Genomic DNA, 197,117 nt, shown 5'->3' with positions numbered 1-197,117 from the left:
CTTTATTATACATATCGGTTCACATATATGCCGGTGTAGCTCAATTGGTAGAGCAACTGACTTGTAATCAGTAGGTTGGGGGTTCAAGTCCTCTTGCCGGCACCACTTTTATATGATATAATACTTAAGTCTCTTGTAAGAAGAGCCATTAGCTCAGTTGGTAGAGCATCTGACTTTTAATCAGAGGGTCGAAGGTTCGAGTCCTTCATGGCTCACCATTTACATGTTGCGGATGTGGCGGAATTGGCAGACGCGCTAGAATCAGGCTCTAGTGTCTTTACAGACGTGGGGGTTCAAGTCCCTTCATCCGCACCATTTCTGCGGAAGTAGTTCAGTGGTAGAACACCACCTTGCCAAGGTGGGGGTCGCGGGTTCGAATCCCGTCTTCCGCTCCAACTATACCATCCACGCCGGGGTGGTGGAATTGGCAGACACACAGGACTTAAAATCCTGCGGTAGGTGACTACCGTGCCGGTTCAAGTCCGGCCCTCGGCATTAAGTTTTGCGCCCGTAGCTCAATTGGATAGAGCGTTTGACTACGGATCAAAAGGTTAGGGGTTCGACTCCTCTCGGGCGCGCCATGATCTATATGAAATCGGGAAGTAGCTCAGCTTGGTAGAGCACATGGTTTGGGACCATGGGGTCGCAGGTTCGAATCCTGTCTTCCCGACCATTCCTGGGGCCTTAGCTCAGCTGGGAGAGCGCCTGCTTTGCACGCAGGAGGTCAGCGGTTCGATCCCGCTAGGCTCCACTTGGTTTCTAAAAAATATTTGGCGGTGTAGCTCAGCTGGCTAGAGCGTACGGTTCATACCCGTGAGGTCGGGGGTTCGATCCCCTCCGCCGCTACCAATGGACCTTTAGCTCAGTTGGTTAGAGCAGACGGCTCATAACCGTCCGGTCGTAGGTTCGAGTCCTACAAGGTCCACCACTATACGGAGGAATACCCAAGTCTGGCTGAAGGGATCGGTCTTGAAAACCGACAGGGGTGTCAAAGCCCGCGGGGGTTCGAATCCCTCTTCCTCCGCCATACATATTTCCAATCATCGCGGGGTGGAGCAGTTCGGTAGCTCGTCGGGCTCATAACCCGAAGGTCGCAGGTTCAAATCCTGCCCCCGCAACCAAATTTTAAAATGGTCCGGTAGTTCAGTTGGTTAGAATGCCTGCCTGTCACGCAGGAGGTCGCGGGTTCGAGTCCCGTCCGGACCGCCATTTAAATACTTAGGCTCGGTAGCTCAGTTGGTAGAGCAACGGACTGAAAATCCGTGTGTCGGCGGTTCGATTCCGTCCCGAGCCACCATTTTATCAATATATATTTTGGCGGTTGTGGCGAAGTGGTTAACGCACCAGATTGTGGCTCTGGCATTCGTGGGTTCGATTCCCATCAATCGCCCCAAATAAAAATTGCGGGTGTAGTTTAGTGGTAAAACCTCAGCCTTCCAAGCTGATGTCGTGGGTTCGATTCCCATCACCCGCTCCATTTCTATATCGTCATGGGCCTGTAGCTCAGCTGGTTAGAGCGCACGCCTGATAAGCGTGAGGTCGATGGTTCGAGTCCATTCAGGCCCACCATGACTTTTATATTCCACAGTAGCTCAGTGGTAGAGCTATCGGCTGTTAACCGATCGGTCGCAGGTTCGAATCCTGCCTGTGGAGCCATATGGAGAAGTACTCAAGTGGCTGAAGAGGCGCCCCTGCTAAGGGTGTAGGTCGTGTAAGCGGCGCGAGGGTTCAAATCCCTCCTTCTCCGCCATATGATTACAGATATAAATTTATAATTGTCGGCCCGTTGGTCAAGCGGTTAAGACACCGCCCTTTCACGGCGGTAACACGGGTTCGAATCCCGTACGGGTCATCCAGAAGCCTTGCATATCCTGCAAGGCTTTTTTATTTTTATCAATCATAGATATGTCATAAGCTTCGTTCTTTATTTTAAAACAGGCAACAAAAATCTCCATATATTTTGTTTTTCTTCAGAAAATGAAGTTAATTGTCTATAAGTATAAGCGCTTTCAGGAAAGGGCTTTTTTTTATTTCTTCGAATAAATACTATAAATGAAAACTATGATGTCAGAAAGGATGATTACATGGCCGCTGCCAGCCCTACAGCACATGATGTTTATCTTTTTCACGAAGGCAGTCTGTTTAAAAGCTATCAGCTGTTTGGCTCGCATTTTCGTGAGCTGAATGGCACAAGCGGATATGAATTCTGTGTGTGGGCGCCTCATGCGTCGGAAGTACGAGTGGCTGGGGATTTTAACAGCTGGTCGGGAGAACAGCATGTGATGCACAGAGTGAATGATAATGGCATTTGGACGTTATTTATTCCGGGTTTAGGAGAAAAGGAACGATATAAATATGAAATCGTGACGAATTGCGGTGAGATTAGGCTGAAGGCAGATCCATACGCCATTTATTCAGAAGTCAGACCAAACACAGCGTCACTTACTTACGATTTGGAAGGGTACAGCTGGCAAGATCAAAAATGGCAAAAGAAACAGAAGACTAAGACGCTGTATGAGAAACCTGTTTTCATTTATGAACTGCATCTCGGGTCTTGGAAGAAGCATTCTGATGGCAGGCATTACTCCTATAAAGAGTTAAGTCAGACACTTATTCCGTATATCAAAGAGCATGGGTTTACCCATATTGAACTGCTTCCAGTGTATGAGCATCCATATGATCGTTCCTGGGGCTACCAAGGAACGGGGTATTACAGCCCGACAAGCAGGTTTGGCACACCGCACGATCTGATGAGGTTTGTTGATGAATGTCATCAACAAAATATCGGAGTCATTTTAGATTGGGTTCCTGGACATTTTTGTAAAGATGCACATGGCCTTTATATGTTTGATGGAGAACCGCTTTATGAATACAAAGAAGAACGTGATCGGGAGAACTGGTTATGGGGCACGGCAAATTTTGACCTGGGAAAACCAGAAGTTCATAGTTTTTTAATTTCGAATGCGTTGTACTGGGCGGAATTCTATCATATAGATGGATTTAGGGTTGATGCAGTGGCTAATATCCTGTATTGGCCAAATCAGGATGAACGCCACACGAATCCATATGCTGTTGAATTTTTAAAAAAACTCAATCAAACCATGAGAGAGGCATATCCACAGGTGATGATGATCGCGGAAGATTCTACAGAATGGCCTCAAGTGACAGGTGCCGTTGAGGAAGGGGGGCTTGGTTTTCATTATAAATGGAATATGGGATGGATGAATGACGTACTGAAATACATGGAGACGCCGCCTGAAGAAAGGCGGCATTGTCATCAGCTTATCTCTTTTTCATTACTGTATGCGTTTAGTGAACATTTTGTGTTGCCGTTTTCTCATGATGAAGTCGTATACGGAAAAAAATCACTTCTTAATAAAATGCCTGGCGACTACTGGCAGAAATTTGCCCAGTATCGGCTTTTGCTGGGCTATATGACAGTGCATCCCGGAAAGAAATTGATCTTTATGGGATCAGAGTTTGCTCAATTTGATGAATGGAAAGATACAGAACAGCTTGATTGGTTTTTGGACTCCTTCCCCATGCATCAGAAAGCCAGCGTTTTTACGCAAGATCTTCTCCGCTTTTATCAAAAAAGCAAAATCCTTTATGAGCATGACCATCGTGCACAATCGTTTGAATGGATTGATGTCCATAATGACGAACAATCAATCTTTTCTTTTATTCGCTATGGCAAAAAGCACGGTGAGGCGCTTGTCATCATTTGTAATTTTACACCCGCGGTCTATCATCAATATGATGTTGGAGTTCCTTTTTTTACCCAATACATCGAAGTGCTTAACAGTGACAGTGAAACATATGGAGGCTCAGGACAAATCAATAAAAAGCCGTTATCGGCCAAAAAGGGAGCTCTTCATCATAAACCGTGTTATATCACGATGACCATCCCCCCTTACGGCATCTCGATTTTACGGGCGGTTAGAAAAAGAGGAGAGATAAAAAGATGAAAAAACAATGTGTAGCCATGCTCCTTGCCGGCGGAAAGGGCAGCCGTCTAAGCGGTTTAACAAAAAATATGGCCAAACCGGCTGTATCTTTTGGGGGAAAATACAGGATTATTGATTTTACCCTAAGCAACTGTTCTAATTCAGGCATAGACACAGTCGGGATTTTAACCCAATATCAGCCGCTTGAGCTGAATTCCTATATTGGAATCGGCAGTGCATGGGATCTTGATAGATATAATGGCGGAGTGACGGTTTTACCTCCTTATGCCGAGTCGTCAGAAGTCAAATGGTATAAAGGGACGGCAAGCGCCATTTATGAAAATCTCAATTATTTGAATCAGTATGATCCTGAGTATGTACTGATTTTATCAGGAGATCACATATACAAAATGGATTACGGCAAAATGCTTGATTTTCACATTGAAAAGAAAGCGGATGTGACCATCTCTGTCATTGAAGTGGGCTGGGAGGAAGCAAGCCGGTTCGGGATTATGAAGGCCAATCCAGATGGGACGATCACACAATTTGATGAAAAGCCTAAGTTCCCTAAGAGCAATCTTGCCTCAATGGGAATTTATATCTTCAATTGGCCGCTTTTGAAACAGTATCTTGAGATGGACGATCAGAACCCTTATTCTAGCCACGACTTCGGCAAGGACATTATTCCTCTGCTTTTGAAGGAGAAAAAGAAGCTTTCCGCTTATCCGTTCAAAGGATATTGGAAGGATGTCGGAACAGTGCAGAGCTTGTGGGAAGCCAATATGGATTTATTAAAAGAGGACTCGGAGCTGAAGCTGTTTGAACGCAAATGGAAAATTTACTCCGTCAATCCAAATCAGCCCCCGCAATTTATTTCATCTGATGCACATGTTCAAGATTCGCTTGTGAACGAAGGCTGTGTTGTGTATGGAAATGTGTCTCACTCCGTTCTTTTTCAAGGTGTGACTGTCGGTAAGCATGCGACTGTCAAATCATCCGTCATCATGCCGGATGTGACGATTGGGGAGCATGTAGTGATTGAAAATGCCATCGTTCCTAAGGGGATGGTGCTCCCGGATGGCGCAGTGATTCGCTCCGAAAAAGACATTGAAGAGGTGCTGCTCGTTTCAGAGGAATTTGTAGAAAAAGAATTGATTTAATTACTGAACAGGGGGCAGAATCAGTGTTCAATAATAAAATGTTAGGTGTTATAGATGAAACCACATATAAGCATTCTCTTCAGGATTTAACAGCACAGCGGTCGCTTGGGGCGATTCCTTTTGCCGGCAGATACCGTCTGATTGATTTTATGCTTTCCAACATGGTGAATGCGGATATTAGGAGTGTTGCCATTTTTCCGAAGTATCGTTACCGTTCACTCATGGATCACCTTGGGGCAGGTAAGGAATGGGATTTGCATCGGAAAAAGGACGGTCTCTTTTTTTTCCCGTCTCCCCATCTTCATCACGAATACGATGAATTCGGTTCCTTTCGCCAGTTTTCGGACCATCTAGATTACTTCCACAGAAGCACGCAGCAATATGCTGTTATCTCCAACAGCCATACCGTATGCAACATTCAATTTCAATATGTGCTGAAACGCCATCAGGAGGTTGGCTGCGATGTCACCGAGGTATTTCAGGACGGCCAGTCGCTGCAAATCTATATCATGTCTACAACACTTTTAAAGGAGCTGATCTACGGACATAGCGAAAAAGGCTATAAAACCATTCAGGAGGCTGTTGAAAAGGAAGCTTCCGCCTTGACCATTTGCCCTTATGAATATTCAGGTTATGCCGCTGTTATTGATTCGGTGGAAAAATATTATACCCACAGCATGGAACTCATTCAGCCTCGTTTTTGGCAGCAGGTGTTTTTGCCGCAGCAGCCGATCTACACAAAAGTGAAGGATGAACCGCCGACGAAATACGGAAAACACAGCACTGTCAAAAATTCTTTGGTGGCAAACGGCTGTGTGCTTGAAGGAGAGGTTGAAAACTGCATTTTGTTCAGGGCGGTCCATGTCGGAAAGGGTACGAAGCTGAAAAACTGCATTATTATGCAAAAAACGCAGATTGGCGAGGATTGTCTTCTTGAGCAGGTCATTTCTGATAAGGACGTTAAAATCGGCAAGGCGACGGAAGCTGCTGGAACAGCTGAGCAGCCGCTTGTATTAAGAAAAGGTTTGGTGCAAGGAGAGCTGATGAATTCTTGAAGATATTATTTGCTGTGTCTGAATGCACCCCATTTGTTAAATCCGGAGGTCTTGCCGATGTAGCAGGTGCTCTTCCGAAGGCGCTTGTGAGATTAGGCAATGAGGTAGCTGTGATGCTGCCGAAGTACAGCCAAATACCTGAGCCGTGGAAAAAGCGTATGAAAAAAAAGGCTGAGTGTACCGTAGCTGTCGGCTGGCGCCAGCAATATTGCGGAATTGAACATATGGCAGAGGATGATGTGAATTATTACTTCATCGACAATGAGTACTATTTCAACAGGGATTCGTTGTATGGGCATTATGATGACGGTGAGCGGTTTGCCTTTTTTTCAAGAGCTGTGCTGGAGGCTGCCAAAGTTGTGAATGTTCCAGCCGATATTGTTCATACTCACGACTGGCATACAGCGATGGTCAATTATTTGCTGAAAGAGGAATACAGAAAACATCCTTTTTATGAACGCATGAAAAGCGTGCTCACGATTCACAACCTGCAGTTTCAAGGCATATTCCCTCCCGATGTCACACATGACTTGCTGGGTCTTGAGATGGATCATTTTCACTATGAAAGGTTAGAATGCAACGGATTTGTTAATTTTATGAAGGCGGGCATCATTGCGGCTGACCATGTGACGACTGTGAGCCCTACTTACAGAAATGAAATCTTGACGCCGTATTATGGTGAGCAGCTGGAACAGGTTTTGCAATATAGGGAAAATGATGTAACCGGCATTTTAAATGGCATTGATGATACGTTCTATCAGCCGAAAAGCGACCCTTATATAGAGGCGCAATACGATTCAGGGGATCTTGCATGCAAGTTGGAAAACAAAACGAAGCTTCAGCGGCGAATGGGGCTTCCAGAGAAAAACGATATTCCGCTGATCAGTATGGTGACAAGGCTCACTAAACAAAAGGGGCTTGATCTTGTCCGCAGAATTATGCACGAGCTTCTTGAGGAGCAAGACATACAGCTGATTGTGCTGGGGACAGGAGAACGTGAATTCGAAGATTATTTTCGGTATGCAGAATTTGCTTTTCATGAGAAGTGCAGAGCTTATATTGGGTTTGATGAGCCGCTTGCCCACCAAATTTATGCGGGATCTGATATGTTTTTGATGCCGTCGAAATTTGAGCCGTGCGGCTTGGGGCAGCTCATTGCTCTTCAATATGGCGCCATTCCCATTGTTAGGGAAACGGGTGGACTTTACGACACTGTCCGTTCCTATCAGGAGGAAGAGGGGACGGGCAATGGTTTTACATTTTCCGCCTTCAATGCGCATGACCTGAAATTTACGATTGAAAGGGCGCTGTCGTTTTATCGCCAACAGGATGTATGGCAGAGCATCATGAAGACCGCAATGAATGCAGATTACAGCTGGGGGAAGTCGGCTAAAGAGTATCAGCGCATTTTCGAGCATGTGACAAGGAGTGGACGGGATGTTCTCGAGTAAAGAACGCTTTGCAGATTTATTTTTAAAGCGCCTGGAAATGACGTGCGGAAAAAGCTTTAAAGATTCTGCCAAGCTGGATCAATATAAAACGTTGGGCAATATGGTCAGAGAGTATATCAGTGCAGATTGGATCAAGACGAATGAAAAAAGCAGATCCAATTCCGGAAAGCAGACATATTATTTATCAATCGAATTTCTGCTCGGTCAGCTCCTTGAACAAAACTTAATGAATCTCGGTGTTCGTGATGTTGTAGAAGCTGGTTTAAAGGATATCGGCATCAATTTAGAGGAGATCCTTCAGATAGAGAACGATGCTGGTCTCGGCAACGGCGGGCTTGGCCGGTTGGCCGCTTGCTTTTTAGATTCTCTTGCTTCGTTGAACCTGCCGGGGCACGGGATGGGCATCCGTTACAAGCATGGCTTGTTTGAGCAAAAAATTGTAGACGGGCATCAGGTGGAGCTGCCTGAGCAATGGCTGAAAAACGGGAATGTATGGGAAGTAAGGAATGCGGATCAGGCAGTTGACGTTCCGTTTTGGGGCGAAGTCCATATGACAGAAAAAAGCGGGCGCCTGCATTTTCGCCACGAACAAGCGACAATTGTTACCGCTGTTCCTTATGATATCCCGATCATCGGCTATGAAACAGGCACTGTCAACACGTTAAGGCTTTGGAACGCCGAGCCCTATGCGCATTATCACGGCGGTAATATTTTGTCTTATAAGCGGGAAACAGAAGCGGTTTCTGAATTTTTATATCCCGATGACACCCATGACGAGGGGAAAATTTTACGTCTGAAGCAGCAGTATTTTTTGGTATGCGCAAGCTTAAAAAGCATTGTAAACAATTACCGAAAAACGCATAAATCTTTATCCGGCCTGCATAAAAAAGTGAGCATTCATATTAATGACACTCATCCTGCGCTTGCGGTGCCTGAGCTGATGCGGATTTTGCTCGATGAAGAGGACATGAGCTGGGAAGAAGCTTGGCATATCACTGTACATACGATCTCTTATACGAATCATACAACATTGTCAGAAGCGCTTGAGAAATGGCCGATTCATTTGTTTAGGCCGCTGCTCCCGCGCATGTATATGATTATTGAAGAGATCAATGAAAGGTTTTGCCGCGCAGTTTGGGAAAAGTATCCGGGAGACTGGAAAAGGATAGAGAACATGGCGATTACAGCGCATGGGGTTGTCAAAATGGCTCATCTGGCCATAGTAGGCAGTTACAGTGTAAATGGTGTTGCAAAAATTCATTCCGATATATTAAAGGAAAGGGAGATGCGTGACTTTCACTTGCTGTTCCCGAATCGTTTTAACAATAAGACGAATGGGATTGCCCACAGGCGCTGGCTGTTAAAAGCGAATCCAGGCTTGTCTGCCATCATTACAGAGGCGATCGGCGATGAATGGGTGAAACAGCCGGAATCACTGATCCATTTAGAATCGTACGCCTCTGATCCTGCATTTATTGAACAGTTTCAAAACAACAAAAGCAAGAAAAAACAAGAGCTTGCCGATTTGATTTTTTGCACGGCAGGGGTGGTTGTGAACCCTGACAGCATATTCGATGTACAGGTGAAACGGCTTCATGCATATAAACGGCAGCTGTTGAATGTTCTTCACATTATGTATTTGTATAACCGCCTCAAGGAGGACGCTGGGTTTTCAATCTACCCGCAAACCTTTATTTTCGGGGCAAAGGCTTCACCAAGCTACTATTATGCCAAGAAAATCATTAAGCTGATCCATTCTGTCGCAGATAAAGTCAATTATGATCCGGCGGTCAAACAGCTGATCAAAGTTGTTTTTTTAGAAAATTATAGAGTTTCTATGGCTGAGCGAATTTTTCCGGCATCAGATGTAAGTGAGCAAATTTCAACCGCAAGCAAGGAAGCGTCTGGTACAGGAAATATGAAGTTTATGATGAACGGCGCTTTGACGATCGGCACGCATGATGGCGCTAATATCGAAATCCTTGAGCGGGTGGGCCCTGATTGTATTTACACGTTCGGCTTAAAAGCGGATGATGTTCTATCGTATCAGGAAAACGGCGGTTATAGATCGAGGGAATATTATCAGCATGACCGGAGAATCAGACAGGTAGTCGATCAGCTGATCAATGGTTTTTTTGAGGGAGAAGCAGATGAGTTCGAATCGATCTATGACTCACTGCTCCCGCATAATGATGAGTATTTTGTACTGAAGGATTTCAGCTCATATGCAGATGCGCAAGAGCGAATTCAAGCTGATTATCGAGAACGAAGGAAATGGTCTGAGCGTTCGATTGTAAACATTGCTCATTCTGGATATTTCTCCAGCGACCGCACGATCCGGGAATATGCGAAGGACATTTGGGGCATCAAGCCGATGATATGAAAAAGCCGCTGTATAAGCGGCTTTTTTTGTTCACAGATTCATTGAATCGATAGTAAAGGATAAGAACGTCGCAAATGCACTCCATAAAAAATAAGGCAAAAGAAGATAGCTTGCGGCTCTGCTGTATTTTTTCGCAATGATCAGTAATACGATTGCTGTGATGGCGACAAGCAGGCAGTCAATCGATGCAGCCAGCAGATTTTTTTGCGTAAACTGGAAATAGCTGAATGCCTGATTGAGCACGTAATTTATTAAAAGCGCAAACCAAAAGCTTTTTGCACCTTTAAAAGAAAACGCAGTATATATAATGGCAGCTGAAAGGGAGATCAGGGCAAACAGAATGGCCCAAATGATGCCGATCGCAGATCCGCTTGGCGTCCAGTCGGGTTTTTTTAATGAATTGTACCATTCTTGGTCAACAGGAAACAGGTATCCTGCGGCTGAAAACAGCACGTATGTAATCACAAAAACCGCTATGGCGCCGATCATCTTTTTCATGTTTGCATACCTCCGTATGTATTTATTTTACATTTATACTTACCCTTTAGCTTATAAAGATCAAACCCCCGATATGCGGGGGAAATGATGGGTTTAAATCAGCTGCTGCAATGCGTTTGATTTAATGCGTTCATATTCAAAAGCTGATTCTAATTCTTCCTTCGGTAAAGCAGACTTGCGGACGTATTTTTCGCGAATGACATCGTAAAGCTCATAAGGAAACAGCATATCTATAAACATGACTTGTTTTTGTTCTTCAGTTAATGGGGCTCTGGATTCGTATGCGTTCAGCATGACATGAAATGTCTCGTCATCCCAAACGCCCGTCGTATCCAAAAGCGGAATAATCATTTTGCGCAAATCACGAATAGGCAGATCAAATGATACGGTATCTAAGTCGATGACCCAAATCTGTTCATTTTCTCCTAAGAGTGTATTTCCGGTTCCGTAATCCTGGTGGCAAAGGTTAGGGCTTTTTTTCAGCTGTTCAGTCCATGGAACATAGGCCGATTGCAAAAGCTGGTCTTTGATGCGCAGGCCGTCTTCAATGAAGCGGTCTATCTCCTGAAGATAAAGCTGTGAGAATGGGTCTTCTTTTTCCGCTCTCGCCATCAGCTTCCACGTTTCCATCTGTTTGCACCGTTTCGTGTAGTGGTTCGGCCAGCGCCCTAATTTGGTAAATACGGGAACGCCATTCGGCGGCTGATATCCGACGGACGCTGTATGGAAATCAGCAAGGCCTTTCATGATAAACTCCAAGTCTTGCTTTACAGTCAGCTCAAACGGTCTTCCTTCAATCCAGTCATATACGACAAATAGAAAGGAGCCGTGCTTGGAATATAGGCTGCCTTTTTTGTTTGGGAGTATGCCAGGAACATTCATGCCTTTTTTTGCTAAATAATCCTGCGCGAAAATGGAAAATAACGCTTTCTTTTCCGGTCTGTGTATTCGTTTCAGACAAACCGCGCCGGAGCCTGTGTGGACCTTCCAGACCAGCGCCATCTGATTTCCCTGAATGACGTCTATTTTTTCAGCCTGCACATCCCATCCTTGAAGCACATTTTCAGCCAGCTCCGTTAATTTTTTTTCATCTTCTGCTGATAAAGGAAGCTCTGATGAATTCCCCTCCTCAATGACTTCGTGGTTTTCTGCCATTAAAGGACACATCCTTACCTGTTTTACTCCTACCTTATGAATCAAAAGGAAAAAATGATTGAGATATTTGACTATATTTAATAGAAGAATATGGTTGTTTACCCGTTTTGTTTTTGGGGCAGTCCCAATCCGCACAAGTTGGTTGATCAGCCGTATCATGATTCTAACTAGTTAAAAATCATGCAGGAATGGAGGCTATGTATGAAAATAGCACTGATCGCCACAGAGAAGCTTCCTGTCCCATCGGTTCGAGGAGGCGCCATTCAAATCTACCTCGAAGCGGTTGCCCCTTTAATTGCCAAAAAACATGAGGTGACTGTGTTTTCTATTAAAGATCCTAATCTCGCTGATAGAGAGACTGCAGAAGGTGTCCATTATGTGCATTTGGATGAAGACCGTTATGAAGAAGCTGTTGGAGAAGAGCTGAGAAGGAGCCGCTTTGACCTTGTGCATGTTTGTAATCGCCCAAGCTGGGTTCCAAAATTGAAAAAACAGGCGCCGGACGCTGTTTTTATATTAAGCGTTCACAATGAAATGTTTGCTTACGATAAAATCAGCCAGGCAGAAGGAGAGATTTGCATCGATTCCGTAGCGCAGATTGTTACGGTCAGCGATTATATAGGACAGACGATCACAAGCCGTTTTCCGTCAGCCCGATCAAAAACAAAAACAGTTTATTCCGGTGTGGATTTAAAAGCGTACCATCCCCGCTGGACGAATGAAGGACAGCGGGCTCGCGAAGAGATGCGAAGTGAGCTGGGGCTTCACGGCAAAAAAATCGTCCTATTTGTCGGCCGTCTTAGCAAAGTCAAAGGCCCGCACATTTTATTGCAGGCTTTGCCGGACATCATTGAGGAGCATCCCGATGTCATGATGGTGTTTATCGGGTCCAAATGGTTCGGAGATAATGAATTAAATAACTATGTCAAACATCTTCATACCCTTGGCGCGATGCAAAAGGATCATGTCACATTTATTCAATTTGTGAAGCCAAAGGACATTCCGCGACTTTATACCATGTCAGATGTATTTGTGTGCTCTTCGCAATGGCAGGAACCTTTAGCAAGGGTGCATTATGAAGCGATGGCTGCGGGACTGCCTATCATTACAAGCAATCGGGGAGGCAATCCAGAGGTCATAGAGGAAGGGAAAAACGGCTACATCATTCATGACTTTGAAAATCCTAAACAATATGCCGAACATATCAATGATTTGCTGAGAAGCTCGGAAAAGCGGGAACGGCTTGGGAAATACAGCCGCCGTGAGGCAGAAAGCAATTTCGGCTGGCAGAGGGTGGCTGAAAATCTGCTCAGCGTCTATGAAAAGAACAGATAGAAGGGGTGAACAGAGTGTACCAAAAAGAGCATGAAGAACAGATTGTGTCTGAAATTCTCAGCTATTATCCTTTTCATATTGACAATGTGGCGCTGAAATCGAACAAAAGCGGACGCAAAATCTGGGATGTTCAAACTGATCATGGCCCAAAGCTGCTAAAAGAAGCGCAAATGAAGCCGGAGCGGATGCTTTTTATCACTCAGGCACATGCCCATTTACAAGAGAAAGGGCTGCCGATAGCGCCGATTCATCAAACAAAAAATGGCGGTAGCTGCTTGGGCACGGATCAGGTTTCTTACAGCTTATATGACAAAGTGACAGGAAAAGAAATGATTTACTATGATGCAGAGCAAATGAAAAAAGTCATGTCGTTTGCAGGCCATTTTCATCATGCGTCAAAAGGATATGTTTGCACAGATGAAAGCAAGAAGAGAAGCAGGCTGGGAAAATGGCATAAATTGTACCGATGGAAGCTGCAGGAACTTGAAGGGAATATGCAGATCGCAGCATCTTATCCTGATGACGTATTTTCGCAAACTTTCTTAAAACATGCTGATAAAATGCTGGCAAGAGGAAAAGAAGCACTTCAAGCGCTTGATGACTCAGAATACGAAACCTGGACAAAAGAAACGCTCGAGCATGGCGGATTCTGTTTTCAGGATTTTACATTGGCACGTTTGACTGAGATCGACGGGGAGCCCTTTTTAAAGGAGCTTCACTCGATTACCTACGATTTGCCTTCAAGAGACCTTCGTATTCTGCTGAATAAAGTGATGGTTAAGCTTTCGGTGTGGGATACTGATTTCATGGTTGCACTGCTTGCGGCCTATGACAAAGTGTATCCGCTCACAGAAAAACAGTACGAGGTACTTTGGATTGATCTCGCGTTTCCGCATTTGTTCTGTGCAATCGGCCATAAATATTATTTGAAGCAAAAGAAAACGTGGTCAGATGAGAAGTATAACTGGGCGCTGCAAAATATGATTTCCGTTGAAGAATCTAAAGATTCGTTTTTGGATAAACTGCCGGAACTGTATAAAAAGATAAAAGCGTATCGGGAGGCGAATTGACATGAGGTCATCGAGACAAAAAGCCTCTATTTCTAAATTGGATCTCGACCAATTCGTATTTACACCGCCTGGGTCAATGGGATGGCAGGCTCATGACTCAATCTCAGCTGAGAAGGAGGAAGAGGAGAAGCATTTGGCTGTGGGCAGCATCCGAGAGCTTCCTCACATCAATGCACCGAAAGAATATCAAGAAGAAACGAAGGAAAAGGAAACTGAACACAAAATCATCAATGATGAGGAAGAAACGAAATTTGAAACTGCTCGAGAGCCTGAGGAGGAGCGTGAGTCGAAACGCTCAATGCCGCTCTTTGAGGAAGAAGAGCATGATGATGAAGAACCAGAATTAGCGGAGGAAGCCAGAGTGGAAATCATCATTCTTCCAAGTGATTCTAAACCAGCTCCATGGTTTTCTTCAGCTGTAAAGCGAAAGGCATAAAGTCACTTTTATGCCTTTTTTTGAGCACTCTGCAACAAAAAACAGCCCGTTTTCCAACGGAGCTGTGTAGGTTTTATGATTTTGCTTTCACAAAAAGCTGATTGATAGATGATAAATCAAGGTTTTGCGTCAGAAAAGGCGGGGGGAATTGTTTGTTTTTCGGGGTCAAAACGGATTGGTAAACTGCATTGAGCCGTTTGGCAGCATGTGTAAAGGTAAATAACGCTTCTACATGCTTTCGGCCGTTTTTTGTCATTTTGTTCATTAATTCTTGATCTGTAAAGGCTCTGTCAATTGCTTTTGCAAATGAAGAAGGTTTGTTGTAGCTGTCAATGACAAGGCCGGTGACTTCGTGTTTTACGACCTCTCCGTTTCCGCCCCGGTTTGTGGTAATTAAGGGCGTGCCGGCTGCCATTGCTTCATAATTCACACGGGCGAGCGGTTCATTCCACTGAGAGCTGCACACAAATACATCTGCCATCAGAAAAAGGTTTGGTATGTCGTCTGCGGGAATGAATTTTGTAAAGATCACGTGGTCTCTGTACGGCAGCGCCAGCTTGCGAAGATAGGTGACATATTGATTTTCGCTGTCATCGCTGAACCACTTCCCGCCCGCTATGACAAGTACAGCATCAGGATGCTGCTGCAAAATCCTTCTCATGCTGTGGATGAGAAGGTGAGGCCCTTTTGTCGGGCTTAAGCGGCCGGCGAATAAAATAACTTTTTTATCCTCAATGTCGTATTTTTTTCGGTATGTTTCTCTGACAGCCGCGCCTTTCGTCGTCCAGACGGGCGGATAAGCGTGTAAATCAACGCCCGAGTACACGACTCTTGTGATGTCCTCGGCTTCAGGGAAACGATCGATGACGGTTTGTTTAATAAATTCGCTGACAGTTGTGATCATGGAGACATTGTCGAGTACTTCTTTTCCTTGCGCGAAGGTCATCTTTTTTTCAGAAAACATTTCGTTATGCAGGCTCAGAATGATCTTGCTGTTTGGTGAAGCCTTTTTATATAAAGAGACATTTAAAGGCCTGTTAAACACATGAATGAGGTCAAAGGAAGAGGCTCGCAGCTCTTCGGCTACCGCCTCTCGGTAATGCTCTTTTGGCAGATGGATATAATGTACGCCGTTTTTCGTTTCTCTTTTTGGAAGCGATGGATCTTCTATTGAAAAAATGGTCAGGTCGTAGCGGCTGCTGAAATAGGGCGTGACACCGTCAATCATCATTTGAATAGCGCCGCCGCGTACCGCGGGCGCCGGCAGCTTTTCTGTACAGATAAAGGCAAGCTTCATTTTCATTCCCCCTGATACAGCGACGATAAATAGGCAATTTCGTTAGTCAAGCCATCCTTTAAGGATGTGGCGGGATCATAATGCAAGAGCTGCTTTGCTTTTGAAATATCCGCCCACGTGTTGCTCGGTTCCCCTGCTATTTTGTCCGAAAAGTGCAGTGTTGCTTTTTTACCGGAAATCTCTTCAATGAGGGAGACAACCTTTAAGACTGAGGCACGTTCAGCACCGCCGATATTTACCGTTTCACCAATAAGGTGGGGTTTCCCAAGAACAGCGGTGATGCCTTTGACACAGTCGCTGATGTAAGTAAAATCTCTTGACTGCTGCCCGTCACCGAAGATCGTGAGCGGCTTTTGCTGAAGGTGCTGCTTGATGAGCCGGTGAAAAGCCATGTCCGGCCGCTGTCTTGGTCCGTAAACGGTAAAAAAACGGAGAATCACAATTGGAATGCCAAAGCTTTGTTGATACACATGGCAAAGCTTTTCGCCGGTAAGCTTTGTTACCCCGTATGGAGATAAAGGAGAAAGCGACGTGTTCTCGCTGACTTTTCCTTGTTTTTCGCCATAGACGGAAGAGGTGGATGCAAAGATGAACGTTTGAATAGGATGTTCCCGGGATGCCTCAAGGAGTCTTTGGAGCGCTTGGATATTATGTGCGGCATATGGGTGAAAATGATTGCCCCAGCTTGAGCGGACACCCGGAATGGCCGCCAAATGAAAGATGACGTCCACTCCTTCCAGTAAGGGAGAAAGATCCGCTGTCAGCAGATTTTCCTTTATAAACGTAAATCGTTTTTCTTGCAGCAGGGTTTTAAGGTTTTTTAATTTTAAGGAAAATGGAGTAGGACCGATAAAGTCATCGATTCCGATAACGTGATGTCTCTTATCCTTCAGTAATTCTTCGCAGAGGTGGGAGCCGATAAATCCCGCTGCTCCTGTGACGAGTATTCTCATGGGCGCCCAACCCCCGTACAGATCAGGCCGCAAGCCTCGATCGGTTCTTTTTTCAGTACGTTGCGTCCGTCAATCACAAGACGCCCTTTCATGATGCCTGCAGCCTTTTTCCAATCAAACGCTAAAAACTCAGGCCATTCTGTCGCCAAAAATAAAAAGTCACTCTCTTCTATCGCATCAAAAGCTTGAGAATGCTGAGTTGCATGTTGCCGCAAATGTTCTGGAAGGACAGCTTCAGGATCATATGCATGAACATCACATCCCAGCTCTGCCAGCCCTTCAATCAGTCTGACGGCCTGAGAATTTCTGGTGTCATCGGTATGGGGTTTGAAGGAAATGCCGAGTACAGCTGCTTTCTTGCCTTGAAGTGTATCGAAGAATGACTGTATTTTTTTGATATACAGGCAGAGCTGGGTGTCGTTAATGTGCTGCACGGCTTGAAGCAGGAAGGTCTCCGTGTTTTTTTCCTTGGCAGCAAATTGCAGCGCCTGCAGATCCTTTGGAAAACAAGAGCCGCCGTATCCGATGCCAGCCTGCAAAAAGTGCCTCCCGATTCTCGGATCTAGTCCGATAGCGCGGGAAATATCCGAGATATCTGAATGATAGGCTTCACATAAACGGGCCATTTCGTTAATGAACGAGATTTTGGCTGCTAAAAAGAAATTGTTGGCATATTTGATCAGCTCTGCTCCTGTTAAGCTTGTAATGATATAAGGTGTGTCAATGTGTTTGTAAATAGATTTGACGATTGCTGCCGATACGTGATCGCCTTCCTGAATACCGATGACCGTTTTGTCAGGATGCAGCATGTCATATAAGGCGTTGCCTTCCCGCAGAAACTCGGGATTGGATACGATGTTAAACAAACTTTCAGACACACCGGAGTCAACCAGCTGTTTTGCTATGTTTTCATTTGTCCCGGGCGGAACAGTGCTTTTCGTAATAATGGTTTTATACGATCGAATCGCCTCGCTCAAATCGCTGATGACGGACTGCAGGGCTTTCGTATCAGCTGACCCGTCCGAACGCGGTGGGGTTCCGACTGCGATAAAGATGACGGGACATTTCTCCATGCTCGATTTCACTTCAGAAGAAAACGAGAGATTGCCGTAATGGTTTATTGCATCAGAAAGCCCAGGCTCGTAAAAGGGAATGTCTCCATTTTTCAGCTGCTCGATTTTTTTGACGTCTTTGTCTGTGCATATCATGTCATGCCCGATGGATGCCAGTGCCGCTGATAAAGTTAAACCGACATATCCGGCGCCAACCACACAAATTTTCATCACCTGAGCTCCTTTTCAAGATTACTGGTCATATATCAATATCCTATTAAAAAAGGGCTGGTTCGTGATTCCGCTTTCTGCCCAGTTGCGTCCGCCTAATTTCACATGGACAAACATCGGGATGCGCTCATGGAATATCATGTAATAAACATAAGCTGAGGGGAAAATACCATGATAAAAAAAGCGATCATTCCTGCCGGAGGATTCGGCACGAGAAATCTGCCGGTGACGAAGGTGATTCCGAAAGAAATGTTTCCGATAGGGTCTAAGCCTGTAATTCATTATATTGTTGAAGAACTAAAGGAGTCAGGCATTGAGGACATTTTGATGGTTGTATCGAGCCATAAAAACCTGATTGTCGACTACTTCGATTCCTCTTTGGCACTCGAAGCTTTTCTGGACTCCCGGAATAAACTGCATTTACTCAGTGAGCATCCAATTCCGGATATACGAATTCACTATGTGCGCCAGCCTTATGCAAAGGGTCTGGGTGATGCCATTTCTTACGGAAGGCCATTTGCAGGCGGAGAGCCTTTTGCCGTCGTTTTGCCCGATGATCTGATTTTTTCCGCCAATCAGCCGGTTTTAGGGCAGCTGATTGAAGCGTATACGAAATATCAGTCCAGTGTGATCGGCTTAAAAGAAACAAAGGCGGAGGATTTACATCATTACGGGGTGATAAAGGGGGAACCTGTTGAAAAAGGGATTTATCGCATCCAGGATATTGTGGAAAAGCCTAAACAAAACCCGCCTTCTCATTTTGCCGCAGCAGGACGTTATATTTTCACACCGGATATCTTTGATAAGCTGGACGAATTAGAAGCTGATAGCGGAGGAGAAGTGCAGGTAACAGATGCAATTAAAGCTTCACTCGGGGCATGCAATGTTTACGGGAAATTGCTAGAGGGCGAGCGGTATGACATCGGCCTGCAAAAGGATTATTTGAGGCTGATTTCCGATATGCTGAAAACGGAAAAGAACCCCCGATAATCGGGGGTTCAATCAGCGTGGAGATCGCCGAATGTTGTCATGATTCCCTCTTCGTCAAGCTCTTCCTCATAACGCTCATGGGCCCTGCTTTGATAAACTGTAATTTCTTTGCCGGTGATATCAGTAGCAATGAAATTTTCGTAAGACTCCGTATTGCCGATATTCTCTTCGGCGTTCATCGTCATATCATCGTAGCTGAGCGGCGGATTTTCCATATCCTGCGGCGTTTGCGAGTTACCGTATTTTTCGACATCCTGATAGGAATCTTCACTGTCATATGGCGCTCTGATTTCTTCATCATCATCAAATTCAAATTGCCCGAAAGGTGTTTCTTCTTCAATCGGACGGTCTTTGGACACCACGTCCTGTGACGAATACTCCGCGAGTGTTGTGGCAGTCGGAAGCGCCTCAAGTCTTTCGTAAGGGATTTCCTTTCCGCTGACTTCACAAATACCGTACGTACCGTTTTCTATCGCTTTTAATGAATGCTCAATGTCCCGAAGGTGCTCTCGCTCATGTAAATCGAGAGCGATGTCTTTTTCACGCTCGTAAAGTTCGGTTGCATGGTCTCCGGGGTGGTTATCATAAGCTGAAAGTTCACCCATTGAATCATACGGAAAGGCTGAATTGAGCTGAAAATGGTCATTGTCTTTGAAACGGTTTAAGATATCTTTTTTTGTTTGCTCCAGTTCATTTTTTAAATGCTGCAGCTGGTCTTTTGTAAGCAATGTGATCGCCTCGTTTCTCTTTGATGCATACCTTTAGTATGAACAGATCGCCGGAGAACTTTCATAAATGCCGGATGGAGGAATATAGGGGATTTTCCTTTTATGGTAAGCGGATACAAGCTTTGCTACCAGTGGAGAAAGAAATTTAAGCTTTGTTTCTTTTTCATTTCTGAAATTAGGTTTATAATAGGTAAGGCAGGCCATTTGGACTGCACGATCTGTGTTTGACACAAAGAAGACACAGGTGTATGGTATTAAAAGCATTTTAAGGATTATGGAGGAATGTCTCATGGTGACAACGGTGCAGCGTACGTTCCGAAAGGAAGTTCTACATGCATTACATAAAGCCAAAGAAGTCAACCATGCTGTCTTAATAAGCTATTCGAGACAAATCGAGTCTCTTGACCCTCTATCATTTTTCAATTACAGAGCAAAAAAATATACAGGCAATCGATTTTTTTGGTCAGATCCTGAAAGTGAATTGACAATAGTCGGTCTTGGCAAAGAAGCGGTTTTCCAGACAAATCAAAAAAACAGCGAGCGGTATCGTGAGGTTTTTGAACAATGGGAGCGCTTTAAAAAGACGGCTTTTCATATTTATGAAGAAGAAAAGCTGCAGCATTCTGCAGTGGGACCTGTGTTATTCGGAGGATTTTCTTTTGACCCTTGCGAAGAAAGAGGTACACAATGGGACCATTTCTCGGAAGGGGATTTCTTTGTGCCTTCGCTTATGCTGACAATGACTGCTGAAGGCCCTTTCTTAACAGTTAACAGATGGGTAAAAGGAGAAGAAGACGCAGAGGCTGTTTTGGAAGGCTTACAAGCTTTTGCAGCGGAATTAATTGTTCCTGATTTAGAGCTGGGAAGCCAGGCTATGATTGAAGCATCTCAAGAGCTGGATAAGGATGATTGGCTGAAAGCAATCGAAACGGCAACAAGCCAAATTAAAGAGAAACAATATGATAAAGTGGTTCTTGCCCGAGAGCTGCTGCTAACGTTTGACGGTCCAATCCAAATTGAACCGGTGCTTAAAACGCTTCTGAACGATCAGCAGACAAGTTATGTTTTTGCAATTGAACAAGAAGGCAAAACTTTTGTCGGCGCATCTCCAGAAAGACTGATCAAAAGGGACGGCAGCACTGTCATGTCTACTTGTCTGGCAGGCTCCATTAAACGAGGCGTGAATGAAGAAGAAGACCGCCGGATCGGGCTTGAATTATTAAACGATGAGAAAAACCTGCTTGAGCATGATATTGTCGTAGGCATGATTCATAACGCTTTTGAATCAGCCTGTTCGGAGGTTGAAAAGCCTGATGGACCTGTATTATACAAAACAAAAAGCGTTCAGCACCTATTTACGCCGATTATCGGACAGCTGCGTGACTCTGCTTCGATTTTTGACTTAATTGAGAAGCTGCATCCCACTCCGGCGCTTGGGGGAGCCCCTAAGGAAAAAGCTGTTGAAGTGATCAGAGAGATTGAACCGATGACTCGCGGCTGGTATGCAGCCCCTATCGGCTGGATTGACAGCCAGGATAACGGGGAATTCGCAGTAGCCATTCGTTCCGGACTGATCGAAGGCAGTACAGCAAGGCTGTTTGCCGGGTGCGGTATTGTGGAAGACTCGGAACCAATCTCGGAATATGAAGAAACGCAGATTAAATTGAAGCCGATGATCTCTGCATTAGGAGGTGAGAGGCGTTGACTGTCAACCCGATTACTCATTACATCGGAAGTTTTATTGATGAATTCGCCCTTTCCGGAATTACGGACGCCGTCGTTTGTCCCGGCTCAAGATCCACGCCGCTGGCTATTCTTGCTGCCGCGCACCCCGATATTAGCGTCCATGTCCAAATTGATGAAAGATCGGCCGGGTTTTTTGCACTAGGATTGGCAAAAGCGAAGCAGCGTCCCGTACTATTGATCTGCACATCAGGAACAGCCGCGGCCAATTTTTATCCGGCTGTGGTTGAAGCCCATTATTCAAGGGTGCCAATTATTGTGTTAACTGCTGATCGGCCTCATGAGCTGCGCGAAGTAGGCGCACCGCAGGCTATTAATCAGCACTTCTTATTCGGTAACTTTGTTAAGTTTTTCACAGACTCTGCTCTTCCTGAAGAGTCTCCGCAAATGCTGAGATACATCCGAACGCTGGCAAGCCGCGCTGCCGGTGAAGCACAAAAACGACCAATGGGGCCTGTCCATGTGAATGTGCCGCTGCGCGAACCGCTGATGCCGGATCTTTCGGATGAGCCGTTTGGAAGAATGAGAACAGGCCGTCATGTGTCTGTAAAAACGGGTACGCAGTCTGTTGACCGCGAATCCCTGTCTGATGTGGCTGAAATGCTCACAGAGGCTGAAAAAGGAATGATCGTCTGCGGAGAGCTCCATAGTGAAGCGGATAAGGAAAACATTATTGCGCTGTCAAAAGCGCTTCAGTATCCGATTTTAGCGGATCCGCTGTCTAATCTGCGGAATGGTGTTCACGATAAAAGCACTGTCATTGATGCGTATGATTCATTTTTAAAAGATGATGAGCTGAAGCTGAAACTTCGTCCTGATGTTGTCATCCGGTTTGGGCCGATGCCTGTTTCAAAACCGGTTTTCTTATGGCTTAAGGATGATCCGGCGATTCAGCAAATCGTGATTGACGAGGATGGAGGGTGGAGAGACCCGACACAGGCAAGCGCGCATATGATCCATTGTAATGCGTCTGTTTTTGCTGAGGAGATCATGGCAGGCCTTACTGCTGCCACCAGATCATCAGAGTGGCTTGAGAAGTGGCAGTTTGTCAATGGGCGGTTCCGCGAGCATTTGCAAACCATCAGCATTGAAGATGTTTCCTTTGAAGGCAATCTCTATCGAATCCTTCAGCATCTTGTGCCTGAAAACAGCTCGCTGTTTGTTGGCAACAGCATGCCGATCAGGGATGTTGATACGTTTTTTGAAAAGCAGGAACGCCCTTTTCGGATTTATTCAAACCGGGGCGCAAACGGGATAGACGGTGTCGTCTCCTCTGCGATGGGGGTATGTGAAGGAACAAAAGCGCCTGTTACCCTTGTGATTGGAGATTTATCTTTTTATCATGATTTAAACGGCCTGCTCGCGGCCAAAAAACTGGGCATTCCTCTTACTGTGATTCTTGTCAATAATGACGGCGGAGGGATCTTTTCCTTTTTGCCACAGGCTTCTGAGAAGACACACTTTGAAGATTTGTTTGGCACACCGACTGGGCTCGATTTCAAGCATGCGGCTGCACTTTACGGCGGAACGTATTCATGCCCGGCTTCATGGGATGAATTCAAAACAGCTTACGCGCCGCAGGCAGACAAGCCCGGACTCCATTTGATCGAAATCAAAACGGATCGCAAATCGAGAGTCCAGCTTCATCGCGATATGCTGAACGAGGCTGTGCGGGAAGTGAAAAAGCAATGGGATCTGTAAACATAACGGTGTCAGATGGTGTCCGATATGCTGTGACAGACGTCGGGCCGGATGCTTCCGAAGCCGTCGTCTGTCTGCACGGGTTTACTGGCAGCAAACAATCATGGACTTTTCTTGATGAGATGCTGCCTGATTCCCGCTTGATCAAAATTGATTGTTTAGGGCATGGTGAAACCGATGCCCCGCTGAATGGGAGAAGATACAGCATAAGCCGGCAAGTTTCTGACCTTGCTGAGATTTTTAATCAATTAAAACTTCACAAAGTGAAATTGATTGGGTATTCTATGGGAGGAAGGCTTGCTTACTCTTTTGCGATGACATATCCAAAGCGGGTATCGGCACTTGTGCTTGAAAGCACAACGCCGGGACTCAAAACGCTTGGAGAACGGCGGGAGCGGATCATGCGGGACCGGAAGCTTGCTGATTTTATTTTGCGTGACGGGATCAAAGCGTTTGTTGAGTATTGGGAGAATATCCCTTTGTTTTCATCCCAGCAGCGGCTGGCTGAAGATATTCGGCACAGGATACGATCGGGCCGTCTGCGGAACAATAAGATTGGGCTTGCGAACAGTTTAACCGGCATGGGCACCGGTTCACAGCCTTCCTTGTGGAGCCGTGTAGAAGAAATAGCTGTTCCTGTGCTCCTTATCTGCGGCGAGTGGGACGAAAAATTTTGCGCCATCAATCAAGAGGTGCATAAGATGCTTCCTTCTAGTAGAATAGAGATTGTTCCAAAGGCAGGACATACGGTCCATGTGGAACAGCCGCGATTGTTTGGTAAAATAGTGAGTGAGTTTTTGACAAGCATCTGACTCATTCACATAGAGAATAAAAGGAGGTCATCATATGGCTGAATGGAAAACAAAACGGACATACGATGAGATATTGTATGAAACGTATAATGGCATTGCAAAAATAACAATCAACCGACCTGAGGTACATAATGCGTTTACCCCTAAAACGGTTGCTGAAATGATTGATGCGTTTGCTGACGCAAGAGACGACCAAAATGTTGGGGTTATCGTGCTTGCCGGCGCAGGGGACAAAGCATTTTGTTCTGGCGGAGACCAAAAAGTGCGCGGTCACGGTGGATATGTAGGAGACGACCAGATCCCGCGTCTAAACGTATTGGATCTTCAGCGTTTAATCCGTGTCATTCCGAAACCTGTTGTCGCGATGGTGTCTGGATATGCGATCGGCGGAGGCCATGTGCTTCACATCGTATGTGACTTGACAATTGCTGCAGACAACGCAATTTTCGGACAAACAGGCCCTAAAGTGGGAAGCTTCGATGCAGGTTACGGTTCTGGCTACCTGGCTCGAATTGTAGGGCACAAAAAAGCACGTGAAATCTGGTACCTATGCCGTCAGTACAACGCACAGGAAGCACTGGACATGGGTCTTGTCAACACAGTCGTTCCTTTGGAACAGCTTGAAGAAGAAACGATTAAATGGTGTGAAGAAATGCTTGAAAAAAGCCCGACCGCACTGCGCTTTCTTAAAGCTGCGTTTAACGCGGACACAGACGGACTTGCTGGAATTCAGCAGTTTGCAGGGGATGCTACCCTTCTTTACTACACAACAGATGAAGCAAAAGAAGGCCGTGATTCCTTCAAGGAAAAACGCAAACCTGATTTCGGACAGTTCCCTCGTTTCCCGTGATCAGCAATACTTAGTCAACCAACAGCTTGAGACTTTGCGGTCCAAGCTGTTTTCTTTTCAATACAGACATTTTACCTCGGAGATGATGACATGCTGACAGAACAGCCCAACTGGCTTATGCAGCGGGCACAGCTGACACCTGAGAGAATTGCTCTCATCTATGAAGACCAAACCGTAACTTTTGCAGAATTGTTTGCCGCGTCTAAACGAATGGCGGAACAGCTTGCCGCTCATTCGGTTCGGAAAGGGGATACTGCGGCTATTTTGCTCCAAAACCGTGCAGAAATGGTATACGCTGTTCACGCTTGTTTTTTGCTAGGTGTTAAAGCGGTGCTTTTGAATACAAAGCTGTCAACACATGAAAGGCTGTTCCAGCTGGAGGATTCCGGCTCCGGCTTTTTACTGACAGACTCAAGCTTTGACAGAAAAGAGTATGAACATTTCGTTCAAACGATTGATGTGGATGAATTGATGAAAGAAGCCGCGGGGGAAATGGAGATCCAGGCTTATATGCAAATGGATGCAACGGCGACGCTGATGTATACATCGGGTACGACAGGAAAGCCAAAGGGAGTTCAGCAAACGTTCGGAAACCATTATTTCAGTGCGGTGTCGTCCGCGCTTAATTTGGGTATAACAGAACAAGACCGCTGGCTTATCGCATTGCCGCTCTTTCACATCAGCGGCTTGTCCGCATTATTTAAATCTGTGATCTATGGAATGACTGTCGTGCTTCATCAGCGTTTTTCCGTAAGCGATGTGCTGGATTCTATCAACAGGCATGAAGTGACAATGGTATCTGCGGTGCAGACTATGCTGGCCAGTCTTTTACAAGAAACAAGCCGCTGCCCTGAATCCATCAGATGCATTCTTCTCGGCGGCGGTCCTGCACCGCTGCCATTGCTTGAGGAATGCCGTGAGAAAGGATTCCCTGTCTTTCAGTCATATGGAATGACAGAAACTTGCTCACAAATTGTTACCCTGTCGCCGGAATTTAGCATGGAGAAGCTCGGATCTGCGGGGAAACCGCTGTTTTCATGTGAAATCAAAATCGAGCGGGACGGACAGGCTTGTGAACCGTTCGAACACGGTGAAATTATGGTCAAAGGCCCGAATGTCATGAAAAGCTATTTTAACCGAGAGCGCGCAAACGAAGCCTCCTTTCAAAATGGCTGGCTGAAAACAGGTGATCTTGGGTATTTGGACAATGAAGGCTTTTTATATGTATTAGACAGACGTTCAGATCTGATCATTTCTGGCGGAGAAAACATTTATCCGGCCGAAGTGGAGTCAGTGCTGCTTTCACACCCCGCTGTGGCCGAAGCCGGAGTTTCAGGGGATGAGGACAGAAAATGGGGAAAAGTGCCTCACGCCTATCTTGTCCTTCACAAGCCTGTGAGCGCAGAAGAATTGAGGGCATACTGCAAAGAACGCTTGGCGAAGTATAAAATTCCGGCAAAATTCTTTGTGCTTGACCGCCTGCCGCGCAATGCGTCTAATAAGCTCTTGCGAAATCGGCTGAAGGATGCGCGTAAAGGAGAACTGCTATGATCGAAATAGAAAAAATTACGCTTTACCATTTGAGCATGAATTTAAAGAAACCGTTTAAAAACAGTATCGAAACGCTTCAAGAGCGCAAATTTCTGATCGTGGAAGCCATTGATACATCCGGTGTTACAGGCTGGGGAGAAGTTTCTGCTTTCTCTTCTCCTTGGTACACCGAGGAAACCATTGGAACATGTTTGCATATGCTAAAAGATTTTTTTATTCCAAATGTCGTCGGCCGTGAATTTAATCACCCTTCAGAAGTGCCGGACAGCCTGGCGCGGTATAAAGGAAACCGGATGGCAAAAGCGGGACTTGAATCGGCTGTCTGGGATATCTATGCCAAAAAGAAGGGCATATCTCTTGCTGAGGCATTGGGCGGAACAAGAGATAAAGTCCCTGCCGGAGTGGTTGTCGGCCTGGCACCCCTTGACGATATGCTGAAGGAAATTGAAAGCTATCAAAAAGAAGGTTATCAAAGAATAAAAATTAAAATTCAGCCTGGGCAGGATGTGGAATTGGTCAAGGCCATCCGCAGCCGGTTCCCAAACATCCCGCTCATGGCTGATGCCAATTCCTCCTATGAGCTGAAGGATATCAGCCGCTTAAAGGAGCTTGATGAATTCCAGTTAATGATGATTGAGCAGCCTCTTCAAGCTGACGACATCGTTGACCACCGCCACTTGCAGAAACATTTGAAAACGGCCATTTGCCTTGATGAAAGCATTTGTTCAGTTGATGATGCGAGACGGGCGATTGAGCTGGGAAGCTGCAAAATTATTAATATAAAGCCTTCGCGTGTCGGCGGCTTAACAGAAGCTTTAAAAATTCATGATTTATGCAAAGAGCATCACATGCAGGTGTGGTGCGGAGGAATGCTGGAAACCGGCATATCGAGAGCGCAGAACGTTGCGCTTGCTTCACTGCCTCAATTCACAATACCCGGCGATATTTCATCATCTTCACGCTATTGGGATGAAGATATTGTGACCCCTGATATTCGTATTGATAATGGATTTATTTCTGTGTCAAAACAGCCTGGTTTAGGGGTTGAGGTGAACCAAGATATTATGCGAAAATATGTGACCAAAATGGATGTTTTCACACAGCATGGGTAAGAAAAAAGCATTTTGCTATTTTGAATAAATGACACTATGCTGTTACAGTAAAAGTGTTCATTGAATACATCCCTTCTCGTTTGGACCGGCTGCTGACCCAGCCGGTTTTTTTATGTAAATGGAGCTTGACAAAAATGGCCAAACGCGATAATTTTGCACAAAGGAAACTTTTTGTCTTGTATAAACAAAATATGCTTTTGTCTAATTTAATGTCACATGTCTAAGAACTGACAACATAAGATAAAACAATCGGACATTGATGGCAAAGAGGAGGAGAAACATGAAACAAGGGCTGATGGCGGCAGTGTTTTTTGCGGTCTTTGCTTTAACAGGATGCGGAACGGATTCAGCCGGAAAAAGCGCTGATCAACAATTACAAGTGACAGCGACAACATCTCAAATTGCCGATGCAGCAGAAAACATCGGAGGCAAGCATGTAAAAGTCACCTCGTTAATGGGGCCGGGGGTTGATCCGCACCTTTACAAAGCTTCGCAAGGTGACACGAAAAAATTAATGTCAGCCGATGTTGTTCTGTACAGCGGGTTGCATTTGGAAGGGAAGATGGAGGACGTCCTCCAAAAAATCGGCCAACAAAAACAAGCAGCGGCAGTTGCTGAGGCTATTCCGAAAAACAAGCTTATTTCAGCGGGGGAAGGCAAGACGTTTGATCCCCACGTGTGGTTCAGCATTCCGCTATGGATCTATGCAGTGGATGAAATTGAAGCGCAATTCAGCAAAGCAATGCCTCAGCACGCAGATGAATTCCAGAAAAATTCCAAAGCATACAAAGAAGATTTGCAATATTTAGATAAGTGGGCACGCCAAGAGATCGCACACATTCCGGAGAAAAGCCGTGTGCTTGTGACTGCTCATGATGCGTTTGCGTACTTTGGGAATGAGTATGGATTTAAGGTAAGAGGCCTGCAGGGACTAAGCACAGATTCGGACTATGGATTAAGGGATGTTCAGGAGCTGGTTGATCTTTTGACAGAAAAACAAATCAAAGCTGTGTTCGTAGAAAGCAGTGTATCTGAAAAATCAATCAATGCAGTGGTGGAAGGCGCTAAAGAAAAAGGCCATACCGTCACAATCGGCGGCCAGCTTTATTCGGATGCCATGGGTGAAAAGGGCACCAAAGAAGGCACATACGAAGGAATGTTCCGCCACAATATCAACACGATTACTAAAGCGCTTAAATAAAGAATAGAGGTGAAGGATATGTTCCCTGTTGAGCTTGATAATGTGACGGTTGCTTATCATAAAAGGCCTGTGCTGCAGGACATTTCGCTGCAGGTGCCGGAAGGAAAACTGATTGGCATTATCGGCCCAAACGGTGCGGGAAAATCAACCTTGATCAAAACCATTCTCGGTCTTGTGCCCCGGGCTTCAGGAGACATTTCTATTTACGGCAAAGACTATAAGGATCAGCGGACCAGAATCGGATATGTTCCGCAGCGCGGTTCGGTTGATTGGGATTTCCCCACAAGCGCGCTCGATGTCGTCCTAATGGGAAGATACGGAAGAATCGGTTTATTAAAGAGGCCAAAGAAAGCAGATGTGGAAATGGCGAAGGCCGCTTTAGCAAAAGTCGGGATGCTTGATTATGCGAATAGGCAGATCAGCCAGCTGTCAGGCGGCCAGCAGCAGCGGGTGTTTCTTGCCCGGGCACTCTGCCAGAACGCTGACATTTATTTTATGGATGAACCGTTTGCAGGTGTCGATGCAGCGACGGAGCGCGCGATTATGACGCTGTTGGCAGAACTCAAAGAAAAAGGAAAAACCGTGCTTGTCGTCCATCATGATCTGCAGACCGCCGAGGATTATTTCGATTGGATCTTACTGCTTCATTTAAGGAAAATCGCTTTCGGACCGGCGGAAAACGTTTTTACGATCGAAAACCTGCAAAAAACATATGGAGGAAGGCTTGCGTTTTTAAAAGATAAAGTACTGGCAGAAGGACATAAGGAGTGAACGCAATGTTTGAAAGTTTGTGGCTGCAGCTCCAGCATCCGAACACACAGTGGGTGCTGGCCGGTACGCTTTTGCTCGGGACGGCAAGCGGTGTTTTGGGCAGCTTTGTGCTGCTGAGAAAGCAAAGTTTAATCGGCGATGCGATGGCCCACTCAGCTCTGCCGGGTGTATGTCTCGCTTTTCTGCTCGCCGGGCAAAAATCACTGCCTTTCTTTTTGCTGGGTGCGGCGCTCGCCGGACTGCTCGGAACGTTTTGTATTCAGCTGATTCCTCGGCTTTCAAAAACAAAGGAGGACTCGGCGATCGGGATTGTTCTTTCTGTGTTTTTTGGCGTTGGGATCATTCTGCTGACATATATTCAGCAGCAGGAGGCGGGAAGCCAAAGCGGGCTTGATTCTTTTTTGTTCGGCCAGGCTGCTTCATTGGTCAGACAGGATATCATCCTTATTGCAGGAATATCTGCTGTTCTACTGCTCCTGTGTATTGTTTTCTTTAAGGAATTTACATTGATTACTTTTGATCCCGCGTTTGCAAAGGGATTGGGAATCCCGGTGCGTTTTTTGAACGGGCTTTTGGCTAGTCTGATTGTCGGTGCTGTCGTTATTGGGCTTCAGACGGTTGGTGTGATATTAATGGCAGCTATGCTGATTACACCTGCCATAGCTGCAAGATATTGGACCGAACGATTGACAGGGATGATCGTCATTGCCGGGATCACTGGCGGGGTCAGCGGAGTGGCCGGAACCCTGCTGAGCACGACCATGAAGGGAATGGCGACAGGTCCATTAATAATCATATCTGCAACGCTGATCTTTCTTTTTTCAATGATTTGCGCGCCTAAGCGGGGGTTGGCGGCTAAAGCCATAAGGCTGATGAGGCTTCGGCGCAGAACAAGCAGGGAGCAAGTGCTGCTGACGATTTATGAACAGTATGAAAAGAAAGATCTTTGTGTAACAGCTGAGAGTGTAAGAAAGAAAAGGCGTTTATCTCCTTCATTATGCCTTAAGGTTTTAAATGACTTGGAACAAGAGAGGTGCATTAAGTGTATCGAAAATGGAGTTTGGCAAATCACAAGCACCGGGATTGAAAAAGGCTACCACACAGCTTTGAAGCAGCGGATGTATGAAGTGTATCTCATGCATGAAATGGAGCTTGCCAATATAGAATTCGACCAGGACTGCTTTGATCCGGATCGTTTGCCAGGGGAAACGAGAGAACGGCTTTTTTCATTATTAAAGCTGTATGGCCGGATGCCTGAGCTGCGAAAAGCGTCTCATGAAGCCGAGAAGGGACAGATCGTAAATGAGTTTTGAAGCATGGATTATAGCTACCGGTGTATTAGTCGGTGTAAGCTGCGCATTGATCGGCACATTTCTTGTGCTGAGAAGCATGGCAATGCTGGCCGACGCAATCAGCCATACCGTGTTGCTTGGCATTGTCGGCGCTTTTCTAGTGACCGGGAGTCTCGACGGGATTTCTATGTTTATCGGTGCAGCTGTAACCGGATTGTTAACGGCATTTTTGGTTCAGCTTCTTCATAGCAAGGGGGTTCAATCAGATGCTGCCATAGGCGTTGTGTTTACATCCTTATTTGCAATCGGCGTCATTTTGCTTTCTGTTTATGGAGCGAATGTCCATCTCGATATTGAGCACTCGTTAATGGGAGAAATCGCTTTTGTGCCGTGGAATACGATGACGGTATTCGGAGTTGATATCGGGCCGAAAGCGTTTTGGATGCTGGCATCTGTTCTGGTTTTAAACGTAGTGTTGATCAGTGTGTGCTATAAGGAGTTTAAAATCGCTTCGTTTGATCCTCAAATGGCTTTAGCCTTAGGAATACCGGTTTTGCTCATTCATTACGTGCAAATGGGCATGCTGTCTTTGACGACTGTTGCTTCCTTTGATTCAGTGGGTGCTGTATTGGTTGTGGCCATGTTGATTGTTCCGCCTGCTGCGGCACATTTGCTGACAGACCGGCTTCTTTATATGCTGATTCTCAGCGCGTTGATTGGCGGGCTGTCGGCGATCATGGGCTATTTCTTCGCAACGTGGCTTAATGTTTCGATTTCAGGAGCGATGGCGGCCATGACAGGTATATGGTATGCAAGCGCCTTTTTGTTTTCACCTGCAAATGGGGTCATGACTAAAAAGCTGAGAACACTCAACATGCAAAAAGAAAGAGCTGGCTGATGCAGCTCTTTCTTTTAATTACAAATCATGCGGCTTAAACGTTTTGCAGTCTGTTTCCCGGCTGTTTTCAGCCGTTTCACCAGTATGGCTGACAACATAAATGGCATCAGCGGTGCATTTGTTTCCTTTGCCCCAATAAGAACAGTTGTTGACTTCGCATAGAATTTTCTGCTCCATGCCATCCCCTCCTTATAAAGGTTCTGGGTTAGTATAGCCGGCAGGCTTCACCTCTATTCCTCCTGGCGGATATAGCGTTTATCTCGCATAAACATTTTCCAGAAGAAATAAAAGCCCGGAAATAGAATGATAAATGCGACGATATACGTCGCAAACAGTGCCCTGAACGTTGCTGGCTCTGTGAAGCCTGACATGACTGTCACATCGGGATAAATCATATACGGAAGATGCGCCCGCCCGTATGCGTAGCTTGCGAGAAAATACTGTATTCCAATCGCGACAAGTGCAAGCCGCGGTTTTCCGATGTTTTTTCCAAAACTCTTGTTAGGCAAAAACAGAGCGATTCCAGCAATGATAAATGTAATGAACGATGCAATAATCCAAGTAAAATCATTTAGCATACCGCTGTACAGCCAGTTTGCTTCATTTCGCATCGTCACCATAATGCATACAGCAAACAACAGTGAAATCGGTCCGGTGATCAGGGCGCTTTTTCTGTAGGCCCGGTACGCATCCTGTTCCTCTGCCACATTTGAAAAATCAGCAAGCAATAGCGAGGATAAAAATAAGGTGCTTAAAATCGCAAATCCGATAAATGAATAGGCGTTGGGGCTTGAAAAGATTTTAGACATATTCAAGTTATAGATCCCGTCCGTTTTTTCGATAAATCCTCCATGAGTCACAGGAAGCACCAAAATTAAAACAGCAGGAATGATAAAGCCGGAGATTCCGGAAATATATCTTAGCGTTTTCCGCTCTTTTGCTGTGTTTGAAAAAACGAGAAATCCGCTTCGGATCGCTAAAAGCAGCAAAATTATGCTGCCGGGAATTAATAACACGGTGCCGAGCACAAATGTCGCACCGGGAAAAAAACTGAAAAGCGCCACGACGATGGCCACAATAAAGACGTTTGTGACCTCCCAAGTCGGGGACAAAAATCGATTCGCAATATCGGTGGCCTTCATGTGTTCCTTGTTTAAATAGATCATAGACCAAAATCCAGCTCCAAAATCCATTGTCGCCATGACGGCGTAAATAAACACAAAGCCCCAGATAATTGAGATGGCGATCAGAGCGTCAGTTGAAATGTCCATTTGTCGATCTTCCTTCCATTTGGTTTCCTGTTTGCGGAGCCATTACGACTCCGCTGTATTTAAATCTTCGTCAACCGGGTGCTTGCGGAAATAGTACAAGAGCACGTAGACGACAGCTGCGCCTAACACGGCATAAACAAATGTGAAAAACAAGAAGAGCACTCCGATCGAACCAGTCGTTGTCACGACATCCGATGTTTTCAGCAGATGATAGATGACCCAAGGCTGCCTCCCCGTACAGGCGAAAATCCAGCCGAATTCAATGCCGATAAGACTAAAAGGGCCTGCTGTCATGAAAATGACCAAAAGCCACGTCGGGAATCGGTCTTTCTTGAGCACCTTTCTCCAGACCACACCGATAATGGAATAAAGAATCAACAGCATGCCTACTCCGACCATCGCGTTAAACAGCGTGTGAATAAAAAGCGGCGGCCATTCATCTCTAGGAAATGCATTCAATCCCTTTACAACAGTGTCAAAACGGTTCGCTGCCAAAAAGCTTAAAGCCCATGGAATCTCGATAGCCCATTTTACTTTTTCTTCTTTCGGGTCGGTAAAACCGCCGATCGCGAGCGGAGCGTGGGATCTTGTTTCAAACAGGCCTTCCGCACCGGCTAATTTTTCGGGCTGGTATTCGTACAGCATCTGTGCTGATTCGTGTCCGTTCAAAGCGGTCAGCAATGAAAAAATACCGCCGATCGTGAGTGCGAGCAAAAGGGCTTTCCGGTGAAAGCGATAGACCTTTTCCTTTTTTCTCGTCCGGATCATTTTATATGCGGCCACAGAAGCCACGATAAACGCTCCCGTCATAAATGCGGATAAAACGACATGGCCCGCAGTGATAAAAAAGCTTGGGTTGAAGAACGCGGCCCACGGATCAACATCTGTGATTTTTCCGTTTAAAATTTTAAAACCTGCCGGAGTTCCTTCAAAGGCATGGACATTCGTGATCAGAACAGCGGATGCTGCGGCCCCGACTAACACAAAGAAAACAGCAACAATCCTCATTGCAGGTGATAAGCGGTCTGCTGCGTATACATAAATCGACATGAAAAGGGCTTCAACAAAAAAAGCATAGATTTCAATTTGAAACGGCAGGGACATGACCCGGCCGATGACTTCCATAAATCCCGGCCATAAAAGCGCGAGCTGAGTGCCCGCGATCGTTCCGGTCGGTATGGCGACTCCCAGTAAAACGGCTTGTGCTTTCGTCCACCTTTTCGCCATGATCGCATAATGGTCATCTTTCGTTTTTTGATAGATCAATTCCGCCACTAAAATCATGAGCGGCAGACCGACTCCTAGCGTTGCGAAAATGATATGAAAGCCCATTGTCGTGCCAAAAAGGCTTCTGGCCAAAACTAAATCATCCACAATCGTAAACCACCTTTCTCAAATGACGTTCTGTATGTATTTTGGGTTTATTATTTGCTTCCTCGGTTAGATTATTCTTCCTATTCTTAAATGCCATGAGGTTTACGATGAGAGAACAGAGGGAAGGATGTAAGAAGATTGACAAAACGTTTGTGACGTTATAAAATAAAACGTAATTATTACGATTTATTGAAAGGAGATACTCATGAAAGAAGGAATTCATCCAAAGAACCACAAAGTGATATTTCAGGATGTCAACAGCGGCTACCGTTTTCTAAGCACCTCTACTAAAACATCTAATGAAACAGCAGAGTGGGAAGACGGCAACACATATCCCGTCATTAAAGTAGAAGTAAGCTCTGACACGCATCCGTTTTATACAGGCCGCCAGAAATTCAATGAAAAAGGCGGACGAGTTGAGCAGTTCAAAAAACGCTATAACATGGGGAAATAAGGCAGACCTGAGGGTTTGTCTTTTTTTATTATGACGAATAAACAAGTGTTGTGATATATTGAAGAGTAAAAAGAATAGAAAGGGACAATGAACATGAGTCTTCTAAATGATATTCTCGAATTTAACAAGACATTTACTGAACAAAGAGAGTATGAAAAGTATAAAACGTCAAAATTCCCCGATAAAAAAATGGCGATTCTTTCTTGCATGGACACTCGTCTGGTTGAACTGCTGCCGCATTCGATGAATATGCGAAACGGAGATGTGAAAATCATTAAAAGTGCCGGTGCGCTTGTGACACACCCATTCGGAAGCATCATGAGAAGTTTACTCGTCGCAGTGTACGAGCTGAACGCCGATGAGGTATGTGTGATCGGACATCACGATTGCGGCATGAGCAAAATCAGCAGCGAAAGCATGCTTGATAGAATCAAAGAAAGAGGAATTCCGGAAGAACGCATCGAAACATTAAAGTACTCCGGTGTTGATTTTGATCAATGGTTTAAAAGCTTTGATTCAGTAGAAGCAAGTGTGAAAGACAGCGTAGAAGTCATTAAACATCATCCGCTGTTCCCGGAAAACGTTCCAGTCCATGGCTTAGTTATTGATCCTGACACAGGAAAACTGGATCTTGTCGTAAACGGCTATAACGCTTAATGTTTGTGTTTCTTTTCAGGAACGGGATCGACCCCTCCCGGATGGAACGGATGGCATTTCAAAATCCGTTTGATTGTCAGCCAGCCGCCTTTTAAAGCCCCATGTGTTTTAATCGCTTCGATTCCATATTGAGAGCAAGTCGGATAAAAGCGGCATGTTGGCGGCGTCAGCGGCGAGATGAATTTTTGATATCCTCTGATCAGAGCGATAAATAGGGTTTTCATATGTATTCAGCAACCTTTCTGATGCAAGTATAAGAAAAAAAACGCAGATTGAAAAGCTATTCGATTATTCTTATCGGAAAGGTATGTTATAATGAATGTACATTTTTAGAAAAGGGAGAGTGCCATTATGCCTTCAGTAGAAAGTTTTGAGCTTGATCATAATGCGGTTGTTGCTCCATATGTAAGACATTGCGGCGTGCATAAAGTAGGAACAGACGGCGTTGTAAATAAATTTGATATTCGTTTTTGCCAGCCAAATAAACAAGCGATGAAGCCTGACACCATTCACACACTTGAGCATTTGCTCGCGTTTACGATTCGTTCTCATGCAGAGAAATACGATCATTTTGATATCATTGATATCTCTCCAATGGGCTGCCAGACCGGCTATTATCTTGTAGTGAGCGGAGAGCCGACACCAGCGGAAATCGTTGATCTGCTTGAAGACACAATGAAGGAAGCGGTAGAGATTACTGAAATACCGGCTGCGAATGAGAAGCAGTGCGGCCAAGCGAAGCTTCATGATCTGGAAGGCGCTAAACGTTTAATGCGTTTCTGGCTTTCACAGGATAAAGAAGAATTGCTAAAAGTATTTGGCTAAAATAGAAAAGACCTTTTTGCTCAAGCGCAAAAAGGTCTTTTTTGTGACGTCTCATATTTTGTGTACCATTTGCTGTAAGCGTTTGCTACTATTTAGGTAAACGATGAAAGGGTGATGGCATGAAAAAGATGTTGGTTGTTCTGCTTTTTTCTGCTTTTTTGCTTAACGGATGCGGATCTGGCGAAAGCAAAGCAAATACAGATGAGGCGCCCAAGGTTTTGGATGTCAAGCTGACCGGGCCTGAAAAAGTAAATCCCGGAGAAAGCGCTGCTTATGAAGCAGCCGTATCATACGGTGATGAAGCTGTGACAGATGCCGATGAAGTAGAGTTTGAAGTATGGAAAGAAGGGGAAAAAGACGCCAGCCAAATGTTTAAGGCGAAACAAGAAAAAGGCGTATACCGGTTGGAAACAACGTTTAAGGAAGATGGTGTATACACTGTCCAATCCCATGTCACAGCAAAAAAACAGCATAGCATGCCGACCTTAAAAGTCCAAGTCGGAGACGCCGATGCTGCGGGCAATCAGTCAGAAGAGAAGCAATCACATCATCATTGATTGTGTGAATCAGAATGATTTTCTTGCGGTGGATCAATGGTATGCTTTACATTATAGGCTTTTACAGTCGTCCAAATAGTTACAAGCAACACAGCCAGCACAATCAAAATACTTATCGTAATGAGAAGCGTCATGACATTCCACCTCCCGTTTTTTAACAATTGTAGCATAATAGAAGAAATCGTGACAGATAAGGGTAAAAAAGAGGTTTTAGCGTACGATATTAAGGGTATACATAGTCATATAACAAGGAGGAGATACCATGTCAGAACAATTGATTCAAGCAGTGAACAAACAAGTAGCCAACTGGACGGTCATGTATGTGAAACTACATAATTATCACTGGTATGTGAAAGGGAAAGATTTCTTCACTCTTCATGAAAAGTTTGAGGAGCTGTACAACGAAACAGCAACTTATATTGATGACTTAGCAGAACGTCTTTTGGCGCTGGACGGAAAACCGATTGCAACAATGAAGGAATCCTTAGAAACGGCTTCTGTCAAAGAAGCGGCTGGAAATGAAACAGCTGAACAAATGGTTCAAAGCGTATACGATGATTTTACGGTCATCGCGGAAGAGCTGAAAAACGGCATGGATTTAGCTGATGAAGTCGGTGACGAAACAACAGGGGACATGCTTCTTGCGATCCATCAAAATATTGAAAAACATAACTGGATGCTAAAAGCTTACCTGGGGTAAAAGAACGGCCGGACGTCTAAAAACAGACGTCCGGCTTTTCTTTTTGTATCTGAAAAATAGGCGACAACCAGTCCATTTTTCTGAAAAATCCAATCCGGTCGGCTTGTTTTCCATAGAATATCGTAAGGCCGTTTCTGTGAAAGGATGTTGGGATAAATGGATAGAGACTTTGGCATCTTTTCGTTAATAGCAGTCAGCGTTTCAGCAGCGGGTTTTTTCTTCGGAGGTTTTCAGTATTCATTTCTGATTTTGCTCTCTCTTATGGCAATTGAATTTATCAGTACGACTTTGAAGGAAACAATTATTCACAAACTGTCGTTTAAGAAGATATTTGCCCGGCTTGTCAAAAAATTAGTCACGCTGGCTCTGATCTCTGTATGCCACTTTTTTGATCAGCTGCTGAATACACAGGGGTCCATTCGTGACTTGGCTATTATGTTTTATATTCTTTATGAATCTGTGCAAATTGTTGTGACAGCCAGTTCTCTCGGCATACCGGTTCCCCAGGTGCTTGTCGATCTTTTAGAAACGTTAAAAAATAAATTTAAACGCAAACCGTAACTTTTCCCTGTTCGCGGGTCATAATAAAGCCCAGAGCGTCAGTCGCACTTTTCGGCATTAGGTATCGTAAAAAACTGTACGAGCTAGTCTGTATGCAGAACCTGACGGCGTGCTGGGTTTCCCTTATTTTTTGATAAAAGGCTTCCGCAGAAACGTAACTGTGGTATGATGTATGGAAGATAGCTAGGAACGGATTTGAGGGATAAACATGTACGAGTTTAAAGATTATTATCAGAATACTGTTCAGCTTTCCTTTGACAATCAGCCTTTCTCGGACAGCCCGAAGCATGTCTGGGTGATTTGCCGTTTTGGCGGCAAATGGCTTTTAACAGAACATGAGGACAGAGGCTATGAGTTTCCAGGCGGGAAAGTAGAGCCGATGGAGTGCGCGGAAGAGGCTGCGCTTCGGGAAGTAAAGGAAGAGACGGGCGCGAGAGTCAAAAGCCTCAAGTATCTCGGACAGTATAAGGTTCTCGGTAAAGAAAAAGTGATTGTGAAAAATATATATTTTGCAGATATAGAAAAGCTTGAAGAGCAAGCTGATTACTTTGAAACGAAAGGCCCGGTTTTGTTTCACGAGCTTCCGGAGAACCTTTCCCGCAATAAAAAGTTCAGCTTTATTATGAAGGATTCCGTTCTTCCGATCAGTTTGAAAAAACTGAAAGAATCTGGATGGATCGAATAAAAAATCCGGCACATGTGCCGGATTTTTTATTATGTCCTGCCCTTCGTCCATTTCTTTTCCAGCAGCTCGACGCCCTGATACATCAGAGTGGCAAAGATGGCGATGATCAGCAGGCTTAAGAAGACGAGTGTAAAATTGAAGACTTGGAATCCGTAAATAATCATATATCCCAATCCAACCTTCGAAACGAGGAATTCCCCTACAATGACGCCAACCCATGATAAACCGACGTTTACTTTTAATGTTGAAATAATCGCGGGAGAGGATGCGGGCAGTATGGCTTCTTTAAAAATAACCCATTTTTTTGCGCCGAATGTTTTCATGACTTTCGTATAGTTTTCGTCGACCTCCTGAAAGGCGGTGTACACAACGATGGTGGTGATAATGACGCTGATGATGGCTCCCATCGCAATAATGCTGATTAAACTGGGACCGAGTGCGACAATCAGGATCGGGCCTAGGGCCACTTTCGGCATTGCATTCAAGATCACAAGATACGGATCTAAAATCCTGGCAAGCCGATTGGACCACCATAACAAAGCAGCGAGGCACGTGCCCATAAACGTTCCAAGCAAAAAGCCTAGCACCGTTTCGAATAAAGTGACGCCGATGTGTGACAGTAATGAACCGTCACCGAGTTTCTCCAGCAATAAACGCCATACAGCTGATGGAGAGCTGAAGATCAGCGGATCGATCCAGCCTTGCCTGCTGGAGATTTCCCAGCCTGAGAAAAAGAGAATAAATATGGCAAGCTGAAAGGAATGGACATTCCACTTTTCCTTTTTTTGTTTGAATTGATACTGCTCATGAAGCAGATCAATGGTTTCTTTGCTGTTTCTCAAGAGAATTCAGCTCCTTCCATATCGTTTGAAACAGCGTCTGGAAGGATGGCTCCTGGCGGGCGTCAAAAGGCATCATCGAGGCCAATTCCTTAGGAATGGTAAAAATCTGATGGATGGTGCCCGGCTGATTCGAAAATAAAAAGATCGTATCGCTCATCGCTATCGCTTCCCCTATATCATGAGTGACAAGTACTGCTGTTTTTTGATATTCCTTTAATGTGCGGAATACCAGGTTTTCCAATGACAGCTTTGTCTGAAAATCAAGCGCGGAAAATGGCTCATCCAGCAAAAGCAGACTTGGATCTGGCGCAAGAGTTCTTGCAAGCGCGGCCCGCTGGCGCATCCCGCCTGACAGCTCTTTCGGATATTTTTTCTCCACATCTATGAGGCCGAACTCCGGCAATAGGCCGAGTGCAGCGGCCTTGCTTTCTTCTGTCAGCGTGTCGGCGATTTTTAAACCGAGAAGCACATTTTCCTCGATAGATTTCCAGGGAAATAAGTAATCCTGCTGAAGCATATAGCCAATGTTATGTTCTTTTTGATTCGGCTCACGGCCTTCAATCAGAACTCTGCCTTCCGATGGCTCAATCAAACCGGCAATAATGGAAAGCAGTGTTGTTTTTCCGCAGCCGCTTGGGCCGAGAAATGAGATGAAATCACCTTTTTCGGCATCGAAATGAATATCCCGCACAGCCGTTGTTTTTTCTTTGATAGAAAAGTAAGTATGGGTTACATGGTCGACATGTAAGAAAGACATAGATGGCGCCTCCTATTTCTCCGAGGTGACTTTTTCAGCAATTTCTTTATTTACAAGCTGATTGTATGGAATGTGCTTCGGCAGTTCTCCCGCTTGATCCATGATGTCTTGGAGCAGCTCCCATTCTTTTTCGTTAAGCAGAGGATCTGGCGAATATGAATGCTGCTTTTTATAGCGTTCAATGGATGTTTCGATGACGTCTGGGTCGGTATCATCAAATTCATCTTTAATGGCATCTGTGATGTCCTTCGCAGAATGATTTTCAACCCACTGCTGCGCCTTGTAAATGGCTTTTGTAAACTTGACGGCTGTGTCTTCATTTTTCTTCAGGTAGCTTTGTTTCGCCATAAAGGTCGTGTAAGGAACCTCGCCTGATTCTTCTCCGAATGAAGCCACGATATGGCCGATGCCTTTTTTCTCAAAGAGAGAAGCCTGCGGTTCAAAAAGCTGTACATACTCACCGGTTCCAGAAGCAAACGCATTGGCAATATTGGCGAAATCTATGTTCTGGATGAGGTCTATATCTTTATGCGGGTCAATCTTATGTTTGTTCAGCACATACTCGCCGACCATTTGAGGCATGCCGCCTTTTCGCTGGCCGAGAAACGTTTTTCCGTTCAGCTGATCCCAGTTGAAGTGTTCAACATCTTCTCTCGCGACAAGGAACGTCCCGTCTGTCTGAGTCAGCTGGGCGAAGTTAATAACGGGGTCCTTAGCCCCTTGCGCCTCGACATAAATAGATGTTTCTGATCCGACAAGCGCGATGTCGGAGCCGTTTGAAAGAAGCGATGTCATCGTTTTGTCTCCGCCCCAGGTTGTATTCACATCGACATCAAGCCCTTCTTCCTTAAAAAATCCTTTTGACTCCGCAACATATAAAGGTGCGTAAAAAATAGAATGGGTCACTTCAGCCACTTTAACTTTGGTCAGCGTTTCTTCTTGCTTGCAAGCTGCCAGGGCGATCATCAGAAAGATACTGCCGACACAGGCGAAGCCCAGCCTTAACCATTTGTTCACATAGACAACCTCCTTAATTAGCATCAAGTTAATATCCTTTTTTGCTTTACATATCGTATGATGGGTATAAAAATGTGTGAATGCCTAATCAGTTTCACCGGATGTAATTTTGGAGTAAGGAAAGCATATAGAAAAAAGGAGGCGGCTGTTTTGATTGTAGAGAAAAGAAGATTTCCGTCGCCAAGCCAGCATGTGCGTTTGTATACGGTCTGCTATCTGTCAAATGGGTTACGGGTAAAGGGGCTTCTGGCTGAGCCGGCGGAACCGGGACAATATGACGGATTTTTATATTTGCGCGGCGGGATTAAAAGCGTGGGCATGGTTCGGCCGGGCCGGATTATCCAGTTTGCATCCCAAGGGTTTGTGGTGTTTGCTCCTTTTTACAGAGGAAATCAAGGAGGAGAAGGCAATGAGGATTTTGCCGGAGAAGACAGGGAGGATGCATTTTCTGCTTTTCGCCTTCTTCAGCAGCACCCAAATGTCAAGAAGGACAGAATTCATATCTTCGGGTTTTCCCGCGGCGGGATTATGGGAATGCTCACGGCAATCGAAATGGGAAGGCATGCGGCTTCATTTGTTTCCTGGGGAGGCGTCAGTGACATGATCCTTACATACGAGGAGCGGCAGGATTTGCGGCGAATGATGAAAAGAGTCATCGGCGGAACACCGAAAAAGGTGCCTGAGGAATATCAGTGGCGAACACCGTTTGATCAAGTAAACAAAATTCAGGCTCCCGTGCTGTTAATCCATGGAGAAAAAGACCAAAATGTTTCGATTCAGCATTCCTATTTATTTGAAGAAAGGCTAAAACAATTGCATAAGCCGGTTGAGACGTGGTATTACAGTACATTCACACATTATTTCCCGCCAAAAGAAAACCGGCGTATCGTTCGGCAGCTTACACAATGGATGAAAAACCGCTGACAATGAAATATGGTATGATAAAGAAAAAAGAGAACGAAAGGGGATCTCACTTTGGGAATGCCTGTTGAATTTAATACACTGATTGTGACAAAAGGAAAAGAAGTTCGCATAGATGAAAATATATTCACGTTAGAGAAGGACGGATACCGTGTATATCCGATGGAGATTCCGATGGATGTGCGCAAAACAAAGCTTGGCGAAAAGTCGGGCACAGCTGAAGTGCAGAAGCTTCAATGGGAAGACGGCCGGACGCTCATTACGTACAAGCTGACTTCTTTGCATTCTGTCAATTAAAACAAGCCAAGAGCTAATTGCTCTTGGCTTTTGCTTTTTAAACGAGAGGGCCGCCTGCCTGTGCAATGGCATCTGTATGTGCGAACTTTTTAAAATTCTCTTTGAATTCATTTGCAAGGTAGAATGCCTTTTCTCTGTATTCTTCCTTGTTGGCCCACGTGTTTTCAGGCTGAAGGATGTGATCAGGAACGCCAGGAACATGAGCCGGGATGTGCAGGCCAAAAATATCGTCAGTTATGATTTCTGCATCCTCTAATTTACCTTCAATCGCTGCTTTGACCATTGCTCTTGTGTAAGAAAGCTTCATTCGTTCGCCAGTGCCATAGCCGCCCCCGGTCCAGCCGGTATTGACCAAGAAAACGTCTGCGCCGTGTTCATCGATCTTTTTGCCGAGCATTTCAGCATAGACGTGAGCAGGAAGCGGCAGGAACGGTGAGCCGAAGCAAGTGGAGAACGTCGTTTCAGGTGACGTCACACCTCGTTCAGTTCCGGCAAGCTTGCTCGTGTAACCGCTCAAGAAATGGTACATCGCCTGTTCCTTCGTCAGTTTGCTGATCGGCGGCAGGACTCCAAAGGCATCAGCCGTCAAAAATACAATTGCAGACGGATGGCCTGCCATGCTTGGAGTCACGATGTTATCAATCATATGGATCGGGTAAGCTGCCCGCGTGTTTTCAGTATAGAAGGAATCATCATAATTGGCTTCACGTGTGTCTTCATCAACAACGACATTCTCGAGAACTGATCCGAAACGAATTGCGTTAAAGATCTGAGGTTCCTTCTCCTCGCTTAAGTGAATGCACTTAGCGTAGCATCCGCCTTCGATATTAAAGACGCCTGTATCAGACCAGCCATGTTCATCGTCACCGATCAGCTTGCGGTCAGCATCGGCTGAAAGAGTGGTCTTTCCTGTTCCTGACAGTCCGAAGAAAAGGGCGACATCACCTTTTTCACCGACATTGGCGGAGCAGTGCATGGATAAAATATCTCTTTCAGGCAGCAGGAAATTCATAATGGAGAAAATGGACTTCTTCATTTCTCCGGCATACTCTGTTCCCCCGATTAAAATCGTCCGTTTTTCGAAAGAGACAATAATAAACGTTTCGGAATGAGTGCCGTCTGTTTTTGGGTCCGCTTTGAAATGCGGAGCAGAAAGAATGGTGAACGGCTGCTCAACTGTTTTCTTATCATTGCCTTCCGGACGGATGAACAGCTGCCGCGCAAATAAATTGTGCCATGCGAACTCATTTACGACAGTGATCGGCAGCCTGTATTTCTCGTCTGCTCCGGCAAATCCTTCGAAAACAAACAGCTCATCTCGCTGTTTCAGGTAGCTGACAACTTTCGTATAAAGCCGATCAAACGCTTCTTCTGAAATCGGCTGATTCACCGGGCCCCAATCGATCTTATTTTTCGTGCTTTCTTCCTCCACGATGAATTTATCTTTAGGTGAACGTCCTGTGTAAGCGCCTGTTGTCGCGCGAACAGCACCCGTGGATGTTAAAATGCCTTCGTTTCGGGAGAGTACTTTTTCTGTTAGCTGTGCTGCTGATAAATTATGACGCACATTTGGACTTGTTAATAAGGCTTGTAAATCAGCGGTCAAATCAACTGAGTTCATATGAAACCTTCCTTTATCGTTTTTTGTGTTTTGCTAATTGTGAATTAGTATAACATATATTTTCAAATAGTCTATACTATTTATCATTTTTTGTGTGTGCATTTCCATTGTTTTCCCTCAATATAGGTGCCTATTTCTTCTGAATCATATTGACATTGCAAACCCTTTTACGATAAGATATTTCATTGAGCGGATACTCTTATCCCGAGCTGGCGGAGGGACAGGCCCTATGAAGCCCAGCAACCGGTTTCTCTGTTATTTATTATGTTGAACTGAGTGAGACAACCAAGGTGCTAACCTGTTGCAAGGTTGTATGATTCCTTGAGCGATAAGAGTGAAAGGCACAAAGACCAAACCCTTTCCTCGATGGAAAAGGTTTTTTTATTTCATAAATATGCCAATTAACATTCTCTAATATAACGTTACATTGTATAAGAGGGAGCGAGTTCCGTATCATATATGCAAGGTCTATCGGGAGACCTTGTGCAGGAGGAAGCAAATCATGAGTAAAAATCGTCGTTTATTTACATCAGAATCTGTTACGGAGGGGCATCCAGATAAAATCTGTGACCAGATTTCTGACAGCATTTTAGATGAAATTTTAAAGAAAGACCCTAACGCGCGTGTTGCTTGTGAAACATCTGTGACAACTGGTTTGGTTCTTGTCAGCGGAGAGATCACAACATCTACGTATGTTGACATTCCGAAAACAGTGCGCCAAACCATTAAAGAAATCGGATACACACGTGCGAAATACGGATTTGATGCGGAAACTTGTGCGGTTTTAACATCAATTGATGAGCAGTCTGCTGATATCGCAATGGGTGTAGACCAAGCGCTTGAAGCCCGTGAAGGCACAATGAGCGAAGAAGAAATTGAAGCGATCGGTGCTGGTGACCAAGGTTTAATGTTCGGTTATGCGTGCAACGAAACGAAAGAGCTTATGCCTCTTCCAATTTCACTTGCTCATAAATTAGCCCGCCGCCTAAGTGAAGTCCGTAAAGAAGATATTCTTCCGTACCTTCGCCCTGACGGCAAAACACAGGTAACTGTTGAGTACGATGAAAATAACAAGCCTGTCCGCATTGACGCGATTGTTATTTCAACTCAGCATCACCCTGAAATTACACTTGAGCAAATTCAGCGCAACATTAAAGAACATGTCATCAATCCGGTTGTTCCTAAAGAATTGATTGATGAAGAAACAAAATATTTCATCAACCCAACAGGACGTTTCGTAATCGGAGGCCCTCAAGGGGATGCGGGACTTACAGGACGCAAAATCATCGTTGATACGTACGGCGGCTATGCACGCCACGGCGGAGGCGCGTTCTCAGGAAAGGATGCGACGAAGGTAGACCGTTCTGCGGCTTATGCAGCAAGATACGTTGCGAAAAACATCGTTGCGGCTGAGCTTGCTGATTCTTGCGAAGTGCAGCTTGCTTACGCGATTGGTGTTGCACAGCCTGTGTCAATCTCAATCAACACGTTCGGTTCCGGAAAAGCTTCTGAAGAAAAACTGATTGAAGTTGTCCGCAATAACTTTGATTTACGACCTGCCGGCATTATCAAAATGCTTGATTTACGCCGTCCGATCTACAAACAAACTGCTGCGTACGGCCACTTTGGACGTCACGATGTTGACCTTCCATGGGAGCGTACAGACAAAGCGGAGCAGCTGCGTAAAGAAGCGTTAGGAGAATAATTTTATAGCCGCTTACTGGTTAAGCGGCTTTCCTTTTTTATCGTTGTATTCATGTTTATTTTTTTACATAACTGTGAAACCAAATACTATTCACAGCGTCTATAAATAGGGGTTCAATGATGACAATTTTAATTATGGAGGCAATACTATGTGTGGATTTGTCGGGGTTTTTAACAAGCATCCGTTAGCTCAAACCGCTGATCAAGAAGAACTAATCAAACAAATGAACCAAATGATCGTTCACCGCGGTCCTGACAGTGATGGATATTTCCATGATGAGCACGTCGGATTCGGATTCAGACGTCTCAGCATTATTGATGTAGAAAATGGCGGACAGCCTTTATCATATGAAGATGAAACATATTGGATTATCTTTAACGGGGAAATCTATAACTATATTGAACTGAGAGAAGAGCTTGAAGCAAAGGGGTACACATTCAACACGGATTCGGACACAGAGGTTCTTCTTGCGACTTACCGTCATTATAAAGAAGAAGCGGCGTCCAAACTGCGCGGTATGTTTGCCTTTCTGATTTGGAATAAAAACGATCATGTGCTTTATGGAGCAAGAGATCCATTCGGCATTAAACCGTTGTACTACACAACGATCAATGATCAGGTTTATTTTGCCTCAGAGAGAAAAAGTTTAATGGTTGCTCAGAATGATATTGAAATAGACAAAGAGGCATTGCAGCAGTACATGTCTTTCCAATTTGTTCCTGAACCAAACACGCTTGATGCCCATGTGAAAAAAGTAGAGCCGGGTTCACAGTTCACAATCCGCCCGGACGGCGATATCACATTCAAGACGTATTTCAAAGCGAACTTCAAGCCGGTTCAGACTGAAGAAGACAAGCTTGTAAAAGAAGTCAGAGACGCGATCTATGACTCTGTAAACGTTCATATGAGAAGTGACGTTCCTGTCGGTTCATTCCTGTCTGGCGGAATTGATTCTTCCTTTATTGTGTCTGTTGCGAAGGAATTTCATCCAAGCTTAAAAACATTCTCAGTCGGCTTTGAACAGCAGGGCTTCAGTGAAGTCGATGTAGCGAAAGAAACTGCAGCGGCGCTGGGCATTGAAAATATCAGCAAAGTCATTTCGCCTGAGGAATACATGAATGAGCTTCCGAAGATCGTATGGCATTTTGATGACCCGCTTGCTGATCCGGCAGCGATTCCGTTGTACTTTGTTGCAAAAGAAGCGAAAAAACATGTAACGGTTGCTTTATCAGGTGAAGGAGCGGATGAGCTCTTCGGCGGATATAACATTTACCGTGAACCGCTTTCGCTCAAACCATTTGAACGCATTCCGTCCGGCCTGAAAAAAATGCTTCTGCACGTTGCTGCCGTGATGCCTGAAGGGATGAGAGGAAAGAGCCTTCTTGAGCGCGGCTGCACTCCGCTTCAGGATCGTTATATCGGTAACGCGAAAATCTTTGAAGAGTCTGTCAAAAAGCAGCTGTTGAAGCATTATAATCCGAACCTTTCATATCGCGATGTGACGAAGACTTACTTTACAGAAAGCAGCTCGTACAGCGATATCAACAAAATGCAGTATGTCGATATCCACACTTGGATGCGCGGCGACATTTTGTTAAAAGCGGATAAAATGACGATGGCAAATTCTTTGGAACTGCGTGTGCCGTTCTTAGATAAAGTCGTATTTGACGTCGCTTCAAAAATTCCTGATGAGCTGAAAACGAAAAACGGCACGACGAAATATCTTCTTCGCAAAGCCGCTGAAGGGATTGTGCCTGAGCACGTATTAAACCGCAAAAAGCTTGGTTTCCCTGTACCGATCCGTCATTGGCTGAAAAACGAAATGAACGAATGGGTGCGAAATATTATTCAAGAAAGCCAAACGGATGCATATATCCATAAGGATTATGTCCTTCAGCTTCTTGAAGACCATTGTGCGGACAAGGCTGATAACAGCCGTAAAATCTGGACTGTACTGATCTTTATGATCTGGCACAGCATTAATATTGAAAAACGGTATATGCCTGAAGAGCTGAGCCATCAGCCTAAAGAAGTCATCTTTGTGTAACAGACAACAAGGCTTTCGATTAGTCGAAAGCCTTGTTATTATCCTTTTATTTCTCCATCATCATTGATTTACCCAATCCACACGCAATATTCAGAAAAATGATTTAATGATATTTTTTTCTAGGGGAGAAGAAAGCATGCAAAAACAAAAACAAGAGCTGCATCGCGGACTCGAAGAAAGGCATATTTCTTTAATGTCTTTAGGAGCCGCCATAGGAGTGGGGTTGTTCCTTGGCTCCGCATCAGCTATTCAATTAGCAGGGCCGGGTATTTTGGTAGCATATGCCGCAAGCGGCCTGGTCATGTTTTTTATTATGAGAGCGCTTGGGGAAATGGCCATTCAAAAACCGGTTGCCGGTTCCTTCAGCAGGTATGCGCGTGATTATTTGGGACCGCTTGCAGGCTATTTAACAGGGTGGAACTACTGGTTTTTATGGGTTGTCACCTGTATGGCTGAAATTACTGCTGTCGGCATCTATATGGGGTTCTGGTTTCCTGATGTGCCAAACTGGATTTGGGCATTATCGGCGCTGATCATTATGACGGGTGTTAATTTCCTGGCTGTCAAAGCTTACGGCGAGCTGGAATTTTGGTTCGCATTGATTAAAATTGTCGCGATCCTATCTATGATTGCTGTCGGTTTATTGATGATTATTGCAGGAGTCGGCAATGGGGGCATTGCAACCGGAATCAGCAATTTATGGAATAACGGAGGATTTTTCCCTCATGGAATAAAAGGGGTTTTATTGTCGCTTCAAATGGTGATGTTCGCCTATTTAGGGATTGAAATGATCGGGGTGACGGCTGGCGAAGTGAAAAACCCGCAAAAATCGTTAGCCAAAGCAATCGATACAGTATTTTGGCGGATTTTGATTTTTTATGTAGGCGCTTTATTTGTCATTATGTCTATTTATCCGTGGCAGGAAATTGGCTCCCAGGGAAGCCCATTTGTTCTCACGTTCCAAAAAGTGGGCATTCCATCGGCTGCAGGCATCATTAACTTTGTCGTGTTGACAGCCGCGCTGTCTTCATGCAACAGCGGTATTTTCAGCACAGGGCGGATGCTGTTTAACTTGGCGGAACAGAAAGAGGCGCCACAAGCATACGGTCAGCTGACGAAAGGCGGCATCCCGGGTAAAGCTGTTCTGGCTTCAGCGGGCGCTTTATTAGTCGGAGTGCTGTTAAACTACGTTGTCCCTGCGAAGGTATTTACTTGGGTTACAAGTATTGCGACGTTCGGAGCGATTTGGACGTGGGCAATCATTTTGCTTTCTCAAATCAAATACAGGAAAAGTTTGAAGCCCGAAGAAAAGAAACACTTAAAGTATAAAATGCCTTTCTTTCCGTTTACGTCTTATGTGTCATTGGCATTTCTGGCATTCGTCGTCATTCTTATGGCTTACAGCCCTGATACAAGAGTAGCCGTGATTATCGGGCCGATATGGTTTCTCATCTTGCTTGCCGTGTACTATGGAAAAGGTTTTCATAAAAAAAATGCGGCTAATGACAGTGAACGAAATATCAGCTGACAAAAAGAGCTCCCAGTGGGCTCTTTTTGTGTGCTCATAGAAAATAGAGAACAGGAAAGAATAGGTATGTGTTTTTGCAGAGGCTGTTTACAGTTTTGTGATAAGATAAAAGTCATACGTTTATATGTTTAATGCGACATGTGAACGTTTTATGGAAAAATTGAAACCCGAACTATCATGACGTCCGGGTTAACGATGGTTATTGCTTTCAAATATAATTTGAAAAATGGTAAAGTAAGACGAAGCAGGTCTTATGTTTGTTGAAGTGATTTATAATATTGGCCCTTTTCTACATATTCTGACCGTATTCTTTGCATATCTTTTCGGTCTTCTTCCGTCAAAGGGCGGATGACTTTTGCAGGACGGCCGAAGGCGAGATGGCCAGGCGGAATAATTTTTCCGGGCGGGACCAGACTGCCGGCACCAATAAAGGCGCCTTCGCCAATTTCGGCTCCGTCTAAAATGATTGAGCCCATGCCGATTAAGGCGTTCTTGCGGATGACAGCGCTGTGAAGTGTAACCTGATGGCCTATCGTGGCGTCATCTTCAATGAGCAGCGTCTTGTTCGGGCTTTGGTGGAGGCAGCTTAAATCTTGGATATTGACTCTGTTTCCGATTCTGGTCGGCGCAACATCTCCCCTTATGACAACAGAAAACCAAACGCTGGACTGTTCTCCGATCACGACATCACCGGTAATTGTTGCATTGTCAGCTATAAAGGCTGTTGGGTGGATATCTGGCATGTGTTCCTTATAAGGGTAGATCATAAGATTCATCCTTCTTTCTCTATTTAAATTTCGTATGAGGTGAAGAGCATGTGGACCTGGAAAGCAGACAGACCTGTTGCAGTGATTGTAATCATTCACGGGGCAAGTGAATATCACGGACGATATAAATGGCTGATTGAAATGTGGCGATCTTCGGGTTATCACGTTGTCATGGGCGATTTGCCTGGACAGGGAACAACGACAAGGGCAAGAGGGCATATTCGCTCTTTTCAAGAATACATTGATGAAGTAGATGCTTGGATTGATAAAGCGCGAACCTTTGATATGCCGGTTTTTCTTTTAGGTCACAGCATGGGCGGTCTGGTCGCGATTGAATGGTTTAAACAACAAAGAAATCCCCGCATTACGGGAATTATTTTATCATCACCGTGTCTCGGACTGCAAATTAAAGTCAATAAAGCGCTTGACCTTGCATCAAGAGGCCTGAATGTCATCGCTCCGTCGCTTAAGGTTGATTCGGGATTATCGATTGATATGGCGACGCGCAATGAGGATGTCATCGAGGCTGACCAAAATGATTCGTTATACGTCAGGAAAGTTTCTGTCAGATGGTACAGAGAGCTTTTAAAGACAATTGAGTCAGCGATGGTGCCGACAGATGCATTTTTGAAAGTGCCGCTTCTTGTGATGCAGGCCGGTGATGACAAGCTTGTTGATAAAACGATGGTCATCAAGTGGTTTAATGGCGTTGCTTCTCATAATAAAGCGTACAGAGAGTGGGAAGGGCTTTATCATGAGATCTTTAATGAACCCGAAAGAGAAGATGTCTTTAAAGCAGCAAGAGCGTTTACTGATCAATATATTTGAACTAGTTGGGGGTGCATGTGTTGACAGTACCGGAACATCCTTTTGGATTGATGGCAAAGGTATATCGAGATATTTTTCCGCTCGTTCATCAAGAGCTGGACATATGGAAGCAAAAATCAGAATCGATTCATAACAGTGAGTTAAAAGCGCAGGCAACCGCAAGTATTCGAGACAAAACGTTTCACTGTGAAGGCGGCGGAATACTGGCTTTATTGTCAGGCAGCCAAAAACAGAAATGTGTCGAGTTTATCATCGCGTATCAAACGATTAGTGATTATTTGGACAATCTGTGTGACCGCAGCACCTCACTTGACCCGCAGGACTTTCGGATGCTTCATGCCTCAATGCAGGACGCACTGACAGTGGGGGCTGAACTGCAAAACTATTATCAATTCAGAGAAGAACAGGATGACAGCGGATATTTGCATGAACTGGTCAAAACGTGCCAGCGTGTTCTCGGCTCCATTGAGCACTATGACATGATTAAACCTTATCTGCTTGAACTGTGCGGCTATTATTGCGATTTGCAGGTGCATAAGCATGTCATTGAGCATGAACGTGTTCCGCGGCTTGAAAAGTGGTTTACTCAATATGAATCAGAGCTCCCTGAGATGGAGTGGTATGAATTTTCAGCCTGTGCAGGTTCAACGTTAGGCATTTTCTGTCTAGTTGCGTATTCGTTCCAGCCTGATTTCACAGAAAGCACCGCTAAAAAAATCCGCGACAGTTATTTTCCTTACATACAGGGCCTTCACATTCTGCTTGATTATTTGATTGATCAAGAGGAGGACTTGCTGGAAGGAGACTTGAATTTCTGCTCGTATTATCAGTCTCATGAAGAGATGATGAATCGGCTTGAACACTTTATCCATAAAGCCGACGAGCATTTACAAGGCATTCCGCATGAAAACTTCCATCGTTTAATCAATCGAGGCTTGCTTGGCGTTTATTTGTCGGATGATAAAGTGGCGGGCCAAAAGGAAATGGGCCGGCTCGCAAGGAAGCTGATCAAAGCCAGCGGAAAAACTTCCTTTTTCTTTTATATCAACGGCAGAGCCTACCGGAAATTTCAAAAAATGTCCTGGATGAAAAACTCAAAGAAAAAAGCTCAAATCATTTGCTGATCTGAGCTTTTTTTTCGATGGCGACAATAAATGGCGGGTCATTTTGCTGATTGATAAATCCGTATGTTAATACACGGGCTGTTTGCTGGTCCAAGTCCCGGCAAAACTCAAGCACATCATTTTTTTCCGCTTTGCCTTCCGGGTGGCCGTGATAGACGACGAGAACGATCAGGCCTTCGTCTTTCATGATGCTGAGAAGCTGTTCAATTGCTTTGATCGTAGAACTGCCGTTTGTTGTAATTGATTTGTCCCCGCCCGGCAAATAACCGAGGTTAAATACCGCGGCCGCCACTTTGCCATGTGTTTCAGGCGGAAGGGATTCAGCGATTTTGTCATGGCTTTTGTGAAATAATGTTGTTCGCGCTTGATAAGTCTCACCGAGCCGTTCCTGTGTATTGGCCACGGCTGATTCTTGAATGTCAAAAGCGTACACGTGGCCGTTTTGACCGACAAGCTCCGCTAAAAACTGTGTATCATGTCCGTTGCCCATCGTTGCATCTACAACGATATCTCCTTCTCCCGCGGCCATTTTCAGCAGTTCTTTGCTGTAAGGAAGAATTTTCTTCAATATCATAGCGCTGATTCCTCCTCAAGCCGCTGAAAGAACTTTCCTTGATAGCTGCCTCGATTTTCCAGTTCTTTATTAATGGCGCCAAGCACTTCCCATTTGTTGACGCTCCACATTGGCCCGATCATCAACTCAATCGGTCCATCACCTGTAATGCGGTGGACGATCATTTCCGGCGGAATGATCTCAAGCTGATCGCAGACGAGCTGCACATAATCATCTTGAGAAAGGAATTCCAGCTTTCCCTTTTCATATTGCTTGACCATCGGCGTGCCTTTCAGTAGGTGAAGCAGATGGATTTTAATGCCTTGGACGTCCAAATCTGCGACAGCCTTTGCCGTTTCCATCATCATGTCCCGGTCTTCCAAAGGCAGTCCGTTGATAATATGCGAGCAGACACGTATGCCGTGTTTTCTTAATTTATTGACGCCTTCCACATAGCAGTTAAAATCATGTGCGCGGTTGATCAGAAGTGCAGTCCGTTCATGAACCGTTTGAAGCCCAAGCTCCACCCACAAATACGTGCGTTCATTCAGCTCTGCCAAGTAGTCCACGACATCATCAGGCAGACAGTCCGGGCGTGTGGCGATCGAAATGCCGACCACATCATCTAAGGCGAGGACAGATTCGAATTTCTCACGAAGCACCTCAACCGGGGCGTGAGTGTTTGTGAAAGCCTGAAAATAAGCGATGTATTTGCCATCCTTCCATTTTTCGTGCATGCGGTTTTTGATGTCATGGAATTGCGTTATTAAATCATCGGCCCGGTTCCCGGCGAAATCACCGGAGCCTGCGGCGCTGCAAAAAGTACAGCCTCCGTGGGCAACGGTGCCGTCCCGGTTTGGACAGTCAAAGCCGCCGTCAAGCGCCACTTTAAACACCTTATGGCCGAAATGATCTCTAAGATGATAATTCAATGTATGATAGCGTTTTTCCGTATTTGAATAAGGAAAAGGATTGTTCTGCATTACAATTCATGTGCCTCCTTGCGTACGATTGCATCCTAAAATTGTAGCACGCATTTCACAAGAGAACAAATGAATATCGACCATAAATTACTTTATTGAACAAAGTCAGATGAGGCTACAATAAGAATGATGGATGACTTCCATTACCAAGAGGAGGGGTTACTGTGGCAACAAGACAATCAGTAGATGAACATCTCCAGCAATGTATGCAGGCGTATGATTATGCTGAAGAACAGCTGAAAATCGCTTCTAAACAAGAGCATTATAATGATCAAGAATATAGTGATGCCCAAATGCAGCTTGAAGATGCGGTAAATGCCTTGAATAAGCTATGGCTGTCGTCAAATGATCAGCAGAGAGAACAGCTGTATAGAATGAGGCTTCAGCTTCAAGCTTTGCAAAATAATATGATCCTGCAGCACCCTCTTGATGTGTAGGAAACGGACCCTTTTCATAAGGGTCCGTTTTTTTGTAAAAAAAGGATTGACTTTAAGTGCCAAAGTATTTATTGTATTAAGTGTACTAATTGAAGTAATACACTATAGACACTGATGTAACACCATTATATATTGAAATTAAGGGAGGCAGTTATGAAACATAAAAAACGAAACAAACGTAACGTGCCGATGCTGATTGCGGCATCTGTGATCGCTTGTTCTTTTTTTCTTGTTCTCGTGATGATCGGTTTTGAATGGCAAAAAAGTATCATTGATCATTTTTATCTGTAAAAGGTTCAGATCGTATAGAAAGTAGGGAAGTAAATGATTCAAATCGATCCAAGAAGCTCAACACCCATTTACGAACAAATTATTCAGCAAATGAAAGAGCTTTGTTTGAAAGGGATCATGAAGCCTGGTGATAAGCTTCCTTCTGTCAGAGAATTGGCGACGATCATTATTGCGAATCCGAACACTGTCAGCAAAGCGTACAAAGAGCTTGAACGAGAGGGGATTATTGAGACGCTGCGGGGCAGAGGAACCTATATATCGGAGAATGCAAAAACGACACTGGTTGAAGGGAAGATGACGATGATTAAAGAGCAACTCAAACAGCTCATCATCGATGCACACTATGCAGGGGTTGAGCTGGAAAAACTGCAAGAATGGATAAAGGAAATCAGCGCTGATGTGAAGGGAGGCAAAGAAAAATGATTGAACTGCGGCAGCTGTCAAAAACGATTGACGGCAATCAAGTGTTAAAAGATGTTTCATTAACAATCGAAAAAGGAGAAATCTTCGGATTGCTTGGACGCAATGGATCAGGAAAAACGACGATGCTCCGTTTAATCCAGCAAATCATTTTCGCAGACAGCGGGACAATTTTATTTGACGGCGTAGAAATCAAAAAGCATCCGAAAGTCAAACAAAATATCATCTACATGCCTGTTCAAAATCCATTTTACGATAAGTATACATACAAGCAGTTAGTCGATATTTTGAGAAGAATCTATCCGAAATTTGATGTCACGTACGCGAATGAGCTGATGAACAGATACGAAATTCCGGAAACGAAAAAATACCGCGAGCTGTCGACGGGCTTAAAAAAACAGCTATCGCTCGTTCTGTCGTTTGCGGCGAGACCGGCGCTGATCCTCCTTGATGAGCCGACGGATGGAATAGACGCGGTGACAAGGCATGATGTGCTGCAGCTGATGGTCGATGAAGTGGCGGAGCGTGATACGAGCATCCTGATCACTTCCCACCGGCTTGAGGACATAGAGCGGATGTGCAACCGAATTGGTTTTCTCGAAGATAACAGGCTGACAAATGTAATGGATCTTGATGAATTAAAAGAAGAATACATCAAAATTCAAATGGCGTTTGACACAGATGTCAATCTGGCGATCAGGGAGCAAAACATTCCGATGCTCGATCAGGCTGGTGTGTTCTATACGGTGCTGATTCCGAAAAGCGATGAGGAGAAAAAGAGCTTTTTGAGAGAGCTGAAGCCGAAAGTATGGAATGAGCTTCCTGTCAACTTAGAAGAAGTGTTCATTGCGAAGTTTGGAGGGAAGCGGAGATGGTAGACCGAGGTCTCCTCTATCGAGAGTGGAAGCAGAATCAAGTGGTGATTTTGCTGAGTATTGTGTTTTTAGTGCTGGCAAATCCTTTAACGATTTATCACTCATATTCTTTAAACGAGTCATGCCTAGCACATTCAGACCCAAAACTGTGTGTATTTTTTGTGGATTACCACATAGACAGCATGATTCAAATCAATTGGGTGATAGGGATTATACTGGCAGTATGTTTGGTCGGGCTTGAACGTTCGAGAGGTACGATGGACTTTTTGTTAGGTCTTCCATATAAAAGAAGCCAAATCTTTCAAACGAAATTTTGGCTAGGCGCCGTTGTTATTGTGCTTTCACAATTGATCGGATTTTTATTGGCATGGCTGCTGATTCTTTTCTTAAAACCTGAACAAGTAAACTTTTTTGAACATGGAAGCATTGGTGTTATGATCACTAGCATTATGTTTTACTCATTAGTAATGGCCGCTGGGTCGTTAGCTGGAAACGCTTTTGCTCAGTTGTTGACAGCTTTTGCAACTTCTGTATTGCCATATTTGATTATCGTATTGCCATTTTCTAATATAGAGATTATCTCAGGGGTTCAAGTTTGGAGACTAATTCCTAACGTTGAATATTACTTCGATTTTGAAAATAATTTGATGAACTTTTCCCCAATTGCTTATGTGGATTCAAGTTGGGTGGCGGAAAGTAAATATTTATTATTAATCCCTGCAGTGATGAGTATTCTCTTTTATTTCATTGGTTATATCAGTTTTATAAAACATCATAATGAGCGTAATGGATACTTTTTCTTATGGAAAACATTAGATCGACCTATTCAAATCCTTGTCATCGTGTTAGGAATCCTAGGTTTTGGTATAGTGGGGCATTCTGCTGGTGAATCCATAGCGGGTTACATTATCGGAATGATTATCGGAGGAATTGTAGGATTTTTGATCAGTTATTTTTCCATCTTTAAAAAAGTAAGACATTAAGATAACGGTTTAAAGTTCGGAGGGAAGTAAAATGCCGGATTCCGGTCTGCTTTATAAGGAGTGGAAACAAAATAAAGTCGCCTTAGTTATCACCATTTTGGTTTTTATACTAGGTAATCCTTTATCGATTTTCAATATGTATCTCATCTATCAAGGCTGTGTCACCTCAAAAGAAAATTGGGTTGGTCCCTGCGTATTCAGTGTTGATTATTTAAACGGCACATTTATCTCATTTTTTTGGATTTGGGGAGTCGTTTTGGCAGTCAGCCAGCTTGGGATTGAACGTAGCAAGAGCTTCTTTGATTTTACTTTAAGCCTTCCATATACACGAGGGCAGATATTTCATGCGAAGTTCCTTACCGGCGGAATGGTGATTGTGGTGCCGCAGCTCATCGGTTATGTTTTGTCTGTTTTGCTGATCATGCTTTTGAAGCCAGATCAGGCCGTTTATTTTCACAATTACAGCCTTGGGATGATCATTGTCAGCATGCTGGCTTATTCGCTTGTTATGGCGGGTGGAGCTCTGACAGGCAATATTTTTGCCCAGCTTTTGGTCTCATTTACCGTGGCCATTTCGCCATTTTTGCTCATCAGCCTGCCTGCGATCAACCTTGAGATCCTTTTTGGCGGATCAATAGATTTTATCCATGGTCCAGTACCCAAATGGGTGCAGTATTTCATTCCGATAATCTATGTAGACGCGAAATGGGCTGAGAATTCACCATATTATTTAGTGATTCCGGCTATCATGACTATCATCTTCTACATCATCGGCTATATTAGTTTTGTCAAACTATCTAATGAAAGAAACGGGTACTTCTTCTTATGGAAGCCGCTTGACCGTCCGGTGCAGATCATCGTTATTATCATAGGAATCATGGGTTTTGGGTACTTTGGATTTTCTGCCAGCGAAAGCTTTGCAGGCTATCTCATTGGCATGGCTGCCGGCGCGGTAATCGGTTTCTTGATTAGTTATTTTGCGATTTATAAAAAAACAAAACTTTTGTAAGGGAGAGAGAACATATGATAGATGTTCAGCATATCGACCATTCTTTCACGATCGGAAAAAAGGGCCGTGAGAATGAAGTTCCAGTATTGAAGGATGTTTCATTACGTGTGGCGAAAGGGGAAATCGCCTGTATTGTCGGGCGAAGCGGATCAGGGAAATCAACGCTTTTGAATTTGATTTCCGGCTACATATCGCCGACAAAAGGGCGGATTGTCATTAATGGCACTGATGTTACGGGGTTTAATGAAAAGGAATGGGCGCAATTTCGGCTTGACCATTTCGGGTTTATTTTCCAAAGCTTTCAGCTCATCCCGGGTTTAACGACGTATGAGAATGTTGAAATGCCGTTGGCGTTAAAAGGAATCAAGCCTTCTGAGCGGAAACAAAAGGTGCAGGACATGCTGAAACGCGTCGGTCTGGAAAACCACGCCGCTCATTATCCGAATGAACTGTCAGGCGGCCAGCAGCAGCGTGTCAGTATTGCTCGAGCGTTGATTTTAAATCCTTCAATTATCTTAGCGGATGAGCCGACGGGAAGCCTTGATTCGGAAACGGAACATGAAGTGCTGGAATTGATCCAGCAGCTGAATCGCGAGCGTGGCATTACATTTGTGATCATTACTCACGATGATGAGGTCGCTTCTATCGGGCATTCAAAATTTCAGCTCCATGATGGTGTGCTAAAAGGGGGAATTACCGTTGAGGTTTAAGGATCAGGTTCATTTTATCAGAAGAAATATGAAGAAAAACAGGCTTCGCGTCTTTATGACGATTCTTGCGACAACAATGGCGTGTGCGTTTTTGGTTGTGCTGTCGTCGGTTGGATTTGGGATTCAAAAGACGATTACAGATATGACAATGAGCCAGCAGATTGTAACGAAAGTCAGTGTAATGGGCAATGAAGGAGACAAGCCGATTAAAAAAGCTGATTTAGAGAAGTATGATCACGTAAGGTCAGTTGTCGAAAGAACGCAAGTATATGAACCAAACAAAGCTACTTTAGGCAATCGCACAAATGAAAGCTCAAATCTCATTTTTACTAATATGAATGATGAATTAAAGGCCAATATGGAATTGGAAAAGGGAAGAGTCGCAAAGTCGGAAAATGAAATCGTAGTAGGATACGACTTCGCAAAGAGATTATTGACGAAAAAAGAATCGGAAGAATATAACAAAAAAATCGAAGAGGCAAAAGGCAATCCAGAAGATATAAAAGAACCAAAAGGCTATACGAAAGACATTCTGAACAAGACGATTGAACTAAGTGTATCGAAGACAGATCCTAAAACAGGGGATGTTACAAAAACAAAAACATATGACTTTAAAATTGTCGGTATTACAAAAAAACCATCTCAAGACTGGATGGAGGACTCAAACATTTTCATCAGTGATCAATTCAAAAAAGATTTTTCGGAATTCTTAGATTTTAAAGGCGGGAACGTTGAAACGAACATTGGCGTTTTTGCTGATAAATTTGAGAACGTGGAACAGCTGACAAAGGATCTAACAGATGACGGATACTATGTCACATCAGTGACTACCGAGCTTGAGGGAGCCAACACCTTCTTCATGGTCTTCAAAATCGGACTGATCTTTGTCGGATGTATCGCAGTTATTATTTCAGCGATCGGCATTTTTAACACGATGACGATGGCGGTGACAGAGAGAACGCAGGAGATTGGCATTATGAAAGCGATTGGGGCGAGTCCGTCTATCATTCGCCGAATGTTCCTGATGGAAAGCGCGTATATCGGGATTTTAGGCTGTGTGATTGGAATTATCATTTCCTACGGCGTGAGCTACCTTGTCAACCTGGCCGTGCCGATGATTCTCGCGGCGACAAGCGGAAGCGATGCGGGCGATTTGAATTACACATTCTCCTACATACCGGCGAGCCTTGTGATCATTGCCGTTGTGATTTGCGGAGGGGTCGCAGTCATTTCCGGAATGAATCCGGCTAGAAAAGCAACCAAAACCAACGTGCTGACAGCGTTGAGAAGAGAATTATAATGCAAACGAGCCGGCTGAGACAGCCGGCTTTCTCTATAGCGCATGATGGCGTTTTGCTATACACTTGATAAAAAAGGAAAAAGTGCGGTGAGTCGATTGTTTAAACTTTTGCTGATTGAAGATGATGAATCGCTGTTTCAGGAAATCAAGGATCGTTTAACGGGATGGTCCTATGATGTATATGGCATTCAGGATTTCAGTCAAGTGCTGCAGGAATTTGCGGCAGTTAATCCTGATTGTGTCATTATTGATGTACAGCTGCCTAAATTTGACGGCTTTCATTGGTGCCGGCTGATCCGCTCCCGGTCAAATGTTCCGATTCTCTTTTTATCCTCCAGAGATCATCCTGCAGATATGGTGATGTCCATGCAGCTCGGGGCAGATGACTTTATTCAAAAGCCGTTTCATTTTGATGTGCTGATCGCGAAAATCCAAGCGATGTTCCGGCGTGTGCACCATTATAATACGGAGCCGAGCGCGATTAAAACGTGGTGCGGCGCTGCTGTAGACGCGGAGCAGAATCTCGTCAGCAATGACAAAGGATCTGTTGAACTGACCAAAAATGAGATGTTCATTCTTAAACAATTAATAGAGCAAAAAAACAAGATCGTCAGCCGGGAAGAGCTGATCAGAAACTTGTGGAACGATGAGCGTTTTGTAAGTGATAATACGCTGACCGTCAATGTCAATCGCCTGCGAAAAAAACTGGACGCCCTCCAGCTTGGCGCATATATCGAGACAAAGGTGGGCCAGGGCTACATCGCGAAGGAAGAGGATCAGTTCTATGATTAAAGCATTCCTTACCGAAAGGCGAAGCTGGATTGCAGCGTTTTTGTTTCAGCAGGTTTTAATGCTGGTCGTAGCTTTTGTTGATCCTTTCATATCATTTGGAAATGTGCTTTATATGGTGTATTTGTGCATCTTGTTTTTTGTTATATTCCTTTGGTTCCGCTATCGGAAAGAAACCGCGTTTTATAAAAGCCTGAAAACATGGGAAAACAATCTCGATGTGACTGCCATAAATGAACCGGAAACGCCATTTGAAGCAATCGTTGACAGAAGCATTACCGGGCAAACGAAACACTTGAAGCAGACTGCAACACAGCATCGCTTAGCATTGGAAAATGAAAAGGATGAGCTAATGGCATGGATTCATGAGGTCAAAACCCCATTAACAGCAATGCATTTAATCATTGACAGAATGGAAGAAAAAGCTTTGAAATCCCAGCTGTCATATGAATGGCTGCGTATTCACCTGCTTCTTGATCAACAGCTTCATCAAAAACGCATTTCATTTATTGAAAACGATCTGTCTGTAGAATTTATTCAGCTTCAGCCTTTGATTTTCAAGGAAATCAAAGATTTACAATCGTGGTGTATCCAAAAAGGGGTCGGTTTTGACATACAGCTTGAGGCCGAAGAAGTGCTGAGTGATGCAAAATGGCTGGCGTTTATCATCAGGCAGCTGCTGACAAATGCGGTGAAATACAGCGAAGCCTCTGAAATTGAGATCAAAAGCTTTCAAAAAGGGGAACAGACGCAGCTCCAAGTGAAAGACTGTGGCAGGGGCATTGATCCAAAGGATGTACCGCGTATTTTTGATAAAGGGTTTACATCCACAACAGATCACCATAATCAAGCGTCCACTGGCATGGGGCTGTACTTGGTGAAAAAAGCAGCGGCGCCGTTATTGATTCATGTTGATGTTGAGTCGGAGTTCGGTGCGGGGACAGTTTTTACATTAACCTTTCCGAAACGGAATCAATTTGAACGGGTCATAAGCGTGTGACGAAAATGTCACATGCTTTTCTTTTTTGTTCGCCGTATCGAAGGAAAAGCCCGGCATTCCTTTTTATAATGAGATTATCCAATATAAAGGAGACTGCGTAAATGATGATTTTAGAAGCGAATAAAATTCGAAAAAGTTATGGAAACAAGCTGAATAAACAGGAAGTGCTGAAGGGCATTGATCTTCACATTGAAAAGGGCGAATTCGTCAGTATTATGGGTGCTTCCGGGTCAGGAAAAACCACTTTGCTTAATGTACTGTCCTCAATCGATCAGGTCAGTCACGGAACCATTCATATTAATGGAAATGACATGACGGCTATGAAGGAAAAGCAGCTGGCTGAATTCAGAAAACAGCATTTAGGCTTTATCTTTCAGGATTACAATTTGTTAGACACATTGACAGTGAAAGAAAATATCCTTCTGCCATTATCAATCACGAAACTGTCAAAAAAGGAAGCCAATCGTAAGTTTGAGGAAGTTGCAAAGGAACTGGGAATATATGAATTAAGGGATAAGTACCCGAATGAAATTTCCGGCGGCCAGAAGCAGAGAACATCCGCCGGAAGAGCGTTTATTCATGACCCGAGTATTATTTTTGCTGATGAACCGACGGGTGCGCTCGATTCGAAATCGGCCTCCGATTTATTAAACAAGCTGAGTCAGCTCAACCAAAAACGCAACGCCACGATTATTATGGTCACCCATGATCCTGTCGCGGCCAGCTACTGCGGCAGAGTCATTTTTATTAAGGACGGGCAAATGTATACACAGCTGAATAAAGGGGGCCAGGATAGGCAAACGTTTTTCCAGGATATTATGAAAACGCAAGGCGTGTTAGGCGGGGTGCAGCATGAACATTAATCAGCTCATCCTGCGAAATTTGAAAAAGAATCTTCGGAATTACTATCTGTATGTGTTTGCGCTCATCTTTAGCGTGGCGCTTTATTTCGCCTTTGTCACGCTGCAGTATGATCCAGCAATTAACGAAGTGAAGGGTTCAATCAAGGGAGCCGCGGCTATTAAAACCGCTTCGATTTTGCTTGTGGCTGTAGTGGCGATCTTCATTTTATATGCCAATACGATTTTTATTAAGAGACGGAGCAAAGAAATCGGGCTGTTTCAATTAATTGGAATGACAAAGCATAAAATTTTTCGCATCTTAAGCGCAGAAAATGTCATGCTGTATTTCGGTTCATTAGCGATGGGGGTCGCGGCCGGGTTTTCGATATCGAAGCTGGTCTTGATGATTCTGTTCAAAATTGTCGATGTCAAAGCGGATGCGAAGCTGCATTTTTCTGAGCAGGCCTTGGTCCAAACGGTCATTGTGTTCTGCGGCATTTACCTTTTGATTATGATCATGAATTATACGTTTATCAAAAAACAGAGTATTTTATCTTTGTTTAAAGTAACGTCCTCCACTGAAGACAAAGTGAAGAAAATATCATTTTTCCAAATGATAATCGGCGCTTTAGGCATCGTGCTGATTTTGACAGGATACTATGTGTCTTCTGAGCTGTTTGGCGGAAAATTCAAGACCATTAATGAACTGTTTGGTGCGATGAGCTTTATTCTGGGGAGCGTCATTATCGGGACGTTTTTGTTTTATAAAGGTTCGGTTACATTTATCTCGAACATCATTCGAAAAAGCAAGGGCGGCTACTTAAATATTTCTGAGGTCCTGTCACTGTCATCGATCATGTTCAGAATGAAATCGAACGCGTTGCTGCTGACGATTATTACAACCGTTTCAGCGCTCGCGATCGGGCTGTTATCTCTTGCTTACATCTCGTATTACTCGTCAGAAAAGACCGCTGAACAAAATGTAGCGGCTGATTTTTCATTCATGAACGAGAAAGATGCCAAGTTATTTGAAAACAGTTTGAGTGAAAGCAACATCTCGTTTGTTACAAAAGTAACCCCTGTCCTGCAAGCAAATGTTGACATTGCAAATATCATGGATGGAACTCCGAAAGAGATGCAGGGTGATCCTAGCAACATGCAGCTTGCTGTTGTTAGCGACAAAGATGTAAAAGGAGTCGATGTGGCGTCTGGAGAAGCCGTTTTTTCAGGATACACCGACTTGCTGAAAAAAATAATGGTTTTCAAGGACTCTGGTGTTATTAAAGTGAAAAGCAAGCATGAGACGGAACCATTAAAATATAAAGGATTAAGAGAAGAGTTCCTTGTGTCCTATACGTTTACAAGCGGGGGCATGCCTGCCGTCATTGTGGATGACAGCCTGTTTCAACAGCTGGACAAGGATAAAGACCCCCGCATTCAGCTGGCGCAATCTAGATTTATTGGCATCAATGTGAAACATAAGGATCAAATGGAAAAAGCGAATGAACTTTTTCAACAGGTAAACAAGAAAAACGAGCATTTATCAAGACTGAATACAAGCATTGCGCAAAAATCACTGTTTGGTATCGTGATGTTCATCGTTGGCTTCCTAGGGTTAACATTCCTGATCACATCAGGATGTATCCTTTATTTTAAACAAATGGGAGAAAGTGAAGATGAAAAACCGAGCTATACAATTTTAAGAAAACTCGGCTTTACGCAAGGCGACCTGATAAAGGGGATACGCATTAAACAAATGTACAACTTCGGCATTCCGCTGGTTGTCGGCCTCTTCCACAGTTACTTTGCCGTGCAATCCGGCTGGTTCTTATTTGGATCAGAGGTGTGGACGCCTATGATTATGGTGATGGTATTATATACTGCGCTCTATTCCATTTTTGGTTTTCTGTCAGTTCTTTATTATAAGAAGGTCATTAAATCGTCGTTGTGAAACAGAAAAAGCTCCAGACATTCTGGAGCTTTTTGTTTATCGTTTTGGCGCCCGGTAACCAGCGGCTTCAGCCTCTTCAACTGAGCAAAACATTTCCGCCGGATCGGTTGTCCGGTCATAGTATGTACTGCCTGGCGTGTGGTAGATGCCGTTTTTGCTTCCTTTGATATGACAGCCTTCTGCTTTGTCAGCTGTCTTGGTTTCATCACTTTTATTCGTATTGCTTGAAGAACCTCCAGCGTCTTCATGAGAACTGGCAGTTTGGCTATTTGCCTCTTTTAATTGCTTTTCAAGCTTTGTTTTATCTTGTCGGAGTGTTTCATTTTCAGCCTTTACCGTTTTTGTATCTTCTTTGAGCTGCTGTTGATTTTCTTGAAGCTCTTTCAACTCAGTTTTTAATGATTTCTGAGTCTTTTTTAGTTCGCGATTTTCTTTTTCAAGCTTCTCAAGCTTGTCTTGATCATCTGTATTGTCCTTTAATTTCTTTGCTTCAGAGCTGACAGATTTATATTCTTTCTCAAGTTCCTCATGCTCTTTTGTGAGACTTTTATATTCGGCGTTTAGCGCTGAATATTTTTTCTCAGCATTTGCTGCGGCAGCATCAGGTTCTGACAAGCCTGCCCCGGTGAAGAGCAGCACCAGGCCCCCTATCAAAAGCGGCCAAAAAAGTTTTTTAGAGAAACGTTTTTCTTTTTTTAAAACATATCTGGCGAGGTGATACAATCCGTAGCCAAGCGAAATGAGACATGCAAGAAAACCTAAGAATGCTAATATCATTTCCATATTATTACCCCTTTTTCTATTTATTTTACATTTTTTGAACCATATTTGTTAGATTTTTTCACGCTCATCAGTTGAAAAATGTGAGATAGACAGATAGAATGAATGTGCTATGATAACTGGATTCATACGGAGCCGTTTTAGGTTTCGTTTTTTTCATGAGCTTTTTTAGGGAAGAAAGGGGGATGAGTATGCCGCGTGCTCTTAAAATATTAGTTATTGGAATGTTTATCAATGTGACGGGTGCTTCTTTTTTATGGCCGCTGAATACGATTTATATCCATAACCATTTGGGAAAATCGTTAACAGTAGCCGGACTTGTCCTAATGCTGAATTCCGGCGCCAGTGTAGCTGGAAATTTATGCGGCGGTTTTTTGTTTGATAAAATTGGCGGCTTTAAATCGATTATGCTTGGGATTGCGATTACGTTAGCAAGCCTGATGGGCCTTGTCTTTTTTCATGATTGGCCAGCCTATATTGTGCTGCTGACGATTGTGGGCTTTGGCTCCGGTGTTGTTTTTCCGGCTAGCTACGCAATGGCAGGATCGGTATGGCCTGAAGGGGGAAGGAAGGCATTTAATGCGATATACGTCGCGCAAAACGCAGGTGTGGCCGTCGGTTCAGCGCTTGGCGGTGCCGTTGCATCTTTCTCGTTTTCATATGTATTTTTGGCGAATGCCGTATTGTATCTGGTCTTTTTCTTTATCGTATATTTCGGATTTCGAAATATTCAGACGGGAGATGCGTCCCAAACATCTGTGCTTGATTATGATGCTGTGAACAGCAAAGCAAAATTTGCCGCGCTCATCATTTTAAGCGGAGGTTATGTACTCGGATGGCTGGCTTATTCTCAGTGGTCCACCACAATTGCTTCGTACACGCAAAGCATTGGAATCTCTCTTTCCTTATACAGTGTGCTATGGACGGTTAATGGAATTCTCATTGTGCTTGGCCAGCCGCTTGTCGGTTTTGTGGTGAAAAAATGGGCCGAGTCGCTAAAAGCGCAAATGGTCATCGGCTTTATCATTTTTATTGTGTCTTTCAGCATGTTGCTGACAGCAAAGCAATTTCCAATGTTTCTGGCAGCGATGGTGATCCTGACGATCGGAGAAATGCTTGTTTGGCCTGCGGTACCAACGATTGCCAATCAGCTTGCCCCTAAAGGGAAAGAAGGCTTTTATCAAGGCTTTGTCAACAGCGCGGCGACAGGCGGCAGAATGATTGGCCCTCTGTTCGGAGGAGTGCTTGTCGACCATTACGGCATTAAGGCTCTTGTTTTATCTTTATTGGTATTGCTGCTGATCAGTATTGCCACTACGCTTTTATATGACAAACGGCTAAAATCAGCTAAAGAAACAAAAAAGCATGCATCAATCTCTTCATAAATAAAAGATCCCGCCGGATGAGCGGGATCTTTTTACATAATCGGAAGCACTTTAACGGCATCCTTTACATTTGAATATGTTTTCAGCGACGAAAAATTGGCATCCAATTTATTCATTTTCATGGCCAATTCAGGCTTAATGCCGGTAATGATTAACTCAGTTCCAGTCAATTTCAGCAAATGGCTCAGCTTAAAAATTTGGTCGGCCGTTTGTTCGTTCACTTGTGCCAATCCAGATAAATCAATGATCAAATAATCATCTTTGGATGATGATAAGATATTTGTCAATGTGCAAACGATGGAATTAAATCGCTCCTCTGTCAGGTTTCCGACTAGCGGAAGAGCCGAAATGCCATTGCGAATCGGGACAATAGGAGTTGAAAGTGCAGTAATTTCTGTGAGGGAATCCTCGAGAAGTTTTTCATACTCTTTTTGCTCGGTGATATCTTTCTGAATTCCGACAAAATACGTTTTGTCCTCTATTTCCATTGGATCAATATTTAATTCATTCCAGAACATCGTTCCGTCTTTTTTATAGTTTTGGATCTGAACGGTGACTGGCTCTTTATTTTGTAAAGCGGTTCTGATGTTGTCTACTTCAGCGGGGTTTGTGTGTTTCCCCTGTAAGAAGCGGCAGTTCTTTCCTAAAATTTCCTCGGCCTCATAGCCGGTGATTTGAACAAAGCCTTGATTGACGTAGACAATAGGATTATCTTCAAGTGCGGGATCTGTAATTACCACACCGACTCGCGCGTGATCAAGCGCTTTTTTGATGATTTCCAGCTGTTCTGGTATCCCAAATGATTGAAAACTAGCCATATAAATCCCCCTTAGGCCGTCAGCTTGCTATGCGAAAGCCTGATATTCCCCTTTTTTAAAATGAATTCTACAGTAACCCTAGCACAACACATGTTCTGATTCAAGCAAGCGCAGTTTGTTGTTTGTCATTAGGGCTTGTCCTCGTATACACTAAAAATAAGAATAGAATATGAACATATGAACGGAAAGGTTTTGACATGCTAAATAGGTAACTAGGTCAATGTCACTGGGTGAAAAATGAATCCAATGCATCAAGCTTACCGATCATGTGTTCACATATAATGGAAGAAACAAGCTTTTTTCAGATTTGCCAGTATGTAGATATCGAAAATCATCGGAATCGTTTAAGGGGGCTGGATGGCCTGAAGTCGCTTTACGAAATAAGGGCTTTAGGAAGGTGATGATGAAGATGCTGCATCAGGTACTTATTGCTTGTGTAATTGGAGGAATCATGGGGATTCTCGGTCACGTTAAAAAGAGAGGCAGGCTGGAGAAGCCCAGAATGACGAAGCGGTTTATCTACCTTGGATTTTTGGAAGATTGGTTTATCGGAATGACAGCTTCCATTTTACTTGTACTATCCGCTGACCCCGATTCAGGAATTCAACTTGTCATCTTATCCATTATCTCAGGCTACGGCGGTGAAGCTGTGCTCAGAAGTTTTGACTTTGTGAGAGAAATGAACAGCGGCGGCGAACCGGCCGAGTCCAAACGTCAAACCAAAACTCCACCCGAATAATTGTCCTCAATCTTCGCCCGTTCAGGGTACATTCCCATTGTATACAAACCTGCTTGCACTTATGAACAGAATTCTATAAAATACAGTTAGATTACGGTTGCGATAAGAACAATGAAGAGGAGCAGTAAGAAACAGATATTGTTGCAGAGAGTTGACGGCTGGTGAAAGTCAATCAAGTTTGTTTCCGAACTCACCTCAGAGTTGCAGCGGTGAAAAGCCGCTGACGCATAACTGCGTTAAAAGTATCAAGTGAGTGCGGTGTATGCCGCGCTAACGAGGGTGGTACCGCGGGAAAACGAAAGTCTCTCGTCCCTTTTAGGGATGAGGGAGTTTTTTTTAGTTTGGGAATATTCTGAATATAGTCCTCTCCTTCCCGTCAATACTTGAACCATACACGCCGTATTCAATCAGAAGGAGGTTTTTACTTTGAGTTTTCAGCACAAAGAGATAGAAAAGAAATGGCAAACATATTGGCTTGAAAACAAAACATTTGCCACTCTTGATAATAATGAAAAACAAAAATTTTACGCGCTGGACATGTTCCCTTATCCGTCTGGAGCTGGGTTGCACGTCGGCCATCCTGAAGGATACACTGCAACGGATATTCTGTCCCGCATGAAGCGCATGCAGGGCTATGATGTCCTTCATCCAATGGGCTGGGACGCATTCGGCCTGCCGGCTGAACAATACGCGCTTGACACAGGGAACGACCCCGCTGTGTTTACGAAGCAGAATATTGATAATTTCCGCCGCCAAATTCAAGCGCTTGGCTTCTCATATGATTGGGATCGTGAAATCAATACGACTGACCCTGAATACTACAAATGGACGCAATGGATTTTCTTAAAGCTTTATGAAAAAGGCCTTGCTTACGTTGACGAAGTGCCTGTAAACTGGTGCCCTGCGCTCGGTACGGTTCTTGCCAACGAAGAAGTCATTGACGGCAAGAGCGAACGCGGCGGCCATCCGGTAGAGAGACGCCCAATGAAGCAGTGGATGCTGAAAATCACAGCCTATGCGGACAGGCTCCTTGAAGACTTGGAAGAGCTTGATTGGCCGGAAAGCATTAAAGATATGCAGCGCAACTGGATCGGCCGTTCGGAAGGCGCTCACGTTCATTTTGCTATAGATGGACATGATGAATCCTTTACGGTGTTTACAACAAGACCAGATACGCTGTTTGGCGCTACATACACTGTCCTTGCTCCGGAACACGCATTGGTGGAAAACATCACAACGGCTGAGCAAAAAGAAGCTGTTGAAGCTTATATCAAAGAAATTCAATCAAAGAGTGACCTTGAGCGTACGGATCTTGCAAAAACAAAGACAGGCGTATTCACAGGAGCGTATGCGATCAATCCTGTAGACGGAGAAAAACTGCCGATTTGGATTGCTGATTATGTGCTTGCATCATACGGAACAGGTGCTGTCATGGCTGTTCCTGGCCACGATGAGCGTGATTTTGAATTCGCCAAAACATTCGGCCTTCCGGTGAAGGAAGTCGTAAAAGGCGGGAACATTGAGGAAGCAGCCTACACTGGCGACGGCGAGCATGTGAACTCTGATTTCCTGAACGGTCTTAACAAACAGGAAGCGATTGAGAAAGTGATCGCTTGGCTGGAAGAAACGAAAAACGGCGAGAAGAAAGTGACGTACCGCCTTCGTGACTGGCTCTTCAGCCGCCAGCGTTATTGGGGCGAGCCGATTCCGGTCATTCACTGGGAAGACGGAACGTCAACAGCTGTCCCGGAAGAGGAGCTGCCGCTGATTTTGCCGAAAACGGATGAAATCAAACCGAGCGGAACGGGCGAATCACCGCTTGCGATCATTAAAGAGTGGGTGGAAGTCACAGACCCTGAGACAGGGAAAAAAGGAAGAAGAGAAACGAATACAATGCCGCAATGGGCGGGAAGCTGCTGGTATTTCTTGCGCTATATTGATCCGCACAATCCGGATCAGCTGGCATCACCAGAAAAATTGGAAAAATGGCTTCCGGTCGATATGTATATCGGCGGTGCGGAACATGCCGTACTTCACCTTCTGTATGCCCGCTTCTGGCATAAGTTCCTCTATGATATCGGCGTAGTGCCGACGAAAGAACCGTTCCAAAAGCTGTACAACCAAGGAATGATTCTCGGCGAAAACAACGAAAAAATGAGTAAATCTAAAGGGAACGTTGTCAATCCTGACGAAATCGTGGCCTCTCACGGTGCTGATACACTGAGATTGTACGAAATGTTCATGGGACCTCTTGATGCTTCAATCGCCTGGTCTGAATCAGGATTAGACGGTGCGCGCCGTTTCCTTGACCGTGTATGGCGCCTATTCGTTGAAGACAGCGGTGAGCTTAATGGCAAAATCGTTGAAGGCGCTGGTGAAACATTGGAGCGCGTGTATCATGAAACAGTCATGAAAGTCACAGACCATTATGAAGGCCTTCGTTTCAACACGGGTATTTCCCAGCTGATGGTCTTTATTAATGAAGCTTATAAAGCAACAGAACTGCCGAAAGAATATATGGAAGGCTTCGTGAAGCTTCTTTCTCCTGTCGCGCCACACTTAGCGGAAGAGCTTTGGGAGAAGCTTGGCCATTCCGGCACAATTGCCTACGAAGCTTGGCCTGTATATGATGAAACAAAACTTGTGGATGATGAAGTTGAAATCGTTGTTCAGCTGAACGGAAAAGTAAAAGCGAAATTACAGGTTCCTGCCGATGCAACGAGAGAACAGCTGGAACAGCTTGCTCAAGCTGATGAAAAGGTCAAAGAGCAGCTTGAAGGCAAAACGATTCGGAAAATCATCGCGGTGCCTGGCAAGCTTGTCAATATTGTGGCAAACTAAGCCTAGAAGAAATCCCCTTTGCCAAAAGGGGATTTTTTTCATCAGTCTCAGAATAGCAATCGTTCAGCTGACTTTGATATACTGAACATGATCACTGTGAATAGGAGTGTTTTCTTTGGAAATAAAAGAAATCAGCACAGCCGCTTTGAAAGAAAAAATTGAGGCGGACGAAGAATTATATTTAATTGATGTTAGAGAAGATGAAGAGGTAGCGGAAGGCATGATTCCGCAAGCCGTTCATATTCGCATGGGGGATATTCCTGAAAAAATGGACACCCTTGATAAAGACAAAGAATACGTATTTATCTGCCGCTCAGGAATGCGCAGCATGAACGTCTGCAAGTACCTGGATGAGCAAGGCTTTAAAACAGTCAATGTTGAAGGCGGCATGATGGCCTGGGAAGGCGAAACAAAACCAAAAAACTAGGGGAGAGCGATCCCCTAGTTTTTATTTGTATTCCGGAAGCCAATTGCCATGTGCTGCAAATAAATCGTCACACATGGAAATGATGTCCTTCATGGAAAGCTCCGCACTTGTATGCGGATCAAGCATTGCAGCTTGGTAAACCGCTTCTTTTTTCCGTGTGACAGCCGCTTCGATTGTCATCAGCTGTGTATTAATATTCGTCCGGTTTAAGGCTGCAAGCTGCTCAGGCAGTTCTCCGGCGAAGCACGGTGTAATTTTTTTTCTGTCGGCGACGCATGTCACTTCCACAACCGCTTTTGAAGGAAGGTTGGTGATCAGTCCTGTATTCAAGACGTTTCCTCCGAAGGTGAATGGCTCGTTTGTTTCCATTGCTTCTATAATTCTAGAACCATATTCCTTGGAGCGTTCGTGCGTAAGGTTTTTATTGTTGACAATGTCATCCCGCATTTTCTCCCAATTTTCAATCTGCTTGACGCACCTTCTCGGATATTCGTCGAGCGGGATTTGCAGCTCGCTGATCAGTTCAGGGTAATTCCGTTTAATAAAGTACGGGTGATACTCTGCGTTGTGTTCGGATGATTCCGTGACATAATAGCCAAACTTATCCATTAATTCAAATCGCACCATATCATGATGCTTTGTTTTTTGTTTTTCTTTCGCTCTCCTTTTGATTTCTGGATACAAATCCGCGCCGTCTTTTTTGACTTCCAAAAGCCAAGCCATATGATTGATGCCCGCAATGCGTTCCTCAATTCCGTCATGCTCCATTCCGAGAGCTTTACATAAATCCTTTGTGCATACTTGAACACTGTGGCAGAGCCCGATTGTTTTGATATTGGTATAGCGGAGCATGGCGCCTGTAAGAGAAGCCATAGGATTTGTATAGTTTAAAAACCACGCATCCGGGCACATTTCTTCCATATCTTTAGCGATATCAAATAAGACCGGGATGGTTCTGAGTGATCTGAAGATCCCGCCGATGCCGACTGTATCGGCGATCGTTTGGCGCAGCCCATACCGTTTAGGAATCTCGAAATCGATGACTGTGCTCGGTTTGTAACCTCCAACCTGAATCGCATTGATGACATAGCCTGCGTTTTGCAAGGCAAGTTTTCTGTCATCATAGCTGTTGATCGCCACACTCGGGTTATAGCGGTCTCTTAGATTTTCGAGCATGAGCTGGGATTCCTGCAGGCGTTTGGGATCAATGTCGTAAAGCGCGAACTCAAACCCATTCAGTGCCTCTGTTAACAGGCAGTCACCCAACACATTTTTGGCGAAAATCGTGCTTCCTGCGCCGATAAATGTAATCTTTTTCATAATGCTTCCTCCTTTAGTGTTAACCCTTTACCGCTCCGGAAGACAGGCCGGCAATAAAGTATTTTTGCAGCGCCAAAAACAGAACAACCATTGGGAGCATTGCCATAAGCGCCGCTGCGGCAACTAAATGCAGGTTGTTGGCGTTTTCTCCGAAAAAACCTGCCATGGCTACTGTTAATGTCTGAACCTTTTGATCTTGTAAAAAGAAAATGGCAAATTGATAGTCGTTCCATATAAAAACACAAGAAATAATACAGATGGTTGCAGTGATCGGCTTCAGCAGAGGAAACACAATCGTAAAAAAGATTTTCAGCATCCCTGCGCCGTCAATTCTTGCGGCTTCTTCAAGCTCTTTTGGAATGGTCGATCGGATAAAGCCCGAATACAAGAATACGGTTAACGGCATGTAAGCCGCTGTATTGATCAAAATGGCGATGGCGTGTGTATTGACCATTCCGGCGTCCACGACCATTCGGTACAAAGGGACCATGGATGTTAACGGAGGGATGATCATAATGGAAATCAGCAAGGCAAAAACGGCTTTATTCAGTTTTGTTTCCCGCCGGGCAAGCGGGTAGGCGGCAAGTGAGCCGAATATAATTAATAACAAGGCAGAAAAACCTGTGATGATCATGGTGTTTATAAAAGAGTTTCCTAGCGAAGCACGCTCCCACGCCTCTGAAAAATTGTGAAAGGAGATGTCGGCTGGAAATATCCATTTCGAACTGTAGTCTCCTTTTGCTTTCAATGAAGTAGTCAGCAGAATATAAAAGGGAATAAAATGCGCACAGGCTACAATGGCGGCAAGAAGCGTAATGATCCGCGTGTTTTTTGAACGGGCGGCTCTCATGACATTTCCGTCTCCTTTCTTTTAAAGTACGCAAGCGCGCAAAAGCTGATGATCAAAATGACAAATGCCATAAATATGCCTTGTGTTGCAGCATAGCCGGCATCCTGTCGCTTGAAATACAAATCATACATAAACGTGGACATGGATTGTGACGCATTTCCGGGACCGCCCGCGGTGAGCGCAATGATGACGTCGAACAGCTTTAAGCCTCCGATAATGTTAATGACCATATTAATGGTAATGGAGGGCATTAACAGCGGCAGCGTGATGGTGAAAAACTGCTGGCCTTTTTTCGCGCCATCCATTTGCGCTGCTTCATAGTAATCTCTCGGAATGCTTTGCAGCCCGGCTAGGTAGACAACCATAGCGATCCCGACATATTGATAGGTGTTAATCATGACAATAATCCATGGATTGAGCGATGGGCTGGCGAGCGCATTAATAGGGCTGATGCCGAAGACACCGAGCAAATCGTTGAGCGCGCCTCCGTCATAGGAGAAGAAAAAGTACCAAATGTAACCCATAATGAGCGGGCTGATCATCACCGGCAAATAGACAATTGTTCTTGTTAGCGCTTTCGTTTTAATGCTTTGATTCAAGAGCAGAGCGTACAGAAGCCCGACCACATTTTGAAAAAAAGTGCTGCCAAGCCCATAAAGCAGGGTGTTTTTTAAGATGTGCCACGTGTCAGGGTCAGAAAACAGCCTTTCATATTGCGCGAATCCTACCCATTGGTAGACTTGTGAAAAGCCGTTCCAGTTTGTAAAGGTAATCAATGTGCCTTTCACAAACGGGTAAATCATAAAGACCAGAACGGAAAGCAAAGCAGGAATGTACATCCACCAAAGTGAGGACTGCTTTTTTGGCTTAACCTGTTTCACATGAACGTCCCTTGCGATCTCACTCATTGTTTTCAGCCCCCTGTGTTTCCGATTGCTCCCGGAGTCGTTTATATTCTCTTCCCAGCTTCTTCGAAATGTCTTGAGGCGCCAAAATGTCAGCCGTAAGCTCCTGTCCGACCGTGCCCAGGACGTCCCACATTCCGTTTGGCAAGTATAAACGGTCGAAGTAAGGCTCAACTTTGACATTTTGATAATGCTCATAATCATTTGCGTAGAAAATATCAGCCTTCACATTGGTCAGCCCTGAAGGAAGCGATGTGGCCTCAGCCATTTGTTTGGCATTGGCCGGGCGGGCCATAAATGCGATAAATTCTTTTGCCTCTTCTAAGTGAGGCGAATCTTTCCATGCTGCAAGCGTGTATCGTTCACCGCCGATCCATATTGGGGCATCACCGGGATGTATGGCAGGTGTCGGGATAATGCCGACCTTGACGTTCGGATTGATCTGGGCAACGTCTTGGCCGAGTGTGCCGCCTTGCATTGTAAAGGCGATTTTGTTTTGGGCCATTAATTCAATAAGCTGTGATTTTTTTGCCGTGACGGCGTCGATATTCATCAATTTTTCTTTCTGCATTTGTTTGAGGGTTTCTGACAAATAAGTGAATTTACTCCATTGAAAAGTGCCGTTGATGAGCTGTTTTTTTTCATTATGGGCAGGGTCTGTGATGAGAAGAGGTGTAGCGAATTGGTCGTAATATTGAGCGAATGAGCTTTTGTCATAGCCGGCAAACCAGAAGGGCACAATCTTTCCCTTGCTCTTTTCTTTAATCGTTCTCAGCGCTTTGATAAAGTCATCCATGGTTTCCGGCGGATCAATGCCGTAACGGTCTAAAATATTACGGTTATACGCCAGCCCGTCTTTTGCCTGATTGATCGGATAGGCATACACCTTTCCGCTTTTATTTTTGAGGATGCTGTTTAAATTGGGATCGAGATCCTGAGTCCATTCCATCTCCCGGAGATCCGCTGTATATTCTCCGTACCTGATTTTCCCCCAGCCATGTGTATCGAATAAATCAGGCAAATCATTGGCCGCCATTCTGACACGCATCATATTTTCATAGTCATTGCCTGGGAAATGAAGGCTGACATGAATGTCACTGTGTTCCTTTTCGAATGCTGCCGCCAGTTTTCTGAACGTATCTCTTTCACTGTCGGTTGACATTGTGGAATAAATGGTTAACGTCTTTTTTGCGGTATCTGCTGAGCTTTTCTCTGCTGAGCATCCGGGCAGAATAAGCAGAATAAGAGAGAGAAATAAAACAAAAGTGTGTTTCATCTTTTCCTCCTTATCATCGTGATGAATATTTGCTTATGTCACCTCCTTAGCTGTACATCCGCAGCTTTGTCTTACGATTAATGTTGTGGGCAGGGTGACATGGTGGGGAAGGGTTCGTCCCTTAAGACGGTCAAGCAGCAGTTTTACGCCTGTCCGGCCCATTTCCTCTGTGTATACCTTCACCGTCGTTAAAGGCGTGCTGGCAAATTCAGCTTCCTCAATCCCGTTAAAGCTTACGATTGCAGTATCCCGCGGCACTTGCATCCCGGCTTCCTGGAGCGCTTTTAATGCACCGATCGCCATGGAATCGCTGGCAATAAAGAATGCTTCAGGCAGATGGCCTTGAGCGATTGCTTTTTTCATCAGGCGATAGCCATCACGCATGCTGTATTCTCCAATCAGCACATGCTCAGGCTGGGGGGCGGCTGACTCCAAAAAAGCGGTGAGGCGTTTGTCTTCAATGGTTCTGCGAATGCTTTGGCCGTCCTTCAGCGTATGCTCTTTTTCCTGTCCGCCAATGTAGCCTAACCGTTTGTAGCCTAAGTCGAAAAGGTGATCAATCGCCTGGCGTGAAGCCGATTCAAAATCGATGCTAATCGAATCGTATGCTTGCGGATCAGGAGAATGATTGATGAATACGGCATGCTCCAGCTTTCCGCTAATATGCTTAACCGCTTCATCATGAACACGGCCGATGACAATGACACCATCCAATTCCCGAAAGATATGTTCCTGAAAGGAGCCGAGATGAATCGAGTTTGTAATAAAAATTTCCTGTTCAAAGCATTCCTTTTCAATGCCTTTGCGAATGGAAGAAAAATAAGGGTCCTGCCTTTCCTGATCAGGGGACAGACAGCTCAGCACGCCGATCAGCGGCTGGGCCCGCGGTTTTTGCCCGCGGGCTTTCCGGCGTTTGGCAACGGTTTGATAACCAAGCTCTTCAGCGATATTGATGACTCTTTGTCTCGTTTCGCCCGCAACAGAAAGCGACTCATCTTCATTTAAAATTCTGGAAACAGTTGCACTGGAAACATTAGCTTTCAAAGCGATATCTTTAATACGAACCATGGAAATCCCTCTCATCTATTTAGTAAAATATTAACTCACCTGTTTTTGATAAATTGATACTATCATGTAAAAGTAAGCGGTTACAATGATTATTTTCGGAATATTTCGTTATGTTTACTAAATATTTAGTAAAAGATGTGATTTGTTTTGGAAAAATAAAGGGGAACCCGGATCTGTCTCGTAAATGTGAAGTAAGCGAATAAGGAAGGGTGATGGGATGAGAGCTGATAGAAGAAAGCAACTGTTTCGATTGCTTGGTGATTTGCCTGACCGGAGGCCAATAAGTGTTGAGACATTACGTATTGAAGAAAGAGGAGAAAATATCGTTGAAACGCTCCTGCTCGATTTAAATGGACTTGAAAAGGTGCCCGCTTATTTTGTGAAGCCGAGGATAACAGAAGGAGCTTGCCCAGCCGTATTGTTTCAGCATTCACATGGGGGACGGTATGACAGGGGGAAAAGTGAACTGATTGAGGGAGCGGATTATTTGAAAACGCCTTCTTTTTCTGATGAGCTTACTTCTCTCGGATACGGCGTGCTTGCGATTGATCATTGGGGATTTGGAGATCGGCGGGGAAAAGCGGAAAGCGAGATTTTTAAAGAAATGCTTCTGACCGGAAAAGTGATGTGGGGGATGATGATTTATGACAGTTTAAGAGCGTTAGATTATATGCAGTCACGCTCTGATATTCAGTCTGACAGGATCGGTACCATCGGCATGTCTATGGGAGGGTTGATGGCGTGGTGGACAGCGGCGCTCGATGACCGGATTAAGGTGTGTGTTGATTTGTGCAGCCAGGTAGATCATCACGTACTGATCAAAACACAGAATCTTGACAGGCACGGCTTTTATTATTACGTCCCATCTCTTGCAAAGCATTTTTCCGCATCGGAGATCCAAAGCCTGATTGCGCCGCGCCCGCACCTTAGTCTTGTTGGAATACACGATCGGTTAACGCCGGCCGAGGGCGTGGACAAAATCGAAAAAGAACTGGCAGATGTCTATGCTGGACAGGGAGCTTCTGATTGCTACCGGGTGGTCCGTTCTGCTTCAGGACATTTCGAAACATCAGTCATGAGGCATAAAGCAGTCCGTTTTTTGCAAACATGGCTGTGACGGTTACAGAAACAGCCACAAAGGCGCAGATGTGAGCGAGGGAAGTGGAACCAATGGAATGACAAGACATAATGGATTGGGCTTTCCGGCGGCATCTCAATCCATTCAGCTGGTATATTCGTCCCCTTTTTTTATTAGTATTGGTTTATGCTGCGTATAAGCGCAGCTGGAAAGGTGTCCTCGTCACTTTTGTATTGATGATGAGCAGTATGGTCTGGTTTCCGGAACCTAAGAAGATTGATCTGCAAATGAAAAAAGTGCTGGAATTCGAGCAAATGCTTTTAAGCAGTCCGGTCTCGGCTGTTTTAACAATTGCTTCCATGCTGGTTTTTCTCGGGTTTATTTTGGCTGCTTTCTGGAAGCGGTCACTTGTATTTGGTTTAATCCTATTGAATGTGACACTTGTTGGGAAGGTGGCCCTGTCCTTATTATTCACAGGTGAGAATGGCTGGGCACCGTTAGGCAATACGATTTTTGGGCTGATGATGGTCAATGGAATCGGCCTGTTCATCAAGTATCGAAAATCAAAAAAACGCAGAGGAATAGATATCTAAGGCTAGGACCGTTTTACTGTAAAACGGTCTTTTTTGCTCGTTTCAGGTCCGGCCCCACAATTCCTATATTGACAGAATCGTATGTGAATAATAATATTCTAATTGTTAACTTTTATTTATAAATGGTTAACATTTAGAATAGGATGTGATATACGTTCTTCAGTTATCAGTGAAAGGGCGAGGAAACATGCAAGAAGAAACACTTTATAGTATCAGAATGAGAGCTTCTGTGAATGGATCTCATGAAGACGGCGGAAAGCATATATCCGGCGGAGAACGGCTTATTCCTTTCCATGAGATGAAGCGTACAGTCAATGCCTTATTAGAAAAAGGGTTATCCCATTCAAGAGGAAAGCCTGATTTTATGCAAATTCAATTTGAAGAGGTTCATGAACCGATAAAAACCATTCAGCCATTGCCTGTCCATACGAATGAAGTGAGCTCCCCGGAGGAAGGACAAAAGCTTGCGCGGTTGTTATTGGAAAAAGCAGGCGTTTCACGAGACGTGATTGACAAAGCATATGAACAAATCCCTGAATGGTCGGATGTCAGGGGAGCGGTGCTGTTTGATATTCACACAGGCAGACGAATGGATCAAACAAAAGAAAAAGGCGTGCGGGTCTCCAGGATGGACTGGCCGGACGCTAATTTTGAAAAATGGGCGCTTTACAGTCACGTGCCGGCACATTCAAGAATAAAAGAGGCCCTTGCGCTTGCTTCAAAGGTAAGCTGGCACCCGGCAGCCATTGCAGAATTATGCTGGTCGGATGATCCAGATTACATAACAGGCTATGTTGCGAGTAAAAAACTGGGCTATCAGCGTATTACAGCAATGAAAGAATATGGAGCTGAAGCGGGCTGCCGAGTCTTTTTTATTGATGGCTCCAAAGATGTAACCACGTACATACATGATCTGGAGAAGCAGCCTATTTTAATAGAGTGGGAGGAAAATTATGACTCATGATTTGATAGAAAAAAGTAAAAAACATCTCTGGCTGCCATTTACCCAAATGAAAGATTATGATGAAAACCCCTTAATTATCGAAAGCGGCAAGGGAATCAAAGTCAAAGACATAAACGGCAAGGAATACTATGACGGTTTTTCTTCAGTTTGGCTAAATGTCCACGGGCATCGTAAAAAGGAATTAGATGACGCCATAAAAAAGCAGCTCGGAAAAATCGCGCACTCCACGTTATTAGGCATGACCAACGTTCCTGCAACCCAGCTTGCTGAAACATTAATCAACATCAGCCCAAAAAAGCTTACGCGGGTCTTTTATTCAGACAGCGGTGCAGAAGCGATGGAAATAGCCTTAAAAATGGCGTTTCAGTATTGGAAGAACATCGGGAAGCACAAGAAACAAAAATTTATCGCCATGAAAAACGGGTATCACGGTGATACGATTGGCGCCGTCAGTGTCGGTTCAATTGAACTGTTCCACCACGTATACGGCCCGTTGATGTTTGAGAGTTACAAGGCTCCGATTCCTTATGTGTATCGCTCTGAAAGCGGTGATCCTGATGAGTGCCGTGATCAGTGCCTGAAAGAGCTCGAACAGCTGCTTAAGGAACATCACGAGGAAATTGCCGCGCTTTCCATTGAATCAATGGTACAAGGGGCTTCCGGTATGATCGTGATGCCGGAAGGATATTTGGCAGGGGTGCGAGAGCTGTGTACAACATACGATGTCTTAATGATTGTTGATGAAGTTGCTACAGGCTTTGGCCGTACAGGAAAAATGTTTGCGTGCGAGCACGAGAATGTCCAGCCTGATCTGATGGCTGCAGGTAAAGGCATTACAGGAGGCTATTTGCCAATTGCCGTTACATTTGCCACGGAAGACATCTATAAGGCATTTTATGATGATTATGAAAACCTAAAAACCTTTTTCCATGGCCATTCCTATACAGGCAATCAGCTTGGATGTGCAGTTGCGCTTGAAAATCTGGCATTATTTGAATCTGAAAACATTGTGGAACAAGTAGCGAAAAAAAGTGAAAAGCTTCATTTCCTTCTTCAAGATCTGCATGCTCTTCCTCACGTGGGAGATATTCGGCAGCTTGGCTTTATGTGCGGTGCAGAGCTTGTTCAGTCAAAGGATACCAAAGAGCCTTATCCGGCTGATCGGCGGGTTGGATACAAAGTTTCCTTAAAAATGCGAGAGCTGGGAATGCTGACAAGGCCGCTTGGGGACGTGATTGCATTTCTGCCTCCTCTCGCCAGTACAGCTGAAGAGCTCACGGAAATGGTTGCCATTATGAAACAAGCGATCCATGAGGTTACGAGCCTTGAAGATTGATTCATGGCTGAACGAGCGGTTAGACAGAATGAAAGAAGCTGGCGTACATCGTAACCTGCGGTCAATGGATGGAGCGCAGGTTCCAGAGAGGAACATTGATGGCAAGAATCAAACGGTGTGGTCCTCAAACAATTATTTAGGACTCGCAAGCGATAGACGTTTGATCGATGCAGCCCAAACAGCATTGCAGCAATTTGGGACAGGAAGCAGCGGCTCACGTTTAACGACGGGCAATTCGGTCTGGCATGAAAAGCTAGAAAAGAAGATTGCCTGCTTTAAACGGACAGAAGCGGCGTTATTGTTTTCGAGCGGTTATTTGGCCAATGTCGGTGTCCTTTCATCTTTGCCAGAAAAGGAAGATGTCATTTTAAGTGACCAGCTCAATCATGCAAGTCTGATCGATGGCTGCCGACTTTCTAAGGCTGATACAGTTGTTTATCGGCATATTGATATGAATGATCTTGAAAACAAGCTGAATGAAACGCAGCGTTATCAGCGCCGTTTTATCGTAACAGACGGAGTATTCAGCATGGATGGCACGATTGCTCCTCTTGACCAGATCATCTCGCTTGCGAAACGCTATCATGCCTTCGTGGTCGTTGATGATGCCCACGCAACAGGAGTTTTGGGTGATTCAGGGCGAGGAACGAGTGAATATTTTGGTGTTTGTCCCGACATTGTGATCGGCACCTTAAGCAAGGCTGTTGGCGTGGAAGGAGGTTTTGCGGCAGGATCAGCGGTCTCCATCGACTTTTTGCTGAACCATGCCAGAACATTTATCTTTCAAACCGCTATTCCGCCAGCCAGCTGTGCGGCTGCTCACGAGGCTTTCAACATAATTGAAGCCAGCAGGGAAAAACGGCAGCTTTTATTTTCTTATATCAGCATGATCAGAACCAGTCTGAAGAATATGGGTTATGCCGTGAAAGGAGATCACACGCCGATTATTCCTGTGGTCATCGGCGATGCCCATAAAACGGTCATATTTTCTGAAAAGCTGCAGGGCAAGGGAATTTATGCTCCTGCCATTCGGCCGCCGACCGTTGCGCCAGGTGAAAGCCGGATTCGAATCACAATCACGTCGGATCACAGTACGGGTGATATTGATCATTTGCTGCAAACATTTCATTCAATCGGAAAGGAGCTGCACATCATTTGAGAGGTTTTTTTGTGACAGGAACAGATACAGAAGTGGGGAAAACGGTTATATCCAGCGGAATCGCCGCATTATTGCGAGAACATAACAAAGATGTTGGGGTGTATAAACCATTTTTAAGCGGTATATCACGCCATCATCCAGATAGTGATACAAGTCTGCTGAAAGACATGTCGCAGACCGTCCTCTCTCATGAAGACATTACGCCTTTTGCCTTCAAAGCGCCCCTTGCACCATACGTTGCAGGGAAACTCGAGGGAAAGACTGTCAGCATGGAAGAGGTTTTAAGCCATTGGGAGCGGATTAAAGAAAAACATGAATGCTTCATCGTAGAAGGTGCGGGCGGTATTTCTGTGCCCTTGGGAGAGGATTATTTGGTCAGTCATGTCATAAAAGCGTTACAGCTTCCCATGATTATTGTGGCGCGTCCAAACCTTGGAACCATTAATCATACCTTTTTAACTGTCAAATATGCAGAAAGCATGGGACTTCCAATCGCCGGAATTATCATCAATGGAATCAGTGATTCTCCCGATCAAGATGAAAAAACCAATCCTGAGATGATTGAACGCTTATGCGGTGTGCCGGTTTTAGGGATTACGCCAAAGCTTGCCAACGTGACGAAAGAAACGGTTCTACATATGGTAAAAGACCATATCAATCTATCATTACTAATGAATCAAGTGGGGGTATGAGAATGAATCAATGGATGGAACTCGCAGACCGGGTGCTGGCTGGAGCAGAAGTGACAGACGAAGAGGCGCTTTCAATATTAAATTGTCCGGATGAAGATATTTTGCTATTAATGCACGGGGCTTTTCACATCAGAAAACACTTTTACGGAAAAAAAGTAAAGCTCAATATGATTATGAATGCGAAATCAGGGCTCTGCCCGGAAAACTGCGGCTATTGTTCACAGTCTGCCATTTCGAAAGCGCCAATTGAGTCTTACCGGATGGTGAATAAGGAAACGCTGCTTGAAGGCGCAAAGCGGGCGCACGATCTGAATATCGGCACATATTGTATCGTGGCAAGCGGCAGAGGGCCGTCCAACAGAGAAGTAGATCAGGTCGTAGATGCGGTACAGGAAATTAAAGAGACGTATGGATTGAAGGTTTGTGCATGCCTCGGACTGTTAAAGCCAGAGCAGGCGAAGCGGCTCAAAGATGCAGGAGTAGACCGTTATAATCATAATTTGAATACCTCGCAGAGAAACCATTCAAACATCACGACCTCACATACATACGATGACAGAGTCAATACGGTTGAAATCGCCAAAGAATCGGGACTGTCTCCGTGTTCAGGCGCCATTATCGGAATGAAGGAGACAAAACAGGATGTCATTGACATCGCCAAAAGCTTAAAGGCTCTTGACGCGGATTCCATTCCGGTGAATTTTTTGCATGCGATTGATGGCACGCCATTAGAAGGCGTCAACGAATTAAACCCGCTGTATTGTTTAAAAGTGCTGGCGCTGTTCCGTTTTATCAATCCATCAAAAGAAATTCGCATTTCCGGAGGGAGAGAGGTCAACCTCCGCTCATTGCAGCCATTAGGGCTTTACGCCGCAAACTCCATTTTTGTCGGAGACTACTTAACAACTGCCGGGCAAGAGGAGACGGAGGATCATAAAATGCTGAGTGATTTAGGCTTTGAAGTTGAATCAGTCGAAGAAATGAAGGCCAGTTTAAGCGCGAAAAGCTGAAGAATCAATAAAAGCAATCGGTGATGTCGATTGCTTTTATTTTTGAACAGAAAGGAGAAGATCACATGACAATTGCATCTTTACATGCATCCTCTGAGTTTTTGAAAAATCCATATCCTTTTTACGACACATTGCGAGCTGTTCATCCCATATATAAAGGGAGTTTCTTTAAATATCCGGGCTGGTATGTCACGGGATATGAAGAAACGGCAGCTATTTTGAAAGATGCGAGATTCAAAGTCCGCACACCGCTGCCTGAAAGATCAACCAAATATCAGGACCTTACACATGTGCAAAATCAAATGATGCTGTTTCAGAATCAGCCTGATCATAGACGATTGCGGACGCTTGCCAGCGGAGCGTTTACGCCGCGAACAACAGAGTGTTATCGGCCGTACATCATTGAAGCTGTTCACCAGTTGCTCGATCAGGTGCAAGGTGAAAAAAAGATGGAGGTCATTTCGGACTTTGCTTTTCCGTTAGCAAGCTTCGTCATCGCTAACATTATAGGTGTGCCGGAGGAAGATCGGGAGCAATTAAAGGAATGGGCTGCGAGTCTCATTCAAACGATTGATTTTACCCGGTCAAGAAAGGGATTAACAGAGGGCAATCATATTGCTGTACAGGCTATGGCATATTTCAGAGAGCTGATTCAAAAGCGAAAACACCACCCTCAACAGGATATGATCAGCATGCTCTTGAAGGGGGAAGAAAAGGATAAGCTGACGGAAGAGGAAGCAGCATCTACGTGCATATTGCTGGCGATCGCCGGACATGAGACAACGGTCAATCTCATCAGCAATTCAGTCCTTTGTCTGCTGCAGCACCCAGAACAGCTTTTGAAACTGAGAGAAAATCCAGATCTTATTGGTACAGCAGTCGAGGAATCTCTGCGATATGAAAGCCCCACGCAAATGACAGCCAGAGTTGCGGCAGAGGATATTGACATCAGCGGGGTGACAATCCGTCAAGGAGAACAAGTCTATCTTTTGTTAGGGGCGGCTAATCGAGATCCAAGCATATTCACACGCCCCGATGTCTTCGATATTACGAGAAGCCCTAATCCGCATCTTTCATTCGGACATGGCCATCATGTTTGCTTAGGATCCTCGCTGGCACGATTAGAAGCGCAAATTGCGATTAACACCCTTCTGCAGCGAATGCCCAGCCTGAAGCTCGCAGATTCTGAATGGCGATATCGGCCGCTTTTTGGATTTCGGGCGCTTGAAGAGCTGCGGGTGATTTTTGAATAAACCAAAGCATGTGAGTGCCAAAAAAAGTGTCAGCCCCGCCGAAAATGGGCAATCTATAAAAAAGGGGAGTGAACACAGTGAAAAAAGTGCTGATTGCCGGCGGAAATGGTGTGATAGGGAGACTGCTTGCTGAAGGGCTTATTTCAGATTATGAAGTGACAGTGCTTGATAAAGACCATTTCGATGGCACAGCCTCTTTCATTCAGGCTGACGCCGCAAATTACGAGGATCTCTTGAAGAAGATTCCGAAAGATACCGATGTGATCTTAAATTTACTGGCTGTCAAAATTAAATACGATGTCATGGACATCGCTGAGTTTGAAAAAATGACGGATGTTTTCTATAGGGCAAGCTATTATCTGTGCCGTGCGGCAGCAGAGCTCGGCATTCAAAAGCTCGTGTTCGCCAGCAGCAATCATGTCACAGATGTATACGAAAAGGACGGGCGTTCTCTGTTAGGACGGGAAATCACAACAAGCGATTATCCGCTGTCAAAAAACTTGTACGGTGTATTAAAGCTGACGTCTGAACAGATTGGCCATTTGTTTTATTTGGAAAAAAAGCTTTCAGTGATCAACCTTCGAATCGGAACAGTCGTCACAGATGAAATGGATACGCTGCATGAAAAAGAACGGACGAAAAAGACACTGCTTTCTCACCCCGATCTGCTGTCAATTTTTAAAGCCGCCATTGAAACCAATATCAGGTACGGCACTTATTACGCCGTCTCTGATAATCCGGGCCGGCCATGGTCCATTGAATCTGCTGTCAATGAACTTGGTTTTTCGCCGCAAATCAATACGGCCGAGCTTCTGAGCGGGGAGGAGAACGGAGCATAATCATTTTCTAAGATTATGCTCTTTTTCTTTTGTCATTGGCTTTCATGCGCGGCATTCCCCGCCCGGCCTGGGGCTCTGTTCAAATGATTATAGACATGGCAATCACAGATTTGCTACATTTTAGACACGATATCGTCACATGCTGCAGCTTGTTTAGGAAAGAATGATAACGCTTACAAAAGAGAGGTGGGAGCTATCGCACATTCACTGAAAAGTCGCTTGTTTGATATGTTGATTTACGGGTTTTTGCTGATGTTCGCTTTAATATGCGTACTTCCGTTCATTCATGTCATCGCAGCATCCTTCGCCACAGTAGAAGAAGTTGTGTCGAAAACATTTATTTTAATACCGACCACTTTTTCGCTAGATGCTTATCGCTACATTTTTTCAACAGATATTATTTATAAGAGTTTGCTTGTTTCTGTGTTTGTGACAGTGATAGGCACTGCAGTCAGCATGTTTTTATCTTCACTGATGGCTTACGGGTTATCCCGCCGTGAATTAATCGGACGGCAGCCGCTCATGTTTCTCGTTGTATTTACGATGCTGTTCAGCGGCGGCATGATTCCGACTTTTCTTGTGGTCAAATCCCTTGGATTGCTCGATTCTTACTGGGCGCTCATTTTGCCGACAGCCATTAATGCTTTTAACCTGATCATTCTGAAAAACTTCTTTCAAAATATCCCGGCAAGCCTGGAAGAGTCCGCGAAAATCGATGGGTGCAATGACCTGGGCATTTTCTTTAAAATCGTGCTGCCGCTGTCTTTGCCTGCGATCGCAACGATTTCATTGTTTTATGCGGTCACGTATTGGAACACGTATATGACAGCGATTTTGTACTTAAATGATTCAGCAAAATGGCCGATTCAGGTGCTTCTGCGCCAAATCGTCATTGTATCAAGCGGCATGCAGGGGGATATGTCAGAGATGGGCTCGGGCAGCCCGCCGCCTGAGCAAACGATTAAAATGGCGGTCATAGTGGTGGCGACCATCCCGGTTCTGCTTGTCTATCCGTTTATACAAAAGCATTTTGCAAAAGGAGCTTTACTGGGATCTGTTAAAGGATAAAAAATATGAAACGGAGGGGTACGATGGGAAACAAATGGAGGGTGCTTTTTATGGTGCTTGTACTGGCACTCGGCGGAGTGCTGGCAGGCTGTAAAGGGGCTGACCAGTCTGCGGCTGAAGGCAAGGCTGACTCGGATTCAAAGGTAAAGCTGTCTTGGATGGCGATTTTGTATCACCAGCAGCCGCCGAAAGACAGGGCGATTAAAGAAATTGAAAAGCTGACAAATACAGAACTCGACATCACCTGGGTTCCAGACGCGGTGAAAGAAGACAGGCTGAATGCGGCGCTTGCAGCCGGCAATCTTCCGCAAATCGTGACCATCCAGGATATTAAAAATTCGTCAGTCATGAATGCCTTCCGGTCAGGAATGTTCTGGGAAATCGGCGATTATATCAAGGATTATCCTAACTTAAACAAAATGAACAAACTCATTAATAAAAACGTAACCATCGATGGCAAGCTCTACGGGATATACAGAGAGCGTCCGCTTTCAAGACAGGGGATCGTCATTCGGAAGGACTGGCTGGACAATTTGAATTTGAAAACGCCGGAAACGCTAGATGAGCTTTATGAAGTGGCCAAAGCATTTACGGAGGACGACCCGGACAAGGATGGGAAAGATGATACGTTCGGGCTGGCAGACCGTAATGACTTGATTTACGGCGCGTTTAAAACGATTGGCTCGTATGAAGGCATGCCGACAGATTGGAAGGAATCAGGCGGCAAATTCACCCCTGATTTCATGACACAGGAATATAAAGACACGATGAATTATATGAAAAAGCTGCGTGATAACGGGTATATGAATAAGGATTTTCCCGTCACAAGCAAAACCCAGCAGCAGGAGCTGTTTTCGCAAGGAAAAGCCGGAATTTATATTGGCAATATGGTAGATGCGGTCAATCTGCGCGACCATGCCTCTGATAAATCGATGAAGCTCGAGATCGTCAACCGTATAAAAGGCCCAGATGGGAAAGAGCGGGTATGGGCATCAGGAGGCCATAACGGCGTGTTTGCTTTCCCGAAAACGAGTGTGAAAACGGAAGCTGAGCTTAAACGGATCTTGGCTTTTTTTGACCGAATTGCCGAAGAAGATGTCTATAGCCTGATGACTTATGGCATTGACGGCGTTCATTACAACAAAGGTGAGGACAAAACGTTCACACGCAAAGAAAGCCAGGTAAAAGACTGGCAGACTGATATTCAGCCGCTGTCCGCCTTAATTGCCATTGATAAAGCCTACTTAAAAAACACTGGAGATCCGCTTCGGACGGCGTACGAGGAGCTGACCGAGGACAATGAAAAGATTATCGTCTCAAACCCGGCTGAAAGCCTTTATTCCGCATCGGAGTCGGAACGGGGGGATGAACTGAAGAAAATCATTGATGATGCGACTTATAAATATATGATTGGAGACATCACAGAAAGCCAGTTCGATAAAGAAGTGGAAAAATGGGAGTCAAGCGGAGGAAAACAAATTATTCAGGAATACGAAGAAGCATTTAAACAAACAAAATAATGTTGGAAAAACCCAAAACGCGCAAGCGGTTTTGGGTTTTTTACATGCTTCTTTTTTGCTGGCGGTAGTTTCCCGGTGTAATCCCCTCCAGCTTTTTAAAAGACCTGATAAAATTTTGCGAGTTTTTATATTTCAGCTTTTCGGCAATGTCCTTGACCGCCATGTCTGTTTCGGCAAGCCAGCTTTTCGCCATATGGTGTCGGTAGCTTGAGACATACTCGCTGAATGAAATACCCATTTCTTTTTTGAAAATGCTGCTTAAATAATTTGGGTTGTAATGCAGCCTGCGCGCGATTTCGTCCAGTGTCAATTCGGATTCAAACTCATGATGGATGATATGAATGATGTTGTCGGAAATATTTTTGTACTGGGCATCCGCGCGGGCGTTCACTTTGTCTGTCATCGGATCAATAAACTCATTCTTTAGCCAGTTTTCGGTATCCTCGAACGTTTTCAGCTCAAAAATTTGATCATACAGCATTTTGTTTTCTTCAAGCTCAAACAATTCGATCCCAAGCACATGCATCAGCTCAATCACATGGTTCAAAAAACGGGCGATGGCGATTTGAAATTGATACGGGTTGGTGTTCTGGGTGAAAATGGCTTGCAAAATCGCGTGCAGGCATTTATCCGCTTTCTCCTTGTCTCCTGCTTTGACAGCATCGAACAGCTCATGCTGAAGCTGCTTTGGAAAATGGGTTTTGAAGGTTTTTTTCTGGTCAAGGTCTTCGTAAAAAATGATCGACTTGTTTTCCGCTTTAAGCCGGTATTTCAACGCTTCTGAGCCTTCCGCATAGGCTGTTTTCGCTTTTGTCAGCACATCAAACGGCTGGCTGATGCCGATGCTGACAGACAGATGCAGCTCAGCTTCCGCTTTTTCCTGAATCATCCTTGCAGTCTCATTCAGCTCAGCCATGAATTCTTCCTTTGTCCCGCTTTGGTTGATCAAAATCGTCGCCTGCTGTTTGTCAACTACGGCGGGGGCAAGATGTTTGTCCGTCGGGATGCATCGCTCAATCAGGCTGTTGACGGCAAACAAAAGCAGATCCATATCTTTTTTCTCATAAGGCGTATGATTCAGTGTGTCAATTTGGAGCACAAGCAGGGCAAGGTGCCGCCAATTTTGCTTTAAGCCGAGGCTTTCAAAACGGTTATCAACCTCCTCATCCGTCAGTTTTCCAAGCATAAGCCTGACCATAAAATATTGCTGCAGATGAGTGGCCTGCTGCTTCATCGTTTCCTCAAGGTCGTCATTTCTGTCCTTCAGCTGCTTAAAGCTCTGTTCAATTAACTCAAATTCATTTTGAGGAGGCTGCTGTTTCTCTTGTATGGCTCCATGTCTTGCGAATGATTCGTAAAGCATCCTGATCGGCTTGTAAAAATGGCGGGAGCCCAGCCAAGAGAACAATAATGAAAGCGTTAACAAAATAAGGCATACTGCAAAAGTGATCCAGCCGATTGACTTGGCTTCTTTTTTTAGCTCGGGCAGGGAAACGAGAGAAAAATAAGTCCATGTATTATAGTCAGATTTTTGATAGGTGACTTTATAATGAATCCGGTCAATCACTGTTTCAAACTGTCCGCTATTGGCGGTTTGCGCCAGCACTTTTTGGACAAAGCCGTCGTTATGAAGAGATTCACCGACATCAGACATGTTGTTATGAAGGATAATGCGGCCTTTTTCATCGATGATAAACAGGTTGTTGGCGTTTGAATAGCCAGGCATATTTTTGACAAGCGAACAGCTCGGGATGCTTGCGGCGGCCAATCCCTTTGTATTTGTGCTGTTCAAAGGAAGCTGCTTAATTAAATTGATATTGTAGCGGCAGTTTTCTGATGTGCCTTCTTTGGTTGAAATCAAATGATTGTTTTCCTCAAGCGCCCAATATGAGCGGCTCGCTTTGTGTTTCGTGTACGCTGAGGCTGCTTCATGAAGAGTGTCTGTATTCAAACGGTACAAACCGGAATTGTTCATGTACCATTTTTTCGTATAACTGACTAACGTCATGTTGGACAGATCGGTATCAAAGCTTTGCAGATAATTGAGCTCTTGGTTCACTTGGTTATAGATTTGAAATTGGTCTGAGTGCAAAGGCTCGGACAATGTGCGAAGGAGAGGCGGCGAACTCACATAGTGGGTTAAAGAGTGATCAACGGTTTTCAATATATGCTCGATGCTTTGCTGGGTCTGCTGGAGTGTGTCGAATTTTTCCTCCGAAACGTTGGAAATAGCCGTTTTCTGAGAGTGCTCGTACGAAAACAATCCGACCAAAATAACCGGAATGGTGCTGAGCAGGCAGAAAAACGTGATCAGTTTGTAGTAAAACTTGTATTGGCTTCTTTTCATAAAACCCCCCATTTCATAACATCCACTTAACCTTAATACAATTAATCCAAAGATTTATAGATATTGTCAATAATCATTTTCTAATATCGGTGTCTTTTTTTCAGGTGGACCTGCTGAACCATTGATCATTAAGGGATAAAACAGGATGTGATCATATGATTGTAGACGGACTTTTGCCTGCTGCGCTACAGTGAATGCAAGAACCCGTGAAAGGAGGCTAGGAAAAAATGAAAACAGCAGAAGCGCAAGCGCCGGCTGTTGATGCAGTCATTTTTAAAAAAGAAAAAAGAAAGCGCTTACTAAGTAAGCTGATTCAGCAAAAATATTTGTACTTGATGATTTTGCCAGGGTGTATTTATTTTTTGCTTTTTAAGTATGTCCCGATGTGGGGAATTGTGATTGCGTTTCAGGATTATCAGCCGTTCCTCGGCATTTTGGGCAGTGAGTGGGTGGGGCTGAAGCATTTTATCAGGCTGTTTACTGAGCCTACATTTTTTCTCTTGTTAAAAAACACGCTCGTGTTATTTGCTTTGAACCTGGCCATATTTTTCCCGGTGCCGATACTGCTGGCGCTTTTATTGAACGAAGTGCGGATTGCTCTCTTTAAAAAATTTGTTCAGACGCTGATTTATATCCCGCATTTTATGTCTTGGGTCATTGTTGTATCGCTTTCGTTTGTGCTGTTAACGGTAGACGGAGGCTTGATTAATGAACTGATTGTGTTTTTTGGCGGTGAAAAAATCAATTTTCTGCTGAACGAAGAATGGTTCCGGCCCCTGTATATTCTTCAGGTTATCTGGAGGGAAGCGGGCTGGTCGACGATCATTTATCTGGCGGCCATTACAGCGGTTGACCCCCAGCTGTATGAAGCGGCGAAAATGGACGGAGCGGGACGGCTGCGGCAAATGTGGCATATTACGCTGCCCGCCATTAAAAGCGTTATCGTCGTTTTGCTGATTTTGAAAATCGGAGACACGCTGGAGCTTGGCTTCGAGCATGTGTATTTGCTGTTAAATGCGACAAACAGGGAAGTGGCGGAAATTTTTGATACGTACGTTTATACTGCAGGGCTGAAACAGGGACAATTCAGCTACAGTACAGCAGTCGGCGTATTTAAAGCGGCGGTCGGGCTGATTTTGGTCATGCTTGCGAATCGTTTGGCGAAGAAATTTGGCGAGGAAGGAATTTATTAAGAAAGGGATGGGATCAATGGATCAATCAATCGCTGTAAAATCGCCTCTTACGTACGCGGAGGCATTGGCAAAAACCATTATGAATACGTACACAGTCGAGGAGCTGCCTCCTGCAAACCGCTGGCACTACCATCAGGGTGTTTTCTTATGCGGTGTATTGCAACTGTGGGAAGCAACCGGGGAAAAGCGGTATTTTGAGTATGCGAAGGCCTATGCAGATCTCTTAATCGATGATTATGGCAATCTATTATTTAGAAGAGATGAACTGGACGCCATTCAAGCGGGTCTCATTCTTTTTCCATTATACGAGCAGACGAAGGATGAACGGTATGTCAAAGCGGCAAAAAGGCTGCGCGGCTTATATGGAACACTGAACCGGACGTCTGAGGGCGGTTTTTGGCACAAAGACGGTTATCCATATCAAATGTGGCTTGACGGCTTATACATGGGGGGGCCGTTCGCACTGAAATATGCCAATCTGAAGCAGGAGCCGGAGCTGTTTGATCAGGTCGTGCTGCAGGAGTCATTAATGAGAAAGCATACGAAGGATGCAAAAACCGGACTCTTTTATCACGCCTGGGATGAAGCGAAAAAAATGCCTTGGGCCAATGAAGAGACAGGCTGTTCACCGGAATTTTGGGCACGTTCCATCGGCTGGTACGTCATGTCTCTTGCTGACATGATTGAAGAGCTGCCGAAGAAGCATCCAAACCGTCATGTGTGGAAAAACACGCTGCAGGACATGATGGAAAGCATCTGCCGCTATCAAGACAAGGAGACCGGGTTATGGTATCAGATCGTTGATAAGGGAGACAGGTCTGATAACTGGCTGGAAAGCTCAGGATCCTGCCTGTACATGTACGCATTTGCGAAGGGAATCAATAAAGGCTATTTAGACAGAGCTTACGAAACAACACTGCTAAAAGCGTATCAAGGCTTGATTCAGCATAAAACCGAAACATCAGAAGACGGAGCGTTTCTCGTCAAAGACATATGTGTCGGAACGTCAGCCGGTTTCTATGACTATTATGTCAGCCGCGAAAGAAGCACAAACGACCTGCACGGAGCCGGCGCGTTTATTTTAGCTATGACAGAGCTGGAGCCTCTTTTTAGGTCAGCGGGGAAATGACAAAAAAGATACGTACGGCTTTGTGTGTGATCGTCTCAGTGCTTTTTTTGGCATCATGCTCAAGCAGGCCGGACAGAATGCATGTCATTCTCTTTTCTGATATGCAGGCTGGCGTACAGGAAAAAATAAAAAAGGCCGCCGAGCAGAATGCCGGGAAGGTCGATATCTTTCCAGCTTTTCAGGAAAAACTGCTGACTGAAATTACCGCCCATGAGGGAGATGTTTTCATCGTGCCTGAAGACATGTTTCAAGCTTACGATGATCCGGAAAATTTTCAGCCGTTAAACGGATTGCCTCCTAAAAAAACATCTCCTTATACAACTGTTAATAAAAAAACAGGAGAAAAAACGATCTATGCCGTTCAGATCGAAAAAGGGAAAAAACAGCTGAACGGCTATTCTTTTCGATTGAATCGCGATATGGCGGCGTTTATCCCTGTGTATGCTGAAAAAACAGAGGAAGCGCTGCAGCTGATTTCTCAACTAACTGAAGCCCGATAGAGGTGAGGATATTGAAGAACATCGTCTTTTGCGGATTGAGCAGCAGAGCATTCAGTATGTTTATCAAACCGCTGTTGGAGCGGTTTTCAACTCATTATGTGATTACGGGATTGCTGGATGCCGATCCGAAACGTTTTGCCGTTTGCAAAAAGAAATTTCCCGAGCTGGCCCACGTGCCCGAGTTTAGCGAAGATGCTTTTGACGAGATGATGCGCGTGTCAAAGCCTGATATCGTCATTGTGGCAGGCAGGGACGATACGCATGTCACATATATTGTGAAAAGCCTTCAGTGGGATACAGATGTAATTACTGAAAAACCAATGGTGACAACAGTGCAGGATGCGAATCGGGTGCTTGAAGCGGAGGCCAAAAGCGAAGGAAAAGTCACCGTCGCGTTTAACTATCGCTACAGCCCGTTTCATCGGAAAATAAAAGAAATGATTCTGGAAGGAGAAATAGGCAGGGTCACTTCCGTTGATTTAAATTGGTATATTGATACGTATCATGGCGCCAGCTATTTTAAACGCTGGAACCGGTCGAGACCGCTTTCCGGAGGTCTTTCGGTCCATAAATCAACGCATCATTTCGATCTCGTCAATTGGTGGCTCGGGCAAAATCCGGAGGAGGTGTTTGCTTACGGCGCCTTGAATTACTATGGGCCGGACAGTGAGTGGAACCCCTTGCCGGAAGAAGACGGGCGTTTTTGCGGGACGTGCCGGGCCAAAGAAAAATGCCATTACTATTCTAGGTGGCATCCCCGTTCCTCCAAAGCTTCTGTAAAGGATGATCATCTCCAAGCAGGAGACCAGTCCAGCTTATATACTGCATACAGGCCTGACGCGTGTATTTTTGACGAAGAAATTGACATCGAGGATACGTACGTGGCGACAGTCAAATATGATGGCGGTGCACTATTAAGCTATTCGATTTTATTTTCTGCCCCGTATGAAGGCTACCGGCTGACGATCAACGGCACAAAAGGGCGGATCGAATCAAATGAATTTCACGAACCTTCCAGAATTCCGTTTGCTTTTCCTGAGCAGACAATCGAATACTATCCGCTTTTTGAATCAAAGCAGACGATACAAGTGGTCAAAAATGAGGGAGGGCATGGCGGAGGCGATCCGCTGTTGCTTGAGGATCTTTTTTTAGGGAAAGACCCGCTTCGCCGCTATGATATTTTAGCCGGGGCTGAAGCCGGAGCCTACTCCATCGCGGTTGGTGAGGGAATGTGGCGCTCGGTTGCCGAAAAGAGGCCAATTGGGATTAAAGAGCTTTTTCAGATGCAGAATGTATAGTGCAAAAAGGAGGGACCGCCATGGAACATGATGGTTCACTGGGGCGGATGCTGCGCTTTTGCGAATGGATCATGAGATTCGCGTATACAAACTTGCTGTGGCTGTTGTTTGTATTGCTCGGTCTCGGTGTGTTTGGCATCATGCCCGCGACCGCGGCTTTATTCGCTGTCATGCGGAAGTGGATTCAAGGGCAGGACAACGTTTCGGTGCTCAAAACGTTTTGGCGGGAATACAAGGCTGAGTTTTTTCGTTCAAATCTGATTGGCGCTGTATTGGCGATCATCGGATTGATTATTTATATCGATTTGGCCTTTATTTATCCGAGCCATTTCCTTCTGCATGTTCTGCGATTCGCCATTATGATATTTGGCTTTTTGTTCGTATCCATGCTTTTTTATGTGTTTCCGCTGCTTGTCCATTTTGACTGGAAAAAACGTCTGTATGTGAAGTTTTCGCTCTTGCTCAGTGTAGCGTATTTGCAATATACGCTTGCGATGCTTGCGCTGACTGTGGCTCTCTTTTTCTTGCTTGCGTACCTGCCCGGCATTGTCACTTTTTTCAGCGTCAGCCTGATCAGCTACTGCCATATGCGAATGGTTTATGCCGTACTGTTGAAAGTGGAGAACCAAGACGGTGTGCCGCAGAAGAAACACCATACAAAGGAAGCTTTTTATCCGGAGATGAGGTGATCATCATTTCTCTATCATAACGCTGTTCCAAACGGAATAGATTGATAGAGAAAGGAGAGCGGATAAGATGCTGAAGGTGGCAGTATTTGATGAAGAACATGAAAAAGACTTACAGACGGAAATCAATTCATTTTTAAAAGGGATATCGGAGGAGCAGCTGATTGATATCAAATATACGGTTTCGGCGGCGTGCGACCCGGACGGTGAGCAGCTTTACTGTTTTTCCGCCCTTATTCTATACCGCAAATAAAAAAAGATCTTCCCGCGTGTGCGGAAAGATCTTTTTTGTTAATATGCCTTTTTCACTCTTGGACTTCTCGGTTTGTCGATTTTCTCCGCTCTTTTGATCTCTCGTCGTTCTTTTGAGAGCGATTTATAGAGAGCGGCAATCATCAGCAGGATGACGATAGAAAACGGCAGCGCTGCCAGAATGGCTGTGTTTTGCAAAGCGGAAAGACCGCCGGAATACAAGAGGACAGCAGCCATGGCAGATTGAATGATGCCCCAGCTGAATTTTACTGAATTGGCTGGGTTCAATGAGCCGTAGGTCGTCTGCATGCCGAGCACAAATGTTGCAGAGTCAGCAGACGTAATAAAGAATACAGCGATCAGGATCAGTGACAAAATAGATGTCACCATCGCCAGCGGATAATGGTCAAGTGTTCCAAACAGCATCGTTTCCGTTGACAGCTTCGCTACATTGAATGTGCCGTTCTGCTGAAGATCCATAGCCGATACGCCAAAGATAGAGAACCATAGGAACGCGAGGATACATGGTGTTACCAAGACACCGATCAAAAATTCACGGATCGTCCGTCCCCTGGATACCCGGGCGATGAAAATGCCGACAAATGGAGACCAGGAAATCCACCATGCCCAATAGAAAATCGTCCAGCCGTTAATCCATTCGCGTTTTTCAGGATCGTACGGTGTCAGTCTGAAGCTCATTTGCACGATGTTTTGAATATACTGTCCGATAGAATCTGTAAATGAGTTCATAATCAGTACGGTAGGCCCGACAAACAGCACAAACAGCATTAACAGTCCAGCTAATACCATATTGGTGTTGCTCAAATACTTAATGCCTTTTCCGAGTCCGCTCCACGCAGAAATCAAGAAAAGCACAGTAACAATGGCAATCAAAATAAATTGAACGAGAAAGTTATTTGGGATGCCAAATAAGTAACTCAATCCGCCGTTAATTTGAGTCGCCCCGATACCAAGGCTTGTGGCTACTCCGACGACTGTGGCAAAAACAGCAATACAGTCAATTAATTTGCCGATCGGACCGTTAACTTTATCGCCTAGAATCGGTGACAGCGTGCTGCTGATTAATCCTGGAGCGCCTTTTCGGAATTGGAAATAGGCAATGCATAATGCCACGACGGCATAAATGGCCCAAGCGTGCAGACCCCAGTGGAAAAACGTATAGCGGAGTGCATCTCTAAAGGCTTGGGGGGTTTCTGTTTCACCTGATGGAGAGCTAATTGCGTAATGGCTGATCGGTTCAGCCGCACCGTAGAATACCAAGCCGATTCCCATGCCTGCGCTGAACAGCATGGCGAACCATGATAATAACCCGAATTCCGGTTTCTCATCGGGTCTTCCGAGTTTAATTTTGCCGATCGGGCTGAAAATCAAAAAGAGACAGAACCCGACAAACAATGAGACAACTAAAAGATAATACCAACCAAACGTATTGGTGATAAATGCTTGTGCGGATTGGGATACGTTTTGCAGGCTGTCTGGAGAAACAACGCCCCATAATACAGCAGCAGCTGTGATCACAATCACAATCCAAAATACACTAGATATATTTTTCAAATATTCTCACCCTCTAAATTTTTTGTGTACGCCTATATCTGCTCGCAGGCTTAGTATGGTCGTACGCTGGCAGATCATTCCTCTCTTAAAATTACCCCGCAATCAGGTGAAACAAAACAAGTCTCACCCTACCATGAATGCGGAGAATTTTCAAATGTTCAGCGTTTTGTAAAAAATTGAAAAGGCTGGTCAGGAGCGGGCAAAGCGACCGGCATTGAGCCCCGCAAGCCTTCCTGTTACAAGGGCGGAGGTAATATTGTATCCTCCTGTGTAGCCATGGATATCCAGAATTTCTCCGCAAAAGTAAAGCCCCTCCATTTTTTTAGAGGCCATCTTTTTCGGGTCGATTTCTTTTACAGATACCCCGCCTCCCGTGACAAATGCCTTATCAAGCGACAGTGTGCCATTTGCGTGAACAGTAAACTGCTTGCAGTCCTTTACAAATTGTCTGAAAGGGTCCCTTGGCAGCTCAGAAAACGATACGTTCGGAGAGATGCCGTTTTTTTCGAGCAGAAATAGGAGGTAGCGCTCCTGCATCCAGGGTTTCAGCACGTTTTTAATGGCTTTTTTCGGTGCTTCCTTCAGTTCTTTAAACATCTTTTGGAAAAGCGTTTCTTCATTGATATCCGGATATAAGTCAATTCTGATCGGAACTTGGGGCTGTTTTTTCAGCTCTTTCACGACAAATTGGCTGCATCTGAGAATGGCAGGGCCTGAGAGGCCGAAATGGGTAAACAGCATGTCCATTTTATGTGTGATGATTGGTTTGCCTTTTTTATTTAACACACTGACGGCTACATCTCTTAGTGATAAGCCCTGAAGTGTTTTTTGCTTAATGAACGGTTCGCCAGAAGTGACGGGTACCTCTGTCGGAAACAGCTCTGTTATGGTATGGCCTGCGGCTTCAGCCCATTCATAGCCGTCTCCCGTGCTTCCGGTATGAGGCACACTTTTGCCGCCGACAGCGATAATGACAGCCTGGCTATGGATCATTTCGCCATTATTCGTCACAATCCCTGCCGCCTGTCCATCTTTATATATAACAGATTTAATTTTCTCGTTCGTTCTGATTGTTACACGGAGCTGCTTCAGCCTGTTTAACAGCGCGTCAACAACGCTTTGGGCTTTGTCGGTCACAGGAAACATTCTGCCGTGATCCTCTTCCTTTAATTGAATGCCAAGGTTTTCAAAAAACTTGATAATATCTTCATTATTAAATTCAGAAAACGCGCTGTATAAAAAACGCCCGTTGCCAGGGATGTGCTTGATAATTTCTTCCACAGGAAGGCGGTTTGTCACATTGCAGCGGCCGCCCCCGGAAATCGCGAGTTTCCGCCCTAATTTATTTCCTTTATCTATCAGCAAAACGCCAGCGCCCTGCTCCCCTGCTGCAATCGCAGCCATCAAGCCTGAAGGGCCTCCGCCGATTACGATTACGTCATATTGTTTCATCTTTATCATCAACTTTCTTTTCGTTTCGTATGCGGACACCCCGTCCGCAGTACTATTATAGCGAAAGAAAGCCGCTCCTTAAACGTCTTTTGCAGCGGATACGAATGTTCACAGGATTGCTTTTGTATTTATTACCGTCTAAATGCCCAGTTGTGGTAAAATAGAAAAGTTGAATCTTCGTAGAAAATGGTGATGAAGAAACATGTCAAGCAAACTGTTAAGAGGCACGTTTGTGTTAACGCTCGGTACATATATATCGCGAATTCTGGGAATGGTCTATTTAATTCCCTTCAGCATTATGGTCGGGGCGACAGGCGGTGCATTATTTCAATACGGATACAACCAATACACTTTATTTTTGAATATTGCTACGATGGGCTTTCCGGCCGCTGTTTCTAAATTTGTGTCCAAATATAATTCCAAAGGGGATTATGAGACAAGCAGAAAAATGCTCAAGGCGGGCATGTCGGTTATGCTCGTTACAGGAATGATAGCCTTTTTCATTCTGTATCTATCCGCTCCGATGTTTGCGGAAATATCGCTGGGAGGCAAGGATAATAACGGCCTGACAATTGATCATGTTGTTTATGTCATTCGCATGGTCAGCTTAGCGCTTTTGGTCGTACCGATTATGAGTCTTGTCCGCGGATTCTTCCAAGGGCATCAAATGATGGGTCCGACAGCTGTTTCCCAAGTCGTTGAACAGATTGTCCGCATCATCTTTTTATTGAGTGCGACATACCTGATTTTGAAGGTTTTCAATGGCGGCCTTGTCATCGCTGTTGGCTATGCGACCTTCGCAGCGCTGATCGGTGCCTTCGGAGGGCTGGTCGTGCTGTATATTTATTGGAACAAACGGAAGGGCAGCCTGCTGGCGATGATGCCGAATACGGGTCCGACAGCAAACTTAAGCTACAAGAAAATGTTTTTCGAGCTGTTCAGCTATGCTGCTCCGTACGTTTTTGTCGGACTAGCCATCCCTTTGTATAACTATATTGATACAAATACGTTTAACAAAGCGATGATTGAAGCCGGGCATCAAGCCATCAGCCAGGACATGCTGGCGATTCTAACCCTGTATGTGCAGAAGCTCGTGATGATCCCGGTTTCCCTTGCAACTGCTTTCGGACTGACATTAATTCCAACGATTACTGAATCGTTTACAAGCGCAAACTATAAGCTGTTAAATCAGCAGATTAACCAAACGATGCAGACGATCCTGTTTTTAATTATTCCGGCTGTTGTCGGAATCTCTCTATTGTCAGGACCGACGTATACGTTCTTTTACGGGTCAGAGAGCCTTCATCCTGAACTGGGGGCAAACATTCTGCTTTGGTATTCCCCAGTCGCGATTTTGTTCTCTTTGTTTACGGTCAACGCAGCCATTCTACAGGGCATCAATAAACAAAAATTTGCGGTTGTCAGCCTTGTGATCGGTGTCGTGATTAAGCTTGTGCTGAATGTTCCGCTAATCAAGCTGATGCAGGCTGACGGTGCGATTTTAGCGACGGCTCTTGGATATATCGCTTCACTTTTATATGGATTTATCATGATTAAGCGCCATGCAGGCTATTCGTATAAGATACTGGTTAAACGAACTGTTTTGATGCTGGTCTTATCAGCTATTATGGGTATTGCCGTGAAAATCGTACAGTGGGTATTAAGCTTCTTTATTTCCTATCAGGATGGCCAGCTGCAAGCTGCGATTGTTGTGGTAATTGCGGCCGCTGTTGGCGGTGCTGTTTACCTGTATTGCGGCTACCGGTTAGGATTTTTGCAGAAAATTTTAGGCCGCCGTTTGCCGGGTTTCTTAAAGAAAGGCAGACATGCGGGCTGATGAACAAGATATGATGAAACAGAGGGCTCGCATGCTGCGGGCTTTCTTTTATAAAGGAGAGATGAGGAATGAGACTTGATAAGCTGCTTGCCAACAGCGGGTATGGTTCCAGAAAAGAAGTCAAAGCCGTTGTGAAGGCGGGAGCCGTTATGATCGACGGCAAACCGGCCAAAGATGTAAAGGCGCACGTTGATCCTGATACACAGGAGGTTACCGTATACGGGGAACCGGTTGATTACCGTGAGTTCATTTATCTTATGATGAATAAACCGCAAGGCGTGCTGTCGGCGACCGAGGACAGCCGGCAGCAAACGGTGATCGATCTGCTGACGCCGGAGGAGATGAGATTTGAGCCATTTCCCGCCGGCAGGCTTGATAAAGATACAGAGGGCTTTTTGCTGCTCACAAATGATGGCCAGCTCGCACATCGGCTCCTTTCTCCTAAAAAGCATGTTCCAAAAACGTATAAAGTCCATTTAAAATCACAGATTTCACCGGAAGACATTTCCGATTTGGAAACGGGTGTCTACATAGAAGGCGGCTATAAAACAAAGCCGGCAAAAGCGGAAATCAAAACAAACGACAATGGCAATACTGTGATATATCTGACAATTACCGAAGGAAAATACCATCAGGTCAAGCAGATGGCAAAAGCTGTCGGCAATGAAGTGGTTTATCTGAAGCGGCTTTCGATGGGGCGCGTCTCCCTGGATCCCGCTCTGGCACCCGGAGAATACCGGGAGCTTACGGAGGAAGAACTTCATTGGCTCAATGAACCGCAAGCATGAAAAAACCCCGCATACGAATGCGGGGTTTTATTTATAAGCGCACAAAAACAAGGCTCGGAAGTTTCTTCGCCCTGTATCTATCAGGCCGCTCACAGGCGGCCCTATGTAATTTTTCAATTTATGAGGTAATCTTTACTTTCTTTCTCGTTGTCTCCCACTTGCCACGGCTTGGACTATGAACAAGATCATTATATGCCAACACATTTAAGTCTCTTTGAATCGTTCTAGGTGTAATGCCGAATTCGTCAACCAGTTCCTGCGTTGTCACAAGACCTTTTTCTTGGATAAACATGTAAACTGATTTGATTCGAGTTAGCATACGGTTTGTTGAAGGTTTCAAAAAACCACTCCCTATCATAAGATCGGATGGACTTGACTAACCACAACTCACGACTATCAACTGCGTACGAAATAGCAACAAAGGCAGACATCTGTAATTGTTAAAATAATTCGCCCTCATTATACACGATATTGCAGCAATGAATCTAGGGATAACTCCTATTAATTTTTTCCAATTCTCGTTGGGCAGCCATCCTTGTTGGATTACTATGTATTTCGGCTCAATATTATTATGCTTAAAGAAACTTTTTTTATTCTGTTTCGTAGTAAATTTTGGAGGTGGGTAAGTTTGACAAATTTACTTGAAGCTTCAATAGAACAGGCCGGGTATACAAGCCGAAAAAAAGTGCTCACCGATGTTTTTCTGGAAGTCAGAAAAGGGGAACTAGTTGGACTGATCGGAGCTAACGGCGCCGGAAAAAGCACCGCAATGAAGGCGATACTCGGCCTCTCAGAAGATTTTAAAGGGCAAATTGCCTGGAACGGCTGTTCATTTGCATATATTCCGGAGCATCCGTCCTTCTACGAAGAACTGACGCTGTGGGAGCATTTGGATCTGATCAGCACACTCCACGGCATTGAAGAGAGTGAATTTGCACAACGGGCCCAAAACCTGCTGCAGACATTTTCGCTTGATCATGTCAGGCATGAGCTGCCTGTCACCTTTTCAAAAGGCATGCAGCAAAAACTGATGCTTATCCAGGCTTTTCTCTCTAAGCCTGATATCTATGTGATTGATGAACCGTTTATCGGGCTTGATCCGATATCGACGAAACGTTTTGTGGACATGCTTAAAGCTGAAAAAGAACGGGGAGCCGGCATTCTCATGTGTACACACGTGCTCGATACCGCGGAAAAGATCTGTGACCGGTTTTACATGATTGAGAAAGGTTCTTTATTTCTCCAAGGCACGTTAAAAGATATTCAGGACAAGACCGGATTAGAGGGGCAGTCATTGCTTGACTGTTTTTATAAGGCAGTTCAAGGTGATCGGCCATGAACGGGCGTACGCTCTTTTTTCGGAGGCTGTTTGAGTATTACAGGTATCAGTTTAAGGTATTGCATGCCGTCATTGACTGGACAGTCGCTCTCTATATCGTTTTGCCGGCTTTTGCTTTTGTCGTCTATCAGTATATTGATTTGATGAACGGAAGAGGGCTTCTTTATGAGTGGTCTGAAGTGGCGGAATGGGGATGGCTGTATGCTGTGTGTGTGCTGATCATGTTTACAGGCTCGGTTCGCACATTTTTAATGGAAGCGGACAAAGTGTTTTTGCTGCAAAAGAAAGAAATAATCTATCAGTTAAAACGGTATGCGCTTTTGTATTCTTTTTTGGTCACACTGGCCAAATGGCTGCTGCTCTTTTTCATTGTCTTTCCTTTAATCAGTCATTCTGTTCACATCACATTCGCAGAAAGCGCGCTTCTAATATGTTACTTATTTGGCCTTCATATGTTCTTTTTATCCTCAAAGCAAGACAGGATCAGAAAGCCGCGCTCCATTTCGAGATGGATTGGCGATATCTTTGTCAGAGCTATTCTTTTTGCTGGTTCTGCTATCCTGATTGTTTTGACTGAGTGGCACTTGCTTGCGCTTTTAGGCATATTATTTTTGCTTTTTTCAGCCGTCCGCAGTTTGAAAAAGACAGCCACGTTTACGGCTTTTGAAGCTGAGGTGACTGAAGAGAAAAAAAGAAGGCTTGCCCTTGCAGGACTTGTGATGATGATGAGCCAGGAGGCGGGAATGCCGAAAGTAAAAGACAGGATGAGAAGAAAACCGTTATTATACCGCAATTCAAAAAGGATATTTAAAAGGCGAACGATCTGCACTGGCTATAAGGAATTGTTTTTCAAAGTCATGCTGAGGAATGGCGAGTATATGAGGGAAATGTACATGCTTTTGTCGGCCTTTACGATTTTGATTTTTGTCTCCCCGATTTGGCTGAAGGTGATAGCGCTTCTGGTTTATACAGGTGTTTGCCGTTATATCCTGACGCTTATTTTTGATAAGGTCATGGATGCCCCTTTTTTAATTGGCACCGATATGGAAAGTGATGAATATTACCGGGCCAGAAAAAGCTGTATCAACACTCTGCACTATGCGTTTGCCGCCTGCTGTTTTTTTGCGGCCGCCGTCTCTTTATTATTCACATAAAAAACCCAAACGGCTGAGCGTTTGGGTTTTCTTTATTTTTTATAAAATAAACAGCTGGATGAAAAACAGTATGGCGAAAACGATAACGAGCGGATGAATCTCTCTCCATTTTCCCCGTGCCGCTTTTACAATCGGATACGAAATAAAGCCAAGCGCGATTCCTGTAGAAATGCTCGATGTCAAAGGCATAGCCAAAATGACGAGAAACGCTGGGAATGCTTCGTCCATCTCTTTCCAGTTCATATTGGAAACTGAGCCCATCATCAGACTGCCTACAATAATCAAAGCAGGCGAGGTGATGGCAGCTATGCCGGACAAGGCGCTGACAAGCGGACTGAAAAACATTGATGCCGCAAACATCACCGCCACAGTCAAAGCTGTAAGCCCCGTTCTTCCCCCGGCTGCGACGCCTGCGGAAGATTCGATAAATGCCGTCGTCGGGCTTGTGCCGAACACAGCTCCTACTGTCGTCGCGGTTGAATCAGCAAGCAGCGCTTTTCGCACGTTCGGCAGCTTATTGTTTTTCATGAGCCCTGCTTGCTCTGCTACTCCGATCATTGTGCCTGTCGTATCAAAAATGGTGACCAATAGAAAAGAAAAGACGACAGCGTACAGGCCGTGATGAATGACGTCGCCAAAAGCGGTAAATGGATTTGAGATCATCAATCCTTCCGGCAAATGAGGAAACGACATAAATCCCTTTGAAAAATGAAGCTGTCCGGTAAAAAAGGCGATCAAAGCGGTAGCTGCCATTCCAATAAATAAAGCGCCGCTTACATTCAGCACCATCAGGACCACGCTGATCAAAAGGCCGACGAGTGTTAAAATGACACCCGGTGAATGCAGATTGCCGAGAGTAACCAGGTTTGATTCATCAGCTGCCACAATTCCCGCTTGACGCAAACCGATAAAAGCAATAAACAGCCCGATCCCTGTTGTGATCCCGTATTTTAAATTGTTTGGAATCGCTTCTATAAGTTGTTTTCTTAAAGGCGTTAACGATAGAATAATGAAGAGAACCCCTGCTGTAAATACTGCACTGAAAGCTGTTGCGTATGTGATGCCGCCATCGCTTGCGCTTACGACATGAAAGGCTAAATATGCGTTCAAGCCCATGCCGGGCGCAATAGCAATCGGATAATTTGCTGCCAGGGCCATCCACAGCGTTCCGACAATGGAGGCAATGATCGTTGCGGTGAAAACCTGGTCGAAAGGAACCCCGGCGCTAGCCAAAATGACCGGATTGACCACGACGATATAGACCATTGTGAAAAAGGTCGTCAGCCCTGCTATGATTTCTTGCTTTATGGATGTTTGCTGCTCTTTTAGATGAAACATAGTATCCTCCAATTACGAACGTTTTAACAAAACACCATTAATATTATTCGTTTTATTTGGTTTTTGCAAGTCATTTCTTGCGGAAAGGGGATCATTATGAACTGGGAAGTTGAAGTGATCAGAAGAAAAGAGGATTTAATTCGTGATACGCAGGAATTTTTGAGAATCAACAGTGTCATGGACGAAACAACCGCCGGACCCGGCAAACCGTTTGGAGAAGGGGTAAACGCCAGCCTGACTTCACTGCTGGAGCTTGGAGAAAAAGAAGGCTTTACAACAAAAAATCTTGATGGCTTCGCAGGTCATATTGAATGGGGCGAGGGCGATGACATTGTCGGCGTACTTTGCCATGTTGACGTCGTGCCGCCGGGAGACGGGTGGACGAGTGATCCGTTTTCAGCTGAAATCCGTAATGGGCGGATTTATGCAAGAGGCGCCATTGATGACAAAGGCCCGACAATGGCAGCATTCTATGCGCTGAAAATCGTAAAAGACATGAATTTGCCGCTGTCCAAGCGAGTCAGAATGATTATCGGAACAGATGAAGAAAGCGATTGGAGATGCGTAGAGCATTACTTCAAGCATGAAGAAATGCCAACACTTGGCTTTGCGCCTGACGCCGATTTTCCGATTATTAACGCGGAAAAAGGGATTATCGATGCTTCTTTACTTATCCCGCATGTCTCAAACCAAGCCGAGCCAAAGGCAGTGCTTGTCTCGTTTCAGTCAGGCCTTCGTTTGAACATGGTGCCTGACGCTGCTGAAGCCGTCATTGAAGGGCCGAAAAAAGAAGAGATTCTGTCTTCATTTAAAGACATGCTCCGCACGACGGATCAAAAAGGAGAAGCTGAAATAGAGAACGGACAGCTCATTTTGCGTATGTACGGGCTTTCCTGCCATGCGATGGAACCGAACAATGGGATCAATGCCGGCATTTTATTGTGCGAATTTCTGCAGCAGACTGAGCTTGACGATGCAGGACTGCGGTTTGTGCAAGTGGTGACAGACAAATTCTCAGGTGATACAAGAGGAAAGAAACTGAACATCGACTGTGAGGATGAAATCAGCGGTGAGCTGACATTAAACGTCGGAACACTGCGCTATAAAGAAGGGCAAGGAGGCGAGCTCGGGATTAATATCCGCTATCCTGTGACAGCAGAAAGCAAAGCAATCCGGGATGCATTCGAAAGCGCAACTGAATTTGAGCTGGGCGAATTCAAAGACAGCAAGCCGCATCACGTGTCAGCAGATCATCCGCTAGTCAAAACCCTGCAAAAGGTTTATGAAGGCCAGCTGGGTAAAAAAGCTGACTTAATCTCAATCGGCGGAGGGACGTATGCCAGATCGCTAAAAGCCGGTGTCGCCTTCGGCCCGCTGTTCCCCGGACGCCCTGACAGCGCACATCAAAAGGATGAATATATTGAAATTGATGACCTTCTTAGATCGACAGCATTATATGCGCAGGCCATTTACGAGCTTGCAAAATAAAAGGACCGGCTTCTGCTGAAGCCAGTCCTTTTTTTAAATAAATGACCATAAATCAGTTGATAAGTACCGTTCTCCTGTATCGGCTGTCATGCAGACGACAACTTTGTCAGGAGAGAGGCGTTTCGCTGTTTCGATTGCCGCGAAACAGGCAGCGCCTGATGAAGGGCCGACAAGAATTCCTTCTTCAGCTGCAAGCCGTCTTGTCGTTGTATATGCGTCTTCATCAGAGATTTTGATAATTTCATCATAAACGTCTTCATTTAAAATCGGCGGTATAAAGCCTGGGCTCGTTCCTACAAGTTTATGCGCGCCGGGTTTTCCGCCGGATAATACAGGCGAACCCGCTGGCTCAACAACATGAACCGTGATATCTGGAAAAAGCTCTTTGAGCGCCTCACCTGTTCCGGTAATGGTTCCGCCCGTTCCCGATGAGGCTACAAAAGCGCCGAGCGGTTTTCCGATTTCCTCTATTGCCCGGGCAATTTCAGGCGCCGTTGTTTTCCGGTGCGCATCAGGATTGGCAGTGTTATCGAACTGCATTGGAATATAGCTGTTCGGAATTTGTTCGGCAAGCTCCTTCGCTTTTTTAATGCTGCCCGGCATTCTTTCCTCTCCGGGAGTTAATACAACCTCTGCACCGTAAGCTTTAAGCAGGTTGATCCGTTCCTTCGTCATCGTATCAGGCATCACTAAGATTGCTTTATATCCGCGTGCTGCCGCATTCATAGCGAGCCCGATTCCGGTATTTCCGCTTGTCGGCTCTATAATAACTGATCCCGGCTTGAGCAAACCGTTTTGTTCAGCTTCTATGATCATTTGATAAGCTGCTCTGTCTTTCACACTGCCGCTCGGATTGAAAAATTCAAGCTTTAAATAGATTTGTGCCGCATTTTCCGGCTGAAGCCGGTTCAATCTCACTAGCGGTGTATCTCCTATCAGATCAGCTGTGTTTTCAACGATTTTCAACATTGTCATTCCTTTCTGAATAAAACAAGTGTCATATAATATCCTAACATAATAAACGTTTGTGCGAGAGTGTTTTCATACACTGTTCCTCTATCCGCACAGCCTCTTTATTGATAAAATAATAGCTGTTAAAGAAGGGAGTGTCAGACGGATGCCAGATATACGGCCTCATTATTTCATCGGCGTTCCCATACCTGAGGGAATTGCAAATCCGATTTACCAGGCTGCGAAAAACGAGCCGCTATTGACGTTTCAAAAATGGGTGCACCCGCTTGACTATCATATCACGTTAATTTTCCTCGGAGCGGCGGATGAGACACAAATAAAGAAGCTTGAAGGTTCGCTAGCCGAGATTGCTTCAGAAATCGATCCATTTTCAATTGAGTTTGGCAAGATAGATGTATTCGGCGACCGCAAAAGGCCGCGCGTTTTACACCTGGAGCCAAAGAAAAACAAAACGCTAGAAAGACTGAGGGAACATACGAAGCAGGCTGTGCTTCAGGCTGGCTTTCAAGTGGAAAAAAGACCGTATCATCCTCATATGACGCTGGCGAGAAAATGGACAGGCGAAGAAGGATTTCCGGCTCATGTTCCGTTTGAAAGCGGCGAGGTTTCGATGAGGGCTGAGCGGTTTTCGCTCTTTCAAATACACTTGAACCAATCACCAAAATACGAGGAAATATTCAAATTTCATTTATCTTAATTCATTGCGGAGTGGAGAAACAAACATGGCACAAATCATCAAAATTCATGATTATATATCGAGATATGAGCTTGATCCGTACCATTATATCAACCAGTTTGTACGGCTGAAAAAAGAGCGCTGGCTTTCACTGGTAGAAGCGGCGGAACGCCAGCAAGAAGAAAGGCAAGCCAGCGCTGAAGAACCGGAACCGGTGCAAAAACGAAAAAAATTTTCATTGAAAAGAAGAAAAGAAGAGATAAAAGCCGATATACAAGAAGAGAGACACCAATGGTTTGAGGATGAAGAAGATATTCATGTAAGGCTCCCAAAGAGCAGGATGGCGCTTGCTTCTTTTTATAAAAGACATTTATATGATTTTCAGCTCAAATGGGCAAGCTCTACTCTTTCAGAAATATCTCAACTCTCAAACCAGGTGAAGCAGGACCGCATTTTGCGTTATCTGACCCAACAGCTGCCCGATTCTTATTTCATTATGTATAAGCCTGTGCTGAGAATTCAGCAGGCGGCGGTTGAATTAAGCATTGTGATTATTTCTCCTCTGGAAATTTATTGCGTTTCTATTTTAGAGGGCGAGGAAGACAGTGTCTACATAGGGTCTAAAAATCGTTTTTGGGACAAGAAAACAGCCTCTCAGACTGCATCAGTGTTAAATCCGGGGCTGAGCCTGTTTCGCACGGACTCTGTTGTGTCAAAGATCGTAAAGGAAAAACAGGCCGAGATTCCGGTTCGGAAATTGCTTCTGAGCAGAACGTCGTACATCGATTACCCTGAGCCGCCATACGGCTTAGAAATTGCGGATAAGCGGAGCGCGGAAGAATGGATTGAGCGGCAGAAGAAAAACACTGCTCCGATCAAACACCATCAGGTAAAGGCTGCGAAGGCTCTATTGTCTTACTGCATGTCTGACTCCCATCGCAGACAAGAGTGGCTGGAGTAAAAGAGAACGATTTGAGCGGTTTTCTCATAACATAAGCAGGTGAGAAAGATGAGCCATTGGTTTTTTATTATTAATCCGACAGCAGGACATCGAAACGGCCTGCGTGTTTGGAAGTCCATTCAAAAGGAATTGATCAAACGAAAGGTTGAGCACCGTTCATTTTTAACTGAACATCCGGGACACGCCGAGGTGCTCGCCAGACAGATTTCAACGATACAGGAATATAAGCTGAAGCGCCTGATCGTCATTGGCGGAGACGGAACCATGCATGAAGTTGTCAACGGGCTGAAGGATGTAGACGATATTGAACTGAGCTTTGTGCCAGCGGGCGCGTATAATGATTTCTCACGGGGATTTTCTATTAAAAAAATCGACCTGATACAGGAAATTAAGAAGCTAAAGCGTCCGTTAACAAGAACCTTTCATTTAGGGAGCGTCAATTTCCTTCAGGATAAATCACAAATTCTTTATTTTATGAATCATATCGGGATTGGTTTTGACGCATATGTCAATAAAAAGGCGATGGAATTTCCGTTGAGACGGGTTTTTCTTTTTCTCCGCCTTCGATTTCTGGTGTATCCGCTTTCTCATTTGCACGCCTCAGCAACCTTTAAGCCGTTTACGTTAGCTTGTACAACGGAAGGCGAGACGCATGAATTTCATGATGTCTGGTTTGCGGTTGTATCCAACCATCCGTTTTACGGGGGAGGCATGAAGGCGGCGCCGCTAGCAAATCCCCGCGAGAAGACATTTGACATCGTAATCGTTGAAAATCAGCCGTTTTTGAAAAAATATTGGCTTTTATGTCTGATGGCATTTGGAAAACATACAAAGATGGATGGCGTTACGATGTTTAAAGCAAAAGACATTACGTTTTACACGAAGGACAAAATCCCGTTTCATGCTGACGGAGAAATCATGGGCACTACCCCGTTTCGTCTGGCATCTAGTCCTGCACCCCTCAGGATCAAAACATAAACGTGTTTGGAGGAGAGAGCTTCCGATGGTCAGCATCCGCCGCAGCTTCGAAGCGTATGTCGATGACATGAATATCATTACCGTCCTGATTCCTGCTGAACAAAAAGAAATCATTACACCGCCGTTTCGGCTTGAGACAGAAACAACAGATTTTCCTCTGGCTGTCAGGGAGGAATACTCCCTTGAAGCGAAATACAAGTACATCTGCGTACCCGACCATCCTGTGACATTTGGAAAAATCCATTTCGTCAGTGCATCCAACGGCCACAAAACCGATCTCCAAATCGGCGCGGTCATCCGGACGGCTGCATTTGATGACGAATTTTATTATGACGGAGAGCTCGGCGCCGTTTATACTGCGGATCATACCGTATTTAAAGTATGGGCGCCTGCTGCAGCCTCAGCTGCTGTCAAGCTTTCACACCCCAATAAAGGCGGGCGCACATTCCAAATGACTCGCTTGGAAAAGGGCGTCTATGCTGTTACGGTCATGGGTGACCTCCACGGGTACGAGTATGTGTTCTGCATCTGCAACAATTCAGAGTGGGCGGAAACCGTTGACCCGTATGCAAAGGCCGTGACAGTAAATGGAGAGAAGGGCGTCGTCTTGCGCCCGGATCAAATGAAATGGACTGCTCCGCTTAAGCCATTCTCAAACCCTGTGGATGCCGTCATCTATGAGACGCACCTTCGCGACTTCTCCATCCATGAAAACAGCGGCATGATCAACAAGGGAAAATACTTAGCATTAACGGAAACTGATACACAAACCGCAAATGGCAGTTCTTCTGGACTGGCGTATATAAAAGAGCTCGGTGTTACACACGTCGAGCTACTGCCGGTGAACGATTTTGCCGGAGTTGATGAAGAGAAGCCGCTTGATGCTTATAATTGGGGATATAACCCGCTTCATTTTTTTGCCCCGGAGGGAAGCTATGCCTCAAACCCTCATGATCCTCAAACGAGAAAAACAGAGCTGAAACAAATGATCAATACCCTGCATCAGCACGGTCTGCGAGTCATTCTGGATGTTGTTTTTAACCATGTGTATCATCGCGAGAATTCATCCTTTGAAAAAACAGTGCCCGGTTATTTTTTCCGGCACGACGAATTTGGGATGCCGTCAAACGGCACTGGCGTTGGCAATGATATTGCATCAGAAAGAAGGATGGCGAGAAAGTTCATTGCGGATTGCGTGGTCTATTGGCTTGAAGAATACAATGCCGACGGCTTTCGCTTCGATCTGCTCGGCATTTTAGATATTGACACCGTGCTTTATATGAAAGAGAAAGCAACTAAGGCAAAGCCCGGAATCCTGCTTTTTGGAGAAGGATGGGATCTGGCTACACCGCTGCCGCATGAACAGAAAGCTACTTTGGCGAACGCACCAAGAATGCCCGGTATCGGTTTTTTTAATGATATGTTTCGTGACGCTGTAAAAGGGAACACCTTTCACCTCATGGCAGCAGGGTTTGCACTCGGCAGCGGTGAATCAGCGCAAGCTGTTATGCACGGGATTGCCGGCTCTTCCGGATGGAAGGCATTCGCCCCGATTGTTCCGGAACCAAGCCAGTCCATCAATTATGTTGAATCACATGACAATCACACCTTTTGGGATAAAATGAGCTTCGCGCTTCCTCAAGAAAATGACAGCCGAAAGAGAAGCAGGCAAAGGCTTGCCGCCGCAATTATTTTGCTAGCCCAAGGGGTGCCGTTTATTCACAGCGGCCAGGAATTTTTCCGGACGAAGCAGGGAGTGGAAAACAGCTATCAATCCAGTGACAGCATTAACGAGCTGGACTGGGATCGGCGTGAAACATTCAAAGAAGATGTTGACTATATCCGCAGGCTGATCTCGCTGAGAAAAGCGCATCCCGCATTCCGTCTCAGGTCCGCTGCAGACATCCGGCGCCATCTTGAATGTTTGACGCTAAAAGAACACTTTATCGCATACAGGCTTTATGATCTCGACAAGGTTGACGAATGGAAAGATATCATTGTTATCCATCATGCGAGTCCGAACTCTGTCGAGTGGAGGCTGCCAAACGATAAACCATATCGGCTTTTATGTGATCCATCAGGATTTCAGCAAGACCCGCCAGAAATTAAGAAAACGGTTGCAGTAAACGGCATCGGAACAGTTATCTTATATTTAGCATCAGATCTTAAGAGTTTTGCTTGACGAAGTTTGTGCTATAGCGCTAAAATTTAAAGGACGGCTATTGATTAGCATATGAGACTCTCAATAGCTGTCTTTTTTATTTTCATACGATTCGTACGAAAAAGGCGCTCGCTGGATAGACTAGAGACGATTCGCCTTTATTCTAAAATATTTTAAGAAATGATGGGTTGAACATTGATATGAACTGGTTGGGACAATTACTAGGTAGCGATTGGGAGATCTTCCCCGCCGGAGGAGCTACAGGAGATGCATATTATGCGAAACATAACGGGCAGCAGCTTTTTTTAAAACGTAATAGCTCACCTTTTTTAGCTGTTTTATCCGCCGAAGGCATTGTTCCGAAGCTGGTTTGGACAAAACGGATGGAAAATGGGGACGTCATTACGGCCCAGCACTGGATGACCGGCAGAGAGCTGAAGCCTAAAGACATGAGCGGACGGCCCGTTGCTGAGTTGCTTCGTAAAATACACACATCAAAAGCCTTGCTGGACATGCTGAAGAGACTTGGAAAAGAACCGCTGAACCCGGGGGCTCTTTTGTCTCAGCTGAAGCAGGCTGTATTTGCTGTGCAGCAATCTTCGCCGCTGATTCAAGAAGGGATCAAGTATTTGGAAGAACACCTGCATGAAGTGCATTTCGGTGAGAAAGTCGTTTGCCATTGTGATGTCAATCATAATAACTGGCTATTGTCTGAAGACAACCAGCTGTATTTAATTGACTGGGACGGCGCCATGATCGCTGATCCGGCGATGGACCTCGGACCTTTGCTGTACCACTATGTCGAAAAGCCAGCTTGGGAGAGCTGGCTGAGCATGTACGGCATAGAGTTGACAGAAAGCCTTCGGTTGCGAATGGCTTGGTATGTGTTATCTGAAACAATCACTTTCATTGCCTGGCATAAAGCAAAAGGCAATGACAAGGAATTTCATGATGCAATGGAAGAACTGCATATCCTCATGAAACGAATTGTTGACTAATCAGGAATACGAATCCATTTGCTCTACCCATTGAGACAGGCTGTTCTGATGCTCTTGTATGTGTGAGTCGATGGATTTGGACGATATTCCTGATTGGCTGTAGCGGTAAACATCCTCAAGCACGTTTTTAAAATTTGAATCAAGCTCGGTGTTTGCCATCAGTGATTTAATCACACGCTCAAGCTGCTCGTACTCTGCGACTGTTCCGCAGCAGTCCAATTGATGGTCAGTCAAGATATCCTTCAATAAATGAACTTGATGCTCATAATGTAAACCCATATCGGTACACATCCCTTCAGTATCATACGGGTTAAATTGTTCAAAACAGAGCGTTTTTATACATGTGAAAGGAGTGTTCCAGCAGACGGGACCCTCTTTTTTTATGCACTCGGCCTTAAGAGAGATGCACTGGAAAAACGAGCTTGCGGGTCTTTTTAATTCATGGTATGTTGTTAGTCGAAATAATAGATAGAGGTGTCAATCATATGAGAATGCGCCACAAGCCTTGGGCTGATGACTTTTTGGCTGAAAACGCAGATATTGCCATCAGCAACCCTGCTGATTATAAAGGGAAATGGAACACAGTGTTTGGCAACGACAATCCGATCCATATCGAGGTTGGTACAGGAAAAGGTCAATTTATTTCTGGGATGGCCAAACAAAATCCCGACATCAATTATATTGGTATTGAGTTATTTAAAAGCGTCATCGTGACAGCCGTCCAAAAAGTAAAAGACAGCGAAGCGCAGAATGTAAGGCTTCTGAATATAGATGCGGACACGCTGACGGATGTGTTTGAGCCGGGTGAAGTGAAACGGGTCTACTTGAACTTTTCTGATCCTTGGCCGAAGAAACGGCATGAAAAACGCCGCCTGACATACTCCCACTTTCTCAAAAAATATGAAGAAGTAATGGGAAAAGGCGGAGCGATTCATTTTAAAACCGACAACCGCGGTTTGTTTGAGTACTCTTTGAAAAGCTTCTCTGAGTACGGCCTGCTGCTGACATACGTCAGTCTCGATTTGCATAACAGCAATCTGGAAGGCAATATTATGACAGAATATGAAGAAAAATTCTCTGCACTCGGCCAGCCGATCTATCGGGCTGAGGTTGAATGGAGAACGTAAAGACAGACTCTGACAGGAGTCTGTTTTTTTTATGGCCCGTTTGCTACCATGATGACAGGGGGGATGAAAATGGAAACAATGAAAATTGGAAACATCACGTTGACCTGGCTTGACGGAGGCGTGACGCATATGGATGGAGGGGCGATGTTCGGCGTCGTTCCAAAGCCGCTTTGGTCTAAAAAATACCCAGTCAATGAAAAAAACCAGATTGAACTAAGGACAGACCCCATTTTGATTCAAAAGGATGGGCTTAATATCATCGTTGACGCCGGAATTGGATCAGGCAAGCTGACTGATAAACAAAAACGAAACTATGGCGTGACACAAGAGTCGAATGTGAAACCATCATTAGCTGCACTCGGGTTAAACGTTGCCGATATAGATGTGATCGCGATGACACACCTTCATTTTGATCATGCATGCGGTTTAACGGAATATGAAGGTGAACGGCTCGTCTCTGTCTTTCCGAATGCGGTGATTTATACATCAGCTGTCGAATGGGATGAAATGCGCCATCCAAATATCCGGTCGAAAAATACGTATTGGAAGGAAAATTGGGAGGCTGTAGCCGGCCAAGTCAAAACCTTTGAGGATTCTTTAACCATCACAGAGGGGATTACCATGCATCACACCGGAGGCCATAGCGACGGACACAGTGTCCTGATATGCGAGGATGCGGGTGAAACTGCTGTACATATGGCTGATCTGATGCCGACGCATGCCCACCGCAAACCGCTTTGGGTTCTGGCTTACGATGATTACCCGATGACCTCTATCCCGCAAAAGCAGAAATGGCAGGCGTTCGCAGCAGAAAAAGACGCTTGGTTTATCTTTTATCATGATGCCGAGTATCGCGCCCTTCAATGGGAGGAGGACGGAAGGATCAAAGAGTCAGTCAAGCGAATGAAGCAATAGCATATTTTTATGTTTACCCTGCATGTTTTCCGGCTAATAATGCAAACCTAGTACTAATTATGCTCAGAAAGGAAGAGGCAGGGTGAAACAATTCAAAGTAACAAACGAAGGAGACATTCAAACAACATTAAGAGGCCTTGAAGTGCTCTCTGTTCCTTTTTTGAACAAAGGTGTCGCTTTTACTGAGGAAGAAAGAAAAGAACTTGGTTTAAAAGGCTTTCTGCCGCCTAAGGTATTAACAATTGATGATCAGGCGAAAAGAGCGTATGAGCAATATTCCGCACAGCCAGACGATTTAAGCAAAAATGTTTATTTAACGGCGCTGCACGATCGGAATGAAACGCTGTTTTACCGCCTGTTAAATGACCATTTAGGGGAAATGCTTCCGATTGTCTACACACCGACAGTTGGAACGGCCATCCAGAGATACAGCCATGAATATAGAAAACCACGAGGGCTCTATCTGTCAATCGATGACCCGGACGGTATGAAAGAAGCCTTTAAACAGTATAAAGATCAAAGCGATACGATCGATTTAATAGTTGCAACTGATGCGGAAGGAATTTTAGGAATCGGTGACTGGGGCGTCGGAGGAATCGCGATTTCTATCGGCAAGCTGGCGGTTTATACGGCGGCTGCGGGCATTGATCCGAGCAGAGTGCTTGCTGTTGTTTTAGATGCGGGGACAAATCAGGAGAGCCTCCTGAACGATCCGCTTTATGTCGGCAACCAGCATTCCAGAGTGCGCGGGGAACGCTATGACCAATTTATTGACGACTACGTTGCGCTGGCGAGAGAGACATTTCCGAATGCATTGCTGCATTGGGAGGATTTCGGAGCGAAAAACGCGCGAAGCATTTTGAAACGCTATAAAGATAAAGTTTGTACGTTTAATGATGATATCCAAGGGACAGGCGCTGTTTCTTTGGCGGCAGTCTTATCCTGTGCAAAAGCGTCTAAAGTTCCGCTGAGGGATCACAGAGTTGTTATATTCGGAGCAGGAACGGCTGGAATCGGAATTGCCGAACAGCTGCGGGAAGCATTGGTGCGTGAGGGGCTGAGTGAGGAAGAATCATATCAGCGCTTCTGGTGCATAGACAGAAACGGACTGTTGACAGATGATATGGATCAGCTTCTTGATTTCCAAAAGCCGTATGCACGTTCGGCTGATGAAGTGAAGGATTATCAGCGGAACGGAGATGGCGGAGGCATTGATCTCCTTGAAGTGGTCCGTCAGGCGAAACCGACAATCCTGATCGGGACGTCTACGGTTTCAGGTGCTTTTACTGAAGAAATTGTCAAAGAAATGGCGTCACATGTGAAACGGCCGGCGATTTTGCCAATGTCAAATCCGACAACTCTTTCTGAAGCAAAGCCGGAGGATTTAATCGAATGGACAGAAGGCCGTGCGCTGATCACGACAGGAAGCCCGTTCCCGCCAGTGGAGTATAATGGCGTAACGTATCATATCGGCCAAGCGAACAACGCGCTTGTCTTCCCGGGGCTTGGTCTTGGAACGATTGTCACCAAATCAAAATTAATTACAGACAGCATGTTTGAAGCATGCGCCCGGGCGATCGCAAGTATGGTCAATGTCGGGGTGCCTGGCGCGCCGATGCTTCCGAAAGTAGAGGATTTGCGGACTGTATCGGCAACCGTTGCGGTTGAAGTTGCAAAAACCGCAATGAAGGAAGGCGTTGCGACAGAAGAGCCTGAAGACATTATACAGGCTGTGCAGGATGCGATGTGGTATCCGGTATACAAACCGATTCGCGCGATATAATAAAAAGAGCCGCTGCGTAGGCAGCGGCTTCTATTTTATGCTTGTCCGGTGTTAAGAAGCGATTGTATCAATGACATCTACAATTTCCCCCGTTTTCGCATCCACCATGACTTCATACTGTTCTAATTCTCCGAAAGCTGATCGTGTAATGCCGGTTTTGTATACCTGTACCGTTTCTCCGTTAATATTGTAAGGCTCCGGCTGGGTGTAAATCCATGATCCGTCAATCGAGCCCCGCTGCTTAAAAGCGGATTTTACAATTCGAAGCGCTTTTTCTGAAGAAATATAAGGCTTCATCACATATTGTTTCACAACGACAGCCGTACAAATTCCAAGTCCTGCTCCTAAAAGAAGATGACGCAATTTCAAAATAAAGCACCTCCTAATTGATCGTACTTTTCATTATACAGAAACAGCCAAAACCTGTTAAGCAATACGCGGCTGATTGAGCAGATTCGGTCAGGGTGCTTGGAAAACTTGATTGTTTCTAATAAAATAAAAGGACTACATAGAAATGAGGGGAAAACATGAATCAAGAAACGAAAGCGCTTTTCCAAACACTGACGCAGCTTCCCGGCGCGCCGGGCAACGAGCATCAGGTTCGTGCTTTTATGAAGCAGGAGCTAGCCAAATATGCCGATGACATCGTTCAGGACAGACTGGGAAGTGTTTTCGGAGTCAGACAAGGCGCAGAGGGTGCACCGAGAATTATGGTAGCCGGGCACATGGACGAAGTCGGCTTCATGGTGACATCCATCACAGACAACGGGCTGCTCAGATTCCAGACACTCGGAGGCTGGTGGAGTCAGGTTTTGCTTGCGCAGCGGGTTGAAGTTCAAACAGATAACGGGCCGGTTCCGGGTGTGATTTCAAGCATACCGCCGCATTTATTGACAGATGCACAGCGAAACCGCCCGATGGATATCAAAAACATGATGATCGATATTGGAGCGGACGATAAGGAAGACGCCATCAAAATCGGCATAAAACCGGGACAGCCGATCGTGCCTGTCTGTCCGTTTACGACGATGGCGAATGAAAAGAAAATTTTATCAAAAGCATGGGATAACAGATATGGATGCGGTTTGAGCATTGAACTTTTGAAGGAATTACACGGTAAAGAGCTTCCAAACACGCTCTATGCGGGTGCAACGGTTCAGGAAGAAGTCGGGCTAAGGGGGGCACAGACGGCTTCTCACATGATTAAACCGGACTTATTTTTCGCCCTTGATGCCAGTCCGGCAAACGATATGAGCGGAGACAAAAATGAATTTGGCCAGCTTGGAAAAGGCTTTTTGCTCCGTATTCTTGACAGAACGACAGTCATGCATCGCGGAATGAGGGAATTTGTTCTTGATATGGCTGAAACGCATGATATTCCATATCAATATTTTGTATCCGGCGGGGGAACAGATGCAGGCAAGGTTCATATTTCGAACAGCGGCGTTCCGTCAGCGGTTATCGGAATTTGTTCCCGCTACATTCATACAAACGCTTCTATCATTCATATTGATGATTATGCTGCTGCTAAGGAAATGCTCATCAAACTTGTAACAGCCTGCGATAGACAGACGGTAGATGCAATTAAGAAGAATATGTAGAATTTATAAAAGCTTGTTGAACGAGCAGTGAGCCCGGTTCGACAAGCTTTTTTCTTATTCTGTTTCAAATAGATAGGAAAGGGCCTTGATGGCTTGGTTGACGGTTTCCACTGTTATATTCGCTTTATTGGAAAGCTCTTTTAATGGATGGTGGAGTGATTCCGGCCGGATGATAATCAGAGGTTTTCCTTTTGCGATCGCATATGATGCATCCATTGCCGTGTTCCACTGTTTGTATTTTTCGCCAAACAGGGCGATCACAAAGTCTGCTTTATTCATCAGGATGGCGGTTCTGAAGTTGTTGATGTCAGAGGCTTTGTCATCCTTCAAAACGGCATTTGGCTGTACGCCCATAATGTCTTCGCCAATATTGTCTGAGCGGTCATGATTCTCCATCGGGCCGACAAACGTAATCGGCAGCTTCAGCGATTTTGTTTTCTCTTTGATTTCCTCGCGCCAATTGCTGTGGATTTCCCCTGCTAAATAGACGATAAACTCCATACTAAAATCCCTCCTTATGTATGTCCAGCTGTGAATTTTACCCTCATGTACACGATGTTAAACGAAACGAGCTTGATAATGCAAATAAAATATGATAATGATAATGGGAAAGCCAATCTTACATATTCATTCGTTGCATATAAGTGGTTTTGCCTCAAGCAGTTTGGTATGATCCAAATGGACGAGTATCGATAAACAAACATGTAAGAACATAAACAACTGGAGGGATATGAAATGAAAAAAATTGAATCAACTCAAGAGCTGGAAAAAGCGGTACAGGATGACTGGGCTGTATTTATGTTTTCTGCCGACTGGTGCCCGGATTGCCGTTTTGTAGAGCCTTTCCTGCCTGAACTGGAAGCGGATTTTCCTGAATTCACTTACTACTACGTAGACCGTGACAAATTCATTGATACATGTGCAGAGTGGGAAATTTACGGAATCCCAAGCTTTGTTGTTTTTAATGAAGGAAAAGAAGTAAATCGTTTTGTAAGTAAAGACCGCAAAACAAAAGAAGAAATCGAACAGTTTTTAACAGATTCTCTCGCTAAAGCGTAAAGGAGGACATCGGTTTGAAAATGACCTCAAGGAAGCTGTCAGATATACTGAAACAGCGCCTTCAGCACGAGAATCGCTCCTTTCTGTTTGACAGAGAAAAAGACACTCTCCGTGTTGAGGATCAAACGACAAAAAAAGGGATTACGCTCGATTTGCCGCCGATTATTGCGAAATGGGAACTGAAAAAAGACGAAGCCATTGATGAGATCGTGTACTATGTTTCCGAAGCAATGACGGCAATGGAAGGGAAGGCTCAGGAAATGACCGGGAAAGAAACTCGCATTTATCCGGTCATCCGCTCGACTTCCTTCCCGGACAAGTCCAGCGAAGATATCCCGCTCATTTATGATGATCATACCGCAGAGACAAGAATTTATTACGCGCTCGATCTCGGGAAAACATACCGTTTAATTGACCAGCGCATGCTTGAGAAAGAAAACTGGACAAAAGAACGGATCAGAGAGACGGCCGCATTTAATCTCCGTTCTCTGCCGACGGTTGTCAAAGAGGATACGGTTGCCGGCAATTACTTTTATTTCTTCAGGGCAAACGATGGATACGACGCCAGCCGGATTCTGAACGAAGCGATTTTAAATGAGTACAAGCAGCGTGCAGAAGGGGAGCTGGCGATCTCTGTTCCGCATCAGGACGTTCTGATTCTTGCTGACATCCGGAATGAATCAGGGTATGATATTCTAGGACAAATGTCGATGAGCTTCTTTGCAGGCGGCACCGTTCCGATTACCGCTCTTTCATTTTTGTACAATGAAGGAAAGCTGGAACCGGTGTTTATCCTGGCGAAAAGCCGTCCGAAAAAGGATTAGAAAGGATTTTTACTTATGAACGCTTTTTATAATAAAGAAGGTGTGGGAGACACGCTCCTGATCTCTCTTCAAGATGTGACACGTGAACAATTAGGCTATGAAAAACACGGCGACGTCGTCAAAATTTTCAATAACGAAACAAAAGAAACAACGGGCTTCAACATTTTCAATGCGTCTACTTACTTGACCATTGATGAAAACGGCCCTGTTGCGCTCTCAGAAACATTCGTGCAAGATGTGAATGAGATTTTAAACAGAAACGGCGTTGAAGAAACATTAGTCGTTGATTTATCTCCGAAGTTTGTTGTGGGTTATGTAGAATCAAAAGAAAAACATCCGAATGCCGATAAATTAAGCGTATGTAAAGTCAATGTAGGAGAAGAAACGCTTCAAATCGTCTGCGGCGCGCCTAACGTTGACCAAGGACAAAACGTTGTCGTTGCCAAAGTCGGCGCTGTGATGCCTAGCGGACTTGTCATTAAGGATGCAGAGCTTCGCGGCGTTCCGTCAAGCGGAATGATCTGCTCAGCGAAAGAGCTTGATTTGCCTGACGCCCCTGCTGAAAAAGGGATCCTTGTGTTAGAAGGAGATTATGAGGCGGGAGAGGCATTTCAGTTTTAGACTCCCATAAATCCGCCCAAAAAAACGAATCATGTGAAAAGCCGCTAAGCCCCTGTTTAGCGGCTTTGTTTCTGCTGATAGCTTAATCTTTTCTGGGCCGACCAGCAGTGGTATACTAAAAACCGTCCCAGAAAACTATAAGGGAGTTAGAGATAAATTATGAGTTGGCTTCATAAATTTTTTGATTTGTTTTTAGGCGAGAGCGAAGAGGATGCTGAACGGGAGACAAAACCCGCTCAAATTCCGCAGCAACAAGAGGTGCATCATCCTGAAGGACAATTAAAAAGATTGGAAGATCCTAAAATATATTATGAATATCCAAAAGGCAAGTTCCGTTTTCCAGTCGTGCCTGATGGATACAAAAATCATGACCTGAGAAGGCGCCGCGAACCATCGGTCGAACCGAAATCCGCGCCTCGTCCAAGCGCTGCACCTTACAGAGAGCGTCCCAGCAATGAAAAAGAGCAGCATACATATCAATCATCAGAGCCGGCGAAGAAACCGTTTAAACCGACAAATATCCCTTCGCCAATCTATGGATTCAATCAAAAACCATCCGTTAAAAAGGATGTGCCGAAAAAGCCTTCTGAAACATTGAACGAACCGGATAAACCGGTAAAAGAGAAGGTAACATTGCTGTCAGAAGAGATCGAACGTGAACGCGGCTATCCTGCTTCAGACACACAGGCGCACTCCAAAAAAGAAAATCCTTTCTTTCCGGATATCCAATTTGAAAAACAGCCTTCTGGCGTTTTAAACAGAAAGGATACAGAGCGTGATGGGGCACCAGGTAATGAAGTGCCATTTGAATCAGGCGTTCAACAGCCGCAAAAAGAGGAGTCTTTCTTCCCAGCTGAACATGCCGAAGGGCAAGCAATGCCTGAGATACTCACAGATACGGCGAATGAAGGCCTTTCAGGCAGTGAAGTAAGCCGCGAAGACATCATGCCTGCATCGACTGAGGAAGAACAAAGGGAAGAGCAGGCAGAGCAATTTGAAGAGCCTGTTTTCTCTGCTGAACTTGATGAAGAGCAAACAGCTCCTGAACCTCTGGCAGAGGCAGCATCTGAGGAGGAAAAATCAGAAGAGCCGTCAGACAGCACAGTATACAATCATCACGAAAACGCGGCAGAAGGTGCTGAGTCTCCGTTCGTTCAAGAAGAACAAATGGAATTTCATCAGGAAGAGCCTTCATTATTTACTGATCACGAGCATTCATCTGGAGCTCTGGATCAAACAGAAACCGAGGCGGAAGAATCAGAAGAGCCATCAGAAAGCATAATAAATAATCAGTATGACATTCCGGCAGAATCTAAGGAAACGAAGATAGATGTTCAGCCAGACAGCCAGACAGAGCTTGAGGAAACTGATCGGATGGACCAAGCTTCCAAACCGCTTTCTGCAACCCATGAAAACCGGCAGGAAATCCGGACAGACAAACCTCACGAAGCTTCAAAAGAGCCGAAACCAAGGCCTGGTGTGCAAGAGAACAGGTCCGAACAAAACGCACCTTCTCAAAAAGGGCCATCCGTTCCTTTTAATGTCATGATGCTGAAAAGAGATACGCATAAACAGCAAAAAGCAGAGGAACGCCGCGGCAGCTATGTATTTCCGAATGTTGCGCTGCTAGATGTCCCGCCAGCGCAGGTCCAAGATGATACTGCGTGGATCGAAGAACAGCGTCAGCTTCTTGATTTGACCTTGAAAAATTTCAATGTCCGCGCCAATGTCGTCCATGTAACCCAGGGTCCGTCTGTCACGAGATTCGAAGTGCATCCTGAACCAGGTGTAAAGGTGAATAAAATCACCAACTTGTCTGATGATATTAAACTCAGTCTCTCAGCAAGAGATATTCGGATTGAAGCGCCGATTCCGGGGAAAAACACGATCGGGATTGAAGTGCCGAACCGCACGAGCAAGGTGGTTGATTTGCGCCAAATGATTCGCAGCTCAGCTTTCAGGACAAGCAAGTCACCGCTCACGGCTGCGCTGGGATTAGATATTTCAGGAAATCCTGTTGTTATCGACTTGAAGAAAATGCCGCATGGCTTGATTGCCGGCGCCACAGGCTCGGGAAAAAGCGTATGCATCAATACAATATTAGTCAGCCTGCTTTATAAAGCTGATCCGAGTGAGGTAAAGGTGCTGCTGATTGATCCAAAAATGGTCGAGCTGGCTCCTTACAATAAAATTCCTCACCTCGTCAGCCCTGTCATTACTGATGCTAAAGCGGCTACAGCTGCTTTGAAGTGGGTCGTTGAGGAAATGGAACGCCGCTATGAGCTGTTTGCCCATTCAGGTGTCCGCGACATTGACCGCTTTAATCAATTAACCGGGGAACACCAAATGGGTGAAAAGCTGCCGTATTTAGTTGTCATTATTGATGAGCTTGCAGATCTGATGATGGTAGCGCCAAACGATGTGGAAGAAAGCATAGCGCGGATCGCCCAAAAAGCAAGAGCATGCGGTATCCATCTTCTCGTCGCAACTCAGCGTCCGTCAGTAGATGTCATTACAGGCCTGATTAAGGCGAATATCCCGACGAGAATCGCCTTTTCTGTTTCAAGCCAGGTTGATTCCCGAACGATTATTGACATCGCCGGTGCAGAAAAGCTTCTCGGAAAAGGGGATATGCTCTTTTTGGAAAACGGCTCGGGAAAACCGGTCCGTCTGCAAGGTAACTTTGTGTCGGATCGTGAAATCGACCGCGTTGTTTCTCACGTCAGAAACCAAATGCCGCCAACCTATTTATTTGAACAAGAAGAGCTCGTAAGACAAGGATCAGCCCTGAAAGAAGAGGATGAACTGTTTTACGAAGCGTGTGAGTTTGTTGTAGAGCAAAACAGTGCGAGCACTTCAAGCCTGCAGAGAAGATTCAGAATCGGTTACAACCGGGCGGCAAGGCTGATCGATATGATGGAAGCGGAAGGCATGATCTCTGAGGCAAAAGGAAGCAAACCCCGTGAGGTGCTGATCACGGCAAGTGATTTAATAAACGAATAATATGGGTTCATTTTCACACCAAACATGGTATGATAGTGTTTAGAGCATTTAACAGCTATGCCGCTTTACAGCAGCTGCGCATAGACAAATCTTGATATCTAGGTTTAATCGGAAAGAAATAACCGGATACTGAACATAACAAAACATATAAAATACGCCGCTAAGGGAGGCTTTTCACCCGCCGCGGTCGCAAATTGAAATGAGCGTCATATACTGGGGAACAGATAGACGTTTGTTGGAGGTACAATTATGACTGTTTATCATTTTGTTGGAATAAAAGGGACAGGTATGAGTCCGCTTGCCCAAATACTTCATGATAATGGATATACTGTCCAAGGATCGGATATCGAAAAATTTATTTTTACGCAAACAGCGCTTGAAAAAAGAAATATTACGATTCTTCCTTTTAGCGCGGAAAATATTAAGCCCGGCATGACAGTTATCGCCGGAAATGCATTCCCAGACACGCATCCAGAAATAGAAAAAGCGATGTCTGACGGAATTCCGGTGATACGTTATCATAAGTTTTTAGGCGACTACATGAAAAAGTTCACAAGTGTTGCCGTTACAGGTGCACATGGCAAAACGTCGACTACGGGTTTGCTGGCTCACGTGATCCAAAATGCAAAACCGACGTCTTTCTTAATTGGAGACGGAACAGGCCAGGGAAATGAAAACAGCGAATACTTTGTGTTTGAAGCGTGTGAATACCGCCGCCATTTCTTAAGCTATCAGCCAGACTACGCGATCATGACGAATATTGATTTTGATCACCCTGATTACTTCTCAAGCATTGACGATGTATTTGACGCTTTTCAAGAGATGGCTCTTCAAGTCAACAAAGGCATTATCGCCTGCGGAGACGATGAGCATCTGCCGAAAATCCATGCGAACGTCCCGGTTGTGTATTACGGCACAGGGGAAGAAAATGATTTTCAAGCCAGAAACATCGTAAAAAGCACGGAAGGGACAACTTTCGATGTCTTTGTCCGCAATACGTTCTACGATACGTTTTATATTCCTGCGTACGGTCACCACAATGTATTAAACTCATTGGCGGTCATTGCGTTATGCCATTATGAAGAAATTGATTCCAGCATCATTAAGCATGCTCTCAAATCCTTTGGGGGCGTCAAACGCAGATTCAATGAGAAGCAGCTAGGGGATCAAGTGCTGATTGATGACTATGCTCATCACCCGACAGAAATAAAAGTGACAATTGAGGCGGCAAGACAGAAATATCCTGATCGTGAAATTGTTGCGGTATTTCAGCCTCATACATTTACGCGAACGCAGCAATTCCTTGACGAATTTGCAGAAAGCCTGAGCGGCGCTGACTGTGTGTATTTATGCGATATTTTCGGCTCAGCCCGTGAAAATGCTGGAAAGCTGACGATCGGCGATCTGCAGGGGAAAATTCATAATGCCAAGCTGATTGAAGAAGATGACACTTCTGTTTTAAAAGCTCATGATAAAGCCGTTCTCATCTTCATGGGGGCAGGAGATATCCAAAAGTATATGAGAGCCTACGAAAACGTCATGGCATAATAAAAAGCAGTGATCTCACTGCTTTTTATTTATCTGACGAGAAAGCTTATTAAAGGATTTTCTTACATAACGGAGAATAGTATGTATACAGCCCAGTACACATGTTTATGATTGAAGAAAACGGGTAAACAGCAGTATATCCTGCAGCAAGGAGGTTTGAGATGATTATTATTCTTTATTTGAGCGTTGCACTCATCGCAATTGCATTTCTCGTATTAGTGATCTACTTGTCTAAAACATTGAAGTCACTGCAGCTGACACTAAAACACGTCGCATCCACTCTTGAAGGGCTGGAGGGACAAATGAAGGGCATCACAACTGAAACAGCCGAGCTTTTACATAAGACTAACCGCCTGGCTGAAGATATTCAGGAAAAATCAGAAAAGCTGAACACGGTCGTTCATGCTGTTCAAGGGGTGGGAACTTCTGTACAGCAGTTCAATACATCCATGAAACAGGCGGCAGGGTCTGTATCGGCATCAGTTAGAGAAAATCAAGACAAGATCAATCAAGTTGTCACATGGAGCCAAGCAGCAATGGAAATTTGGGAGAAATGGAAGCAAAAGAAAAAATCAGCTCTGTAAGAGAAAAAAATACCTAGAGGAGGAATAATGATGAGCAAAGATGGAATTAATAGTAAAGATTTTTTAATCGGAACTTTAATCGGGGGAATCATCGGTGCCACTACAGCTCTTTTTCTAGCGCCTAAATCAGGCAAAGAACTTCGCGACGATCTCGGCAGCCAAGCGGTTGCATTACGGGACAAAACAGATAAAATGACGGCTGATGCGAAGGAAAAAGGCACGCAATATGTCAGCATCGCAAAAGACAAAACTTCCAACATCACACAGCTTGTAGCGGATCAGTCTGGGCAGATCATGAACAAGGTAAAGGATTTAAGAGACCGTTCCAAATCTGACAAAACGGATTCATCAACAATGCAAGATATGAAGGAAGAAGCGATGCAGGCAGCCGGCGAAACAAAAGATCAAGTCCTCCAGGCGAAAGAAGATGTAAAAGACGAACTGAAAGATGCACAAAAACAGGCTGAGCATATGAATCGCTGAGCAGGGAAGGAAGAGCTTGAATCATGGCTAAACAGCTTATTCAATCTGAAGAAGAATTTAAACGGATTGCAGAACAGGAAGGCGCTTTTGTCTTCTTTAAACACAGCACCACATGCCCGATCAGCCAGGCAGCATTTCATGAGTTTGATGCCTTTGCAAATCAGCATGAGGATGTGCCGGCTTACTATCTTCAAGTACAGGAAGCCCGGCCGCTGTCAAATTTCATCGCAGAAACATATGGGGTAAAGCATGAAAGCCCTCAAGTATTCATCATTCAGAACGGTGAAGTGAAATGGCATACCTCACATTCACAAATTACAGAGTCCGCCATTGAGCAGCATTTGTCATAGCAAAAAGCGTCCAGATATTATCTGGCGCTTTTTTTTTGTAAAAAACCCTTGAACATTGCCCTCACATCATGTAGGATAGCTTCATAGATTACTTTATCACTTAAAAGCGTTTGGGTAATAAAGTAGAGTTTTTATAAAATTTTTTGTATTTCAGTATTTCCATTTGGAATTACTTATAGTAAGATGCATGATAACTACAAAATAAAAAATGAATGTGCAGGGAAAGGATGAAAAAAATGAGCAACACAGAGTTAGAGCTTTTAAGGCAGAAAGCAGACGAATTAAACCTACAAATTTTAAAATTAATCAACGAACGCGGAAATGTTGTAAAAGAGATCGGTAAAGCGAAGGAAGCACAGGGTGTCAACCGATTTGACCCTGTCAGAGAACGCACTATGTTAAACAATATCATTGAAAACAATGACGGTCCGTTCGAAAATTCAACCATCCAGCACATTTTTAAAGAGATATTCAAAGCCGGTTTAGAGCTTCAAGAAGAAGATCACAGCAAAGCGCTGCTTGTCTCCCGCAAGAAAAAACCTGAAGATACAATTGTTGATATCAAAGGCGAAAAAATCGGAGACGGCCAGCAAAGATTCATTGTCGGCCCATGTGCGGTAGAGAGCTATGAGCAAGTAGCTGAAGTGGCTGCAGCTGCGAAAAAACAAGGCATTAAAATTTTGCGCGGTGGAGCCTTTAAGCCTCGTACGAGCCCATACGATTTCCAAGGGCTTGGCGTAGAAGGCCTTCAAATTTTAAAACGTGTAGCGGATGAATATGATCTGGCGGTTATCAGTGAAATCGTAACTCCGGCTCATATCGAAGAAGCGCTTGACTACATTGATGTCATTCAAATCGGAGCGCGCAACATGCAAAACTTCGAATTGCTGAAAGCTGCCGGTGCAGTGAAAAAACCAGTGCTTTTGAAGCGCGGCCTTGCAGCAACGATCTCTGAATTCATCAATGCTGCTGAATACATCATGTCACAAGGAAATGACCAAATTATCCTTTGTGAGCGAGGAATCAGAACATACGAAACAGCAACGAGAAACACGCTTGATATTTCAGCTGTGCCGATTTTGAAACAAGAAACGCATTTGCCGGTATTTGTTGATGTTACGCATTCAACAGGCCGCCGTGACCTCTTGCTTCCGACAGCTAAAGCTGCTTTAGCGATCGGTGCAGACGGTGTCATGGCTGAGGTTCACCCTGATCCGTCAGTCGCGCTTTCTGATTCTGCTCAGCAAATGGCGATTCCTGAATTCGAAAAATGGCTGAATGAACTGAAGCCAATGGTGAAAGTCAACGCTTAATTGAACACTCCAAAAGGCCGCGCCTGCGGCCTTTTTTTATGCTTTCTCGTTTATTTAGTTATAAAATCCAAGTATACGTTTTCATCATCTATAAAAACGTGTATAATTTCATGAGAAGTAATTAAATTTGATGAATAATGAAAAATAATGTACACTACTGACTTACGCTTACAAATCATAAACGACATAAATTCGGACATTATGACATTTCTCTACATAAAGTGTTTATGCTATAGATAAGGATAAGTGTATCCAGTAAAAGGAGTGGTTTTAGGATGAGCAATATTACGATCTACGACGTAGCGAGAGAAGCTAATGTAAGCATGGCAACCGTTTCCCGTGTCGTGAACGGCAACCCGAATGTAAAACCGACAACACGGAAAAAAGTCTTGGAAGCCATTGACCGTCTCGGTTACCGTCCAAACGCGGTGGCAAGAGGGCTGGCAAGCAAAAAGACAACAACTGTAGGTGTTATCATTCCCGATATCTCAAGCATTTTCTATTCAGAGCTTGCGCGCGGAATTGAAGATATCGCGACAATGTATAAATACAATATTATTTTGAGCAACTCTGACCAAAACATGGAGAAAGAGCTGCACTTATTAAACACAATGCTCGGCAAACAAGTGGACGGCATCGTGTTTATGGGCGGAAACATTACGGACGAGCATGTGGCGGAATTTAAGCGTTCCCCAGTGCCGATTGTACTTGCCGCTTCTGTAGAAGAGCAGGAGGAAACACCGTCAGTCGCTATCGATTACGAACAGGCGATTTATGACGCAGTGAAGCTTTTGGTTGATAAAGGACATAAAGATATCGCATTCGTTTCCGGACCAATGACAGAGCCGATCAACCGCTCGAAAAAACTCCAAGGCTACAAACGTGCGCTTGAAGAAGCGAACCTTCCATTTAATGAACAATTTATAGCTGAAGGGGATTACACATATGATTCCGGACTCGAAGCGCTGCAGCATCTGATGAGCCTGGATAAAAAACCGACAGCCATTCTTTCTGCAACTGATGAAATGGCACTCGGCATTATCCATGCCGCACAGGATCAGGGCTTATCCATTCCGGAGGATCTCGACATTATCGGCTTTGATAATACAAGATTAAGCCTCATGGTTCGTCCGCAGCTTTCAACAGTTGTTCAGCCGACATATGATATTGGCGCCGTTGCGATGAGACTGCTGACGAAGCTCATGAATAAAGAGCCGGTTGAAGAGCATATCGTCGAACTGCCGCACCGTATCGAACTAAGAAAGTCAACCAAGTCATAAGAAAAACAAAGAGCAAGCTTCACCTTCATGGTGAATTCTTGCTTTTTTCATGGGGAGAAATGATGAAACGTTTTGATTATCTTACACCTGTTGGATTTGTGTTAGGAACGATTATTATTGTTATCGGGATTATTTCGGGATCAGGAGTAAGCGGTTTCCGCTCTTTTCTTGATCTAACCTCTTTCTTCATCGTAACAGGGGGACTATGCGCCGCTGTTTTTATCAGTTTTCCGCCAAGAGAGCTGAAAAAAGCGCCCTCTGTATTAAAGCAGGCATTCATCCGCCAGGAAGACAATGTGAAAGATCTTGTGAAAACCTTTGTCTCCCTTTCCGATCACGCGCGTAAACATGGGCTTTTATCATTGGATGATCAGGCTCGGGGAATCAAAGATCCATTCTTGAAAAAAGGGCTGCTTTTAGCAATTGACGGCTGGGATGAAGAAACGATTCGGCTTGTCATGGATTCAGAAATCGCAGCAATGGAGGAACGGCACCGTAAAGGACGGCGTGTTTTTGAAAAAGCGGGAGAATTTGCTCCGGCGTGGGGAATGATCGGAACACTCGTCGGGCTCGTGCTGATGCTCAAAAACTTAAATGATCCGCATATGCTCGGACCGAATATGGCAGTTGCGCTTCTGACGACTTTATATGGTTCATTACTGGCCAATATGGTCTTCAACCCAATCGCGGCAAAGCTTGAAGAGAAAACAGAAAGTGAAATTTTCATCAAACAGGTAATGGTGGAAGGGATTATCGGTGTTCAATCCGGAAAAAACCCGCGCAACCTTGAAAGCCAGCTGGTCGTTTTCAGTTCACGGGAAGAATGGCAGAAACAGCCGAATCAAGTAAAAACAAAAAAGGGATCTATACATGAAGCTTAGAAGAGAACGTTTTGAAAGAAGGAATGGAAACGGGAAAAACAGTCAATCTTCATCCAGCTGGATGGTTACCTTTACAGATTTGATCACCCTGATCCTTGTGTTCTTTATTTTGCTTTTTTCGATGTCCCAAATCGATCTTCAAAAATTTAAAGCGGCAGTCGATTCGATTCAGAAGGATGGCGGCGGGCTTCAGCCGGACCAAACGTCCATAGAAAAAAAGAAAACACCTCCATCCGATGCGAAGAAGCAAGCGGATCAGCAGGATCAGCTTCTCAAGAAAGTAAATACATATATAAAAGACAATCACTTGAAGGCCCAAATGACAGCCAAACGGGATGAACGCGGTGTCGTGCTCGTTCTGCAGGAGGCGGTGCTGTTTGATACAGGTGAGGCAAAGGTGCTGAAAAATGCTGAAACACTTCTTCACCAAATCGCCGTACTTCTTCAAACCATTCCAAATGACATTCAAGTCGAAGGCCATACAGACAGCCGAAACATTTCGACATACCGATATCCGTCGAACTGGGAGCTATCAGCAGCACGGGCAAGCGGAGTGATTCAATACTTCACATCAAAAGAGAAACTTCCCTCGAAGCGCTTTATTGCTGTCGGTTATGCGGATACAAAGCCTGTAGAGGACAATAAGACAAACGAACACATGAAAGAAAACCGACGTGTGGAAATCGTCATCAAAAAATCAAAAACGACCTCTTCGTGAAGGTCGTTTTTTACTTTGTTCGTTGTTGCTCGGACCGTATCGCATATAATGCTTTGCTGACGGTTTGGGCATTTTTTTCTGTAATTTCAGGCTTGCGGGGAATCGGAGGATATAAATCAGCCGGATCGCTCCAGCTGGACGGCAGGGAGACGGGGCATTGTTTTTGCCATTTAGCGATCCATTCCGGCGGGATCTCGTGTCCCGGATCAATCCCCTTCATTTCAAGCCATATTCTGGCCCAGGCGCGGGGGACAACTCGCCAAATATCATATCCGCCGCCTCCGACTGCAATCCATTTCCCTCCGCAATATTGGTGAGCCAAAGTATGTGCAAGCCGGGGAATTTCTTCGTATATATTGATTGTTGCTGATAAATGCGTCAGTGGGTCGTAGTAATGGGCATCGGCGCCGTTTTGGCTGATAATGACATCGGGCTCGAAATACGCGGCGACTTCTGAAACTGCTGTCCGGTAAGCTTCAAGAAAAGAATCATCCTCTGTAAAAGCGTCAAGCGGGATATTAAAGGAATAGCCATATCCTTTTCCGCTGCCTTTTTCCTGGATCTGGCCGGTTCCGGGGAATAAATACCTTCCTGTTTCATGAATGGACAGCGTGCATACGTCAGGATTATCGTAAAATGTAAATTGCACACCGTCCCCGTGGTGGGCGTCCGTATCAATATAAAGCACTCTGGCGCTGTATTTTTTCTGAATATATTGAATCGCCACAGCGCTGTCGTTATATATGCAGAACCCTGAGGCTCTCCCGCGAAAGCCATGATGAAGCCCTCCACCAAGGTTTGCCGCATGCAGGGCTTGTCCTGACATGACCCAGTCTGCGGCCGTTAAAGTGCCGCCGACCAAGAGTGATGCCGCTTCGTGCATGCCGGCAAAGACGGGTGTATCTTCAGTGCCGAGCCCGTAGCTTTCTCCTTCTTCAGCGGGAAGCTTTCCGGCGCCCGCAAGCTTTACGGCTTGAATGTAATCATCGGTGTGGACAAGGGCTAGCTCCTCTTCTGAAGCGAGTCTTGGACTGACAATGTCTCCATCATCAAAGGCATTGATCGTCTGAAGCAAATCATATGTTAACAGAACCCGCTGCTGATTAAAGGGATGCTCTTGATGAAACATGTAGGTTTGATAGGATGGAGAATAGATAAATACACTGTCTCTCATAGCAGATCCCTTTGCTCTGACAGCCATACGACGTGGTGCCCATTTCTTTGCAGTTCCTGCAAAAACGGCAGCGGATTTATCGTTTTTACACGGAAGACGAGCACTTTTACACCGGGATCGTCATGCGGATAAACAAGCACGCTTAATATTTTCACTTGAAGGTCTTGGCAAAGGCTGCTGATCTCAGCGAGGCTTTTGGTGATGTCGTTTACTTTTATTTCAATTTGCGAGCCCGGCTGGTCAGCGCCTGTCAATTTGACAAACGTCCGCAGCAAATCGGTTTTTGTCAAAATGCCTACTAATTTTTGATGCTGTACGACTGGAAGGCAGCCGATGCCATGCTCGTAGAACACCGCAGATATTTCTTCGACAAAATCTAACGGATGGGCGCAGACGACCTCTTTTTTCATAATTGAATCTACGCTTCGTGTGAGAAATAGGCTTCGTTTGTTTTCTTCAAAAATACTGGGGCTCGCCTGTTTCATGTCTCTGTCTGTAATCATGCCGATCACGTGTCGTTCTTCATCTACAACAGGCAGATGCCTGATATGGAATTCCTTCAGTTTGCATATTGCTGTTTCAAGCGTATCCGTCTTCGTTAATGTAATGACATCTCTTTTCATGATTTGCTCAACAATCATTATTTTTTCCCCTTTGTCAGTGTCAGTTAATACATATAACGATGATAAAAACGGAGCCTGTCAAATTGTTCAATTGATTCTTGGCTGACGTTTTTTCCGATGCGGGCCATCAGACAGTTTGCAGGGTGGGAGCTGATCTCCGGCTCATCCGTTGCAAACCAGACCAATCCGCCTGCATTCATCATCTTTTCCATGATCTTTCTGTATTCCCACACATCTTTTTTCATCCCTTTTAAATCCCAATGCCAGTAATATTCTGTCGTCATCACAATGTAGTTTTCCATTTGTTCATCCATCATGCTGACGGTCAGAAGGGTCTTTCCGACAGCGCATCCCCGATAGTCCGGCGCTACTTCGATGGCTCCGAGCTCAAGCAAATCCTCCATATTTCCTTCAGACCATCTTTCGAGCGGGTCAGGATATAAATACGTGACATAGCCGACAATGGTTCGGCCGTCTCTGGCAATAATAATGCGCCCTTCTGGAAGGCCTGCAATATCGACTAGCGCTTCATGCTGCTCGCGAGGCGGGCGAAATGCGGTTAAATCTTTATGAAACTCATAACCTGCCAAATCCTCTGGAGAGACAGGCCCTTCTATCAGTAAAGAGCCGGTTGCTGTTTTGATGTTTGCTGAATGGTATGTTTTATGATGTTCCACTAATTCACCGTCCCATCAATTCTTATAAAAATACATGCCTTCTTTAAGAATACCAAAATATAAAGCGTTTTCAACATGGTTTATATTTTAAAAATTGAGAAGAATATGAATTTATACTATAATAATTGTGACAACTTCAGCAAAGGGGGATGTTTGGGCATGAATTTGAAAGCGTTACCAGCAATAGAGGGGGATCATAACTTAAAAAACTATGAAGAAACGTACCGGCATTTTGATTGGGCCGAGGCAGAGAAACATTTCTCTTGGCATGAGACAGGGAAACTGAATGCGGCGTATGAAGCGATTGACCGCCATGCCGAATCGTTTCGAAAAAACAAAGTAGCACTTTATTATAAAGACGCAAAACGGGATGAAAAATACACATTTAAAGAAATGAAGGAAGAATCAAACAGAGCCGGGAATGTGCTGAGACGGTATGGAAATGTGGAAAAAGGGGACCGCGTTTTTATTTTTATGCCGAGATCACCCGAGCTTTATTTTATTATGCTTGGCGCTATCAAAATTGGCGCCATCGCCGGGCCGCTGTTCGAAGCATTTATGGAGGGAGCGGTGAAGGACCGGCTTGAAAACAGTGAGGCAAAGGTTGTTGTCACAACGCCTGAGCTGCTGGAGAGGATACCGGCAGACAAACTGCCTCACTTGCAGCATATATTCGTTGTCGGCGGAGAGGCTGAGAGCGGCACAAACCTCATCAATTATGATGAAGCAGCGAAACAGGAGAGCACAAGACTGGATATCGAATGGATGGATAAAAAAGATGGTTTTCTGCTTCACTATACATCAGGTTCCACTGGAACGCCAAAGGGCGTGCTGCATGTCCATGAAGCGATGATTCAGCAATATCAAACAGGAAAGTGGGTCCTTGATTTAAAGGAAGAAGACATTTATTGGTGCACAGCTGATCCAGGCTGGGTGACAGGTACGGTATACGGCATTTTTGCACCGTGGCTGAACGGGGCGACAAATGTCATCGTCGGCGGACGTTTCAGCCCGGAAAGCTGGTATGGAACGATTGAACAGCTTGGCGTCAATGTCTGGTACAGCGCGCCGACCGCTTTTCGGATGCTGATGGGAGCGGGAGATGAAATGGCTGCGAAATATGATCTAACCTCACTCCGGCATGTACTCAGTGTTGGTGAGCCGCTCAATCCGGAGGTCATCAGATGGGGACACAAAGTTTTTAACAAACGAATCCATGATACATGGTGGATGACCGAAACGGGCAGTCAGCTCATCTGCAATTATCCTTGCATGGATATTAAACCCGGTTCGATGGGTAAGCCGATTCCGGGAGTGGAGGCTGCGATCGTTGACAATCAAGGAAATGAGCTTCCGCCATACCGAATGGGCAATCTCGCTATCAAAAAGGGCTGGCCTTCCATGATGCATACCATTTGGAATAACCCTGAAAAGTATGAATCGTATTTCATGCCGGGCGGCTGGTATGTGTCTGGTGATTCTGCTTACATGGATGAAGAGGGATACTTCTGGTTCCAAGGCAGAGTAGATGACGTCATCATGACCTCCGGTGAGCGCGTAGGCCCATTTGAAGTGGAGAGCAAGCTTGTCGAACACCCGGCCATTGCAGAAGCAGGTGTAATCGGAAAGCCTGATCCGGTACGGGGAGAAATCATTAAAGCCTTTATTGCACTCAGGGAAGGATTTGAGCCGTCTGACAAACTGAAAGAAGAGATCCGTCTATTTGTAAAGCAGGGGCTTGCAGCCCATGCGGCTCCGCGTGAGATTGAATTTAAAGATAAGCTTCCGAAAACCCGAAGCGGAAAGATCATGAGACGCGTGCTGAAGGCATGGGAGCTTAATCTCCCAGCCGGTGATCTGTCAACGATGGAGGATTAAAAGGCGACGTTGACACGGGATTTTATTTATGTTAAAAATGATATAGCTTCATATGAAAAGGTAAAGATTGAGACAAGTAGAATATCCTTACGTTCCAGAGAGCTGATGGCCGGTGAAAATCAGCACAGACGGATATATCGAATACACTCATGAACCGCTTTTGCAAACAAAGCCGGCCAGGCTTTCAGTAGTGAAAGAACGGACCTGATCCGTTATCAGGCAAAGTGATAAGGCGAATGTTTTTCATTCTCTTATTAGTAGGGTGGTACCGCGATAATCAATCGTCCCTTCGTGTAAACGAAGGGGCGTTTTTTATTTTAATCAAAAAAGGAGCTTTATCTTATGACAAACTTACTTGAAGATTTATCCTTCCGCGGATTGATTCAGCAAATGACAGATGAAGAGGGATTAAATAAACAGCTGAATGAAGAAAAGATCCGCTTGTACTCAGGTTTTGATCCGACAGCAGACAGCTTGCATATCGGACACTTGCTGCCTATTTTAACACTTCGCCGTTTTCAGCTTGCAGGGCATCATCCGATTGCACTTGTTGGGGGCGCTACGGGCCTCATCGGTGATCCAAGCGGAAAAAAAGCAGAGCGTACTTTAAACACTGCTGACATCGTTTCCGAATGGTCCCAAAAAATCAAAAACCAACTGTCCAGATTTCTAGATTTTGACGCAGCAGAAAACCCAGCTGTCATCGCAAACAACTTTGACTGGATCGGCAAAATGAATGTGATCGATTTCCTTCGTGATGTCGGTAAAAATTTCGGAATCAATTACATGCTGGCAAAAGACACGGTCAGCTCAAGAATCGAATCCGGCATCTCGTATACGGAATTCAGCTACATGATTCTTCAATCTTATGATTTCTTAAATCTTTACAGAGACAAAAACTGTAAACTGCAAATCGGCGGTAGCGATCAGTGGGGCAACATCACAGCGGGTCTTGAACTGATCAGAAAATCAGAAGAAGAAGGAGCAAAAGCGTTCGGCCTTACGATTCCGCTTGTCACAAAAGCAGACGGCACGAAGTTCGGAAAAACGGAAGGCGGCGCGATCTGGCTTGATAAGGAAAAAACATCACCATATGAATTCTATCAATTCTGGATCAACACAGATGACCGTGATGTTATCAAATACTTGAAATACTTTACGTTCTTATCAAAAGAGGAAATTGAAGCATACGCTGAAAAAACAGAAACAGCGCCGGAAAAACGTGAAGCGCAAAAACGCCTGGCAGAAGAAGTGACATCGCTTGTTCACGGACGCGAGGCGCTGGAGCAAGCCATCAACATCTCCCAAGCGCTGTTCAGCGGCAATATTAAAGAGCTTTCCGCTCAAGACGTAAAGGTAGGCTTTAAAGATGTTCCTTCTATGGAAGTTGACAGCAGCCAAGAGCTTTCACTTGTAGATGTGTTGGTGCAATCTAAATTATCTCCTTCTAAACGTCAAGCGCGTGAAGACATCCAAAACGGAGCTGTTTACATTAACGGCGAACGCCAGACAGAAATAAATTATATCCTATCGGCTGAAGACCGCATCGAAAATCAATTTACTGTTCTGCGCCGCGGGAAGAAAAAATATTTCCTTGTGACATATAAATAAGAAAAAGATCCTTTGCCACTGAAGGCAAAGGATCTTTTTGTTTACCGCATAGGAATGAAAGGAAAAGAGTATATTAGATAGGGCAAACACGATCAACCACATCACCTTTTAAAAGAAAGGAGCGCTAAAGCGTGAATCTCATGTGCACGATTGCTAAAGAACGGATACAGCGGGATTATTGGGAGCGGCAGGCGCAAGATAGTGTTGGCCAGCAAGAGGCGAAAGACGAAACAGACGATAAAAAAACCCCAACCGCATAGCGGCAGGGGTTTTTAAAACGATTAACGAGAGTAGAACTCAACGATAAGCGCTTCGTTAATTTCCGGAGCAAGTTCAGAACGCTCAGGAAGACGAGTGAAAGTACCTTCAAGCTTTTCAGCGTCGAAAGTAAGGTATTCAGGAACGAAGTTGTTCACTTCAACAGATTCTTTGATGATAGAAAGGTTTCTTGATTTTTCGCGAACACCGATTGTTTGACCAGGCTTTACTTGGTAAGACGGGATGTCAACGCGGCTTCCGTCTACAAGAATGTGACCGTGGTTAACCAATTGGCGAGCTTGACGGCGAGTACGTGCTAAACCTAGCTTGTACACAACGTTATCAAGACGAGAATCTAAAAGAACCATGAAGTTTTCACCGTGTTTACCAGCTAGTTTGCCAGCTTTGTCAAACAAAGTGCGGAATTGGCGTTCGTTTACACCGTACATGTGACGAAGCTTTTGCTTTTCTTGCAATTGCAAACCGTATTCTGATAATTTTTTACGTTGTCCTGGGCCGTGTGGACCTGGAGCGTAAGGGCGTTTTTCTAATTCTTTTCCTGTACCGCTAAGAGAGATTCCTAGACGGCGGGACAGTTTCCAAGATGGACCTGTATAGCGAGCCATAATGTGACTCCTCCTTTGGTTTTATTTTTGTGGAAAATAAAAACCGTCTGCTCTATTCGACCATGCACATTTTGTTTTCATGTATCCTCGCTCCAGCAGCAGAGAGTTACACGATACACCTTATGGATAAGGAACAAAATGAAAACATAGAAGCTGAACAAAAAGGCTGCAATATTTCACACAAAGGTCATTATATAATTTATTTGTTTTGAAGTCAACCATTCCTCCATTATTGCTTCACCGTTTATGATATAATAAACAAAAATTAGTGGTAAACTTTTAGGTGATAAAAACATGGTAGAACAAACTAAAGATCAATTATCCGCCTTTCATTATCATATGCTCGATTTTTTATTAACCAAATCGGAAAAAGTCACATTCACCGACTCTTTCATATGGCTGACTTCGGCTATTCAAACCTATTTTTCAACCCTTTGTGTTTCGCTTACACCGTCATCATCAGACTTTGTGACAAAACTGGCAGATGGTGAAGCCCGTTTTTCCGTTTCAAAAATAAACACTTCATGTTATCTGATAGAGGACGGCTCAGGCAGGCGTTTCCATCTTGCATGCAGGCAGGATGAAGAGATTCCTGAAGGGCTTCCGGATGTAGTTGCTTCATTTTTAAACCAGTCGATGAAACAAGAAACACTCTATAACAAAACGATCTACCAAAAAAAAATATACAAAATGACAGAGCTGTTCCATTCACTGCTTGATCAGACAGATGTGCTGAAGCAGCTTTTAGAAAGCTTGACCAGCACATTTTCTCTTTTTGAGTTTTCTTTATTTATATCGCACGATCAAGACCAATGTTTAGGGGTTCCTGCAAAAGAGCTGTATATGGAAGGGGAAAAATCCGATTCCTTTGCGCTCAAAGTGTATTTGTCCGGGGATATTTTGCGGAAAAATGAATCGGCCGCCTATATTCCGATCAAAGGACAGCAGGGCACATATGGGGTTTTGAAAGCTGAGGGAACAGGCGACAGCTTTCTTACTGATTCCTGCCTTGATGAAATGTCGCTGTTAGCAAACGCGGCGGGAAAAGCGTTTGAAAATGCCCAGCTCTACGAACAATCAAAAGCAAGCATCGCAAATTTGGAATTGATCAATGAAACATCACGCCGCTTGAATCAGCGGCTGACACTGACTGATACAATGAATGATCTGGCTGTGAGAATGGCAGAATCGTTTCAGGCAGAAGAAGTGGGATTTTTTCATATCGACCATTTTGAAAATCTAGCATTGCTCCCAGGAAGCACAGCATTTTTTAAAGAAGCGAAGCCATCAGATTTTTATAATGAGCTGAAAGAAAAGCTGTATGAAGGTGAAAAAGGAGTTTTCATCGGGAATGGCCAGTCTGTTTTTGGGCAGGCGGGGTACGGCTCGCTGATGGCTGCTCCGATGATTCAAAACGACCGTCTTTTAGGCTTTGCGGTTTTATTGAAACAGGAGCTGTATGCTTTTACATTTGAAATGTACAAGCTGTTTCAGGCGCTGATTCATCACGCGACACTGGCTGTAACCAATTCAATGCTTCGCGACCGTTTGGAGCATCTCGTAAAAACAGATCAGCTGACTGAACTGTATTCACGGGCGTATTTAGATGAAAAAATTCAATACAGCATGAAAATCCACCAAAAGGGTGTTTTTATTCTTGTTGATATTGATAATTTCAAGAATGTAAATGATACGTACGGCCATCAGACTGGGGACGAGATTTTAATTCAAGTTGCTTCAGTGATTAAAAGCAACATCCGAAAGCATGATGTCGGTGCCCGCTGGGGAGGCGAGGAGCTGGCGATTTATTTGCCAAATGTGCCGGTTGCGGTGGGGAAACGGATTACCGAGCGGCTGGTTTATGCTGTCAGAAAAAATACGAAACCCCAGGTAACCATTTCCTGCGGTATCTCATGCTGGACGACAGAAACAAGAAAGTCTCTGAAAGAGCTTGTGCATGAGGCTGATGAAGCGCTCTATAGCGCGAAAAGGAGCGGGAAAAACCGCTTGATGATTCATGATTCAATAAAATGAAAAAAGCCCAAAACGATGTCAGTTTTGGGCTTTTATATTACTGCGCTAATGCTTTTTCTAGCTTTTCGGCAAATTGAGTTAAGTATTTTTCATCAATTTCGTCGAAACGGTTTTTCACTGGGCTGTCGATGTCTAAGACGCCGACCATTTTTCCGTCTACACGAATCGGAAGCACAATTTCTGATTGAGACGCTGCATCGCAGGCGATATGTCCCGGAAACGCGTTTACATCCTCCACACGCTCCACTTTTCCGTTTGCGTACGCTGTGCCGCAAACCCCTCTGCCGAAAGGAATCCGTACACATGCCGGAAGGCCTTGGAATGGACCTAACACAAGCTGTCCATCCTCTTCTTTGGCAAAATAGAAACCAGCCCAGTTGACCTCAGGCAGCGAATGATACAGCAATGCTGAGGCATTTGCATAGTTAGCTATTGGATCTGTTTCGTCTTCGGTCATGGCTTCGAGCTGTTTTAGCAGAAGCTGATAGTCTTTTTCTTTATCTCCAGATTGTTTTTCGACATGGAACATGGAAAACCCTCACTTTTTCTATAATATAAAACAAAGTTCCGGCTTTTCTGCCGGCATTTGTCGATAAGTTCTTACAGGAACAGCGGCTTCCTGCTTGAATAATATCAAGAGGAAGGAGTGAGCCGTATGAAAGTAAGCACCAAAGACAAAATTATTGAATCTGCTGTCATGCTTTTTAACCAAAAAGGATTTTCAGGCACATCTGTCCGTGAAATCGCAAAGTCAGCTGATGTAAATGTTGCGCACATCTCCTACTATTTTAAAGGCAAAGGAGGCTTGATGGAACACTTAGTTTCAGAGTTTTATGAAGGCTACAGCAAAACGCTTGAAACAGCGGCAAGCAATATCTGTTCTCAAAGCACGCAGGAACAGCTTCTCCAATTGGTTTTCGATATTTTATCCTATCAGCATAATCATCGTCAATTAACTCGTTTTGTCTACCGGGAAGTCACAATTGACTCCACGTTAATCAGGGAAATTATGTCGACATATTTAATGAAGGAAAAGTATATCTTCCAGCTGATCATTGAGGAAGGAGAAAAACAGCGTGAACATTTAACACTGCCGCTGCCTCATTTTATTCTTCAATTAAAATCTCTCTTGATGATGCCCTATCTCCAGCCTCAATATATTTCAGAAGTGCTCTACATGCAGCCGCACGAGCCATATTTTTATAAAATGTATTTTGAAGAGATCAAGATTTGGATCAAAAGCGTCTTCCGGACAGGAGACGTGGCGCTCACCAATTAGTATCGTTCCAAAAACGCCTCATACGCATATCCGACATCTCCCGCTTGATGGGCATCAGACCCAAACACAAGCGGGATCTTCTTTTGCTTCGCTTCATTCAGCATCCAATCCTCGATATAAATACCGCCAGCGTACATTTTTCTTAAGCCGGAAGTATTGAAGTCGAGCTCCATTCCGTTTTTTTCAATGGCATCCAGACACTCAGAAACGAGACCGCGAATATGCTCTGACATGCTATACGGAAACAGCTTGATGAATTTTTGGACGAGTGTGATGTGACCGACTCTTTTTGGCTTATAGACGCCGAGAGATGCTACAATGGAAGAATAGATACTCCGGTAATATTGTTCATATACAGCTTCAATGCTTCCGCAGGCTGAAATCAGCTCTTTAAAGGTATGCTCGTCATAATCAAGGCACAGATAGGAAGAGCCTGTGCGCAAAAAATGAACGGATAAGATGCTGTCATCTAAATATGGCCCGTATGTATCCAGGAATAATGTAATTTCATCTTCAAATCCAGCAATATAATCGACTTCAAGCCCCGTCCGGATAGAAAGCTGTCCGCCATATTCTTTTTTTAATCCGGAAATTTCATGAATATAGCGTTCCAAAGAAGCTTGCGCCATCGCGCTGTCCTTCAGCGGGGTGGGATCGGTGAAAGAGGGCGGCAATGGGGCGTGTTCGGTAAAAGTAATCGATTCGAACCCTTTTTTTAAGGCTTCTTCTGCATATTGTCTGAGTGTGTCATTGGAGCCGTGAGGGCAAAATGGTGTGTGAATATGTCCGTCTCGCTTTTGCATTGATGTCACCCCATGAAAAAATAGTCAAATCCTGCCGATTTTGCACAAAAAGTTTTTGATTTCTGGTCAAAAAATGTTTGTTACATGGTATCATAATAACAATGAAAACGACAGTTTTTCTCAATACATATCCTGAAATCTTTCTGAATAAATAAAACACCCTGACAGATTAAGGTAAACAGCAAGGGGGCTCATTATGGAGTTTGTCATTGGATTATTAATTGTACTGCTTGCGCTGTTTGCGGCAGGCTACTTTTTCAGGAAAAAAATCTACGCCGAAATCGACCGGCTGGAATCGTGGAAGATTGAAATTCTGAATCGGTCGATTGTGGAAGAAATGTCCAAAATTAAACATTTAAAAATGACGGGTCAGACAGAAGAGTTCTTTGAGAAGTGGCGTGAAGAATGGGATGAGATTGTCACAGCCCACATGCCGAAAGTTGAAGAGCTCCTTTATGATGCCGAGGAAAATGCAGACAAATACCGGTTTAAAAAGGCCAATCAAGTGCTCGTTCATATCGACGACTTGCTGACAGCGGCGGAATCAAGCATTGAAAAGATTCTTCGGGAAATCAGCGACCTTGTCACAAGTGAGGAAAAGAGCCGTGAAGAGATTGAACAGGTGAGGGAGCGCTATTCGAAATCTCGAAAAAACCTGCTGGCATACAGCCACCTTTACGGGGACCTTTATGACAGCCTTGAAAAGGATCTGGACGAAATTTGGAGCGGCATCAAACAATTTGAAGAAGAAACAGAAGGCGGAAACTATATTACTGCACGAAAAGTATTGCTTGAGCAGGACCGCAATCTTGATCGGCTTCAGTCATACATAGATGACGTGCCGAAGCTGTTAGCTGATTGTAAGCAGACGGTGCCAGGCCAGATTGCAAAGCTCAAGGACGGCTATGCCGAAATGAAAGAAAAAGGGTACAAGCTTGAACATATCCAGCTTGATAAGGAATTAGAAAATCTGTCAAATCAGTTAAAACGGGCGGAGCATGTCCTGATGACTGAGCTGGATATTGATGAAGCGTCCGCAATTCTGCAGCTTATTGACGAAAATATTCAATCTGTTTATCAGCAGCTGGAGGGCGAAGTTGAAGCCGGTCAATCTGTACTAAGCAAAATGCCTGAATTGATTATTGCTTATGACAAGCTTAAAGAAGAGAAAGAGCATACGAGGGCGGAAACTGAGCTGGTGAAGGAAAGCTACAGGCTGACAGCCGGCGAGCTCGGCAAACAGCAGGCTTTTGAAAAGCGCCTTGATGAAATTGGCAAGCTGCTGTCATCTGTTAAAGATAAGCTGGATGCAGAGCATGTCGCCTACTCACTTTTAGTAGATGAAGTTGCTTCAATAGAGAAGCAGCTTGAAGAAGTGAAAAAAGAGCATGCCGAGTATCGTGAAAATCTGCAAGCGCTCAGAAAAGAAGAGCTTCAGGCGAGGGAGACGCTCAGCAATTTGAAAAAAACAATTTCTGAGACAGCAAGACTGCTGAAGACTAGCAACATTCCAGGCATTCCGGGCCATATTCAAGAGATGCTGGAGAACGCGCATCATCACATTCAAGAGACAGTCCATCAACTAAACGAACTTCCATTAAATATGGAAGAAGCCGGAGCCCATTTGAAGCAAGCAGAAGATATCGTCAACAGGGCAAGCCGGGAATCAGAAGAACTTGTCGAGCAGGTCATCCTCATTGAAAAAATCATTCAGTTCGGAAACCGGTTCAGAAGCCAGAATCATATTTTATCTGAACAGCTGAAAGAAGCGGAAAGACGTTTTTATGAATATGATTACAGTGAAGCGTATGAAATAGCAGCAGCCGCAGTTGAAAAAGCCGCACCGGGTGCTGTCCGAAAAATAGAATCGCAAAAGACAAAAGAGCATCAATACCAATAAAGAGTATATAAAAGGCCGGCGCATACATGCTCGGCCTTTTATATGTATTCAGAATATAAAAAAGCCTTATTGGATGTGGATCCAATAAGGCTTTTTGGTTTTCGCTAGTTGATATTAGCTGGTTTTTTATTCGAACCGGTAACAAGAGAAATCAGATAACCGGCAACGCCTCCAATGATTGCAGGGAGGACCCAGCCAAATCCTAAGCTGTAAAGCGGCAGCGATTGACTGAGAACTTTATTTAAAGAACCGAGCGGAATGCTTGCGGCATTCAGGCCATCGATAATGCTAAAAATACCAGTTGCGATCAAACAAAGAATATATACTTCACGTCTGCCTTTAAATGATTTTTCAATAAATGAAAGCAGAATGATAACAATTGCTAACGGATAAATAGCTGATAAAATAGGAACTGAGAACAAAATGATATTTGACAACCCAAAGTTAGAAATAATAAAGCTGAACACAGTGACAATCGTTACAACGGCTTTATAAGATAAAGAAGGAATCAGCTTTGAGAAATAATTTCCGCATGAAGAGACAAGGCCAATGCTTGTAGTCAAGCACGCGAATAGGATAGCGACGCCTAAAATGATATTTCCTAATGATCCGAACAGGTGCTGTGAAGATTCAGATAAAATTTTGCTTCCTGAACCGAGGAGTCCTACAGAATCAGTGCTTGTTGCTCCTAAATAGGCGAGTGAAACGTAAACCAGACCGAGTCCCGCTGCTGCAACAAGTCCCGCTTTAATACATACAGAAGCAACTGATTTACGGCTGGTGATGCCTCTGTCCTTAACAGCATTGACAACGACAATTCCGAACACAATAGAAGCAAGTGCATCCATTGTTTTATAGCCTTCTAAAAATCCTTTAAACAATGATCCGGAAGCATACGCTTCAAGCGGTGACCGAATGTCCCCCATCGGCGTTACGATGCTTTTGATGACTAATATAGCAATAACAGCAAGCAAAATAGGTGTTAAAACTTTTCCAATACGGTCAACAAGCTTTGTAGGATTTAAAGCCAGATAGTACGTAATAGCGAAAAAAATAAATGTGAAAACAAGCAGCGCGACCCAAGAAGGTATCCCGCTTACAAACGGTACAGCGGCAATCTCATAAGAGACTGTGCCTGTCCGCGGAATCGCGAATAGCGGTCCGATTGTTAAATAAAGAACGACAGTAAAAATTGTTCCGAAGACCGGATGTGCTTTATCAGCAAGGCCTTTGGCATCCGTCCCTGTTAAAGCGACAGCTACAACACCTAAAAGCGGCAAACCGACACCCGTCACGAGAAAGCCAGCCATCGCTTTCCAAACATTTTCCCCGGCTGCTTGTCCAAGTTCCGGCGGAAATATCATATTTCCTGCACCAAAGAACAGTGCAAAGAGCATAAGCCCAATCGCGATCGTTTCCTTGGCTGATAGTGTTGATTTCATAATGTATAAGTCCTCCTAATTTTACTATGGTAGAATATTCTGTCAATTAATTGTCAGATAATATGACGAAAGTAACAAATCTAATTATAGGTGAATGCATGAAGAAGTCAATAGTAATTTTATTTACTTTTTCAGCAGTAATTTGTTATGGTAACATATAAAATTAGTTTTGTATCGCTTTCATATTAAAGGAGTAAAATGATGTTATATTTAGACAATAGTTCAACAACGAAGCCTTATGATGAAGTCTTGAACGTGTATGAACAGACAAGCAGCCGATATTTTGGCAATCCTTCATCTTTGCACCGATATGGAGCCGAAACGGAACAGCTGCTTCAGGCAGCCAAAAATCAAATCAAAAGGTCCTTAGGCCTAAAAAAATATGATATTGTATTTACGTCAGGCGCCACAGAAGCCAATAATGCGGCTTTAAAAGGAGCCGCTTTGTCAAAAATAAAAACAGGCAAACATATCATTACCACTTCTATTGAACATCCATCCGTTACGGAATCGTTAGAACAGCTGAAAGAGTTGTTCGGGTTTGATGTTACTTATCTTTCTGTAAACGAAGACGGATTTGTTTCTATTGAAGAACTAAAAAAAGCCATCCGTCCCGATACCGTCCTAGTCAGCATGATGCATGTGAACAATGAAGTTGGTTCCGTGCAGCCGATTGAAGAGGCAGGAGAAGTGCTGAAAGAGCACTCGAACATTTTGTTTCACGTTGATTATGTGCAGGGCATCTATAAAGTGCCCTTGGCAATTGAAAAGGCCGGCATTGATCTATGTTCAATATCAGGGCATAAATTTCACGGTCTAAAGGGGACAGGCGCACTTATTGTAAAAGAAGGAACACGCCTTATTCCGCTCATAACGGGAGGCTCTCAGCAAAAAGGCATACGGGCCGGAACGGAACATACTGCGGGTGCGGTTTCGCTTGCCAAGGCCATTAATCTTGCCGCTGCTGATTTTGCTGCACGGCTTGACACGATGACTGCCGCAAAGGAATTGTTTATGAAAAGGCTGAGTGAAATTGAGGGCGTCGTTATCAACACGCCTCAAATGAATAGCGCACCGCACATTATTAATTTCTCTGTTCCGGGGATTAAAGCAGAAGTGCTTTTACACATGCTTGAAGAACAGGATATATTCGTCTCCACAACGTCTGCTTGCTCGGCAAAAGAACATAAGCCCAGTAAAGTTCTTTTAGAGATGGGCAAAGGAGAGCAGATTGCCGGAAGCAGCATCAGAATCAGTTTAAATTACAGCCAGACTAGCGATGTGGCAGAACCGTTTATAAACGAGCTTCGTCCTGGCATCAAAAAATTAAGGGAAATGATGAGGTAGAACATGAATTACGATCATATATTAATTCGTTTTGGGGAAATTTCGACCAAAGGCAAAAACAGAAAAAGCTTTATTGAGCGCTTAAAACAAAACGTGAGACTCGTTTTGAAAGACTATCCGAATTTGAAATACTTTTCCAATAGGGATCGCATGACGATTACATTAAATGGTGAGGACCCTGAGGCTCTTTTTCCTCATTTAAAGCAGGTGTTTGGGATTCAAAGCTTCAGCCTGGCGATTAAGTGTGACAGCCGCCTTGATGATATTAAGGCAACTGCTTTGCAGGCTATCAAGGATCAGTATAAACCAGGTGATACGTTTAAAGTTGCGACAAAGAGAGCGTATAAACAATTTGAATTAGATACAAACCAGATGAACGCTGAAATCGGCGGTCATATTTTGCGAAATACAGAAGGCTTGACGGTCGATGTCCGCAACCCAGACATCCCGCTCAGAATCGAAATCAGGGAAGAAGCAACATTTTTGACAATTCGTGATGAAAAAGGTGCAGGCGGGCTGCCGGTTGGTTCAGCAGGAAAAGCGATGCTCATGCTTTCAGGCGGTTTTGACAGTCCTGTGGCCGGTTTTTATGCGATGAAACGGGGGCTGTCGGTAGAAGCTGTTCATTTCTTCAGCCCGCCATACACGAGTGAGCGCGCAAAGCAAAAGGTAATGGATCTGGCAAAATGCCTGTCCCGTTTTGGGGGAAGCATGACGCTTCATATCGTTCCATTTACAAAAACGCAAGAGCTCATCCAAAAACAAATTCCTGAAAATTACACGATGACGGCAACCCGCCGCCTTATGCTCCAGATCGCCGACAGAATCAGAGAAAAGAGAAACGGGCTTGCCATCATTACGGGAGAAAGCCTCGGTCAGGTAGCGAGCCAAACGCTTGAAAGCATGTATGCGATTAATGCGGTGACGTCAACACCGATTCTGCGTCCGTTAATCGCCATGGATAAAACAGAAATCATCGAAAAATCACGGGAAATCGGCACTTATGAGACAAGCATTCAGCCGTTTGAAGATTGCTGCACGATCTTTACGCCGCCAAGCCCGAAAACACGCCCTAAAAAAGAAAAAATTGAACACTTTGAAAGCTTTGTTGATTTCGAGCCGTATATTCAAGAAGCGGTTGATAACATTGAAACAATGACCCTGTATAGCGAACAAGAGGCTAACGATAAATTCGCTGAACTCTTTTAAAGCCATTTCTAGCTCCTGTATACAATTACCAAAGTTTTTGTGAATGAAGCCATGTGTTTTAACACATTCTATACTCACAAGGAGGTGAGACACATGGCTAACAATAACTCAGGTAACAGCAACAACCTTTTAGTACCAGGAGCTGCTCAAGCGATCGACCAAATGAAATTAGAAATCGCTTCTGAATTCGGTGTAAACCTTGGAGCAGACACAACTTCTCGCGCTAACGGTTCTGTTGGAGGAGAGATCACAAAACGTCTTGTATCTTTTGCTCAACAAAACATGGGCGGAGGACAATTCTAATTTACAATTTCACATAATGGCTTTGGAGTGGGGGGATCCCCACTCCTTTTCATTTTTTACATATAAAAAAGGACCAGCGGCCTATAAAATCTATGTTTACAGAGGTTGTTTTTAGGCATATCCTTACGGAAAGAGCCTGTATTTATGTATAATGGGTGGAGAAAGTGAGGAGTTGTTCGTGTTAAAACGTGAAGATTTAATTGCCCCTATGCAATATAATTTAGTGAATGAAATGGAAAAGTTCAGTGCCGCTGGACAAAAAACCGCTCTTCTATGGGAGGACGAGTCGGGCAAGCAAGAATCATGGTCTTATGAAAAGCTGATGGAAGAAACAAATAAAATCGGAGCGGTCTTAGCTGATCTTGGATTTAAAAAGGGAGACAAGCTGATTGTAATGGTTCCGCGGGTGCTAGAAGCCTATGCAGTTTATTTGGCTATCCTGAAATCTGGAATGGTTGTCATTCCGTGCTCTGAAATGCTTCGTGCGAAGGATCTTGAATACCGAATTGAACATGCAGAGGTAAAAGGCGCCATTGTCTATTCCGAATTTATCGGCGCTTTCCGTGATGTTAGTACGGCTGACAAACTGATTACACTGTCTATTGGTGAGAATGATGCCGGCTGGAAAAATCTCTTATCAATTGAAGCGGACGGAAGCCAATTTAAAACAGCTGACACAACAAGAGATGATATGGCTTTCTTATCTTATACTTCCGGGACAACAGGTCAGCCGAAAGGTGTTGTACATACACACGGATGGGCATTTGCTCATTTAAAAACTTCTGCCGGCGCTTGGCTTGATATTTCGGAAAAGGATATCGTCTGGGCGACTGCTGCCCCTGGCTGGCAAAAGTGGGTGTGGAGCCCATTTTTAGCGGTGCTAGGCAGCGGAGCAACGGGTTTTGTGTACCACGGCAGATTCAAAGCAGAAAAATATTTAGAGCTTTTAAACCGCTACAAAATCAATGTTTTCTGCTGTACGCCGACAGAATACCGCTTAATGGCGAAGGTCGAAGGCTTGGACCGCTTTGATCTTTCTGCCCTTCACAGCGCTGTTTCCGCAGGCGAGCCGCTCAACCGTGAAGTCATTGATGTTTTCCAAAAGCACTTTGGCATTAAGGTACGGGACGGATACGGCCAAACAGAAAGCACGCTTTTAGTCGGTGTTTTGAAAGATACGGCTATTAAACCGGGAAGCATGGGAAAACCAACACCGGGAAATCAGGTGGAAATCATTAATGAAGACGGTGAAGTCTGCAAACCTGGTGAGGTTGGCGATATCGCTGTTCACCTCAGCACGCCTGCGCTCTTTAAGGAATATTTTAAAGATCCGGAAAGAATGAAAACACAAATTCGCGGCGATTATTTCCTAACGGGAGACAGAGCGAGAAAAGATGAGGAAGGTTACTTTTGGTTTGAAAGCCGAAATGACGATATCATTATCAGCTCCGGCTACACGATTGGGCCATTCGAGGTGGAAGACGCGCTTGTTAAGCACCCTGAAGTAAAAGAGTGTGCTGTTGTCGCAAGCCCTGATGAAATCAGAGGCTCCATCGTTAAGGCATACGTTGTCCTACAAAATCATGAAAAACGAAGTGAAGAGCTTGTCAAAATACTGCAAAATCATGTGAAGACGATTACCGCTCCATACAAATACCCAAGAGAAATTGAATTTGTGGAAAGCCTGCCGAAAACGGCTTCTGCAAAAATCAGACGAGTGGAATTAAGAAAACGTGAAGAACAGCTCAAAGCCAATAAAAAGGCGTAAAGAAAGAGAGTGAACGTGAATGAAGGCGATATGGCACGGCGGTTTCATTTATACGATGCTCGAAGAAGGCGATCGGACAGAGGCAGTTTATGTTGAGGATGGTGTCATAAAAGGCACCGGCAGCTATGAACATCTGAAGGAAAAGTACGGCTCCCCGGAAACAGAAGAAATCAGCCTGAATGGAGCAGTGATGTTCCCCGGTTTTGTTGACAGCCATCTACATTTGATCGGCCACGGCGAAAAACAGCTTCAGCTTGATCTGTCCGCACTGACGTCTAAAGAAGCGATTGTACAGGCTGCAAAGGAAAGAGAGCGGCAGCTTCCTGAAGACGAGTGGCTCATTGGAGAGGGCTGGAATGAAAATCAGTTTGAGAAACCGGACTATTTGAATAAGCATGATCTAGACCGCCTGTTTCCAGGCAGGCCCGTCTTGCTCAAGCGAGTATGCAGGCATGCAATAGCTGTTAATTCTGCGGCTCTTCAAGCGGCGGGAATTTCAAGAAACACTCCTGATCCTGACGGCGGCGTCATCGTAAAAGATGCAAATGGAGAGCCGACGGGCCTCCTTTTTGATAAGGCGCAGGATTTGATTCTGCAGGCTGTCCCGCCGGTCTCCCAGCACTATGTTGATGAGGCATTAACGGCTGCAATAGAGGACTGCTGGACAAAAGGCCTGACAGGCGGACATTCGGAAGACTTGTCCTATTATGGTGATGTTTCGGTGCCGATGAAAGCTTATGAGAAAGCTGCCGCTAGCGGAAAGTATCCGTTCCGCTGCCATCTGCTCGTTCATCATGAGGCTGTCGACCGATGGGAGGAGCTGGAGAAGCCGTCCGGCCCGTATGTGGAGTTTGGAGCGATGAAAATCTTTGCGGACGGGGCGCTTGGCGGGAGAACGGCTTTATTGAAAGAACCATATCAGGATGATCCATCAACTCAGGGGGTTCAGGTTCATGATGACGAAACCCTTGGCCGGCTCATTCGCAAAGCGAGAGAAAAAGGGATGGAGGTTGCTGTTCATGCAATCGGCGATCTTGCTTTTGAAAAAGTGCTCAACGCAATAGAAAAGCATCCGCCCCAAAACGGCCGGCATGACCGGCTTATTCATGCTCAAGTGCTTGATAGCGAATTAATCGAGAGAGCAGCAAACATGCCGATCGCGCTTGATCTTCAGCCGCATTTTGTTGCAAGCGATTTTCCGTGGGTCATTGACCGTCTCGGAAAAGACCGGATGAAGACTGCATTTGCCTGGAAAACCTTAATGTCTAGAGGCATTTTATGCGCGGGCGGTTCAGACGCTCCGATTGAGCCTGTTGACCCGCTTCTTGGGATCCAGTCCGCGGTGCTTCGCAAGAGCATTCATGAGCATAACGGGCCAAGCTATAATGAAAGTGAATGTTTATCTGTATATGAAGCGATAAAGCTTTATACAGAAGGAAGCGCCGGAATCATTTATAAAGAGAAGTCACGCGGAAAAATTGCGGAAGGTTATGACGCGGATTTTACAGTTCTCAGTGGTGATCCGTTTGCCATTGACCCCGCACAGCTTCATCTTTTAGATATTAAAAAAACCGTGATTAACGGCCAGATTGTATATGAGAAATCATAAAAGGACAGGCAGCAGCCTGTCCTTTTAATTTTTTATAAAAAAGTACGCTTCACTTTTTCCCAAAATGAATTGTCCTTTAGTTTGACTGTTTTTATTTTTTTATTAGACAGTTTGATTTCGATCGTTTTCACATTTCTCGTGCTGAGTGCTTCATTGTCCAATCCGATGATTGGGTGTTCGTTGCCGTCTTGCACCACACGAAGGGTCAGCTTTCGGTCCGAGCTGAGGACAAATGGCGAGCCAAGTGTCCGGTAGGTGTTATTGTTAAGAGATGCAAGCTCTGATACCTGCATGCATGGAAGCAGCGGATCAACAACCGCTCCTGCAACAGACTTGTTATAGGCGGTGCTGCCTGTAGGCGTTGAGATAATCATCCCGTCACCTCTAAACGTTTCAAAGTGCAGATCGTCAATCAGCACGTCCATCACAAAGGTTTTAATGATGCTTGAACGGATGGATACCTCGTTTAAGCAGTGAAAAGGACTGGCATGATCCACTGTCACTTCAATCAGCGGATATTTTCTGACTTCAATTTGTTCAAACGTCATGGCATCGACCATTTTTTCTCGCTCATCACTATGAAAGTCGCAATATAAATGAGCTTTCCCCTTTTTGGTAATGCCGACGTACAAGCAGTCGTCGCGAAAATTCGTTTTTCTGACTGCCTGCAAAAATGTGCCGTCCCCGCCAATGCTGGCAATAATATTGGCATCTGAGTGCTGGTTCACAACGGTAAATCCATGCTCTTCAGCCAATTGTGTTAACGAGCGGGCTTGTTCGTTTGTTTCCTGGTCCTGTTTGTGAAAAAAATAAACATTACGGCGTTGTTCGGTCATATCCCATTTCCCCTTTGCTGTCATATTTAAGTTTTTCTGCCATCCAGTATTTGTGATAAAATACCTTTGGCCATAAGTGTACCACGTTTGCCGGCAGCCCGTTAAGCCGGAGCTTTCTCATGAAGTGAAACATTTTTCATATTGAATCGTATAATGAGAGAGTTTGGGAAAAAGGAGGAGAAAAAATGAATGCAAAAAGATGGATCGCATTAGTGATAGCTCTGGGGATTTTCGGCGTGTCTATTATCGTCAGCATCTCTATGAGTTTCTTTGAAAGCGTCAAAGGCGCTCAAACGGATCTTACATCATTGACGGATGAATCGCAGGAAAAGACGCTGGAAAACGGCAGTCTCTCAAGTAAAATTGCCGTATTAGAGGTCAGCGGCACCATCCAGGATAATGGGGACTCAAGCAGTCTGCTTGGTGCAGACGGATATAACCACAGAACGTTTTTAAAAAACCTTGAGCGCGCAAAAGATGACAAGACGGTCAAAGGCATTGTTCTGAAGGTGAATTCTCCGGGCGGCGGAGTGTATGAAAGTGCTGAAATACATAAGAAGCTGGAAGAAATCAAGAAAGAAACAAAAAAACCGATTTACGTATCAATGGGCTCGATGGCGGCATCCGGCGGCTATTACATCTCAACGGCGGCTGATAAGATTTTTGCGACACCGGAAACCCTGACCGGGTCACTCGGCGTCATTATGGAAAGCGTCAATTATTCAAAGCTTGCCGATAAGCTCGGCATTTCTTTTGAAACAATTAAGAGCGGGGCTCACAAGGACATTATGTCTCCTTCCCGTGAGATGACGAAAGAAGAAAAAAACATCATGCAATCGATGGTCGATAATTCGTATGAGGGCTTTGTTGATGTTATTTCAAAAGGCCGCGGCATGTCGAAAGCAGAGGTAAAGAAAATTGCGGACGGCCGCGTGTATGACGGGCGTCAGGCGAAAAAACTGAATCTCGTTGATGAGCTTGGTTTTTATGATGACACTATTTCGGCGATGAAAAAGGATCACAAGGATTTGAAAAACGCTTCTGTCATTTCTTATGAGGAAAGCTTCGGATTAGGCTCATTGTTTTCCATGGGCGCGAACAAAATGTTTAAAAGTGAAATTGATTTTTTAAATATGAGAGAAATGCTTTCGCAATCCGGTTCGCCGAGAATGATGTATCTCTATGCGAAGTAGGAGGGAACAATAATGGACGCGACATATGAAGAGTTAGAGCGCAATGACATCAAAGGCCCGCAAGAAGCGGAGCAGCTGACACATGCCTATGCCGGCTTTTGGGTCCGTTTCTGGGCTTTCCTGCTTGATTGGCTCGTGGTATGGGGATTAAACCATTTACTCGTTTCTCCCCTCTTTACCGTAATGGATCTGCCGAAATCATCCGGCATGTTTACCTTCTCGGCCTACAGTGTGACAACGCTTATTGTTTATCTTGCCTATTTCGCACTAATGACAAAATACTTTAGGCAGACGCTGGGTAAAATGGTGTTCGGCCTCAAAGTGGTTTCTGTGAAGCAAGATTGCAAGCTGACATGGAGTACAGTGATTTTTCGTGAAGTGGTTGGACGGTATATTGATAAGATTTGGATTTTATATATCGTTGTTGCTTTTTCACCTACAAAACAAGGAATTCATGATTACATCGCGGATACCACCGTGGTGCATGAAAAATTATACCGCAAATAACTGATAACCCGGACCTCTGTCCGGGTTTATTTTTTTAGGATTTGGCGATAATGCTCCTAGAGGAAGTGAAGAATATGGTGTATGCACTGACAGCCATTCTTATTCTCATAGGGGTCGTACTGCTTCTCAGAATGAAAATCCATGTTGCGCTGGAGTATCTTCATGCCGATGATAATGACAAATTGACATTGAAGATTACGGCGCTGTTTGGCCTGATAAGGATCAAAAAAACAATCCCAGCGATTAAGCTGAACAAAGAAGACGGAACAGTGGATATCAAACAAAAAACTGAATCTAAAATGAAAAAAAGCAGCGGAAAGAAGAAAATCACACAAAACGATGTGCAGCAAAGCATTAGTAAGATTGAAATGCTTTTGCATCAGGTCACCAGATTACGGAAAATAAGTGCCTCTTTTCTCGCGCATTTACATATCACAAAGCTGGAATGGATTACAGTTATCGGAATTCAGGACGCGGCAGTGACAGGTGTGATAACAGGTGCTGTATGGGGTGTGAAAGGCGGTATCGCAGCGATGCTCTACGACCATCTGGACCTTGTAAATAAACCTGTTTATGAGGTGATCCCGTCATTTCAAGTCCCGGTTTCCAAGACCCATTTTCAGTGTATATTCTTTTTTCGCTTTGGACATGCTATGCTTGCAGCTTTCAAATTCGTCAAATACGGACGGGAGCTATCCGTATTAAAGAAGAATCCGTCGGCTCGAATGACTTCAAAGAATGATTCATCAGTTTAAGGAGGAAGCGTATATGGCAGACCATCCCATCCAAGGTTTAATGAAAACCGCAATGGAAAACTTGAAGGAAATGATTGATGTTAACACCATCATCGGAGATCCAGTAGAAACGCCTGATGGAAGTGTGATTTTAACTGTTTCTAAAGTCGGATTCGGATTCGCCGCAGGCGGAAGCGAGTTTGGCGGAAAGCCAGCAGAAAAGAAATCGGAAGACGACGAGACAAGAGAACAGAAACTTCCTTTCGGAGGCGGAAGCGGGGGCGGTGTGTCCATTACGCCGATCGCGTTTTTAATTGTCGGATCGACAGGCATCAGAATGCTTCATTTAGATGAAAATACCCATTTAATAGAGAAAATTTTAGACGCAGCCCCTCAAACACTTGAACGCATTCAGCAAATGTTCAAGAAAAATAACAAGAACCAAGGCCAGGGCCAAAATCAAAACCAAATGAACAATATGAATTATTAAAAAAGGTTAACTGCGCCGGCCGCAGTTAACTTTTTTTTGGCATAAACTTTGCAGTTTGCAGGAAACTTTACTATGATAGAGACATACATACAAAAGGGAGGAATTATAATGGCTGAAATTACATTCAAAGGCGGTCCGGTTACACTTGTCGGACAAGAAGTGAAGGTAGGAGATCAAGCTCCTGATTTCACAGTGCTGACTAACAGCCTTGAAGAAAAATCGTTAGCTGACATGAAAGGAAAGGTAACGATTATTTCTGTTATCCCTTCAATTGATACAGGTGTTTGTGATGCACAAACACGCCGTTTTAACGAAGAAGCTGCAAAGCTTGGAGATGTCAACGTCTACACAATCAGTGCAGACCTTCCATTTGCACAAGCGCGCTGGTGCGGTGCTAACGGAATCGACAAAGTGGAAACACTGTCTGACCACAGAGATATGTCATTTGGCGAAGCGTTCGGTGTGTATATTAAAGAACTTCGTCTGCTTGCGCGTTCCGTATTTGTCCTTGATGAGAACGGAAAAGTCGTTTACGCTGAATATGTAAGCGAAGCAACAAACCACCCGAACTATGAAAAGCCAATTGAGGCTGCTAAGGCATTAGTGAAGTAAGCAGGGAAAAAAGCTCCAGGCTGCCGCCGGAGCTTTTTTCATGGCAAGGAGGAACACATATGCAAAAAGACCATGTAGGTGCGGTGTATGAGCTGTTAGACGAAGCCGCGATTATGATAAAGAATGAATTGCAGATTTCATATATAGAGGCCCTGGCCGAAGCAGGAGAAATGTATTTTCTTGAAAAAACAGATCAGCTGAAACTGCCTGCTGATCAGAAAACTAAACAGCTTCAGGCTCTGCTTGAAAAAGCGGAATTCGGCTCATATGAGCATGAGTGGGTGCGCAAAGCTTTTCAGCTTGCCGTCCTTAAAGGAATGAAGGATATCTCTCATCCGAACAGACAAATGACGCCGGATACGATCGGGCTTTTCATCAGCTATTTGGTGAATAAGTTTATGGCGGATAATAAGGAACTGACCGTTCTTGATCCAGCCTTGGGAACCGGAAACCTTCTGTTTACCGTGCTGAACCAGCTGTCTGAAAAAACGGCAACCAGCTTTGGCATTGAAATTGATGATGTGCTTTTGAAGATCGCGTACGCCCAAGCGAACCTTCTGAAAAAAGAGCTTGAGCTTTTCCATCAGGACAGCCTTGAGCCGTTGTTTATCGATCCAGTGGACACGGTCATTTGTGATTTGCCAGTCGGCTATTATCCAAATGACGAAGGAGCAGAAGCGTTTGAGCTCAAAGCTGACGAAGGCCATTCCTTCGCGCATCATCTGTTTATTGAACAGAGCGTCAAGCATACCAAACCGGGCGGCTACTTATTTTTTATGATTCCGAATCATTTGTTTGAGAGCTCCCAAAGCGGCAAGCTGAAACAGTTTTTAAAAGATAAGGTTCATATCAACGCGCTGTTGCAGCTGCCAAAATCTATTTTTAAAGACGAAGCTCATGCCAAAAGCATCCTTGTGCTTCAGAAACAAGGAGAGAAGACGAAAGCGCCGGGGCAAATTCTGCTTGCGAATCTTCCGTCTTTCTCCAATCAAAAGGCGATGCTTGATATGATGGCTCAATTTGATGATTGGTTTAAAAAAGAAAAGTAAGTGTTTTAAAAGCAGCTTAGGCAGCCGTATGAGGCCGATGCCTAAGCTGCTTTTATTTATGCTTTGGAAGACGGACTTGACGAATTGAAACCAGCTTTGAAACACAAAATACAGAGGGAAAAACCGCAAATTGTAAGCGTTCATCAATACAAAACCTATAGGGAATGTGTCTGAAAATAACGACTTCTTTTTGAAAGCGTTATCAATACGCAAGTTGACTTGAAAAGCCGACATGACAATGTTTAAATGGAAAAGTCAGATATTTTTCGGAGAAGATGTTGATATTCACCGGGAAAAAGTACGAAAAACGAAGTTGTTGATACAGAGTATAAAGGAGCGTCAATCATGTCCAAAATTATTGCAATTAACGCAGGAAGCTCGTCTTTGAAATTTCAGCTTTTCGAAATGCCTTCAGAAACCGTTTTAACGAAGGGTTTAGTTGAACGAATCGGTATCGCCGACAGCGTATTCACAATTTCTGTGAACGGCGAAAAAAATACAGAAGTAACTGATATTCCGGATCATGCGGTAGCTGTTAAAATGCTGCTGAATAAGTTAACGGAATTTGGCATTATTAAAGACTTGAATGAAATTGACGGAATTGGCCACCGTGTCGTTCACGGCGGAGAAAAATTCAGCGATTCTGTTTTATTAACGGATGAAACCATTAAGGAAATCGAAGATATTTCTGAATTGGCACCGCTTCACAACCCGGCAAATATCGTTGGAATTAAAGCGTTCAAAGAAGTGCTTCCAAATGTGCCTGCGGTAGCTGTTTTTGATACGGCATTCCACCAAACAATGCCTGAGCAGTCTTACCTTTACAGCCTGCCGTATGAATACTATGAAAAATTCGGCATCCGTAAATACGGCTTCCACGGCACTTCACATAAATATGTAACTGAGCGTGCGGCAGAGCTTCTTGGCCGTCCGTTAAAAGACTTGCGCCTGATTTCCTGCCACCTTGGAAACGGAGCAAGTATTGCTGCTGTTGAAGGCGGAAAATCAATTGATACTTCAATGGGCTTTACGCCGCTTGCCGGTGTTGCAATGGGTACGCGCTCTGGAAACATCGACCCTGCCCTGATCCCATACATCATGGAGAAAACAGGCCAAACGGCTGACGAAGTACTGAATACATTAAACAAAAAAAGCGGACTGCTCGGCATTTCCGGCTTCTCTAGCGATCTTCGTGACATCGTTGAAGCAACGAAAGAAGGAAATGAGCGCGCGGAAACGGCTCTTGAAGTATTCGCAAGCAGAATCCACAAATACATCGGTTCTTATGCTGCTAGAATGAGCGGTGTAGATGCGATCATCTTTACTGCCGGTATCGGTGAAAACAGTGTGGAAGTCAGAGAACGCGTTCTTCGCGGTTTAGAATTCATGGGCGTATACTGGGATCCTGCGCTTAATAACGTGCGCGGCGAGGAAGCTTTCATCAGCTATCCGCATTCTCCAGTAAAAGTCATGATCATTCCGACTGATGAAGAAGTCATGATTGCGCGCGACGTTGTTCGTTTAGCAAAATAAATCGCATGAAAGCACATTCTCTTGAATGTGCTTTTTTGTTGATGCATGATAGTGACAGACAGAAAACATAAAAGAGGTGGGCCAATGAGCGTTCAAGAGCATAAACAAGAAGCTCCCGATATCGTTCGGTGTAAAGTGATTACTGTCAGTGACACGAGGACAGAGGAAACCGATAAAAGCGGCAAGCTGATGATCTCATTTTTAGAAGAAGCCGGTCATCATATTGCTGCATATGAAATCGTAAAAGACGAAAAGGATGCTTTGCAGCGGTCAGTGCTTGCGGGCTGCATGGATGAACAGACAGACGCGGTGCTCTTAAACGGAGGGACAGGCATAGCAGATCGGGATGTCACAATTGAAGCCATAACGCCGCTGTTTTCGAAAGAGCTGCCCGGTTTTGGAGAAATATTCAGGATGCTGAGTTATACAGAGGATATCGGCTCTGCCGCAATCATGTCGAGAGCAACAGCCGGTGTCATTCAGCATACCGCTGTTTTCTCAACGCCAGGCTCAAGCGGTGCGGTTAAGCTGGCAATGAATAAGCTGATTATTCCCGAACTTGCACATGTGGTCAGAGAAATCAGAAAAGACAAGTAAATGAATAAATACTACGAAACTTCACCTGAAATTTAGGTGAAGTTTTTTTGATAAAAGGCTTGAAAAAACGAAACGTACTTGTTAAAGTGTATACATACAAAATGCATTTTTATTAAAAATAATTTATTTTTATACAAAATAGAAACACAGTTGAGAGGGGATTTTTATCATGTCAGAACAGAAAAAAGTCGTATTAGCATACTCAGGGGGCCTTGATACTTCCGTCGCAATAAAATGGCTTCAGGAGCAAGGATATAATGTCATCGCCTGCTGTCTGGATGTCGGTGAAGGCAAAGATTTGGCCTTTGTTCAGCAGAAAGCGCTTGAAGTCGGCGCGACAAACTCCTACGTGATCGATGCAAAAGAAGAATTTGCACAGGACTACGCGCTTATCTCTTTGCAGGCCCACACGATGTATGAAGGAAAATACCCGCTTGTTTCAGCATTATCTCGGCCGCTGATTGCGAAAAAGCTGGTTGAGATTGCGGAACAAGAAGATGCACAGGCGATTGCTCACGGATGCACGGGGAAAGGAAATGACCAGGTTCGTTTCGAAGTCTCCATTAAATCATTAAACCCTGACCTTGAAGTCATCGCGCCGGTTCGCGAATGGCAGTGGTCACGTGAAGAAGAAATTGAATATGCAGCAAGCCGCGGCATTCCGATTCCGATCAATCTTGACAGCCCGTATTCTATCGACCAAAACCTCTGGGGACGCGCGAATGAGTGCGGCATTTTAGAAGATCCATGGGCGGCGCCGCCAGAAGGTGCATACGATTTAACAGCTCCGCTGGAAAAAACGCCGGACACGCCGGAAGTGATTGAAATTGCATTTGAGCAAGGTGTGCCTGTCTCCATTGACGGCGTATCTTACACGCTTTCTGAACTGATTTTGAAACTGAATGAAATGGCAGGCGCACACGGTGTCGGACGTATCGACCACGTGGAAAACCGCCTTGTCGGCATTAAATCCCGGGAAGTATATGAATGCCCTGGTGCGATCACACTGATCAAAGCGCATAAAGAATTAGAAGATTTGACCCTGGTGAAAGAGGTTGCACACTTTAAACCGATCATCGAGCAAAAAATGTCAGAAATCATTTACAACGGCTTATGGTTCTCGCCGTTAAAAGACGCGCTGCACGCTTTCCTAAAAGAAACGCAAAAGCATGTCACAGGCATCGTCCGCGTGAAGCTGTTTAAAGGCCATGCAATCGTAGAAGGGCGTAAATCAGAATATTCTCTATATGATGAAAAACTTGCAACATATACAAAAGACGATGCGTTTGATCACCATGCGGCAATTGGCTTTATTGAGCTTTGGGGACTTCCGACAAAAGTGAACAGCATCGTGAAAAAGAAGGAGCAGATTAAAGCATGAAGAAGCTTTGGGGAGGCCGGTTTCAAAAAACACCGGAAAAATGGGTCGACGAGTTCGGCGCATCCATATCATTTGACCAAAATTTAGTCACTGAAGACATAACAGGGTCTCTCGCACATGCTGCCATGCTGAAAAAATGCGGTATCCTGACAGCGGAAGAAGAGCTGAAAATCCGCGAGGGACTGAATACCCTTTTGCAAAAAGCAGAAGAGGGAGCATTGGAATTCTCAGTCGATTATGAAGATATTCATTTGAACATAGAGAAAATGCTGATTGACGAAATCGGCCCGCTCGGAGGCAAGCTGCATACCGGCAGAAGCCGGAATGACCAGGTGGCGACTGACATGCATTTATACTTGAAGAATCATGTCGGCCACATCATCGAGCTGATTGAGGCATTCCAAAGTGCGCTGATTGAAAAGGCGGAAGCGAACGTTGAAACGATTCTGCCGGGCTACACACATCTGCAGCGCGCCCAGCCGATTTCATTCGCTCACCATCTGCTTGCGTATTTCTGGATGCTAGAGCGCGACAAGGAGCGTTTTCAGGATTCAATGAAGCGGATTAACAAATCTCCGCTCGGCTGCGGGGCGCTCGCGGGAACAACCTTCCCAATCGACCGTGATTATTCAGCCGAACTGCTCGGCTTTGATTCTATTTATGAAAACAGCTTGGATGGCGTCAGCGACAGAGACTTCATTTTGGAGTTTTTAAGCAACAGCAGTATGCTGATGATGCACCTATCCCGTTTCTCTGAAGAAATCATTTTATGGTGCTCGCAGGAGTTTAAATTCATCGAGCTTGACGATGCGTACGCAACAGGGAGCAGCATGATGCCGCAAAAGAAAAACCCTGATATGGCGGAGCTGATCCGTGGCAAGACAGGGCGCGTATACGGCGATATGATGGGGCTGTTTACGATTATGAAAGGACTTCCGCTTGCTTACAACAAAGATCTGCAGGAAGACAAAGAGGGCATGTTTGACACGGTGAAAACGGTGGAGGGCAGCCTGCAAATCTTCACAGGCATGATCCAAACAATGATTGTAAACAAAGACGTCATGAAGCAAGCGACAAAACAAGACTTTTCAAATGCGACGGAACTGGCCGATTATTTAGCCAAGAAAGGAATGCCGTTCAGAGAAGCGCATGAAGTGGTCGGAAAACTTGTGTACACCTGCATCGAAAGAGGAATCTATTTAAGCGATATGCCGTTTGGCGAGTTTCAGCAGGCGAGCACACTATTCGAAGAAGATATTTACACTGTGTTAGACCCTTACTACGCAGTTGAAAAAAGAATGAGCGCCGGGGGCACCGGATTCAAACAGGTGGAGCAAGCGCTTGAGAAAGCGAAAGCTTGCGTCGCAACAGGAGTTTGTTAAAATTTCCTTCATAAAATCCCGTCATTATAGCCAACCTACCTCTATAATGATGGGAGGCAGAATGATGAAAAAAGAAACGGAACGCTATATTTATGATGAACAAGAAAGCCAGGAGACAACAAGGCTCATTTCAGAAGCATATCAAAGCGGTTATGTCGATATGCCTGATCAAGAGTCTTCATCTTCTGCAGAATAAGCTGTCTATACAGGCAGCTTTTTTTGTATGCCAAAGTGTAAAAAGTGATATTGCAAGCCTTTTATAGTAAAGTAGAAGAAGAAACACTTTATTGAAAGCGGCGACGTTGCTTTGGGAGGTATTCATGTGCGACATGCTTTAATTACTGCCGGTTCGAAGGGTTTAGGCCGCAAAGTGACTGAAACGTTGCTTGCAAAGGGGTATTCAGTAACAGTCAATTACAGACAGGATGAGGAGGCAGTCAGCCGCCTGAAGAAAGCCTGTCCCGATTGTCTTGACCGGCTGCAATTTGTAAAAGGTGATGTCACCAAAAAAGAAGATCTGCTGCGTATTGCAGACACTGCCTTAAACCGCTTCGGAAGGATCGACTTTTTGATTAACAACGCGGGACCATACATATTTGAACGTAAAAAGTTAGCCGATTATACTGATGATGAATGGTACGGCATGCTGGAAGGAAATTTAAGCGCCGTTTTTCATTTATTCAAAGCGGTTATTCCTATTATGAGAAAACAGCAATTTGGGCGCATCATTACGTACGGATTCCAAGGTGCGGCTCACGCGCCAGGCTGGCTTCATCGCTCGGCATTTGGCGCTGCGAAAGTGGGCTTGGCTTCTTTGACGAAGACAATCGCCATTGAAGAAGCCGAATTCGGCATAACCGCCAACATGGTTTGCCCGGGAGACATTGTCGGCGACATGAAAGAAGCATCGATAGAGGAAGCCAGAATGAGAATCGGCAAAGAAAAAACGCCGATAGGAAGGTCCGGAACAGGCGAGGATATCGCCCGGATTATCGCTTTCTTGTGTGAGGAGAACTCAGACCTTGTGACTGGGACTGTCATTGAAGCCACCGGAGGCCTCAATGTCATTAACAAGAATCAAACAACATAAGTTTTTCAGCTTTTGAAAAAGGGAAAATAAAAAAATCAAAATCACGTGACGAGGTGAAAGAAATGAAAGTGACATATCACGGACATTCTGTAATTACAGTGGAAACGAAGGACCATCATATTATATTTGATCCGTTTTTAACAGGGAATTCGTTAACGGATATCAAGCCGGAGGATGTAAAAGCGGATGTCATCTTATTAACGCACGGCCACAATGACCATGTCGGTGATACTGAACAAATCGCCAAGCAAAATAACGCGCTGGTCATAGCACCGAACGAGCTCGCTGTGTACTTAGGCTGGAAAGGCTTGAATGTTCATCCGATGCACATCGGGGGCTCCCGCCAGTTCGATTTTGGAAAAGTGAAGCTCACACAAGCCTTTCATGGATCAGCCATCACAGATGAAGAAAACAAAACGATCACTTACACAGGCATGCCAGCCGGTATTTTGCTGACTGTAGAAGGTAAAACGATTTTCCATGCGGGTGATACGGCTCTTTTCTCTGATATGAAACTCATTGGCGAGTTGAATCATATTGATCTTGCTTTCCTGCCGATTGGCGATAACTTTACGATGGGGCCTGAGGACGCCAAGCTTGCCGCTGAATGGCTGCGCGCAAAACAGGTCGTGCCGGTGCATTACAATACATTCCCGGTCATCGAGCAAGACCCAGAAGCATTCGCTGACAGCCTTCCGGGCGGAGTCGGCAAAGTCATGGCGGTCGGTGAGACGATCGAGCTTTAAACGATGAAACCATCTCCTGATTTATCAGGAGGTGGTTTTTTATTTTCCAGCCTCATTGCGTATAAATCCTTTGAAACCTTATAATAAAAACAAGAAGACTGTCCTTAGAGGTGAAAGGCTTGGCAACGAAGCATGAACAAATTTTAACGTATATCGATTCACTGCCTGTCGGCGAAAAAATTTCTGTGCGAAGAATTGCAAAGGAAATGAAAGTAAGCGAAGGAACCGCGTACAGAGCGATCAAGGAAGCAGAGAATAAAGGGTTTGTCAGCACGATTGAACGTGTGGGCACAATCAGAATTGAACAAAAGAAAAAAGAGAACATTGAAAAGCTTACCTATGCAGAGGTTGTAAATGTTATAGACGGACAAGTGCTCGGAGGCCGGGCGGGGCTCCATAAGACATTGAATAAATTCGTCATCGGCGCGATGGAACTGGACGCGATGATGCGTTATACCGCAGCGGGGAATCTTTTGATTGTCGGAAACAGAATCAATGCACACAGGCAGGCGCTTGAAGCGGGCGCGGCCGTATTGGTGACTGGGGGCTTTAACACGGATGAAAGCATTGTACAGCTGGCAGATGAGCTTGAACTGCCGATTTTATCCACGAGCTATGACACCTTTACAGTCGCTGCGATGATTAACAGGGCGATTTATGACCAGCTGATCAAAAAAGAAATTGTTTTGGTGGAGGACATCCTAACACCCGCTGACCGCACGGTATATCTTTCGCCTAAGGATAAACTTGAAAAATGGTATGAGAAAAATTTTGAAACGGGCCACGGCCGCTTCCCGGTTGTCGACGATCAAATGAAAATCCACGGCATTCTGACATCAAAAGATATTGCCGGCCATGACCGAAATGCATCCATAGAAAAAGTCATGACCAAAAATCCCGTTACGGTGATTGGGAAAACATCTGTCGCCTCAGCGGCGCAAATGATGGTATGGGAAGGAATCGAAGTGCTTCCCGTCACTGACGGCCACCAAAAACTGATCGGGATGATCAGCCGCCAAGATGTGTTGAAAGCCCTTCAAATGATTCAAAAGCAGCCGCAGGTCGGGGAGAAGCTTGATGATATTGTTTCAAGAGGGTTTAAAGACGAGGGTGATGATAAAGAGGATCAAACGGTTTACGAGTATGAAGTCACGCCGCAAATGACAAATCAGCTTGGAACCATTTCATATGGTGTATTTACAACCATATTGACGCAGGCGGCAAACCGATTTTTGCGCTCGAAAAAACGCGGCGAACTCGTAATCGAGAGCATCACCATTTTCTTTTTGAAGCCTGTGCAGATGGAATCGGTCATCGAAGTCAAACCGCGTATCTTGGAGGCCGGCAGAAAGTTCGGGAAAATGGAAGTGGAAGTGCACAGCCAAGGCCATATCGTGTCGAAAGCGATGCTGATGGTTCAGCTGATGGAAAGAAGCTAAGGGACGTTCAGGCGCCCCTTACGCGTGATCTCTTTCAGCTTCTTTGGCGTGAAGGGGATTGTAATGCCTGTAGGCTTTATAACCTGCCCAAGCGCTTCCTGCTCCTATGACGATAAAGATACCGCCGATTACTAACGTTAATACTGAATGGAATAATATCATTTGGTTGAGCCCGTAGAACAGGACTAGTGACCCTAAGGCCATGCTTGATTTTGCTGAATAGATTTCCTTTGCCAAAGATGGCTTTGCCCGTACGCCTTTTACTTTATAGTACACATAAAAGCAGGCTGAAAGCCCAATCAAAAAAACAAGAACCAGCATAAATGAAATCCTCCATCGTAAAAGTTTACAAACCCATTCTATACAAAAACGGGCTTGGTTTTGACGTTATTTTTCTTTTCCGTCGGCAGAGAATGTGATTTAATGAATAAAAACAATAAAGGAGAATCAAATGAAAACAGAACTAATCAGAACCATATCATTATATGACACGATTATCTTACATAGACATGTGCGTCCTGATCCGGATGCCTACGGATCACAGTGCGGGCTTACGGAAATCTTGCGTGAAACATATCCTGAAAAAAATATTTTTGCGGTAGGCACGCCTGAACCGTCCCTTTCTTTCTTATATTCCCTTGATGAGGTGGACAATGAAACATATGAAGGCGCACTTGTCATTGTCTGCGATACGGCAAATCAGGAAAGAATCGACGATCAGCGTTATCCTTCAGGCGCCAAATTGATGAAAATCGACCACCATCCGAACGAAGATCCATACGGTGACCTTCTTTGGGTCGATACAAGCGCCAGCTCAGTAAGTGAAATGATTTACGAGCTGTATTTAGAAGGAAAAGAGCACGGCTGGAAGCTGAATACGAAAGCGGCAGAGCTGATCTATGCCGGCATTGTCGGAGATACCGGACGCTTTTTATTTCCGAATACCACGGAAAAAACATTAAAATATGCAGGCGAGCTCATTCAGTATCCATTCTCTTCCTCAGAGTTGTTTAATCAATTGTATGAAACAAAACTGAATGTGGTGAAGCTTAACGGCTTTATCTTTCAAAATGTGTCTTTGTCTGAAAACGGCGCCGCTTCTGTTTTCATCAAAAAGGATACGCTTGGAAAATTCGGCACAACAGCTTCTGAAGCGTCGCAGCTTGTCGGGACGCTTGGCAATATCTCAGGTATCCGCGCTTGGGTGTTTTTCGTAGAAGAAGACGATCAAATCAGAGTCAGATTCCGTTCGAAGGGGCCTGTCATTAACGGACTTGCCCGCAAATATAACGGCGGAGGGCATCCGTTTGCTGCCGGCGCCTCTATTTACAGCTGGGATGAAGCCGATCGGATTTTAGCTGATCTGGAAACATTATGTAAAGAACACGAGTAGAGGGGAGACCCTCTCTCTTAGTGTTCATCTGTGACGGGGATGAACCAGCAGCCGAAATCAGTAAGGTCCTCGTAGACTTGGAGATTGTGAGATTGAAGTTCTTTTTTAATGAGGGAAGCGAGTGAGTTTGTTTCGGCATATGCAGAAAAACCTTGTCTGAGACGGGCTGCTTGATCTTTTGCTAACTGACGGTCACTGTAAACCTCCATTTCCCTTTCCTCCTTCCTTTCGCCATTAAGCCTCACATATAGTTTATAAAAAAGAATGGGAAAAAGCGACAGAAGTTTGGAGAATTTAAAAAAAATCCATAATTATGTGGCGAATGATATTTCAAGTTCTACTGTCAGCCTCGTATAAATAATCAATTCTCTGACGGTTGCCTCGTATTTTTTTTCATTGATCATATAGACTTTATTTTCAATTGTCCGTTTCAAAAGATCCTTTGTTTGATAGACGCTTTCTATGTCTTTTGTAATGACCTCTGAAATATCATCCTTTACATGCTCCTCGAATTTCGTTTTATCCGGCTGCGATATTTTATATTTATCTCCATTCAGCAACTTAACGCTGACGCTTTGAATCAGCAGTTTTCTTTTATTATCTTCATTCAGTTTATGGAGGTCTTCCTGATAGATCGAAATTTGATTGTTCAAGTCTTTTACATGCTCTTTTTGTTTTTCGATGAGGCTGACCTGCTCCTCTTGAAATGTTCCGTAAGTAAACAGGAAAAAGAACCAGCTGATTACGGCTCCGCACATCATTCCCGCGAAAAAACGCTGCCACCCCGGTTTTTTGTAATGCTGTGGAACCCTCATGAAGAAAGATGCTCCTGGGTCAGCCATGATATAATGAGCCAGCCGCTTTGCGCGCCTCCCATGGCTGAAATAATCAAAAGAAGCTGCTTAAAGATATCTCTCGTATTGCCTTCGAGTATGCCGCGTTCAAAGCTGTATACCGCATCAAAGGTGCCTCCGATAGCTGCAACAAGCGCCCAAATTTTTAACCGGTTCGCAAGCTTTGTAATGGCTGTAAGCGGGGGTTCGCCCGCTAAATATGCTCCGAGCCCTCCGATGAGTGCGCCCCCGATCAGCACCCCTAACGCAATGAAGTAGCTATTGATAAAATTCACCATAAATCCTGCTTCCTGATCCATCTTTATCACCTCACCTTTTATATCATATTGAGCTTTCAGGACAAGTATGATGATGAGTCAAAAAAGAACATTTGTTTCTTTTGGAAACCGGCCTTATAATGAAGAAAGAAATGGATCGTAATGAGAAAGAGGTGATAGCATGTCTTTTGTTCACCTGCAAGTACATAGCGGGTACAGCCTGCTAAACAGCGCCGCGGCTGTGGAAGAGCTCGTCAGTGAAGCTGACAGGCTCGGATATGCGTCTTTGGCGCTGACAGATGATCATGTCATGTACGGAGCTATTCAATTTTATAAAGCTTGCAAGGCGAGAGGGATTAACCCGATAATCGGTTTGACAGCTTCTGTTTTTACAGATGACAGCGAGCTCGAGGCCTACCCGCTCGTCCTGCTGGCAAAATCAAATACAGGCTATCAAAACCTGCTGAAAATCAGCAGCGTTCTGCAATCTAAATCAAAAGGCGGGCTGAAGCCGAAATGGCTTCACAGTTATCGAGAAGGCATTATCGCAATAACGCCCGGCGAAAAAGGATATATTGAGACGCTTCTTGAAGGAGGGCTGTTCGAACAGGCCGCTCAAGCTTCGCTGGAGTTTCAGTCTATATTCGGAAAGGGAGCCTTTTATTTCTCCTATCAGCCTTTTAAAGGGAATCAAATCTTGTCTGAACAGATTCTAAAGCTGTCAGAAGAAACGGGTATCCCTGTTACGGCCACAGGCGACGTGCACTATATAAGGAAGGAAGATAAGGCTGCCTACCGTTGTCTGAAAGCGATTAAAGCGGGGGAAAAACTGACGGATGCACCTGCTGAAGTTCTGCCTGATCTCGATTTGAAACCAATTGAAGAAATGCAAAGCATTTATCGAGAGCATCCTGAGGCATTGCAAGCTTCTGTGGAGATCGCGGAACAATGCCGGGTTGACGTCAGTCTCGGGCAGACCCGTCTGCCGTCTTTTCCGACCCCAGACGGAACGTCCGCTGATGATTATTTAACGGATATCTGTATGGAGGGACTCCGCAGCCGTTTCGGCACGCCTGATGAACGATACCTTCGCCGTCTTCAATATGAGCTTGATGTCATCAAGCGGATGAAGTTCAGCGATTACTTTCTGATCGTGTGGGATTTTATGAAGCACGCCCATGAAAAAGGGATTGTTACAGGACCGGGACGGGGTTCTGCGGCTGGCTCTCTTGTGGCATATGTGCTGTATATAACAGATGTAGACCCGATTAAGCATCACCTTCTGTTTGAGAGATTTTTAAATCCCGAACGCATCAGCATGCCGGATATTGATATTGATTTTCCCGATACAAGAAGGGATGAAGTCATTCAATATGTTCAGCAGAAATACGGTGCGATGCACGTCGCACAGATTATCACCTTTGGAACACTTGCGGCAAAGGCGGCGCTTCGGGACGTCGGCAGAGTATTTGGCGTCAGCCCGAAGGAGGCAGATCAGCTTGCAAAACTCATTCCTTCAAGACCGGGCATGACGCTGGATGAAGCGAGACAGCAGTCACCGCAGCTGGATAAACGGCTTCGGGAGTCAAGCCTGCTTCAGCAAGTCTATACAATTGCCCGAAAAATAGAAGGGCTGCCAAGGCATGCATCCACCCACGCAGCAGGCGTTGTCCTGAGTGAAGAACCATTAACAGATGTTGTTCCGCTTCAGGAAGGGCATGAAGGGATCTATTTAACGCAATATGCGATGGATCATCTTGAAGACTTGGGCCTTTTAAAAATGGATTTCTTAGGCTTGAGGAATCTGACGCTGATTGAATCCATCACTTCAATGATTGAAAAAGAAGAAAACATCAAAATAGATCTTTCAAGTATTTCCTACAGCGATGATAAAACGTTCTCCTTGCTGTCCAAAGGGGATACGACAGGGATTTTCCAGCTCGAATCTGCAGGGATGAGAAGCGTCCTGAAGCGGCTAAAACCTTCAGGCCTCGAGGATATTGTGGCGGTCAATGCGCTGTACCGGCCCGGTCCGATGGAAAATATTCCGTTATTTATTGACCGTAAACACGGCCGGGCGCCTGTCCATTATCCTCATGAGGATTTAAGGAGCATTTTGGAAGATACATATGGCGTTATAGTGTATCAGGAACAAATTATGATGATTGCTTCCCGCATGGCGGGGTTTTCTTTAGGCGAAGCAGACCTATTGAGAAGGGCGGTCAGCAAAAAGAAAAAAGAAATCTTAGACAGAGAGCGAAGCCATTTTGTTGAAGGGTGCTTAAAAAAGGAGTATTCTGTAGACACTGCAAATGAAGTCTACGATTTAATCGTCAAATTCGCAAACTATGGTTTTAACCGAAGCCATGCGGTGGCATACAGCATGATCGGGTGCCAGCTTGCGTATTTGAAAGCTCATTATCCGTTATATTTTATGTGCGGATTGCTGACAAGCGTCATTGGCAATGAGGATAAAATTTCTCAATATCTTTACGAAGCAAAGGGGAGCGGGATTCGTATCCTTCCTCCGTCAGTGAATAAAAGCAGTTTTCCGTTTACAGTTGAAGACGGATCTGTCAGGTACAGCCTCCGCGCCATAAAAAGTGTAGGCGTCTCAGCAGTCAAAGATATATATAAAGCAAGGAAAGAGAAACCATTTGAAGATCTTTTTGATTTCTGCTTTCGCGTGCCGTCAAAAAGCGTAAATCGCAAAGTGCTTGAAGCACTTATTTTTTCTGGTGCGATGGACGAATTTGGCCAAAACCGGGCCACGCTGCTCGCATCCATTGATGTTGCTTTGGAACATGCTGAGCTATTCGCCGCGGACGATGACCAAATGGGATTGTTTTTAGAGGAATCGTTTTCAATTAAGCCGAAGTATGTGGAAACGGAAGAGCTTCCGCTAGTGGATTTACTTGCATTTGAAAAGGAAACGCTCGGCATTTATTTTTCAAATCATCCGCTCTCCGCCTTCCGAAAACAGCTCGCTGCGCACGGAGCAGTCTCCATTCTGCAGGCTCAGCGGACAGTCAAAAGGCAGCTTTCGCTAGGCGTTTTGCTGTCGAAAATCAAAACGATTCGGACGAAAACAGGTCAAAACATGGCGTTTTTAACGCTCAGTGATGAAACCGGCGAGATGGAAGCCGTAGTCTTCCCTGAACAATTCAGACAGCTTTCACCCGTTTTAAGAGAAGGCGCTCTTTTGTTCACAGCGGGGAAATGCGAAGTAAGACAAGATAAGATCCAATTCATCATGTCCCGGGCAGAATTATTAGAAAATATGGATGCAGAAAAAGCGCCATCGGTTTATATAAAAATAGAAAGCAGTCAGCATAGCCAGGAGATCCTGGCGAAGATTAAGCGCATTTTGCTGGAGCATAAAGGGGAAACAGGCGTTTATCTCTATTATGAAAGGCAGAAACAGACGATTAAGCTTCCTGAGTCGTTTCATATCAATGCGGATCACCAGGTGTTATATCGCTTAAAAGAGCTGTTGGGTCAAAAAAACGTCGTTTTAAAACAGTGGTAACGAGTCACTTTTTGTTATACAATTGGAGCAATTATGTGATCCTGTTTAAATATTCAGATAGATTTTACTCCGCAGAATGCAGCAAACAACGCAGCAGTATACGAATCAAAAAATATCCATAAGGAGTGTTTAAGAGAATGTCATTAAGAGAAGAAGCATTACACCTGCATAAAGTCAACCAGGGGAAACTGGAGTCTAAATCAAAAGTAGAGGTCAGAAACGCGAAAGATTTAAGCCTCGCGTATTCTCCGGGTGTTGCAGAACCGTGTAAGGATATTCATGAAGACATTAACAAAGTATATGATTATACAATGAAGGGGAACATGGTAGCAGTTGTAACTGACGGTACAGCTGTGCTTGGCCTTGGAAACATCGGCCCTGAAGCCGCGCTTCCTGTTATGGAAGGAAAAGCCGTTCTATTCAAAAGCTTTGCGGGCGTAGATGCGTTTCCGATTGCTTTAAACACAAACGATGTTGATAAAATCGTAGAAACTGTTAAATTGCTTGAGCCGACATTTGGCGGCGTCAACCTTGAAGACATTGCAGCGCCAAACTGCTTTATCATTGAAGAGCGCCTCAAAAAAGAAACAAACATCCCTGTTTTCCATGATGATCAGCACGGTACAGCCATTGTAACGGTAGCAGGTCTTGTAAACGCACTGAAACTGTCTGGAAAATCAATGTCATCCATTAAGGTTGTCGCAAACGGCGCGGGTGCGGCCGGCATTGCGATTATCAAGCTTCTTCACCATTACGGCGTTCGTGACATTGTAATGTGCGATTCTAAAGGGGCCATTTATGAAGGGCGCCCGAACGGCATGAACGATGTCAAAAACGAAGTGGCGAAATTCACGAACCAAGACCGTAAAGACGGTTCTCTGAAAGATGTCATCGTTGATGCTGACGTATTTATCGGTGTCTCTGTAGCGGGTGCGTTAACAAAAGAAATGGTTCAAAGCATGGCAAAAGACCCGATTATCTTTGCAATGGCAAATCCAAATCCGGAAATCATGCCGGAAGATGCGCGTGAAGCCGGCGCAAGCGTTATCGGAACAGGACGTTCTGACTTCCCGAACCAAGTAAACAATGTCCTTGCATTCCCTGGTATTTTCCGCGGAGCGCTTGACGTGCGTGCCACTCACATTAACGAAGAAATGAAAATCGCAGCGGTTGAAGCCATTGCTTCACTGGTTTCAGAAGATGAGCTTAGCGCAGACTATGTCATCCCTGCACCGTTTGATAAACGTGTTGCGCCTGCTGTTGCGAAGGCTGTGGCAAAAGCTGCGATGGAAACAGGTGTTGCAAGAATCACTGTTGACCCTGAGGAAGTCGCAGAAAAAACAAGAAAACTTACGATTATTGGCGAATAATTTTAATTCGTTCCAAAAATGGCAGCGCGTTGGCGGAGACCAGCGCGCTGTTCTCAAGTTAAACTGTCGGCTGAAATTTTTTTAGGGGGTTGGCCTTAAAAAAATTTCAGCCGGGTTTAACATTATTTTTGAATACGCTGTCAACCTTGTCGTTTCAACACCTTATCTGATTTCATCCCAGCCTTTCCGAGCACGTCATCGAATAAAAAGTTGTCGAATTGAGGATGACAGCGTTTGACAAAAAAAGTACAATAGTTTCGGTAAAGTTATTAGCAAGTCTATCTGTTTGATGACATGCGGTGAAGAGAACCCTTCACAAAAGGGAGGTAATCATTTGTTAAAGGATATATTCACGAAAAAGAAAAAGTATGCTTCCGTACCATCTGATCAAGCGAAGCACGATGTTCCGGAAGGCATTATGACAAAATGTCCTAAGTGTAAAAAAATCATGCTCACTAAAGAGTTGGATAAAAATATGCGGGTATGCATGAACTGCGATTATCATTTCCCAATGAACGCAAAACAGCGTATCGAAAGCTTGATGGATGAACAATCCTTTGAGGAATTCAACCAGGGAATGCTGTCGGAAAATCCGCTTGGTTTCCCGGGATATCTGGAAAAGCTTGAAAAAGATCGCGAGAAAACATCCTTAAACGAGGCTGTTGTGACAGGTAAGGGCACCATCGGAGGACACCCGGCTGTTGTCGCCGTCATGGATTCTTCATTCAGAATGGGCAGCATGGGTTCAGTCGTCGGTGAAAAAATCACGCTTGCGATTGAAAAAGCAAAAGCTGATAAAGTTCCGTTTATTATTTTTACGGCTTCAGGCGGTGCTAGAATGCAGGAAGGCATATTAAGTTTGATGCAGATGGCTAAGACAAGCTCTGCGTTAAAACTGTTCAGTGATGAACAGGGCCTTATCATTTCAGTGATGACTCATCCGACTACTGGGGGCGTATCAGCAAGCTTTGCATCTCTTGGCGATTACAATTTCGCTGAGCCTGGCGCGCTGATCGGTTTTGCCGGAAGACGGATTATTGAACAGACAATAGGAGAAAAACTGCCTGAGGACTTTCAAACGGCTGAATTTTTATTAAAACATGGACAGCTTGATGCGGTTATTCATCGCGACGATATGAAAAAAACGTTAGAAAATCTGCTGGATATGCATCAAACAGGAGGTGACATTGAGTGGCTCCAAGATTAGAATTTGAAAAACCGGTGATCGAACTGCAAAACAAAATCACCGAACTAAAAAAATTCACCCAAGATTCCGATATGGATCTAAGTGCGGAAATTGAACGGCTGGAAGACCGTCTCGCTAAGCTTCAGGATGATATTTACAAAAATCTGAAACCATGGGACCGGGTCCAAATCGCACGTCTGGCTGACCGTCCGACAACGCTTGATTATATCGAACACCTGTTTACTGACTTTTTTGAATGTCATGGAGACAGAGCATACGGTGACGATGAAGCCATTGTCGGCGGGATTGCGAAGTTCCACGGCCTTCCTGTAACGGTAATCGGGCATCAGCGCGGGAAAGATACGAAGGAGAACCTTGTCCGCAATTTTGGGATGCCGCATCCTGAAGGCTACAGAAAAGCGCTGCGTCTGATGAAACAGGCTGACAAATTTAATAGACCGATTATCTGTTTTATTGATACGAAGGGGGCATACCCTGGACGAGCAGCGGAAGAAAGAGGACAAAGCGAAGCCATTGCCAAAAACCTATTTGAGATGGCCGGCCTCCGAGTACCTGTTATCTGCATCGTCATTGGTGAAGGCGGAAGCGGCGGAGCCCTTGGTCTGGGTGTAGGCAACCACTTGCATATGCTGGAAAACTCTACTTATTCTGTTATTTCTCCAGAAGGTGCCGCGGCACTTTTATGGAAGGACTCCAGTCTTGCTAAAAAAGCAGCAGAAACCATGAAAATCACTGCGCCGGATTTAAAAGAATTAGGTATTATAGATCATATGATTAAAGAAGTAAAAGGCGGAGCGCATCACGATGTAAAGCTGCAGGCAAGTTATATGGACGAAACCCTTAAACAATCGTTAAAAACTTTGTTGAAGCTGAGCGAAGAAGAATTAATTCAGCAGCGCTATGAAAAATATAAAGCGATTGGCAAAGTCTCGGTTGAAGATCAATATATCGGGGTAAACTAAATAAACGTGAAGCCTTTGGCTCACGTTTATTTTTTGTGACATTCCTTAAATTTTATTTAAAAACGATTTATTTAATTGTATAATAGGTAAGGTTTCATAGGGAGGATGGAGATCCCTTTTCATTGTTTTTAGGGCAATGATCATGTTATGTTTAATCATATATGTTGCTGAGGTGAATGGAGAATGAAACGTATAGGGGTATTAACGAGCGGCGGGGATTCCCCGGGAATGAACGCAGCAGTTCGCGCAGTAGTCAGAAAAGCGATTTATCATGACGTTGAAGTTTACGGTATTTACAACGGATACGCGGGATTAATCAGCGGAAAGATTGAAAAGCTTGAACTCGGATCAGTAGGCGATATTATACATCGTGGAGGCACAAAGCTTTATACGGCAAGATGTCCAGAATTCAAAACAGTTGAAGGCCGTGAAAAAGGTATAGAAAACTTGAAGAAGCTTGGTATTGAAGGCCTTGTTGTTATCGGCGGAGACGGTTCCTATATGGGTGCGAAAAAATTAACGGAACACGGGTTTCCATGTGTAGGTGTACCGGGTACAATTGATAATGACATTCCGGGCACGGATTTTACCATCGGTTTCGATACAGCTTTAAATACAGTAATTGACGCAATTGATAAGATTCGAGATACAGCGACTTCTCATGAACGTACATATGTGATCGAAGTAATGGGCCGTCATGCCGGCGATATCGCATTGTGGGCCGGTCTTGCAGGGGGCGCGGAATCGATCTTAATCCCTGAGGCAGACTATGACATGCACGAAATCATTGCCCGCTTAAAACGCGGCCACGAACGCGGCAAGAAGCACAGCATTATCATTGTTGCCGAAGGTGTAGGCAGCGGGGTTGAATTCGGGAAACGCATTGAAGAAGAAACAAATCTTGAAACTAGGGTATCTGTATTGGGCCATATCCAGCGCGGAGGTTCTCCGAGTGCTGCTGACCGTGTGTTGGCAAGCCGTCTCGGCGCATATGCAGTTGAACTGCTGCTTGAAGGAAAAGGCGGACGCTGTGTAGGTATACAAAACAATAAGCTTGTAGACCATGATATTATAGAAATATTGGAGACAAAACACACAGTTGAGCAAAACATGTATCAGCTTTCAAAAGAACTGTCTATCTAATGTGCAGCTGAAGGCTGAAGATTTCAGAAGGAAGTGAACCAAATGAGAAAAACGAAAATTGTTTGTACCATCGGTCCAGCAAGTGAAAGTATTGAAATGCTTACGAAATTAATGGAGTCAGGAATGAACGTGGCTCGATTAAACTTTTCTCACGGAGATTTTGAGGAGCACGGTGCAAGAATTAAAAATATCCGTGAAGCAAGCAAAAAACTTGGCAAGAACGTTGGAATTCTGCTTGATACAAAAGGTCCTGAGATCCGCACACATACAATGGAAAACGGCGGCATTGAGCTTGAAACAGGCAAAGAGCTTATCATTTCAATGGACGAGGTTGTAGGAACAACAGATAAAATTTCAGTGACATATGAAGGTTTAGTCGATGACGTTGCACAAGGTTCAACGATTCTGTTAGATGACGGCCTTATCGGTCTTGAGGTACTTGATGTAGATGCCGCTAAACGCGAAATCAAAACAAAAGTATTAAACAACGGAACACTGAAAAATAAAAAAGGTGTTAACGTACCGGGCGTAAGTGTCAATCTTCCGGGTATTACTGAGAAGGATGCGCGAGACATCATTTTCGGTATTGATCAAGGAGTAGACTTCATCGCGCCATCTTTCATTCGACGTTCCACGGACGTGCTTGAAATCCGTGAGCTTCTTGAAGAGCACAACGCTCAGGATATTCAAATCATCCCTAAAATCGAAAACCAAGAGGGCGTTGACAACATCGATGCGATTCTCGAAGTGTCTGACGGCTTAATGGTTGCGCGCGGAGACTTAGGCGTGGAAATTCCAGCTGAAGAAGTGCCGCTTGTGCAAAAAGAACTGATCAAAAAATGCAACGCGTTGGGCAAACCTGTTATCACAGCGACACAAATGCTTGACAGCATGCAGCGCAACCCGCGTCCGACTCGTGCGGAAGCAAGTGACGTTGCAAACGCGATCTTCGACGGCACAGATGCGATCATGCTTTCTGGTGAAACAGCTGCAGGAAGCTATCCGGTTGAAGCCGTTCAAACCATGCATAACATCGCGTCCCGTTCTGAAGAAGCTTTGAATTATAAAGAAATTCTCTCAAAACGCAGAGACCAGGTAGGCATGACAATTACAGACGCAATTGGACAATCTGTCGCGCATACGGCGATTAACCTGAGCGCTGCTGCGATCGTAACGCCGACAGAAAGCGGCCATACAGCACGCATGATTGCAAAATACCGTCCGCAGGCACCGATTGTTGCGGTTACTGTAAATGACTCTATTTCCAGAAAGCTTGCCCTCGTATCTGGCGTATTCGCGGAAAGCGGTCAAAATGCAAGCTCAACAGATGAGATGCTTGAGGATGCCGTCCAAAAATCATTGAACAGCGGAATTGTAAAACACGGTGACCTTATCGTTATTACGGCAGGTTCTGTCGGTGAGTCTGGCACTACGAACTTAATGAAAGTTTATACTGTCGGCGATATCATCGCTAAAGGCCAAGGCATTGGACGCAAATCAGCTTACGGTACGGTTGTCGTTGCCCAAAATGCAAAAGAAGCTGAGCAAAAAATGACTGACGGTGCGGTACTTGTTACCAAAAGCACTGACCGTGATATGATTGCATCTCTTGAAAAAGCGTCTGCTCTTATTACAGAAGAAGGCGGCTTGACAAGCCATGCTGCAGTAGTCGGATTGAGCCTCGGCATTCCGGTTATCGTTGGTCTGGAAAATGCGACATCTATTTTGACAGAAGGCCAGGATATTACAGTTGACGCTTCCAGAGGCGCAGTCTACCAAGGCCGTGCGAGCGTTCTTTAATCACAGGTGAAAACGGAAGGGGAATCCCTTCCTTTTCTCTTTATCTTGCCTTATGTTGAACAGAGGCGTGTTACACGTGTGGGGGGCTTGGATATGAGATTTTTATTTTTGCTTTTTATTGTGTTTCCGGCAATAGAAATCGGCATATTCCTCTTTTCAGGCAAGCTGATTGGCATTTTGCCGACAGTTCTTTTAATGATTCTGACAGGCATTATCGGAGCAGCAGCTGCAAAAAAACAAGGAACCGAAGTGTATTATAAGGTTCAGCGTGATCTTCAATATGGCAAAATGCCGGGAGAAGCGATTGCTGACGGCCTATGCATTTTCATTGGCGGCCTATTGCTGATGCTTCCGGGCTTTTTATCAGATTTGGCCGGCGCCTGTCTTCTTATCCCGTTTACCCGCGGCTGGTGTAAGCCAATTCTGTTCAAATGGCTGAGAGGAATGTCAAAGAATAAGCGGATCATCATCAAATAAAAACGGCAGCCATGTAACATGGGCTGCTGTTTTATTTTTGCTGAACGGTGATATAGGACCATACTTCCTTTAATGCGCCTGTCGTAATGAAAGCTTGGATAATGACGAGAACAGCCGGCCCGGCAATCAGTCCTAAAAACCCGAATAATTTAAAGCCGGCAAACAGGGCGATGAGCGTTGCCAGCGGATCGATCCCGATAGATTTACTGAGTATTTTAGGTTCTGTCAGCTGCCGCTGAACAAGAACGACGAGATACAGTATGCCGATTCCGATCGCTTGGGGCAGCTGGCCTGTAATCGATAAATACAAAATCCACGGCACAAATACGGAGCCCGCACCCAAGTAAGGGAGAAGATCAACAAGCCCGATTAAAAAAGCGATTGTTGCGGCATGTTCAACCTGTAAGAGAGAAAGGCCGATAAACACAATCACCATCGTGATGAAAACGAGGACGGCTTGTGCTTTGATAAAACCAGTCATTGCTTTTTTTAATTCGCTGCTGATCGCTTTACTATTAGCTGCCACACGATCCGGCAGAAGCAAAACAAGCATGGCTTTCAGCTTATGCCAATCCTTTGTCATAAAAAATGTTGCCAGAAGAGAAAAAATCAGAACCGCCGCCGTATTGGGAAGAAGCGCGAAAAACCTCGGGATCATTTCTAGAATGTGGGACAGCAGCAGCCCGGCATTTTTAGCGGCTGAATCACCGAGTGTCTGGATGTGGGTGACGATGGAAGCCTGCTGGTTCGTTTCCAATTCTTGAAACAAAAGAGTTAACTCGTTATAGAGCGGCTGAATATGAGTTGTAAACAATTTTTCGCAATAGGAAATAAACGTGCTGATATGCGGAGGCAGCGTTTTTGCTAGATAGGCTGTACCCGTTACGATTTCGGCTACCAGAATGGTGAGAACGCCGAAGGCTGCGAGCAGAAAAAAAGCAAGTACGCCCAGAACATTTATCGTTCGGGGGAATCCTGTCACTTTGTCCAAATAATCGACAACAGGATGAATCACTGATGAAAGAATAAGGGCGATCAGGAAAGGATAAGTTAACGGAAACGAATAATAGGCCGCAGCTATCGACCCTGCGGTAATTGATATGACAAAGAGGGTTCTGAAAAAAATAGTAATATAAGATTGATTCACGAAAACGGTCCTCCTCTCGTCAGCATGTCCTATTTTTTATATGTATTCACGCTGCGGCTGAATATGAATACATTCACCTTAAAGGAGGGATGGCATGTGTTTACACAAGCGAATTTATTTTTAATTTTACTCTTGGCCATCGCACTTATCGCAAAAAATCAATCATTGCTTTTTGCTGTATCCGTCCTTTTGATCATCAAAATCGTTGGACTTGATCAGAAATTATTTCCGACTATCCAGTCAAAAGGCATTAACTGGGGTGTGACCATTATTACCATCGCCGTTCTTGTCCCGATTGCCACGGGAGAAATCGGATTTAAGCAGCTTGGAGAGGCAATGCGGTCTTCCTACGCATGGATCGCCTTGGGAGCGGGAATCGCAGTGGCGCTGATTGCCAAAAACGGCCTGACTCTGCTGGAAAATGACCCGCATATTACAACTGCCCTTGTGATCGGGACCATTCTCGCAGTCGCGCTTTTTGGCGGAGTAGCAGTGGGCCCGCTGATCGGAGCGGGGATTGCTTATTTAGCTATGCAGATCGTAAAACTGTTCACTTCATGAAAAAAGCGGCCTTAAAGCCGCTTTTTTTTGTATGCAAAAACCCGCAAATAAAGGCGTTTTTTCGGGGAAATCACAGAATGAAAAAAAAAATTATAGGTAAACATTTAACAAATGTCTGATTATTGTTTATAATGAGAATAGGCTTAAACTTAAATAAGCTTATAAGAATTTGTTATGTTCTTTCATAAGCAAAGGGTTTTAGTACTAGCAGCCAGTAAAATGTAAGCATTTTCTTTTTGGGGGAGAGAAATACTTGCATCGTGCTTTTTAAGTAAGCCTCATGTTTTTACAACACTCTTAAAGGGGAAATTTATTGAAAAGGAGATGTTATATATGACAGCGACACGCGGTCTTGAAGGGGTTGTAGCAACAACATCATCTGTTAGTTCTATTATTGACGATACCCTTACATATGTGGGGTATGATATCGATGATTTGACAGAGAATGCAAGTTTTGAAGAAATCATCTACTTGCTTTGGCATCTAAGGCTGCCAAACAAAAAAGAGCTTGAAGAGTTAAAGCAGCAGCTTGCAAAGGAAGCTGCCGTTCCGCAAGAAATTATTGAGCACTTCAAATCTTATTCCCTCGAAAATGTTCATCCCATGGCTGCTCTTAGGACAGCAATTTCATTATTAGGCCTGCTTGACAGCGAGGCTGATACCATGAACCCGGAAGCCAACTACAGAAAGGCGATCCGCCTTCAGGCAAAGGTGCCTGGCCTGGTTGCAGCGTTTTCCAGAATTCGCAAGGGTCTTGAGCCTGTAGAACCGAGAGAAGATTACGGTATTGCGGAGAATTTTCTTTACACATTAAACGGTGAAGAGCCTTCACCAATTGAGGTTGAAGCCTTCAACAAAGCATTGATTTTACATGCTGACCACGAGCTGAACGCGTCAACGTTCACAGCGAGGGTCTGCGTCGCGACACTTTCTGATATCTATTCAGGCATTACTGCAGCAATCGGTGCGCTTAAAGGGCCTCTGCACGGCGGGGCGAATGAAGGCGTTATGAAAATGCTGACAGAAATCGGCGAAGTGGAAAACGCTGAGCCGTACATCCGCGCTAAACTTGAAAAGAAAGAAAAAATCATGGGATTCGGCCACCGAGTGTATAAGCATGGTGATCCGCGCGCGAAGCATCTGAAAGAAATGAGCAAGCGCCTGACCAACCTGACGGGTGAAAGCAAATGGTATGAGATGTCGATTCGTATAGAAGACATCGTTACATCAGAGAAAAAGCTTCCGCCTAACGTTGATTTCTATTCGGCTTCTGTATATCACAGTCTCGGCATTGACCATGATTTGTTTACACCGATTTTTGCTATAAGCAGAATGTCCGGGTGGCTCGCCCATATTCTTGAGCAGTATGACAACAACCGTCTAATCCGCCCGCGGGCAGATTACACAGGCCCTGACAAACAAAAATTCGTTCCAATTGAAGAAAGAGCCTAAAGAACCATTGGAGGCTGGCTTGCGTCAATGAGGTTAGCCTCTTGTTCAGAACATCAAATTTGAGTTACACTTTAAATTGAATGTTGAGAAAAATCATTTTGTTTTCTATATAAGAAAAATAAAATGTTTTCTAAATATGAATTACATACTGGGAGGTTTTTATTGTGGCACAAGGTGAAAAAATTACAGTCTCTAACGGAGTATTAAACGTACCAAACAACCCGATTATCCCGTTTATCGAAGGAGACGGAACCGGTCCTGATATTTGGAACGCGGCTTCGAAGGTTTTGGAAGCAGCAGTAGAAAAAGCATACAAAGGCGAAAAGAAAATTACGTGGAAAGAAGTTTATGCCGGAGAAAAGGCTTATAATAAAACAGGTGAGTGGCTCCCTGCTGAAACATTAGATGTGATCCGCGAATATTTTATCGCGATTAAAGGCCCGTTAACGACACCTGTCGGCGGCGGTATCCGTTCTTTGAACGTAGCACTCAGACAAGAGCTTGACCTATTCGTCTGCTTAAGACCTGTAAGATACTTTACTGGAGTGCCGTCACCGGTAAAACGCCCTGAAGATACTGATATGGTTATCTTCCGTGAAAATACAGAAGATATTTACGCAGGCATCGAGTATGCAAAAGGCTCAGAAGAAGTACAAAAGCTTATCAGCTTCCTTCAAAATGAGTTAAACGTCAACAAAATCCGTTTCCCTGAGACATCAGGCATTGGCATTAAGCCTGTTTCCGAGGAAGGAACAAGCCGTTTAGTCAGAGCTGCCATTGATTATGCAATCGAGCATGGCCGCAAATCCGTAACGCTTGTTCATAAAGGAAACATCATGAAGTTCACTGAAGGCGCCTTCAAAAACTGGGGCTATGAACTTGCTGAAAAAGAGTACGGAGATAAAGTCTTCACATGGGCTCAATATGACCGCATTGCTGAAGAACAAGGAAAAGACGCTGCCAACAAAGCGCAAAGCGAAGCGGAAGCAGCAGGAAAAATCATTATCAAAGACAGCATTGCTGACATTTTCCTTCAGCAGATCTTAACGCGTCCAAACGAGTTTGATGTCGTTGCGACAATGAACTTGAACGGAGATTACATTTCTGATGCCCTTGCTGCGCAAGTCGGCGGAATCGGCATTGCTCCTGGAGCGAACATCAACTATGAAACAGGACATGCGATTTTCGAGGCGACGCACGGAACGGCTCCTAAATATGCAGGCCTTGATAAAGTAAATCCATCTTCAGTTATTCTTTCAGGCGTTCTGCTTCTTGAGCATTTAGGATGGAACGAAGCGGCTGATTTGGTTATCAAATCTATGGAAAAAACAATCGCTTCTAAAGTCGTAACTTACGATTTTTCCAGATTAATGGATGGCGCGACTGAAGTGAAATGTTCAGAGTTCGGAGAAGAACTGATCAAAAACATGGACTAAGCAAGGAAAAAGCCTAAAACTAGCCATAAAGGAGAAGAGAGACATGGGAAATACTCGTAAAAAAGTTTCTGTTATCGGAGCAGGTTTTACCGGAGCTACAACTGCATTTTTAATCGCTCAAAAAGAGCTGGCAGACGTTGTTCTTGTTGACATTCCGCAATTGGAGAACCCGACAAAGGGAAAAGCGCTTGATATGCTTGAAGCAAGCCCGGTTCAAGGCTTTGACGCAAAAATTACGGGAACATCCAATTACGAGGATACAGCTGGCTCTGAAATTGTTGTCATTACAGCCGGTATCGCAAGAAAACCTGGTATGAGCAGGGATGATCTGGTCTCTACAAACGAAAAGATTATGAGAAGCGTTACGCGGGAAATCGTGAAATATTCTCCTGATTCTATTATTGTGGTGCTGACAAATCCTGTTGATGCAATGACATACGCGGTGTACAAAGAATCCGGCTTCCCTAAAGAGCGTGTAATCGGCCAGTCCGGTGTGCTTGATACGGCGAGATTCAGAACATTTGTGGCAGAGGAATTAAACCTGTCAGTGAAAGATGTGACTGGTTTCGTACTCGGCGGACACGGTGACGATATGGTGCCGCTTGTGCGTTATTCTTATGCCGGCGGTATCCCACTAGAAACTCTCATTCCGAAAGAACGGATTGACGCAATTGTGGAGCGCACTAGAAAAGGCGGAGGCGAAATCGTGAATCTTCTTGGAAACGGAAGCGCGTATTATGCGCCTGCGGCTTCTCTGACAGAAATGGTCGAAGCGATCTTGAAAGATCAGCGCCGCGTCCTTCCTACAATTGCTTATCTTGAAGGGGAATACGGCTATGAAGGCATCTACCTTGGCGTTCCTACAATTGTAGGCGGCAACGGACTTGAACAAATCATTGAACTTGAACTGACAGACTATGAAAGAGCGCAGCTGAATAAATCAGTTGAATCTGTCAAAAATGTCATGAAAGTATTATCCTAATAAAAAGAGAGAAAGGCTTGCTTGATACAGCCTTTCTCTTTTTACTATATATGAAAGCGCTACCATTATCGTTTGTATTTCTTTTAAAAATGGTGTAAAAGGCGAATTGTCGGAATGTCCTGCTTTCGCTAAAATAAAATCATGAAACATGTTAAGATGACATAAAATAGAGAAATAGGATGTCGGGGAATTATAATACTGGAGGCACAGCATGAACAAGAAAATTTTAGTTGTAGATGATGAAGAATCTATTGTTACTCTTTTACAGTACAATTTGGAACGGTCAGGCTATGATGTTATTACCGCCTCGGATGGGGAAGAAGCACTCAAAAAAGCGGAAACAGAGAAACCTGATTTGATTGTGCTTGATGTGATGCTTCCAAAACTGGACGGAATCGAAGTTTGCAAGCAGCTGAGACAGCAAAAACTGATGTTTCCCATTTTAATGCTGACAGCGAAGGATGAGGAATTCGATAAAGTATTAGGGCTTGAGCTTGGTGCTGACGATTATATGACCAAGCCGTTCAGTCCAAGGGAAGTAAATGCGAGAGTCAAAGCGATTTTAAGGCGTTCGGAAATGGCTGCGCCCTCTAGTGAAATGAAGAACGATGACATGGAAGGCCAGATCGTAATTGGCGATCTGAAAATCCTGCCTGATCATTATGAAGCGTACTTTAAAGAAAATCAGCTTGAACTGACACCGAAAGAATTCGAACTGCTGCTTTATTTAGGCAGACATAAAGGCAGAGTTCTGACAAGAGATCTGCTGCTGAGCGCAGTCTGGAATTATGATTTTGCCGGAGATACGAGAATAGTTGATGTGCATATCAGCCATCTTCGCGACAAAATTGAATATAATACCAAAAAACCGATCTATATTAAAACGATTAGGGGATTGGGGTATAAACTGGAGGAGCCAAAAATGAATGAATAAAAACCGTGTGCGCCTTTTTTCTGTATTCGTTGTCTGTTTGATTCTGGTGTTTTGTGTCCTCGGGCTGTTTTTACAGCAGCTCTTCGAAACATCTGGTCAAAGGAAAGCAGAGGAACACATTGAAAAAGAAGCAAAATACATGGCTTCGCTACTTGATGCCGGCAATCTAAATGATCGAGCAAACGAGAAAATCATTAAAGATGCAGGCGATGCGCTTGATGTGAGTGCAGCCGTTATTGCTACAGACGGTAAGGTGCTGTATGGGTCAAACGGGAGAGCGGCAGATTCCCAAAAGGTGCAGGCGCTTGTTTCTGGCCATGAGGGGATTCTTTCAACAGCAGATAACAAGCTTTATTACGGACTTTCACTTAGAAGCGAAGGTGAAAAAACAGGATATGTGCTGCTTTCCGCCTCTGAAAAAAGCGACGGCTTGAAAGGCGAATTGTGGGGGATGCTGACGGCCAGTCTTTGTACCGCATTTATCGTCATTGTTTATTTTTATTCCAGCATGACCTCACGTTATAAAAAGTCAATAGAAGCAGCGACAAATGTAGCCACAGAACTTTCTAAGGGGAACTATGATGCACGGACGTACGGCGGCTATATCAGACGCTCTGATAAGCTTGGACGTGCGATGAACAGCCTTGCCATTGATCTGATGGAAATGACCCGAACGCAGGAAATGCAGCGGGATCGGCTGCTGACAGTCATTGAAAACATTGGCTCCGGACTGATTATGATCGACGGAAGAGGCTTTATTAATCTTGTAAACAGGTCTTACGCCAAGCAGTTTCATATCAATCCGAATCAGATGCTGCGCCGTCTTTATCACGATGCATTTGAACATGAAGAAGTGATCCAGCTAGTCGAAGATATTTTTATGACGGAGACAAAGAAATGCAAGCTGTTAAGACTTCCGATCAAAATAGAACGGCGTTATTTTGAAGTGGACGGCGTTCCGATTATGGGGCCGGACGATGAATGGAAAGGAATTGTGCTCGTTTTCCATGACATGACAGAAACGAAGAAATTAGAGCAGATGAGGAAGGATTTTGTGGCCAATGTTTCTCATGAGCTGAAAACGCCGATTACGTCCATAAAAGGGTTTACGGAGACGTTATTGGATGGGGCGATGGATGACAAAGAGGCGCTTTCTGAATTTCTCTCTATTATTCTTAAGGAAAGCGAAAGACTTCAGTCTTTGGTTCAGGATTTGCTCGATCTCTCAAAAATCGAGCAGCAAAATTTCACGCTCAGTATCGATACGTTTGAGCCGGCCAAAATGCTTGGTGAGATTGAAACGCTTCTGAAGCATAAGGCGGATGAGAAAGGCATCTCCCTGCAACTGAATATTCCGAAAGACCCTCAATATGTGTCAGGTGATCCGTACAGGCTGAAACAGGTATTTCTTAATCTCGTAAACAATGCGTTAACCTACACGCCTGAGGGGGGCTCAGTGGCTATCAATGTAAAGCCCAGAGAAAAAGACATTCAGATTGAGGTCGCCGATTCCGGAATCGGGATTCAGAAAGAAGAAATTCCGCGCATCTTTGAACGCTTTTACCGCGTAGATAAAGACAGAAGCAGGAATTCGGGGGGAACCGGGCTGGGCCTTGCGATTGTGAAGCATTTAATAGAGGCTCATGAAGGGAAAATTGATGTCACAAGCGAGCCTGGACGGGGAACTGTCTTTACCGTGACGCTGAAACGGGCCGCTGAAAAGTCCGCCTAATGTTTACAAAGGTTTAACAATATCTTCATGCACTGTTAAACCTATGCTGGTAGGATGTAGTAGAACCCCTTCATCCAAGGAGCCAATTTTGACGGCGGGAACCTATTTGTGTTCCCGTCCTTTTTTGTGTGTTCTCTTATAGTTCACGTATTTTCCTTTCAAATTGAACTTTGTTAAAATAAGAGGAGCTAATGACTATGTAAGAGATGAATGGAAGCGTGAGGCTTCTTAGGAGGAAATTGAATGACGGAACGAAAAAAATTAGTGCTTGTAGACGGAAACAGTCTGGCTTACCGGGCGTTTTTTGCATTGCCGCTGTTAAGCAATGACAAAGGTGTTCATACAAATGCTGTATACGGCTTTGCGATGATTTTGATGAAAATGCTTGAGGATGAAAAACCGACGCATATGCTGGTTGCGTTCGATGCCGGGAAAACAACATTTCGTCACGGCACATTTAAAGAATATAAAGGCGGCAGACAGAAAACCCCGCCTGAGCTTTCCGAACAAATGCCGTTTATCCGCGAGCTGCTTGATGCCTACCAGATCAGCCGCTATGAACTGGAACAATACGAAGCGGATGATATTATCGGTACACTGGCCAAATCGGCTGAAAAAGACGGATTTGAAGTAAAGGTTTTTTCAGGAGATAAGGATTTAACCCAGCTGGCAACGGACAACACGACAGTTGCCATTACGAGAAAGGGAATTACCGATGTTGAATTTTACACACCGGAGCATGTCAAAGAGAAATACGGGCTTACGCCTGAACAAATCATTGACATGAAGGGTCTGATGGGCGATTCCTCAGATAATATCCCGGGTGTGCCCGGCGTCGGAGAAAAGACTGCGATTAAGCTTTTAAAACAATTTGATTCCGTTGAAAAGCTGCTGGAGTCCATTGACGAGGTGAGCGGAAAGAAATTGAAGGAAAAGCTTGAGGAATTTAAGGATCAAGCATTGATGAGCAAGGAGCTTGCGACGATTATGACGGATGCTCCGATTGAGGTATCTGTTTCCGGCCTGGAATATCAAGGCTTTAACCGTGAACAGGTCATTGCCATCTTTAAAGATCTTGGCTTCAACACGCTTCTTGAACGGCTTGGGGAAGACAGTGCAGAAGCGGAGCAGGATCAGTCGTTAGAAGACATTAATGTCGAAATCGTTACAGACGTAACCAGCGGCATATTGGTTTCTCCATCTGCATTTGTCGTTGAACAGATTGGCGATAATTATCATGAAGAGCCGATTCTCGGATTTTCGATCGTAAATGAAACGGGAGCTTATTTCATTCCGAAAGACATTGCCGTTGAGTCTGAGGTGTTTAAAGAATGGGTGGAAAATGACGAGCAGAAGAAATGGGTCTTCGACAGCAAGCGGGCTGTTGTTGCCTTGCGCTGGCAGGGCATTGAGCTAAAGGGTGCTGAGTTTGATACGCTCCTTGCGTCCTATATCATCAACCCGGGCAATTCATATGACGACGTGGCGAGTGTGGCCAAGGATTATGGCCTGCATATCGTTTCGAGCGATGAATCAGTTTACGGCAAAGGGGCAAAACGGGCAGTGCCGTCAGAAGACGTACTGTCTGAGCACCTTGGCCGAAAAGCGTTAGCGATTCAAAGCCTTCGGGAAAAGCTTGTTCAGGAGCTGGAAAACAATGATCAGCTTGAGCTGTTTGAAGAGCTTGAAATGCCTCTTGCGCTTATTCTTGGAGAAATGGAATCAACTGGCGTCAAGGTCGATGTTGACCGTTTAAAACGGATGGGTGAAGAACTGGGTGCGAAGCTGAAGGAATATGAAGAAAAAATCCATGAGATCGCGGGAGAGCCGTTTAACATCAATTCGCCGAAACAGCTCGGCGTCATCTTGTTTGAAAAAATTGGCCTTCCTGTCGTAAAGAAAACGAAAACAGGTTATTCTACGTCTGCCGATGTGCTTGAAAAGCTGGCTGACAAGCATGATATTGTCGACTATATTTTGCAGTACAGACAAATTGGCAAGCTTCAATCAACATATATCGAAGGGCTTTTAAAGGTGACGAGACCTGATTCGCATAAAGTGCACACGCGCTTTAATCAGGCCTTAACGCAAACTGGCCGTCTCAGCTCGACTGATCCGAATCTGCAAAACATTCCGATCAGGCTTGAGGAAGGACGGAAAATTCGCCAAGCTTTTGTGCCGTCTGAAAAAGACTGGCTCATTTTTGCAGCCGATTATTCACAAATCGAGCTGCGGGTGCTTGCCCATATTTCAAAGGATGAAAATCTTATCGAAGCTTTTACAAACGATATGGATATTCATACGAAAACGGCAATGGATGTGTTCCATGTTGCTGAGGATGAAGTAACATCTGCGATGAGGCGCCAGGCGAAAGCGGTCAACTTTGGCATTGTTTACGGCATCAGTGATTACGGTCTGTCACAGAACCTCGGCATCACCAGAAAGGAAGCCGGTGCATTTATCGACCGCTATCTGGAAAGCTTCCAAGGCGTAAAAGCGTACATGGAAGATTCAGTTCAGGACGCGAAGCAAAAAGGGTACGTAACAACACTTATGCATCGACGCCGCTACATTCCTGAGCTGACGAGCCGAAACTTTAATATTCGCAGTTTTGCGGAGCGGACGGCCATGAATACACCGATTCAAGGAAGCGCCGCTGATATCATCAAAAAAGCTATGATTGACATGGCTGCCAAGCTGAAAGAAAAACAGCTGAAAGCAAGGCTGCTGCTTCAAGTACACGATGAATTGATTTTTGAAGCGCCGCAGGAAGAAATTGAAATTCTTGAAAAGCTTGTTCCTGAAGTAATGGAGCATGCGCTTGCATTAGATGTGCCGTTAAAGGTGGACTTTGCATCAGGCCCATCTTGGTACGATGCGAAATAAACAGAGATAGGAAGTGATGGATGTGCCGGAATTACCAGAGGTTGAGACGGTCCGGCGCACTCTGACCGGGCTTGTAAAGGGAAAAACAATCAAATCGGTAGAGATCAGATGGCCGAATATCATCAAACGGCCTGCCGAACCGGAGGAATTTGCGCGAAATCTAGCAGGAGAAACGATACAGTCTATCGGAAGACGGGGAAAGTTTTTGCTGTTTCATTTAGATCATTATGTCATGGTTTCCCACCTGCGAATGGAAGGGAAATACGGGCTTCATCAAGCGGAGGAGCCAGACGATAAACATGTGCATGTCATATTTACGATGACGGATGGAACCCAGCTCCGTTACAGAGATGTTCGGAAGTTTGGAACCATGCACTTATTTAAACCGGGAGAAGAGGCGGGCGAGCTCCCGCTTTCTCAGTTAGGTCCGGAGCCGGATGCAGAAGAATTTACGAGTGCATATTTAAAAGAACAGCTTGCCAAAACAAACCGTGCTGTCAAAACTGCCCTGCTGGATCAAAAAACGGTCGTCGGACTAGGGAACATTTATGTGGACGAGGCTCTTTTCAGAGCGGGTGTCCATCCCGAGACAAAAGCAAATCAATTATCATATCAGACAATCAAAACCCTTCACGCTGAAATCAAAAATACCCTGCAGGAAGCGATTGATGCAGGCGGCAGCACAGTCCGCTCGTATATCAACTCCCAAGGGGAAATCGGAATGTTCCAGCTGCAGCATTTTGTGTACGGAAAAAAAGACAAGCCATGCAAAAATTGTGGTACGATGATTTCGAAAATCGTCGTCGGAGGAAGAGGCACGCATTTTTGCGCAAAGTGCCAGAAAAAATAGCAGCATAAAGCTTCATCGTCCAAGCTGTCGGTGCATATATCAGTAACTCTGTAATAGAGGATGCCATTTTTGAAACACGGATTTTTCACTTTCCCATATATATGATTGTGATGAATCCCGGGCATTTCACATCTGATACAAGAGCACCAACAGAAAGGAAGAAACGGATATGCAAATGGTTTCTATACTGCTGCTGGCGTTGGCTGTCAGCTTGGACAGTTTTTCAGTCGGATTTACGTACGGATTGAGAAAAATGAAAATACCGTTTAAAGCGATTTTGGTTATCGCCTGCTGTTCCGGTGCTGTCATGTTTATATCCATGCTGATCGGAAGCTTTCTCACAAAGTTTTTTCCTGTATATGTGACGGAGAAGCTTGGCGGTTTGATATTGGTCGGAATTGGTGCGTGGGTTCTGTATCAATTTTTCAAACCGGCGAAAGACAAAGAATACCTATTGCATGAAAAAACGCTGCTTAATTTAGAGGTTCGGTCATTAGGGATTGTGATTCATATTTTGAGAAAACCGATGAGTGCGGATATCGACAAATCGGGTGTGATCAATGGAATTGAGGCGGTCCTATTGGGATTTGCCTTATCGATTGATGCTTTTGGGGCAGGTATAGGCGCAGCCATTCTCGGTTTTTCACCGATTGTGATGAGCATCGCCGTGGCAATCATGAGCTCACTGTTTGTATCAATCGGAATCAATGCCGGCCATTTTTTGTCTAAGTGGAAATGGATCGATAAAATGGCGTTTTTGCCAGGGCTTCTGCTGATCACGATTGGGCTCTGGAAATTGTAAAAAGGAGTGGATCTCTTGACCTTAGTCATTGGTTTAACGGGAGGAATAGCTAGCGGCAAAAGCACGGTAGCCAATATGCTGATTGAAAAAGGAATAACAGTTATAGATGCAGATATCATTGCAAAACAAGCGGTAGAAAAAGGGATGCCGGCCTACCGGCAAATCATTGACGAATTCGGTAAAGACATCCTGCTCTCAAATGGCGATATAGATCGAAAAAAGCTTGGAGCGCTGGTATTTACAAATGAACAAAAGCGTCTCGCCTTAAATGCAATTGTTCATCCCGCAGTCAGGCAGGAAATGCTCAAGCGCCGTGATGAGGCCATTGCAAATCGGGAGGCATTTGTTGTATTGGATATCCCGCTTTTGTTCGAAAGCAAATTGGAATCATTGGTTGATAAAATTATTGTGGTCAGTGTGACAAAAGAGCTCCAACTGGAACGTCTGATGAAGCGCAATCAGCTGACGGAAGAAGAAGCAGTCAGCCGTATTCGCTCGCAAATGCCCTTAGAGGAAAAGACAGCAAGAGCAGATCAAGTCATCGATAACAGCGGCACGCTCGAAGAGACCAAAAGGCAGCTTGATGACATCATCAACAGCTGGGCATAATACAAAAACACCGTTCAATATGAACGGTGTTTTTTGCCATTAAAAATCAAAGTTGTCCGGATCAGGGCCGACGCGCAGGTTTTCATTCAGGGCATCGATTCGGTTCATGTCATCCTGTGTTAATTCAAAGTCAAAGACACTTGCATTTTCTTTAATGCGGTGTTCCTTCGTTGATTTTGGAATCGTGATGATGCCATGCTGCAGATCCCAGCGCAAAATAATTTGCGCGACAGATTTGTTATATGTTTGAGCGATGTCAGCCAATACAGGGTGATCCAGCAGTTGCCCCTGCATCAAAGGTGACCAAGCCTCCATCTGGATGCCTTGATTTTGGCAGTAACTTATCAATTCTTTTTGTGTGAGGCGCGGATGAAATTCCACTTGGTTAATCATTGGCTTAATTTCAGCTGCCGTCATCAGATCTTCAAGATGGTGAATTTGGAAGTTGCTTACGCCGATTGCTTTGATACGGCCTTCTTTATACAACGTTTCAAGCGCTTTCCAAGCATCTTTATACTTTCCTTCTACAGGCCAGTGGATGAGATATAGATCTAAATAATCCAGACCGAGTTTTGACAGGCTTGTTTCAAATGCGGCGAGTGTTTCCTCGTAGCCTAAATCAGCATTCCATACTTTCGATGTAATAAATAGATCCTCTCTTGAAATGCCTGCTTCTTCAATGCCCTGCCGAATCCCTTCTCCGACTCCAGCTTCATTTCCATAGATAGCTGCAGTATCAATACTGCGGTACCCGTGGGCAATGGCAGTTTTAACTGCGTTTACCAGTTCAGATCCTTCCTCCACTTGGAAGACGCCGAGGCCGAACCAAGGCATTTTTACCCCATTATGAAGTGTTGCTGTTGCTTGTAAATGTGTTGTCATGTTTATTTCCTCCTCTAAAATTGTCAGGCTTCCTGCCGATCCCGTTTTTCCATCAAGCAGCTCCAGCCTGTTAAAATAACTGCTCCGGCCACCATTAATCCGCCTATCCAAGCGGTATGAATCAATCCGATTGAATCGATGATCACACCACCAAGGTATGAGCCAAGCGCGATCCCTGCATTAAAGGCAGCGATATTCATCGCGGATGCGACGTCAACTGCACTCGGGACAAAACGCTCAGCCAGCATGACGACATACACCTGAAGGCCGGGCACGTTCATAAAGGCCAGCAATCCCATACAGAGAATGGTGATGAGGCCTGCTGCTTGATATGAGGCCGTAAATGTCAGTACAAATAGAACGATTGCCTGTACGATAAACATATAGAATAAAGCGGCAATCGGATTTCGGTTAGACAGCTTTCCGCCAATCATATTTCCGATAGCGATAGCGATTCCATATCCGAGCAGAATCACTGCAACAGTTCCGGCTTTGAAGCCTGTTACTTCCTGAAGCAGGGGAGACAGATATGTGAATACAACGAATGTTCCTCCGTACCCAAGAGCTGTAATGACAAATAAAAGCAATAACCGGCCGTTTGTCACAAGCTTCAATTGATCCCGCATCGTTGTTTTTGTCCCTTTTCGTAATTTGGACGGTACAAGAATGCCATTTGTAATAAAAGCAACGATTCCGACGGCGATAATGACCATAAAGGCAAAACGCCAGCCGAACTGCTGGCCGATAAATGTGCCGAAAGGAACTCCGGTTACAGTTGCCACAGTAAGGCCGGTAAACATAATCGAAATCGCGCTGGCCCTTTTATTCTCCGGGACAATATCCGCTGCGATTGTCGAACCGATTGACATAAACACACCGTGTGAAAATGCCGATATCACACGGGCTGCTAATAAAATCCCGATGCTTGAAGCGGTTGCTGCCATCGTATTACCGGCAATAAAAATAAACATGATCCAAAGCAATAGTGTCTTACGAGACATGCTTGAGGTCAATGAAGTTAATATAGGTGCCCCAAATGTAACGCCGAGTGCATAAAGGGAAACAGTCAATCCCGCTGTTGTGACTGGAATATGCAGGTCATCAGCAATGAGCGGCAAAAGGCCGACACTGATAAATTCGGTTGTCCCTATCGCGAATGCACTTACGGCCAAAGCCAGGAGTGCAGGAATACTGCTTTTATTGGCTGAAGTCATGATGTTCCTCCTTTGTATGTGTGTTGTATGATTGAAATTCTGCTGAGTAAGCTATATAAATAAAAAAGAGCAGATTCAAATCAGCCGGCAAATGTGATTATGAAACATATCGTTAGGAAAGAAAAGTACGTACTTTTAAGTGCTATAGTCACTTTTTGGTGCCTGTAAGGAGAATGGATTGTATGGAGAAGAAAAAATATAACATTTCTGTTGAAGCGACTCTCGAAGTGATTGGCGGGAAGTGGAAATGCGTGATTTTATGCCATCTGACGCACGGAAAAAAACGCACGAGTGAATTAAAGCGCCTGATGCCCAACATCACGCAAAAGATGCTGACCCAGCAGTTGCGTGAGCTGGAAGCGGACGGTGTCATTAACCGGATCGTTTATAATCAGGTTCCTCCAAAAGTGGAATACGAGCTCAGCGAATACGGGCGCAGCTTAGAAGGGATTTTAGATATGCTGTGTGCTTGGGGAGCGAATCATATTAACAGAGTGTACGGAGATACTTTTTCTGTGTTAGAAGAAAGTGTGCTCAATGATAAGTTGAAACAGGAATCATAAGCATGAAGGCAGTCAGTGCAGAGCGCTGGCTGCTTTTTTGGCTTTACGCCTGATATTTTGTGCAAGAAAACATATGATGTATCATAAATTAGCGTTATAATCGTTGATTTTTATCAATATGTACTGGCGAATTCGTTTTAATGTGTTATACTAATTTTAGATAGTAACATATTAGGATGGCATAATTGATAAGGGGTGTCCAACATGAAGGTAAAAGTAGCGATCAACGGGTTTGGAAGAATCGGAAGAATGGTTTTCAGAAAAGCGATGTTAGACGATCAAATTCAAATAGTGGCCATTAACGCCAGCTATTCCGCAGAAACGCTGGCTCATTTAATAAAGTATGACACAATTCACGGCAGATACGATAAAGAGGTTGTGGCTGGTGAAGACAGCCTGATCGTAAATGGAAAGAAAGTGCTTTTGTTAAACAGCCGTGACCCAAAACAGCTGCCTTGGCGGGAATATGATATTGACATAGTCGTCGAAGCAACAGGGAAGTTTAATTCAAAAGATAAAGCGATGGGCCATATAGAAGCGGGCGCAAAAAAAGTCATTTTGACTGCTCCGGGAAAAAATGAAGACGTTACCATTGTGATGGGGGTAAATGAAGACCAATTCGACGCTGAGCGCCATGTGATTATTTCAAATGCGTCATGCACGACAAACTGTCTTGCGCCTGTTGTAAAAGTGCTGGATGAAGAGTTTGGCATTGAGAGGGGGCTGATGACCACAGTCCATGCGTATACGAATGACCAAAAAAATATTGATAACCCGCACAAAGATTTGCGCCGGGCGCGGGCTTGCGGTGAATCCATCATTCCGACGACAACAGGAGCGGCAAAGGCGCTTTCGCTTGTGCTGCCGCATCTGAAAGGAAAGCTTCACGGCCTCGCCTTGCGTGTCCCTGTTCCGAACGTCTCATTGGTTGATCTCGTAGTTGATCTGAAAACAGATGTTACGGCTGAAGACGTAAACGAGGCATTTAAACGCGCTGCCAAAACGTCGATGTACGGTGTACTTGATTATTCAGATGAACCGCTTGTATCGACCGATTATAATACAAATCCGCATTCAGCGGTCATTGACGGGCTTACAACAATGGTAATGGAAGACAGAAAAGTTAAGGTGCTGGCGTGGTATGACAACGAATGGGGCTACTCCTGCAGAGTTGTTGATTTGATCCGCCATGTAGCGGCACGAATGAAACATCCGTCTGCTGTATAAAATAAGGTCATGGACACATTTTAAAGAAAAAACCCTTAACAGCATATTTCTAAAAAAACGCACCTTGCAAATTAGACTTAAACACAGTATACTATTTTTCGTGAACTTCTTGCTTGAGACTGTTTCGGAATTACTTAAAGGGTTAGGACCTCTCCGGACTAACTTTCCCCCGTGGTAAATGGCCGACCCAGTTGTTGGAATTTCACTTTTTAATTCTTGTTAAGGGGGGTCCATGACTATGGAAACAATGGGGCGTCACGTTATCTCCGAGCTATGGGGATGCGATTTTGATAAGCTGAATGACATGGATTTTATTGAAAAAACGTTTGTAAATGCTGCTCTAAAATCAGGTGCTGAGGTGCGCGAGGTTGCATTTCACAAATTTGCACCGCAAGGCGTAAGCGGAGTTGTGATTATTTCTGAATCACACTTAACGATTCACAGTTTTCCTGAGCACGGATATGCGAGCATTGATGTTTATACTTGTGGAGACTTAGATCCTAATGTTGCTGCTGATTACATCGCAGAGGCATTACATGCTGATACAAGAGAAAACATTGAAATACCGAGAGGAATGGGGCCTGTACAAATTAAACAGGCGCAAGCGAAAGTACTATAAAGTAAATGCGAACACAAAGGGAGCTAAAGCTAGAAGGCCATTATGCGCTTTTTAGCTTATGCTCCTTTTATTTTTATAAAGAAACGAGAGTGTCAGCTTTTTCTTTTTTCATTTTTTTTGTAAAATAAGAAGGAGATTTTCACAAACCACCTAATGCTATAGAAACATATTGAACAACGGCTCTCCCGACAGATGCTGTCACAAAAGGCGGAGGCTGCCGAAAATACATTGCAGGGAACGATATAGTTGGGAGCTGATTTTATTGAAATGTCCTTCATGCCAGCATAACGGAACGCGAGTCCTTGATTCACGGCCTGTAGATGACGGAAAATCGATTCGCCGAAGACGCGAGTGTGAATCCTGCCACTACCGGTTTACGACCTTTGAGAAAGTGGAGGAAACCCCGCTCATCGTTGTGAAAAAAGAAGGTGTGCGTGAGGAGTTCAGCAGAGAAAAAATGCTGCGCGGCCTCATAAAAGCATGCGAAAAAAGGCCTGTTTCACTCAAAACGCTTGAAGACATGTGCTTTGATATTGAAAAAGAACTTCGCAATCAAGGCTGCTCTGAGGTGAAGAGCGAATTCGTTGGAGAAATGGTCATGGACCGGCTGGCT

Annotated in this window: 188 protein-coding genes, 20 tRNA genes, 2 pseudogenes, 1 riboswitch and 2 other annotated features; of the genes and pseudogenes, 161 read left to right on the top strand and 49 right to left on the bottom strand. The window is 44.6% G+C overall.

Translation table 11 applies throughout. The features are described from left to right. Positions 1 to 29 precede the first annotated feature (29 nt). The 25 genes from BFW96_RS18030 (at position 30) to glgP (ending at position 9,996) form a co-directional block, all read left to right on the top strand. Positions 30 to 105 (top strand) — tRNA-Thr (locus BFW96_RS18030). A 37-nt stretch (positions 106 to 142) separates the two neighbouring features. Next, positions 143 to 218 (top strand) — tRNA-Lys (locus tag BFW96_RS18025). A gap of 10 nt (positions 219 to 228) precedes the next feature. Continuing rightward, a tRNA-Leu gene (locus tag BFW96_RS18020) sits at positions 229 to 315 on the top strand. A 5-nt stretch (positions 316 to 320) separates the two neighbouring features. Next, positions 321 to 395, top strand: a tRNA-Gly gene (locus BFW96_RS18015). A 14-nt stretch (positions 396 to 409) separates the two neighbouring features. After that, positions 410 to 495 (top strand) — tRNA-Leu (locus BFW96_RS18010). 9 nt (positions 496 to 504) lie between these two features. After that, positions 505 to 581 (top strand) — tRNA-Arg (locus BFW96_RS18005). A gap of 15 nt (positions 582 to 596) precedes the next feature. Further along, positions 597 to 673: transfer RNA gene (locus tag BFW96_RS18000), tRNA-Pro, on the top strand. 5 nt (positions 674 to 678) lie between these two features. Then, a tRNA-Ala gene (locus BFW96_RS17995) sits at positions 679 to 751 on the top strand. A 21-nt stretch (positions 752 to 772) separates the two neighbouring features. Continuing rightward, positions 773 to 849 (top strand) — tRNA-Met (locus BFW96_RS17990). Positions 850 to 851: 2 nt separating this feature from the next. Then, positions 852 to 928, top strand: a tRNA-Ile gene (locus BFW96_RS17985). Between the two features lie 6 nt (positions 929 to 934). Further along, a tRNA-Ser gene (locus BFW96_RS17980) sits at positions 935 to 1,027 on the top strand. Between the two features lie 17 nt (positions 1,028 to 1,044). Beyond that, positions 1,045 to 1,121, top strand: a tRNA-Met gene (locus BFW96_RS17975). Positions 1,122 to 1,132: 11 nt separating this feature from the next. Beyond that, a tRNA-Asp gene (locus tag BFW96_RS17970) sits at positions 1,133 to 1,209 on the top strand. A gap of 12 nt (positions 1,210 to 1,221) precedes the next feature. Then, positions 1,222 to 1,297: transfer RNA gene (locus BFW96_RS17965), tRNA-Phe, on the top strand. Between the two features lie 20 nt (positions 1,298 to 1,317). Next, positions 1,318 to 1,393 (top strand) — tRNA-His (locus tag BFW96_RS17960). 10 nt (positions 1,394 to 1,403) lie between these two features. After that, a tRNA-Gly gene (locus tag BFW96_RS17955) sits at positions 1,404 to 1,477 on the top strand. A gap of 15 nt (positions 1,478 to 1,492) precedes the next feature. Continuing rightward, positions 1,493 to 1,569: transfer RNA gene (locus tag BFW96_RS17950), tRNA-Ile, on the top strand. Between the two features lie 12 nt (positions 1,570 to 1,581). Continuing rightward, a tRNA-Asn gene (locus BFW96_RS17945) sits at positions 1,582 to 1,656 on the top strand. Positions 1,657 to 1,659: 3 nt separating this feature from the next. Next, a tRNA-Ser gene (locus BFW96_RS17940) sits at positions 1,660 to 1,750 on the top strand. A gap of 30 nt (positions 1,751 to 1,780) precedes the next feature. Next, a tRNA-Glu gene (locus BFW96_RS17935) sits at positions 1,781 to 1,852 on the top strand. A gap of 232 nt (positions 1,853 to 2,084) precedes the next feature. Further along, positions 2,085 to 3,968: a 1,4-alpha-glucan branching enzyme gene (gene glgB, locus BFW96_RS17930; RefSeq protein WP_040082023.1), complete on the top strand. Its 1,884-nt coding sequence runs from the start codon at positions 2,085 to 2,087 to the stop codon at positions 3,966 to 3,968. Then, positions 3,965 to 5,107: a glucose-1-phosphate adenylyltransferase gene (locus tag BFW96_RS17925; RefSeq protein ID WP_069840203.1), complete on the top strand. Its 1,143-nt coding sequence runs from the start codon at positions 3,965 to 3,967 to the stop codon at positions 5,105 to 5,107. The genes glgB and BFW96_RS17925 overlap by 4 nt, the downstream gene beginning before the upstream one ends. Before the next feature lie 23 nt (positions 5,108 to 5,130). Beyond that, the gene (gene glgD, locus BFW96_RS17920; RefSeq protein WP_083252917.1) at positions 5,131 to 6,162 is read left to right on the top strand and encodes a glucose-1-phosphate adenylyltransferase subunit GlgD; all 1,032 of its coding nucleotides are present in this window, start codon (positions 5,131 to 5,133) and stop codon (positions 6,160 to 6,162) included. Continuing rightward, positions 6,159 to 7,613, top strand: coding sequence for a glycogen synthase GlgA (gene glgA / locus BFW96_RS17915; protein ID WP_069840202.1), 1,455 nt, complete (start codon positions 6,159 to 6,161; stop codon positions 7,611 to 7,613). Before glgD ends, glgA begins: the two co-directional genes overlap by 4 nt. Next, the gene (gene glgP, locus BFW96_RS17910) at positions 7,600 to 9,996 is read left to right on the top strand and encodes a glycogen phosphorylase GlgP (RefSeq protein WP_069840201.1); all 2,397 of its coding nucleotides are present in this window, start codon (positions 7,600 to 7,602) and stop codon (positions 9,994 to 9,996) included. The genes glgA and glgP overlap by 14 nt, the downstream gene beginning before the upstream one ends. Before the next feature lie 30 nt (positions 9,997 to 10,026). Here glgP and BFW96_RS17905 read toward each other — a convergent pair whose 3' ends face one another. Together BFW96_RS17905 and cotI are read right to left on the bottom strand one after the other, a co-directional pair. Next, positions 10,027 to 10,494 carry a TspO/MBR family protein gene (locus BFW96_RS17905; protein ID WP_069840200.1) on the bottom strand — a complete coding sequence of 156 codons (468 nt, stop codon included), beginning with the start codon at positions 10,492 to 10,494 and terminating at the stop codon, positions 10,027 to 10,029. Positions 10,495 to 10,587: 93 nt separating this feature from the next. Beyond that, the gene (gene cotI / locus BFW96_RS17900) at positions 10,588 to 11,661 is read right to left on the bottom strand and encodes a spore coat kinase CotI (RefSeq protein WP_083252916.1); all 1,074 of its coding nucleotides are present in this window, start codon (positions 11,659 to 11,661) and stop codon (positions 10,588 to 10,590) included. A 189-nt stretch (positions 11,662 to 11,850) separates the two neighbouring features. Here cotI and cotSA point away from each other — a divergent pair, with 189 nt between their 5' ends. Genes cotSA through BFW96_RS17885 form a run of 3 tightly spaced genes read left to right on the top strand, consistent with a single transcriptional unit; the run spans position 11,851 to position 14,490 of the window. After that, on the top strand, positions 11,851 to 12,984 hold the full coding sequence (gene cotSA / locus BFW96_RS17895) for a spore coat protein CotSA (RefSeq protein WP_069840198.1): 1,134 nt from the start codon (positions 11,851 to 11,853) through the stop codon (positions 12,982 to 12,984). A gap of 14 nt (positions 12,985 to 12,998) precedes the next feature. Then, on the top strand, positions 12,999 to 14,054 hold the full coding sequence (gene cotS / locus BFW96_RS17890) for a spore coat putative kinase CotS (RefSeq protein WP_069840197.1): 1,056 nt from the start codon (positions 12,999 to 13,001) through the stop codon (positions 14,052 to 14,054). Between the two features lies 1 nt (position 14,055). Then, positions 14,056 to 14,490: a hypothetical protein gene (locus tag BFW96_RS17885; protein ID WP_069840196.1), complete on the top strand. Its 435-nt coding sequence runs from the start codon at positions 14,056 to 14,058 to the stop codon at positions 14,488 to 14,490. A 73-nt stretch (positions 14,491 to 14,563) separates the two neighbouring features. On the opposite strand, the gene BFW96_RS17880 is transcribed toward BFW96_RS17885, so the two are convergent. From BFW96_RS17880 to BFW96_RS17870, 3 genes are read right to left on the bottom strand one after another with little or no spacing between them, the layout of a single operon-like run. Next, the gene (locus BFW96_RS17880) at positions 14,564 to 15,787 is read right to left on the bottom strand and encodes a glycosyltransferase family 4 protein (protein WP_069840195.1); all 1,224 of its coding nucleotides are present in this window, start codon (positions 15,785 to 15,787) and stop codon (positions 14,564 to 14,566) included. A 2-nt stretch (positions 15,788 to 15,789) separates the two neighbouring features. After that, complete coding sequence (locus BFW96_RS17875; protein WP_069840194.1) at positions 15,790 to 16,740, bottom strand: NAD-dependent epimerase/dehydratase family protein; 951 nt, start codon at positions 16,738 to 16,740, stop codon at positions 15,790 to 15,792. Beyond that, complete coding sequence (locus BFW96_RS17870) at positions 16,737 to 18,023, bottom strand: UDP-glucose dehydrogenase family protein (RefSeq protein WP_069840193.1); 1,287 nt, start codon at positions 18,021 to 18,023, stop codon at positions 16,737 to 16,739. The genes BFW96_RS17875 and BFW96_RS17870 overlap by 4 nt, the downstream gene beginning before the upstream one ends. Before the next feature lie 171 nt (positions 18,024 to 18,194). Here BFW96_RS17870 and BFW96_RS17865 point away from each other — a divergent pair, with 171 nt between their 5' ends. Continuing rightward, a complete protein-coding gene (locus BFW96_RS17865; RefSeq protein ID WP_069840192.1) occupies positions 18,195 to 19,013 on the top strand; it encodes a UTP--glucose-1-phosphate uridylyltransferase in 819 nt (272 codons plus the stop codon). A gap of 8 nt (positions 19,014 to 19,021) precedes the next feature. Here BFW96_RS17865 and BFW96_RS17860 read toward each other — a convergent pair whose 3' ends face one another. Next, positions 19,022 to 19,741 (bottom strand): yteA family sporulation protein, encoded by a 720-nt coding sequence (locus BFW96_RS17860; RefSeq protein WP_069840191.1) that lies wholly within the window; start codon positions 19,739 to 19,741, stop codon positions 19,022 to 19,024. A gap of 289 nt (positions 19,742 to 20,030) precedes the next feature. On the opposite strand from BFW96_RS17860, the gene BFW96_RS17855 reads away from it, so the two are divergent. The 10 genes from BFW96_RS17855 (at position 20,031) to mntD (ending at position 31,672) form a co-directional block, all read left to right on the top strand. Next, positions 20,031 to 21,446, top strand: a complete 1,416-nt coding sequence (locus BFW96_RS17855) for an isochorismate synthase (protein ID WP_069840190.1) — start codon at positions 20,031 to 20,033, stop codon at positions 21,444 to 21,446. Continuing rightward, a complete protein-coding gene (menD, locus tag BFW96_RS17850) occupies positions 21,443 to 23,185 on the top strand; it encodes a 2-succinyl-5-enolpyruvyl-6-hydroxy-3-cyclohexene-1-carboxylic-acid synthase (protein WP_069840189.1) in 1,743 nt (580 codons plus the stop codon). Before BFW96_RS17855 ends, menD begins: the two co-directional genes overlap by 4 nt. Continuing rightward, complete coding sequence (menH, locus tag BFW96_RS17845) at positions 23,173 to 23,997, top strand: 2-succinyl-6-hydroxy-2,4-cyclohexadiene-1-carboxylate synthase (protein WP_069840188.1); 825 nt, start codon at positions 23,173 to 23,175, stop codon at positions 23,995 to 23,997. Before menD ends, menH begins: the two co-directional genes overlap by 13 nt. A gap of 34 nt (positions 23,998 to 24,031) precedes the next feature. Beyond that, positions 24,032 to 24,847: a 1,4-dihydroxy-2-naphthoyl-CoA synthase gene (gene menB, locus BFW96_RS17840; RefSeq protein WP_003229054.1), complete on the top strand. Its 816-nt coding sequence runs from the start codon at positions 24,032 to 24,034 to the stop codon at positions 24,845 to 24,847. Between the two features lie 90 nt (positions 24,848 to 24,937). Next, positions 24,938 to 26,398 carry an o-succinylbenzoate--CoA ligase gene (locus tag BFW96_RS17835; RefSeq protein ID WP_069840187.1) on the top strand — a complete coding sequence of 487 codons (1,461 nt, stop codon included), beginning with the start codon at positions 24,938 to 24,940 and terminating at the stop codon, positions 26,396 to 26,398. Next, on the top strand, positions 26,395 to 27,510 hold the full coding sequence (gene menC, locus BFW96_RS17830; protein WP_069840186.1) for an o-succinylbenzoate synthase: 1,116 nt from the start codon (positions 26,395 to 26,397) through the stop codon (positions 27,508 to 27,510). The genes BFW96_RS17835 and menC overlap by 4 nt, the downstream gene beginning before the upstream one ends. Before the next feature lie 280 nt (positions 27,511 to 27,790). Further along, complete coding sequence (gene mntA, locus BFW96_RS17825) at positions 27,791 to 28,711, top strand: manganese ABC transporter substrate-binding protein/adhesin MntA (protein WP_069840185.1); 921 nt, start codon at positions 27,791 to 27,793, stop codon at positions 28,709 to 28,711. A gap of 18 nt (positions 28,712 to 28,729) precedes the next feature. After that, entirely contained in the window at positions 28,730 to 29,482 is a 753-nt protein-coding gene (gene mntB / locus BFW96_RS17820; protein ID WP_069840184.1) for a manganese ABC transporter ATP-binding protein MntB, read from the top strand. A gap of 5 nt (positions 29,483 to 29,487) precedes the next feature. Next, on the top strand, positions 29,488 to 30,795 hold the full coding sequence (locus tag BFW96_RS17815) for a metal ABC transporter permease (protein WP_069840183.1): 1,308 nt from the start codon (positions 29,488 to 29,490) through the stop codon (positions 30,793 to 30,795). Beyond that, positions 30,785 to 31,672 carry a manganese ABC transporter permease MntD gene (mntD, locus tag BFW96_RS17810; RefSeq protein WP_069840182.1) on the top strand — a complete coding sequence of 296 codons (888 nt, stop codon included), beginning with the start codon at positions 30,785 to 30,787 and terminating at the stop codon, positions 31,670 to 31,672. The genes BFW96_RS17815 and mntD overlap by 11 nt, the downstream gene beginning before the upstream one ends. 18 nt (positions 31,673 to 31,690) lie before the next feature. On the opposite strand, the gene BFW96_RS17805 is transcribed toward mntD, so the two are convergent. Genes BFW96_RS17805 through BFW96_RS17795 form a run of 3 tightly spaced genes read right to left on the bottom strand, consistent with a single transcriptional unit; the run spans position 31,691 to position 34,317 of the window. Continuing rightward, the gene (locus tag BFW96_RS17805) at positions 31,691 to 31,849 is read right to left on the bottom strand and encodes a DUF1540 domain-containing protein (RefSeq protein ID WP_003229069.1); all 159 of its coding nucleotides are present in this window, start codon (positions 31,847 to 31,849) and stop codon (positions 31,691 to 31,693) included. A gap of 53 nt (positions 31,850 to 31,902) precedes the next feature. Further along, on the bottom strand, positions 31,903 to 32,943 hold the full coding sequence (locus BFW96_RS17800; protein WP_069840181.1) for a cytochrome d ubiquinol oxidase subunit II: 1,041 nt from the start codon (positions 32,941 to 32,943) through the stop codon (positions 31,903 to 31,905). Between the two features lie 42 nt (positions 32,944 to 32,985). Continuing rightward, positions 32,986 to 34,317, bottom strand: a complete 1,332-nt coding sequence (locus tag BFW96_RS17795; RefSeq protein WP_014665095.1) for a cytochrome ubiquinol oxidase subunit I — start codon at positions 34,315 to 34,317, stop codon at positions 32,986 to 32,988. A gap of 205 nt (positions 34,318 to 34,522) precedes the next feature. On the opposite strand from BFW96_RS17795, the gene BFW96_RS17790 reads away from it, so the two are divergent. Together BFW96_RS17790 and BFW96_RS17785 are read left to right on the top strand one after the other, a co-directional pair. After that, on the top strand, positions 34,523 to 34,771 hold the full coding sequence (locus BFW96_RS17790; protein ID WP_003219346.1) for a type B 50S ribosomal protein L31: 249 nt from the start codon (positions 34,523 to 34,525) through the stop codon (positions 34,769 to 34,771). 93 nt (positions 34,772 to 34,864) lie between these two features. Continuing rightward, complete coding sequence (locus BFW96_RS17785) at positions 34,865 to 35,428, top strand: beta-class carbonic anhydrase (protein ID WP_014665093.1); 564 nt, start codon at positions 34,865 to 34,867, stop codon at positions 35,426 to 35,428. On the opposite strand, the gene yidD is transcribed toward BFW96_RS17785, so the two are convergent. Continuing rightward, positions 35,425 to 35,652, bottom strand: coding sequence for a membrane protein insertion efficiency factor YidD (gene yidD / locus BFW96_RS17780; protein ID WP_014665092.1), 228 nt, complete (start codon positions 35,650 to 35,652; stop codon positions 35,425 to 35,427). The genes BFW96_RS17785 and yidD overlap by 4 nt on opposite strands. Before the next feature lie 127 nt (positions 35,653 to 35,779). Here yidD and BFW96_RS17775 point away from each other — a divergent pair, with 127 nt between their 5' ends. Continuing rightward, positions 35,780 to 36,253, top strand: a complete 474-nt coding sequence (locus BFW96_RS17775) for an S-ribosylhomocysteine lyase (RefSeq protein WP_014114882.1) — start codon at positions 35,780 to 35,782, stop codon at positions 36,251 to 36,253. 119 nt (positions 36,254 to 36,372) lie between these two features. Next, positions 36,373 to 36,810: a FixH family protein gene (locus BFW96_RS17770; RefSeq protein ID WP_069840180.1), complete on the top strand. Its 438-nt coding sequence runs from the start codon at positions 36,373 to 36,375 to the stop codon at positions 36,808 to 36,810. On the opposite strand, the gene ytzI is transcribed toward BFW96_RS17770, so the two are convergent. Continuing rightward, complete coding sequence (ytzI, locus tag BFW96_RS17765; RefSeq protein WP_003229081.1) at positions 36,804 to 36,944, bottom strand: YtzI protein; 141 nt, start codon at positions 36,942 to 36,944, stop codon at positions 36,804 to 36,806. The genes BFW96_RS17770 and ytzI overlap by 7 nt on opposite strands. A gap of 128 nt (positions 36,945 to 37,072) precedes the next feature. On the opposite strand from ytzI, the gene BFW96_RS17760 reads away from it, so the two are divergent. The 3 genes from BFW96_RS17760 to ytkD all read left to right on the top strand — a co-directional run bounded on the left by BFW96_RS17760 (position 37,073) and on the right by ytkD (position 38,756). Beyond that, entirely contained in the window at positions 37,073 to 37,510 is a 438-nt protein-coding gene (locus tag BFW96_RS17760) for a Dps family protein (protein ID WP_069840179.1), read from the top strand. Between the two features lie 156 nt (positions 37,511 to 37,666). Continuing rightward, positions 37,667 to 38,071 carry a phage holin family protein gene (locus tag BFW96_RS17755; protein ID WP_014665089.1) on the top strand — a complete coding sequence of 135 codons (405 nt, stop codon included), beginning with the start codon at positions 37,667 to 37,669 and terminating at the stop codon, positions 38,069 to 38,071. Positions 38,072 to 38,279: 208 nt separating this feature from the next. Then, a complete protein-coding gene (gene ytkD / locus BFW96_RS17750; protein ID WP_014665088.1) occupies positions 38,280 to 38,756 on the top strand; it encodes an RNA deprotection pyrophosphohydrolase in 477 nt (158 codons plus the stop codon). Positions 38,757 to 38,785: 29 nt separating this feature from the next. On the opposite strand, the gene BFW96_RS17745 is transcribed toward ytkD, so the two are convergent. From BFW96_RS17745 to BFW96_RS17735, 3 genes are read right to left on the bottom strand one after another with little or no spacing between them, the layout of a single operon-like run. Beyond that, positions 38,786 to 39,598, bottom strand: coding sequence for an ABC transporter permease (locus BFW96_RS17745; protein ID WP_069840178.1), 813 nt, complete (start codon positions 39,596 to 39,598; stop codon positions 38,786 to 38,788). After that, complete coding sequence (locus BFW96_RS17740; protein ID WP_014665086.1) at positions 39,573 to 40,355, bottom strand: ABC transporter ATP-binding protein; 783 nt, start codon at positions 40,353 to 40,355, stop codon at positions 39,573 to 39,575. The genes BFW96_RS17745 and BFW96_RS17740 overlap by 26 nt, the downstream gene beginning before the upstream one ends. Positions 40,356 to 40,367: 12 nt before the next feature. Further along, positions 40,368 to 41,372: an ABC transporter substrate-binding protein gene (locus tag BFW96_RS17735; protein ID WP_069840177.1), complete on the bottom strand. Its 1,005-nt coding sequence runs from the start codon at positions 41,370 to 41,372 to the stop codon at positions 40,368 to 40,370. A gap of 150 nt (positions 41,373 to 41,522) precedes the next feature. On the opposite strand from BFW96_RS17735, the gene BFW96_RS17730 reads away from it, so the two are divergent. Next, entirely contained in the window at positions 41,523 to 42,296 is a 774-nt protein-coding gene (locus BFW96_RS17730) for an alpha/beta hydrolase family protein (protein ID WP_014665084.1), read from the top strand. 51 nt (positions 42,297 to 42,347) lie between these two features. Beyond that, entirely contained in the window at positions 42,348 to 42,590 is a 243-nt protein-coding gene (locus tag BFW96_RS17725; RefSeq protein WP_040082053.1) for a DUF2584 domain-containing protein, read from the top strand. Positions 42,591 to 42,627: 37 nt separating this feature from the next. Here BFW96_RS17725 and pckA read toward each other — a convergent pair whose 3' ends face one another. Further along, positions 42,628 to 44,211, bottom strand: coding sequence for a phosphoenolpyruvate carboxykinase (ATP) (pckA, locus tag BFW96_RS17720; protein ID WP_014665082.1), 1,584 nt, complete (start codon positions 44,209 to 44,211; stop codon positions 42,628 to 42,630). A gap of 196 nt (positions 44,212 to 44,407) precedes the next feature. Next, positions 44,408 to 44,546, top strand: a riboswitch (SAM riboswitch). A gap of 167 nt (positions 44,547 to 44,713) precedes the next feature. Between pckA and metK the strand changes: the two genes are divergently transcribed. From metK to alaP, 3 genes are all read left to right on the top strand, one after another. Beyond that, positions 44,714 to 45,916, top strand: a complete 1,203-nt coding sequence (metK, locus tag BFW96_RS17715; RefSeq protein ID WP_014665081.1) for a methionine adenosyltransferase — start codon at positions 44,714 to 44,716, stop codon at positions 45,914 to 45,916. Positions 45,917 to 46,064: 148 nt separating this feature from the next. Further along, positions 46,065 to 47,963 carry an asparagine synthase (glutamine-hydrolyzing) gene (gene asnB, locus BFW96_RS17710; RefSeq protein ID WP_014665080.1) on the top strand — a complete coding sequence of 633 codons (1,899 nt, stop codon included), beginning with the start codon at positions 46,065 to 46,067 and terminating at the stop codon, positions 47,961 to 47,963. 136 nt (positions 47,964 to 48,099) lie between these two features. Next, complete coding sequence (gene alaP, locus BFW96_RS17705) at positions 48,100 to 49,491, top strand: alanine permease AlaP (protein WP_014665079.1); 1,392 nt, start codon at positions 48,100 to 48,102, stop codon at positions 49,489 to 49,491. Positions 49,492 to 49,742: 251 nt separating this feature from the next. Here the strand turns inward: alaP and BFW96_RS17700 are convergent, their stop codons facing one another. Then, positions 49,743 to 50,258, bottom strand: a complete 516-nt coding sequence (locus BFW96_RS17700; RefSeq protein ID WP_040082055.1) for a gamma carbonic anhydrase — start codon at positions 50,256 to 50,258, stop codon at positions 49,743 to 49,745. Between the two features lie 48 nt (positions 50,259 to 50,306). Between BFW96_RS17700 and ytpA the strand changes: the two genes are divergently transcribed. Continuing rightward, positions 50,307 to 51,086 carry a phospholipase YtpA gene (gene ytpA / locus BFW96_RS17695; RefSeq protein WP_040082057.1) on the top strand — a complete coding sequence of 260 codons (780 nt, stop codon included), beginning with the start codon at positions 50,307 to 50,309 and terminating at the stop codon, positions 51,084 to 51,086. Positions 51,087 to 51,106: 20 nt separating this feature from the next. Beyond that, the gene (gene tbcS, locus BFW96_RS17690) at positions 51,107 to 52,210 is read left to right on the top strand and encodes a tetraprenyl-beta-curcumene synthase (protein ID WP_040082058.1); all 1,104 of its coding nucleotides are present in this window, start codon (positions 51,107 to 51,109) and stop codon (positions 52,208 to 52,210) included. On the opposite strand, the gene mnmM is transcribed toward tbcS, so the two are convergent. Continuing rightward, positions 52,200 to 52,784: a tRNA 5-(aminomethyl)-2-thiouridylate-methyltransferase MnmM gene (gene mnmM, locus BFW96_RS17685; RefSeq protein ID WP_069840176.1), complete on the bottom strand. Its 585-nt coding sequence runs from the start codon at positions 52,782 to 52,784 to the stop codon at positions 52,200 to 52,202. The two genes, tbcS and mnmM, sit on opposite strands and share 11 nt — an antisense overlap. Beyond that, positions 52,781 to 53,746, bottom strand: a complete 966-nt coding sequence (gene mnmL, locus BFW96_RS17680) for a tRNA modification radical SAM protein MnmL/YtqA (RefSeq protein WP_069840175.1) — start codon at positions 53,744 to 53,746, stop codon at positions 52,781 to 52,783. The genes mnmM and mnmL overlap by 4 nt, the downstream gene beginning before the upstream one ends. A gap of 164 nt (positions 53,747 to 53,910) precedes the next feature. On the opposite strand from mnmL, the gene BFW96_RS17675 reads away from it, so the two are divergent. The 12 genes from BFW96_RS17675 (at position 53,911) to bceB (ending at position 64,353) form a co-directional block, all read left to right on the top strand. After that, positions 53,911 to 54,183, top strand: coding sequence for a YtzC family protein (locus tag BFW96_RS17675; protein ID WP_014665073.1), 273 nt, complete (start codon positions 53,911 to 53,913; stop codon positions 54,181 to 54,183). 153 nt (positions 54,184 to 54,336) lie between these two features. Beyond that, positions 54,337 to 54,474 carry a hypothetical protein gene (locus BFW96_RS21585; protein ID WP_003229119.1) on the top strand — a complete coding sequence of 46 codons (138 nt, stop codon included), beginning with the start codon at positions 54,337 to 54,339 and terminating at the stop codon, positions 54,472 to 54,474. Positions 54,475 to 54,507: 33 nt separating this feature from the next. After that, positions 54,508 to 54,897, top strand: a complete 390-nt coding sequence (ytrA, locus tag BFW96_RS17665) for a GntR family transcriptional regulator YtrA (RefSeq protein WP_014665072.1) — start codon at positions 54,508 to 54,510, stop codon at positions 54,895 to 54,897. After that, entirely contained in the window at positions 54,894 to 55,772 is an 879-nt protein-coding gene (ytrB, locus tag BFW96_RS17660) for an ABC transporter ATP-binding protein YtrB (protein ID WP_024572828.1), read from the top strand. The genes ytrA and ytrB overlap by 4 nt, the downstream gene beginning before the upstream one ends. After that, positions 55,766 to 56,752: an ABC transporter permease subunit gene (locus tag BFW96_RS17655; RefSeq protein WP_069840174.1), complete on the top strand. Its 987-nt coding sequence runs from the start codon at positions 55,766 to 55,768 to the stop codon at positions 56,750 to 56,752. The genes ytrB and BFW96_RS17655 overlap by 7 nt, the downstream gene beginning before the upstream one ends. A 31-nt stretch (positions 56,753 to 56,783) precedes the next feature. Next, positions 56,784 to 57,761, top strand: coding sequence for an ABC transporter permease YtrD (ytrD, locus tag BFW96_RS17650; protein WP_069840173.1), 978 nt, complete (start codon positions 56,784 to 56,786; stop codon positions 57,759 to 57,761). A gap of 14 nt (positions 57,762 to 57,775) precedes the next feature. Further along, on the top strand, positions 57,776 to 58,471 hold the full coding sequence (ytrE, locus tag BFW96_RS17645) for an ABC transporter ATP-binding protein YtrE (protein ID WP_014477726.1): 696 nt from the start codon (positions 57,776 to 57,778) through the stop codon (positions 58,469 to 58,471). Continuing rightward, a complete protein-coding gene (gene ytrF, locus BFW96_RS17640; protein WP_069840172.1) occupies positions 58,461 to 59,771 on the top strand; it encodes an ABC transporter permease YtrF in 1,311 nt (436 codons plus the stop codon). Before ytrE ends, ytrF begins: the two co-directional genes overlap by 11 nt. A gap of 96 nt (positions 59,772 to 59,867) precedes the next feature. Continuing rightward, positions 59,868 to 60,563, top strand: a complete 696-nt coding sequence (gene bceR, locus BFW96_RS17635; RefSeq protein WP_069840171.1) for a two-component response regulator BceR — start codon at positions 59,868 to 59,870, stop codon at positions 60,561 to 60,563. Beyond that, on the top strand, positions 60,556 to 61,560 hold the full coding sequence (gene bceS, locus BFW96_RS17630; RefSeq protein ID WP_069840170.1) for a two-component sensor histidine kinase BceS: 1,005 nt from the start codon (positions 60,556 to 60,558) through the stop codon (positions 61,558 to 61,560). The genes bceR and bceS overlap by 8 nt, the downstream gene beginning before the upstream one ends. Positions 61,561 to 61,661: 101 nt before the next feature. Beyond that, positions 61,662 to 62,423 carry a bacitracin ABC transporter ATP-binding protein BceA gene (gene bceA / locus BFW96_RS17625; RefSeq protein ID WP_014477722.1) on the top strand — a complete coding sequence of 254 codons (762 nt, stop codon included), beginning with the start codon at positions 61,662 to 61,664 and terminating at the stop codon, positions 62,421 to 62,423. Continuing rightward, positions 62,413 to 64,353 (top strand): bacitracin ABC transporter permease BceB, encoded by a 1,941-nt coding sequence (gene bceB / locus BFW96_RS17620; RefSeq protein WP_069840169.1) that lies wholly within the window; start codon positions 62,413 to 62,415, stop codon positions 64,351 to 64,353. Before bceA ends, bceB begins: the two co-directional genes overlap by 11 nt. A gap of 36 nt (positions 64,354 to 64,389) precedes the next feature. On the opposite strand, the gene BFW96_RS17615 is transcribed toward bceB, so the two are convergent. Further along, positions 64,390 to 65,136 (bottom strand): LMBR1 domain-containing protein, encoded by a 747-nt coding sequence (locus BFW96_RS17615; RefSeq protein WP_069840168.1) that lies wholly within the window; start codon positions 65,134 to 65,136, stop codon positions 64,390 to 64,392. 188 nt (positions 65,137 to 65,324) lie between these two features. Between BFW96_RS17615 and BFW96_RS17610 the strand changes: the two genes are divergently transcribed. Continuing rightward, positions 65,325 to 66,518 (top strand): MDR family MFS transporter, encoded by a 1,194-nt coding sequence (locus BFW96_RS17610; RefSeq protein ID WP_069840167.1) that lies wholly within the window; start codon positions 65,325 to 65,327, stop codon positions 66,516 to 66,518. A 32-nt stretch (positions 66,519 to 66,550) separates the two neighbouring features. Here the strand turns inward: BFW96_RS17610 and ytvA are convergent, their stop codons facing one another. Further along, complete coding sequence (gene ytvA, locus BFW96_RS17605; RefSeq protein ID WP_069840166.1) at positions 66,551 to 67,336, bottom strand: YtvA family blue-light photoreceptor; 786 nt, start codon at positions 67,334 to 67,336, stop codon at positions 66,551 to 66,553. A 403-nt stretch (positions 67,337 to 67,739) separates the two neighbouring features. Here ytvA and BFW96_RS17600 point away from each other — a divergent pair, with 403 nt between their 5' ends. From BFW96_RS17600 to BFW96_RS17590, 3 genes are all read left to right on the top strand, one after another. After that, entirely contained in the window at positions 67,740 to 68,075 is a 336-nt protein-coding gene (locus BFW96_RS17600) for a DUF4257 domain-containing protein (protein ID WP_003223352.1), read from the top strand. Between the two features lie 102 nt (positions 68,076 to 68,177). Beyond that, positions 68,178 to 68,392 (top strand) — a binding site (T-box leader). A 109-nt stretch (positions 68,393 to 68,501) separates the two neighbouring features. Beyond that, complete coding sequence (leuS, locus tag BFW96_RS17595; RefSeq protein ID WP_069840165.1) at positions 68,502 to 70,916, top strand: leucine--tRNA ligase; 2,415 nt, start codon at positions 68,502 to 68,504, stop codon at positions 70,914 to 70,916. A 115-nt stretch (positions 70,917 to 71,031) separates the two neighbouring features. After that, positions 71,032 to 71,343 (top strand): rhodanese-like domain-containing protein, encoded by a 312-nt coding sequence (locus BFW96_RS17590; RefSeq protein ID WP_014665058.1) that lies wholly within the window; start codon positions 71,032 to 71,034, stop codon positions 71,341 to 71,343. A gap of 21 nt (positions 71,344 to 71,364) precedes the next feature. On the opposite strand, the gene melA is transcribed toward BFW96_RS17590, so the two are convergent. The 5 genes from melA to BFW96_RS17565 are packed head-to-tail and all read right to left on the bottom strand — an operon-like array spanning position 71,365 to position 76,762. Next, the gene (gene melA, locus BFW96_RS17585; protein WP_069840164.1) at positions 71,365 to 72,663 is read right to left on the bottom strand and encodes an alpha-galactosidase MelA; all 1,299 of its coding nucleotides are present in this window, start codon (positions 72,661 to 72,663) and stop codon (positions 71,365 to 71,367) included. Between the two features lie 19 nt (positions 72,664 to 72,682). Then, the gene (locus BFW96_RS17580; RefSeq protein WP_069840163.1) at positions 72,683 to 73,513 is read right to left on the bottom strand and encodes a carbohydrate ABC transporter permease; all 831 of its coding nucleotides are present in this window, start codon (positions 73,511 to 73,513) and stop codon (positions 72,683 to 72,685) included. Beyond that, complete coding sequence (locus tag BFW96_RS17575; RefSeq protein WP_069840162.1) at positions 73,510 to 74,421, bottom strand: carbohydrate ABC transporter permease; 912 nt, start codon at positions 74,419 to 74,421, stop codon at positions 73,510 to 73,512. Before BFW96_RS17575 ends, BFW96_RS17580 begins: the two co-directional genes overlap by 4 nt. After that, complete coding sequence (locus tag BFW96_RS17570) at positions 74,414 to 75,694, bottom strand: ABC transporter substrate-binding protein (RefSeq protein WP_069840161.1); 1,281 nt, start codon at positions 75,692 to 75,694, stop codon at positions 74,414 to 74,416. Before BFW96_RS17570 ends, BFW96_RS17575 begins: the two co-directional genes overlap by 8 nt. A gap of 33 nt (positions 75,695 to 75,727) precedes the next feature. After that, positions 75,728 to 76,762, bottom strand: a complete 1,035-nt coding sequence (locus tag BFW96_RS17565) for a LacI family DNA-binding transcriptional regulator (RefSeq protein ID WP_069840160.1) — start codon at positions 76,760 to 76,762, stop codon at positions 75,728 to 75,730. Positions 76,763 to 76,979: 217 nt separating this feature from the next. Here BFW96_RS17565 and BFW96_RS17560 point away from each other — a divergent pair, with 217 nt between their 5' ends. From BFW96_RS17560 to BFW96_RS17510, 11 genes are all read left to right on the top strand, one after another. After that, entirely contained in the window at positions 76,980 to 77,879 is a 900-nt protein-coding gene (locus tag BFW96_RS17560) for a dienelactone hydrolase family protein (protein WP_069840159.1), read from the top strand. Positions 77,880 to 77,950: 71 nt separating this feature from the next. After that, positions 77,951 to 78,433 carry a hypothetical protein gene (locus BFW96_RS17555; RefSeq protein ID WP_234698046.1) on the top strand — a complete coding sequence of 161 codons (483 nt, stop codon included), beginning with the start codon at positions 77,951 to 77,953 and terminating at the stop codon, positions 78,431 to 78,433. Between the two features lie 187 nt (positions 78,434 to 78,620). Continuing rightward, entirely contained in the window at positions 78,621 to 79,397 is a 777-nt protein-coding gene (gene bioW, locus BFW96_RS17550) for a 6-carboxyhexanoate--CoA ligase (RefSeq protein WP_069840158.1), read from the top strand. After that, entirely contained in the window at positions 79,387 to 80,733 is a 1,347-nt protein-coding gene (gene bioA, locus BFW96_RS17545; RefSeq protein ID WP_069840157.1) for an adenosylmethionine--8-amino-7-oxononanoate transaminase, read from the top strand. Before bioW ends, bioA begins: the two co-directional genes overlap by 11 nt. Next, positions 80,723 to 81,892 (top strand): 8-amino-7-oxononanoate synthase, encoded by a 1,170-nt coding sequence (bioF, locus tag BFW96_RS17540; protein ID WP_069840156.1) that lies wholly within the window; start codon positions 80,723 to 80,725, stop codon positions 81,890 to 81,892. The genes bioA and bioF overlap by 11 nt, the downstream gene beginning before the upstream one ends. Next, complete coding sequence (bioD, locus tag BFW96_RS17535) at positions 81,889 to 82,584, top strand: dethiobiotin synthase (protein ID WP_069150102.1); 696 nt, start codon at positions 81,889 to 81,891, stop codon at positions 82,582 to 82,584. Before bioF ends, bioD begins: the two co-directional genes overlap by 4 nt. Before the next feature lie 2 nt (positions 82,585 to 82,586). Next, positions 82,587 to 83,594, top strand: coding sequence for a biotin synthase BioB (gene bioB, locus BFW96_RS17530; RefSeq protein ID WP_069840155.1), 1,008 nt, complete (start codon positions 82,587 to 82,589; stop codon positions 83,592 to 83,594). Positions 83,595 to 83,659: 65 nt separating this feature from the next. Then, a complete protein-coding gene (bioI, locus tag BFW96_RS17525; protein WP_069840154.1) occupies positions 83,660 to 84,847 on the top strand; it encodes a biotin biosynthesis cytochrome P450 in 1,188 nt (395 codons plus the stop codon). Positions 84,848 to 84,924: 77 nt separating this feature from the next. Then, entirely contained in the window at positions 84,925 to 85,686 is a 762-nt protein-coding gene (locus BFW96_RS17520) for an NAD-dependent epimerase/dehydratase family protein (protein WP_069840153.1), read from the top strand. A gap of 207 nt (positions 85,687 to 85,893) precedes the next feature. Then, the gene (locus BFW96_RS17515; protein ID WP_080478349.1) at positions 85,894 to 86,754 is read left to right on the top strand and encodes a carbohydrate ABC transporter permease; all 861 of its coding nucleotides are present in this window, start codon (positions 85,894 to 85,896) and stop codon (positions 86,752 to 86,754) included. Between the two features lie 23 nt (positions 86,755 to 86,777). Next, positions 86,778 to 88,274: an extracellular solute-binding protein gene (locus BFW96_RS17510; protein WP_069840152.1), complete on the top strand. Its 1,497-nt coding sequence runs from the start codon at positions 86,778 to 86,780 to the stop codon at positions 88,272 to 88,274. A gap of 40 nt (positions 88,275 to 88,314) precedes the next feature. Here BFW96_RS17510 and BFW96_RS17505 read toward each other — a convergent pair whose 3' ends face one another. After that, entirely contained in the window at positions 88,315 to 90,633 is a 2,319-nt protein-coding gene (locus BFW96_RS17505; protein ID WP_069840151.1) for a helix-turn-helix domain-containing protein, read from the bottom strand. Positions 90,634 to 90,848: 215 nt separating this feature from the next. Here BFW96_RS17505 and rmgP point away from each other — a divergent pair, with 215 nt between their 5' ends. The 6 genes from rmgP to BFW96_RS17475 all read left to right on the top strand — a co-directional run bounded on the left by rmgP (position 90,849) and on the right by BFW96_RS17475 (position 95,680). Further along, the gene (rmgP, locus tag BFW96_RS17500) at positions 90,849 to 91,814 is read left to right on the top strand and encodes a polygalacturonan/rhamnogalacturonan ABC transporter permease (RefSeq protein WP_014665041.1); all 966 of its coding nucleotides are present in this window, start codon (positions 90,849 to 90,851) and stop codon (positions 91,812 to 91,814) included. Between the two features lie 7 nt (positions 91,815 to 91,821). Then, complete coding sequence (gene rmgQ, locus BFW96_RS17495) at positions 91,822 to 92,943, top strand: unsaturated rhamnogalacturonyl hydrolase (RefSeq protein ID WP_139123547.1); 1,122 nt, start codon at positions 91,822 to 91,824, stop codon at positions 92,941 to 92,943. Continuing rightward, complete coding sequence (rmgS, locus tag BFW96_RS17490) at positions 92,940 to 93,443, top strand: rhamnogalaturonan transport/degradation protein RmgS (RefSeq protein WP_072173626.1); 504 nt, start codon at positions 92,940 to 92,942, stop codon at positions 93,441 to 93,443. Before rmgQ ends, rmgS begins: the two co-directional genes overlap by 4 nt. A gap of 11 nt (positions 93,444 to 93,454) precedes the next feature. Beyond that, positions 93,455 to 94,741 (top strand): Gfo/Idh/MocA family oxidoreductase, encoded by a 1,287-nt coding sequence (locus BFW96_RS17485; RefSeq protein ID WP_069840149.1) that lies wholly within the window; start codon positions 93,455 to 93,457, stop codon positions 94,739 to 94,741. Between the two features lie 20 nt (positions 94,742 to 94,761). Further along, on the top strand, positions 94,762 to 95,430 hold the full coding sequence (locus BFW96_RS17480; protein ID WP_069840148.1) for a YesL family protein: 669 nt from the start codon (positions 94,762 to 94,764) through the stop codon (positions 95,428 to 95,430). A gap of 67 nt (positions 95,431 to 95,497) precedes the next feature. Then, positions 95,498 to 95,680, top strand: a complete 183-nt coding sequence (locus BFW96_RS17475) for a sporulation protein Cse60 (RefSeq protein WP_003223398.1) — start codon at positions 95,498 to 95,500, stop codon at positions 95,678 to 95,680. Positions 95,681 to 95,718: 38 nt separating this feature from the next. Here BFW96_RS17475 and opuD read toward each other — a convergent pair whose 3' ends face one another. Together opuD and BFW96_RS17465 are read right to left on the bottom strand one after the other, a co-directional pair. Continuing rightward, on the bottom strand, positions 95,719 to 97,254 hold the full coding sequence (gene opuD / locus BFW96_RS17470; RefSeq protein ID WP_014665036.1) for a glycine betaine transporter OpuD: 1,536 nt from the start codon (positions 97,252 to 97,254) through the stop codon (positions 95,719 to 95,721). Between the two features lie 189 nt (positions 97,255 to 97,443). Continuing rightward, entirely contained in the window at positions 97,444 to 98,706 is a 1,263-nt protein-coding gene (locus tag BFW96_RS17465; protein ID WP_069840204.1) for a BaiN/RdsA family NAD(P)/FAD-dependent oxidoreductase, read from the bottom strand. Between the two features lie 202 nt (positions 98,707 to 98,908). Between BFW96_RS17465 and murJ the strand changes: the two genes are divergently transcribed. Both murJ and BFW96_RS17455 read left to right on the top strand, forming a co-directional pair. Beyond that, positions 98,909 to 100,543, top strand: a complete 1,635-nt coding sequence (murJ, locus tag BFW96_RS17460) for a lipid II flippase MurJ (RefSeq protein WP_040082102.1) — start codon at positions 98,909 to 98,911, stop codon at positions 100,541 to 100,543. Positions 100,544 to 100,611: 68 nt separating this feature from the next. Next, on the top strand, positions 100,612 to 101,331 hold the full coding sequence (locus BFW96_RS17455) for a pseudouridine synthase (protein ID WP_069840147.1): 720 nt from the start codon (positions 100,612 to 100,614) through the stop codon (positions 101,329 to 101,331). Positions 101,332 to 101,449: 118 nt separating this feature from the next. Here BFW96_RS17455 and BFW96_RS17450 read toward each other — a convergent pair whose 3' ends face one another. Beyond that, a complete protein-coding gene (locus tag BFW96_RS17450) occupies positions 101,450 to 101,671 on the bottom strand; it encodes a DeoR family transcriptional regulator (protein WP_003152337.1) in 222 nt (73 codons plus the stop codon). Between the two features lie 288 nt (positions 101,672 to 101,959). Here BFW96_RS17450 and BFW96_RS17445 point away from each other — a divergent pair, with 288 nt between their 5' ends. After that, entirely contained in the window at positions 101,960 to 102,670 is a 711-nt protein-coding gene (locus tag BFW96_RS17445; RefSeq protein WP_069840146.1) for an ABC transporter ATP-binding protein, read from the top strand. After that, the gene (locus BFW96_RS17440) at positions 102,667 to 103,824 is read left to right on the top strand and encodes an ABC transporter permease (protein ID WP_069840145.1); all 1,158 of its coding nucleotides are present in this window, start codon (positions 102,667 to 102,669) and stop codon (positions 103,822 to 103,824) included. The genes BFW96_RS17445 and BFW96_RS17440 overlap by 4 nt, the downstream gene beginning before the upstream one ends. 39 nt (positions 103,825 to 103,863) lie before the next feature. Here BFW96_RS17440 and pbuO read toward each other — a convergent pair whose 3' ends face one another. Next, the gene (gene pbuO, locus BFW96_RS17435) at positions 103,864 to 105,162 is read right to left on the bottom strand and encodes a hypoxanthine/guanine permease PbuO (protein WP_069840144.1); all 1,299 of its coding nucleotides are present in this window, start codon (positions 105,160 to 105,162) and stop codon (positions 103,864 to 103,866) included. Positions 105,163 to 105,258: 96 nt separating this feature from the next. On the opposite strand from pbuO, the gene pepV reads away from it, so the two are divergent. Beyond that, entirely contained in the window at positions 105,259 to 106,650 is a 1,392-nt protein-coding gene (pepV, locus tag BFW96_RS17430; protein ID WP_069150092.1) for a dipeptidase PepV, read from the top strand. Between the two features lie 33 nt (positions 106,651 to 106,683). Here the strand turns inward: pepV and cysK are convergent, their stop codons facing one another. After that, positions 106,684 to 107,619: a cysteine synthase A gene (gene cysK, locus BFW96_RS17425; protein ID WP_069840143.1), complete on the bottom strand. Its 936-nt coding sequence runs from the start codon at positions 107,617 to 107,619 to the stop codon at positions 106,684 to 106,686. 148 nt (positions 107,620 to 107,767) lie between these two features. Here cysK and thpR point away from each other — a divergent pair, with 148 nt between their 5' ends. The 5 genes from thpR to BFW96_RS17400 all read left to right on the top strand — a co-directional run bounded on the left by thpR (position 107,768) and on the right by BFW96_RS17400 (position 113,396). After that, positions 107,768 to 108,319 (top strand): RNA 2',3'-cyclic phosphodiesterase, encoded by a 552-nt coding sequence (gene thpR, locus BFW96_RS17420; RefSeq protein WP_069840142.1) that lies wholly within the window; start codon positions 107,768 to 107,770, stop codon positions 108,317 to 108,319. Between the two features lie 25 nt (positions 108,320 to 108,344). Then, positions 108,345 to 109,259: a hypothetical protein gene (locus tag BFW96_RS17415; protein ID WP_069840141.1), complete on the top strand. Its 915-nt coding sequence runs from the start codon at positions 108,345 to 108,347 to the stop codon at positions 109,257 to 109,259. 48 nt (positions 109,260 to 109,307) lie between these two features. Further along, on the top strand, positions 109,308 to 110,237 hold the full coding sequence (locus BFW96_RS17410; protein ID WP_069840140.1) for a YegS/Rv2252/BmrU family lipid kinase: 930 nt from the start codon (positions 109,308 to 109,310) through the stop codon (positions 110,235 to 110,237). A gap of 25 nt (positions 110,238 to 110,262) precedes the next feature. Then, a complete protein-coding gene (gene pulA, locus BFW96_RS17405; RefSeq protein WP_069840139.1) occupies positions 110,263 to 112,419 on the top strand; it encodes a type I pullulanase in 2,157 nt (718 codons plus the stop codon). Between the two features lie 179 nt (positions 112,420 to 112,598). Then, positions 112,599 to 113,396 (top strand): phosphotransferase family protein, encoded by a 798-nt coding sequence (locus tag BFW96_RS17400; RefSeq protein ID WP_009967993.1) that lies wholly within the window; start codon positions 112,599 to 112,601, stop codon positions 113,394 to 113,396. On the opposite strand, the gene BFW96_RS17395 is transcribed toward BFW96_RS17400, so the two are convergent. Continuing rightward, entirely contained in the window at positions 113,397 to 113,675 is a 279-nt protein-coding gene (locus BFW96_RS17395) for a YtzH-like family protein (protein ID WP_003237926.1), read from the bottom strand. A 206-nt stretch (positions 113,676 to 113,881) separates the two neighbouring features. Between BFW96_RS17395 and trmB the strand changes: the two genes are divergently transcribed. The 3 genes from trmB to BFW96_RS17380 all read left to right on the top strand — a co-directional run bounded on the left by trmB (position 113,882) and on the right by BFW96_RS17380 (position 117,221). Beyond that, positions 113,882 to 114,523, top strand: a complete 642-nt coding sequence (gene trmB / locus BFW96_RS17390) for a tRNA (guanosine(46)-N7)-methyltransferase TrmB (RefSeq protein WP_014665023.1) — start codon at positions 113,882 to 113,884, stop codon at positions 114,521 to 114,523. Between the two features lie 69 nt (positions 114,524 to 114,592). After that, a complete protein-coding gene (locus BFW96_RS17385) occupies positions 114,593 to 115,438 on the top strand; it encodes a YtnP family quorum-quenching lactonase (protein ID WP_069840138.1) in 846 nt (281 codons plus the stop codon). An 82-nt stretch (positions 115,439 to 115,520) separates the two neighbouring features. Next, positions 115,521 to 117,221 (top strand): NAD-dependent malic enzyme, encoded by a 1,701-nt coding sequence (locus BFW96_RS17380; RefSeq protein WP_040082118.1) that lies wholly within the window; start codon positions 115,521 to 115,523, stop codon positions 117,219 to 117,221. Positions 117,222 to 117,272: 51 nt separating this feature from the next. Here the strand turns inward: BFW96_RS17380 and BFW96_RS17375 are convergent, their stop codons facing one another. Further along, the gene (locus BFW96_RS17375; protein WP_069840137.1) at positions 117,273 to 117,590 is read right to left on the bottom strand and encodes a PepSY domain-containing protein; all 318 of its coding nucleotides are present in this window, start codon (positions 117,588 to 117,590) and stop codon (positions 117,273 to 117,275) included. Positions 117,591 to 117,748: 158 nt separating this feature from the next. Here BFW96_RS17375 and BFW96_RS17370 point away from each other — a divergent pair, with 158 nt between their 5' ends. Next, the gene (locus tag BFW96_RS17370) at positions 117,749 to 118,822 is read left to right on the top strand and encodes a M42 family metallopeptidase (protein WP_069840136.1); all 1,074 of its coding nucleotides are present in this window, start codon (positions 117,749 to 117,751) and stop codon (positions 118,820 to 118,822) included. A gap of 54 nt (positions 118,823 to 118,876) precedes the next feature. Here the strand turns inward: BFW96_RS17370 and BFW96_RS17365 are convergent, their stop codons facing one another. Then, positions 118,877 to 119,323, bottom strand: coding sequence for a YtoQ family protein (locus BFW96_RS17365; RefSeq protein ID WP_069840135.1), 447 nt, complete (start codon positions 119,321 to 119,323; stop codon positions 118,877 to 118,879). A gap of 78 nt (positions 119,324 to 119,401) precedes the next feature. On the opposite strand from BFW96_RS17365, the gene BFW96_RS21580 reads away from it, so the two are divergent. The 13 genes from BFW96_RS21580 to motS all read left to right on the top strand — a co-directional run bounded on the left by BFW96_RS21580 (position 119,402) and on the right by motS (position 131,486). After that, positions 119,402 to 119,518, top strand: a complete 117-nt coding sequence (locus BFW96_RS21580; protein ID WP_004399150.1) for a hypothetical protein — start codon at positions 119,402 to 119,404, stop codon at positions 119,516 to 119,518. Positions 119,519 to 119,557: 39 nt separating this feature from the next. Continuing rightward, positions 119,558 to 119,881 (top strand): thioredoxin family protein, encoded by a 324-nt coding sequence (locus BFW96_RS17360; protein ID WP_014665016.1) that lies wholly within the window; start codon positions 119,558 to 119,560, stop codon positions 119,879 to 119,881. Between the two features lie 14 nt (positions 119,882 to 119,895). Then, positions 119,896 to 120,705, top strand: coding sequence for a DUF1444 domain-containing protein (locus tag BFW96_RS17355; protein ID WP_080478262.1), 810 nt, complete (start codon positions 119,896 to 119,898; stop codon positions 120,703 to 120,705). A gap of 15 nt (positions 120,706 to 120,720) precedes the next feature. Beyond that, a complete protein-coding gene (ytpR, locus tag BFW96_RS17350) occupies positions 120,721 to 121,326 on the top strand; it encodes a YtpR family tRNA-binding protein (RefSeq protein ID WP_069840134.1) in 606 nt (201 codons plus the stop codon). 159 nt (positions 121,327 to 121,485) lie between these two features. Continuing rightward, complete coding sequence (locus BFW96_RS17345; protein WP_069840133.1) at positions 121,486 to 124,329, top strand: DNA translocase FtsK; 2,844 nt, start codon at positions 121,486 to 121,488, stop codon at positions 124,327 to 124,329. Positions 124,330 to 124,578: 249 nt separating this feature from the next. Then, positions 124,579 to 125,877 (top strand): UDP-N-acetylmuramate--L-alanine ligase, encoded by a 1,299-nt coding sequence (gene murC, locus BFW96_RS17340; RefSeq protein WP_014665012.1) that lies wholly within the window; start codon positions 124,579 to 124,581, stop codon positions 125,875 to 125,877. Between the two features lie 161 nt (positions 125,878 to 126,038). Beyond that, positions 126,039 to 126,461, top strand: a complete 423-nt coding sequence (locus tag BFW96_RS17335; protein ID WP_014665011.1) for a DUF948 domain-containing protein — start codon at positions 126,039 to 126,041, stop codon at positions 126,459 to 126,461. Between the two features lie 30 nt (positions 126,462 to 126,491). Next, a complete protein-coding gene (locus tag BFW96_RS17330; RefSeq protein WP_040082123.1) occupies positions 126,492 to 126,944 on the top strand; it encodes a YtxH domain-containing protein in 453 nt (150 codons plus the stop codon). A gap of 23 nt (positions 126,945 to 126,967) precedes the next feature. Continuing rightward, a complete protein-coding gene (ytxJ, locus tag BFW96_RS17325) occupies positions 126,968 to 127,294 on the top strand; it encodes a bacillithiol system redox-active protein YtxJ (protein WP_069840132.1) in 327 nt (108 codons plus the stop codon). A gap of 236 nt (positions 127,295 to 127,530) precedes the next feature. Continuing rightward, entirely contained in the window at positions 127,531 to 128,607 is a 1,077-nt protein-coding gene (locus BFW96_RS17320) for a bifunctional 3-deoxy-7-phosphoheptulonate synthase/chorismate mutase (protein ID WP_040082124.1), read from the top strand. Between the two features lie 275 nt (positions 128,608 to 128,882). Further along, positions 128,883 to 129,887: a catabolite control protein A gene (gene ccpA, locus BFW96_RS17315; protein WP_014665007.1), complete on the top strand. Its 1,005-nt coding sequence runs from the start codon at positions 128,883 to 128,885 to the stop codon at positions 129,885 to 129,887. A 62-nt stretch (positions 129,888 to 129,949) separates the two neighbouring features. Next, positions 129,950 to 130,768 carry a flagellar motor protein MotP gene (gene motP, locus BFW96_RS17310; protein ID WP_040082125.1) on the top strand — a complete coding sequence of 273 codons (819 nt, stop codon included), beginning with the start codon at positions 129,950 to 129,952 and terminating at the stop codon, positions 130,766 to 130,768. After that, complete coding sequence (motS, locus tag BFW96_RS17305; RefSeq protein WP_069840131.1) at positions 130,758 to 131,486, top strand: flagellar motor protein MotS; 729 nt, start codon at positions 130,758 to 130,760, stop codon at positions 131,484 to 131,486. Before motP ends, motS begins: the two co-directional genes overlap by 11 nt. 10 nt (positions 131,487 to 131,496) lie before the next feature. On the opposite strand, the gene BFW96_RS17300 is transcribed toward motS, so the two are convergent. Genes BFW96_RS17300 through acuA form a run of 3 tightly spaced genes read right to left on the bottom strand, consistent with a single transcriptional unit; the run spans position 131,497 to position 133,960 of the window. Further along, positions 131,497 to 132,660 carry an acetoin utilization protein AcuC gene (locus BFW96_RS17300; protein ID WP_069840130.1) on the bottom strand — a complete coding sequence of 388 codons (1,164 nt, stop codon included), beginning with the start codon at positions 132,658 to 132,660 and terminating at the stop codon, positions 131,497 to 131,499. Beyond that, positions 132,657 to 133,301, bottom strand: coding sequence for an acetoin utilization AcuB family protein (locus tag BFW96_RS17295; protein ID WP_069840129.1), 645 nt, complete (start codon positions 133,299 to 133,301; stop codon positions 132,657 to 132,659). The genes BFW96_RS17300 and BFW96_RS17295 overlap by 4 nt, the downstream gene beginning before the upstream one ends. Before the next feature lie 26 nt (positions 133,302 to 133,327). Further along, on the bottom strand, positions 133,328 to 133,960 hold the full coding sequence (gene acuA, locus BFW96_RS17290; RefSeq protein ID WP_014665002.1) for an acetoin utilization protein acetyltransferase AcuA: 633 nt from the start codon (positions 133,958 to 133,960) through the stop codon (positions 133,328 to 133,330). Between the two features lie 159 nt (positions 133,961 to 134,119). Here acuA and acsA point away from each other — a divergent pair, with 159 nt between their 5' ends. The 3 genes from acsA to sr7p all read left to right on the top strand — a co-directional run bounded on the left by acsA (position 134,120) and on the right by sr7p (position 137,709). Beyond that, on the top strand, positions 134,120 to 135,838 hold the full coding sequence (gene acsA / locus BFW96_RS17285; protein ID WP_014665001.1) for an acetate--CoA ligase: 1,719 nt from the start codon (positions 134,120 to 134,122) through the stop codon (positions 135,836 to 135,838). A gap of 54 nt (positions 135,839 to 135,892) precedes the next feature. Further along, positions 135,893 to 136,130: a binding site (T-box leader), on the top strand. A 50-nt stretch (positions 136,131 to 136,180) separates the two neighbouring features. Beyond that, entirely contained in the window at positions 136,181 to 137,449 is a 1,269-nt protein-coding gene (gene tyrS, locus BFW96_RS17280; protein ID WP_069150080.1) for a tyrosine--tRNA ligase, read from the top strand. A gap of 131 nt (positions 137,450 to 137,580) precedes the next feature. Beyond that, a complete protein-coding gene (gene sr7p, locus BFW96_RS22035) occupies positions 137,581 to 137,709 on the top strand; it encodes a small protein SR7P (protein ID WP_041521401.1) in 129 nt (42 codons plus the stop codon). A gap of 21 nt (positions 137,710 to 137,730) precedes the next feature. On the opposite strand, the gene rpsD is transcribed toward sr7p, so the two are convergent. Further along, positions 137,731 to 138,333 (bottom strand): 30S ribosomal protein S4, encoded by a 603-nt coding sequence (rpsD, locus tag BFW96_RS17270; protein WP_014664997.1) that lies wholly within the window; start codon positions 138,331 to 138,333, stop codon positions 137,731 to 137,733. Between the two features lie 294 nt (positions 138,334 to 138,627). Between rpsD and BFW96_RS17265 the strand changes: the two genes are divergently transcribed. Then, positions 138,628 to 140,367: a diguanylate cyclase domain-containing protein gene (locus tag BFW96_RS17265; protein ID WP_069840128.1), complete on the top strand. Its 1,740-nt coding sequence runs from the start codon at positions 138,628 to 138,630 to the stop codon at positions 140,365 to 140,367. A gap of 37 nt (positions 140,368 to 140,404) precedes the next feature. Here BFW96_RS17265 and BFW96_RS17260 read toward each other — a convergent pair whose 3' ends face one another. Then, entirely contained in the window at positions 140,405 to 140,896 is a 492-nt protein-coding gene (locus tag BFW96_RS17260) for a GAF domain-containing protein (RefSeq protein ID WP_014664995.1), read from the bottom strand. A 126-nt stretch (positions 140,897 to 141,022) separates the two neighbouring features. On the opposite strand from BFW96_RS17260, the gene refZ reads away from it, so the two are divergent. Continuing rightward, positions 141,023 to 141,646 carry a transcriptional regulator RefZ gene (refZ, locus tag BFW96_RS17255; RefSeq protein WP_014664994.1) on the top strand — a complete coding sequence of 208 codons (624 nt, stop codon included), beginning with the start codon at positions 141,023 to 141,025 and terminating at the stop codon, positions 141,644 to 141,646. Here refZ and hisJ read toward each other — a convergent pair. Continuing rightward, entirely contained in the window at positions 141,643 to 142,449 is an 807-nt protein-coding gene (hisJ, locus tag BFW96_RS17250) for a histidinol-phosphatase HisJ (protein WP_069840127.1), read from the bottom strand. The genes refZ and hisJ overlap by 4 nt on opposite strands. Before the next feature lie 196 nt (positions 142,450 to 142,645). On the opposite strand from hisJ, the gene ezrA reads away from it, so the two are divergent. Further along, the gene (ezrA, locus tag BFW96_RS17245) at positions 142,646 to 144,349 is read left to right on the top strand and encodes a septation ring formation regulator EzrA (RefSeq protein WP_069840126.1); all 1,704 of its coding nucleotides are present in this window, start codon (positions 142,646 to 142,648) and stop codon (positions 144,347 to 144,349) included. 104 nt (positions 144,350 to 144,453) lie between these two features. Here the strand turns inward: ezrA and brnQ are convergent, their stop codons facing one another. Further along, positions 144,454 to 145,791, bottom strand: a complete 1,338-nt coding sequence (gene brnQ / locus BFW96_RS17240) for a branched-chain amino acid transport system II carrier protein (RefSeq protein WP_069840125.1) — start codon at positions 145,789 to 145,791, stop codon at positions 144,454 to 144,456. Positions 145,792 to 145,992: 201 nt separating this feature from the next. On the opposite strand from brnQ, the gene BFW96_RS17235 reads away from it, so the two are divergent. From BFW96_RS17235 to BFW96_RS17215, 5 genes are all read left to right on the top strand, one after another. Then, positions 145,993 to 147,138 (top strand): cysteine desulfurase family protein, encoded by a 1,146-nt coding sequence (locus BFW96_RS17235; protein ID WP_069840124.1) that lies wholly within the window; start codon positions 145,993 to 145,995, stop codon positions 147,136 to 147,138. A gap of 3 nt (positions 147,139 to 147,141) precedes the next feature. Beyond that, complete coding sequence (gene thiI, locus BFW96_RS17230; RefSeq protein ID WP_014664989.1) at positions 147,142 to 148,347, top strand: tRNA uracil 4-sulfurtransferase ThiI; 1,206 nt, start codon at positions 147,142 to 147,144, stop codon at positions 148,345 to 148,347. 93 nt (positions 148,348 to 148,440) lie between these two features. Next, positions 148,441 to 148,650: an alpha type acid-soluble spore protein SspA gene (gene sspA, locus BFW96_RS17225; protein WP_003223491.1), complete on the top strand. Its 210-nt coding sequence runs from the start codon at positions 148,441 to 148,443 to the stop codon at positions 148,648 to 148,650. A 178-nt stretch (positions 148,651 to 148,828) separates the two neighbouring features. Then, on the top strand, positions 148,829 to 150,418 hold the full coding sequence (mbcS, locus tag BFW96_RS17220) for an acyl-CoA synthetase MbcS (protein ID WP_069840123.1): 1,590 nt from the start codon (positions 148,829 to 148,831) through the stop codon (positions 150,416 to 150,418). Positions 150,419 to 150,437: 19 nt separating this feature from the next. Beyond that, the gene (locus tag BFW96_RS17215) at positions 150,438 to 152,027 is read left to right on the top strand and encodes an amidohydrolase (protein ID WP_069840122.1); all 1,590 of its coding nucleotides are present in this window, start codon (positions 150,438 to 150,440) and stop codon (positions 152,025 to 152,027) included. A 32-nt stretch (positions 152,028 to 152,059) separates the two neighbouring features. On the opposite strand, the gene BFW96_RS17210 is transcribed toward BFW96_RS17215, so the two are convergent. Next, positions 152,060 to 152,863 carry an NAD kinase gene (locus tag BFW96_RS17210; RefSeq protein ID WP_040082141.1) on the bottom strand — a complete coding sequence of 268 codons (804 nt, stop codon included), beginning with the start codon at positions 152,861 to 152,863 and terminating at the stop codon, positions 152,060 to 152,062. A 185-nt stretch (positions 152,864 to 153,048) separates the two neighbouring features. Here BFW96_RS17210 and sppA point away from each other — a divergent pair, with 185 nt between their 5' ends. The 15 genes and pseudogenes from sppA to BFW96_RS17140 all read left to right on the top strand — a co-directional run bounded on the left by sppA (position 153,049) and on the right by BFW96_RS17140 (position 165,616). Further along, positions 153,049 to 154,056 carry a signal peptide peptidase SppA gene (sppA, locus tag BFW96_RS17205; RefSeq protein ID WP_014664984.1) on the top strand — a complete coding sequence of 336 codons (1,008 nt, stop codon included), beginning with the start codon at positions 153,049 to 153,051 and terminating at the stop codon, positions 154,054 to 154,056. Between the two features lie 12 nt (positions 154,057 to 154,068). After that, a complete protein-coding gene (locus BFW96_RS17200) occupies positions 154,069 to 154,563 on the top strand; it encodes an RDD family protein (protein ID WP_014664983.1) in 495 nt (164 codons plus the stop codon). A gap of 74 nt (positions 154,564 to 154,637) precedes the next feature. Continuing rightward, positions 154,638 to 155,318 (top strand): DUF2953 domain-containing protein, encoded by a 681-nt coding sequence (locus BFW96_RS17195; RefSeq protein WP_069840121.1) that lies wholly within the window; start codon positions 154,638 to 154,640, stop codon positions 155,316 to 155,318. Between the two features lie 13 nt (positions 155,319 to 155,331). Beyond that, positions 155,332 to 155,787, top strand: a complete 456-nt coding sequence (gene ytfJ, locus BFW96_RS17190) for a GerW family sporulation protein (protein WP_003223504.1) — start codon at positions 155,332 to 155,334, stop codon at positions 155,785 to 155,787. A gap of 108 nt (positions 155,788 to 155,895) precedes the next feature. After that, entirely contained in the window at positions 155,896 to 156,399 is a 504-nt protein-coding gene (gene tpx, locus BFW96_RS17185; protein WP_003223506.1) for a thiol peroxidase, read from the top strand. A 59-nt stretch (positions 156,400 to 156,458) separates the two neighbouring features. Then, on the top strand, positions 156,459 to 157,448 hold the full coding sequence (locus BFW96_RS17180; protein ID WP_069840120.1) for a class I SAM-dependent methyltransferase: 990 nt from the start codon (positions 156,459 to 156,461) through the stop codon (positions 157,446 to 157,448). Beyond that, positions 157,420 to 157,622: pseudogene (locus BFW96_RS21575) on the top strand (hypothetical protein). The gene BFW96_RS17180 and the pseudogene BFW96_RS21575 overlap by 29 nt, the downstream one beginning before the upstream one ends. 171 nt (positions 157,623 to 157,793) lie before the next feature. Continuing rightward, on the top strand, positions 157,794 to 158,981 hold the full coding sequence (locus BFW96_RS17175; protein WP_003223511.1) for an acetate kinase: 1,188 nt from the start codon (positions 157,794 to 157,796) through the stop codon (positions 158,979 to 158,981). An 84-nt stretch (positions 158,982 to 159,065) separates the two neighbouring features. Then, positions 159,066 to 159,578: a MogA/MoaB family molybdenum cofactor biosynthesis protein gene (locus tag BFW96_RS17170; protein ID WP_003229354.1), complete on the top strand. Its 513-nt coding sequence runs from the start codon at positions 159,066 to 159,068 to the stop codon at positions 159,576 to 159,578. 169 nt (positions 159,579 to 159,747) lie between these two features. Then, positions 159,748 to 160,959, top strand: a complete 1,212-nt coding sequence (locus tag BFW96_RS17165; protein WP_014664976.1) for an argininosuccinate synthase — start codon at positions 159,748 to 159,750, stop codon at positions 160,957 to 160,959. Further along, positions 160,956 to 162,341, top strand: coding sequence for an argininosuccinate lyase (gene argH / locus BFW96_RS17160; RefSeq protein WP_014664975.1), 1,386 nt, complete (start codon positions 160,956 to 160,958; stop codon positions 162,339 to 162,341). The genes BFW96_RS17165 and argH overlap by 4 nt, the downstream gene beginning before the upstream one ends. A 64-nt stretch (positions 162,342 to 162,405) precedes the next feature. After that, positions 162,406 to 162,537 carry a hypothetical protein gene (locus BFW96_RS22030; RefSeq protein WP_041521399.1) on the top strand — a complete coding sequence of 44 codons (132 nt, stop codon included), beginning with the start codon at positions 162,406 to 162,408 and terminating at the stop codon, positions 162,535 to 162,537. A 126-nt stretch (positions 162,538 to 162,663) separates the two neighbouring features. After that, on the top strand, positions 162,664 to 163,431 hold the full coding sequence (locus BFW96_RS17150) for an SDR family oxidoreductase (RefSeq protein ID WP_069840119.1): 768 nt from the start codon (positions 162,664 to 162,666) through the stop codon (positions 163,429 to 163,431). A 62-nt stretch (positions 163,432 to 163,493) separates the two neighbouring features. Beyond that, a complete protein-coding gene (locus BFW96_RS17145) occupies positions 163,494 to 164,177 on the top strand; it encodes a metal-dependent hydrolase (protein ID WP_069840118.1) in 684 nt (227 codons plus the stop codon). Between the two features lie 119 nt (positions 164,178 to 164,296). Then, positions 164,297 to 165,616 (top strand): CBS domain-containing protein, encoded by a 1,320-nt coding sequence (locus BFW96_RS17140; protein ID WP_040082153.1) that lies wholly within the window; start codon positions 164,297 to 164,299, stop codon positions 165,614 to 165,616. Between the two features lie 18 nt (positions 165,617 to 165,634). Here BFW96_RS17140 and BFW96_RS17135 read toward each other — a convergent pair whose 3' ends face one another. Then, positions 165,635 to 165,937 (bottom strand): YtpI family protein, encoded by a 303-nt coding sequence (locus BFW96_RS17135; protein ID WP_014664957.1) that lies wholly within the window; start codon positions 165,935 to 165,937, stop codon positions 165,635 to 165,637. A gap of 130 nt (positions 165,938 to 166,067) precedes the next feature. On the opposite strand from BFW96_RS17135, the gene nrnA reads away from it, so the two are divergent. Further along, on the top strand, positions 166,068 to 167,009 hold the full coding sequence (gene nrnA, locus BFW96_RS17130) for a bifunctional oligoribonuclease/PAP phosphatase NrnA (protein ID WP_069840117.1): 942 nt from the start codon (positions 166,068 to 166,070) through the stop codon (positions 167,007 to 167,009). Between the two features lie 17 nt (positions 167,010 to 167,026). On the opposite strand, the gene BFW96_RS17125 is transcribed toward nrnA, so the two are convergent. The 3 genes from BFW96_RS17125 to ytrH form a co-directional block, all read right to left on the bottom strand. After that, positions 167,027 to 167,218 (bottom strand): YtzJ family protein, encoded by a 192-nt coding sequence (locus BFW96_RS17125; RefSeq protein WP_003229407.1) that lies wholly within the window; start codon positions 167,216 to 167,218, stop codon positions 167,027 to 167,029. 102 nt (positions 167,219 to 167,320) lie between these two features. Next, positions 167,321 to 167,824 (bottom strand): sporulation membrane protein YtrI, encoded by a 504-nt coding sequence (gene ytrI / locus BFW96_RS17120; RefSeq protein WP_003229408.1) that lies wholly within the window; start codon positions 167,822 to 167,824, stop codon positions 167,321 to 167,323. Next, positions 167,821 to 168,162, bottom strand: a complete 342-nt coding sequence (gene ytrH / locus BFW96_RS17115) for a sporulation membrane protein YtrH (RefSeq protein ID WP_003229410.1) — start codon at positions 168,160 to 168,162, stop codon at positions 167,821 to 167,823. Before ytrH ends, ytrI begins: the two co-directional genes overlap by 4 nt. A gap of 139 nt (positions 168,163 to 168,301) precedes the next feature. On the opposite strand from ytrH, the gene dnaE reads away from it, so the two are divergent. The 7 genes from dnaE to BFW96_RS17080 all read left to right on the top strand — a co-directional run bounded on the left by dnaE (position 168,302) and on the right by BFW96_RS17080 (position 178,608). Next, positions 168,302 to 171,649: a DNA polymerase III subunit alpha gene (gene dnaE / locus BFW96_RS17110; RefSeq protein WP_069840116.1), complete on the top strand. Its 3,348-nt coding sequence runs from the start codon at positions 168,302 to 168,304 to the stop codon at positions 171,647 to 171,649. Positions 171,650 to 171,786: 137 nt separating this feature from the next. Continuing rightward, positions 171,787 to 173,019: an NADP-dependent malic enzyme gene (ystJ, locus tag BFW96_RS17105; protein WP_014664951.1), complete on the top strand. Its 1,233-nt coding sequence runs from the start codon at positions 171,787 to 171,789 to the stop codon at positions 173,017 to 173,019. A 334-nt stretch (positions 173,020 to 173,353) separates the two neighbouring features. Beyond that, positions 173,354 to 174,226 carry an acetyl-CoA carboxylase, carboxyltransferase subunit beta gene (accD, locus tag BFW96_RS17100; protein ID WP_040082155.1) on the top strand — a complete coding sequence of 291 codons (873 nt, stop codon included), beginning with the start codon at positions 173,354 to 173,356 and terminating at the stop codon, positions 174,224 to 174,226. Then, positions 174,211 to 175,188 (top strand): acetyl-CoA carboxylase carboxyl transferase subunit alpha, encoded by a 978-nt coding sequence (gene accA / locus BFW96_RS17095; RefSeq protein ID WP_014664949.1) that lies wholly within the window; start codon positions 174,211 to 174,213, stop codon positions 175,186 to 175,188. Before accD ends, accA begins: the two co-directional genes overlap by 16 nt. 183 nt (positions 175,189 to 175,371) lie before the next feature. After that, entirely contained in the window at positions 175,372 to 176,331 is a 960-nt protein-coding gene (pfkA, locus tag BFW96_RS17090) for a 6-phosphofructokinase (protein WP_003237788.1), read from the top strand. A gap of 42 nt (positions 176,332 to 176,373) precedes the next feature. After that, positions 176,374 to 178,131 (top strand): pyruvate kinase, encoded by a 1,758-nt coding sequence (pyk, locus tag BFW96_RS17085; RefSeq protein WP_069840115.1) that lies wholly within the window; start codon positions 176,374 to 176,376, stop codon positions 178,129 to 178,131. Between the two features lie 93 nt (positions 178,132 to 178,224). Continuing rightward, positions 178,225 to 178,608: an FxsA family protein gene (locus BFW96_RS17080; protein ID WP_014664946.1), complete on the top strand. Its 384-nt coding sequence runs from the start codon at positions 178,225 to 178,227 to the stop codon at positions 178,606 to 178,608. Positions 178,609 to 178,639: 31 nt separating this feature from the next. On the opposite strand, the gene ytvI is transcribed toward BFW96_RS17080, so the two are convergent. Then, positions 178,640 to 179,755 carry a sporulation integral membrane protein YtvI gene (ytvI, locus tag BFW96_RS17075; RefSeq protein ID WP_069840114.1) on the bottom strand — a complete coding sequence of 372 codons (1,116 nt, stop codon included), beginning with the start codon at positions 179,753 to 179,755 and terminating at the stop codon, positions 178,640 to 178,642. A 96-nt stretch (positions 179,756 to 179,851) separates the two neighbouring features. Between ytvI and BFW96_RS17070 the strand changes: the two genes are divergently transcribed. From BFW96_RS17070 to coaE, 10 genes and pseudogenes are all read left to right on the top strand, one after another. After that, positions 179,852 to 180,316 (top strand): DUF441 domain-containing protein, encoded by a 465-nt coding sequence (locus BFW96_RS17070; protein ID WP_004398695.1) that lies wholly within the window; start codon positions 179,852 to 179,854, stop codon positions 180,314 to 180,316. Positions 180,317 to 180,649: 333 nt separating this feature from the next. Further along, positions 180,650 to 181,768 carry a citrate synthase gene (gene citZ, locus BFW96_RS17065; RefSeq protein ID WP_014664943.1) on the top strand — a complete coding sequence of 373 codons (1,119 nt, stop codon included), beginning with the start codon at positions 180,650 to 180,652 and terminating at the stop codon, positions 181,766 to 181,768. 164 nt (positions 181,769 to 181,932) lie between these two features. After that, positions 181,933 to 183,204 carry an NADP-dependent isocitrate dehydrogenase gene (gene icd / locus BFW96_RS17060; protein WP_069840113.1) on the top strand — a complete coding sequence of 424 codons (1,272 nt, stop codon included), beginning with the start codon at positions 181,933 to 181,935 and terminating at the stop codon, positions 183,202 to 183,204. Between the two features lie 43 nt (positions 183,205 to 183,247). Further along, positions 183,248 to 184,186 (top strand): malate dehydrogenase, encoded by a 939-nt coding sequence (gene mdh / locus BFW96_RS17055; RefSeq protein ID WP_069840112.1) that lies wholly within the window; start codon positions 183,248 to 183,250, stop codon positions 184,184 to 184,186. Positions 184,187 to 184,397: 211 nt separating this feature from the next. Further along, positions 184,398 to 185,120, top strand: a complete 723-nt coding sequence (phoP, locus tag BFW96_RS17050; protein WP_014664941.1) for a two-component system response regulator PhoP — start codon at positions 184,398 to 184,400, stop codon at positions 185,118 to 185,120. Further along, entirely contained in the window at positions 185,113 to 186,852 is a 1,740-nt protein-coding gene (gene phoR, locus BFW96_RS17045; protein ID WP_069840111.1) for a sensory box histidine kinase PhoR, read from the top strand. Before phoP ends, phoR begins: the two co-directional genes overlap by 8 nt. Positions 186,853 to 187,095: 243 nt before the next feature. Continuing rightward, positions 187,096 to 189,738: a DNA polymerase I gene (polA, locus tag BFW96_RS17040; protein ID WP_069840110.1), complete on the top strand. Its 2,643-nt coding sequence runs from the start codon at positions 187,096 to 187,098 to the stop codon at positions 189,736 to 189,738. 22 nt (positions 189,739 to 189,760) lie between these two features. Continuing rightward, a complete protein-coding gene (gene mutM, locus BFW96_RS17035; RefSeq protein ID WP_083252918.1) occupies positions 189,761 to 190,588 on the top strand; it encodes a DNA-formamidopyrimidine glycosylase in 828 nt (275 codons plus the stop codon). A 151-nt stretch (positions 190,589 to 190,739) separates the two neighbouring features. Next, positions 190,740 to 191,390 (top strand): annotated as a pseudogene (gene ytaF, locus BFW96_RS21290) (sporulation membrane protein YtaF); the annotation flags it as partial. Positions 191,391 to 191,405: 15 nt separating this feature from the next. Then, on the top strand, positions 191,406 to 191,999 hold the full coding sequence (coaE, locus tag BFW96_RS17020; RefSeq protein ID WP_069840108.1) for a dephospho-CoA kinase: 594 nt from the start codon (positions 191,406 to 191,408) through the stop codon (positions 191,997 to 191,999). A gap of 39 nt (positions 192,000 to 192,038) precedes the next feature. Here the strand turns inward: coaE and ytbE are convergent, their stop codons facing one another. Beyond that, the gene (ytbE, locus tag BFW96_RS17015; protein WP_069840107.1) at positions 192,039 to 192,881 is read right to left on the bottom strand and encodes an aldo/keto reductase YtbE; all 843 of its coding nucleotides are present in this window, start codon (positions 192,879 to 192,881) and stop codon (positions 192,039 to 192,041) included. A 23-nt stretch (positions 192,882 to 192,904) separates the two neighbouring features. Beyond that, positions 192,905 to 194,095: an MFS transporter gene (locus tag BFW96_RS17010; protein ID WP_069840106.1), complete on the bottom strand. Its 1,191-nt coding sequence runs from the start codon at positions 194,093 to 194,095 to the stop codon at positions 192,905 to 192,907. A gap of 182 nt (positions 194,096 to 194,277) precedes the next feature. On the opposite strand from BFW96_RS17010, the gene BFW96_RS17005 reads away from it, so the two are divergent. The 4 genes from BFW96_RS17005 to nrdR all read left to right on the top strand — a co-directional run. Continuing rightward, positions 194,278 to 194,658 carry a winged helix-turn-helix transcriptional regulator gene (locus BFW96_RS17005; protein WP_003229458.1) on the top strand — a complete coding sequence of 127 codons (381 nt, stop codon included), beginning with the start codon at positions 194,278 to 194,280 and terminating at the stop codon, positions 194,656 to 194,658. Between the two features lie 204 nt (positions 194,659 to 194,862). Beyond that, entirely contained in the window at positions 194,863 to 195,885 is a 1,023-nt protein-coding gene (locus BFW96_RS17000) for a glyceraldehyde-3-phosphate dehydrogenase (RefSeq protein WP_069840105.1), read from the top strand. Between the two features lie 238 nt (positions 195,886 to 196,123). Beyond that, positions 196,124 to 196,504, top strand: coding sequence for an adenosylmethionine decarboxylase (gene speD / locus BFW96_RS16995; RefSeq protein WP_003223584.1), 381 nt, complete (start codon positions 196,124 to 196,126; stop codon positions 196,502 to 196,504). Between the two features lie 262 nt (positions 196,505 to 196,766). Continuing rightward, positions 196,767 to 197,117 (top strand): transcriptional regulator NrdR (gene nrdR, locus BFW96_RS16990; protein ID WP_069840104.1); only part of this gene is annotated, 351 nt, incomplete at its 3' end.

The organism is Bacillus sp. F56 (assembly GCF_001748205.1).
Taxonomy (GTDB): Bacteria; Bacillota; Bacilli; order Bacillales; family Bacillaceae; genus Bacillus; species Bacillus stercoris.
The sequence above is the reverse complement of the archived record's forward strand: the minus strand, read 5'-3'. Positions and strand labels throughout refer to the sequence as shown.

What these genes read in the sequence shown, in the direction of transcription:
- BFW96_RS17195 (WP_069840121.1), top strand. Translation starts at nt 154,638, where the DNA reads ATGGTGTATGCACTGACAGCCATTCTTATTCTCATAGGGGTCGTACTG.
- ytxJ (WP_069840132.1), top strand. Translation starts at nt 126,968, where the DNA reads ATGGCTAAACAGCTTATTCAATCTGAAGAAGAATTTAAACGGATTGCA.
- BFW96_RS22030 (WP_041521399.1), top strand. Translation starts at nt 162,406, where the DNA reads ATGAAAAAAGAAACGGAACGCTATATTTATGATGAACAAGAAAGCCAG.
- pbuO (WP_069840144.1), bottom strand. Translation starts at nt 105,162, where the DNA reads ATGTTTCATCTAAAAGAGCAGCAAACATCCATAAAGCAAGAAATCATA.
- mnmM (WP_069840176.1), bottom strand. Translation starts at nt 52,784, where the DNA reads ATGATATTGAAGAAAATTCTTCCTTACAGCAAAGAACTGCTGAAAATG.
- pyk (WP_069840115.1), top strand. Translation starts at nt 176,374, where the DNA reads ATGAGAAAAACGAAAATTGTTTGTACCATCGGTCCAGCAAGTGAAAGT.
- BFW96_RS17615 (WP_069840168.1), bottom strand. Translation starts at nt 65,136, where the DNA reads ATGGAAATGATATTAGCATTCTTAGGTTTTCTTGCATGTCTCATTTCG.
- BFW96_RS17345 (WP_069840133.1), top strand. Translation starts at nt 121,486, where the DNA reads ATGAGTTGGCTTCATAAATTTTTTGATTTGTTTTTAGGCGAGAGCGAA.
- rmgQ (WP_139123547.1), top strand. Translation starts at nt 91,822, where the DNA reads ATGGGATCAATGGATCAATCAATCGCTGTAAAATCGCCTCTTACGTAC.
- murJ (WP_040082102.1), top strand. Translation starts at nt 98,909, where the DNA reads ATGTCAAGCAAACTGTTAAGAGGCACGTTTGTGTTAACGCTCGGTACA.
- motP (WP_040082125.1), top strand. Translation starts at nt 129,950, where the DNA reads ATGAAACGTTTTGATTATCTTACACCTGTTGGATTTGTGTTAGGAACG.
- BFW96_RS17770 (WP_069840180.1), top strand. Translation starts at nt 36,373, where the DNA reads ATGAAAAAGATGTTGGTTGTTCTGCTTTTTTCTGCTTTTTTGCTTAAC.
- bceA (WP_014477722.1), top strand. Translation starts at nt 61,662, where the DNA reads ATGATGATTTTAGAAGCGAATAAAATTCGAAAAAGTTATGGAAACAAG.
- polA (WP_069840110.1), top strand. Translation starts at nt 187,096, where the DNA reads ATGACGGAACGAAAAAAATTAGTGCTTGTAGACGGAAACAGTCTGGCT.
- BFW96_RS17410 (WP_069840140.1), top strand. Translation starts at nt 109,308, where the DNA reads ATGAGCCATTGGTTTTTTATTATTAATCCGACAGCAGGACATCGAAAC.
- BFW96_RS17000 (WP_069840105.1), top strand. Translation starts at nt 194,863, where the DNA reads ATGAAGGTAAAAGTAGCGATCAACGGGTTTGGAAGAATCGGAAGAATG.
- BFW96_RS17200 (WP_014664983.1), top strand. Translation starts at nt 154,069, where the DNA reads ATGGACGCGACATATGAAGAGTTAGAGCGCAATGACATCAAAGGCCCG.
- BFW96_RS17565 (WP_069840160.1), bottom strand. Translation starts at nt 76,762, where the DNA reads ATGGTTCGTATTAAAGATATCGCTTTGAAAGCTAATGTTTCCAGTGCA.
- mntD (WP_069840182.1), top strand. Translation starts at nt 30,785, where the DNA reads ATGAGTTTTGAAGCATGGATTATAGCTACCGGTGTATTAGTCGGTGTA.
- BFW96_RS17080 (WP_014664946.1), top strand. Translation starts at nt 178,225, where the DNA reads ATGAGATTTTTATTTTTGCTTTTTATTGTGTTTCCGGCAATAGAAATC.
- mnmL (WP_069840175.1), bottom strand. Translation starts at nt 53,746, where the DNA reads ATGCAGAACAATCCTTTTCCTTATTCAAATACGGAAAAACGCTATCAT.
- menH (WP_069840188.1), top strand. Translation starts at nt 23,173, where the DNA reads ATGGGATCTGTAAACATAACGGTGTCAGATGGTGTCCGATATGCTGTG.
- bceS (WP_069840170.1), top strand. Translation starts at nt 60,556, where the DNA reads ATGATTAAAGCATTCCTTACCGAAAGGCGAAGCTGGATTGCAGCGTTT.
- BFW96_RS17925 (WP_069840203.1), top strand. Translation starts at nt 3,965, where the DNA reads ATGAAAAAACAATGTGTAGCCATGCTCCTTGCCGGCGGAAAGGGCAGC.
- argH (WP_014664975.1), top strand. Translation starts at nt 160,956, where the DNA reads ATGAAGAAGCTTTGGGGAGGCCGGTTTCAAAAAACACCGGAAAAATGG.
- BFW96_RS17455 (WP_069840147.1), top strand. Translation starts at nt 100,612, where the DNA reads ATGAGACTTGATAAGCTGCTTGCCAACAGCGGGTATGGTTCCAGAAAA.
- BFW96_RS17855 (WP_069840190.1), top strand. Translation starts at nt 20,031, where the DNA reads ATGGTGACAACGGTGCAGCGTACGTTCCGAAAGGAAGTTCTACATGCA.
- sppA (WP_014664984.1), top strand. Translation starts at nt 153,049, where the DNA reads ATGAATGCAAAAAGATGGATCGCATTAGTGATAGCTCTGGGGATTTTC.
- ytpA (WP_040082057.1), top strand. Translation starts at nt 50,307, where the DNA reads ATGTGGACCTGGAAAGCAGACAGACCTGTTGCAGTGATTGTAATCATT.
- BFW96_RS17210 (WP_040082141.1), bottom strand. Translation starts at nt 152,863, where the DNA reads ATGACCGAACAACGCCGTAATGTTTATTTTTTTCACAAACAGGACCAG.
- BFW96_RS17610 (WP_069840167.1), top strand. Translation starts at nt 65,325, where the DNA reads ATGCCGCGTGCTCTTAAAATATTAGTTATTGGAATGTTTATCAATGTG.
- BFW96_RS17440 (WP_069840145.1), top strand. Translation starts at nt 102,667, where the DNA reads ATGAACGGGCGTACGCTCTTTTTTCGGAGGCTGTTTGAGTATTACAGG.
- BFW96_RS17815 (WP_069840183.1), top strand. Translation starts at nt 29,488, where the DNA reads ATGTTTGAAAGTTTGTGGCTGCAGCTCCAGCATCCGAACACACAGTGG.
- BFW96_RS17505 (WP_069840151.1), bottom strand. Translation starts at nt 90,633, where the DNA reads ATGGGGGGTTTTATGAAAAGAAGCCAATACAAGTTTTACTACAAACTG.
- cotSA (WP_069840198.1), top strand. Translation starts at nt 11,851, where the DNA reads ATGAAAATAGCACTGATCGCCACAGAGAAGCTTCCTGTCCCATCGGTT.
- refZ (WP_014664994.1), top strand. Translation starts at nt 141,023, where the DNA reads ATGAAAGTAAGCACCAAAGACAAAATTATTGAATCTGCTGTCATGCTT.
- ytrB (WP_024572828.1), top strand. Translation starts at nt 54,894, where the DNA reads ATGATTGAACTGCGGCAGCTGTCAAAAACGATTGACGGCAATCAAGTG.
- BFW96_RS17215 (WP_069840122.1), top strand. Translation starts at nt 150,438, where the DNA reads ATGAAGGCGATATGGCACGGCGGTTTCATTTATACGATGCTCGAAGAA.
- dnaE (WP_069840116.1), top strand. Translation starts at nt 168,302, where the DNA reads ATGTCTTTTGTTCACCTGCAAGTACATAGCGGGTACAGCCTGCTAAAC.
- BFW96_RS17145 (WP_069840118.1), top strand. Translation starts at nt 163,494, where the DNA reads ATGAAAGTGACATATCACGGACATTCTGTAATTACAGTGGAAACGAAG.
- BFW96_RS17580 (WP_069840163.1), bottom strand. Translation starts at nt 73,513, where the DNA reads ATGAGAGCCGCCCGTTCAAAAAACACGCGGATCATTACGCTTCTTGCC.
- BFW96_RS17170 (WP_003229354.1), top strand. Translation starts at nt 159,066, where the DNA reads ATGAGCGTTCAAGAGCATAAACAAGAAGCTCCCGATATCGTTCGGTGT.
- ystJ (WP_014664951.1), top strand. Translation starts at nt 171,787, where the DNA reads ATGTCATTAAGAGAAGAAGCATTACACCTGCATAAAGTCAACCAGGGG.
- melA (WP_069840164.1), bottom strand. Translation starts at nt 72,663, where the DNA reads ATGAAAAAGATTACATTTATCGGCGCAGGAAGCACGATTTTCGCCAAA.
- BFW96_RS17385 (WP_069840138.1), top strand. Translation starts at nt 114,593, where the DNA reads ATGGAAACAATGAAAATTGGAAACATCACGTTGACCTGGCTTGACGGA.
- BFW96_RS17165 (WP_014664976.1), top strand. Translation starts at nt 159,748, where the DNA reads ATGTCAGAACAGAAAAAAGTCGTATTAGCATACTCAGGGGGCCTTGAT.
- BFW96_RS17260 (WP_014664995.1), bottom strand. Translation starts at nt 140,896, where the DNA reads ATGTTCCATGTCGAAAAACAATCTGGAGATAAAGAAAAAGACTATCAG.
- ytrI (WP_003229408.1), bottom strand. Translation starts at nt 167,824, where the DNA reads ATGAGGGTTCCACAGCATTACAAAAAACCGGGGTGGCAGCGTTTTTTC.
- rmgP (WP_014665041.1), top strand. Translation starts at nt 90,849, where the DNA reads ATGAAAACAGCAGAAGCGCAAGCGCCGGCTGTTGATGCAGTCATTTTT.
- BFW96_RS17775 (WP_014114882.1), top strand. Translation starts at nt 35,780, where the DNA reads ATGCCTTCAGTAGAAAGTTTTGAGCTTGATCATAATGCGGTTGTTGCT.
- BFW96_RS17370 (WP_069840136.1), top strand. Translation starts at nt 117,749, where the DNA reads ATGAATCAAGAAACGAAAGCGCTTTTCCAAACACTGACGCAGCTTCCC.
- BFW96_RS17125 (WP_003229407.1), bottom strand. Translation starts at nt 167,218, where the DNA reads ATGGAGGTTTACAGTGACCGTCAGTTAGCAAAAGATCAAGCAGCCCGT.
- ytrD (WP_069840173.1), top strand. Translation starts at nt 56,784, where the DNA reads ATGCCGGATTCCGGTCTGCTTTATAAGGAGTGGAAACAAAATAAAGTC.
- mdh (WP_069840112.1), top strand. Translation starts at nt 183,248, where the DNA reads ATGGGAAATACTCGTAAAAAAGTTTCTGTTATCGGAGCAGGTTTTACC.
- citZ (WP_014664943.1), top strand. Translation starts at nt 180,650, where the DNA reads ATGACAGCGACACGCGGTCTTGAAGGGGTTGTAGCAACAACATCATCT.
- pckA (WP_014665082.1), bottom strand. Translation starts at nt 44,211, where the DNA reads ATGAACTCAGTTGATTTGACCGCTGATTTACAAGCCTTATTAACAAGT.
- mntB (WP_069840184.1), top strand. Translation starts at nt 28,730, where the DNA reads ATGTTCCCTGTTGAGCTTGATAATGTGACGGTTGCTTATCATAAAAGG.
- BFW96_RS17295 (WP_069840129.1), bottom strand. Translation starts at nt 133,301, where the DNA reads ATGATTGTTGAGCAAATCATGAAAAGAGATGTCATTACATTAACGAAG.
- rmgS (WP_072173626.1), top strand. Translation starts at nt 92,940, where the DNA reads ATGACAAAAAAGATACGTACGGCTTTGTGTGTGATCGTCTCAGTGCTT.
- BFW96_RS17870 (WP_069840193.1), bottom strand. Translation starts at nt 18,023, where the DNA reads ATGAAAATTTGTGTGGTTGGCGCCGGATATGTCGGTTTAACTTTATCA.
- menB (WP_003229054.1), top strand. Translation starts at nt 24,032, where the DNA reads ATGGCTGAATGGAAAACAAAACGGACATACGATGAGATATTGTATGAA.
- BFW96_RS17555 (WP_234698046.1), top strand. Translation starts at nt 77,951, where the DNA reads ATGGATTGGGCTTTCCGGCGGCATCTCAATCCATTCAGCTGGTATATT.
- BFW96_RS17700 (WP_040082055.1), bottom strand. Translation starts at nt 50,258, where the DNA reads ATGATCTACCCTTATAAGGAACACATGCCAGATATCCACCCAACAGCC.
- hisJ (WP_069840127.1), bottom strand. Translation starts at nt 142,449, where the DNA reads ATGCAAAAGCGAGACGGACATATTCACACACCATTTTGCCCTCACGGC.
- bioI (WP_069840154.1), top strand. Translation starts at nt 83,660, where the DNA reads ATGACAATTGCATCTTTACATGCATCCTCTGAGTTTTTGAAAAATCCA.
- phoP (WP_014664941.1), top strand. Translation starts at nt 184,398, where the DNA reads ATGAACAAGAAAATTTTAGTTGTAGATGATGAAGAATCTATTGTTACT.
- BFW96_RS17235 (WP_069840124.1), top strand. Translation starts at nt 145,993, where the DNA reads ATGTTATATTTAGACAATAGTTCAACAACGAAGCCTTATGATGAAGTC.
- BFW96_RS17570 (WP_069840161.1), bottom strand. Translation starts at nt 75,694, where the DNA reads ATGAAACACACTTTTGTTTTATTTCTCTCTCTTATTCTGCTTATTCTG.
- ytrH (WP_003229410.1), bottom strand. Translation starts at nt 168,162, where the DNA reads ATGGATCAGGAAGCAGGATTTATGGTGAATTTTATCAATAGCTACTTC.
- BFW96_RS17320 (WP_040082124.1), top strand. Translation starts at nt 127,531, where the DNA reads ATGAGCAACACAGAGTTAGAGCTTTTAAGGCAGAAAGCAGACGAATTA.
- BFW96_RS17175 (WP_003223511.1), top strand. Translation starts at nt 157,794, where the DNA reads ATGTCCAAAATTATTGCAATTAACGCAGGAAGCTCGTCTTTGAAATTT.
- bioB (WP_069840155.1), top strand. Translation starts at nt 82,587, where the DNA reads ATGAATCAATGGATGGAACTCGCAGACCGGGTGCTGGCTGGAGCAGAA.
- ytrA (WP_014665072.1), top strand. Translation starts at nt 54,508, where the DNA reads ATGATTCAAATCGATCCAAGAAGCTCAACACCCATTTACGAACAAATT.
- BFW96_RS17465 (WP_069840204.1), bottom strand. Translation starts at nt 98,706, where the DNA reads ATGAAACAATATGACGTAATCGTAATCGGCGGAGGCCCTTCAGGCTTG.
- BFW96_RS21585 (WP_003229119.1), top strand. Translation starts at nt 54,337, where the DNA reads ATGAAACATAAAAAACGAAACAAACGTAACGTGCCGATGCTGATTGCG.
- ezrA (WP_069840126.1), top strand. Translation starts at nt 142,646, where the DNA reads ATGGAGTTTGTCATTGGATTATTAATTGTACTGCTTGCGCTGTTTGCG.
- tyrS (WP_069150080.1), top strand. Translation starts at nt 136,181, where the DNA reads ATGACAAACTTACTTGAAGATTTATCCTTCCGCGGATTGATTCAGCAA.
- acsA (WP_014665001.1), top strand. Translation starts at nt 134,120, where the DNA reads ATGAATTTGAAAGCGTTACCAGCAATAGAGGGGGATCATAACTTAAAA.
- ytpR (WP_069840134.1), top strand. Translation starts at nt 120,721, where the DNA reads ATGAACGCTTTTTATAATAAAGAAGGTGTGGGAGACACGCTCCTGATC.
- BFW96_RS21580 (WP_004399150.1), top strand. Translation starts at nt 119,402, where the DNA reads ATGCAAATAAAATATGATAATGATAATGGGAAAGCCAATCTTACATAT.
- rpsD (WP_014664997.1), bottom strand. Translation starts at nt 138,333, where the DNA reads ATGGCTCGCTATACAGGTCCATCTTGGAAACTGTCCCGCCGTCTAGGA.
- BFW96_RS17010 (WP_069840106.1), bottom strand. Translation starts at nt 194,095, where the DNA reads ATGACTTCAGCCAATAAAAGCAGTATTCCTGCACTCCTGGCTTTGGCC.
- BFW96_RS17265 (WP_069840128.1), top strand. Translation starts at nt 138,628, where the DNA reads ATGGTAGAACAAACTAAAGATCAATTATCCGCCTTTCATTATCATATG.
- BFW96_RS17575 (WP_069840162.1), bottom strand. Translation starts at nt 74,421, where the DNA reads ATGAGTGAGATCGCAAGGGACGTTCATGTGAAACAGGTTAAGCCAAAA.
- murC (WP_014665012.1), top strand. Translation starts at nt 124,579, where the DNA reads ATGACTGTTTATCATTTTGTTGGAATAAAAGGGACAGGTATGAGTCCG.
- BFW96_RS17790 (WP_003219346.1), top strand. Translation starts at nt 34,523, where the DNA reads ATGAAAGAAGGAATTCATCCAAAGAACCACAAAGTGATATTTCAGGAT.
- BFW96_RS17480 (WP_069840148.1), top strand. Translation starts at nt 94,762, where the DNA reads ATGGAACATGATGGTTCACTGGGGCGGATGCTGCGCTTTTGCGAATGG.
- bioW (WP_069840158.1), top strand. Translation starts at nt 78,621, where the DNA reads ATGCAAGAAGAAACACTTTATAGTATCAGAATGAGAGCTTCTGTGAAT.
- BFW96_RS17510 (WP_069840152.1), top strand. Translation starts at nt 86,778, where the DNA reads ATGGGAAACAAATGGAGGGTGCTTTTTATGGTGCTTGTACTGGCACTC.
- ytfJ (WP_003223504.1), top strand. Translation starts at nt 155,332, where the DNA reads ATGGCAGACCATCCCATCCAAGGTTTAATGAAAACCGCAATGGAAAAC.
- yidD (WP_014665092.1), bottom strand. Translation starts at nt 35,652, where the DNA reads ATGAAAACCCTATTTATCGCTCTGATCAGAGGATATCAAAAATTCATC.
- motS (WP_069840131.1), top strand. Translation starts at nt 130,758, where the DNA reads ATGAAGCTTAGAAGAGAACGTTTTGAAAGAAGGAATGGAAACGGGAAA.
- BFW96_RS17755 (WP_014665089.1), top strand. Translation starts at nt 37,667, where the DNA reads ATGGATAGAGACTTTGGCATCTTTTCGTTAATAGCAGTCAGCGTTTCA.
- BFW96_RS17330 (WP_040082123.1), top strand. Translation starts at nt 126,492, where the DNA reads ATGAGCAAAGATGGAATTAATAGTAAAGATTTTTTAATCGGAACTTTA.
- BFW96_RS17560 (WP_069840159.1), top strand. Translation starts at nt 76,980, where the DNA reads ATGAGAGCTGATAGAAGAAAGCAACTGTTTCGATTGCTTGGTGATTTG.
- BFW96_RS17135 (WP_014664957.1), bottom strand. Translation starts at nt 165,937, where the DNA reads ATGCTGGTTCTTGTTTTTTTGATTGGGCTTTCAGCCTGCTTTTATGTG.
- cysK (WP_069840143.1), bottom strand. Translation starts at nt 107,619, where the DNA reads ATGTTGAAAATCGTTGAAAACACAGCTGATCTGATAGGAGATACACCG.
- glgP (WP_069840201.1), top strand. Translation starts at nt 7,600, where the DNA reads ATGTTCTCGAGTAAAGAACGCTTTGCAGATTTATTTTTAAAGCGCCTG.
- BFW96_RS17800 (WP_069840181.1), bottom strand. Translation starts at nt 32,943, where the DNA reads ATGGACATTTCAACTGACGCTCTGATCGCCATCTCAATTATCTGGGGC.
- BFW96_RS17395 (WP_003237926.1), bottom strand. Translation starts at nt 113,675, where the DNA reads ATGGGTTTACATTATGAGCATCAAGTTCATTTATTGAAGGATATCTTG.
- BFW96_RS17360 (WP_014665016.1), top strand. Translation starts at nt 119,558, where the DNA reads ATGAAAAAAATTGAATCAACTCAAGAGCTGGAAAAAGCGGTACAGGAT.
- glgB (WP_040082023.1), top strand. Translation starts at nt 2,085, where the DNA reads ATGGCCGCTGCCAGCCCTACAGCACATGATGTTTATCTTTTTCACGAA.
- BFW96_RS17400 (WP_009967993.1), top strand. Translation starts at nt 112,599, where the DNA reads ATGAACTGGTTGGGACAATTACTAGGTAGCGATTGGGAGATCTTCCCC.
- pulA (WP_069840139.1), top strand. Translation starts at nt 110,263, where the DNA reads ATGGTCAGCATCCGCCGCAGCTTCGAAGCGTATGTCGATGACATGAAT.
- cotI (WP_083252916.1), bottom strand. Translation starts at nt 11,661, where the DNA reads ATGTGTCCTTTAATGGCAGAAAACCACGAAGTCATTGAGGAGGGGAAT.
- trmB (WP_014665023.1), top strand. Translation starts at nt 113,882, where the DNA reads ATGAGAATGCGCCACAAGCCTTGGGCTGATGACTTTTTGGCTGAAAAC.
- BFW96_RS17600 (WP_003223352.1), top strand. Translation starts at nt 67,740, where the DNA reads ATGAAGATGCTGCATCAGGTACTTATTGCTTGTGTAATTGGAGGAATC.
- BFW96_RS17655 (WP_069840174.1), top strand. Translation starts at nt 55,766, where the DNA reads ATGGTAGACCGAGGTCTCCTCTATCGAGAGTGGAAGCAGAATCAAGTG.
- ytzI (WP_003229081.1), bottom strand. Translation starts at nt 36,944, where the DNA reads ATGACGCTTCTCATTACGATAAGTATTTTGATTGTGCTGGCTGTGTTG.
- ytkD (WP_014665088.1), top strand. Translation starts at nt 38,280, where the DNA reads ATGTACGAGTTTAAAGATTATTATCAGAATACTGTTCAGCTTTCCTTT.
- BFW96_RS17415 (WP_069840141.1), top strand. Translation starts at nt 108,345, where the DNA reads ATGGCACAAATCATCAAAATTCATGATTATATATCGAGATATGAGCTT.
- alaP (WP_014665079.1), top strand. Translation starts at nt 48,100, where the DNA reads ATGCAAAAACAAAAACAAGAGCTGCATCGCGGACTCGAAGAAAGGCAT.
- nrnA (WP_069840117.1), top strand. Translation starts at nt 166,068, where the DNA reads ATGAAAACAGAACTAATCAGAACCATATCATTATATGACACGATTATC.
- pfkA (WP_003237788.1), top strand. Translation starts at nt 175,372, where the DNA reads ATGAAACGTATAGGGGTATTAACGAGCGGCGGGGATTCCCCGGGAATG.
- brnQ (WP_069840125.1), bottom strand. Translation starts at nt 145,791, where the DNA reads ATGAAATCAACACTATCAGCCAAGGAAACGATCGCGATTGGGCTTATG.
- BFW96_RS17805 (WP_003229069.1), bottom strand. Translation starts at nt 31,849, where the DNA reads ATGGAGCAGAAAATTCTATGCGAAGTCAACAACTGTTCTTATTGGGGC.
- BFW96_RS17875 (WP_069840194.1), bottom strand. Translation starts at nt 16,740, where the DNA reads ATGAGAATACTCGTCACAGGAGCAGCGGGATTTATCGGCTCCCACCTC.
- BFW96_RS17785 (WP_014665093.1), top strand. Translation starts at nt 34,865, where the DNA reads ATGAGTCTTCTAAATGATATTCTCGAATTTAACAAGACATTTACTGAA.
- ytvA (WP_069840166.1), bottom strand. Translation starts at nt 67,336, where the DNA reads ATGGCTAGTTTTCAATCATTTGGGATACCAGAACAGCTGGAAATCATC.
- bioA (WP_069840157.1), top strand. Translation starts at nt 79,387, where the DNA reads ATGACTCATGATTTGATAGAAAAAAGTAAAAAACATCTCTGGCTGCCA.
- BFW96_RS17335 (WP_014665011.1), top strand. Translation starts at nt 126,039, where the DNA reads ATGATTATTATTCTTTATTTGAGCGTTGCACTCATCGCAATTGCATTT.
- BFW96_RS17835 (WP_069840187.1), top strand. Translation starts at nt 24,938, where the DNA reads ATGCTGACAGAACAGCCCAACTGGCTTATGCAGCGGGCACAGCTGACA.
- BFW96_RS17740 (WP_014665086.1), bottom strand. Translation starts at nt 40,355, where the DNA reads ATGTCTTTCTTACATGTCGACCATGTAACCCATACTTACTTTTCTATC.
- BFW96_RS17180 (WP_069840120.1), top strand. Translation starts at nt 156,459, where the DNA reads ATGCAAAAAGACCATGTAGGTGCGGTGTATGAGCTGTTAGACGAAGCC.
- BFW96_RS17005 (WP_003229458.1), top strand. Translation starts at nt 194,278, where the DNA reads ATGGAGAAGAAAAAATATAACATTTCTGTTGAAGCGACTCTCGAAGTG.
- BFW96_RS17475 (WP_003223398.1), top strand. Translation starts at nt 95,498, where the DNA reads ATGCTGAAGGTGGCAGTATTTGATGAAGAACATGAAAAAGACTTACAG.
- BFW96_RS17760 (WP_069840179.1), top strand. Translation starts at nt 37,073, where the DNA reads ATGTCAGAACAATTGATTCAAGCAGTGAACAAACAAGTAGCCAACTGG.
- tpx (WP_003223506.1), top strand. Translation starts at nt 155,896, where the DNA reads ATGGCTGAAATTACATTCAAAGGCGGTCCGGTTACACTTGTCGGACAA.
- speD (WP_003223584.1), top strand. Translation starts at nt 196,124, where the DNA reads ATGGAAACAATGGGGCGTCACGTTATCTCCGAGCTATGGGGATGCGAT.
- BFW96_RS17365 (WP_069840135.1), bottom strand. Translation starts at nt 119,323, where the DNA reads ATGGAGTTTATCGTCTATTTAGCAGGGGAAATCCACAGCAATTGGCGC.
- ytrE (WP_014477726.1), top strand. Translation starts at nt 57,776, where the DNA reads ATGATAGATGTTCAGCATATCGACCATTCTTTCACGATCGGAAAAAAG.
- metK (WP_014665081.1), top strand. Translation starts at nt 44,714, where the DNA reads ATGAGTAAAAATCGTCGTTTATTTACATCAGAATCTGTTACGGAGGGG.
- asnB (WP_014665080.1), top strand. Translation starts at nt 46,065, where the DNA reads ATGTGTGGATTTGTCGGGGTTTTTAACAAGCATCCGTTAGCTCAAACC.
- BFW96_RS17885 (WP_069840196.1), top strand. Translation starts at nt 14,056, where the DNA reads ATGAGGTCATCGAGACAAAAAGCCTCTATTTCTAAATTGGATCTCGAC.
- thiI (WP_014664989.1), top strand. Translation starts at nt 147,142, where the DNA reads ATGAATTACGATCATATATTAATTCGTTTTGGGGAAATTTCGACCAAA.
- ccpA (WP_014665007.1), top strand. Translation starts at nt 128,883, where the DNA reads ATGAGCAATATTACGATCTACGACGTAGCGAGAGAAGCTAATGTAAGC.
- phoR (WP_069840111.1), top strand. Translation starts at nt 185,113, where the DNA reads ATGAATAAAAACCGTGTGCGCCTTTTTTCTGTATTCGTTGTCTGTTTG.
- BFW96_RS17300 (WP_069840130.1), bottom strand. Translation starts at nt 132,660, where the DNA reads ATGAGAGACAGTGTATTTATCTATTCTCCATCCTATCAAACCTACATG.
- BFW96_RS17865 (WP_069840192.1), top strand. Translation starts at nt 18,195, where the DNA reads ATGATAAAAAAAGCGATCATTCCTGCCGGAGGATTCGGCACGAGAAAT.
- sspA (WP_003223491.1), top strand. Translation starts at nt 148,441, where the DNA reads ATGGCTAACAATAACTCAGGTAACAGCAACAACCTTTTAGTACCAGGA.
- pepV (WP_069150092.1), top strand. Translation starts at nt 105,259, where the DNA reads ATGAACTGGGAAGTTGAAGTGATCAGAAGAAAAGAGGATTTAATTCGT.
- bceB (WP_069840169.1), top strand. Translation starts at nt 62,413, where the DNA reads ATGAACATTAATCAGCTCATCCTGCGAAATTTGAAAAAGAATCTTCGG.
- menC (WP_069840186.1), top strand. Translation starts at nt 26,395, where the DNA reads ATGATCGAAATAGAAAAAATTACGCTTTACCATTTGAGCATGAATTTA.
- ytbE (WP_069840107.1), bottom strand. Translation starts at nt 192,881, where the DNA reads ATGACAACACATTTACAAGCAACAGCAACACTTCATAATGGGGTAAAA.
- thpR (WP_069840142.1), top strand. Translation starts at nt 107,768, where the DNA reads ATGCCAGATATACGGCCTCATTATTTCATCGGCGTTCCCATACCTGAG.
- BFW96_RS17880 (WP_069840195.1), bottom strand. Translation starts at nt 15,787, where the DNA reads ATGAAGCTTGCCTTTATCTGTACAGAAAAGCTGCCGGCGCCCGCGGTA.
- mntA (WP_069840185.1), top strand. Translation starts at nt 27,791, where the DNA reads ATGAAACAAGGGCTGATGGCGGCAGTGTTTTTTGCGGTCTTTGCTTTA.
- BFW96_RS17905 (WP_069840200.1), bottom strand. Translation starts at nt 10,494, where the DNA reads ATGAAAAAGATGATCGGCGCCATAGCGGTTTTTGTGATTACATACGTG.